The 227,997-nt window shown below is 54.0% G+C and carries 220 protein-coding genes, 9 tRNA genes, 1 pseudogene, 2 riboswitches and 1 other annotated feature (1 of these 233 cut by a window edge); of the genes and pseudogenes, 67 read left to right on the top strand and 163 right to left on the bottom strand.

Annotation, left to right across the window (positions count from 1 at the left end; all coding sequences use genetic code 11):
• The 3 genes from pheT to BN1190_RS06825 form a co-directional block, all read right to left on the bottom strand.
• A protein-coding gene (gene pheT, locus BN1190_RS06835) for a phenylalanine--tRNA ligase subunit beta (RefSeq protein WP_040286239.1) crosses the window boundary here: on the bottom strand, positions 1-2,116 show its 5' portion. Its footprint begins 296 nt before the window's first position; only the first 2,116 of its 2,412 coding nucleotides appear in the window; the start codon lies at positions 2,114-2,116; its stop codon lies beyond the left edge, outside the window.
• A 12-nt stretch (positions 2,117-2,128) separates the two neighbouring features.
• On the bottom strand, positions 2,129-3,166 hold the full coding sequence (gene pheS, locus BN1190_RS06830; RefSeq protein ID WP_040286238.1) for a phenylalanine--tRNA ligase subunit alpha: 1,038 nt from the start codon (positions 3,164-3,166) through the stop codon (positions 2,129-2,131).
• A gap of 666 nt (positions 3,167-3,832) precedes the next feature.
• Positions 3,833-4,600: a TrmH family RNA methyltransferase gene (locus BN1190_RS06825; RefSeq protein ID WP_040286237.1), complete on the bottom strand. Its 768-nt coding sequence runs from the start codon at positions 4,598-4,600 to the stop codon at positions 3,833-3,835.
• Positions 4,601-4,690: 90 nt separating this feature from the next.
• On the opposite strand from BN1190_RS06825, the gene sspI reads away from it, so the two are divergent.
• On the top strand, positions 4,691-4,906 hold the full coding sequence (sspI, locus tag BN1190_RS06820) for a small acid-soluble spore protein SspI (RefSeq protein ID WP_040286236.1): 216 nt from the start codon (positions 4,691-4,693) through the stop codon (positions 4,904-4,906).
• Between the two features lie 47 nt (positions 4,907-4,953).
• Here the strand turns inward: sspI and argF are convergent, their stop codons facing one another.
• The 3 genes from argF to BN1190_RS06805 form a co-directional block, all read right to left on the bottom strand.
• Complete coding sequence (gene argF, locus BN1190_RS06815; protein WP_244898687.1) at positions 4,954-5,913, bottom strand: ornithine carbamoyltransferase; 960 nt, start codon at positions 5,911-5,913, stop codon at positions 4,954-4,956.
• 134 nt (positions 5,914-6,047) lie between these two features.
• Positions 6,048-7,136, bottom strand: coding sequence for a M42 family metallopeptidase (locus BN1190_RS06810; RefSeq protein ID WP_040286235.1), 1,089 nt, complete (start codon positions 7,134-7,136; stop codon positions 6,048-6,050).
• Between the two features lie 77 nt (positions 7,137-7,213).
• Positions 7,214-8,200 (bottom strand): diaminopimelate dehydrogenase, encoded by a 987-nt coding sequence (locus BN1190_RS06805; protein WP_040286234.1) that lies wholly within the window; start codon positions 8,198-8,200, stop codon positions 7,214-7,216.
• Between the two features lie 206 nt (positions 8,201-8,406).
• Between BN1190_RS06805 and BN1190_RS06800 the strand changes: the two genes are divergently transcribed.
• Positions 8,407-9,561 carry an MFS transporter gene (locus BN1190_RS06800; RefSeq protein ID WP_040286233.1) on the top strand — a complete coding sequence of 385 codons (1,155 nt, stop codon included), beginning with the start codon at positions 8,407-8,409 and terminating at the stop codon, positions 9,559-9,561.
• A gap of 78 nt (positions 9,562-9,639) precedes the next feature.
• On the opposite strand, the gene recQ is transcribed toward BN1190_RS06800, so the two are convergent.
• From recQ to pssA, 4 genes are all read right to left on the bottom strand, one after another.
• Positions 9,640-11,412, bottom strand: coding sequence for a DNA helicase RecQ (gene recQ, locus BN1190_RS06795; RefSeq protein ID WP_040286232.1), 1,773 nt, complete (start codon positions 11,410-11,412; stop codon positions 9,640-9,642).
• A 65-nt stretch (positions 11,413-11,477) separates the two neighbouring features.
• Positions 11,478-11,909: a hemerythrin domain-containing protein gene (locus BN1190_RS06790; protein WP_040286231.1), complete on the bottom strand. Its 432-nt coding sequence runs from the start codon at positions 11,907-11,909 to the stop codon at positions 11,478-11,480.
• A gap of 141 nt (positions 11,910-12,050) precedes the next feature.
• Positions 12,051-12,141 (bottom strand) — tRNA-Ser (locus BN1190_RS06785).
• A gap of 96 nt (positions 12,142-12,237) precedes the next feature.
• Positions 12,238-12,771 (bottom strand): CDP-diacylglycerol--serine O-phosphatidyltransferase, encoded by a 534-nt coding sequence (pssA, locus tag BN1190_RS06780; RefSeq protein ID WP_040286230.1) that lies wholly within the window; start codon positions 12,769-12,771, stop codon positions 12,238-12,240.
• A 45-nt stretch (positions 12,772-12,816) separates the two neighbouring features.
• Here pssA and asd point away from each other — a divergent pair, with 45 nt between their 5' ends.
• Both asd and BN1190_RS06770 read left to right on the top strand, forming a co-directional pair.
• Positions 12,817-13,593: an archaetidylserine decarboxylase gene (asd, locus tag BN1190_RS06775; protein ID WP_040286229.1), complete on the top strand. Its 777-nt coding sequence runs from the start codon at positions 12,817-12,819 to the stop codon at positions 13,591-13,593.
• A 41-nt stretch (positions 13,594-13,634) separates the two neighbouring features.
• A complete protein-coding gene (locus tag BN1190_RS06770) occupies positions 13,635-14,120 on the top strand; it encodes a DedA family protein (RefSeq protein WP_040286228.1) in 486 nt (161 codons plus the stop codon).
• A 331-nt stretch (positions 14,121-14,451) separates the two neighbouring features.
• On the opposite strand, the gene cydC is transcribed toward BN1190_RS06770, so the two are convergent.
• The 4 genes from cydC to BN1190_RS06750 are packed head-to-tail and all read right to left on the bottom strand — an operon-like array spanning position 14,452 to position 20,312.
• Positions 14,452-16,182 (bottom strand): thiol reductant ABC exporter subunit CydC, encoded by a 1,731-nt coding sequence (gene cydC / locus BN1190_RS06765; protein ID WP_040286227.1) that lies wholly within the window; start codon positions 16,180-16,182, stop codon positions 14,452-14,454.
• Positions 16,179-17,903, bottom strand: coding sequence for a thiol reductant ABC exporter subunit CydD (gene cydD, locus BN1190_RS06760; RefSeq protein ID WP_040286226.1), 1,725 nt, complete (start codon positions 17,901-17,903; stop codon positions 16,179-16,181). Before cydD ends, cydC begins: the two co-directional genes overlap by 4 nt.
• A gap of 2 nt (positions 17,904-17,905) precedes the next feature.
• Positions 17,906-18,922, bottom strand: coding sequence for a cytochrome d ubiquinol oxidase subunit II (gene cydB / locus BN1190_RS06755; protein WP_040286225.1), 1,017 nt, complete (start codon positions 18,920-18,922; stop codon positions 17,906-17,908).
• Positions 18,909-20,312: a cytochrome ubiquinol oxidase subunit I gene (locus BN1190_RS06750; RefSeq protein WP_040286224.1), complete on the bottom strand. Its 1,404-nt coding sequence runs from the start codon at positions 20,310-20,312 to the stop codon at positions 18,909-18,911. Before BN1190_RS06750 ends, cydB begins: the two co-directional genes overlap by 14 nt.
• Positions 20,313-20,618: 306 nt before the next feature.
• On the opposite strand from BN1190_RS06750, the gene BN1190_RS06745 reads away from it, so the two are divergent.
• Positions 20,619-22,097, top strand: coding sequence for a catalase (locus BN1190_RS06745; protein WP_040286223.1), 1,479 nt, complete (start codon positions 20,619-20,621; stop codon positions 22,095-22,097).
• 73 nt (positions 22,098-22,170) lie between these two features.
• Here BN1190_RS06745 and BN1190_RS06740 read toward each other — a convergent pair whose 3' ends face one another.
• The gene (locus BN1190_RS06740) at positions 22,171-23,670 is read right to left on the bottom strand and encodes a polysaccharide deacetylase family protein (protein WP_082023298.1); all 1,500 of its coding nucleotides are present in this window, start codon (positions 23,668-23,670) and stop codon (positions 22,171-22,173) included.
• A 318-nt stretch (positions 23,671-23,988) separates the two neighbouring features.
• On the opposite strand from BN1190_RS06740, the gene BN1190_RS06735 reads away from it, so the two are divergent.
• Positions 23,989-24,960, top strand: a complete 972-nt coding sequence (locus tag BN1190_RS06735; RefSeq protein WP_040286222.1) for a rhodanese-related sulfurtransferase — start codon at positions 23,989-23,991, stop codon at positions 24,958-24,960.
• 143 nt (positions 24,961-25,103) lie between these two features.
• Positions 25,104-25,928 carry a DUF368 domain-containing protein gene (locus BN1190_RS06730; protein ID WP_040286221.1) on the top strand — a complete coding sequence of 275 codons (825 nt, stop codon included), beginning with the start codon at positions 25,104-25,106 and terminating at the stop codon, positions 25,926-25,928.
• 63 nt (positions 25,929-25,991) lie between these two features.
• Here the strand turns inward: BN1190_RS06730 and BN1190_RS06725 are convergent, their stop codons facing one another.
• Positions 25,992-26,975: an NAD(P)/FAD-dependent oxidoreductase gene (locus BN1190_RS06725; protein WP_040286220.1), complete on the bottom strand. Its 984-nt coding sequence runs from the start codon at positions 26,973-26,975 to the stop codon at positions 25,992-25,994.
• 135 nt (positions 26,976-27,110) lie between these two features.
• Complete coding sequence (locus tag BN1190_RS06720) at positions 27,111-27,407, bottom strand: DUF6509 family protein (RefSeq protein ID WP_040286219.1); 297 nt, start codon at positions 27,405-27,407, stop codon at positions 27,111-27,113.
• Positions 27,408-27,603: 196 nt separating this feature from the next.
• Here BN1190_RS06720 and BN1190_RS06715 point away from each other — a divergent pair, with 196 nt between their 5' ends.
• On the top strand, positions 27,604-29,301 hold the full coding sequence (locus tag BN1190_RS06715; RefSeq protein WP_040286218.1) for a M3 family oligoendopeptidase: 1,698 nt from the start codon (positions 27,604-27,606) through the stop codon (positions 29,299-29,301).
• 50 nt (positions 29,302-29,351) lie between these two features.
• Here BN1190_RS06715 and BN1190_RS06710 read toward each other — a convergent pair whose 3' ends face one another.
• From BN1190_RS06710 to citZ, 21 genes are all read right to left on the bottom strand, one after another.
• Positions 29,352-30,329 (bottom strand): zinc-binding dehydrogenase, encoded by a 978-nt coding sequence (locus tag BN1190_RS06710; RefSeq protein ID WP_040286217.1) that lies wholly within the window; start codon positions 30,327-30,329, stop codon positions 29,352-29,354.
• A 139-nt stretch (positions 30,330-30,468) separates the two neighbouring features.
• Entirely contained in the window at positions 30,469-30,978 is a 510-nt protein-coding gene (locus BN1190_RS06705) for a helix-turn-helix domain-containing protein (protein WP_040286216.1), read from the bottom strand.
• Between the two features lie 99 nt (positions 30,979-31,077).
• Positions 31,078-31,566: a dUTP diphosphatase gene (locus BN1190_RS06700; RefSeq protein WP_040286215.1), complete on the bottom strand. Its 489-nt coding sequence runs from the start codon at positions 31,564-31,566 to the stop codon at positions 31,078-31,080.
• A gap of 29 nt (positions 31,567-31,595) precedes the next feature.
• Positions 31,596-31,889, bottom strand: a complete 294-nt coding sequence (locus BN1190_RS06695; RefSeq protein WP_040286214.1) for a DUF1294 domain-containing protein — start codon at positions 31,887-31,889, stop codon at positions 31,596-31,598.
• Between the two features lie 123 nt (positions 31,890-32,012).
• Positions 32,013-32,372: a 50S ribosomal protein L20 gene (gene rplT / locus BN1190_RS06690; RefSeq protein WP_040286213.1), complete on the bottom strand. Its 360-nt coding sequence runs from the start codon at positions 32,370-32,372 to the stop codon at positions 32,013-32,015.
• Positions 32,373-32,462: 90 nt separating this feature from the next.
• A complete protein-coding gene (gene rpmI, locus BN1190_RS06685) occupies positions 32,463-32,663 on the bottom strand; it encodes a 50S ribosomal protein L35 (protein WP_040286212.1) in 201 nt (66 codons plus the stop codon).
• Between the two features lie 30 nt (positions 32,664-32,693).
• Positions 32,694-33,200: a translation initiation factor IF-3 gene (gene infC, locus BN1190_RS06680; protein ID WP_040286211.1), complete on the bottom strand. Its 507-nt coding sequence runs from the start codon at positions 33,198-33,200 to the stop codon at positions 32,694-32,696.
• A 584-nt stretch (positions 33,201-33,784) separates the two neighbouring features.
• Complete coding sequence (gene thrS / locus BN1190_RS06675) at positions 33,785-35,719, bottom strand: threonine--tRNA ligase (RefSeq protein ID WP_040286210.1); 1,935 nt, start codon at positions 35,717-35,719, stop codon at positions 33,785-33,787.
• A 361-nt stretch (positions 35,720-36,080) separates the two neighbouring features.
• Entirely contained in the window at positions 36,081-37,022 is a 942-nt protein-coding gene (dnaI, locus tag BN1190_RS06670; protein ID WP_040286209.1) for a primosomal protein DnaI, read from the bottom strand.
• Entirely contained in the window at positions 37,023-38,393 is a 1,371-nt protein-coding gene (locus BN1190_RS06665; RefSeq protein WP_040286208.1) for a replication initiation and membrane attachment family protein, read from the bottom strand.
• Between the two features lie 17 nt (positions 38,394-38,410).
• A complete protein-coding gene (gene nrdR, locus BN1190_RS06660; RefSeq protein ID WP_040286207.1) occupies positions 38,411-38,902 on the bottom strand; it encodes a transcriptional regulator NrdR in 492 nt (163 codons plus the stop codon).
• A gap of 178 nt (positions 38,903-39,080) precedes the next feature.
• A complete protein-coding gene (locus BN1190_RS06655) occupies positions 39,081-40,103 on the bottom strand; it encodes a glyceraldehyde-3-phosphate dehydrogenase (protein WP_040286206.1) in 1,023 nt (340 codons plus the stop codon).
• Positions 40,104-40,227: 124 nt separating this feature from the next.
• The gene (gene coaE / locus BN1190_RS06650; RefSeq protein ID WP_040286205.1) at positions 40,228-40,821 is read right to left on the bottom strand and encodes a dephospho-CoA kinase; all 594 of its coding nucleotides are present in this window, start codon (positions 40,819-40,821) and stop codon (positions 40,228-40,230) included.
• A 19-nt stretch (positions 40,822-40,840) separates the two neighbouring features.
• Complete coding sequence (gene mutM / locus BN1190_RS06645) at positions 40,841-41,713, bottom strand: bifunctional DNA-formamidopyrimidine glycosylase/DNA-(apurinic or apyrimidinic site) lyase (RefSeq protein ID WP_040286204.1); 873 nt, start codon at positions 41,711-41,713, stop codon at positions 40,841-40,843.
• 9 nt (positions 41,714-41,722) lie between these two features.
• A complete protein-coding gene (gene polA, locus BN1190_RS06640; RefSeq protein WP_040286203.1) occupies positions 41,723-44,350 on the bottom strand; it encodes a DNA polymerase I in 2,628 nt (875 codons plus the stop codon).
• 99 nt (positions 44,351-44,449) lie between these two features.
• Positions 44,450-45,877: a two-component system histidine kinase PnpS gene (pnpS, locus tag BN1190_RS06635; protein ID WP_040286202.1), complete on the bottom strand. Its 1,428-nt coding sequence runs from the start codon at positions 45,875-45,877 to the stop codon at positions 44,450-44,452.
• Positions 45,874-46,581: a response regulator transcription factor gene (locus tag BN1190_RS06630; protein ID WP_276327487.1), complete on the bottom strand. Its 708-nt coding sequence runs from the start codon at positions 46,579-46,581 to the stop codon at positions 45,874-45,876. The genes pnpS and BN1190_RS06630 overlap by 4 nt, the downstream gene beginning before the upstream one ends.
• The gene (locus tag BN1190_RS06625; RefSeq protein WP_040286201.1) at positions 46,582-47,061 is read right to left on the bottom strand and encodes a MaoC/PaaZ C-terminal domain-containing protein; all 480 of its coding nucleotides are present in this window, start codon (positions 47,059-47,061) and stop codon (positions 46,582-46,584) included.
• 89 nt (positions 47,062-47,150) lie between these two features.
• The gene (gene mdh / locus BN1190_RS06620) at positions 47,151-48,092 is read right to left on the bottom strand and encodes a malate dehydrogenase (protein WP_040286200.1); all 942 of its coding nucleotides are present in this window, start codon (positions 48,090-48,092) and stop codon (positions 47,151-47,153) included.
• Positions 48,093-48,256: 164 nt separating this feature from the next.
• On the bottom strand, positions 48,257-49,525 hold the full coding sequence (gene icd, locus BN1190_RS06615) for an NADP-dependent isocitrate dehydrogenase (protein ID WP_040286199.1): 1,269 nt from the start codon (positions 49,523-49,525) through the stop codon (positions 48,257-48,259).
• Between the two features lie 74 nt (positions 49,526-49,599).
• The gene (gene citZ / locus BN1190_RS06610) at positions 49,600-50,715 is read right to left on the bottom strand and encodes a citrate synthase (RefSeq protein ID WP_040287177.1); all 1,116 of its coding nucleotides are present in this window, start codon (positions 50,713-50,715) and stop codon (positions 49,600-49,602) included.
• Between the two features lie 233 nt (positions 50,716-50,948).
• Between citZ and BN1190_RS06605 the strand changes: the two genes are divergently transcribed.
• Positions 50,949-51,878: an AI-2E family transporter gene (locus BN1190_RS06605; protein ID WP_052461732.1), complete on the top strand. Its 930-nt coding sequence runs from the start codon at positions 50,949-50,951 to the stop codon at positions 51,876-51,878.
• Here BN1190_RS06605 and BN1190_RS06600 read toward each other — a convergent pair.
• From BN1190_RS06600 to BN1190_RS06565, 8 genes are all read right to left on the bottom strand, one after another.
• A complete protein-coding gene (locus BN1190_RS06600) occupies positions 51,868-52,251 on the bottom strand; it encodes an FxsA family protein (protein WP_040286198.1) in 384 nt (127 codons plus the stop codon). The two genes, BN1190_RS06605 and BN1190_RS06600, sit on opposite strands and share 11 nt — an antisense overlap.
• Before the next feature lie 59 nt (positions 52,252-52,310).
• Positions 52,311-54,071 carry a pyruvate kinase gene (pyk, locus tag BN1190_RS06595; RefSeq protein ID WP_040286197.1) on the bottom strand — a complete coding sequence of 587 codons (1,761 nt, stop codon included), beginning with the start codon at positions 54,069-54,071 and terminating at the stop codon, positions 52,311-52,313.
• Positions 54,072-54,103: 32 nt separating this feature from the next.
• The gene (pfkA, locus tag BN1190_RS06590; protein ID WP_040286196.1) at positions 54,104-55,075 is read right to left on the bottom strand and encodes a 6-phosphofructokinase; all 972 of its coding nucleotides are present in this window, start codon (positions 55,073-55,075) and stop codon (positions 54,104-54,106) included.
• Positions 55,076-55,110: 35 nt separating this feature from the next.
• Positions 55,111-56,067, bottom strand: a complete 957-nt coding sequence (locus BN1190_RS06585) for an acetyl-CoA carboxylase carboxyltransferase subunit alpha (RefSeq protein ID WP_040286195.1) — start codon at positions 56,065-56,067, stop codon at positions 55,111-55,113.
• A complete protein-coding gene (gene accD, locus BN1190_RS06580) occupies positions 56,064-56,927 on the bottom strand; it encodes an acetyl-CoA carboxylase, carboxyltransferase subunit beta (RefSeq protein ID WP_040286194.1) in 864 nt (287 codons plus the stop codon). The genes BN1190_RS06585 and accD overlap by 4 nt, the downstream gene beginning before the upstream one ends.
• Positions 56,921-57,583, bottom strand: coding sequence for a FadR/GntR family transcriptional regulator (locus BN1190_RS06575; protein ID WP_040286193.1), 663 nt, complete (start codon positions 57,581-57,583; stop codon positions 56,921-56,923). Before BN1190_RS06575 ends, accD begins: the two co-directional genes overlap by 7 nt.
• Positions 57,584-57,681: 98 nt before the next feature.
• Positions 57,682-60,783 (bottom strand): DNA polymerase III subunit alpha, encoded by a 3,102-nt coding sequence (locus BN1190_RS06570; protein WP_052461731.1) that lies wholly within the window; start codon positions 60,781-60,783, stop codon positions 57,682-57,684.
• Between the two features lie 15 nt (positions 60,784-60,798).
• Positions 60,799-61,743: a DHH family phosphoesterase gene (locus BN1190_RS06565; protein ID WP_040286192.1), complete on the bottom strand. Its 945-nt coding sequence runs from the start codon at positions 61,741-61,743 to the stop codon at positions 60,799-60,801.
• A gap of 98 nt (positions 61,744-61,841) precedes the next feature.
• Here BN1190_RS06565 and BN1190_RS06560 point away from each other — a divergent pair, with 98 nt between their 5' ends.
• On the top strand, positions 61,842-62,162 hold the full coding sequence (locus BN1190_RS06560) for a YtpI family protein (RefSeq protein ID WP_040286191.1): 321 nt from the start codon (positions 61,842-61,844) through the stop codon (positions 62,160-62,162).
• Positions 62,163-62,186: 24 nt separating this feature from the next.
• On the opposite strand, the gene BN1190_RS06555 is transcribed toward BN1190_RS06560, so the two are convergent.
• Together BN1190_RS06555 and BN1190_RS06550 are read right to left on the bottom strand one after the other, a co-directional pair.
• Positions 62,187-63,494: a DRTGG domain-containing protein gene (locus tag BN1190_RS06555; protein ID WP_040286190.1), complete on the bottom strand. Its 1,308-nt coding sequence runs from the start codon at positions 63,492-63,494 to the stop codon at positions 62,187-62,189.
• A gap of 101 nt (positions 63,495-63,595) precedes the next feature.
• Complete coding sequence (locus BN1190_RS06550; protein ID WP_040287174.1) at positions 63,596-64,276, bottom strand: metal-dependent hydrolase; 681 nt, start codon at positions 64,274-64,276, stop codon at positions 63,596-63,598.
• Positions 64,277-64,386: 110 nt separating this feature from the next.
• Between BN1190_RS06550 and BN1190_RS06545 the strand changes: the two genes are divergently transcribed.
• Entirely contained in the window at positions 64,387-65,481 is a 1,095-nt protein-coding gene (locus tag BN1190_RS06545) for a M24 family metallopeptidase (RefSeq protein WP_040286189.1), read from the top strand.
• A gap of 264 nt (positions 65,482-65,745) precedes the next feature.
• On the opposite strand, the gene ald is transcribed toward BN1190_RS06545, so the two are convergent.
• Positions 65,746-66,861 carry an alanine dehydrogenase gene (gene ald, locus BN1190_RS06540; RefSeq protein ID WP_040286188.1) on the bottom strand — a complete coding sequence of 372 codons (1,116 nt, stop codon included), beginning with the start codon at positions 66,859-66,861 and terminating at the stop codon, positions 65,746-65,748.
• 219 nt (positions 66,862-67,080) lie between these two features.
• Here ald and BN1190_RS06535 point away from each other — a divergent pair, with 219 nt between their 5' ends.
• Positions 67,081-67,539 (top strand): universal stress protein, encoded by a 459-nt coding sequence (locus BN1190_RS06535; protein ID WP_040286187.1) that lies wholly within the window; start codon positions 67,081-67,083, stop codon positions 67,537-67,539.
• A gap of 62 nt (positions 67,540-67,601) precedes the next feature.
• On the opposite strand, the gene BN1190_RS06530 is transcribed toward BN1190_RS06535, so the two are convergent.
• The 10 genes from BN1190_RS06530 to ezrA form a co-directional block, all read right to left on the bottom strand.
• On the bottom strand, positions 67,602-68,516 hold the full coding sequence (locus tag BN1190_RS06530) for a class I SAM-dependent methyltransferase (protein ID WP_040286186.1): 915 nt from the start codon (positions 68,514-68,516) through the stop codon (positions 67,602-67,604).
• Between the two features lie 106 nt (positions 68,517-68,622).
• On the bottom strand, positions 68,623-69,135 hold the full coding sequence (gene tpx / locus BN1190_RS06525) for a thiol peroxidase (protein WP_040286185.1): 513 nt from the start codon (positions 69,133-69,135) through the stop codon (positions 68,623-68,625).
• 35 nt (positions 69,136-69,170) lie between these two features.
• Positions 69,171-69,755, bottom strand: a complete 585-nt coding sequence (locus BN1190_RS06520) for an RDD family protein (RefSeq protein WP_040286184.1) — start codon at positions 69,753-69,755, stop codon at positions 69,171-69,173.
• 17 nt (positions 69,756-69,772) lie between these two features.
• On the bottom strand, positions 69,773-70,783 hold the full coding sequence (gene sppA / locus BN1190_RS06515; protein ID WP_040286183.1) for a signal peptide peptidase SppA: 1,011 nt from the start codon (positions 70,781-70,783) through the stop codon (positions 69,773-69,775).
• Between the two features lie 67 nt (positions 70,784-70,850).
• Positions 70,851-71,783, bottom strand: coding sequence for an EamA family transporter RarD (rarD, locus tag BN1190_RS06510; RefSeq protein WP_040286182.1), 933 nt, complete (start codon positions 71,781-71,783; stop codon positions 70,851-70,853).
• Between the two features lie 133 nt (positions 71,784-71,916).
• Positions 71,917-73,488: an acyl-CoA synthetase MbcS gene (gene mbcS / locus BN1190_RS06505; protein WP_040286181.1), complete on the bottom strand. Its 1,572-nt coding sequence runs from the start codon at positions 73,486-73,488 to the stop codon at positions 71,917-71,919.
• Positions 73,489-73,634: 146 nt separating this feature from the next.
• Positions 73,635-73,838 (bottom strand): alpha/beta-type small acid-soluble spore protein, encoded by a 204-nt coding sequence (locus BN1190_RS06500; RefSeq protein WP_040286180.1) that lies wholly within the window; start codon positions 73,836-73,838, stop codon positions 73,635-73,637.
• Between the two features lie 101 nt (positions 73,839-73,939).
• Entirely contained in the window at positions 73,940-75,145 is a 1,206-nt protein-coding gene (gene thiI, locus BN1190_RS06495; RefSeq protein ID WP_040286179.1) for a tRNA uracil 4-sulfurtransferase ThiI, read from the bottom strand.
• The gene (locus tag BN1190_RS06490) at positions 75,132-76,277 is read right to left on the bottom strand and encodes a cysteine desulfurase family protein (RefSeq protein WP_040286178.1); all 1,146 of its coding nucleotides are present in this window, start codon (positions 76,275-76,277) and stop codon (positions 75,132-75,134) included. The genes thiI and BN1190_RS06490 overlap by 14 nt, the downstream gene beginning before the upstream one ends.
• A gap of 80 nt (positions 76,278-76,357) precedes the next feature.
• Complete coding sequence (ezrA, locus tag BN1190_RS06485) at positions 76,358-78,055, bottom strand: septation ring formation regulator EzrA (RefSeq protein WP_040286177.1); 1,698 nt, start codon at positions 78,053-78,055, stop codon at positions 76,358-76,360.
• Positions 78,056-78,252: 197 nt separating this feature from the next.
• Between ezrA and BN1190_RS06480 the strand changes: the two genes are divergently transcribed.
• A complete protein-coding gene (locus BN1190_RS06480; protein ID WP_040286176.1) occupies positions 78,253-78,732 on the top strand; it encodes a GAF domain-containing protein in 480 nt (159 codons plus the stop codon).
• A gap of 68 nt (positions 78,733-78,800) precedes the next feature.
• On the opposite strand, the gene BN1190_RS06475 is transcribed toward BN1190_RS06480, so the two are convergent.
• Both BN1190_RS06475 and BN1190_RS06470 read right to left on the bottom strand, forming a co-directional pair.
• Positions 78,801-80,003, bottom strand: coding sequence for a PLP-dependent transferase (locus BN1190_RS06475; RefSeq protein WP_040286175.1), 1,203 nt, complete (start codon positions 80,001-80,003; stop codon positions 78,801-78,803).
• Positions 80,004-80,096: 93 nt separating this feature from the next.
• Positions 80,097-81,953 carry a sensor domain-containing diguanylate cyclase gene (locus BN1190_RS06470; RefSeq protein WP_040286174.1) on the bottom strand — a complete coding sequence of 619 codons (1,857 nt, stop codon included), beginning with the start codon at positions 81,951-81,953 and terminating at the stop codon, positions 80,097-80,099.
• A 367-nt stretch (positions 81,954-82,320) separates the two neighbouring features.
• On the opposite strand from BN1190_RS06470, the gene rpsD reads away from it, so the two are divergent.
• Positions 82,321-82,923 (top strand): 30S ribosomal protein S4, encoded by a 603-nt coding sequence (rpsD, locus tag BN1190_RS06465; RefSeq protein ID WP_040286173.1) that lies wholly within the window; start codon positions 82,321-82,323, stop codon positions 82,921-82,923.
• Between the two features lie 195 nt (positions 82,924-83,118).
• Here rpsD and BN1190_RS06455 read toward each other — a convergent pair whose 3' ends face one another.
• Positions 83,119-83,382, bottom strand: coding sequence for a hypothetical protein (locus tag BN1190_RS06455; protein ID WP_040286171.1), 264 nt, complete (start codon positions 83,380-83,382; stop codon positions 83,119-83,121).
• Between the two features lie 65 nt (positions 83,383-83,447).
• Positions 83,448-84,713 carry a tyrosine--tRNA ligase gene (tyrS, locus tag BN1190_RS06450; RefSeq protein ID WP_040286170.1) on the bottom strand — a complete coding sequence of 422 codons (1,266 nt, stop codon included), beginning with the start codon at positions 84,711-84,713 and terminating at the stop codon, positions 83,448-83,450.
• A 423-nt stretch (positions 84,714-85,136) separates the two neighbouring features.
• Between tyrS and BN1190_RS06445 the strand changes: the two genes are divergently transcribed.
• Positions 85,137-88,148 carry a transglycosylase domain-containing protein gene (locus tag BN1190_RS06445; RefSeq protein WP_052461830.1) on the top strand — a complete coding sequence of 1,004 codons (3,012 nt, stop codon included), beginning with the start codon at positions 85,137-85,139 and terminating at the stop codon, positions 88,146-88,148.
• A gap of 87 nt (positions 88,149-88,235) precedes the next feature.
• Here BN1190_RS06445 and acsA read toward each other — a convergent pair whose 3' ends face one another.
• Positions 88,236-89,954 (bottom strand): acetate--CoA ligase, encoded by a 1,719-nt coding sequence (gene acsA, locus BN1190_RS06440; protein WP_040286169.1) that lies wholly within the window; start codon positions 89,952-89,954, stop codon positions 88,236-88,238.
• Positions 89,955-90,132: 178 nt separating this feature from the next.
• On the opposite strand from acsA, the gene BN1190_RS06435 reads away from it, so the two are divergent.
• Genes BN1190_RS06435 through BN1190_RS06425 form a run of 3 tightly spaced genes read left to right on the top strand, consistent with a single transcriptional unit; the run spans position 90,133 to position 92,588 of the window.
• Positions 90,133-90,765, top strand: a complete 633-nt coding sequence (locus BN1190_RS06435) for a GNAT family N-acetyltransferase (RefSeq protein ID WP_040286168.1) — start codon at positions 90,133-90,135, stop codon at positions 90,763-90,765.
• A gap of 15 nt (positions 90,766-90,780) precedes the next feature.
• Complete coding sequence (locus tag BN1190_RS06430; RefSeq protein ID WP_040286167.1) at positions 90,781-91,425, top strand: acetoin utilization AcuB family protein; 645 nt, start codon at positions 90,781-90,783, stop codon at positions 91,423-91,425.
• The gene (locus tag BN1190_RS06425; RefSeq protein WP_040287172.1) at positions 91,425-92,588 is read left to right on the top strand and encodes an acetoin utilization protein AcuC; all 1,164 of its coding nucleotides are present in this window, start codon (positions 91,425-91,427) and stop codon (positions 92,586-92,588) included. Before BN1190_RS06430 ends, BN1190_RS06425 begins: the two co-directional genes overlap by 1 nt.
• A 110-nt stretch (positions 92,589-92,698) precedes the next feature.
• On the opposite strand, the gene ccpA is transcribed toward BN1190_RS06425, so the two are convergent.
• Together ccpA and BN1190_RS06415 are read right to left on the bottom strand one after the other, a co-directional pair.
• Positions 92,699-93,703 (bottom strand): catabolite control protein A, encoded by a 1,005-nt coding sequence (gene ccpA / locus BN1190_RS06420; RefSeq protein ID WP_040286166.1) that lies wholly within the window; start codon positions 93,701-93,703, stop codon positions 92,699-92,701.
• An 82-nt stretch (positions 93,704-93,785) separates the two neighbouring features.
• On the bottom strand, positions 93,786-94,868 hold the full coding sequence (locus BN1190_RS06415; protein ID WP_040286165.1) for a bifunctional 3-deoxy-7-phosphoheptulonate synthase/chorismate mutase: 1,083 nt from the start codon (positions 94,866-94,868) through the stop codon (positions 93,786-93,788).
• Positions 94,869-95,028: 160 nt separating this feature from the next.
• Here BN1190_RS06415 and BN1190_RS06410 point away from each other — a divergent pair, with 160 nt between their 5' ends.
• On the top strand, positions 95,029-97,161 hold the full coding sequence (locus BN1190_RS06410; RefSeq protein WP_040286164.1) for a cell division protein FtsA: 2,133 nt from the start codon (positions 95,029-95,031) through the stop codon (positions 97,159-97,161).
• A 43-nt stretch (positions 97,162-97,204) separates the two neighbouring features.
• Here the strand turns inward: BN1190_RS06410 and BN1190_RS15205 are convergent, their stop codons facing one another.
• The 7 genes from BN1190_RS15205 to BN1190_RS06375 all read right to left on the bottom strand — a co-directional run bounded on the left by BN1190_RS15205 (position 97,205) and on the right by BN1190_RS06375 (position 105,974).
• Positions 97,205-98,095, bottom strand: a complete 891-nt coding sequence (locus BN1190_RS15205; protein WP_052461730.1) for a YtxH domain-containing protein — start codon at positions 98,093-98,095, stop codon at positions 97,205-97,207.
• A 298-nt stretch (positions 98,096-98,393) separates the two neighbouring features.
• Entirely contained in the window at positions 98,394-99,707 is a 1,314-nt protein-coding gene (gene murC, locus BN1190_RS06400) for a UDP-N-acetylmuramate--L-alanine ligase (RefSeq protein WP_040286163.1), read from the bottom strand.
• A 67-nt stretch (positions 99,708-99,774) separates the two neighbouring features.
• A complete protein-coding gene (locus BN1190_RS06395) occupies positions 99,775-102,570 on the bottom strand; it encodes a DNA translocase FtsK (RefSeq protein ID WP_052461729.1) in 2,796 nt (931 codons plus the stop codon).
• A gap of 218 nt (positions 102,571-102,788) precedes the next feature.
• Positions 102,789-103,394: a YtpR family tRNA-binding protein gene (gene ytpR / locus BN1190_RS06390; RefSeq protein ID WP_040286162.1), complete on the bottom strand. Its 606-nt coding sequence runs from the start codon at positions 103,392-103,394 to the stop codon at positions 102,789-102,791.
• Entirely contained in the window at positions 103,391-104,209 is an 819-nt protein-coding gene (locus BN1190_RS06385; RefSeq protein WP_040286161.1) for a DUF1444 family protein, read from the bottom strand. The genes ytpR and BN1190_RS06385 overlap by 4 nt, the downstream gene beginning before the upstream one ends.
• 25 nt (positions 104,210-104,234) lie before the next feature.
• Positions 104,235-104,753, bottom strand: a complete 519-nt coding sequence (locus BN1190_RS06380; RefSeq protein ID WP_040286160.1) for a hypothetical protein — start codon at positions 104,751-104,753, stop codon at positions 104,235-104,237.
• Between the two features lie 147 nt (positions 104,754-104,900).
• Positions 104,901-105,974: a M42 family metallopeptidase gene (locus BN1190_RS06375; RefSeq protein WP_040286159.1), complete on the bottom strand. Its 1,074-nt coding sequence runs from the start codon at positions 105,972-105,974 to the stop codon at positions 104,901-104,903.
• 208 nt (positions 105,975-106,182) lie between these two features.
• Between BN1190_RS06375 and BN1190_RS06370 the strand changes: the two genes are divergently transcribed.
• Positions 106,183-106,497 (top strand): PepSY domain-containing protein, encoded by a 315-nt coding sequence (locus BN1190_RS06370; RefSeq protein ID WP_040286158.1) that lies wholly within the window; start codon positions 106,183-106,185, stop codon positions 106,495-106,497.
• 91 nt (positions 106,498-106,588) lie between these two features.
• Here BN1190_RS06370 and BN1190_RS06365 read toward each other — a convergent pair whose 3' ends face one another.
• The 4 genes from BN1190_RS06365 to dat are packed head-to-tail and all read right to left on the bottom strand — an operon-like array spanning position 106,589 to position 110,016.
• Positions 106,589-107,440, bottom strand: a complete 852-nt coding sequence (locus BN1190_RS06365; protein ID WP_040287169.1) for a YtnP family quorum-quenching lactonase — start codon at positions 107,438-107,440, stop codon at positions 106,589-106,591.
• A 23-nt stretch (positions 107,441-107,463) separates the two neighbouring features.
• The gene (gene trmB, locus BN1190_RS06360; RefSeq protein WP_040286157.1) at positions 107,464-108,114 is read right to left on the bottom strand and encodes a tRNA (guanosine(46)-N7)-methyltransferase TrmB; all 651 of its coding nucleotides are present in this window, start codon (positions 108,112-108,114) and stop codon (positions 107,464-107,466) included.
• 38 nt (positions 108,115-108,152) lie between these two features.
• Positions 108,153-109,133 (bottom strand): nuclease-related domain-containing protein, encoded by a 981-nt coding sequence (locus tag BN1190_RS06355; protein WP_040286156.1) that lies wholly within the window; start codon positions 109,131-109,133, stop codon positions 108,153-108,155.
• Positions 109,134-109,158: 25 nt separating this feature from the next.
• On the bottom strand, positions 109,159-110,016 hold the full coding sequence (dat, locus tag BN1190_RS06350) for a D-amino-acid transaminase (RefSeq protein ID WP_040286155.1): 858 nt from the start codon (positions 110,014-110,016) through the stop codon (positions 109,159-109,161).
• Between the two features lie 347 nt (positions 110,017-110,363).
• Between dat and BN1190_RS06345 the strand changes: the two genes are divergently transcribed.
• A complete protein-coding gene (locus BN1190_RS06345) occupies positions 110,364-110,585 on the top strand; it encodes a DeoR family transcriptional regulator (RefSeq protein WP_040286154.1) in 222 nt (73 codons plus the stop codon).
• A 54-nt stretch (positions 110,586-110,639) separates the two neighbouring features.
• On the opposite strand, the gene BN1190_RS06340 is transcribed toward BN1190_RS06345, so the two are convergent.
• Positions 110,640-111,359 (bottom strand): pseudouridine synthase, encoded by a 720-nt coding sequence (locus BN1190_RS06340; RefSeq protein WP_040286153.1) that lies wholly within the window; start codon positions 111,357-111,359, stop codon positions 110,640-110,642.
• On the bottom strand, positions 111,360-112,979 hold the full coding sequence (locus BN1190_RS06335; protein ID WP_040286152.1) for a putative polysaccharide biosynthesis protein: 1,620 nt from the start codon (positions 112,977-112,979) through the stop codon (positions 111,360-111,362).
• 117 nt (positions 112,980-113,096) lie between these two features.
• Between BN1190_RS06335 and BN1190_RS06330 the strand changes: the two genes are divergently transcribed.
• Complete coding sequence (locus BN1190_RS06330) at positions 113,097-114,371, top strand: NAD(P)/FAD-dependent oxidoreductase (protein WP_040286151.1); 1,275 nt, start codon at positions 113,097-113,099, stop codon at positions 114,369-114,371.
• 230 nt (positions 114,372-114,601) lie between these two features.
• On the opposite strand, the gene leuS is transcribed toward BN1190_RS06330, so the two are convergent.
• From leuS to BN1190_RS06310, 4 genes are all read right to left on the bottom strand, one after another.
• Positions 114,602-117,019, bottom strand: coding sequence for a leucine--tRNA ligase (gene leuS, locus BN1190_RS06325; RefSeq protein ID WP_040286150.1), 2,418 nt, complete (start codon positions 117,017-117,019; stop codon positions 114,602-114,604).
• A gap of 53 nt (positions 117,020-117,072) precedes the next feature.
• Positions 117,073-117,286 (bottom strand) — a binding site (T-box leader).
• A gap of 59 nt (positions 117,287-117,345) precedes the next feature.
• Positions 117,346-117,993: a 3-oxoacid CoA-transferase subunit B gene (locus BN1190_RS06320; protein ID WP_040286149.1), complete on the bottom strand. Its 648-nt coding sequence runs from the start codon at positions 117,991-117,993 to the stop codon at positions 117,346-117,348.
• A 17-nt stretch (positions 117,994-118,010) separates the two neighbouring features.
• Complete coding sequence (locus BN1190_RS06315) at positions 118,011-118,697, bottom strand: CoA transferase subunit A (RefSeq protein WP_040286148.1); 687 nt, start codon at positions 118,695-118,697, stop codon at positions 118,011-118,013.
• A gap of 103 nt (positions 118,698-118,800) precedes the next feature.
• Positions 118,801-119,985, bottom strand: coding sequence for an MDR family MFS transporter (locus BN1190_RS06310; protein WP_040286147.1), 1,185 nt, complete (start codon positions 119,983-119,985; stop codon positions 118,801-118,803).
• Between the two features lie 144 nt (positions 119,986-120,129).
• Between BN1190_RS06310 and BN1190_RS06305 the strand changes: the two genes are divergently transcribed.
• A complete protein-coding gene (locus tag BN1190_RS06305; protein ID WP_040286146.1) occupies positions 120,130-121,089 on the top strand; it encodes a TIGR01212 family radical SAM protein in 960 nt (319 codons plus the stop codon).
• Positions 121,086-121,664, top strand: coding sequence for a class I SAM-dependent methyltransferase (locus tag BN1190_RS06300; RefSeq protein WP_040286145.1), 579 nt, complete (start codon positions 121,086-121,088; stop codon positions 121,662-121,664). The genes BN1190_RS06305 and BN1190_RS06300 overlap by 4 nt, the downstream gene beginning before the upstream one ends.
• Before the next feature lie 56 nt (positions 121,665-121,720).
• Here BN1190_RS06300 and BN1190_RS06295 read toward each other — a convergent pair whose 3' ends face one another.
• Positions 121,721-122,437 carry an SDR family NAD(P)-dependent oxidoreductase gene (locus BN1190_RS06295; RefSeq protein WP_040286144.1) on the bottom strand — a complete coding sequence of 239 codons (717 nt, stop codon included), beginning with the start codon at positions 122,435-122,437 and terminating at the stop codon, positions 121,721-121,723.
• Between the two features lie 86 nt (positions 122,438-122,523).
• Positions 122,524-123,108, bottom strand: coding sequence for a 3D domain-containing protein (locus BN1190_RS06290; RefSeq protein WP_040286143.1), 585 nt, complete (start codon positions 123,106-123,108; stop codon positions 122,524-122,526).
• Between the two features lie 196 nt (positions 123,109-123,304).
• Between BN1190_RS06290 and BN1190_RS06285 the strand changes: the two genes are divergently transcribed.
• The gene (locus tag BN1190_RS06285; RefSeq protein ID WP_040286142.1) at positions 123,305-123,964 is read left to right on the top strand and encodes a GntR family transcriptional regulator; all 660 of its coding nucleotides are present in this window, start codon (positions 123,305-123,307) and stop codon (positions 123,962-123,964) included.
• An 81-nt stretch (positions 123,965-124,045) separates the two neighbouring features.
• Here BN1190_RS06285 and brnQ (BN1190_RS06280) read toward each other — a convergent pair whose 3' ends face one another.
• The 3 genes from brnQ (BN1190_RS06280) to BN1190_RS06270 all read right to left on the bottom strand — a co-directional run bounded on the left by brnQ (BN1190_RS06280) (position 124,046) and on the right by BN1190_RS06270 (position 129,773).
• A complete protein-coding gene (gene brnQ, locus BN1190_RS06280; protein ID WP_040286141.1) occupies positions 124,046-125,431 on the bottom strand; it encodes a branched-chain amino acid transport system II carrier protein in 1,386 nt (461 codons plus the stop codon).
• A 107-nt stretch (positions 125,432-125,538) separates the two neighbouring features.
• Positions 125,539-128,616, bottom strand: coding sequence for an AAA family ATPase (locus tag BN1190_RS06275; protein ID WP_040286140.1), 3,078 nt, complete (start codon positions 128,614-128,616; stop codon positions 125,539-125,541).
• Positions 128,613-129,773 carry an exonuclease SbcCD subunit D gene (locus BN1190_RS06270; RefSeq protein ID WP_040286139.1) on the bottom strand — a complete coding sequence of 387 codons (1,161 nt, stop codon included), beginning with the start codon at positions 129,771-129,773 and terminating at the stop codon, positions 128,613-128,615. Before BN1190_RS06270 ends, BN1190_RS06275 begins: the two co-directional genes overlap by 4 nt.
• 360 nt (positions 129,774-130,133) lie before the next feature.
• Between BN1190_RS06270 and BN1190_RS06265 the strand changes: the two genes are divergently transcribed.
• The 5 genes from BN1190_RS06265 to BN1190_RS06245 all read left to right on the top strand — a co-directional run bounded on the left by BN1190_RS06265 (position 130,134) and on the right by BN1190_RS06245 (position 134,314).
• Entirely contained in the window at positions 130,134-130,877 is a 744-nt protein-coding gene (locus tag BN1190_RS06265) for a metal ABC transporter ATP-binding protein (protein WP_040286138.1), read from the top strand.
• Positions 130,877-131,734, top strand: coding sequence for a metal ABC transporter permease (locus BN1190_RS06260; protein ID WP_040286137.1), 858 nt, complete (start codon positions 130,877-130,879; stop codon positions 131,732-131,734). Before BN1190_RS06265 ends, BN1190_RS06260 begins: the two co-directional genes overlap by 1 nt.
• 78 nt (positions 131,735-131,812) lie before the next feature.
• Positions 131,813-132,775 (top strand): metal ABC transporter solute-binding protein, Zn/Mn family, encoded by a 963-nt coding sequence (locus BN1190_RS06255; protein WP_040286136.1) that lies wholly within the window; start codon positions 131,813-131,815, stop codon positions 132,773-132,775.
• Between the two features lie 103 nt (positions 132,776-132,878).
• Positions 132,879-133,493 (top strand): DUF3298 and DUF4163 domain-containing protein, encoded by a 615-nt coding sequence (locus BN1190_RS06250; protein WP_052461728.1) that lies wholly within the window; start codon positions 132,879-132,881, stop codon positions 133,491-133,493.
• 80 nt (positions 133,494-133,573) lie between these two features.
• The gene (locus BN1190_RS06245) at positions 133,574-134,314 is read left to right on the top strand and encodes a metallophosphoesterase family protein (protein WP_052461727.1); all 741 of its coding nucleotides are present in this window, start codon (positions 133,574-133,576) and stop codon (positions 134,312-134,314) included.
• A 32-nt stretch (positions 134,315-134,346) separates the two neighbouring features.
• Here BN1190_RS06245 and BN1190_RS06240 read toward each other — a convergent pair whose 3' ends face one another.
• Positions 134,347-135,912, bottom strand: coding sequence for a BCCT family transporter (locus BN1190_RS06240; RefSeq protein ID WP_040286135.1), 1,566 nt, complete (start codon positions 135,910-135,912; stop codon positions 134,347-134,349).
• Between the two features lie 148 nt (positions 135,913-136,060).
• Here BN1190_RS06240 and BN1190_RS06235 point away from each other — a divergent pair, with 148 nt between their 5' ends.
• Positions 136,061-136,426 (top strand): hypothetical protein, encoded by a 366-nt coding sequence (locus BN1190_RS06235; RefSeq protein ID WP_040286134.1) that lies wholly within the window; start codon positions 136,061-136,063, stop codon positions 136,424-136,426.
• Here BN1190_RS06235 and BN1190_RS06230 read toward each other — a convergent pair.
• The 4 genes from BN1190_RS06230 to BN1190_RS06215 form a co-directional block, all read right to left on the bottom strand.
• Positions 136,405-137,031, bottom strand: coding sequence for a YitT family protein (locus BN1190_RS06230; RefSeq protein ID WP_052461726.1), 627 nt, complete (start codon positions 137,029-137,031; stop codon positions 136,405-136,407). The two genes, BN1190_RS06235 and BN1190_RS06230, sit on opposite strands and share 22 nt — an antisense overlap.
• 131 nt (positions 137,032-137,162) lie before the next feature.
• The gene (locus BN1190_RS06225; RefSeq protein ID WP_040287166.1) at positions 137,163-138,383 is read right to left on the bottom strand and encodes a dicarboxylate/amino acid:cation symporter; all 1,221 of its coding nucleotides are present in this window, start codon (positions 138,381-138,383) and stop codon (positions 137,163-137,165) included.
• A gap of 143 nt (positions 138,384-138,526) precedes the next feature.
• A complete protein-coding gene (locus BN1190_RS06220) occupies positions 138,527-138,832 on the bottom strand; it encodes a DUF4870 domain-containing protein (protein WP_040286132.1) in 306 nt (101 codons plus the stop codon).
• Between the two features lie 65 nt (positions 138,833-138,897).
• On the bottom strand, positions 138,898-139,347 hold the full coding sequence (locus tag BN1190_RS06215; protein ID WP_082023372.1) for a PaaI family thioesterase: 450 nt from the start codon (positions 139,345-139,347) through the stop codon (positions 138,898-138,900).
• 191 nt (positions 139,348-139,538) lie between these two features.
• Here BN1190_RS06215 and BN1190_RS06210 point away from each other — a divergent pair, with 191 nt between their 5' ends.
• Positions 139,539-139,991 (top strand): hypothetical protein, encoded by a 453-nt coding sequence (locus BN1190_RS06210; protein ID WP_040286130.1) that lies wholly within the window; start codon positions 139,539-139,541, stop codon positions 139,989-139,991.
• Between the two features lie 84 nt (positions 139,992-140,075).
• Positions 140,076-141,899, top strand: a complete 1,824-nt coding sequence (gene pepF, locus BN1190_RS06205; RefSeq protein ID WP_040286129.1) for an oligoendopeptidase F — start codon at positions 140,076-140,078, stop codon at positions 141,897-141,899.
• A 60-nt stretch (positions 141,900-141,959) separates the two neighbouring features.
• Here the strand turns inward: pepF and BN1190_RS06200 are convergent, their stop codons facing one another.
• The 3 genes from BN1190_RS06200 to BN1190_RS06190 form a co-directional block, all read right to left on the bottom strand.
• Positions 141,960-142,400, bottom strand: coding sequence for a DUF2269 family protein (locus BN1190_RS06200; protein ID WP_040286128.1), 441 nt, complete (start codon positions 142,398-142,400; stop codon positions 141,960-141,962).
• 10 nt (positions 142,401-142,410) lie between these two features.
• Positions 142,411-142,740: an ASCH domain-containing protein gene (locus tag BN1190_RS06195; protein ID WP_244898684.1), complete on the bottom strand. Its 330-nt coding sequence runs from the start codon at positions 142,738-142,740 to the stop codon at positions 142,411-142,413.
• 69 nt (positions 142,741-142,809) lie between these two features.
• The gene (locus BN1190_RS06190) at positions 142,810-143,589 is read right to left on the bottom strand and encodes a FixH family protein (RefSeq protein WP_040286126.1); all 780 of its coding nucleotides are present in this window, start codon (positions 143,587-143,589) and stop codon (positions 142,810-142,812) included.
• A 174-nt stretch (positions 143,590-143,763) separates the two neighbouring features.
• Between BN1190_RS06190 and BN1190_RS06185 the strand changes: the two genes are divergently transcribed.
• The 6 genes from BN1190_RS06185 (at position 143,764) to BN1190_RS06160 (ending at position 147,642) form a co-directional block, all read left to right on the top strand.
• The gene (locus tag BN1190_RS06185) at positions 143,764-144,435 is read left to right on the top strand and encodes a response regulator transcription factor (protein WP_040286125.1); all 672 of its coding nucleotides are present in this window, start codon (positions 143,764-143,766) and stop codon (positions 144,433-144,435) included.
• A gap of 10 nt (positions 144,436-144,445) precedes the next feature.
• A complete protein-coding gene (locus BN1190_RS06180; protein ID WP_040287165.1) occupies positions 144,446-145,846 on the top strand; it encodes a sensor histidine kinase in 1,401 nt (466 codons plus the stop codon).
• Positions 145,843-146,412 (top strand): SCO family protein, encoded by a 570-nt coding sequence (locus BN1190_RS06175; protein WP_040286124.1) that lies wholly within the window; start codon positions 145,843-145,845, stop codon positions 146,410-146,412. Before BN1190_RS06180 ends, BN1190_RS06175 begins: the two co-directional genes overlap by 4 nt.
• Before the next feature lie 19 nt (positions 146,413-146,431).
• Positions 146,432-146,728 carry a hypothetical protein gene (locus tag BN1190_RS06170; RefSeq protein WP_040286123.1) on the top strand — a complete coding sequence of 99 codons (297 nt, stop codon included), beginning with the start codon at positions 146,432-146,434 and terminating at the stop codon, positions 146,726-146,728.
• 129 nt (positions 146,729-146,857) lie between these two features.
• Positions 146,858-147,178, top strand: coding sequence for a general stress protein (locus tag BN1190_RS06165; protein WP_040286122.1), 321 nt, complete (start codon positions 146,858-146,860; stop codon positions 147,176-147,178).
• A 98-nt stretch (positions 147,179-147,276) separates the two neighbouring features.
• Positions 147,277-147,642 (top strand): hypothetical protein, encoded by a 366-nt coding sequence (locus BN1190_RS06160; RefSeq protein WP_040286121.1) that lies wholly within the window; start codon positions 147,277-147,279, stop codon positions 147,640-147,642.
• 40 nt (positions 147,643-147,682) lie between these two features.
• On the opposite strand, the gene rlmN is transcribed toward BN1190_RS06160, so the two are convergent.
• From rlmN to BN1190_RS06110, 11 genes and pseudogenes are all read right to left on the bottom strand, one after another.
• Positions 147,683-148,747, bottom strand: coding sequence for a 23S rRNA (adenine(2503)-C(2))-methyltransferase RlmN (rlmN, locus tag BN1190_RS06155; RefSeq protein ID WP_040286120.1), 1,065 nt, complete (start codon positions 148,745-148,747; stop codon positions 147,683-147,685).
• A gap of 117 nt (positions 148,748-148,864) precedes the next feature.
• Entirely contained in the window at positions 148,865-149,053 is a 189-nt protein-coding gene (locus tag BN1190_RS06150) for a hypothetical protein (RefSeq protein WP_040286119.1), read from the bottom strand.
• A 2-nt stretch (positions 149,054-149,055) separates the two neighbouring features.
• On the bottom strand, positions 149,056-149,394 hold the full coding sequence (locus tag BN1190_RS06145) for a zinc ribbon domain-containing protein YjdM (RefSeq protein WP_040286118.1): 339 nt from the start codon (positions 149,392-149,394) through the stop codon (positions 149,056-149,058).
• 87 nt (positions 149,395-149,481) lie between these two features.
• Positions 149,482-150,555 carry a histidinol-phosphate transaminase gene (hisC, locus tag BN1190_RS06140; RefSeq protein ID WP_040286117.1) on the bottom strand — a complete coding sequence of 358 codons (1,074 nt, stop codon included), beginning with the start codon at positions 150,553-150,555 and terminating at the stop codon, positions 149,482-149,484.
• A gap of 6 nt (positions 150,556-150,561) precedes the next feature.
• Entirely contained in the window at positions 150,562-151,218 is a 657-nt protein-coding gene (hisIE, locus tag BN1190_RS15150; RefSeq protein ID WP_276327493.1) for a bifunctional phosphoribosyl-AMP cyclohydrolase/phosphoribosyl-ATP diphosphatase HisIE, read from the bottom strand.
• A 6-nt stretch (positions 151,219-151,224) separates the two neighbouring features.
• Positions 151,225-151,917, bottom strand: a pseudogene (hisF, locus tag BN1190_RS15145) (imidazole glycerol phosphate synthase subunit HisF); the annotation flags it as partial.
• Positions 151,914-152,627: a 1-(5-phosphoribosyl)-5-[(5-phosphoribosylamino)methylideneamino]imidazole-4-carboxamide isomerase gene (gene hisA, locus BN1190_RS06130; RefSeq protein ID WP_040286116.1), complete on the bottom strand. Its 714-nt coding sequence runs from the start codon at positions 152,625-152,627 to the stop codon at positions 151,914-151,916. The pseudogene hisF and the gene hisA, both read right to left, overlap by 4 nt.
• Positions 152,628-152,650: 23 nt before the next feature.
• A complete protein-coding gene (gene hisB / locus BN1190_RS06125; protein ID WP_040286115.1) occupies positions 152,651-153,232 on the bottom strand; it encodes an imidazoleglycerol-phosphate dehydratase HisB in 582 nt (193 codons plus the stop codon).
• Complete coding sequence (gene hisD, locus BN1190_RS06120; RefSeq protein ID WP_040286114.1) at positions 153,229-154,506, bottom strand: histidinol dehydrogenase; 1,278 nt, start codon at positions 154,504-154,506, stop codon at positions 153,229-153,231. Before hisD ends, hisB begins: the two co-directional genes overlap by 4 nt.
• Positions 154,475-155,137, bottom strand: coding sequence for an ATP phosphoribosyltransferase (hisG, locus tag BN1190_RS06115; RefSeq protein ID WP_040286113.1), 663 nt, complete (start codon positions 155,135-155,137; stop codon positions 154,475-154,477). Before hisG ends, hisD begins: the two co-directional genes overlap by 32 nt.
• 33 nt (positions 155,138-155,170) lie before the next feature.
• Entirely contained in the window at positions 155,171-156,112 is a 942-nt protein-coding gene (locus BN1190_RS06110; RefSeq protein WP_040286112.1) for an ATP phosphoribosyltransferase regulatory subunit, read from the bottom strand.
• Between the two features lie 98 nt (positions 156,113-156,210).
• On the opposite strand from BN1190_RS06110, the gene BN1190_RS06105 reads away from it, so the two are divergent.
• Positions 156,211-157,011 (top strand): histidinol-phosphatase HisJ family protein, encoded by an 801-nt coding sequence (locus BN1190_RS06105; protein ID WP_040286111.1) that lies wholly within the window; start codon positions 156,211-156,213, stop codon positions 157,009-157,011.
• A 622-nt stretch (positions 157,012-157,633) separates the two neighbouring features.
• On the opposite strand, the gene BN1190_RS06100 is transcribed toward BN1190_RS06105, so the two are convergent.
• From BN1190_RS06100 to BN1190_RS06090, 3 genes are all read right to left on the bottom strand, one after another.
• Complete coding sequence (locus tag BN1190_RS06100; RefSeq protein ID WP_052461725.1) at positions 157,634-158,845, bottom strand: argininosuccinate synthase; 1,212 nt, start codon at positions 158,843-158,845, stop codon at positions 157,634-157,636.
• Between the two features lie 137 nt (positions 158,846-158,982).
• Positions 158,983-160,365: an NADP-specific glutamate dehydrogenase gene (gene gdhA / locus BN1190_RS06095; protein WP_040286109.1), complete on the bottom strand. Its 1,383-nt coding sequence runs from the start codon at positions 160,363-160,365 to the stop codon at positions 158,983-158,985.
• A 131-nt stretch (positions 160,366-160,496) separates the two neighbouring features.
• Positions 160,497-161,780 carry a LysM peptidoglycan-binding domain-containing protein gene (locus tag BN1190_RS06090; protein WP_040286108.1) on the bottom strand — a complete coding sequence of 428 codons (1,284 nt, stop codon included), beginning with the start codon at positions 161,778-161,780 and terminating at the stop codon, positions 160,497-160,499.
• Between the two features lie 158 nt (positions 161,781-161,938).
• Between BN1190_RS06090 and BN1190_RS06085 the strand changes: the two genes are divergently transcribed.
• The gene (locus BN1190_RS06085; RefSeq protein ID WP_040286107.1) at positions 161,939-162,571 is read left to right on the top strand and encodes a spore coat protein; all 633 of its coding nucleotides are present in this window, start codon (positions 161,939-161,941) and stop codon (positions 162,569-162,571) included.
• Between the two features lie 33 nt (positions 162,572-162,604).
• Here the strand turns inward: BN1190_RS06085 and BN1190_RS06080 are convergent, their stop codons facing one another.
• From BN1190_RS06080 to BN1190_RS06055, 6 genes are all read right to left on the bottom strand, one after another.
• On the bottom strand, positions 162,605-163,501 hold the full coding sequence (locus BN1190_RS06080) for an RluA family pseudouridine synthase (RefSeq protein WP_244898683.1): 897 nt from the start codon (positions 163,499-163,501) through the stop codon (positions 162,605-162,607).
• 58 nt (positions 163,502-163,559) lie between these two features.
• Positions 163,560-163,874, bottom strand: a complete 315-nt coding sequence (locus BN1190_RS06075; protein WP_040286105.1) for a DMT family transporter — start codon at positions 163,872-163,874, stop codon at positions 163,560-163,562.
• Between the two features lies 1 nt (position 163,875).
• On the bottom strand, positions 163,876-164,226 hold the full coding sequence (locus BN1190_RS06070) for a DMT family transporter (RefSeq protein WP_144036125.1): 351 nt from the start codon (positions 164,224-164,226) through the stop codon (positions 163,876-163,878).
• 87 nt (positions 164,227-164,313) lie between these two features.
• Entirely contained in the window at positions 164,314-164,901 is a 588-nt protein-coding gene (locus tag BN1190_RS06065) for a TetR family transcriptional regulator (RefSeq protein WP_040286103.1), read from the bottom strand.
• 80 nt (positions 164,902-164,981) lie between these two features.
• On the bottom strand, positions 164,982-165,890 hold the full coding sequence (gene metA, locus BN1190_RS06060) for a homoserine O-acetyltransferase MetA (protein ID WP_040286102.1): 909 nt from the start codon (positions 165,888-165,890) through the stop codon (positions 164,982-164,984).
• 78 nt (positions 165,891-165,968) lie between these two features.
• Positions 165,969-166,074, bottom strand: a riboswitch (SAM riboswitch).
• Positions 166,075-166,147: 73 nt separating this feature from the next.
• Complete coding sequence (locus BN1190_RS06055) at positions 166,148-167,008, bottom strand: YitT family protein (RefSeq protein WP_040286101.1); 861 nt, start codon at positions 167,006-167,008, stop codon at positions 166,148-166,150.
• A 208-nt stretch (positions 167,009-167,216) separates the two neighbouring features.
• On the opposite strand from BN1190_RS06055, the gene BN1190_RS06050 reads away from it, so the two are divergent.
• Complete coding sequence (locus BN1190_RS06050) at positions 167,217-167,486, top strand: AbrB/MazE/SpoVT family DNA-binding domain-containing protein (RefSeq protein WP_040286100.1); 270 nt, start codon at positions 167,217-167,219, stop codon at positions 167,484-167,486.
• 42 nt (positions 167,487-167,528) lie between these two features.
• Here BN1190_RS06050 and BN1190_RS06045 read toward each other — a convergent pair whose 3' ends face one another.
• Positions 167,529-167,855 (bottom strand): thioredoxin family protein, encoded by a 327-nt coding sequence (locus tag BN1190_RS06045; RefSeq protein ID WP_040286099.1) that lies wholly within the window; start codon positions 167,853-167,855, stop codon positions 167,529-167,531.
• Positions 167,856-167,995: 140 nt separating this feature from the next.
• Positions 167,996-168,505 (bottom strand): DUF3231 family protein, encoded by a 510-nt coding sequence (locus BN1190_RS06040; RefSeq protein WP_040286098.1) that lies wholly within the window; start codon positions 168,503-168,505, stop codon positions 167,996-167,998.
• 148 nt (positions 168,506-168,653) lie between these two features.
• Here BN1190_RS06040 and thpR point away from each other — a divergent pair, with 148 nt between their 5' ends.
• Together thpR and BN1190_RS15015 are read left to right on the top strand one after the other, a co-directional pair.
• On the top strand, positions 168,654-169,235 hold the full coding sequence (thpR, locus tag BN1190_RS06035; protein WP_052461724.1) for an RNA 2',3'-cyclic phosphodiesterase: 582 nt from the start codon (positions 168,654-168,656) through the stop codon (positions 169,233-169,235).
• Between the two features lie 32 nt (positions 169,236-169,267).
• Positions 169,268-169,423, top strand: coding sequence for a hypothetical protein (locus tag BN1190_RS15015; protein WP_179860759.1), 156 nt, complete (start codon positions 169,268-169,270; stop codon positions 169,421-169,423).
• An 80-nt stretch (positions 169,424-169,503) separates the two neighbouring features.
• Here BN1190_RS15015 and BN1190_RS06030 read toward each other — a convergent pair whose 3' ends face one another.
• Together BN1190_RS06030 and BN1190_RS06025 are read right to left on the bottom strand one after the other, a co-directional pair.
• The gene (locus BN1190_RS06030; protein WP_052461723.1) at positions 169,504-170,190 is read right to left on the bottom strand and encodes a hypothetical protein; all 687 of its coding nucleotides are present in this window, start codon (positions 170,188-170,190) and stop codon (positions 169,504-169,506) included.
• A complete protein-coding gene (locus BN1190_RS06025; protein WP_040286097.1) occupies positions 170,187-171,302 on the bottom strand; it encodes a mandelate racemase/muconate lactonizing enzyme family protein in 1,116 nt (371 codons plus the stop codon). The genes BN1190_RS06030 and BN1190_RS06025 overlap by 4 nt, the downstream gene beginning before the upstream one ends.
• Positions 171,303-171,390: 88 nt before the next feature.
• Here BN1190_RS06025 and BN1190_RS06020 point away from each other — a divergent pair, with 88 nt between their 5' ends.
• Positions 171,391-172,632: an HTH domain-containing protein gene (locus BN1190_RS06020; RefSeq protein ID WP_040286096.1), complete on the top strand. Its 1,242-nt coding sequence runs from the start codon at positions 171,391-171,393 to the stop codon at positions 172,630-172,632.
• A gap of 60 nt (positions 172,633-172,692) precedes the next feature.
• On the opposite strand, the gene nhaC is transcribed toward BN1190_RS06020, so the two are convergent.
• The gene (gene nhaC / locus BN1190_RS06015; protein WP_040286095.1) at positions 172,693-174,171 is read right to left on the bottom strand and encodes a Na+/H+ antiporter NhaC; all 1,479 of its coding nucleotides are present in this window, start codon (positions 174,169-174,171) and stop codon (positions 172,693-172,695) included.
• Positions 174,172-174,388: 217 nt separating this feature from the next.
• Here nhaC and BN1190_RS06010 point away from each other — a divergent pair, with 217 nt between their 5' ends.
• The 4 genes from BN1190_RS06010 to BN1190_RS05995 all read left to right on the top strand — a co-directional run bounded on the left by BN1190_RS06010 (position 174,389) and on the right by BN1190_RS05995 (position 178,311).
• A complete protein-coding gene (locus BN1190_RS06010; RefSeq protein WP_040286094.1) occupies positions 174,389-175,252 on the top strand; it encodes a YitT family protein in 864 nt (287 codons plus the stop codon).
• A gap of 100 nt (positions 175,253-175,352) precedes the next feature.
• Positions 175,353-175,694 (top strand): DUF5658 family protein, encoded by a 342-nt coding sequence (locus BN1190_RS06005; RefSeq protein WP_040286093.1) that lies wholly within the window; start codon positions 175,353-175,355, stop codon positions 175,692-175,694.
• Positions 175,695-175,764: 70 nt separating this feature from the next.
• Positions 175,765-177,732, top strand: coding sequence for an elongation factor G (locus tag BN1190_RS06000; RefSeq protein ID WP_040286092.1), 1,968 nt, complete (start codon positions 175,765-175,767; stop codon positions 177,730-177,732).
• A 9-nt stretch (positions 177,733-177,741) separates the two neighbouring features.
• Positions 177,742-178,311 (top strand): SLOG family protein, encoded by a 570-nt coding sequence (locus tag BN1190_RS05995; RefSeq protein ID WP_040286091.1) that lies wholly within the window; start codon positions 177,742-177,744, stop codon positions 178,309-178,311.
• Positions 178,312-178,368: 57 nt separating this feature from the next.
• Here the strand turns inward: BN1190_RS05995 and cyoE are convergent, their stop codons facing one another.
• Positions 178,369-179,286, bottom strand: a complete 918-nt coding sequence (gene cyoE, locus BN1190_RS05990; RefSeq protein ID WP_040286090.1) for a heme o synthase — start codon at positions 179,284-179,286, stop codon at positions 178,369-178,371.
• Between the two features lie 205 nt (positions 179,287-179,491).
• On the opposite strand from cyoE, the gene BN1190_RS05985 reads away from it, so the two are divergent.
• Complete coding sequence (locus BN1190_RS05985; RefSeq protein WP_040286089.1) at positions 179,492-179,992, top strand: TspO/MBR family protein; 501 nt, start codon at positions 179,492-179,494, stop codon at positions 179,990-179,992.
• 83 nt (positions 179,993-180,075) lie between these two features.
• On the top strand, positions 180,076-180,918 hold the full coding sequence (ypfJ, locus tag BN1190_RS05980) for a KPN_02809 family neutral zinc metallopeptidase (RefSeq protein ID WP_040286088.1): 843 nt from the start codon (positions 180,076-180,078) through the stop codon (positions 180,916-180,918).
• Positions 180,919-180,975: 57 nt separating this feature from the next.
• Here ypfJ and BN1190_RS05975 read toward each other — a convergent pair whose 3' ends face one another.
• Positions 180,976-182,169, bottom strand: a complete 1,194-nt coding sequence (locus tag BN1190_RS05975) for an NAD(P)/FAD-dependent oxidoreductase (RefSeq protein ID WP_040286087.1) — start codon at positions 182,167-182,169, stop codon at positions 180,976-180,978.
• An 84-nt stretch (positions 182,170-182,253) separates the two neighbouring features.
• Positions 182,254-183,540 (bottom strand): purine/pyrimidine permease, encoded by a 1,287-nt coding sequence (locus BN1190_RS05970; protein ID WP_040286086.1) that lies wholly within the window; start codon positions 183,538-183,540, stop codon positions 182,254-182,256.
• 158 nt (positions 183,541-183,698) lie between these two features.
• Here BN1190_RS05970 and BN1190_RS05965 point away from each other — a divergent pair, with 158 nt between their 5' ends.
• A complete protein-coding gene (locus BN1190_RS05965; protein ID WP_040286085.1) occupies positions 183,699-184,976 on the top strand; it encodes a GTPase family protein in 1,278 nt (425 codons plus the stop codon).
• 47 nt (positions 184,977-185,023) lie between these two features.
• Here BN1190_RS05965 and BN1190_RS05960 read toward each other — a convergent pair whose 3' ends face one another.
• Both BN1190_RS05960 and brnQ (BN1190_RS05955) read right to left on the bottom strand, forming a co-directional pair.
• Positions 185,024-185,440, bottom strand: coding sequence for a pyridoxamine 5'-phosphate oxidase family protein (locus BN1190_RS05960; RefSeq protein ID WP_040286084.1), 417 nt, complete (start codon positions 185,438-185,440; stop codon positions 185,024-185,026).
• Between the two features lie 80 nt (positions 185,441-185,520).
• On the bottom strand, positions 185,521-186,840 hold the full coding sequence (brnQ, locus tag BN1190_RS05955) for a branched-chain amino acid transport system II carrier protein (RefSeq protein ID WP_040286083.1): 1,320 nt from the start codon (positions 186,838-186,840) through the stop codon (positions 185,521-185,523).
• 203 nt (positions 186,841-187,043) lie between these two features.
• Between brnQ (BN1190_RS05955) and BN1190_RS05950 the strand changes: the two genes are divergently transcribed.
• Positions 187,044-187,517, top strand: coding sequence for a hypothetical protein (locus BN1190_RS05950; RefSeq protein ID WP_052461722.1), 474 nt, complete (start codon positions 187,044-187,046; stop codon positions 187,515-187,517).
• Between the two features lie 45 nt (positions 187,518-187,562).
• On the opposite strand, the gene BN1190_RS05945 is transcribed toward BN1190_RS05950, so the two are convergent.
• Together BN1190_RS05945 and BN1190_RS05940 are read right to left on the bottom strand one after the other, a co-directional pair.
• A complete protein-coding gene (locus BN1190_RS05945) occupies positions 187,563-189,116 on the bottom strand; it encodes an NlpC/P60 family protein (RefSeq protein WP_082023286.1) in 1,554 nt (517 codons plus the stop codon).
• 88 nt (positions 189,117-189,204) lie between these two features.
• Entirely contained in the window at positions 189,205-189,612 is a 408-nt protein-coding gene (locus tag BN1190_RS05940) for a YugN family protein (RefSeq protein ID WP_040286082.1), read from the bottom strand.
• Between the two features lie 161 nt (positions 189,613-189,773).
• Here BN1190_RS05940 and BN1190_RS05935 point away from each other — a divergent pair, with 161 nt between their 5' ends.
• On the top strand, positions 189,774-190,556 hold the full coding sequence (locus BN1190_RS05935; protein WP_040286081.1) for an enoyl-ACP reductase FabI: 783 nt from the start codon (positions 189,774-189,776) through the stop codon (positions 190,554-190,556).
• A 79-nt stretch (positions 190,557-190,635) separates the two neighbouring features.
• Here BN1190_RS05935 and argH read toward each other — a convergent pair whose 3' ends face one another.
• On the bottom strand, positions 190,636-191,961 hold the full coding sequence (gene argH / locus BN1190_RS05930; RefSeq protein ID WP_040286080.1) for an argininosuccinate lyase: 1,326 nt from the start codon (positions 191,959-191,961) through the stop codon (positions 190,636-190,638).
• Between the two features lie 281 nt (positions 191,962-192,242).
• Here argH and BN1190_RS05925 point away from each other — a divergent pair, with 281 nt between their 5' ends.
• From BN1190_RS05925 to BN1190_RS05915, 3 genes are read left to right on the top strand one after another with little or no spacing between them, the layout of a single operon-like run.
• Complete coding sequence (locus BN1190_RS05925; protein ID WP_040286079.1) at positions 192,243-193,166, top strand: cation diffusion facilitator family transporter; 924 nt, start codon at positions 192,243-192,245, stop codon at positions 193,164-193,166.
• A 33-nt stretch (positions 193,167-193,199) separates the two neighbouring features.
• Positions 193,200-193,778, top strand: coding sequence for a hypothetical protein (locus BN1190_RS05920; RefSeq protein WP_052461721.1), 579 nt, complete (start codon positions 193,200-193,202; stop codon positions 193,776-193,778).
• 2 nt (positions 193,779-193,780) lie between these two features.
• Positions 193,781-194,722 carry a TRM11 family SAM-dependent methyltransferase gene (locus BN1190_RS05915; protein WP_040286078.1) on the top strand — a complete coding sequence of 314 codons (942 nt, stop codon included), beginning with the start codon at positions 193,781-193,783 and terminating at the stop codon, positions 194,720-194,722.
• A gap of 169 nt (positions 194,723-194,891) precedes the next feature.
• Here BN1190_RS05915 and BN1190_RS05910 read toward each other — a convergent pair whose 3' ends face one another.
• Positions 194,892-195,365: a hypothetical protein gene (locus BN1190_RS05910; RefSeq protein WP_040286077.1), complete on the bottom strand. Its 474-nt coding sequence runs from the start codon at positions 195,363-195,365 to the stop codon at positions 194,892-194,894.
• A gap of 1 nt (position 195,366) precedes the next feature.
• A complete protein-coding gene (locus BN1190_RS05905) occupies positions 195,367-195,561 on the bottom strand; it encodes a helix-turn-helix transcriptional regulator (RefSeq protein ID WP_040286076.1) in 195 nt (64 codons plus the stop codon).
• A 2-nt stretch (positions 195,562-195,563) separates the two neighbouring features.
• On the opposite strand from BN1190_RS05905, the gene BN1190_RS15375 reads away from it, so the two are divergent.
• Entirely contained in the window at positions 195,564-195,665 is a 102-nt protein-coding gene (locus BN1190_RS15375; protein ID WP_144036124.1) for a DUF1563 domain-containing protein, read from the top strand.
• Positions 195,666-195,830: 165 nt separating this feature from the next.
• Here the strand turns inward: BN1190_RS15375 and BN1190_RS05900 are convergent, their stop codons facing one another.
• Positions 195,831-197,213: a leucyl aminopeptidase family protein gene (locus BN1190_RS05900; protein WP_040286075.1), complete on the bottom strand. Its 1,383-nt coding sequence runs from the start codon at positions 197,211-197,213 to the stop codon at positions 195,831-195,833.
• A gap of 322 nt (positions 197,214-197,535) precedes the next feature.
• Positions 197,536-197,778, bottom strand: a complete 243-nt coding sequence (locus tag BN1190_RS05895; protein WP_040286074.1) for a hypothetical protein — start codon at positions 197,776-197,778, stop codon at positions 197,536-197,538.
• Positions 197,779-197,913: 135 nt separating this feature from the next.
• On the opposite strand from BN1190_RS05895, the gene BN1190_RS05890 reads away from it, so the two are divergent.
• On the top strand, positions 197,914-198,354 hold the full coding sequence (locus BN1190_RS05890; RefSeq protein WP_040286073.1) for a YaiI/YqxD family protein: 441 nt from the start codon (positions 197,914-197,916) through the stop codon (positions 198,352-198,354).
• Between the two features lie 50 nt (positions 198,355-198,404).
• Here the strand turns inward: BN1190_RS05890 and BN1190_RS05885 are convergent, their stop codons facing one another.
• A complete protein-coding gene (locus BN1190_RS05885; RefSeq protein WP_040287158.1) occupies positions 198,405-198,704 on the bottom strand; it encodes an AraC family ligand binding domain-containing protein in 300 nt (99 codons plus the stop codon).
• A 170-nt stretch (positions 198,705-198,874) separates the two neighbouring features.
• On the opposite strand from BN1190_RS05885, the gene BN1190_RS05880 reads away from it, so the two are divergent.
• Positions 198,875-199,951, top strand: coding sequence for a type III polyketide synthase (locus tag BN1190_RS05880; RefSeq protein ID WP_040286072.1), 1,077 nt, complete (start codon positions 198,875-198,877; stop codon positions 199,949-199,951).
• Positions 199,952-199,961: 10 nt separating this feature from the next.
• Entirely contained in the window at positions 199,962-200,495 is a 534-nt protein-coding gene (locus tag BN1190_RS05875) for an isoprenylcysteine carboxyl methyltransferase family protein (RefSeq protein ID WP_040286071.1), read from the top strand.
• Positions 200,496-200,532: 37 nt separating this feature from the next.
• Here BN1190_RS05875 and BN1190_RS05870 read toward each other — a convergent pair whose 3' ends face one another.
• The 9 genes from BN1190_RS05870 to BN1190_RS05830 all read right to left on the bottom strand — a co-directional run bounded on the left by BN1190_RS05870 (position 200,533) and on the right by BN1190_RS05830 (position 209,770).
• Positions 200,533-201,921, bottom strand: coding sequence for a Na+/H+ antiporter NhaC family protein (locus BN1190_RS05870; protein ID WP_040286070.1), 1,389 nt, complete (start codon positions 201,919-201,921; stop codon positions 200,533-200,535).
• A gap of 309 nt (positions 201,922-202,230) precedes the next feature.
• On the bottom strand, positions 202,231-202,989 hold the full coding sequence (locus BN1190_RS05865) for a thermonuclease family protein (RefSeq protein ID WP_425313927.1): 759 nt from the start codon (positions 202,987-202,989) through the stop codon (positions 202,231-202,233).
• Between the two features lie 84 nt (positions 202,990-203,073).
• On the bottom strand, positions 203,074-205,095 hold the full coding sequence (locus BN1190_RS05860) for a catalase (RefSeq protein ID WP_040287157.1): 2,022 nt from the start codon (positions 205,093-205,095) through the stop codon (positions 203,074-203,076).
• Between the two features lie 82 nt (positions 205,096-205,177).
• Entirely contained in the window at positions 205,178-205,543 is a 366-nt protein-coding gene (locus tag BN1190_RS05855) for a fluoride efflux transporter FluC (RefSeq protein ID WP_040286068.1), read from the bottom strand.
• Positions 205,540-205,914, bottom strand: a complete 375-nt coding sequence (locus BN1190_RS05850) for a fluoride efflux transporter FluC (RefSeq protein ID WP_040286067.1) — start codon at positions 205,912-205,914, stop codon at positions 205,540-205,542. The genes BN1190_RS05855 and BN1190_RS05850 overlap by 4 nt, the downstream gene beginning before the upstream one ends.
• Positions 205,911-208,052 (bottom strand): ATP-dependent helicase, encoded by a 2,142-nt coding sequence (locus BN1190_RS05845; RefSeq protein WP_040286066.1) that lies wholly within the window; start codon positions 208,050-208,052, stop codon positions 205,911-205,913. Before BN1190_RS05845 ends, BN1190_RS05850 begins: the two co-directional genes overlap by 4 nt.
• 129 nt (positions 208,053-208,181) lie before the next feature.
• Entirely contained in the window at positions 208,182-208,361 is a 180-nt protein-coding gene (locus BN1190_RS05840; protein WP_040286065.1) for a hypothetical protein, read from the bottom strand.
• A gap of 71 nt (positions 208,362-208,432) precedes the next feature.
• Positions 208,433-208,960 carry a signal peptidase I gene (gene lepB / locus BN1190_RS05835; RefSeq protein WP_040286064.1) on the bottom strand — a complete coding sequence of 176 codons (528 nt, stop codon included), beginning with the start codon at positions 208,958-208,960 and terminating at the stop codon, positions 208,433-208,435.
• Between the two features lie 15 nt (positions 208,961-208,975).
• Positions 208,976-209,770 (bottom strand): alpha/beta hydrolase, encoded by a 795-nt coding sequence (locus BN1190_RS05830; protein WP_040286063.1) that lies wholly within the window; start codon positions 209,768-209,770, stop codon positions 208,976-208,978.
• Between the two features lie 101 nt (positions 209,771-209,871).
• Between BN1190_RS05830 and BN1190_RS05825 the strand changes: the two genes are divergently transcribed.
• Complete coding sequence (locus BN1190_RS05825; protein WP_040286062.1) at positions 209,872-210,390, top strand: gamma carbonic anhydrase family protein; 519 nt, start codon at positions 209,872-209,874, stop codon at positions 210,388-210,390.
• A gap of 54 nt (positions 210,391-210,444) precedes the next feature.
• Here the strand turns inward: BN1190_RS05825 and metK are convergent, their stop codons facing one another.
• Positions 210,445-211,656 (bottom strand): methionine adenosyltransferase, encoded by a 1,212-nt coding sequence (gene metK, locus BN1190_RS05820; protein WP_040286061.1) that lies wholly within the window; start codon positions 211,654-211,656, stop codon positions 210,445-210,447.
• 197 nt (positions 211,657-211,853) lie between these two features.
• Positions 211,854-211,971: riboswitch (SAM riboswitch) on the bottom strand.
• A 169-nt stretch (positions 211,972-212,140) separates the two neighbouring features.
• Between metK and pckA the strand changes: the two genes are divergently transcribed.
• On the top strand, positions 212,141-213,727 hold the full coding sequence (gene pckA / locus BN1190_RS05815; RefSeq protein WP_040286060.1) for a phosphoenolpyruvate carboxykinase (ATP): 1,587 nt from the start codon (positions 212,141-212,143) through the stop codon (positions 213,725-213,727).
• Positions 213,728-213,768: 41 nt separating this feature from the next.
• Here pckA and BN1190_RS05810 read toward each other — a convergent pair whose 3' ends face one another.
• The 6 genes from BN1190_RS05810 to BN1190_RS05785 all read right to left on the bottom strand — a co-directional run bounded on the left by BN1190_RS05810 (position 213,769) and on the right by BN1190_RS05785 (position 217,583).
• A complete protein-coding gene (locus BN1190_RS05810; RefSeq protein ID WP_040286059.1) occupies positions 213,769-214,554 on the bottom strand; it encodes an alpha/beta hydrolase family protein in 786 nt (261 codons plus the stop codon).
• The gene (locus BN1190_RS05805) at positions 214,544-214,999 is read right to left on the bottom strand and encodes an NUDIX domain-containing protein (protein ID WP_040286058.1); all 456 of its coding nucleotides are present in this window, start codon (positions 214,997-214,999) and stop codon (positions 214,544-214,546) included. The genes BN1190_RS05810 and BN1190_RS05805 overlap by 11 nt, the downstream gene beginning before the upstream one ends.
• 49 nt (positions 215,000-215,048) lie before the next feature.
• Positions 215,049-215,381, bottom strand: a complete 333-nt coding sequence (locus BN1190_RS05800; protein ID WP_244898682.1) for a transposase — start codon at positions 215,379-215,381, stop codon at positions 215,049-215,051.
• Positions 215,382-215,448: 67 nt separating this feature from the next.
• Positions 215,449-216,768, bottom strand: coding sequence for an NAD-dependent malic enzyme (locus BN1190_RS05795; RefSeq protein WP_040286057.1), 1,320 nt, complete (start codon positions 216,766-216,768; stop codon positions 215,449-215,451).
• A gap of 131 nt (positions 216,769-216,899) precedes the next feature.
• On the bottom strand, positions 216,900-217,073 hold the full coding sequence (locus tag BN1190_RS05790; RefSeq protein WP_082023284.1) for a putative motility protein: 174 nt from the start codon (positions 217,071-217,073) through the stop codon (positions 216,900-216,902).
• 60 nt (positions 217,074-217,133) lie between these two features.
• On the bottom strand, positions 217,134-217,583 hold the full coding sequence (locus tag BN1190_RS05785; RefSeq protein ID WP_040286056.1) for a Dps family protein: 450 nt from the start codon (positions 217,581-217,583) through the stop codon (positions 217,134-217,136).
• Between the two features lie 102 nt (positions 217,584-217,685).
• On the opposite strand from BN1190_RS05785, the gene yidD reads away from it, so the two are divergent.
• Positions 217,686-217,916, top strand: coding sequence for a membrane protein insertion efficiency factor YidD (gene yidD, locus BN1190_RS05780; RefSeq protein ID WP_040286055.1), 231 nt, complete (start codon positions 217,686-217,688; stop codon positions 217,914-217,916).
• 87 nt (positions 217,917-218,003) lie between these two features.
• On the top strand, positions 218,004-218,963 hold the full coding sequence (locus BN1190_RS05775) for a metal ABC transporter solute-binding protein, Zn/Mn family (RefSeq protein ID WP_040286054.1): 960 nt from the start codon (positions 218,004-218,006) through the stop codon (positions 218,961-218,963).
• Between the two features lie 43 nt (positions 218,964-219,006).
• Here the strand turns inward: BN1190_RS05775 and BN1190_RS05770 are convergent, their stop codons facing one another.
• The 5 genes from BN1190_RS05770 to BN1190_RS05750 are packed head-to-tail and all read right to left on the bottom strand — an operon-like array spanning position 219,007 to position 225,285.
• Positions 219,007-220,476 (bottom strand): o-succinylbenzoate--CoA ligase, encoded by a 1,470-nt coding sequence (locus BN1190_RS05770; protein ID WP_040286053.1) that lies wholly within the window; start codon positions 220,474-220,476, stop codon positions 219,007-219,009.
• Between the two features lie 59 nt (positions 220,477-220,535).
• On the bottom strand, positions 220,536-221,354 hold the full coding sequence (gene menB, locus BN1190_RS05765; protein ID WP_040286052.1) for a 1,4-dihydroxy-2-naphthoyl-CoA synthase: 819 nt from the start codon (positions 221,352-221,354) through the stop codon (positions 220,536-220,538).
• An 11-nt stretch (positions 221,355-221,365) separates the two neighbouring features.
• Positions 221,366-222,196, bottom strand: a complete 831-nt coding sequence (gene menH / locus BN1190_RS05760) for a 2-succinyl-6-hydroxy-2,4-cyclohexadiene-1-carboxylate synthase (protein WP_040286051.1) — start codon at positions 222,194-222,196, stop codon at positions 221,366-221,368.
• A complete protein-coding gene (gene menD, locus BN1190_RS05755; protein ID WP_040286050.1) occupies positions 222,186-223,904 on the bottom strand; it encodes a 2-succinyl-5-enolpyruvyl-6-hydroxy-3-cyclohexene-1-carboxylic-acid synthase in 1,719 nt (572 codons plus the stop codon). The genes menH and menD overlap by 11 nt, the downstream gene beginning before the upstream one ends.
• A complete protein-coding gene (locus BN1190_RS05750; RefSeq protein WP_040286049.1) occupies positions 223,897-225,285 on the bottom strand; it encodes an isochorismate synthase in 1,389 nt (462 codons plus the stop codon). The genes menD and BN1190_RS05750 overlap by 8 nt, the downstream gene beginning before the upstream one ends.
• 156 nt (positions 225,286-225,441) lie before the next feature.
• Here BN1190_RS05750 and BN1190_RS05745 point away from each other — a divergent pair, with 156 nt between their 5' ends.
• Both BN1190_RS05745 and BN1190_RS05740 read left to right on the top strand, forming a co-directional pair.
• A complete protein-coding gene (locus BN1190_RS05745; protein ID WP_040286048.1) occupies positions 225,442-226,356 on the top strand; it encodes a 1,4-dihydroxy-2-naphthoate polyprenyltransferase in 915 nt (304 codons plus the stop codon).
• A 186-nt stretch (positions 226,357-226,542) separates the two neighbouring features.
• Complete coding sequence (locus tag BN1190_RS05740; protein ID WP_040286047.1) at positions 226,543-227,271, top strand: TraR/DksA C4-type zinc finger protein; 729 nt, start codon at positions 226,543-226,545, stop codon at positions 227,269-227,271.
• 42 nt (positions 227,272-227,313) lie between these two features.
• On the opposite strand, the gene BN1190_RS05735 is transcribed toward BN1190_RS05740, so the two are convergent.
• From BN1190_RS05735 to BN1190_RS05700, 8 genes are all read right to left on the bottom strand, one after another.
• Positions 227,314-227,385: transfer RNA gene (locus BN1190_RS05735), tRNA-Glu, on the bottom strand.
• A 9-nt stretch (positions 227,386-227,394) separates the two neighbouring features.
• Positions 227,395-227,485 (bottom strand) — tRNA-Ser (locus BN1190_RS05730).
• Positions 227,486-227,492: 7 nt separating this feature from the next.
• Positions 227,493-227,567: transfer RNA gene (locus tag BN1190_RS05725), tRNA-Asn, on the bottom strand.
• A 4-nt stretch (positions 227,568-227,571) separates the two neighbouring features.
• A tRNA-Ile gene (locus BN1190_RS05720) sits at positions 227,572-227,645 on the bottom strand.
• Positions 227,646-227,648: 3 nt separating this feature from the next.
• Positions 227,649-227,722 (bottom strand) — tRNA-Gly (locus BN1190_RS05715).
• Between the two features lie 7 nt (positions 227,723-227,729).
• Positions 227,730-227,805 (bottom strand) — tRNA-Phe (locus BN1190_RS05710).
• Between the two features lie 29 nt (positions 227,806-227,834).
• Positions 227,835-227,910 (bottom strand) — tRNA-Asp (locus tag BN1190_RS05705).
• 3 nt (positions 227,911-227,913) lie between these two features.
• Positions 227,914-227,988: transfer RNA gene (locus tag BN1190_RS05700), tRNA-Met, on the bottom strand.
• Positions 227,989-227,997 lie beyond the last annotated feature (9 nt).

Raw genomic sequence — 227,997 nt, 5'->3', positions numbered from 1 at the left:
TGTACACGAGCGGTTCGGTCTGTTCTGCGAGCAGCGCGGACAGGTTGAGCTCCATCACGTACGTCTCTTTCAGGTCGCGTTTCTTCTGCTCGGACGGGTGCAGCTGGCCGAGCATGCCGACACGGACTCCGTCGAGCATGATGTCCGCTGTCCGGCCGGGATGCATACCCGCATGCGACGCTTTTTCATACGTCACGCGGTCCGCCAGGCCGAGTACGTCCATGAGACCTTCGATGATGCCCTTCATGACGAAGAAATCGACTTTCTTCGTTTCCTGCTGCCATGGCTGGTCGACCCATTTGCCGGTGATGACGGCTGCCGCATGGTTCACTTCTTTCGGCAGGCCGTCCTCTTCCGTGCCGAGGAAGACGGAGCCGGTTTCGTACAGCGAAACGGTATCGATGCGGCGTGCGACGTTGTAGGTCGCCGCTTCCAGCAGATGTGGCAGCAGGCTCTGGCGCAGCACGCTGCGGTCCTCACTCATCGGCATGAGGAGTTCCGTCACGGGTGCCGTTTCCAATGCGAACGACTGGGATTCTTCCCGGGACGTCAGCGAGTACGTGATCGCCTGGTACAGTCCAGCACTCTCCAAGTAACGGCGGACGAGCCGGCGCTTCTTCTGGCTGCTGTTGAGTCCGCCCGGTACGCTTTCGCCGACCGGCAGCGTTGCCGGGATTTCGTCGTAGCCATACAGGCGTGCGATCTCCTCGATCAGGTCTTCTTTGATGCGCAGGTCCTGACGGCGTGTCGGTGCATCGACGACGAGCTGGCCGTTGACCGCTTCGACCGGGATCTGCAGCCGCTCGAGGATCGACATCATCTCGTCCATCGGGATCTTCATGCCGAGTCGCTGATTGACGTAGTCCGGCGACAGGATGATGCGCACCGGTGTCTTGTCGAGCTCATCGAACACGACCGAGCCTGCGAGCACGGTGCCACCGGCGAGGTCCGCCATGAGCTGGGCTGCACGTTCTGCGGCTTCCGCCACCCGGTTCGGATCGACGCCTTTTTCGAATCGGACGCTCGCATCACTGCGCAGGCCGACTTCCTTCGATGTCTGGCGGACGGAGGCCGGTGCGAAGTACGCCGATTCGATGACCACGGTCGTCGTGCCGTCATGCACCTCGGAGTTCGCTCCCCCCATGACACCTGCGAGCGCGACCGGCTCTTTCCCGTTCGTGATAACGAGCTGGTTCGCGTTCAATGTGCGTTCCGCATCGTCGAGTGTCGTCATCTTCTCGCCTTCTTGCGCATGGCGGACGACGATCTCCTTCGTGTCGAGCCGGTCGTAGTCGAACGCATGCAGCGGCTGGCCGTATTCCAGCAGCACGAAGTTCGTGATATCAACGACGTTGTTATGCGGACGGACGCCTGCCGCCATGAGATAGTTCTGCAGCCAGAGCGGTGATTCCGCGACTTTGACATCTTTAACGACTTTCGCAACGTACATCGGGTTGTCTTTTTTCGCGTCCACACGCAGGGACAGCGCGTCCGACGCCAGCTCGGACGATTCCTCGATCGAAATCTCCGGCAGTTTGACGTCCTGGGATAAAATCGCAGCGACCTCGTACGCTGCACCGAGCATGCTCAGGGCGTCCGAGCGGTTCGGCGTCAGGTCGAATTCCAGGATGACGTCGTCGAGACCGAGCACTTCAAGCGCATTCGTCCCCGGCACTGCGTCTTCCGGCAGCACGTAGATGCCTTCCGCATACTGCTTCGGCACGACTTTCCCTTCTAACCCTAGCTCCTGCAGCGAGCAGATCATGCCATTCGACACTTCGCCGCGCAGTTTCGCTTTCTTGATCTTCACGCCGCCCGGCAGCCGTGCGCCCGGGAGCGCTGCGACGATGTTCTGCCCTGCCGCGACGTTCGGTGCGCCGCAGATGATCTGCAGCGTCTCATCACCGACGTTCACCTGGCAGATGTTCAGTTTGTCGGCTTCCGGATGCTTTTCACATGATTCCACGTGGCCGACGACAATGTTTTTCAGGCCTTCTGCACGGTCGATGATCGAGTCGACTTCAATGCCGGCCCGTGTGATCTTTTCGGCAAGTTCCTGCTTGGAAACGCCGCTTATATCTGTATAATCGTTCAGCCAATTCGTTGATACGTACATGGTGTCTCCTCCTTACGCTTCTGTGCGGTGAAATTGTGATATGAATCGCATGTCGTTCGTGAAGAAATGGCGGATGTCCTCGACGCCGTATTTCAGCATCGCAATCCGTTCCGGCCCCATGCCGAACGCGAACCCGGTGTAGACGGCCGGGTCATAGCCCGCCATCTCGAGCACGTTCGGGTGCACCATACCGGCACCGAGGATTTCGATCCAGCCCGTCTTCTTACAGACATTGCATCCTTCCCCGCCGCACTTGAAGCAGGAGATGTCCATTTCGACGGACGGCTCCGTGAACGGGAAGAAACTCGGGCGCAGGCGGATTTCCCGCTCCTCGCCGAACATCTTCTTCGCGAACAGGGCGAGCGTCCCCTTCAGGTCGCTCATGCGGATATCTTCACCGACGACGAGGCCCTCGATCTGCGTGAACTGGTGGGAGTGCGTCGCGTCGTCGTTATCGCGGCGGTACACTTTGCCCGGACAGATGATCTTGATGGCTTCGCCTTCTTTCGCAGCCATTGTCCGTGCCTGTACCGGCGAGGTGTGCGTGCGCAGCAGCACGTCCTCCGAAATGTAGAACGAGTCCTGCATGTCGCGCGCCGGGTGGCCTTTCGGCAGGTTCAGCGCTTCGAAGTTGAAGTAGTCCTTCTCGACTTCCGGCCCTTCTGCGATTTCGTAACCCATGCTGATGAAGAAGTCCTCGATTTCCTCGACGACCCGGGTGAGCGGGTGGTGGTTGCCGAGTTTCACTGGACGGCCCGGCAGCGTGATATCGATCGTCTCCTTCGCGAGCTTTTCATTGACCGCCTGTTCTTCCAGCTGCGCCATCTTGATCTCGAGTTCCGTCGTCACAGTCTCCCGCACGACGTTCACGAGGGCCCCCATCTTCGGACGTTCCTCCGCAGGGAGTTTCCCCATGCCTTTCAAGAGGTCCGTGATCGGCCCCTTCTTCCCTAAATACGCAACGCGCACATCATTCAGCTCTTTAACCGAAGACGCCGCTTCGATCTTCTGCAATGCTTCCTGTTTCAACTTTTCCAACTGCTGTTCCATAGCAATACCCCTTTCCTTCTTCTCATTAGTGGTCGTTTCATTGGTGTCCGACTCTCCGTTGATTGGAGTGCAGGGAGGCGACTCCGGGGCAGCCTAAGACGCCGTGTCCTGCGGCAACGGCTGCAGGACCAACATCCTGTTGGCCCTGGATCAGCGGAAGCCGTTACAGCGAACGGCTTCTGCGAGCAAAAGCGAAGCGTTGTGAGCAAAGGATGCCTTAATTTCTGCCAAGTTCGCAGAAATACGGCAAAGCGAACCCTTCGCTGTTCGCTTGGCTTGATGCTCGCCCACCGGAAAGCGTCCTCCCGGAACGCAAATCAACACCGTTCACTCTCTGGTTTCATCCAAAATAAAAACCCCGCCCCTGGAAAAGGGACGAGGACGAAGTCGCGGTACCACCCTGATTATCATGCAGACTGGTGCATGATCACTCAACTTCGGAATAACGGTCCGGTGCCGTCGCGCCTTTTCCAGCTAGGCTGGTCCCGGCGGCCGCTCGCGGGGTGAACAGTAACAGTGTCGGCCGTCCGTACTTCCAGTCAAGGTGCGGACTCCCTGGCGCCGATGATGCTGTTGCCTCTTCCCGGTCAAGGCGTTTCGTGTCGTGAAGCTTGTATACCCCTCCAGTATAGCGGATTCCGTCCCGGACTTCAACAGCCGGCCGGCTCACCTGCGGGCATATGTGTACAGCAGGATGCCCGTGGCGACCGCGACGTTCAGCGACTCCGCGTCACCGTACAGCGGAATCTTGACGACCGGGTCCGCTTCGCCGAGATACTCAGGCGCGACACCGGCGCCTTCATTGCCGACGAGCAGCGCGAAGGCATCGGACACGTCGGCGTCATAATGGTCCTTCGCCTGGTCAAGACCCGTTCCGATCACACGGAGGCCGTTCTCTTTCGCCCGGCCGATCCATTCCGCCAGGTCGCCGCGGACGACGGGGATATGGAAATGCGATCCCTGCGCCGAGCGGACGGTCTTCGGATTATACGGATCGGCGCTCCCTTTTCCGAGGATGACGGCATCCATGCCCGCCGCGTCCGCTGTCCGGATCATCGTGCCGACGTTGCCCGGGTCCTGGACGGCATCGATCAGCAGAATCCGTTTCCAGGCATCATACTGTTCGTCGGATGCAAGCGGCTGCCTGCAGTGCGCAAAGATCCCCTGCGGGTGCTCGGTCTCCGAAACTTCAGCCGCTACGGGTTTCGTGATATCGACCCGTTTTGCATCCGGGATGTCCATGCCTGCGGGGAGTTCGACGTCTTCCCGTACCATGACATGCAGCACGGTATCCTTCTGTTTGAGTGCTTCTTCCACAAGATGGAACCCTTCCAGCACGAATTCTTCGGACCGGTCCCGTTCCTTCCGTGTCGTCACTAGTTTCTTCCAATGTTTTACAAGCGCGTTCTGCGGTGATTCGATTCGTTTCCCCATATCCAAAACTTCCTTTTTGTTTTTAGTGTATCAAAGACCGGCACGCTTGGCGATACTGAGAGCAAGGATACGGGAAAGGAGGCAGGTTGTATGGACTTTCAGATCAGGGATGCCATTTCCGCCAATATGACGGATAACAAAGCACAGGATATCAGAGGCGTCGTGGACGATGCTATCCAGCGCGGCGAAGAACATCTGCTGCCGGGACTCGGTGTGTTCTTCGAAAAATTGTGGCAGCGCGCAGATGACCAGGAAAAGATGAAGATCACCGGTGAGCTTGAGCAGGCATTCGCCGCCGGACAATGAAAAAAGACTGTCGCGCCGACTGGGGCGCTGACAGTCTTTTTCTGTTGTTATAACAAGGCGGCGAGCAGTGATTTCTGGGCGTGCATACGGTTGCCCGCCTGCTGGAACACGACCGAGTGGCTGCCGTCGATCACATCTGCGGACACTTCCAGCCCTCTGTGCGCCGGCAGGCAGTGCATGAAGGTGTAATCCGGTTTCGCATGCTTCGCCAGCTGTTCATCGATCTGATACCCTTCGAACGCTTTTAGGCGCGCTTCCTTCTCACTGTCCTCCCCCATGCTGACCCAAACATCGGTATAGAGGAAATCGGCATCCGCTGCTGCTTCTGCTGGATCGGTTGTCTGCGTGAACACAGCGCCGGCTTCCTTCGCCTCCTGTTCGACTTCCTGTGCGACGTCCGTATCCATTTCGTAGCCGGCAGGTGTCGCGATCGCCGTATCGATGCCCATCTTTGCACAGGCAAGCAGAAGGGAGTGCGCGACGTTATTGCCGTCCCCGATATACGCTGCCTTCAGACCGGCCAGTTTGCCTTTCACTTCGAGCATCGTCAGCAGATCCGCAAGCGCTTGGCATGGGTGGAACTTATCTGTGAGCCCATTGATGACCGGGATATCCGCATTCTCCGCAAATTCCTTCACCATGTCATGTGAATTTGCACGGATCATGACGGCATCCAAGTATTCCGAAAAAACTTTCGCAGTGTCTGCAATCGTTTCGCCGCGGCCGATTTGCAGGTCGTTCGGATTCATCATGAGTGAGTGTCCGCCAAGCTGGTTCATGCCGACATCGAACGAAATTCGTGTGCGTGTGGAATTCTTCTCGAACACCATGCCGAGCGTCTTGCCTGCAAGCGGCTGACTTCCCTTGCCTGCTTCGAAATCTTTCTTCATCTTGACGGCTTTGTCCAGCAAGTAATAGAGATCATCCGCAGTGAAATCGGTGACGGTCAAAAAGTCCATGCCTTTCAGTTTCTTCTCTGTGTATTTCATCTCCAATGGGCTTGTCATGATCGCATCATCCTCCATGTGTAAGATTCGTTGTTCCCAGTATAAGTATGAATAAATATAAAGTCAACTGTATTTTTATACATTCCTGTATATGAAAAAGACAGATCGCTCTCACAATCTGTCTCTTCCCTTTATTATTCAGCTGTAATCTTCATGACCGTATCTTTGTCGAGCTTTTTGATGACGGCCGTCAGCAATTTCACTGCATTCTCGTAGTCATCCCGGTGGAGCATCGCTGCATGGCTGTGGATGTAGCGGGTTGCGATCGTGATGGCGATCGACGGAACCCCATTGCCGCTCAAGTGGATGGAGCCTGCATCCGTGCCGCCGCCTGCGATGGCGTCGAACTGGTACGGGATTCCGTTCTCTTCGGCTGTATCGACGACGAAATCGCGCAGCCCTTTGTGTCCGACCATGGACGCATCATAGAGGATGATCTGCGGGCCGTCCCCCATTTTGGAAGCCGCCTCTTTGACGGATACCCCTGGTGTGTCGCCGGCAATGCCAACATCGACCGCAAAGCCGATATCGGGCTTGATTTTCGTGGCGGCCGTGCCTGCTCCGCGCAGGCCGACTTCCTCCTGTACCGCTCCGACGCTGAACAGCGTGTTCGGATGCCCTTCCTCTTTCAGCGCCTTCATGACGTCGATCGCGATGGCACAGCCGATCCGGTTATCCCATGCTTTTGCGAGCAGGTACTTCTCATTGTTCATGACTGTGAATTCGAAATACGGTACGACCATGTCCCCGGGAGCCACGCCCCACTCTGCCGCTTCCTCGCGCGAAGATGCACCGATATCGATGAACATATCCTTGATGTCGACCGGCTTCTTGCGCGCTTCCGGCGACAGGATATGCGGCGGCTTCGAACCGATCACGCCTGTGACCGTATCCCCTTTGCGCGTCACGATCGTTACACGCTGTGCGAGCATGACCTGCGACCACCAGCCGCCGACCGTCTGGAAGCTGAGGAACCCTTTTTCGTCGATCCGGGTGATCATGAAGCCGACTTCATCCAAGTGGCCTGCAACCATGATTTTCGGGCCGTCCGTCTCGCCTGTCTGCTTCGCGATCAGGGAACCGAGTCCGTCCTGGTCGATTTCATCGGCATACGGTTCGATATAGCGCTTCATGACGTCGCGCGGTTCACGTTCGTTGCCGCCGATCCCTTTTGCATCCGTTAAGTCTTTCAGCATTGTCAGTGTTTCATCCAGTTTCGCCAACTCTTTCGTCCCCCTAAGTAAAAAGATACTGCTAGTATAATACAAATTTTCATATAATCAAAGTTTGGTGTGTGCGCTTACAGCAATTCTTTCCGCAGCTGTGCCGGATCTTTCGGTGACAGCAGGCCGGGTGCGATATCGAATACCGTCTTCGCTCCGTGCTGGCCGCTCCTGGACAGCTTATGCGCTGCGCGTGCATAGGCGGTCAGGACACTCGACGTAAATTCCGGATTGCTGTCGAGCGTCAGGGAGTATTCCATCACCTGGCGGCTTCCGGCGCCGGTGTTTCCGCACCGGATGACGAATCCACCGTGCGGCATGGCGCTGTGTTCTGCCGCCAGCTCTTCCGCTGTGATAAAATGCACAGTCGTCGAGTAATCCGCGAAGTAATCGGGCATGGTGACGATCGCTTCCTCGACTTTCGCTGCATCGGCGCCTTCTTCAAGGACGACATAGCACTCCCGCGTATGCTTTTCGCCTGTCGTCAGTTCAGGCGCCCCGCCCGCCCGCACTTTTGCGATCGCTTCCTCCGATGGAATCGTATATTGTACAGCCTGCGAGACGCCTTCGACGCGGCGCACTGCATCGGAGTGTCCCTGGCTCAGCCCTTTGCCCCAGAACGTATACGTCGCCCCGTCTGCGAGCACCGTCTCCCCGTACAGACGGTTGATGGAGAACAGGCCGGGATCCCAGCCGACAGACAGGACAGCGGTCGTGCCGGCTGCCGATGCCGCGTCATCGAGTGCAGCGTAGTATTCCGGTATTTTGGCATGTGTGTCGTAACTGTCGACAGTCGTGAACCACTTGGCGAGTGCCGGGCCCTGTTCAGGCAGATCGGACCGCGACCCTCCGCAAAGGACCATGACATCGATCTTGTCGGCATATTGCTCGATTGCATCCATAGGATAGACAGGTACTTTATTGTTCACCGGCTCGATCGATGCCGCCGGCCGGCGTGTGAAGATTCCGGCACAAACCATATCCGGCTGCTGGGCAACTGCATGCGCCACGCCTTTTCCTAGATTGCCGTACCCTGCGATGCCGATGCGTATTGCGTTTACCATGACCTCATCCCCATCCCCTTTTTTATAATTCGTTATTTTACATCTTCTTCGGCCGGATTGCCATATTTTCTTCCGGCCGACCCTTCCCTCATCATTCCGTCACAATTCATCCACCTGCACGCCGGAGGAGGTCCCGTTCCGTTGAAATACATAGCGGGCATGCTAAAATGGACTGGATACATGATTATTTGAAACGAGGCGTTCGTATGCGTTTTTTTGTCTACCTGATCGTGTTCTTCTCCTTTTTCGATCTGTTTTCCCAGCTGCCGATCATGAGTCCGTTCGCGCTGTCCCTCGGCGCGACGACGTTCATCGCCGGCCTGGTCGTCGGTACATATTCGCTCGCAAATGTCTTCGGCAACATCTTTTCGGGATTCATCACCGATCGGCGCGGGCCGTTTCTGATCCTGCTGATCGGTCTGTTCATGAACGCGGTCTCCCTCAGCCTGTATTCGGCGGTGCATGCGCCGTGGCTGCTCGTTGCCATCCGGTTTGTCCATGGATTCACGAACGGTCTGATCATCCCGGCGGCGTTCACGTTCCTCGCAAACCGGGCGGAACCTGAAAAGCGCGGCAAGAGTACAGCAATTTCCGGGGCGTTCGTCGGCCTGGCCGCGATTGCCGGTCCCGCGTACAGCGGGATCATATCTTCAAAGATCACGACGCCCGGCATCATGCTCATCAACGGGGTCATCATGGTAATCCTGGCAGCATGCGCAATCGTCTTCCTGAGGACGTTTAAGCGCGGAAAGAAGCCATCAGCGAAGCCGGACAGCAAGGAAGTCCGGGGACTGTTCCGCAACAGGGGAATCCAGCGGGCCTTCGCAGGAGCATTCTTCCTCATGTTCTCGCAGGGGGTGCTTGCGCTCATCCTGCCGCTCAAAGTCGGGGCGCTCGGGTTCGAGACGAAAATGACCGGGATGCTGCTGAGCACGTTTGGCGTGGTCGCCATTCTCGTGTTCCTGCTGCCGATCAACCGGATCTTCGACCGTGTGCGTCCGATGATCACGCTGGCGTTCGGGATCTCGCTCATGGGCGTCAGCATGCTGCTGCTGAGCGGTGCGGATGATCTGGCCAGCCTGTTCGGCACGATGTCCGTCTATGGCGTCGGGTTCGCGTTCCTGTTCCCGTCCATCAACTCCCTGCTGATCGATTCCTCGAGTCCCGCGTCCCGCGGCCGGGCGTATGGCTATTTCTATGCGTTCTTCTCGATGGGTGTCGTGGCGGGCTCCTACGTCATCGGCGCGCTCGATCTCGAGTACCGCTCCGCGTTCATCGTTACGGGCATCGTGCTGCTGATCGTCGCTGTCTACACGATCTACGGCCTGATGCGTAAGCAGTCGTCCCCTGTCCGGCCCTGACTGGACCACATGCAAAAACCGCAAGCCCTGAGCTATTGAGCCAAGGCTTGCGGTTTTTGCATGCATTCACTTATACAGTCAGGCTTCCTGGAGACCGAACGACTCGATTTCTGTGATGAACACTTCGCCGTATGATTCGAGTTTGCTCTGGCCGACCCCGTTGACATCGAGGAATTCGTCCGCTGTCCGCGGTTTCTTTGCGGCCATGTCCTTCAGGGTCTTGTCCGAGAAGATGACGAATGGCGGAACGCCCGCTTCCTGGGCGAGTGTGCGGCGCAGCTGGCGCAGCCGCTCGAACAGCGGGTCATCTTCGGTCAGCTGTTTCGTCACGAACGATCCTTTCCGCCCGATCTTCTCTTTACCGAGAAGAACGTCTTTCCCCCGTTCCGCCACTTGGATGGTCGGGAACTGGCCGTTCTCGACGGACAGGCAGTTCGCCGAAATGAGGAACTCTATGAAATCCGCCACTTCTTTGGCATTCTTCCCTTTCATGAGTCCATATGTCGACAGTTCGTCGAACCGGAACTCGAGCAGTTTCTTGTTGCGGGAGCCTGTCAGCACCTGGGCGATCATCGTCTTGCCGAACCGCTGCCCCATACGGATGACGCAGGACAGCACTTTCTGGGCATCGAGTGTGACGTCGAGCTGCTCGCGGGTATCCGTACAGTTCGCACAGCGTCCGCACGGCGGCGGTTCCTGTTCGCCGAAGTAGGTGATGATGTACTGCTGGAGACAGTCCTCCGTATGGCAGTAGTCGATCATCCCCTGCAGTTTCTCGGTTTCTGAACGCATGCGCGACGGATCCTGCGACTGCTCGATCAGGAACCGCTGCGTCTGGATGTCCTGGGAGGCGAACAGCAGGATGCACTCGCTGTCGAGTCCGTCCCGCCCGGCACGCCCGGCTTCCTGGTAGTAGCTCTCCATGTTCTTCGGCATCTGGTAGTGGATGACGTAGCGGATATTGGATTTGTCGATTCCCATGCCGAACGCGTTCGTCGCCACCATGACGGATGCTTCGTCATTCAGGAACCGGTCCTGTTCGCGCTGCCGTTCATAATCGTCCATGCCGCCGTGGTATTTGGCGACCGCGACACCGCTGCGTGCGAGCTGATCGTGCACACTTTCGACCGCTTTCCGCGTTGCCGCGTAGATGATGCCGGCTTCGTCCTTGTTCTTGCTGACGTAGTCCTTGATGAACTTCTCGCGGTTCTCGCCTTTCACGACCGTGAACGTCAGGTTGCCCCTCTCGAAGCCGGTCAGCACCGTCTGTTCCTGCGGAATGCCGAGCTGTTCGCGGATGTCTTCCCGTACGGTCGGTGTCGCTGTTGCCGTGAGGGCAAGCAAGACCGGTTTTTCATCGAAACAATTAAGCACCCGGCTGATATTGCGGTAGCTCGGCCGGAAATCGTGTCCCCATTGCGAGATGCAGTGGGCTTCGTCGATGGCGATCATCGGCACTTTCATGCGGCCGAGCTCACGCATGAACGACTCGGATTCAAGCCGCTCAGGTGCGATGTACAGCAGTTTGTAGTGGCCGTCCCGCGCGTTCTCTAGCGTACCGAAGTATTCTTCCGTGGACAGTGTGCTGTTGATGTATGCAGCCGGGATGCCGAGCTGCCAGAGGGCATCCACCTGGTCTTTCATGAGTGAGATGAGTGGGGATATTACGAGGACCGTCCCTTCCATCAGCATGGCCGGCACTTGGTAGCACAGTGATTTACCGCCGCCGGTCGGCATGACACAAAGGGCGTCCGAGCCGTCCATGACGAGCTGGATGACCTGTTCCTGGCCTGCCCTGAACGAGGGGTAGCCGAATTTCTCTTCGAGTACGCCGAGCGCCTGCTCCATCATCCTATGACCTCCTTCCGTTCAAAACACGCCATTCATCGGACGAATGGCGTGCTGTCGACTGTCTGTCAGCTCCCGGGATTATTCTCCTCGAACAGCAGCCGCTCTTCTTCGCGGCTGTGCAGTTCATTGACGACGAGAAGCGCGTAGAATTTCTGCAGGACCGTCGGGCTGATCCCTTCCGTCTCCTTCAGCTGCTCGATATCCGCCACGACCAGGCGCATGATGTCATGATCGCGCGTCAGCTGGGTCACTGCCTTTTCGAGCGAAGGATCCTCTTCCTTGATTTCCAGATAGAACCCTTCCTCTTCCGCATCCGCATGGCTGATCACACGTGTCTTCCAATAATCGATCAGATCGTCCGCAGCGCGCTCCGCATTCTTCTGATCGCCCTGCTGGAGGAACTCGATCAGCATCTCCGTCTTGCCGACTGCGCCGGATAAGCCGCCTTCGTGGATCGCCCTGTGGGACTGCAGCTGTTTCAGTGCCGGACCTGCCATTGTCTCCACCCTTTCAATCGTATTGTCTAGTATTAGAATACCAGATACGGGCCCAGAAAGAAACGGACACGGCATACGGACGGCAGCCGGAAAAGCAGAAAACCGCCGGCTGCACAGAGCAGCGGCGGTTTTCGGTATGTATGGCGGAGACGAGAGGATTTGAACCCCCGCGGCGCTTGCACGCCCTAGCTGATTTCGAGTCAGCCCCCTTCAGCCTCTTGGGTACGTCTCCATCGGAACGAGATATAGTATATCACAAACAAAAAGCAGCCGACAATAAAAAAATCCCCGTTCCGCAAAATTTTCTGCGGCACAGGGAGACTGCTCCTTACATCTTCGCGATTTTCACGTTGCTCACCATCGCATAGGACAGAACGAGCATGGCAATGACGAAGTACGGAGCGCCGACGTACGGAATCGCGAAATAGAGAACGGTCAGGATGACACCTGCTGCCGTGATCGGGATGCCGCGGAACGAGCCGTCAAATTCCTCCACATTGTAGCGTGCAAGGCGGACTGCGCCGGCAGCGATGTAGATGATCGTCGCCGCGATGCCGACCCACAGCATGCCGGACAGTGCCGTGTGGTAGATCAGCAGGGCCGGTGCCACACCGAACGAAATGATGTCACTGAGCGAGTCCAGTTCTTTTCCGAATGCCGATTCCGTATGGAAGTGCCGGGCGGTCATGCCGTCGAACCTGTCGAACAGCGCCGCCAGGAAGATGAACACCAGGCTCATATGGGACAAATCCTTCGAAATGAGCAGAATCGCGATTGCGCCGAAACTTAAATTGATCAAAGTGATGGCATTCGCCAATTGTGCCTTCACTTTAGTATAATCAAAATATCTGAATGAAAACATATTGTGCCTCCTTGTATTCTATACTAGCTGAAGATGGTGAATCCTATGAAAAAAAGATTGCTGAAAAAATTTGTCGAACTGACCGGCAGCCCGGTTGCTTCCGCACTGCTGCGGCAAATTTCCGCCTCCCGCCTGAGCAGACCGCTGATTTCCGTCTATTCGAAAGCATATTGTATAGATGAAAGCGAAATCGAGCACCCGCGAACTTCCTACGGCAGCCTGCAGCACTATTTCACGCGCCGGCTGCGCACTGGTGCCAGACCGTTCGATCCGTCGCCGGAAGCACTCGTCTCACCTGCGGACGGCTTTCTGAGTTCGTTCGGCCGTGTTGAAGACGGGCACCAATTTACAATAAAAGGTCATACCTACAGTATAAATCAAATCTTCATGGATGAACAGAGGGCATCCCAATATAAAAACGGCTGGTATTTCGTCTTCTACCTGTCACCTGCGGATTACCATCATTTCCATTACCCCGCTGACGGCACTGTCACCAGCCGCTATGCACTCGGGACTGTTTCCTATCCGGTGAACGGCTTCGGGCTGACACACGGCGACCGGCCATTCGAGACAAATTACCGCCTGATCACTGAACTGTCTTCACAATTCGACAAACTGGCACTTGTCAAAGTGGGTGCTCTTAATGTAAACTCCGTACAGCTCTATTCATCTGACAAACAAGCGGTCAAAGGGGAAGATTTCGGATTCTTCTCATTCGGCTCGACGATTCTCCTGTTCACTGCAGGCGACTCCCCATTCACGCCGGCGGTCGGACATCCAGGCCCCGTCCGGACGGGCGAGACGATCGGATATTGGCAGTAAATGTGCGCTGATCAGCTTAGAAACGGCAAAAGAGGGATATCATGAGTTTGCTGCAAGACTATATTATCCAATACGGTTATTTCATTGTATTCGTGTTCCTGTCACTTGGTATCTTCGGTCTGCCGATGCCGGATGAAGTCGTCATCATCTTTACTGGTTACCTTTCTTCTTCCGGTCTGCTGAGCCTTGCAAGCGCCCTGCTGATTGCGATTGTCGGGGTGTTCATCGGCACGCTCGTCACGTATACGATCGGCAAGAAAATCGGACGGCCGATCATCGAACGGTTCGGGAAATGGATCGGATTATCCGAAAAGCGTGTCGGCCGGGTGGAACGCTGGTTCAGCCGGTACGGTTCCTGGACGGTTACACTCGGCTTCTTCGTCCCCGGCATGCGGCACTTCGTCTGCTGCTTCTCCGGCATCAGCGGCATGAACGTCCAGCGGTACATGCTGTTCTCTTCGCTTGGCACTGTCGTCTCCGGAATTCTCTGTGTTTCACTCGGCTACCTCTTCGGCTGGCCGTTCTGATAACTGTACAAAAGCCGCCCTGCAGATTCACTGAACCCAGCAGGCCGGCTTTTTTCATGTGCCGGGTAATCCGGATTCCTGTCCAGAAAGCGTCGCCCTGCTAAGCTGACGGCACAAATATTTTCATCCACCGGGCTCCCGCATAGCTCAGCTCGATAAATTCCATTGCTGGCACCCTGCTGCCCCTATCTGTTTAAATCGATGAACTGATTTTGTTCCCCACCCTCTTTCAAGTTCTATTATCGGCACACTCTCCTTTAATGAAAGTGCCGTATAAAACAAAAACTGCAGTACTCATCAGTCCTGATTGATGTGTACTGCAGCTGTTTCTTCATATACCTCTGTCCAGTTCAACGAGCCGGTGGTACCGCCCGGATTTCCTAAGCAGCTCCTCGTGTGTGCCTTCCTGTGCGATCCGCCCGTCTTCCAGGAAAATGATGCGGTCCATCAGTTCCATCCCCATCAGATGGTGGGTGATCCAGATGACCGTTTTTCCTTTCAGGCTGTCCAGCATCGTGCGGATCAGATTACGCTCTGTCTCGGGATCGAGGCCGACGGATGGTTCGTCCACGATGACGACCGGCGTATCATTCAGCAGAATGCGGGCGAGCGCGAGACGCTGGCGTTCCCCTCCCGAGAAGCGGCGGCCCGCTTCCTCGGTCTGTGTCTGCAGACCGTCCGGCAGACGGCGGATGTATTCCTCGAGACCGACCTGGCGGATGGCCGCGTCGAGTTCCTCAGCGGACGCATCCGGTTTACCGAGACGCAGATTGTTTTCGATCGTCGTGCCGAACAAGTATGGTTTCTGGTTCAGGACGCTGACGAGCTGGTGGATATGATCGCCGTAGGATGACGGCGGCTGTCCAGCGATTGCAATCGTCCCGGCATCAGGCTCCAAGGCACCGAGCAGCAGATTGAGAAACGTCGATTTCCCTGCACCGCTCTTCCCGAGTACAGCGATCCGTTCCCCTTGACCGATCGAGAGTGTCATATCGCTGAGCGCTTTCCTGGCACCTTCCTGATAGGAATAGGATGCCCCGCTGATCGAAATGCCGACCGGCCCAGCAGGCACCGGCAGCGGGTCTTCGGTCTCCCGTATCTGACTTGCGGTCTCTTCCGTGAAACGGAGACGGGTGAACGCCTCTTCATAAGCCGGAATCCGCTCCATAGCATTCGAAATCGGAATAAGCGCCTCGATGATCGGCAGTGTCACCAGTGTGAATGCAGCGATATAGACAGGTGTGATCACGCCGTCCGCCGCCTGGATCCCCGCCCAGATACCGACAACCACGGTGATGATACCGGAAAACAGCTGGAGCTGCAGCGTCCTTGCCTGGTCTTTGCGCGTGATGTCCAGATCCGTAGAGTAGCTCGCATCCCGTTCAGCCCCGAACTTCTCAAGGAAGTCGGCGGAACGGCTGCTGATCAGCCAGTCCCGGATGCCGTACACCGCATCACCGAGTGTATGGTACAGCCGCGTATGCTGCTGTTTCGACCGCTGCATGTGCCGCTTGCGGATACGCAGCGAGTACAGCGGATAGACGAAGACGAACACGCTGAGGCACAGGCCGATGAACAGGCCGAACTTCCAGTCGAAGACGGACAGCGAGACCGTTGCGAACAGGAACAGGACCAGTCCGCTGACGACAGGAAAGATCGTCCGGATGTAGACGTCCTGCAAGTGCTCGATATCATCCGCAAGCGTACCGAGCAGATCGCCGCGCTTGAAGCGCGAGCGGATGAACAGCGCTTGCGGCTCGAGTGCCCGGTACAAGCGGATCCGCATGTCGGACAGCACTTTCAGCACCGCATTGTGGCCGGTCATGCGCTCCGCATAACTGAAGACGGCCCGGGACAGTCCGAACGCCCGGACCAGCACGATCGGCACATAGACAAGCAGTATCGTCTCCGGCCGTTCGGATGACCGGGAAATGAGATAGCCTGACACGAAAATCAAGAGCGAAGCGGACAGCAGGGACAGGAAAGCCAGCAGGACGGACGACGACATCAGTTTCCAGTACTTCTTCACATACGGGGTCACGAATCCGGTGACGTGGTTCATGCAATCATCCCTTCCCGCTGTGCGGCCGCAAGCTTGCTGTAGACACCATTTTGCGCTAGCAGCTCTTCATGCGTCCCCTGTTCAGCGATTTGTCCGTCCTCCATCACAAGGATCCAGTCCATCTCCTTCATCCAGTGCAGCCGGTGTGTCGCAAAGAACACGAGCCGGTCCTCGAGCAGCGGCAGCAGCAGCTGCTTCACTTCGTGTTCCGTCTCAATATCCAGATGCGCGGTCGGCTCATCGAGCAGGAGCACATCCGATTCGTCAAGGAGTGCCCTTGCAATGGCGACCCGCTGCTCTTCGCCGCCCGACAGCGGCCGGCCGCCCTGACCGATCATCTCCCCGTATCCGCCCGGCAGCTCGGCAGCCAGAGCGGACAGCCCTGCCTTCCGTGCCGCCTCTTCCACTTCCGCATCACTGGCCTGCGGATGATAGAAGCGGATGTTACCGGCGAGGGTGTCGGAAAAGATCGTCGGATGCTGCGGGATATAGGTCACCTGGCTGCGCCACGAAGGATGCTTCAGGGAAGCACTCTCCACCGTACCCACCCGGAACAGTCCTGAATCGGGTGAAGTGAAGCCCGCAAGCATATCGATGAGCGTGGACTTCCCCGATCCGGAGGCGCCGACGATCCCGACCTTCTGTTTACCGGTTATCGAAAAACTCAGATCCCGTGTGATTTCAAGACCATGGTCACCGATTCTGCCGATATGCTCGGCGGTGAATCGTTCAGCCGCCGACCCGGCTGGCAGTTCCGGACCGGTCTCCGTTGCGGCAGCCGCACTGTCTGCGAGCAGCCGGCGGATTTCCGCAGCTGCATCCTTCCCGTCCATCGTCGCATGGAAATCGCTGCCGAGATCACGGACCGGCTGGAAATACTCGGGCGCCAGGATCAGGATGAACAGCGCAGCTTCCAAGCCGATGCCGCCGTTGATGAGGCGCAGTCCGAGCTCGACCGCGACGAGTGCGACGGACAGGCTTGAGAAGAAGTCGAGCGCGAACGACGACAAGAACGCATACCGGAGGGACCGGTTGGTCGCAATGCGGTATTTGTCGCTCACCTCTGCGATATTGCGCTCATGCGATTTGCTCCGTCCGAGGAACTTCAGTGTCTCGATCCCCTGGATGGAATCCGCGAAATGGGTGGACAGCTGCCGGTAGGTGCCCATCTGATCGTCGACTTTCTTCTGTGTCAGCATGCCGATCAGGATCATGAACACGACGAGGATCGGCATGACAATCAGAAGGGTCACACCCGACATGATGTCGGCAGTGAAGATGTAGATCAGGATGACGAGCGGCGTGACCCCCATCGCCACCGAACGGGGGATGAACAGCTCGACGTATTTCCGGAATTTCGGGACCCCTTCCAATGTCAGTGTCAGCAGGGAACCGGTGCCCTGTCTTGCAACCATGCCTGTGCCGTCCTTCATCAGTGCGTCCGTCAGCTGATCCTGATAGGAACGCGCGATGCGGTCGGCAAAGCGGAATGCAATCCGCTCCTTCGCCCATTGTAGGAAGTGGCGGACTGCGTGAGCAGCGAGAAACAGCGCGAACGACCCAGCGGCCCCTTTCCACTCAGCCCCCTGGAACAGGCGGGTGATGGCTGAAGACAGGGATAGTGCCTGCACGATGATGGCTGCCGCCTGCAAGACGGTCAGCACACCTGTCAGGAAAAACACTTTCCTGCCGCCGCTGAACCGCAGAAGGTCCCGGTCCATCATCAGTACTCCAGATGCTCCGAGTCTTCTGTCAGACGCTTACGGAAGACGTAATAACTCCAGATTGTATAGCCGATGACGATCGGCACCATCGTCAGCGCGACGAACGTCATCAATTTCAGGGAATACTCACCCGAAGCAGACGCTTTGATGGTCATATTGAACGCCGAGTCGATCGTGCTCACTAGGACGTTCGGGAACAGGCCGATGAAGAAGGAAGCCGTCACAGCAGCCAGCGTGACCGCAGTTACGGTGAAGCTGAACCCTTCCCGGCCTTTTTTGATAAGACGATGCAGCAGGGCATACAGGATGAGCACAACTGCGAACAGCGGGATGAGAATGGCCGGACGGCTTGCAAAAGCGTCCGTATAGACGGCTGTCAGACCGATGAATACCGCAAGGACAATGCCGGCAGCCCAATAGATCCTGAGCGCTGCTTCCTTCGCCCGTTTCCGCATCGGTCCCTCCGTCTTCAACGTGAGGAACAGCAGGCCGTGCAGGTAGGACAACAGGACGAAAGCCACTCCGCCTGCAACGGTATAGATGTTGACAAAATCAGCGAACCCGGCATGCAGGTTCATGTCCCCATCGACCGGCATCCCTTTCAGCATGCTGGAGAACAGCACACCGAGGAGGAACGGCGGCACGATGCTCCCCGCAAAGATCGACCAGTCCCAGACGGCGATCCATTTCGGGGAATCCACTTTCTCACGGAACTCGAACGCGACACCGCGTGCGATAAGGACGATCAGCAGCAGGACGAATGGCATGTAATACCCGCTGAAAACAGTCGCATACCAGTGCGGGAACGCGGCGAACATCGCACCGCCCGCTGTGATGAGCCACACTTCGTTCGCATCCCATACAGGTCCGATCGTATGGATGAGCAATTGTTTTTCACGTTCTGTCTTGGCCAGGAATTTCGTTCCCATGCCAACTCCGAAGTCGAACCCTTCCAAGATCATGAATCCGATGAACAGGACCGCGATCAATACGAACCACAAATCACTTAGTGCCATTTGTCACGCCTCCTACGTTAAACGGATCTGTTACCGATACGTCTTCTTGTTTGCGTTCTTCCGGTCCGCGCTGGATCACTTTCACGAACAGCACGACCATGATGATTCCGAGGATCGCATAGATGGTGGAGAACGAAATGAGCGAGAACAGGATCTGCCCTGCCGAGACGTTCGGCGATACGGCATCCGCCGTCTTCATGAGCCCGTTGACCACCCATGGCTGCCGTCCGATCTCGGACATGATCCAGCCGAACGAGTTGCCGATGAACGGCAGGAAGATGACCGGGATCATCAGTTTCAAGTACAAGGAGGATGCAGCGATCTTCTTGCGGAATAGCAGGAACAGTCCGAGCAGACTTGCCATGACCAGCACACCGCCTGTTCCGGCCATGATCCGGAAACTCCAGAATGTCGTTTTGACAGGAGGGATGTAATTGCCTTCCCCGTACTTCTCGACCATCTGGTCATTCAATGTATTCATGCCCAATACTTTACCGGAAAACTCGTTGTAGCTCAGATAACTGAGCAAATACGGAATTTCCAGCCGCTGGGTCGTGACCTGCTTGTCGGAATCGATCTTCGCGATGACCGTCCATGCGGCCGGGTCTCCGCTGTCTTCCCAAAGACCTTCCGCTGCAGCCATCTTCATCGGCTGTGCATGCATCAGATATTGTGCCTGCGAGTGGCCAGTGAATGCCAATCCGAGTCCGCCGACCATCCCGACAAGAAGTCCGATACCAATCGACTTTTTGAAGAAATCGGTCTGCCGTTTCTTCAATAGATAGAACGCACTGACACCGACGACGAAGAATGCGCCCGTTGCGATGCTCCCGAAGATCGTGTGCGGGAATGCAACCCACAGTTTTTCGTTCGTCAGCAGCGCGACAATATCATTCATCTCCGCGCGGCCGTTCTGCAGCTGATAGCCGACCGGGTTCTGCATGAACGAGTTGGCTGCCAGAATCCAGAAAGCGGACAGCACCGTACCGATCGATACGAGCCAGATCGATGCCAAGTGGACTTTCTTGGACAGCTTATGGGCACCGAAGATCCAGATCCCAATGAATGTCGACTCCAGGAAGAAGGCAAGCAGTGCTTCCACTGCAAGCGGTGCCCCGAAGATGTCCCCGACGAACCGGGAATAGGTCGACCAGTTCATGCCGAATTGGAACTCCTGAAAGATCCCCGTCACAACACCGATCGCGAAGTTGATGAGGAAAAACACACTCCAGAACTTCGTCATCTTCATATATATCTCTTTTTTCTTCACTACGTAGAGTGTCTGCATGATCGCGATGATTAGCGCCAGCCCGATCGACAGCGGAACAAAAATGAAGTGGAACAACGTTGTCGATGCGAACTGGATCCTTGCGAGTAAAACCTCTTCCATCCCTATCTCTCCCCTCACACTCAATCTGACTCCATTATAAATTAAAAGCTAAAATACTTTGTGAGCAATCAGCGGAGGATCTGTTACAAAGCTGTAAACTTCCGGGCTGTTTCGGTATCCTTTGTAGAAATGTTGACACATGTCAGATGTCCCCCATCTTTTTTGGAATATATATTGAAAGTAATTATACTCCAGATGATAACTTGTACTTAACAATAATAATTCTAAACAAAATGCTGGCTAACTTGTCACCCGGCTGATATAGTGGATTCATAGCTTAGGAAAAAGAGATTGGGAGGAATTGAGATGAATTCAAATGAGAATCCAAACAACAAAAAATTGACGACAGCTGCAGGTGCCCCTGTAGTTGATAACCAGAACTCCATGTCCGCCGGCCCACGCGGCCCGCTGCTGCTTCAGGACGTCTGGCTCATCGAGAAACTTGCGCACTTTGACCGCGAAGTCATTCCCGAACGCCGCATGCACGCGAAAGGGTCCGGTGCATATGGAACGTTCACCGTGACGAACGATATCACGAAATACACGAAAGCCAAGATGTTCTCCGAAATCGGCAAGAAGACGGAAATGTTCGCCCGGTTCTCCACTGTCGCAGGCGAGCGCGGAGCAGCGGACGCCGAGCGGGATATCCGCGGCTTCGCCCTCAAGTTCTATACCGAGCAGGGCAACTGGGATCTTGTCGGCAACAACACGCCGGTGTTCTTCTTCCGTGATCCGCTTCAATTCCCGGATTTGAACCACGCCGTCAAACGCGATCCGCGTACGAACCTGCGCAGTCCGAAAAACAACTGGGATTTCTGGACATCGCTGCCTGAGGCGCTGCACCAGATCACCATCCTGATGAGCGACCGGGGCATCCCGCGCACGTACCGCCATATGCACGGATTCGGCAGCCATACGTACAGCTTCATCAATGCCGACAACGAACGGGTCTACGTGAAGTTCCACTTCCGGAGCCAGCAGGGCATCGAGAACCTGACGGATGCCGAATCCGCGGCAACGATTGCGACAGACCGGGAAAGCCACCAGCGGGACCTGCTGGAAAGCATCGACAACGGGGACTTCCCGAAATGGAAGATGTATATCCAGGTGATGACGGAGGACGAAGCGGCCAACATGCCGTTCAATCCGTTCGATCTGACAAAAGTCTGGTACAAGAGCGACTTCCCTCTGATTGAAGTAGGGGAGTTTGAGCTGAACCGCAACCCTGAAAACTACTTTGCCGAAGTCGAACAGGCTGCGTTCACTCCGGCTGCCGTCGTCCCGGGCATCAGCTTCTCACCGGACAAAATGCTGCAGGCGCGGTTGTTCTCCTATGGTGATGCCCAGCGGTACCGTCTAGGTGTCAATCACCATCAGATCCCGGTCAATGCACCGAAGTGTCCGTTCCACAGCTTCCATCGTGACGGACAGATGCGGGTCGACGGCAACCACGGCAGCCGGACTTCCTACGAGCCGAACAGCGTCGGTGAGTGGCAGGAGCAGCCGGACTTCCGGGAGCCGCCTTTGAACTTGCATGGCGCCGCCGATCACTGGAACTTCCGTGAGGACGATGATGATTACTTCACACAGCCTGGAAAATTATTCAACCTTCTGAATGAGGACGAGAAAGAGCGTCTGTTCCGCAATACGGCGGATAACATGGGAGACGCCCCTGCCGAAATCAAGATCCGCCACATCAAACACTGCTACCAGGCAGACCCTGCTTATGGCGAAGGGGTTGCTTCCGCGCTCAGCATTCCGATGAATGAAGTGCTGGCGGACTGACTGCCATCTGCATAATCAGGTAATACAAAAAGGCTGGAAATCCATTGGATTCCCAGCCTTTTTGCTGTTTTGGTCACTTCATTTCCGACACCGTGACAAACGTGTAGCCTTCTGCCGTCAAATACTGCATTACAGCTTCCAGACCGTCCGCAGTCGACATATGGATGTCGTGCATGAGGACTGTGCTGCCATCTTTCGTCGCTTTCTTCACTTCCTCCAGCAGTTTGCCGGCATCCCGGTACTTCCAGTCCATTGTATCGACATCCCACAGGACGATCGGCGGAATGGTCTGCTTGCTCAGCTGTTCCGTATAGGCGCCATATGGAGGCCGGAAGACAGTCGGCTTTTCCCCCGTGACTTTGTGGATGATGTCCTTGGTCCGGTTGATCTCTTCCAGTGCTTTCGGCAGCGTCATCTTGCTCAGATCCGGATGATTCCATGAATGGTTGCCGATTTCGTGTCCGGCATCTTTGACGGCTTTCGCCAAGTCCGGGTAGTATTCCACACGGCTGCCAAGCATGAAGAAGGTCGCTTTGGCGTCATACTTTTTCAGGATCTCCAGGATTTTTCCCGTTGAGGCCGGTTCAGGACCATCATCGAACGTCAGTGCCACCCGTTTCTGCTGCGGGGCAGCCGGTGCCGTCTCTTCCCCGCCGGCCTTCGGTTTGCCGCCTTCGGTTTTGACAGCTTCCCCGGTCTTCTTCGTCCCATCTACGGAACCTGCTGATTTTCCGGTATCAGGCTTGTCTCCGCCCGCCGGCTTCGCTGCAGCGACCTGGTAAGCCGGCTCCAGCAGGTCATTCACTTTATCGATGGGCAGCTTGGCTGCCTGTGCACCGGCCGCTTCCTCTTTCAGGGAACCGCTTTCGAAATAGAAGATAATCTCCTTATCGGTCAGTGCAAAGTTTTTATAGTTCTTCCAATCCGGTTCAGTCCGGATCTGCATCTTATCCGCAATGATGCCTTCCTGCAGGCCTTCCGTATGCATGATCGTTTCCCGGACGCGCTTTGTCACTTCCTCGACAGTTTCCGGGCTGTCGCTGAACACGTTCCGGATGTCCATCACCGTTCCGCTCTCTCTGTCCAGATGGAAGGATTCGATGTCTGCAGGCTGCTTCACGCCACCTACTGTCTCGTTATTGGTGATGACGAACGAGTAGTTACCTTTATGATCCACATGTGTCTCAAACGATATATTGAGTTCACTTTTCTTCTGCTTCGGCTTCTTGACATTCGCCAAGGCGGCCAGGTACCGGTTCTTCTCCTGGTCAATATAGCCGCGCACATCCCGGTTGAATTCATCATTTCCGCTTTCGGGGTACTGGATTGCATATTTCACGAGAGGGTCGTTGGAAGTTTCCGTGATAATCCCGATTCCTTCGTAGTTCGAATCCGATTTATCGACCTTCACATTTGTATCACCGGGTTCCGGCATCTTGGCCGACATCAGATGCTGGTCGGATTTTTGGTTTGTCACTAACAGTACAAGTGCCGTCGTCGCAAGAAACAGTATGACTGCTGTCAACAATACATCGATCAAGCTGAACTTTCCGATGCCTCGCTTTTTTTCCATTGCTGATTGAACTCCTCTTCGGGTATATATTCCATATGTTCACAGACGGCAGCCGACTGGCAGGCAGCCTATGAGTTCGTATTCTCCTATGTATTCCCTTACCAGTTGCATATCCTAAATATTAGTACATATTTTACTAGATTACAATTGTTTTCAGGGTGTTCACTGCTGCTTTTTCCATCGCTTTTTTTGTGGTATACTGGTATCGACCCGGATCTTGCAAATGCGGGCAGCTTTTTTATGAAGAGAAACCAAAGTTGCACCGGGCCGGCTGTTTTACCCTATTGCAAAGTGAAAAAACAGAAGGTGGTTAACACAATGGAAAAAGGAAATTACCGTGTATTGCTGTTCTACAAGTACGTACCTATCGATGATCCAGAAACGTTTGCGGCGGAACATCTGCAGTTCTGCAAGGACCTCGGATTGAAAGGACGTATACTGATCGGTAAGGAAGGTATCAACGGAACTTGCTCAGGAACGGTCGAGCAGACCGATGCATATATGGAGCATATGAAGCAGGACAAGCGCTTCGAAGACCTCTGGTTCAAAATCGATGAAGCCGACGGCCATGCGTTCAAGAAGATGCACGTGCGTCCGCGGAAAGAAATCGTGAATCTGAGTCTTGAAGAAGATGTGAATCCTTTGGAAACAACAGGGGCTTATTTGAGTCCTGAAGAGTTTTTCGAAGCGATGCAGCAGGAGGACACGGTCGTTATCGATGCACGGAACGACTACGAATATGATCTCGGCCATTTCCGCGGAGCAATCCGGCCGGACATCGAAAATTTCCGGGACTTGCCGGAATGGGTCCGCGATAACAAGGAACAGCTGGAAGGCAAGAAGGTTCTCGCCTATTGCACAGGCGGCATCCGGTGTGAGAAGTTCACGGGCTGGCTCAAGCGCGAAGGCTTCGAAGACGTCGGTCAGCTGCACGGCGGCATCGTGACCTACGGTAAGGATCCCGTTGCGAAAGGCCAGCTGTGGGACGGTCAGTGTTATGTGTTCGATGAGCGTATCGCCGTACCTGTCAATCAGGTGGAACACGTCGTGGTCGGCCGTGATCATTTCGACGGCACGCCTTGTGAGCGCTATGTCAATTGCGCGAACCCTGAATGTAATGCGAAAATCCTCGCTTCCGAGGAGAATGAGTATCTATACATGCGCAGCTGCTCGGACGAGTGCCGCACGCATCCGCGCAACCGCTATTTTGTCGAGCAGAACATGACGAAGGAAGAATTCGAGGAACGGCTCGCAAAGCTGGATGCACATCGTTCTGAAGTGCATGCGTAAGTGAGACGCTGTATGGCGCATAGACGGCTCCATCCGCCTATGCGCTTTTCCATGCGCGTTTTTCGCGGACAGCCGGCACGTCAGCGGAACATTTCACTTTTGCAGACGTCCACTGTTCAAGCATGATATTGGAGGAACAACGAATGGAATGGAAAAATATCTACAGAGGGTTTTTAATGGGGATCAGTGATCTGATCCCGGGAGTGAGCGGCGGGACTATCGCGTTCCTGCTCGGTATCTACGATAGGCTGCTGACTTCGATCAGCGGATTCTTCAGCAAAGACTGGCGCCGGCATATCGGATTCCTGCTGCCGCTCGGTATCGGGATGGCAGCTGCGCTGCTGCTGTTCAGCCGTGTCATCCATTTTTTACTGAAACATTATTTTGCACCGACCCAGTTCTTCTTCATCGGTCTCATTCTCGGCATCCTGCCGTTCATGACCCGACAGGCGAACATGAAATCGTCTTTCAAAGCCCATCATTACCTGATTCTGCTGACCGTAGCGGCTTTGCTGGCAGCAACCGGCTTCATGGCGCCTGCTGACCGGGCTGTCATCACATCACTGACACCTGTTTCTGCGATCCTTCTGTTTCTTGCAGGCTGGGCGGCCAGTACCGCAATGTTGCTTCCCGGTATCAGCGGATCGTTCATCCTGCTGCTTCTCGGGTTCTACTCGACGGCGATCGGTGCACTGTCCGATTTCAATATCCCTGTCATGATCGTTATCGGACTCGGTGTCGTGCTCGGTTTCATCATCAGCAGCAAAGTGATCCACTACCTCTTGAACCGGCATGCGACGCTGACCTTCTCGATCATCATCGGGCTGATCATCGGATCGGTGTTTGTCATCTACCCCGGTATACCGGAAAGTGGGACTCCTTTTGTCATGAGCGGCATTGCGCTCATCATGGGGCTGCTCGTATCGAATCTGTTCCAGCCTACTGCAGTCAAAAAGAAAGTGAAATGAAAAAGACGGCCCATCCGGCAGATCACTCTGCCGGCAGGCCGTCTTTTTTCATGTACGATGAAATTATGAGAAGACGCTTGTACTGTGAAGCGGCTGGACGCGCGCCTTCGGATCGAGATACGCTTTTGCGTTATTGACAGCGATCGGCGCTTCGCCGAGACCGACGGCGATCAGTTTGACTTTGCCGTCGTAGTTCGTAACATCGCCTGCTGCGTAGATCCCTTCGATATTCGTCTCCATCCGTGTGTTGACGACGATCGAATTCTTATCCATTTCCAAGCCCCACTCCTTGATCGGTCCGAGTGAGGAAATATTGCCGTAGTTGACAACGACGTGATCCATCGACAGAACCTCTTCCGTGCCGTCTTTGTGGACGAGGAGAACTTCGTGGACCTTGCCGTCTTCCCCGCGCAGTGATTTCACCGATTGCGATGTCTTCACGGTCACGTTCGATTCCATCAGCTGGTTGACACTCGTCTCATGAGCGGTGAACCGCTCACGGCGGTGGACAAGCGTCACACTTTCCGCAATGTCTTCCAGCATGAGCGCCCAGTCGACAGCGGAGTCGCCGCCGCCGCAGACGAGGACATTTTCGCCTTTGAACATGGCAAGGTCCTTGATGCCGTAATGGAGGCTGTTGTTTTCAAAATGAGTTTCCTCTTCGATGCCGATCTTGCGCGGCTGGAATGCACCGATTCCCGCGGTCAGCAGGATGGTCCTTGTCAGATGCTCCCCTTTGTCCGTCTTCAGGACGAAATGGTCGCCGTTCCGTTCAGCAGACAGCGCCGCTTCCCCGAGAAGGATCTCCGGATTCGAATGATGCGCCTGTGTGACAAGATTCGCAACGAGATCCTTCGCGAGGATCTTCGGGAACCCTCCGACATCATAGATGTATTTGTCCGGGTACAGTTCAATGAGCTGCCCCCCGAGCTGCGGCAGGCTGTCGATAATCTTGACCGACATTTCCCGCATCCCCGCGTAGAAAGACGCGAAAAGACCGGTCGGGCCTCCGCCAATTATGGTTATATCAACGATTTCTCGATCCATAGCAAACACTCCATTACTAATAGATTTTGCAGAATGTCCGGACATTGTTCAGTGAACATCGTTCCGCCATTCGGGTATGACACCATTATCCACTATTCCAAGCAGAATATCACGTATTTTGAACGCAGACCAGGATCACTCCGCGTCCGCTGCATCTGCATGGGATCGGCAGAATTCGAGCACCTCCGCCTGTTCGTCCTCTTCCAATTCGAAGTCGAGCGGTTCCTCCGTCCCCTTTTTGAAGAAGTAGGTGCCGGTAATCCTGTCATTTCCGTTTTCCTGTATGAAGACAGCCCGGATGCCGCCTGCCCCTTCTTCTGCGAGCTCGTCCTCTTCGTCGAAATCGATATGGAGGAACACCTCATACCGCCGTCCTTCCAGGATGCCGGTCGGATCGACCAATTCGTTTATCGTATATTGCGTAATGTTCATCAGCTTGACGGTCTCCTTCGTTATACGTTTTGAGCAGTCTCTGCCGCTGCCTTCATCATACCACGGCGTCCATGCAGTGGATACTTATACACACTGCGAAAAAGCCTGGACGCAGGCTGTCCTCTTTTTTGCATTTTACGGCCCTTTCCCGGACAATAGTAGTGGTCAAGTATTTTTTATGGAGTGGAGGAATCATATGATACTGTTTGACGAATACCAATATGCACGGCCGGATATGGACGAGATCCGCGCGGAGTTTACTGACTTGCTGCATAAGTTCAGAGACGCCGGGTCCTATGAGGATCAAAACGAAGTGATCGAAAAGATCAACGCCATCCGGAATGATTATTCAACGCAGCTCAATCTTGCATACATCCGATCTTCCATCGACACGCATGATGAGTATTACCAGAAAGAACGCGACTATTTTGATGAAGTGAGCCCCGGGTTCCAGGAACTGACGACGGAATTCTATAAAGCGCTGACGACATCGGCATACCGTAAAGAGCTGGAAGACCGGTGGGGCCGGCAGCTGTTCGCTCTCGCTGAAAACGAGATCCGCGCGTTCGCTCCGGAGATCATGCCGCTGCTGCAGCAGGAAAACAAGCTGACGTCGGAATATGCCAAGCTGGTTGCTTCCGCACAGATCGAGTTCGACGGCAAGGTATTGACGCTTGCGCAGCTCGGCCCCTATATGGAATCGACAGACCGGAATGTCCGCAAGCAGGCGATGACAGCCCAGTACTCGTTCTTCGGGCAGCATGAAGAACGGTTCGACGGCATTTTCGACGAGCTCGTCAAACTGCGTGATAAAATCGCGAAGACGCTCGGGTTCGAATCGTTCACGGAACTCGGATACGTCCGCATGTCGCGTATCGGCTATGATGCGGGAATGGTCAAAAAGTTCCGCGATCAGGTCCGCGACTATATTGTTCCTGTTGCGAACAAGCTCTATGAACGTCAGGCGGCCCGCATTGGAGTCGATTCCCTGAAGTTCTACGATCAGTCACTCGATTACCTGACAGGCAATGCAGTACCGAAGGGATCGCCAGAGTGGATCATCGAGCAGGGCAAGGAGATGTACAAGGAACTGTCGCACGAGACAGACGAATTCTTCACATACATGACCGAGAAGAACCTGCTCGATCTCGTAGCAAAAAAAGGAAAGGAAGCCGGCGGTTACTGCACGTTCATCGATAACTACGATTCGCCGTTCATCTTCTCGAATTTCAATGGGACATCGGGCGATATCGATGTGCTGACACACGAGGCGGGACACGCCTTCCAAGTGTACTCGAGCCGCAACATCGGAATCCCTGAATACGTCTGGCCGACCAGTGAAGGCGCCGAAATCCATTCCATGAGCATGGAGTTCTTTACATGGCCGTGGATGGAGCTGTTCTTCCGGGAGCAGACCGAGAAGTATAAATTCTCGCACTTGAGCAGCGGTCTTCTCTTCCTGCCGTACGGTGTCGCAGTCGATGAGTTCCAGCATGAAGTGTACGATCATCCGGAAATGACGCCTGCCGAGCGGAAAGCCGCATGGAAACGGATTGAGCAGATCTATTTGCCGAACCGCGATTATGACGGCAACCCGTACTTGGAGAGCGGGGGCATCTGGCAGCGACAGGCACACATCTATGACGTCCCGTTCTACTATATCGACTACACGCTTGCCCAGATCTGCGCGTTCCAGTTCTGGAAGAAAGATCAGGAAGACCACGACGCTGCCTGGAACGATTATGTCCGTCTCTGTAAACTCGGCGGATCGAAATCATTCACGGAGCTCGTGGCGGAAGCGAACCTCATATCGCCGTTCGAAGACGGCTGTGTGGAATCGGTCGTCGGCACGATCGAGAGCTGGCTCGATTCGGTGGATGACAAAAAGTTATGACAGACAGAGACAGCCCGTACGGTCCTGAGAAAGGACCGGCGGGCTGTTTGTTAAATGGAGAATACGATCTTGCCGAACTGGCTGCTGTCCTCGAGCATCTGGAACCCATCAAGTGCCTCGTTGAACGGAATCACTTTATCGATCACAGGGCGGATGCCGTGCTCGCCGGCAAACGCAAGCATCTCACGCAGCTCCTCGCGGCTCCCCATCATGGAACCGACAATCTCCTGCTGCTTGTTGAAAAGCGCACGCAGGTTGATGTCGACAGTATCCTCGGTCGTAGCACCGAAAACGACAAGGCGTCCGCCGCTCTTCAAAATGCCGAGCGACCGGTTGAATGTCGCCCTGCCGACACTCTCGATGACGAGGTCGATCGTTTCATCTTTCAACTCTTCTTCCCAATTCCCGTTCGTATCGATGGCACGGTCTGCCCCGAGCCGGAGGGCGGCATCCCGCTTTTTCTCACTTCTTGATGTTACGATGACCCGGGCACCTTTCGCCTTCGCGAATTGGATGATGAATGTGACAACACCGCTGCCTGCCCCGGGAATGAAGACCGTCTCGCCTTCTTTCACCTCCCCTCGGGTCACGAGCGCACGATAGCCTGTCAGTCCGGACAGACCGACGCAGGCAGACTCCTCCCACGACAGGAAATCGGGACGCGGTTCCAACTGCTCGGCAGAGATTGCGATCTTCTCCGCGAACGTCCCATCATCCGGCATGCCGAGCGGGCTGAACCCGTCAGGTGAGGCACTGCTGTTTTCAACCCAATGCATGGACGGGTTGATAAGCACCTCATCCCCCACCGACCAGCCGGTCACCCCTTCACCGATTTCGCAGATCGTGCCTGCGCCATCCGATCCGAGTATGAGGTCCGGCCCTTCGTGGTTCCGCCTGTCCGGAATGTAGAGGTCCCTCCGGTTCAGACCTGCATTTCTCAGCTTGACGACGACATCACCTTCCGATGCCGACGGTTCCGGCATCTCCTCCAGACGGAGTCCTTTGTCACCATGTACGAGTGCTTTCACAGTAGTAGCCACCTTCCTGCTTGCGCATAATTGTTGCGGGAATTTTCCTGCACTTCTATCATCATAGCGTACCTTTCGTAATCTCCAAAACAAAAGACACAGCAGATGATGAAATCCGCTGTGTCCGTCTCTGTGTATGTCAGTTCCCGGCCGGCTTCTGCAGGCGGCATTTCAGCTTTGCCAGTTCCAGCAGTTCCAGGACATCTTTTTTCGGCAGCTTCGTCAGCAGGTGCAGCATTTCACGTTCTGCAAGACGGCGGCCTTTCCCGCTCCGGTACCGCGCTTTGTTATCGGCGTCCAGCTGTTCGTACAATGCAGTCATCTCGTCGCTCTGCTCGTCCGCAAATCCGTCAACGGTCAATGTCTCGCGAAGACGCTCATAGAGAGGCTCTGCACTGGCACTGTTCGACTGATTGAAAGCAGGAGACTTCTTCGAATCCCCTAAAATCAGCTCATCTGTCGAGATGTTGAAACGTTCCGAAATTTTTGCAACCCAGGCTGCAGACGGCGCGTTTTTCCCTTTTTCCCAGTCTTTGATGCGGCTCGCCGATGTGCCGATGGCCGCACCGAAGGCCATCATGGAGAGGCCCCGCTGTTCTCTTAGTTCCTTCAACCTGATTCCAAACGCTTCCTTGCTCCACTCGTTCACAAAAAATCCTCCTCTAATAGTCTCTTGTTCTATTATTTTTCATTTCATTGAGTTTGTCAATCCATTATTTTTTCAATAAATCTCATAGAACGGAAGACTTCAATATCCCGATTTTTGACGCTCATAATTCGTTTCGTTTTTGTCAATATACGCGGCAATGATCTCGTCAGGTGTGAACCCGAGTTTTTCTGCAATGCGGCCGTACTGTGTCCAAAGACCCGTGTAGGTATGCATGGTGGGATCTGCTTCGAAATGGAGGATTGCCCGGTTCGTGTCCAGGAATACTGCAGTCAGCGAATCGGAGGTGGATTCGATGTCCCAATCATTGAAGGCCGTAAGTCCGGATGCAATGCCGAGTGACAATAGGAAGTGGATTGAATCCACATATTCCTCCAAAATGACCGAGCGTTCGGAAGGTCCTTTGGTACTCCAAAATTTGAAACAGCGGGTCTCATTTGCTAATTCGGACAGTTCCACGAGCAGTGCCAGCACTTTTTCATGGAACAGGTCCCCTGTCGACAGGCTGTGCTGCTGGTGAATGTATGTATCAAGTGCTTCCTGCATGGTAAACAATTTTTCAAGTTCCATTGGGTACCCCTTTCCGCCGCGCTTCCTTGTCAGCTGAACTGTGGAAGTGCCGGCATACCGAAGCCGAAAAGATAGAGGAGAAGGGCTGCATCGAGCAAGGCGAGCATCAGGAAACCGACCCGGAACTGCGTATGCAGCGTCTTGTGGCGGAAGACTTGCATGCCCAGATAGGCACCCGGACCGCCCCCCGCTGCAGCGAACAGCCATAACCGTTTCTCCGGGACACGCCGTCTGCGGCGGACTGCCTGTCTTTTGTCATATCCCATCGAGACAAACGTCAATACGGACATCCCGGCAACCCAGGCAAGTGCGATGACTTCCATATGATCTCCTCCCTACTCTTACTTGTCGGCCAAAATTTCAGAGTCTTTATGCTTGTTTCTATACGCTCTATTAAAAAACACCGCGTCCCGAAAGTTCCGGAACCGCGGTGCAGGCAGTGTCGATTATTTAGACAGTGATTGTTTTGCAGTTGCTGCAAATTGAGCGAATGCTGCTGTATCTGTAACAGCCAGGTCTGCAAGCATTTTGCGGTTCACGTCAACGCCCGCAACTTTCAGACCGTGCATCAGTGTGCTGTATGACATGCCATTGGCACGTGCAGCCGCGTTGATACGTGTGATCCAGAGTTTACGGAAGTCCCGCTTCTTCTGGCGGCGGTCCCGGTATGCATAGTTCAATGATTTCATGACCTGCTGGTTGGCTACTCGGTATAGACGGTGTTTCGAACCGAAATACCCTTTCGCTAATTTCAATACTCGATTACGGCGCTTGCGCGTCACTGTTCCACCTTTTACGCGTGGCATAGTAATTACCTCCTGCTATTCAATAAGAATAAATTTAGTTTAGTATAGGGCGGCCGCTGACAGTCGTCCATGCGGCACAGGGTTGGAAACTTACTTCATGTACGTGATCATTTCACGGATACGCTTGTAGTCTCCGGATGAAATGAGGGCGCCTTTACGCAAGTGACGCTTTGCTTTTGTCGACTTGTTGGCAAAAAGGTGGCTTGTGTACGCGCGGCCGCGCTTCACTTTACCAGTTCCTGTTTTCTTGAAACGTTTCGCGGATCCGCGGTGAGTTTTCATTTTTGGCATGATCTGTTCCTCCTAAATCGTTTGTTCAGCTTACTTTTTCTCGTTGATCGGGGCGAGCATCAGGAACATGCTGCGGCCTTCCATTTTCGGACGGACTTCCACTGTTCCGACTTCTTTGCAGGCTTCTGCAAATTTGTCGAGCACGCGCTGGCCGATCTCTTTGTGCGTGATTGCACGTCCGCGGAAGCGGATGGATGCTTTCACTTTGTCTCCGGCTTCGAGGAATTTGATCCCGTTGCGGAGTTTTGTCTGGAAGTCGTGTTCGTCGATCGTCGGGCTGAGCCGGACTTCTTTGACCTGGATGATCTTCTGGTTCTTACGGACTTCCCGCTCTTTTTTCTGCTGCTCGAACTTGAATTTCCCGTAGTCCATGACGCGGGCTACCGGCGGCTTCGCATTCGGTGCGACAAGGACGAGGTCCTGATTGGCACGCGCAGCGATGTCAAGTGCTTCGTTGCGGGATTTAATGCCGAGCTGATCACCATTGTGGTCGATAAGTCGAAGTTCACGGGCACGAATTCCTTCGTTCACATACATATCTTTGCTAATCGTAATCCACCTCCGAATAATATCTCGCGAATACTCTGTTTGAGCAGTCTGCGCCGTTCGGCACAGCTTGCAGAACCGGCGGGTTTGGACCGTTCCGGTAATGAGGCAATAAAAAAAGCAGACAAATGGTCATTTGTCCACCCGCATAGGCACACGTGCGTGTTTCGGCACGAGGCTTCACTACTGTGCTGACCTCAGCAACTGCCGGATGGCGTCGTTGGGGTGAGAAGCGGGCAGCTCCTTCTTGTATCACAAACCGTATTCATTTACCTTAACTACTTTACCATAAGATCAGCAGACATGTCAACAAAGAAAATACAGAGTATATACGCATAAGACCATCTTCCGTATCCACTTCGTTCCAGACGGACGCTTTCCGGGGGGCGAGCGTTGAGCCTCCTCGGTCGCTGCGCTTCCTGCGGGGTCTCAACTGTCTCGCTAATCCCCCAGGAGTCGCCGTCTTCCACTCCGCTGGTATAAGTATCCGTCATTGCAGCAGACCAATCAAAATAGGGCCGCCATCAGCAGGCAGCCCTCTTCTATTTAAATCAGTCCTAAAAAACAGTTTTAAATCAATCACGGTTGGTGTCTTGTTTGAGCAGGTCCAGGAAGTCCGTGAAGGACATGGATTCGGATTTCTGTTCGCCGTATTTGCGGACGTTGACGGTTTCGGATTCGATTTCCTTGTCGCCGAGGACGAGCATGTACGGGACTTTCTGGACTTGGGCTTCGCGGATCTTGTAGCCGATTTTTTCGTCGCGGCTGTCGAGGTCGGTGCGGAAGCCGGCTGCTGTGAGCTGTTCCCGGATGTTGTCGGCGTAGCCGAAGTGGGCTTCCGGTGAGACCGGGATGACTTCGACTTGTACCGGTGCGAGCCATGTCGGGAATGCGCCTTTGTATTCTTCGATGAGGAAGGCGACGAAGCGTTCCATGGTTGAGACGACACCGCGGTGGATGACGACCGGGCGGTGCTGCTTTCCGTCTTCGCCCACGTATGTGAGATCGAACCGTTCCGGCAGGAGGAAGTCGAGCTGGACAGTGGATAGTGTCTCTTCCATGCCGATTGCCGTCTTGACCTGGACGTCGAGTTTCGGACCGTAGAATGCGGCTTCGCCGATCGCTTCGGTGTAGCTGAGCCCCATGCCGTCCATCGCTTCTTTCAGCATGCTTTCCGCGCGTTCCCACATTGCGTCGTCATCGAAGTACTTTTCCGTGTCTGCCGGATCGCGGTAGGACAGGCGGAAGGAGTAGTCTGTGATGTTGAAGTCCTTGTAGACGTCGATGATGAGCTGGACGGTGCGCTGGAATTCTTCTTTGATCTGGTCCGGACGGACGAAGATGTGCGCGTCGTTCAGTGTCATGCCGCGGACACGCTGCAGTCCTGAGAGTGCGCCGGACATCTCGTAGCGGTGCATCGTGCCGAGTTCCGCGATGCGGATCGGCAGTTCGCGGTACGAGTGGATGCCGTTCTTATAGATCATCATATGGTGCGGGCAGTTCATCGGACGGAGTACGAGGTCTTCGTTGTCCATGCTCATTACCGGGAACATGCCGTCCTGGTAATGATCCCAGTGGCCGGAAGTCTTGTACAGGTCCACACTGCCGAGTACCGGTGTATAGACGTGGTCGTAGCCGAGCCGTTCTTCTTTGTCGACGATGTAGCGTTCGATGACGCGGCGGATCGTCGCGCCTTTCGGCAGCCAGAGCGGCAGTCCCTGCCCCACTTTCTGCGAGTTCATGAAGAGGTCGAGCTCGCGTCCGATTTTGCGGTGATCGCGCTCTTTCGCTTCTTCGAGCATCTTCAGGTGGGCGTTCAGGTCTTCTTTCTTGAAGAACGCAGTGCCGTAGATCCGCTGGAGCATCTTGTTGTCGGAATTTCCGCGCCAGTAGGCTCCTGCGATGCTCAGCAGTTTGAATTCCTTCAGTTTGCCGGTATATGGCACGTGGACACCGCGGCACAGGTCGAAGAATTCACCCTGTTCGTAGATGGTCACTTCTTCGTTCTCCGGTATCGCTTCAAGCAGTTCCTGTTTGTATTCGTCGTTGATCTCCTCGAAACGCTTCTGCGCTTCCGCACGTGTCACCGTATGGCGGACGACGGGCAGGTTCTCTCCGATGATGCGTTTCATTTCCTTTTCGAGTTCAGGCAGGTCGTCTGCCGTGATCGGTGTCGGGGAGTCGATATCGTAATAGAACCCGTTTTCGATCGCCGGCCCGACACCGAGTTTTGCATCCGGGAAATTGCGCTTGACAGCCTGCGCGAGCAGGTGTGCAGTGCTGTGCCGCAGGATTTCGAGCGCTTCCGGCGACTGGGATGTGATGATGGCGATGTCCCCATCGTGTTCGATCGGTGTTTTCAAGTCGATCAGCTGCTCGCCGAGTTTTCCTGCGAGTGCATTTTTCCGGAGTCCCGGGCTGATCGAAGCGGCGACATCTTCTGTCGTCGTACCAGCCGGAAACTCTTTTACGGCTCCGTCCGGGAATTTCAACTGTACTGATTCTGGCATTTGAATGCACTCCTTTTGTTTTTTGAAAACATAAAAAGACCCATCCCATAAAGGGACGAGTCTGGTTCTCGCGGTTCCACCCTTCTTCCTTCAATCCGGCAAGCGGAATGATGAAGCTTCAAACGGCTAACGGGCCGGGTCCGTCAGCAGGTACTCTCGTTTCCCCGCTGCTGCTCCAAGGTGGTGGACTGATGCCGGTTCCTGCAGGGATCTCAGCACTTTCCCCCGCTCTCTGTCGGCCGTACAGGCAATCCGTATCCTTTTCCAAGCATTTGTTCACTGTATTGAGTCCAGTATAGTGAATACCCGTGCAAAAAGCAAGAGCCGCAGTACAAATTCCGCCTGCTTTCGACAGCCCGGATCAGCCGCGGCGATTTTTGCCCGACAGTTTGACGGGATCGCTCGTCATGCGGATCCGTTCCATGATGCGCGCCGCTTTGATCGGCTCTTTTTCGCCGCGCTGCGTGTAGGTCATATGGTGTTCGAGCTCGGACAATGTGAAGTTGGACGTGAAGAAGGTCGGCAGCTGTTCCGCCATCCTGTACTGCAGGATCGTCCCGAGCACTTCGTCCCTCGTCCACGCGGACATCGATTCGGCACCGATGTCATCGAGCATGAGGACCGATGCTTTCTTCACGAAATCGATCTTCTCGTTCAGCGACTGGTCCTGGATCGATTGTTTGATCTCCCGCAGGAATTCGGGCAGATAGACGGCGACGGTCCGGATCTGCCGGCTTGCGAGTTCGTTCGCAAGTGCCCCGAGGATGAATGACTTACCGGTGCCGAATGGGCCGTGGATGTAGAGCCCTTTTTGCGGCAGGCTGCCCGTCGATTCGTATTCGGTGATGAACCGTCCCGCAAGGTCGACGATATCGAGCCGGCTGTTGTCGTGGTACAGGTCGATATCCGGCAGCTTGGCCGCCATCACGTCACGCGGCATGTACAGGGAGTCGAGCATCTTGCTGACATGGCGTTTCTCATCATCAAGTTCTTTTCGCGGACAGCGGGTATACGTCACGTCGATCAGTCCCTGATTCATGACGAGCAGCGGCTCGAACCCTTTCATGACGTTGATACAGCCATCGAGACTCGGGCAATCCCCGCATTTGTGCGAGGCCGTCGTATATTCATAGAGTTTGTTAAGGCTGCGGTCGATCACTTGCTTGTCGATCTCTTCTGCATGCTCCTCGACGAACTGCTGGATCCGTTCATCCGCCAGTACCTCATCACGCAGCTGGTCGTACCTGGCCGCCAGTGCCGGCGCGTTGATGACGCGTTTCATGGCATCTCCAATCCGTTCCAATTAGTTCACCCCATTCCGCATCGATTCCAGTCTCGCCATGAGTGCCCTGCGTTTCGTTTCAATCGCTTCGGCATCTTCGGCGGATTCCTGCTGTGCAGGTTCTTTGCTTTTTTCCTTTTCTTTGAACCAGTCCGGCACTTGCTCTTCCCTGGCCGGTTTCCGGCTTCTGCCGGATGAGCGGGAGCCTTCCTTCTTCCATTGTTCCATCTCGTCAAGCCCTTTTCGGGAGAGCTCCATCGCTTCTTCCGCAGTCGCGACTTTTTTCATCGCCCAGTGGGAGGCGACACGCTCCGCGAAACCGCTCGTGATCTTGCCGTCGTTGTTCAGCACGATATAGTGCAGCAGGACGTTGACAACTTCGAACGGCAGCTTATGAGTGTTCATGAGCCGCTCCGCCAGTTTGACATCCACCGAAAACGGTTCAGAACCGATCAGGTCATAAAGCAGTTCGCGGGGGCTCGTCCGTTTAAAGTACGCCAATAGTTCTTGCTGCTTCGTCAGCGGCGCCTGTCCGCCTGCCGGTTCGGGCGCATCTTCAGGGATGTAAAACTTGTTGAGTTTCGGCGCCGTGTTCGAGACGTTGACCTTATAGAACTCGGTCGCCGCCCGCCGCAGCCGTTCTTCGGGTACCTCGAGGTTTTCGTCCAGCGCCATCATGATCACTTTCTGCATATCGAGCGGTGACAGGGAATAAAGAAATGCGAGCTTCGCGATCAGCTGGTGCGAAATCCCTGCGATTGCGCTGCGCGGCACCATCTGTTCCGACAGACCGCTCATCATCATATCAAAGTCGAAGAAGCTGTCATCGAACGGCACGCCTTCCGCTGTCTTACGCTCTTTCAGCGGCTGGTCGTTCAGCAGTTCGTGCGCATTGCCATTGACGGGTGTGTAGACGTCCAGGAAGTTCCTGGAGACTTCCTTGAAATTGTGCATATCGGGCTGTTCGATTGAGAACCGGGCGCGCAGTTCCCTGTAGGACTGTTCCCCGATTTTGCTGAACAGGAACGTCGCCAGCAGCGGATCGTGGAAAAACTGTTCCGCATCGAGCGGCGGCAGCAGTTCATAGATGAACGAGCGGCTGTCGCCTTCCGTACACATATAGGAGCGCAGCAGACCGATCGCTTCCAGCGAAATACGTGCCTGGAAAACGGACGGCAGCGACATGCTCAGATGGTTCATGAGGTGGTAGTGGTTGAACTGACGGGCGGCATTCGTTTCGGCATCCGCCCATAAGGTCAGGAACAGGCTGATCGGTTCCGGCCCGGTCAGCGGCTGGTAGAACAGGGAGAGGAGCTGCCGGTCATAGTCCGAAAAAGAGGCGGACGGCTTCAACGTATAGGCATCCACCGGCTGTAATTCCTGGTAAAGCATGCATTCTCACCTTCCTGCTAGTTGGACTCATCGAGGGGACCGGACTTTTCGCGGAGCGGCCCTTGCTGCAGATTCTTCAATTCCTCGATGAACATCGTGATGTTCTGGTAATCCCGGTAGACGGACGAAAAACGGACGTAGGCGACTTCATCGACAGCCGCAAGCCGCTCCATCACCATCTCTCCGACATCATGTGAAGCGATTTCGGAAATGCCGCGGCTTTTCAGTTCCTGTTCGATCGAGAGGACGATATTCTGCAGGTCTTCCAGGGGCACCGGCCGTTTTTCACAGGCACGGACCAGGCCGCGGAGCAGTTTCTCACCTGTGAATTCTTCGCGGGTCCCTTCCTTCTTTACGACGATAAGAGGGGCTTCCTCCACTTTTTCAAATGTTGTGAACCGGTAGCTGCACTTTTCGCATTCACGGCGTCTGCGGATCGAGCTATTCTCTTCGGCTGGCCTTGAATCGACGACACGCGTCCCGTTGTAGTGGCAGGCTGGACATTTCATGGTTCGTTCCTCCGGTTTTCTTTAGTCTATCCAGTATACCAGACAGATAGGCTGCAGAACACCCGTCTGCAGACATGGTTCGACGTATGATTGTGCAAACGACCCGTAAAACTGCAAAAAACTGTCCATTCGTCTGCACACAGGCAGCCGGATGGACAGTTTTCGCTATTCAAATCAATTATGCACTGACACCAGCCCGCAGTTCTTTCGCAACTTTCTTCGTCAGGTCGACGACGCGCGCGGAGTAGCCCCACTCGTTATCATACCAGGCGAGCACTTTGACTTTTCGATCCCCGATGACCATCGTGGACAGGCCGTCGATGATCGCGGAGTCTGTCGTGTTATTGAAATCGATGGAAACGAGCGGTTCCATCGTGAAGCCGAGGATGCCATTCATCGAGCTTCCGGATGCTTTCTTGAATGCTTCGTTCACCTGTTCAGCCGTTACGTCTTCCTTCAGGTCGACGACCAGATCGACGAGTGAGACGTTCGGTGTCGGGACACGCAGCGCCATACCATGGATCTTGCCTTCCAATTCAGGCAGCACAAGTGAGAGCGCTTTTGCTGCACCTGTCGAAGTCGGGATGATCGACTGGCCGCATGAGCGGGCCCGGCGCAGATCCTTGTGCGGGTTATCCAGGTTCTTCTGATCGTTCGTATAGGCATGGACGGTCGTCATCAGGCCATTCTCGATGCCGAATTCGTCGTTCAGCACTTTGACGACAGGCGCCAGGCAGTTCGTCGTGCAGCTGGCATTCGAGATGACGTCATGCTTTGCAATATCGAGTTTCTCATCATTCACGCCCATCACGATCGTGATGTCTTCGTTTTTCCCGGGAGCTGACAGGATGACTTTCTTCGCGCCGGCATCCAAATGGAGGGCGGCTTTGTCACGTGCATTGAAGACACCAGTCGCTTCAATGACGATGTCGACGCCGAGCTGTTTCCAAGGGAGTTTGGATGGGTCACGTTCTGCGACGAGCTCGACACGCTTTCCGTTGACGATGAGCGCGTTGTCCGCAATTTCGATGTCGCCGTCAAACGTTCCGTGAGTTGTGTCATACTTAATCAGATGTGCCAGCGTTTCCGGCGGATATAAGGCGTTTATGGCGATGGCAGTCACTTCGTCCTCTGTGATCAACTGCCGGAATACCATTCGGCCGATGCGGCCGAATCCATTAATCGCTACTGATGTGGTCATGAAAAGTCCTCCCGTATGTATGATGTTATACTGTTTACTCGAATACTCGTAAATAGTATAACACATTTTCACTGTGTGGAAAGAGTTTGTGCAAGAGTGAACAATGTTCGATTTTTCTGAATGGTCAGTGCACCTGCCAAGCGGTCAGCACTTCATCCACTTGACGTTCCGTCTCTTCCAGGGAGCCGTCGTTATGGATGACAGCGTCCGCCCCCGCCTCTTTTTCCTTCACAGGCAGCTGGGACGCGATACGGGTGGCCGCTTCCGCCTTCGTCAGGCCGTTCCGCAGCATAAGGCGCTCCAGCTGGATTTCCGGACTTACGGACACAACCAGGATCTTCTCGACATACTCGAATAATCTGTTCTCGAACAGCAGCGGAATGTCGAGGACCACCGTTTCCGCCCCCGCTTCAATATACAGTTCTTTCTGGGCGATCAATTCTTTACGGATGGCCGGATGGATGATCCCGTTCAGCTGCATCCGCTTGGCGTCGTCGCCGAATACAAGCTTCCCGACATACTCCCGGTTCATGGCACCGTCCTCCCGGATGGCCCGGGGACCGAACGCAGCCTTGATGTCTTCGAGAACGGGGCTTCCGGGTTCGACGACGAGACGCGCAATCTCGTCCGCGTCAACGATCGGAAGTCCTTTTTCTTTCAGCATGCGTGCGACGGTGCTCTTTCCGCTCGCGATGCTGCCCGTCAGACCGATGATCATGAAAGTCACTCCTTCGTGTTCAATGCTGGCATTTCTTGCAGTATGTCGATGTGCGTCCCGCAATCTGGACGGCCGCCGTCTGGGCGCCGCAGACAGGACAGGTTTTCCGCCCGTACATCTGCAGCCTGTCCTGCATCGAACCTGCTTCGCCGTTGATGTTGCGGTAGTCCGAAATGGAACTGCCCCCTGCGTCGATGCTTTCCCTCAGGACGGCCGCGATTTCCCGGAACAGCTGCCGTTTCCTCGCTTCGCTTATCCGGCCGGCTGTCCGTTTGGGATGGATTCCTGTCCGGAACAGTGCTTCTGTCGCGTAAATATTGCCGCAGCCTGAAATTACACGTCCGTCCATGATCACTTCCTTGATCGCCTTTTTACGGAATGCCGGCGTTTCCGCTTTATGGATGAAAAAGGACTCTGCCTCATCATCGAACGGCTCAGGTGCCATTTCGAGAAGCGGCGGATGATCTTCCGCACAAGTCAGCAGACGTAATTCACCGAACCGGCGGATATCCGAATAGACAAGCAGTCCACCGTCCTCCATTTCGAACACGGCGTGGATATGATTCCGGAATTTCTGTTCCCGGATATCTTCGACCGAGCCGACCGCGAACCACGCTCCAGTCATGCCGAGATGGCTGACGAGCAGGCGGCAGCTGGCTTCTCTGGACAGATGGATGTAGATATACTTGCTGCGGCGCTCAATGCTGTCGATCGTCCAGCCGGCCAGCTGGCTGGTGAACTGTTCGACAGGCATCCCTTTGACAATCGCCTCTTTACCGGCCTCTTTCGAACGGATGACCGTCTCGGAAATGGCGACACGCCGGATCGTCCTGCCGCTCGCCACAGGCGCGAGCGCACGGACGACCCCTTCGACTTCCGGTAGTTCCGGCATAGGATCACCTCACTTCGTGTCGTACCAGCTCGCACCGAATGCCGAGTCGACCTTCAGCGGAACGTCCAGCTTCAGCGCAGACTCCATGACATCGGGAACGAGCACTTTCAGTTTTTCCAGTTCTTCTTCAGGCGCTTCGAAGATCAGTTCATCGTGCACCTGGAGAAGCATGCGCGCCTGCAGATTCTCAGCTGCGAGCCGTGCGTCCATGTCGATCATCGCTTTCTTGATGATATCCGCAGCTGTCCCCTGGATCGGTGTATTCATCGCAGTCCGTTCTGCAAAGCCGCGCAGATTGAAATTGGAACTGTTGATGTCCGGCAGGTAACGGCGCCGGTTCATCATCGTCGATACGTATCCGTCCTTTTTCGCTTCCAGGATACTCTCATCCATGTAGCGCTTGACACCCGGGAAGCTTGCCAAATAGGTTTCGATGAAATCAGCCGCTTCCTTCCGCGGGATATCCAAGCTCTGGGAGAGACCATAATCACTGATGCCGTAGACGATTCCGAAGTTGACCGCTTTTGCAGCGCGCCGCATATTGGCAGTGACATCGTCCTTGCCGACATGGAACACCTGCATCGCTGTCTTCGTATGGATGTCTTCTCCGGCACGGAATGCTTCGATCAGCTTTTCGTCCTGTGAGATGTGAGCAAGCACACGCAGTTCGATCTGCGAATAATCCGCTGCGAACATGATCCAGCCTGGTTCGGATGGGACGAAGGCAGCACGGATCTTGCGGCCTTCCTCGAGCCGGATCGGGATATTCTGCAGATTCGGATTGATGGAGCTGAGACGGCCCGTCTGCGTGAGTGCCTGCTGATAGCGGGTGTGGATCTTTCCGTCATCATGGATTTCCTTTGACAGACCGTCAACGTACGTCGATTTCAGTTTTCCAAGCTGCCGGTACAGGAGGATCTGATCGATGATTTCATGTTCAGGCGCCAGCTTTTCGAGCACGTCAGCTGCCGTGGAATATCCCGTCTTCGTCTTTTTGATAGGTGTCAGACCGATCTTTTCGAACAGGATGACACCGAGCTGCTTCGGCGAGTTGATGTTGAACGGCTGTCCGGCCATTTCATAGATCGTCTTTTCGAGCTGATCCAGCCGTCCGGACAGTTCCGTGCCGATATCCTGCAGTGTGGCAAGGTCCGCCTTGACGCCGGTCGCTTCCATCTTTCCGAGGATCTTGGCCAGCGGCAGTTCCAAATTGTGATACAGCTCATATTGGCCGTTGTCTTCCAGCTGCCGGGAGACCGGCCCGCGGAGGTTCCAGACAGCCGCCGCCTTCGCGCCTGCGTGCTGTGCAAGCCGGGCGCCTTCCGGCCGTGCTTTCTTCGCGCCTTTCCCATAGACCGTCTCGTCCTTTTCGATCTGCTTCCAGCCGACCGATGCGGCCGCTTCCGACACATCATCGAACGACAGGGATGGATTGACGATATAAGCAGCAAGCGTCAGGTCGAAATCAATGCCGGAAACGGGAATCCCGATCCGGTCGAGCGCTGCGAACAGGGCTTTTGCGTCGGTCGTGTATTTCTCATGTTCTTCGGAGGCGAGCCACACTTTCACTTCATCACTAGTTTGGACATCCTCGATCGGCATATAGAATACACGCTCTCCATCTGCGAATGCCAGGCCGAACAAGTCGGAGGTGAAATAGTTGTCATCCATCATTTCCAAATGGACCGCCATATGTCCGGTCAGGTCTTGCTCGGTGACCGAATGCTTCGTTTCCACTTCGATTGCTTCCGCAGGCGGCTCTTCAGCTGCCGTCTCCCCCATCTTCTCGAGAAGCGTGGTGAATTTCAGTTCTTTGAAAATGGACTTCACCCGTTCGTCGTCCGGTCCGCTGTAAGTCAGCTCATCGTATCCGACTGTGATAGGGGCCTGTACGTCTATCGTAGCGAGCTGTTTGCTCATGAACGCCTGCGCTTCGTTTTCCGTCAGGTTCTCTTTCAGCTTCTTCCCGCTCACTTCATCCAGCGATTCATAGATCTTTTCGACCGAGCCATACTGTTTCAGCAGTTTCAGTGCCGTCTTCTCACCGACCCCCGGAACGCCCGGGATATTATCGGAGGCGTCCCCCATGAGTCCTTTCATATCAATGATCTGGAGCGGTTCGATGCCGTATTTCTCTTCAACATGCTCAGGTGTATAGGCCTCCATGTCGGTGATGCCCTTCCGTGTGATGCAGACGGTCACTGAGTCTGTCGCAAGCTGGGTCAGGTCCTTGTCCCCTGATATGATGACCGTTTCGACTGCCCGCTCGCCCGCTGCGCGGCTTAAGGTGCCGATAATGTCGTCCGCCTCATAGTTTTCCAATTCATACTGCGGAATCCGGAACGCTTCCAGCAATTTACGCAAATACGGAAACTGCTCGGACAGTTCGGGCGGTGTCTTCTGCCGGCCGCCTTTGTACTCGCTGAAGGTGCTGTGCCGGAATGTCGTCTTTCCGGCGTCCCAGGCGACCAGTATATGGGTCGGCTGTTCTTCTTTCAGGATATTCTGGAGCATCATCGTGAAGCCGTAGACGGCATTCGTGTGGATGCCGCTGTCGTTCGTCAGCAGCGGCAGTGCGAAGAACGCACGGTATGCCAGGCTGTTTCCGTCGAGCAATACAATTTTTTCTGTTGTCACGTCACTCGTCCACTCCTTCGTCAAAAAAACGTCGTCTCCCCCCATCTTACCATGCAGGCAGGATGAAAAGAAAACGACGCGATGTGTCATGGCTGTCAGTTATGGCCGCGGCAGCTGATGGATCGGAAGACGGACAAAAAACTCCGAGCCGTTGCCGACTTCACTCTCGACCCATACGTCTCCGCCGTGCGCTTCGACAAGGTGCTTGACGATTGCAAGTCCGAGTCCCGTGCCGCCCGACTCCCGGCTTCTCGCCAGATCGGCCCGGTAAAACCGCTCGAACAGGCGGGGAATCTTATCCGGGTCAATTCCGATACCTTCGTCAGCCACGGAGAGAATGAGACTGCCGCCATCAATCCGCACGGTGATCCGGATTATTGTTCCGTTTTTCGAATAGGCGATTGCATTGGCGAGCAGGTTGACGAGCACTTGCATCAGCCGGCGGCCGTCGGCTTCGATGACCGCTTCTTCAGGGGCCATGACAGTCAGCCGCATCCCTTTTTCCGCGAGCCGTTTCGATACCAGTTCCTCCGCTTCGGCTATGATTGCTGTTACGTCAATCCGGTCGATATCGAGCCTGAAGCTGTGCTGCTCGATACCCGAGAGTTCCAGCAGATCGGTGACGAGCGAATGGAGACGGGTGCTCTCCTTCTCGATGATCCGGATGAATTCCCGGGAGATTTCCGGATCGTCAAGCGCCCCGTCCAGCAGCGTCTCTGCGAATCCTTTGATGGACGTGACAGGCGTCCGAAGCTCATGGGATACATTGGCCACGAAGTCTTTCCTGATCTCTTCGAGCCGGATGATTTTCGAGATGTCGTGGAAGACGACGATGATTCCGAGCCAGTTGCCGTGGCGTCCGATGACCGGCGCGCCATAGACGTTCAGATCGACCGGCGCCCCGTTCCTGTTCAGGCGGATCGGCCGTTCGTGCACCTGCTCGGACAGGAAGACGTTTTCAATCAGCTGTTCCGCTTCCGCAGGCAGCCCGATCTCCTTGAACGATTTACCGATGAGTTCCTGAGAGGATGTATGGAACGTCTGGGCAAACACGCCGTTCATGAGGTTCACCGTGCCGCCCCTGCCGAGCATGAGCAGGCTGCTGCCGATACTTTCAATCAGCGTCTTCAGCCGCTCTTTCTCCATGGATCGCACCATCTGAGTCTCCTGTCCGGTTTGTGCTACTTTATTAAGCGAGGCGGCGATGTTGCCGAGATCACTGAATTCACTCACCGCAGCCCGGGTTTTGTAATCGCCTGCCGCCAATTTATCCGCCACCATGGCAATTTCATCGACCGGCTTCGTGAAATGGTACAGAATACGGGAGACGATGAAGAGACTGATGACGAGGAACAGCAAGATGACGACTGTCAAGTACAGCCAGTACCGCTGTTCAAGGCCGGAATCCGTGTCTTTCGCAAAGATATTGAAGAACTGGCTGAGTACGATCCACGATACGACCGAGAATACGACGAGAACTGCGCACGCGGTCAGCAGGATCCTGGACGTATGACCCTCCGTTTTCATGGGTTCACCTCGAATTTGTAGCCGATTCCCCGCAGCGTCTTGATGGACTGCGGTTTTTTCGTATCTAATTCGATCTTATCGCGCAGATGACTGATATGGACATCGACGATGCGGGTGTCTCCGCTGAATTCGTAATTCCAGACAGCCTGGAGCAATTGGTCCCGGGAGAGCACACGGTTTTTGTTTCTCATGAGATGGACGAGCAGTTCGAATTCCTTCGGCGTGAAATCGAGCGGTTCCCCATTCAGTTCCGTTGCGTACCGGTCGGGATAGACAGTGATGCCGTTCAGCGAAATGACAGCCTCCTGAGACGGCTGGTTCCCCATCCGTCTCAGGACGGCCTTCACACGTGCGGTCAGCTCACGGGGACTGAATGGTTTCGTCATATAATCGTCCGCGCCGATCTCCAAACCACGGACTTTGTCGGCCTCTTCGGTCCTCGCCGTGAGCATGATGATCGGGATTTCGATCTGCTGGCTGCGCAGCCGCCGGCAGACTTCAATTCCGTCGATCCCCGGCAGCATGAGATCGAGAAGGATGAGGTCGGGTCCTTCTGTTGCGGCAGCCTTCAGCGCTTCAAGGCCATCCATTGCGGTCAGCGTATGGTAGCCGGCCTGCTTCAAGTTGTAATCGATGAGTTTTGAGATCGATGGATCATCTTCTACGATGAGGATGGTCTGCATGCGTTGCTCTGCGGTACCCATTCAGAAATTATCCAATGTCTGGGACGTCAGCTGACGGTTTTTCAGCGCAGGCGGCACGATGGCAATCCGTCCTTCGACCACGACAGCCCCTGCTTCGTTCCGGCCTTCCGCATGGATGACAGCCTGGTTGCTGTCCGTGTCGATTTCGATGATCTCCAGTGTGATTTCGATCGTTTCATAATGATGGAGCGGCACTGGAAAGTCCAGGTGCTGCGACTGCACATACGTCCCGGGACCCGGCAGGTATTTCGAAATGGCGGATGTGAGGATGCCTGTCAGCATAAGCGTCGGGACGATCGGCCGCTCGACGTCTGTCTGGGATGCAAAATCGTGCTGAATGTAGATCGGATTCGGATCGTTCGTCAGGCCGAGGTAGAGCAGCAGATCGCGGTCCTCGATCTTTTCCGTCAATTTCAGTTTCTCACCGACTTTGATTTCGTTAATCGCTCTGCCGACTCTTCGTTTCTTCCCAAGTATCAAATAAAGTCCCCCTCATGGAAATGTGATGAAACCAGCTAAAGTTTACCATACTGCAAAAAGGAATGGAGCACCATCTGACCGCGCGCGGGTCAGTCCGTCAATACGGCCATGACGGCTTTCACAGAGTCCGCGGACTTCTGCAGGGCTGCTTTTTCATCGTCCGTCAGTTCGAGTTCAACAATTTTTTCTATACCGCCTTTCCCCAAAATGACCGGTACACCGAGATAGATGCCGTCCATGCCGTATTCGCCCTCCAAGTAAGCAATCGCCGGGATGACCCGTTTCTGGTCTTTCAGGATTGTTTCCGCCATCTCCGCGAGAGCTGCGGCAGGCGCATAGTATGCAGATCCGCTGCCGAGCAGATTGACGATCTCCGCCCCGCCTTTCCTCGTCCGCTCCACGATTTCCGCAATGCGCTCGCCTGTCATCAAAGTGTCGAGCGGGACGCCGCCGGCTGCCGAGCAGCGTACGAGCGGCACCATGTCATCCCCATGTCCGCCGAGAACAAATCCTGTCACGTCTTTGACGGAGACGCCCAGCTCCTGTGCCACGAATGTACGGAATCTCGCTGTGTCAAGAACACCGGACTGGCCGATCACACGCTCTTTCGGGAAGCCGGATTCTTTGAAAACCGTATACGTCATGGCATCCACCGGGTTCGTCAGGACGAGGATCGTCGTCTCCGGAGAATGTCTGACGATTTCCTGTGTCACGGATTTCATGACCTTCTGGTTCGTCTGTACAAGGTCGTCACGGCTCATGCCCGGCTTCCGGGCGATGCCTGCGGTGATGATCACCAGGTCGGAATTCTTCGTATCCGCATAGTCCGCGGTTCCCGTGACTTGTGCATCGAAGCCGAGGATGGGACCGGACTCCAGCATATCAAGCGCTTTGCCCTGTGCCGGTTTTTCCATATCCGGGATATCGACCAGGACGACATCCGCCAGTTCTTTCTGCGCAATGAGGAATGCGGCTGTCGCTCCTGTGAATCCTGAACCGATCACTGTTACTTTTTTACGTGCCAATACCATAACGAAAACGCCCTTTCCTTAGTGAGATGATAGTCCGCTGGCCCTGTCGGCCGGTCATGGGATGCATCCGGTATTTTTCTGTAAACAAAAAGCAGAGGCTGTCTGGATAGCATCTGCTTTTTGTCTTCTTGTCTATTGAGTGCCTGACCGTACAGTTCGTACTCTTACAGGTTTTTGATGAGCTCGTCTGCGAACTCGGATGTCTTCACTTCGGTTGCACCGTCCATGAGACGTGCGAAGTCGTACGTGACAACTTTCGAAGCGATCGTCTTCTCGATCGACTTCGTGATCATGTCAGCCGCTTCGTTCCAGCCAAGGTGCTCAAGCATCATGACGCCGGAAAGAAGAAGGGAGGATGGGTTCACTTTGTCAAGACCTGCGTATTTCGGTGCAGTTCCGTGAGTCGCTTCGAAGATCGCGTGGCCAGTATCGTAGTTGATGTTGGCTCCTGGTGCGATACCGATGCCGCCGACCTGTGCTGCAAGTGCATCTGAAATGTAGTCGCCGTTCAGGTTCATTGTCGCAACGACGTCGAATTCTTTCGGACGTGTCAGGATCTGCTGGAGGAAGATGTCCGCGATGGAATCCTTCACGATGATCTTGCCTGCCGCTTCGGCATCAGACTGCGCTTTGTTCGCTGCATCCGTACCCTGCTCGTCCTTGATGCGGTCGTATTCGTTCCATGTGAATACTTTGTCGCCGAACTCCTGTTCAGCCACTTCATAGCCCCAGTTCTTGAAGGCGCCTTCCGTGAACTTCATGATGTTGCCTTTGTGTACGAGTGTAACGGATTTGCGTCCTTCTTTGATTGCATAGTTCAAAGCACCGCGCACAAGACGCTTCGTTCCTTCCTCTGAGATCGGCTTGATGCCGATACCTGAAGTTTCAGGGAACCGGATGTTTTTCGCGCCCATTTCGTTCTGGAGGAACTCGATCACTTTCTTGACTTCCGGAGTGCCTTCTTTGTACTCGATCCCTGCGTAGATATCTTCTGTGTTTTCACGGAAGATGACCATATCACAGTCTTCCGGATGCTTGACAGGTGAAGGGACACCTTCGAAGTAGCGGACCGGACGCAGGCATGTATAGAGGTCCAGTTCCTGACGGAGCGCTACGTTCAATGAACGGAACCCGCCGCCGATCGGTGTAGTCAGAGGTCCTTTGATGGCGATGAGATAGTCCTCGATCGTATCAAGCGTTTCCTGCGGCAGCCATTCTCCTGTTTCGTTGAATGCCTTCTCCCCTGCGAGTACTTCCTTCCACTCGATCTTGCGCTTGCCGTCATATGCTTTGTCCACAGCGCTTTCAAGGACGCGGGATGCCGCATGCCAAATATCAGGGCCTGTGCCGTCACCGATGATGAAAGGGATTACTGCGTGATCCGGTACATTCAATTTACCGTCAGTTACTGTGATTTTACCTTCGTTAGCCATTAAAATTCCTCCCTGAATCATAAGTATAGGGCCGGTATGCGCGCATACCGCCCCACTATCGTCTTTCCTGCTGCTTACCGTTCTTCGATCGGTACGTATTTCTGCATATCAGGACCTGTGTACTCCGCACGCGGACGGATCAGACGATTGTTTTCGTACTGTTCCAGAATGTGTGCAATCCAGCCCGAAATACGGGAAACCGCGAAGATCGGCGTGAACAGATCATGGTCAATCCCAAGTGAATGATATACCGATGCCGAGTAAAAATCAACATTCGGCGGCAGTTTCTTTTCGCCTGTCACGATGCCGGCGATCTGCTCGGACATACGGAAATACTTGCCTTCACCCCGGAGTTCCGTAAGTTTTTCGGACATTTCACGCAGGTGCTTTGCACGCGGATCCCCTTTGCGGTAGACACGGTGGCCGAAGCCCATGATCTTCTCTTTGTTTTCGAGCTTGCCATGGATATACTTGTCCACGTTCTCTTCGCTGCCGATCTCCATGAGCATCTTCATGACCTGCTCGTTGGCACCACCATGGAGAGGACCTTTCAACGCGCCGATTGCCGCTGTCACGCCTGAATACATATCGGATAATGTCGCAACACAGACACGTGCTGTGAATGTGGACGCATTCAGTTCGTGGTCGGCATGAAGGACGAGCGCCTTGTTGAATGCTTCGATCTCCACGTCTTCCGGCTTCTCGCCTTTCAGCATATACATGAAGTTCGCCGCATAGCCGAGTGAAGTATCCGGAGCGACCGGCTCCAGACCTTTCCGGATGCGGGCGAATGCCGTCACGACTGCCGCGATCTTCGCCTGGAGCTTGACCGCCTTCTTGTAGTTCGCTTCCTTGGACATATCTTCCGCTTCTTCGTCATATAACCCTAACATGGAGATTGCTGTGCGCAGAGCCGCCATTGGATGTACGTTTTTGATCGGATACGTTTTGAAATGAGCGAGAACTTCATCAGGCAGGGACATGTTATCCGCCAATTGCTGTTTCAGTTCGGCAAGCTCATCTTCTTTTGGAAGCCGCAAGTGCCATAGAAGATAGACTACTTCCTCGAAACTTGCATTGTTAGCCAGATCGTCAATGTCATACCCGACGTATGTAAGGGTATCATCGATGATTGAACTGATCGAGGATTGTGTCGCTACAATTCCTTCTAAACCTTTAGTAGATGTCATGAAACTCTCTCCTTCAGTCAGCAGCCGCTGCATCCTCGGTCTTCTCATCTGCCGGTCCGGACATACGGCTGTTCTGATTATATTGGTTCCGCTAAAAACGCTTACATCTGTCATTATAGTAAACTTTGTCTGTTTTGTGAATGATAATGCACACAATTCGGAGGAAATCTGTTATCGGGGAGTGTTCAGCAATCAGAAATTGGAATACTTATACGGTTTTCAAGGACTTCATCATGCCTTTCCTGCCCGCAGTGGCGGGCGGGCTGTTCCTCTTTGCCGTGCCGCCCGCCGGGGTCGCAATTATACTGGCATACTTTGCAGCACCGCTGATGAGACTGTTCCATGATGTGCTGAGAGTTCCGCGGACGCTCGCCACCTTGCTGTCGATGGGCGTCATGATCAGTGTGCTGGCCGGTCTGTCATTCATGGTGACGCACAGTATGATGGAGACCCTCACTACAGCCGAACGGCATCTGGAGCCGCTGACCGGCAGCCAGGATTGGTCAGGGGTTGCTGTCGCCTTTTTCAAGGATCATATACTGACTGCAGGCTACACGGTGGTCGAGCATGCCGTGTCGTTCTCTGCACTGCTGTTCCAGCAAGTATTTACGGTGTTCATCTTCCTGGTCGCCTTTTTCTTCGCCCTCCGGGAGACGGGAAGGGACCGTTTCTGGTTTCTCGTCTATTTCCCGAAAGTGATGCGGGAGCAGGCACACCGTCTGTTCAGGAAAGCCGGCGAACTTGCCGGTCATTTCATCTCCATCGAGGCACGGCTGTTCTGCCTCACGTTTCTCCTGCTGACCGCCGGTTTCTTTGCGCTGTCATTCTCATCACCGATCGGTACGGCGTTTTTCATCGCGCTTGCTGACAGCCTGCCGTTCCTCGGTATCGGGCTGTTCCTGTTCCCGATGATCCTCTTCTATTACTACACAGGCAATCTGCTGTTCGGGTCTGCCCTTCTCCTGCTGTACTGCCTGGCACTCCTCAGCCGCCAGTTCGGCGAGTCGTACCTCTGGGCGTCCACGTTCCGGGTGCAGCCTGTCCATGCATTCTTGATCACGGCGAGTTCGTTCTATCTATTCGGCCTGCCGGGCATCCTTCTGACACCATTTTTGATGTACATCGCCATGAAGGTGAAGACCCACCCGAAATTCAGCGGATGATGATGGTTCCTTTTTTCATCTTTTTATAGATCTGACGGATGATGAAGGGACGGACCCACTTGCGCGGCCAGCTGAACAGCAGAAGAAGTCCGGCTGCGTCGGTGATGAACCCTGGCACAAGAAGCAGCACGCCGCCCGCGAAGATCAGCAGACCGTCGATGATCGCGGGTCCTGGGGGATCACCTAACGACATCCGCTGCCGGAAATCAGTGATTGCCCGGAATCCCTGCCGTTTCGCGAGGTATGCGCCGCCGATACCGGTGATGAAAATGATCGCGATTGTCGGAATGACGCCGAGATGGCTGCCTGCGACCAGCAGAAGAGCCAATTCAGCAGCCGGGACGGCGATGAATAGGAGTATGAGCCATTTCACAGTTTTGCCTCCTTTTGCGAAAAACCGCTGTCCCTTGTTCAGGGAAGCGGTTTTTCAGTTTATAGTACTTTGGCATGTCCTTTATAAATGACACCTGTTTCAGCGTCCATCGTGATTTCCTTATCATGCTTGATGATTTGGGTCGCTCTGTCGACACCGACAATGACAGGGATCCCCAGGTTCAGACCGACGATTGCCCCATGGCTCGTCAGACCGCCTTCTTCCGTGATGAGTCCTGCACATCTTTCAAGTACAGGAAGCATATCACGGTCCGTCGAATTCGTCACAAGAATCGCACCGTCCAACTCGCAGCCTTCCGCTTCTTCCGGCGTATTCGCAATGATCGCACGGCCATAGGCGACCGACTTCCCGATTCCCTGGCCTTTCGCGAGCATGTCGCCGATCACGTGGATCTTCATGAGATTTGTCGTTCCTGCCTCTCCGACCGGCACGCCTGCTGTGATGATGACGACATCGCCGTGCGTGACATACTTATGCTTGACGCTCTCTTCCACCGATTCCTCAAGAATCGAGTCGATGGAGCTGACGCGTCTGCCGACAATCGGATAGGCACCCCAGACGAGTGTCAGTCTGCGGGCGATCGATTCGGAGGAAGTGACGGAAATGATCGGGCATCCAGGACGGTATTTCGCAATCATCCGCGCAGTCGTCCCGCTTTCGGTCGGTGCAATGACCGCATTGACGTTCAGGTTGATGGCCGTGTAGGCAGCTGCCTGACCGATCGCATCCGTCAGATTGCCGTGCTTTTCACGGCGTCTAGTCGTGATGAACGCACGGTAATCGAATGACTCCTCGATCTTCCGCGCGATGCGGTCCATCGTTTCCACCGACTCGGCAGGATACAGGCCGGCCGCCGTTTCACCTGACAGCATGATCGCATCGGATCCGTCGAAGATGGCGTTTGCCACGTCACTCGCTTCAGCGCGGGTCGGACGCGGATTGCGCTGCATCGAATCGAGCATCTGCGTCGCTGTGATGACCGGTTTGCCCGCCTGGTTGCATTTTTCGATCAGGTCCTTCTGGATGACCGGCACTTCTTCCGGCGGGATTTCCACACCCAGGTCTCCGCGCGCGACCATGAGCCCGTCGGACACTTCAATGATCGCATCGATATTATCGACACCTTCCCGATTTTCGATCTTCGGGATGATATGGATGGCTGAACCGCCGTTCTTTTCCAGCAATTCCCGGATTTCAAGGACGTCTTCCGGTCTGCGCACGAACGACGCGGCGATGAAGTCGAGTCCATGCTGAATGCCGAACAGGATGTCCTGCTTGTCCTTTTCCGTGATGCCGGGCAGCTGGACCGAAACGCCGGGTACGTTCACACCTTTTTTGTTCTTCAGTTCACCTGAATTGACGACGACCGTATGGATAAGCCCTTGGCTTTTGTCCTTCCCGGTCACTTTCAGCATGATCAACCCATCGTCCAGCAGGATTGTGTCATCTTTATCAACATCGTCGATCAGCTGGTCATACGTGATGGAGAACCGTTCTTTCGTCCCCACCACTTCGGTCATCGAGACATCTACAGCTTCACCGGTGCGCAGTTCGATCACGCCGTTTTCCATCGTATGCGTACGGATTTCCGGACCTTTCGTATCGAGCAGGATCCCGACGGTCTTCATCTTGGCATCCGCCGCTTTCCGGATCGCCTGGATGCGGTTCAGATGTTCTTCATGATCCCCGTGCGAAAAATTCAGCCGTGCGACGTTCATGCCCGCATCGATCAGCTGTTCCAGTTTTTCAGGTGATTCACTTGCTGGTCCGATCGTACAGACAATTTTCGTTTTTCTCATTGTGCTTGACCACTTCCTTTTCCTATATTGCATCAGATGGACAATTCCTTCGAAAGGTTGTACATATCTTTGTCGAACTCGTTCGCATCATCCGCCGGTTTTGCAAATACATCATCGAGAGGGTATTCGACGAGCTGGTGGCTCTTCATACCGATCGCTGCGGCAATGTTGCCTTTCAGCAGCGATTCGACCGCCCTGGCGCCGAACTGGCTGGCGAGGACGCGGTCCCGAGCAGATGGCGAGCCTCCGCGCTGGATATGACCGAGGACGGACACACGCGTATCGACTTCCTCCTCGGTGATCAGTTTCTCGGCCAGTTCGGATGCCGACATGACACCTTCCGCAACAATGATGATACTGTGCTTCTTGCCGCGCTCCGTCCCCCGCTGAAGCCGCTCGAGGATATTCGGCATGTCATACCGCTCTTCGGGGATAAGGATGGTTTCCGCACCGCCTGCGAGCCCCGCCCATAATGCCAGATCTCCCGCATTGCGCCCCATCACTTCAATGATGAATGTGCGTTCGTGGGATGTCGCTGTGTCACGGATCTTATCGATAGCATCGATGACCGTATTCAGCGCCGTGTCAAAACCGATTGTGAAATCCGTTCCGTTAATGTCATTATCGATTGTTGCGGGGACACATGCAACCGGAATGCCGAGCCGGCTCAGTTCAAGCGCACCGCGGAAAGATCCGTCGCCGCCGATGACGACCACACCTTCGATCGCATGCCGTCTGATCTGCTCCATCGCCCGCTCGCGGCCTTCTTCCGTTGTGAATTCAGGACACCGTGCAGACCTCAGCATCGTACCGCCCCGCTGGATGATATCCCCGACCGAGCCCAGTTGAAGCAGTTCGATTTTGCCGTCGATGAGGCCTTGGTAGCCGTTGAATACACCAGCCACCTCGATCCCTTCGAATATCGCTTTCCGGACGACTGCACGCACTGCAGCATTCATGCCGGGTGCATCACCGCCGCTTGTCAATACAGCAATCTTCTTCATCCTGCCACTCCTTCCTGCTTGATCTGCCATCGGGATCACTGTTCTGTGAATACCCCGATTTTCCGGAATTTATCATATCTGTCCTGGATCAGGGCATCGCGGCCGAGACCTTGCAGTTCACCCAGCCCTTTCTCCAGCATTTTTTTCATTTCCGCTGCCTGCTGTTTCGGATTACGGTGGGCACCGCCGAGCACTTCAGGAATCATATCGTCGATGATGTCCATCTCCTTCAGGTCAGGCGCGGTGATTTTCATCGCTTCCGCAGCGTCTTTCGCATAAGCGGAGTCTTTCCAGAGGATCGAAGCCGCCCCTTCCGGCGAAATGACGGAATACGTCGAGTGCTCCAGCATGTAAATGCGATTGGCGACACCGAGTGCGAGTGCACCGCCGCTGCCCCCTTCGCCGATGACGACTGAGATGACAGGAACTGTCAGGCCGGCCATTTCGACAAGGTTGCGGGCGATCGCTTCGCTCTGTCCGCGCTCTTCTGCTGCACGTCCCGGGTACGCCCCTTTCGTATCGATGAAACAGACGACCGGGCGTCCGAATTTTTCGGCCTGCTTCATGAGACGGAGCGCTTTCCGGTACCCTTCGGGATGCGGCATGCCGAATGTACGCTTCACATTCTCTTTCGTGTCTTTGCCGCGCTGGTGTCCGATGATGGTCATCGGCTGGCCGTTGAAGCAGCCGATGCCGCCTACGATCGCCGCGTCATCGCCGAATGCACGGTCGCCATGGAATTCGATGAAGTCCTCGAACAATTCCCCGATATAATCGTACGTCGTCGGCCGTTCCGGATGGCGCGCGACCTGCACACGTTCCCATGTCTCCATGTTGCCGTAGATCTCGTTTTCAAGCTTTTCGAGCCGGCTGTTCAAGTTTTCGATTTCGTCGGAAAGGTCGACTTCGTTCGTTTCCGTGAACTCTTTCAGTTCCTGGATCTTTTCCCGCAGTCTGATGATCGGTTCTTCGAATGATAGTGTTTTCTTCATTTGGCGGCTTCCTCCTTCGTATGCAGGCGGATGATCCGGGACAGCATATCCTGGAGATCATTGCGGTGGACGACCGCATCCAGCTGGCCGTGGTCCAGCAGAAACTCGGCAGTCTGGAAATTATCAGGCAGTTTTTCACGGACGGTCTGTTCGATGACGCGCCGTCCGGCAAATCCGATCAGCGCTTTCGGTTCCGCGAGGTTGATGTCGCCGACGGACGCGAAGCTTGCAGATACCCCGCCTGTTGTCGGATAGGTCATGACCGAAACATACAGCAGGCCTTTTTCCGCATGACGGTTCAGCGCTACGCTTGTCTTCGCCATCTGCATGAGCGACAGGACGCCTTCCTGCATGCGGGCGCCGCCGCTTGCAGAAAAGATCAGAACCGGCACGCCGAGTTCCGTCGCCTTCTCCACCGCTCTTGTAATCTTTTCACCTACTACCGATCCCATGGAACCCATACGGAAATGAGGATCCATCACAGCGATGGCGACTTCCTGTCCACTGATCTTGCCGGTCCCTGTCAAAACAGCCTCATTGAGACCCGTCTTTTCTGCATCCTTCTTCACTTTTGCCGTGTAGGCCGGGAATTCGAGCGGATTCTCCGTGACGAGATGGTCATCCATCGAAACGAAAGTCCCTTCGTCCATCAGGGAATCAATGCGCTCCTGTGCGGTCATCTTGAAATGGAAATCACACTTCGGGCAGACTTTCAGATTTTTCCCCAATTCCTTCGTCGGTACGACATGCTTGCACTCCGGGCATTTCGTCATGATCCCTTCCGGCACATCGTTCTTGGATTTCGCATTCGGCATGATCGCCTGCTGTTTCTTTGTATTTGTAAATAGATCCCTCAGCATTCGTTTTCGCCCCTTTTTTCCACATTGACAAGTTCAAGCCAATCATCGTAATGATGTATGGCGGACTTGCTGTTGCCGGCCTTGAGCTCGCTCAGCATTCGCACTGCGCATTCCTGCTCGGCTGCCGTCAAGATCCCCTGGTATGGGAGTCGGCTGTATTGTTTCAGTAAAAACCAGATTTTCAGTGACAGCCGGTTTCCGGCGGCTACAAGGAATTCCTTCAGTACGTCTTCACGGACAACCGGTTCGCATTCGCCGATCTTCCGGAGGAACCCATCCCATACAGGAAGGGACCGGAGCTCTGCATCCCCGGCAATCCGCTCGATTGCAGCATGTTCATGGATCCGGCAAGTCCGGTCCACATCGCGCAGCGATTGCGGATGCTGCATGATGAATGCAGACAGGATGTCGACAAGCTGGTGTTTCTTGTAATCTGCCAGAAACGTCCCTTCTCCCCTGCGCGTTTCGATCAGCCCGAGCAGTTCCAGGCTTCTCAGCGCTTCGCGGATCGTGGATCTGCCGACTTGCAGACGCTCTGCAAGCACCCGCTCCGACGGCAGCTTGTCGCCGATCTCGGCTCCTTCTTCTTTGATGATCGTCCGCAGATCACTGACGATATCCAAAAAACGTTTCGATGATGGCCGAGAATTTTCCATTGTCAAACTCCTTTTGCACACCATTCTTGAGTGGTCTGACCACTTTCACTGTATAAGCATACAAAAAAGGGGGCCTTGCGTAAAGGGATAACTGTAAACTATCCGCGCTCTTGCTCCGCCTTGCCGGTATCCGTAATTTGGTCGGCCAGGAGCTGCGGCTGGCCGTTCCTGATTTCCACTTTCCCCCTGCAGACAAGCATTGACTGATCTGTCAGTATACGGCTTGTGGATGCATACACTTTCGGGAACACCGTTACGGAGAGGCTTCCGGTTTCATCTTGCAGTTCGAGGAACGCCATCGCTTCCCCTTTTTTTGTGCGGATCCGTTTGCACTCCACAAGCATCCCGGCGATGGAAATACGCACGCCCGGCTTCATCTCCTGCACATCACTGATCGGTATCGTGCCCTCTTCCAGCGTTTTCTTAAAGGCTGCTGCCGGGTGTTCGGACAGATAGAAACCGAGCACTTCTTTTTCGTAATCGAGACGCTGCATATCCGGCATCGTGCCGGCAGGACTGTATTTCGGACTCGCCAGCCCGTTCAGCATCCCGGCGAACAAGTCCTCACCGCCGGATGGCCGGACGAACAACGCATGCTTCCTCGCCGCTTCGATCGAAGCGAGCAATACTTCACGGGGCTTGCCGAATTCATCGAGCGCCCCTGACTTGATGAGCGGCGGGACCGTCTTATCGTTGAATTGTTCAGCGCCTGCCGCCACCGCCAGATCGAACAGGGTCTTGAGCGGTGCCGACTGATTCCGCGCTTCTTGCACAGCTTTATAGAATTGGAACGGCACTCCTTTGACAGAGGCGATCCCAAGCCGGACCGCATCCCGTTCGGATACAGCAGACCATCTGCTTCTTGTGATCGACGGGCCTAGTACACGGATGCCTTTCGTTTTCATCTCCCCGATATATTCCGTCATCTTTTCCGGAGAGCCTGCGAGCACTGTCAGGCAGGCCGCGTAAAACTGTGCAGGGTGATTCGCCTTGAAATAGGCGAGCTGATAGGAGATGAGCGAGTAGGCGACCGCATGGCTTTTCGGGAAGCCGTAATCCGCGAACTTGACGATCAATTCGTAGATTTCGACGGCTGCCTCTTCCGGGAATCCGTTCCGTACCGCGCCGGCTGCGAAGTGGTTCCTCTCCTGTTCGAGCATCTCGCGCTTTTTCTTGCTGACCGCCCGGCGCAGAAGATCCGCTTCACCGAACGTGAAGCCTGCAATCCGGCTCGCGATCTGCATGATCTGTTCCTGGTAGACGATGATGCCGTATGTCTCCGCCAGGATCGGCTCGAGGGAGGGATGGAGATAGCGGATCGGTTCCATCCCTTTCTTGCGCCGGCTGTAAAGCGGGATGTTTTCCATCGGACCCGGACGGTACAGGGCGCTGATCGCGTAGATATCTTCAAACGAATCCGGCTCGATGTCCCGCAGCGCTTTCCGCATACCCGGGGATTCGAACTGGAACACACCGAGCATATCCCCCCGCCGGAACAGTTCGAATGTCGCTTCGTCGTCAAGCGGCATGGTTTCCAGGTTGACCGTGCGTCCGGTATCTTGGCGGACCGCTTTCCGGATCCTGTCAAGCAGTGTCAGATTGCGGAGTCCGAGGAAGTCCATTTTCAGCAGGCCGGCCTCTTCCGCATCATTCATCGCCCATTGGGTCAGGTAGATCGAATCACCGCCTGCCTGGAGCGGGATGGTTTCCACCAGGGGCTTCGGTGACAGGATGACTCCTGCCGCATGGGTGGATGCGTTTCTCGGCAGCCCTTCCAGCGCGAGGGAGGCGTCCATCCACTTTTGCCGGACTTCTTCCTTTGCAATCCATTCTTTCAAGGGAGCCGACTGGCCGATCCGCTCTTTCAATGCAGCGCCATGTACGGCAGCCAGGCTTTTGGAGATGAACGCCAGGTCTTCGTTCGGGAAGCCGAATACACGTGCGGTGTTCCGCGCCACCGATTTTGCCGACAGCGTGCCGGACGTGACGATCTGCGCGACGTGCGCTTTTCCATATTTGTGCGCAACGTATTCCACGACTTCCAGGCGCCGTGTATCCGCGAAATCGACATCGATATCCGGCATCGTGACCCGGTTCTTATTCAGGAACCGTTCGAAGATCAGCCCATACCGGATCGGGTCGACCGCGGTGATACCGAGCGAGAAGGCGACGAGCGAGCCGGCGGACGATCCGCGGCCCGGACCCACTTCGATGTCATTCCGCTTGGCATACTCGATGAAGTCCTGGACGATCAGGAAATAATCAGCATAGCCCATGGAGACGATGACCTCCAGTTCATAGCGGAGACGTTCCTCATAGGCTTCAGGGATCTGCCGGATTTTACGTTCCAGCCCTTCCCGGCACAGACGGCCGAGCAGTTCTGCTGCCGTATCCCCTACTGGAACAGGAAAACGCGGCATCAGCAATTGTTTCTCCGGGAGATCGACCTTACACGACAGCAGCAGATCAGCCGCCTGCTGCAGCCATTGCTCGTTTCCGCGGAACCATTCCGCAAGTTCACGTGCCTCCGGTATGTACGCATCTTTATGCAGATTCACGGGGCGCGCAGGATCATTCAGCTTGTAGCCGTCCCGGATGGCCTGGGCCGTTTCATAACTGAAGGCGTCTTCCGGGTCGATGAACCTTGCTTCACTGCATGCGAGGATGGGCAGCCCTGCGGTTTCCGCAAGCTGCACGATTGTTTGTTCTTCCTCATGGACGCTGCCGCCCGGACGAGCGACTCCGATGTACAGACTGTCCGGATCGATCTCCCTGGCGATCCGTCCGATGACAGGTTCTGAACGGAACGGATCCCAAGAAGGCGACGTCAGCGGAAGGACAGCCGCGCAGTTCGCCGTGTAGGCGTGCAGCCATTTCTCGGGAAGGTCGCCGGACTCCCGCGTCGCTGCTGCACTGCTCGCTTTCATGAGCTGTTTGAAGCCCTCTTCGTTTTTTGCATATAGATAGAAAAGTGCCGTTCCCCCTTCCGTCAGTTCGACAGATAGTGACAGGCCGATCACCGGGTGGATGCCGTATTTCGTCATCACTTTCCAGAACGAGCGGACGCCGGACAGCGAGGAATTGACGATGGCAGCGGAAACAGCTCCTCTTCTGTTCAGAAGAGGAGCCAGCCGGTCGAGTTTTATGATGCCGTTCAGGAAATCGGCTCCGGTGATCAGTTGTGGATATACAAGGGTCATCGTCCATCCCTCCAATCATTCGTGATGCGCACACATCGCTTTCAGTTTCAGGATGACTTGGTCCGCCTCTTCCCATGAAAAGACGGAAGCGCCTGCAGCGAGCGGATGGCCGCCGCCGCCATATTCGGCTGCAAGTCCGTTGATGACGGTCTTTTTCGAACGGAGCCGGACGCGGATCTGATCGGGTTCCTCCACAAAGATCAGCCAGGCGCAGATCCCCTTGACATCACCGAGGGAACTGACGAGCGAGGACGTCTCTTGCGGCTGTACGCCGAATTCATCCAGGATCGCTTTTGTCAGTTTGATATACGCCGCTCCGTTTTCGTCCATCTGGAAGTTCTGGTAGACATACCCCTGCAGATGCAGCAGGCTGCGCTCCACTTCATACATGCCCGCAAAGATCTGCTGCCGGTCGAAATCATACTTGATGAGTTCGCTTGCCGCTTCGAATGTCCGGCCGGTTGCACTCGGATACATGAAACGGCCGGTATCACCGACAATACCTGCAAACAGCAGGCGGGCCGCCTCGTCAGGCATCTTCCAGCCCTTATAGGCACTGCCTTCCTTATATAGTTCGTAGATCATTTCCGAGCAGGAACTCGCTTCCGTATCGACCCAGATGAGATCGCCATATGGATCGACGTTCGGATGGTGGTCGATTTTTACGAGGCAGCTGCCATTGGCATAAGACTGTCCATCGACCCGGTCGGTGTTGGCCGTATCCGTGACGATGACGAGCGCCCCTTCGTACTGCTCCTCCGTCACGTCGTCCTGTCCTGCCAGGAATGCGAGCTGTCCGTCATCACTGCCGGCGGCGAAGACCGTCTTTTCCGGGTAATTCCCTTCGATCAGTTTCTTCAGGCCGACCTGCGAACCGAACGCATCCGGATCCGGACGGACGTGGCGATGGATGATGATGGTCGTATACTTTTCAATTGTGTCGATGATTTGTCTGTTCATTGGCCGTTTCCCCCATTGTACAAATAATTGCGTTCGCATTTGTTGCAAAAAGCCGCTACAATGGAAGAAGTGTTTGTTTCCAATGGAGGGCTCACGTTATGAAGACACTCAATTTCGTGCTCGTGTTTCTGATCATTGCATCGGCAGTGTTCTATTTCTATTTCAAAACAAGACAATTCCGTACGAGTCACGTATTTCCGATCCGCAAGAAAATGTTCGCCGCCAAAGCGGGAATGTTCCTAGGTGTGATGCTTGCTGTGTTCGGCATCAACCAGCTTCTCTTATTCGACGGCGCGCTCACGTATATCGTCTCTGCGGTGTTCATCCTGCTGGGCGGTTATGTATCCATCTTCAACTGGCGTGCCACGCAGCACTATAACCGGTTTGTCGATGAAGAGACGGAATTGAACTCACGCTGATGCCTTTTTTGCATCAGCGTTTTTTCATCGTTCCAGCAGCTGGTATGTAACGAGCGCTTTGCCCATCAGTTCGTCCCCTGTGTAGATGGAGATGTCCATCTTGACGACGCGCCGGCTCAAGTGCAGGATGTCCGGGATGACTTCAACCGTGCTGCCGAGCTGGATGTGTTTCATGAAATAGATCGTGACATTTTCCGGGACACTTTCCCCGCGTTTGACGAGTTTGATGGCCCGATTGCCGGTCTCAGCAAGCAGTGTCATGAGTGCGCCGTAAGAAAGTGTGCCGAACTGGTTCGTCATCTGCGGGATGACTTCGAAGAGGATCTGGTCGGGGTGCTCCTCACTTTCGTGCATCTGGCTTTTCACGATGTCATCGATCGTCTGCCCATGCTGCGGCTGACGCTGAACCATCTGAAACGCCTTCAGCACATCCTGACGGCTCAGGACGCCATCCAGCATGCCGGATTCCGTAACAACCGGCAGCAGGTCGATCCCTTCCCACACCATACTGTGTCCGGCCGATGCGACGCTCATGTTGCGTGTCGCAGTGATCGGGTCCTCCGTCATCACTCTGCCGATCGGTTCCGCATCCTCCTTGCCGACAACATCCTTTGACGTCACCATTCCGACGACGCGGCCGTTCCTGTCGATGACCGGAAAAGCGGAATGGGATGTCTTCCGGCTCACTTCGTTGAACCGTCCGACCGTATCCTGGATCGACAGGGCCACTGTGTTCGCCAGGGAGTGCTGGATGTCTTCGACAAGCAGGATATCCTTTTCGATCATCTGATCCGAGATGGCCCGATCGAGCATTGTCGCGACAGTGAAGGAGTCATAGCTTGTCGATATGACAGGCAGATCTTGTGCGTCCGCAAGCTCTTTCACTTCGTCCGCAGCATCGAACCCGCCTGTGACCAATACGGCAGAGCCTGCATTGATCGCCAGAAGATGCGCTTTCTGGCGGTTGCCGACAATCAGGAGACTGCCGGGCTCTATATAGCGCCGGATATCCTCGAGCTGCATCGCCCCGATCAGGAACTTCGTCAGTGTCTTATGCAGTCCGCCTGCACCCCCAAGGACGCTGCCATCCACAATCTTGACAACTTCTGCAAATGTAAGCCGTTCGATGTTCTCTTTTTTCTTCTTTTCGATCCGGATCGTACCGACCCGTTCGATTGTGTTGACCAATTTCTTGTTTTCCGCTTCCTTGATGGCCCGATAGGCGGTGCCTTCACTGACGGTCAGCGCGCGTGCGATCTGCCGGACGGAGATCTTCTCTCCGACCGGCAGTTCCTCGATATGGCGCAGGATCTGTTCGTGCTTTGTCGTCATGTCGTTCACCTTTTTCTTCTGGCTGCCTTGCGTTTAGTTTACCATAATTTCTCGAAAAAAACCGTGCTGCCCGAGATTTCACTCAGCCAGCACGGGGGGGTTCACAGCGACAGCGATTCGCCGGGTTCCATTATTTTCGATTCATGATGTTTGACGAGCTCCGTGAATGCAGCAGGGTCCTGCTGGATGGGCGGGAACGTATTGAAGTGCACAGGGACTGCCAGTTTCGAGTTCAGCAGTTCGACAGCATATGCCGCATCCTCCGGTCCCATCGTGAAGTTATCGCCGATCGGCAGAAACGCCACATCAATATCGTTCCGCTTTCCGATCAGTTCCATATCTCCGAACAGCGATGTGTCTCCTGCATGGTAGATTGTTTTTCCTTCCGCTGTAAACAGGATTCCTGCAGGCATGCCTGTATAGATGATCTGCCCATCTTCTGTCGTATACGAAGAGCTGTGGAAGGCTTTCGTATATTTCACCGTACCGAAATCGAACTTCTTCGCTCCCCCGATATTCATGCCGTGCGTATGGAGTCCCTGCCAGCCGAGCCAGACCGCCAATTCGTTCGGCGCGACGACAAGCGCATCGCATGATTTCGCGATAGCGATCGTATCACCGACATGATCATTATGTCCGTGCGTCAGCAGGATGACGTCCGGTTTCTGTTCATCCGCCTTCAAGTCTGTCAGATCGTTGTCCGTGATGTACGGGTCGATCAGAATTTCCTTCCCGCCTGTTTTCACTTTTACAATTGAATGGCCATGATATGAGATTTCCAATTCATCCGACACCTCCATTACATATTCTTTCCTCTCTCCCGGATTCGCGAAACCTGCCGGAAATCCTCTTTTTTGATATGATGGACCATGTATATAAAGGAGGAATCATTTTGAACAGACTTGAAACAATCCAGCAATACTTGACAGACCACCAGACGGATGCGGCATTCGTGACGACGCCGGATAACATTTTCTATTTGTCAGGGTTCAGCAGCGATCCTCATGAGCGCCTTCTCGGTATCATGATCTTCAAGGACGCCGAGCCGTTCATCGTCTGTCCGCTGATGGAAGTCCCCGATGTCAAAGCGGCTGGCTGGTCATTCGAGACCGTCGGATACCAGGACACGGACGATGCGTGGGAATTCGTCAAGGAGGCGGTAGGACGCAAGACGGATGAAATCAGTTCGATTGCAATCGAGAAATCCCACTTGACTGTGGAACGCCTTGAGCGGATGGAAGAACTGTTTGCGGGCGCGACGATTTCCCGTCTGGACGAGCAGCTCAATGCGATGCGCAGCCGGAAAGATGAGTCCGAACTGAACTTGCTGCGTGAAGCAGCCGCGCTTGCCGATTATGCAATCGAAGTCGCACGCGATACGATCACGGAAGGGATGACCGAGCTGGAACTGCAGACAGCGATCGAGCTCGCGCTGAAGAAGAAAGGCGTCGAGAAGATGTCGTTCGCAACGACGGTGCTGACCGGCACGAAAACGGCTTCACCGCACGGCACACCTGGTGAACGGAAGATCGAGCAAGGCGATTTCGTCCTCCTCGACCTCGGTGTCGTCCACAAGGGCTACTGCTCGGACATCACACGGACACTCGCGTTCGGCGAGCCGTCTGAAGCCCAGAAGGACATTTACGAAGCGGTCCGCCGCGCGAACCAAGCTGCTATCGATCTCGTAAAGCCTGGCGTAACCGCGCGCGAACTGGACAAGGCTTCCCGGGATGTCATCGACGAAGCAGGCTATGGCGAATACTTCACCCACCGTCTTGGGCATGGTCTCGGCATTTCGGTGCACGAATTCCCTTCCATTCACGGAGCGAATGACTTCCAGCTCGACGAAGGCATGGTCTTCACAATCGAGCCGGGCATCTATGATTCGTCGATCACCGGTGTCCGGATTGAGGATGATGTGGTCGTCACCGCAGCTGGTGTGGAAGTGATGACGAAGTTCCCGAAAGAATTGACAATTATCCGATGACTGGAGCTGCCCGCTTTGTGCGGGCGGTTTTTTTGTGGGCTGGATTTGTGTGGGCTTTGGTTTGAGCGTTTGTGGGGGGCTTGAGCGTTCGGAGGGCTTGCTTGAGCGTTCCGGGGGCTGCTTGAGCGTTCCGCAGGCTGCTTGAGCGTTCCGAAGAAGGAATTGAGCGGTCAGCCGCTGGATTGGATCACTCGCCGGACCTGCCGGCATTCCAAGCAATAGAAAACCCCCGGCTCGATAAACCCGGGCCGGGGGTTTCTGTGATCAGCCGAGCAGTGACTCAGCCGATACGTATTCAAGTGACTGTGCTTCTGCAACAGCCTGGTATGTGACGTGGCCGCCGATCGTGTTGAGGCCTTTGCGCAATACTTCGTTGTCGAGGCATGCCTGCTTGTAGCCTTTGTTCGCGATCTGCAGGGCATACGGCACGGTGACGTTCGTCAGTGCCATCGTCGAAGTGCGCGGCACAGCGCCCGGCATGTTGGCGACCGCATAGTGGACGACGCCGTGCTTGACGTATGTCGGTTCATCGTGCGTTGTCACACGGTCGGTCGTTGCGAAGATACCGCCCTGATCGATTGCGATGTCGACGAGTACGGAGCCCGGCGACATGGACTTCACCATTTCCTCGCTCACGAGCTTCGGTGCACGGGCACCCGGGATGAGGACACAGCCGATGACGAGATCCGCGTCCTTCACGGAGTTCGCGATGTTGAACGGGTTCGAGACGAGTGTCTGGACGTCCTTGCCGAAGATCTCGTCGAGCTGGCGGAGACGTTCCACCGACAGGTCGAGGATGGTGACGCGCGCCCCCATGCCGATTGCAATGCGGGCAGCGTTCGTGCCGGCCTGTCCGCCGCCGATGATCGTCACGTTGCCGCGGTCGACACCCGGTACGCCGGACAGCAGGATCCCTTTGCCGCCTTCCAGTTTCTCGAGGTACTGCGCGCCGATCTGCGTCGCCATCCGGCCGGCCACTTCACTCATCGGTGCAAGCAGCGGCAGGAGTCCGCTCGGCAGCTGGACCGTCTCGTAGGCGATCGAGGTCACCTTGTTGTCGACAAGCGCTTTCGTCAGCTCCTCCTCATGTGCCAGATGCAAGTATGTGAACAGGATGAGGCCTTCACGCAGATATCCGTATTCCGACGCAATCGGCTCCTTCACTTTCATGACCATCTCCGCACCCCATGCTTCCGCAGCGGAATCGACGATCACCGCACCGACTTCGCGGTAGTCCTCGTCCGTGAAGTTCGATCCGAGTCCTGCGCCAGTTTCAATCAGCACTTCATGTCCGGCAGACTTCAGGTTGAAGACGCCGGCGGGTGTCATCGCGACACGGTTTTCATTGTTCTTGACCTCTTTTGGTACGCCAATACGCATTAGTAGTTCCCCCTTAAGATTGAAGTACGGCTGTTCAGTATGTACCGTTCAGACCTTTTCACCATTAGTGTAGCAGATCCGCATATGATTTGCCGAATAATTTCATCTGATTGTCACCATTGTTCCTTATCCATTTCATAGACGAGGCAGGAATTCTGCCGGGAAATGGCGTATACTGTCTATAGAACGATAAATTCAAAGAGCAGGAGTGTGATTCCTATGTCATTAGTGTACAACCAGATTATCGTCGCAGTTGATGGATCGAAAGAATCCGAGTGGGCGTTCAAAAAGGCTGTTGCGATTGCAAAACGGAACGATGCAAACTTGAATCTGGTGAATATTATCGATACACGATCGTACTCTGCCGTGGAAGCGTATGACCGTTCCATCGCGGAACGCGCCCAGTCCTATGCAGTCGATCTGCTGGAAGGTTATAAAGACCATGCCGCTGAAGCGGGTCTGACTCATGTGAACATCATCGTGGAATACGGGTCGCCGAAAACGATGATTCCCCGTGAAATCCCCAAAAAGATCGAAGCGGATCTCATCATCTGCGGGGCTACCGGCCTGAATCCTGTCGAACGGTTCCTGATCGGCAGCGTCTCCGAGAACATTGTACGTGCAGCGAAATGTGATGTGCTCGTCGTCCGTACACCGGAAAACGAAGACATCCACTAACCAGCACAAAGTAAATAGCTTGCGGGGCTGCCGGTTCATCCGGTGTCCCGCAAGCTTTTTCTTCATCCTTCCTGTACCCAATCCTCAAGCTTCACAAAGAACGACAGCATCGCCTGTTTGTCCGTCATCTCAGGGACATTTGCCAGAAGAACATCAGGTGCCGCCGTTTTATCGGCAGACGGCTTCTGCAGAATCAGGATGCTTTTCGCCTGTGCCGCATTTTTGAACAAGGAGGACGGCAGCTGCAGGACGGCCCTGATGACCGTATGCTTCTTCAAATACGTATGCAGCAGTCCGGACTGTGCAGACTCGAATAAGGAAGAGGGAACGAGGAAGATGCCGTGCGCCCCCTCTTTCAGGTGCTTCATCGTCTGTTCGATGAACAGGTGATGTGCATACGCATGTCCTTCTGCCGGCATCATTTCAAAATTGAGCCCATTGTCGTCATCCGGATAATAGCCGACAGGGAGATCACATACTGCCAGATCTGCCGGATCGATCAGCAGCGGGCGCAGGGCGTCCTGGACAAAGATCTCGGCTTCCTGCTCCAGCAGATCCGCAGCCGCTGCCATAAGACGGGCAAGGAGTTCGTCGATTTCAACAGCTGCCGCTGATGATGGACGCTCCATCATGTTCATGACCGTGAACAGCAAGTTCCCTGTTCCGGCTGCAAGATCTGTGATCCGTATATATTCCTGTCCCGCAGTGAGCAGTTCTGCAATCCGTCCGATCAGCATGCCGATTGCATCCGGTGTCATCTGATGATTCGGCTGCACGTTCTGCCGCATTCCTTTCAGAATTGCGAGCTGCAGCCCTCTCCGTATTTCCTCTTTTGCCACTTCGCCCTGCAGATCGGGCGCGGCTTTTCCTTCTGCCCATGCGCGGCATGCGGTGACGAGCTGCTCCAAGTAGAGCTGGTCTCCCTTCTCCGCTGCACCATCCAAGTAGGTGAAGATCTGTTCCGTATTGCTTTTCATAAGTCATCCCTCTTTTTCGTTTGTTACTGCATTTTAAAAATGAGCGCGTGTGCGGAGAAAAACCCATCCGGCAGCCGGATGGGTGAACAGGCAGCGCAGAGCTGCCTTATACAGACACAATCAGTTTCTTGACGGTCTCCAGTGCTTCCAGGTAATCCGGATGGTCCGTCACTTCATTCACATATTCCGAATAGGCGACTGTGCCATCCGGTTCGATGACAAAAATTGCACGGGCCAAAAGCCGGAGCTCCTCGATAACAACGCCGTACGCGCTGCCGAACGACAGATCGCGATGGTCGGACAGCACTTGCAGATTACCGATTTCTTCAACCGACCGGTACCGCGCCTGTGCAAATGGCAGATCTGCAGAAATTGTCAGCACTTCCGCCTTGTCACCCAGTTTTCCTGCTTCATCATTGAATCGGTGGGTCTGTTTTGCACAAACACCTGTGTCGATGGAAGGGACGACACTGATGAGCCTGACTTTGCCTCCAGCACCTTCGAAAGTGACAGGCTGCAGATCATTGCCGATCACAGTGAAGTCCGGTGCTTTGTCTCCGGCTCGGAGCTGAGTGCCGAGCAGTGTGACCGGCTTGTTCTGGAATGTAATGGATGTCATACGTTTTGCGCTCCTTTCGTGGTCCCTCCATCTTACTAGACGGACTGCTCCCCTTGCAACTGAGCACGTCCGGCAGTTGTCCGGACAACGTCAGCAACAGCCTTCTCATATACTTGTTCGTGTATAACTTCCGTATCCGCGAACAAGTCATGCAGCGCTTCTTTATGCGGCATGAAGACGACGAGCAGGTAAGGGATGACGAGCGTCTTCGAGATATAGCGGCCGATCACTTCCCGGAACAGCAGACTGCTCCAGCTTAAGCGCCCTCCCGCTTTACGCACAACACGGATTCCGCAGATCATCTTGCCGGCCGTCTGTCCGAAGTATCTCGTCATCAGCAGGAAGTAGGCCAGGAAAACGATGAGCATGACCGCTTTGTACGGACTGTATAACAGAAAAATCGGATCGGTGATCGCCCAGTCGAAAACCCGGAACACCGGTTTGACGATCAGCCCGCTAATGGCACTGATGATGATCAGATCGATCAGATACGCCCAGAAGCGGATCCAGAATCCCGCAGGCTTTCTCCGGAATTCGTCCGCTCTCTGCACAACCTCCTCTGACGCACGGTTTTCCGCCGGGAGTTCACTAGCTGCTGCTGGTTCCAATTGGTCAGACATTCGGGTCCCTCCTCTCTTTAGCGTTCACCATACAGATACATCATCCGCGGTGCCTGGTAATCCGTCAGCATTTTTTCGATCAATTCCGTTTCCGCATTCTTTTTCAGCAAGCCGGACACATTCATCCCGAACAGCGATGACAGGCTGTCTGAAGATGTATATTCGAATATAGTCGGATCCTTGAGTCCCAGATCGGTTTTCAGTGACTCGACGACGTCCGGCAGCTTGCCATAATCATCCGCCAGTCCTGCCTCGATCGCCTGCCGTCCGTTCATGATTCTGCCGTCCGCCACTTTCTTGACCGCATCGACAGACATGCCGCGGCCGTCTGCGACAATTCCGACAAACCGCTCGTATGAATCATTGATCATTTCCTGCAGCATATTGCGTTCTTCCTTCGTCATTTCACGATTCGGACTCATCATGTCTTTATAAGGACCTGTTTTGATGGTGTTGAAGTCGATACCGATCTTATCGGCGAGTTCTGCATAGTTCAGACTTTCCATGATGACACCAATCGATCCTGTGATTGTCTCGGGATGAACGAAAATCTTCTCGGCAGGAGCTGAAATGTAGTACCCCCCAGAAGCCGCCATCGAGCCCATCGAAACATAGATCGGAATATTGCTGTTGTCCCGGATTGCAACCAGTTCATCATAAATATCCGAGGATTCCATCACGCCGCCGCCCGGCGAATCCACGTGGAGCACGACCCCTTTCACTGTCGGATCCTCCTGGATGTCCGCAAGCTGGCTCATGAAAAGCTGGTGGTTATAGCCGGGTGCCGCAAATGGCGATGCGGGGCCGGTATCCTGGATGACGCCGCTGACGTCAAGGACAGCAATCCGCTCCGTCGAGCCCCCGCCTTCCAATACATTTTCTTCATACATCGGACCGTTCAGCGCGAAGTTGTCTTCGAACAGCGAGCTGAAATCCCTCGTAAAGATATAGGATAGCGAGTTGACGCCGATCGAGACGATCACCAGTGCAGCTGCGCTCAGTAACGCTATCCATCGTTTTGTTGTCATTGCGATTCCTCCTTCATGTCCTCCATCTTATACGTATGACCGGTGAATCCGTTTCATTAAAATCCCATCAGTGAGGATGATGCTGTTCCTTCAGCCGGCCGGCAACTCTCCGGTCCTTCAAAAACCGCACGACCTGCGGGATGGTGAACAGCATCAGCGCAGCCCAGATGAATGCGAAACTCATCCATTCGAATGCACCGAACTGCTCGCCGTACAGGGAGACGCCGATGATCAGCATCAGTGTAGGAGCGATATACTGCAGAAAGCCCGACACATAGAGCGGAATGGACACAACTCCTTTTGAGAAGAAGATGAGCGGCAGCGCCGTCGCAATCCCTGTCAAAACGAGCAATACGACTGTCACTGGATCGGTACCGAACAGCACGGCATCCCCCGATCGGATCAGCCAGCCATACGCAAGAAGGGCGATTGGAACCACAAATGCCGTTTCGATGGCGAGTCCCCGCGCGGCGTCCAGCTTGATATGCTTCTTGATAAGTCCGTACAGAGCGAACGATAAGGCAAGGACGAACGATACCCACGGGAAGACACCATAATGGATTGTCAGTATGGTGACGCCCACGGCTGCAAGCACGAATGCCCCCTGCTGGCTGCGGTTCAATGATTCCTTGAGGAACAGGATACCCAGAAGGACGGAAACGAGCGGATTCATGTAATAGCCGAGACTTGCCTGTACGATGAAATCGTGGTTCACGGCCCATATGTAAGTTCCCCAGTTCGTCGTGACGAGCAGAGATGCCAGACACAATCCCCAGAATTGACGAGGGGTCCGCCACAGCTCTTTCACGTCCGCGGCCAATTTCCTTCCCTGCCCTGCAATCAGAAGGACAGCCGCTGTCAGGATGAACGCCCAGATGATCCGGTTGAGCAGAATTTCACTGCTGCCGACATGATCGAGGCTTTTCCAATAGATCGGCATGAACCCCCATAGAAAATAAGCGAAAAATACCCAAAAAGCTCCTTGCTGCGGTGATTGCATCGTATTCCTCCCTTCCATCATGTACGAACATTTTGCAGTTCGAAATATTGCTCAATTATACGTTGCTGATTCAGCGGCGTAAAGGATTACATGAAAAAAGAACCGAGAACGAAAGCTCTCAGCTCTTTTTCAATCACTTCATTTCCATTTTACGGAGCTGGACCCGCATGATCTTACCCGACGCGGTCTTCGGCAGCTCCTCCACGAATTCGATTTTGCGCGGATACTTGTAGGGCGCTGTCGTTTCCTTGACATGGTCCTGCAGCTCCTGAATGAGCCCTTCATCAGCAGCAGCTGATGGATCACGCAGGACGATATAAGCTTTGACAACAGACCCTCTCACTTCATCCGGACTGGCGACGACTGCGCATTCACGGACAGCGGGATGGTTCGTGAGAGCGTCCTCCACTTCGAACGGCCCGATCGTATAGCCTGAGCTGATGATGATATCGTCTCCCCGCCCTTCAAACCAGAAGTACCCGTCCTCATCTTTCTTCGCACGGTCACCCGTTATATAGTAGTCCCCCCGGAACTGCATCGCTGTGCGTTCGGGATCCTTCAAGTACTCTTTGAAGAGGGCAGGCGTGGAAATATGGACTGCGATATCCCCGACTTCGCCGACACCTGCGATCTCTCCTTCGTCGTTGACGATCTCGACCCGGTTGCCGGGGGTCGGCTTGCCCATTGAACCTGGACGCGCCTCCATACCGAGCATCGTCCCGACGAGCAGGGTGTTTTCCGTCTGGCCATAGCCATCACGCACTTGAAGTGAGAAGACGTCTTCAAACCGATCGATCACTTCCTTATTGAGCGGCTCGCCTGCAGAGACAGCACTGCGGATGGACGACAGATCGTACTCGGCGAGATCTTCAGCCTTTGTCATGAACCGATATTCTGTCGGCGTACAGCAGAGCACGTTCACCTGGTAGGTTTTGATCATCTCCAAATAGGTTTTGACATCGAATTTCCCGTTGTACACGAGCCCGGTCGCACCGCTGCCGAGCACCGCCAGGAACGGTGTCCAGATCCATTTCTGCCAGCCGGGCGCGGCCGTAGCCCAGACGGTGTCGCCTTCCTGGATGCCGAGCCAGTTCCCGCCGGTTGTCCTGAGATGTGCATAGCCCCAGCCATGCGTGTGGACAACGCCTTTCGGTTTGCCGGTCGTTCCGGATGTGTAGGAGAGGAATGCCATATCATCCGCTTTGGTGTCGGCTGCCTGGAATTCCGGCGAGGCGGAGGCCATGGCATCCGTGAGCGAGATGCCCCGATCCGCTGCCTTTCCGATCACAAACAGGTTCACATCTTCGATCCCTTTCACGTCGGCAAGCTGATCGGTAAACGCTTCATAGGCGACAATCGCTTTCGCTCCGCTGTGGGCAAGCCGGTACTCGATATCGGATGCGCGCAGCATTTCGGAGGAAGGGATGACAGCTATCCCCGCTTTCAGGGCTCCGATGTAGGCGGTATACGCCTCGATCAGACGCGGCACCATCACCAGAACGATGTCCCCTTTCCCAAGTCCGTTCGAAGTGAAGACATTCGCCGCACGGTTTGCGTCATTCATGAGCTGGTCATATGTATACTCCCGTTTGTTTCCGCCGGCATCTGCGTAAATGAGTGCTTTCCGATCCGTTCCATCTGCATATTTCCCGATTTCAGAGACCACATTATACTGCTCAGGTGCAATCAACTCTTCACGTTTCATCCCAATTCCTCCTTTACACAATGTAATCAGTATACAAGTAAAATTCCGCAAATTCAAAACAAAGTCATTTGTATACAAACCGGAAAATGCGCAACCATAAAAAAGACTGCCCTCCATATGGAGAGCAGTCAAGGGTTCAGTTTAGCTTAGAAGCCCTTCATTTGTTCTTGAGCTTGACGTACCAATCGCTTAGTGATTTCTCCGCCGACGGATCCGTTGGCACGCGATGAAGCGTCTGCTCCAAGCTGAACACCGAATTCAGAAGCAATTTCATACTTCATCTGGTCAAGCGCCTGCTGTACACCTGGTACAAGAAGTTGGTTTGAGTTGCCGTTGTTTGAGTTTGTCATGTCGTTGTCACCTCCTTGTGACTATAGAATGGTCCGTTCCGGAGAATTCATGCACTGATAGGAAGTGGTATTTTTTTCATGACAATCAAAAACGGGATCCTCTACAGCAAGTCGGAGAAGTCGCCATCTGGGTTGCTTTCACTCGTACACTCGATGATCTGCCTGTTCTTTACGGCTTCTTCGATCAGCGGCGCGAAATCGATGAAGCTTTCATAATACTCCACCTTGTCCAGTCTCGGTTTCGTTTTCGGGCTGGCAGGTGTGAAGATGGTGCAGCAGTCTTCATATGGCTGGATGGACGTTTCATAGGTGCCGATCTTTTTGGCGATATCGATGATCTCCAGTTTATCTGTAGCAATCAGCGGACGGAGGATCGGTGTATTCGTCACGGCATTGATTGCCGTGAAGCTCTCCAGCGTCTGGCTTGCCACTTGGCCGAGGCTTTCCCCCGTGACGATGGCCAATGCGCCGATCTCCTGTCTCACTTGGTCAGCAATCCGCAGCATGAGACGGCGTGTGGATGTGATCGAGACGTTTTCGGGCACTTGCTTGACGATGGCCTGCTGGATTTCTGTGAATGGAATGATATGCAGCTTTATGCTGCCGCCGTAGACACTCAGTTTCCTGGCGAGCTCCTCCACTTTCGCCTGAGCCTTCTCACTTGTATAAGGAGGGCTTGCGAAATGGATCGCCTCCACCATGACGCCGCGTTTCATCATCAAATAGCCGGCAGCCGGACTGTCGATGCCGCCAGACAGCATGAGCAGGGACCGGCCGTTCGAACCGACAGGCATACCGGCCGCGCCTTTGTATATGCGTGCGGAGAGGAACGCACCGGTTTCCCGGATGTCGATATGGAGAAGGATATCCGGTTTGCGGACGTCCACTTTCAGATCGGGATGCGCGCGGAGAATTGTGCCGCCGATCTCCTTCTGCAATTCTCCCGTGACGAGCGGAAATGACTTGTCCGTTCGTTTCACTTCGACCTTGAACGTTCTCCCCAAAGTCTCCTCATGCTCGAATACACCCAGCGCAGTGCTTCGTATCGACTCGACCGTCGATTCACATTGTGCTATCGGACTGTACGATTGGATGCCCGCAACGTCTTTCAGCAGATGGACTGCCTGTTCGAGCTCTTCGGGAGAGGCGTAGATGAACATCCTGTCCCGTTCCGCTTTCAACTTGACCGTTTCAAGCCCTCGAAGCGCTCTCCGTATATTTTCACTCAGTTTCTGGATAAACACTTTCCGGTTCCGGCCTTTCAGCGACATCTCGCCGTAGCGAATGAGAAGTTCACTCCATATCATGCTGTTTCATCCCTTTCTTCGTCATCTCTAAAAATTCTTTCGTCACTTCTATAACACGCTCTGCGTCTGCTGCACTGTTGGAACGGCCGAAACTGATCCGTACAGCACCTTTCCTGTACTCTTCCGGGACACCCACCGCTTCGATGACATGGCTGGTCCTGGACGATTTGGACGAACAGGCGCTTGAAGTGGAAACGTATATGCCGTTTTCCTGGAAGTAGTTTACAGCCACTTCGCCGGTCAGACCTTTGAATGCCATCGAAAAAATGTGCGGCGCCCCGTCCGGCGATGACAGGATACGAAGCCGCGGTTCATTCTTCAGTCCGTCATGCATCGCGGCCGTCCAGTTTCGCATATGATCCGCTGACGGTTCCGCTGTTGCAAGGCGGAATGCTTTCGCAAACGCCGCTGCCCCGGCGACATTGACAGTACCACTCCGCAATCCGTCCTCCTGACCGCCTCCGTATGAAATCGCCTCCGGCAGCCTGGATGGTTTAGCTAGAAGGCATCCCATCCCTTTCAGACCGTGTATCTTATGTCCGGAAAGTGTGATGGCATCGGTATAGCGAGGGAAAGGCAGCGCCAATTTCCCTGCACTCTGCACACAATCCGAATGGAAAATCGCGCGGGACCGTTCCCGGATGATCTGTGCGCATTGTGCCAGCGGCTGCACAGATCCGATTTCGTTATTGACATGCATGATGCTCACCAAGATCGTATCCGGCCGGAGTTTCCGTTTCAATTCATCAAGCGAAATGACTCCCTGTTCGTCGACAGCCAGCCAGTCCACTTCAAAGCCGTCTTCCTCCAGCGACCGGCATGCCTTCCGGACGGAATCATGCTCGATTTCAGTTGTGATGATATGGTTCCCCCGATAGCGGTATTTTTTCGCGTAGCCGAGGATGGCAAGATTGTTCGACTCCGTGCCGCCCGATGTGAAAACCACTTCGCTTTCGTCATCTCCTGCAAGACGGGCAACTTGTTTCCGTGCATTCTGCAGAAGCTGATCGGCCCTGGTCCCAGCCTGATGGAGTGATGCCGGATTTCCATAGTAAGTCCGGCTCGCTTCCGTGAACGTCCTCAGTACATCCTCGTCGGGTGCAGTTGTTGCGCTATTGTCCAAATAGATCATTCCGCTCACCGTCCTTTCAATGATTCACAAGCGGCACAAAGCCACCGACACAAAGTGTGCCGATGGCTGTAGACAAACGCTTAGTGAACTTGTTCCTGCATATAGTCCTGTATCCGTTTCATCGCTCCCGGTTCGACGTCCTCGACAGCTGTTGCCGCTTCTTCCAGCGCTTTTGCATACCGGAACTGACGGAATGCTATTTCCGCTTCCAGGAGACGTGCATGCATCGCAGGATGGGATGCACGATACCGGTTGCCGTATTGGATGATCCGTTCTGTCAGAAGGGCGTTCTCCAGCATCTCGTTGATCTTCAAGATGGACTCATCCACCTCTTTTTCGGCATGCGCAATATACTCTTCGACAAGCGCCATATTCAGCGGCACTTCTTCAAGACCGTTCTGGACGATGAACAGCTGCTCATCCGCTTCTTCCAGACGGACTTCGATATCTTCCGGAATTCCGGGGATATTCGCTTTCTGTAGGCTGCGCTCGACAGTCTGCAGTTTGTAGGCCAGCTGTTCAAGACGTTTCCGCACGCTGATTTCCTCGGTCCGGAGGTTTTTCATCCGTTCCTTGAACTCGGCGGCTTGCTCGCCGACACGATCGAGCACTTCATTCACTTCTCGTATATGCTGTGCCAGCGCCGTGAAGGCTGCGGCCCCTTCTTCCCCCTGGCTGGTCATCATGTCAAAACGGTCAGATGCTTCTGCCAGGTCACGGGTGAACTGCTTCGGTATCTCTGCTTCCTTTTCGTCGAGACGGTAGCTCTGCTGCACATAGAGCGCCTCATCGGAAACTTCCTTTGCGAGCATGTGTACATCAGACAGTCTTCGTGCTGTGTCTTCGTACGTAAGTTCAACGTACTGCCGCTCCCTCACTTCTTCCTCCAGTGCTGCATAGAATCCATCGATCTGTTCATCGATTTCCGCAAGACGCTGCTCGACCGGCTCGATTTCCAGATGTTCGACCTGCTGAAGCAGGTCTTCGATTTCCGTCTCGATACCTTTCAGATAGTGGGTGAGATCCAGATGGCCCACATAATAGCCATCGTCCTCCATCTCCCCGACTCCGTTCCGAAGTTCACGGATCGTCGCCGGCAGTTTCGTCTGCAGTTCGCCCAGCAGCGCCGGAATGGTTTCAACAAGAGGGAACAGATGATCCGCTTTCGCAGTGACAGCGATCACATTCTCGCGTGCCTGCAAGTAGTTCCCATTAGCCGTCAAGTCATCGTATTCCTCGAACGCGGGCTGGAAGTACTCAAGCTCCTTTTCGAGGGCCGGCACCGCCCGTCCAAAGGAATGCGGCCGGGCAAGGATCGCTTTGCGGGCTTCCCGGTACTGCTCTTTCAGTTCATCCATCTCGACCCGGTTCTTCTCTTCGCTGCCGATCAGCTCGTTCAGTTCCTTCAGAATCGAGTTTTTACGCTCTTCGCATACTGTCAGCTTCTGTGCGATCTCTTTTTCGATATGGCCGGCCTTCTTGAACCGGAACCGGTCCACCATCTCTTCGGTATCGAATAACAGGGAATCGATCTGCGGGACGAGGACGTCGACGACTTCTGTCCACTCGCTGCGCCACCGCTCGAACTTCTCTTCGGTTTCGCCTGTCATATTCAGCTGTTTCACTTTTGTCATTTCTTCAAATATCGGTTCATGTTGGATTTGCAGTTTTTCATGCTCCAGCTTACTGATTTCCTGGATATGTCTCCGTCTCAGCACAAATATGGCAACCGCCAGCACTATTATGATGATGACTGGAATGATGAAGTAGTTCACCATGGTCCATCCCCCTATTCCACAACCGCTCTACAATGATAATACCTTATATAGTAACACGTTTAAAGAATTTTCGTGTTGAAAAAGGGCGAATCCCCGCCGGAAATTTGTTTACTTGTCGAAAACGGGCACGAAATTGTATGATGCAAGTATCGATTGCACAGTTTCTGTTACAACCGATACAGACAGGAGAGATGATCATGTTCATGGGAATCGAGTATTCAAAGGATCTATCAGAGGCATATACGCAGCTGTCGGACCAGCTGAACCTGCTGCTGGACGGCGAGCCGAACAGGATTGCCAACTTAAGCAACGCCTCCGCTTTGCTCAGCAATTTCCTGGACCGCACCAATTGGACCGGATTTTACTTGATGGAAGAAGGCGAATTGGTGCTCGGGCCGTTCCAGGGACTGCCGGCATGCATCCGTATCGCCGTCGGCAAGGGAGTGTGCGGCACGGCCGCAGAAAAACAGGAGACGATTGTCGTCGAGGATGTTAATGCATTTCCGGGTCATATCGCATGTGATGCTGCGTCCCAGTCGGAAATTGTCGTGCCGCTCGTCAAAGATGGCCAGCTGATCGGCGTGCTGGATATCGACAGCCCTGAAACCGGACGCTTTTCCGATGAGGACCGGGCCGGCATCGAGAAATTCGCCGCCACCCTTCTGCGTCATCTTTAAGGAAGACGTCCGCAACTGAAAAAGGTATCGGCAGTCCATACGACAAGCCGGTACCTTTTTCATGTCCTTCAGTTCACTTGCTCGCAGGCCGAGGCTGCCCGGAATGCCTGTGAAAGGTCTGCAATCAGGTCATCCGCATCTTCAAGTCCCGCAGACAGCCGGAGCAGACCATCCCCGATTCCCATAAGGACCCGTTCCTGTTCAGGGACCCCGGAATGCGTCATAGTGGCTGGGTGCTGGATGAGCGTTTCAGCATCCCCGAGACTGACGGCGATCTTGATGAGCTTCAGCTGGTTCATGAACAGCTGGGCTGTCGGCTGTCCGCCTTTGATGGTGAAGGAGACGAGACCTCCGCCTGCCGTCATCTGCTGTCTCGCCAGATCGGCCTGTGGATTCAGGTCATCGAACGGATAGAAGATGTCTTCCACCATGTCCTGACTTTTCAGGAATTCTGTCAGCTTTCCTGCGTTTTCCGTGTGACGCTGCATGCGCAGGGGCAGTGTTTTCAGCCCCCTGATGAGCAGCCAGGCATCGAATGGCGATATGATTCCGCCGTAATCTTTCTGGACCGTGCCGCGGATCTGCTGGATGTCCTCTTCGTTCCGGCCGGTCAGAAGCCCTGCAATCACATCCCCGTGTCCGTTAATATATTTCGTGGCGCTATGAAGTACGAAATCGGCACCGAATTCAATCGGATTCTGAAGATAGGGGGACGCGAAGGTATTATCCACAACCACCTTCAGTCCATGCCGCTCTGCGACAGCGGCGGCTGCCCGCAAGTCGACGAGTTCCGTTGTCGGATTGATGGGCGATTCAATGTACAGGCAGACCGTCTCGGGTGTCACAGCCGCTTCGATCTCTTCTTCCGTGCGCATCGCTGTCAATGTATGGCTGATGGCATACTTCTCTTCCATAATGCCGAGCAGCCCGAATGTACAGCCGTAGATCCCACGGGAGCAGACGATGTGGTCGCCGCTTTTCGTAAGATGCGTCAGGATGGTGCTGACAGCTGCCATCCCGGAGCCGAACGCAAGTGTCCCGGCTCCTTTTTCGAGAGCCGTCATCCGTTCTTCCAGCACACGCACTGTCGGATTGCCGAGTCTTGAGTAGATCCCGCCCTCCTCTTCACCCGCAAAACGCCGCGCGCCCTGTTCTGCTGTGTCGAACGTGAAGGTGGACGTCTGATAGAGCGGAACTGCCAGGCTGTCGTGATGCTGTCCGCTGGTATAACCGGTATGGATCGCCTCTGTGTCTTTGTGCACTTTCTTCATTGAAAGAATCCCCCGCTTTCGTTTATAAGTAAACGCTTACATCCATTGTATGCCGGGTGTACTGATTTTTCAATCAAAATCAGATACCCGCCTTTACTCGGCGAGTATCTGTTCGTTGATGACAATCCTGTTCTTGCCGCCTGTTTTCGCTGCATACAGTGCTTCATCGGTATTCTGGAACAGCTGCTGATACGTTTCACGGCTGGCGGATGGTTTCCAGACACTGACGCCGATTGAAATGGTGACTGACGGATCTGTGCAGGCAGGCATTTTGACAAGGAGCCGCTCTGCCGTTTCTTTCCCATCCTTGAGATCCGCGCCCGGCAGGAACACGGCGAATTCCTCGCCGCCCCACCTGCCTGCAATGGCACTATCCGGAATTGCCGCCTGCAGCACTTCTGCCGTCTGGATGAGCACCCGATCTCCCACCGCATGACCATGAGAATCATTGACCTTTTTGAAATCATCCACATCAATCAGAAGGAACGCACCGCCTACCCCGTCCGTAAACGATTCGGACATATGACGGTCCAGATACCCGCGTGCATAGAGGTCCGTCAGCTGGTCTTTGTTGGCCAGTTCCTGAAGTTTGTCCCGCAGGATCAAGTTGGACAGCGCAAGTGACGAATGGGACATGATCGCTTTCACAAGTTTGAAGTCATCGAACGAAAAGTGATACGTTTCTGTATGCATGAGCACGGTATATCCGGCCACCGCTTCCGATATGATGATCGGAGCGATGATGAGTGCCCGGTATGGTGAAAAACCGTCAATATCGCCCGGCTGGAGATCTGCTATGAAGACTGCATCCTGTTCTGCAGCCAGACGTTTTTCCGCATATTCCAAATACCGGCTGCCGGCCGCGGTCAGGAAATAATCTGTTGTCGTATCCAGCAAGACAGGCTCCTTCCGTCTGTCGTAGTAGACGAATGCCATCTCTTCCGGCTCGAAGGCGGCATTGAGTTGTTCGGCCAGATAGGTTTTCATCTCCATGAAGGTCAGCCGCCCTGTCAGTTTCTTCGACACTTCGTTGACAAGCTGGAGATCGCGGATCAGCCGATGCGACTGGTTATACAGACTGGAGTTTTCAATCGCATGGCCAGCGCTTTCACAAATGTTGCGGACGAAGTCTTCTTGCGCGGATGAGAACGTATAACCGGGCGTGGCCGTGATCTGCAGCACCCCGTATGTCCCCTGCATGCCTTTCACCGGTGCGTTCAGATAGGTTGGATGGCTGCCCCTCTTCCTGCCGATCCGGAGTTCTCCCGAAAGGAAAGCGTCAATCGTGGCCGGCTCCTCATTCGTATAGTCGAACAGCCGGCAGAAGGAGGAGGAAGCATGTTCTTCATGAGAGACGATCAGTTCGACAGCAAACGGCGCCAGGTTGGAAGCTGCTGTCCTGACGAGTTCCTCATAGATGACCGGCATTTTCATCGTCGAGTTGAACTGCTTCGTCGCGTTCAGCAGGTCGAGATGGTTCTGCTCCCTTCTGCCGGACGCTTTGCTCTCCTTGACGATATCGATCATTTCACCGAGCAGCAGCTGGAACTCTTTATAGCAAGCGGACATGACGAACCTATCCCATGCCGCGGTGGATTTCATGAGCACCATTGCGACCGGTTCACGCTTCCCGTTCCGGATCATCAGCGTGTCATCCGGGAAATCGGATGGCTCATCATGTTGGATCAGCGATCCGGCGATGACCGGTGCAGTCTGTTCCCCGGACTTGTCCTCCAGGGCAGCCGGCCGGCCGTCACAGCACGCAGAGGCGGACTGAAACTGATTGTCTTCATATAGGTACAGATCGAGTTTCGGTATGTTAAAATGATGCGAGAAGACGTCTTCCAATTTACGGAAGCTCTCTGCGTATGCTGAGTGTTTCAGGACATCTATCAGCAGACCCAGCAGATCACTCTTCAATGACCCGTATAGCTGCTCATTTGTTTGCATGCGATCACCCTCTTATATCTCTCAAGCAATATATGATACCTTTCTGTCATTCTATACCTATATCGGCTCAAATGCAACTTTATAACTAGTACATTTTTCATATAAACTCTTTTTGTTTAGACAGTCTGGAAGTCACTGTGCAGCATCCCTTGACGCACTGCCGTTTTCTTGGTATGCTGTTTTTTGTGTAAAATAATCGCAGCAGTTGTGTGTTTGCTGTCGCCCAGTCTGTTCCTACATATGTGAGGGGTATCGTGTAACCTCTTGGCTGCAGAGGCGAAGATGCATGAAAACAGAATGGCCCAGTGATTGAACGCATCTGGTCTTATTTTACAACAAAATAAAACCAACAGAGGAGGAGTCATTCATGGCTCGTTATACAGGTCCATCTTGGAAACAATCCCGCCGTCTTGGTATTTCCCTGACAGGCACAGGAAAAGAAATCGAAAAGCGTCCATACGCTCCGGGTCAGCACGGTCCGAACCAGCGTAAAAAGCTTTCTGAATACGGTCTTCAGCAACAGGAAAAACAAAAGCTCCGTTTCATGTACGGTGTCAATGAGCGCCAGTTCCGCACATTGTTCAACAAAGCCGGCAAAATGCAAGGTATCCACGGTGAAAACTTCATGATCCTTCTTGAAACTCGCCTGGACAACGTTGTTTACCGCATGGGTCTTGCACGCACACGCCGTGCAGCTCGCCAGCTTGTCAACCACGGACACGTCCTCGTTGACGGCAAGCGCGTAGACATCCCGTCTTACAGCGTTAAACCAGGTCAGGAAATTTCACTTCGTGAAAAGTCCCAGAACCTTGATGTGATCAACGAATCCATCGAAGTGAACAACTACGTTCCAGAATTCGTATCGTTCAACCCGGACACGAAAGTCGGTACATTCGTACGTCTTCCTGAGCGCAGCGAATTGTCTGCAGAGATCAACGAAGCTCTTATCGTTGAATTCTACTCTCGTTAATAAGCAGTACCTGCCCTTCCGGATTTTCCGGAAGGGTTTTTTGTGTTCCAGTGCCATGCCGTGATAGGCATATCGGACATTCCGGCAGCGGTATCGGACAGTTGCCGTGCACTATCGGACACTTCGCCAGAGTTATCGGACACTTCGCACGGCGTATCGGACAGATCGCTGAATGTATCGGCATCCAGGCACAATTCAAGCGATGGCTTGTGCTTGCTTACGCTCGTTTGCTGTCAGTGCCGTCCATGCACGCGGCAGCTGGCCATGGACAGGACGGCGTTTTGGCGCGCAGAAAAGAGACAAGCCAGGTGTCGTCGTAGGCGTATCGGACAGTTCGCCGGAGTTATCGGACATTTGGCGCGTAGTATCGGACAGTTCGCGTGAGATATCGGACACTTGGCACAAAGTATCGGACAGATCGCTGAATTCATCGGCATCCAACCACAATTCAATGAACAAACATCAGCGAATCACCTAAAAAAAACAGGAAACCGGCACATCACTGGCCGGTTTCCTGCTTTTCATCAATTGAATGAGATCATCGTATATTTCTTTTTGCCCCGCCGCACAATTGCGAATGCGTCTTCCAGCCGGTCATCGGAACCGACCGTGTACTCGGTGTCCATCACTTTGTCGCCATTCAGCGAGATGGCGCCGTTCGCAACATCTTCGCGTGCCTGCCGCTTGGATGGTGAGATGCCGGCTGCTACGAGCAGCTCGACGATATTGTGTTCCGCTTTCTCCACTTCAAACGTCGGTACGTCCTTGAACGCATCTTTCATCTCGGAGGCGGTCAGCTTTTTCAGATCACCGCTGAAGAGCGCTGCCGAAATCCGGATTGCCTGGTCCAGCGCATCCTGCCCATGGATGAGCCGTGTCATCTCTTCTGCGAGTGTCTTCTGCGCTTTCCGCAAGTGTGCCTCTTCCTGCACCGAACGTTCCAATGCTTCGATCTGCTCACGTTCCAGGAACGTGAAGATCTTCAAGTAATGGATGACGTCCGCGTCTGCTGTGTTCACCCAGAACTGGTAGAACTCGTACGGTGACGTTTTCGCTGCGTCGAGCCATACTGCGCCGCCCGCTGTCTTCCCGAATTTCGTACCGTCGGATTTCGTCACAAGCGGAATGGTGATGCCGTATGCTTTCGCCTCTTCGTCATGCGTTTTCCGGATGACCTCAAGCCCCGTCGTGATATTGCCCCATTGGTCCGATCCGCCGATCTGAACGCGGCAGCCGTAGTGATCGTACAGATGATTGAAGTCGATCCCTTGGATGAGCATGTACGTGAACTCGGTGAAGGAAAGCCCGGTTTCCAGACGGGACGCGACGTTCTCTTTGCCGAGCATGTAGTTGATATTGAGCAATTTCCCGTAGTCACGCAAGAATGCGATGGCACTCATCGGCCCCATCCAGTCTTTGTTGTTCACGAGGCGTGCCCCGTTTTCATCCGTGAAGTCGAACAGCCGCTCTAGCTGGACCTTCAGCCCCTGGACATTTCTATCGACCTGTTCTTCGGTCTGCAGCTGACGTTCATCGGCACGGAACGACGGGTCTCCGATCATCCCGGTCGCTCCGCCGATCAGCAGGATCGGACGGTGCCCGTGCAGCTGGAAGCGCCGCAGCGTCAAAAGCGGAACGATATGCCCGATATGCATGCTGTCCGCTGTCGGATCGACTCCGCAATACAGGGATATCTTCTCTTCCTCCAGCAGTTTTTGCATCCCTTCCTCATCGGTCTGCTGGTACAGCAGTCCTCTCCATTTCAGATCTTCTACCAGATTTCCTGTCATCCTGATCATCCTCCCTGTTCTTCCGAATAAAAAAAGCCCCTGCATGATCGCTGATCGATCATGCAGGGACGCCCTCTTTGTAGTTCGGCGCGGTACCACCCGGCTTGAGACAGGCTATCCGTCTCCGCTCTGCCAGCCATAACGCCGCTGTCCGCGCAACACTCCAAAGCTGTAATTCGTCAACAGGGTTCCGGGCAGCTCGCACCAAACGCTGCCTCTCTGAACGGATTGCCTGTTCCTACTCCGGCTTTTTCTCCGTGAAGAAGTTCTTATCTCACATTGTAAGCCAAATTGGAAATTTGTCAAACTAATTTCGTCAATTGCCAGCACATTATGCTATAATTAATGAGATTTTTAGGGGGGAACGAATTGACTAAACATGAAAAGAAACGTGTTGACGAACTAGAACATAAATTCGAAACGATGAAGAAAACCAAATGGGCGAAAAACACCCGGATCGCATCAGGCGTCATCTGGAATCTATTTTTGCTTTTCTTAGTAATCGGTTTGACATTGACTGTCTTCGGCGCTTCGGTCGGAGCCGGCTACTTCGCCTCTCTCGTCAGCAAGGAGCCGCTGCGCTCCAAAGACGAAATGCGCAGCGAAATCTTCAGCTACGAAGAGACCTCCGAAATCTACACCAATGGGAAATACTTGAGGAAAGTGCGGTCGGATATCGACAGGAAAGAAGTAAAGCTTGCAGATGTTTCGCCGCATGTCATCAATGCCGTCTATGCAACAGAGGACGAATACTTCAACACGCATAACGGAATCGTTCCGAAAGCTGTATTCCGCGGTCTTTTCCAGGACGTCACGAACTCCGACAGCCAGACCGGCGGCTCGACACTGACCCAGCAGCTCATCAAGAACCAGATCCTGACGAATGAGATCTCCTATGAGCGGAAAGCGAAGGAACTGCTGCTGGCCATGCGGCTCGAGCACTTCATGACGAAGGACGAAATACTGGAAGCCTATCTGAATATCATCCCGTACGGCCGGAATTCGAATGGCGGTAACGTCGCCGGCATCGAAGCGGCGGCGGAGGGGATCTTCGATAAGAAGGCAAAGGACCTGAACCTTGCGCAGGCTGCCTACATCGCCGGCATCCCTCAGGCACCATACGCCTACACGCCATTCTACAACGGCAAAAAAGGGCTGAAAGACGAAGCGGGACTGCGTCCGGGCGTCAACCGCATGAAAACCGTGCTGTTCCGGATGCGGGAGACCAATTACATTACGGAAAAAGAATACAATGAAGCGATTGCTTATGACATCACGAAAGACTTCCGGGCGCCTGCGAAAGCGCCGAAGGACCGTATCGAATATCTGACTGATGAGATCCAGAGAGAAACGATCGATGCACTATCCGACATTCTGGCTGAAGAAGATGGAGTTGACGCAGCCCGTCTGAAAGAGGACAAGAAACTTAGGGGAAAGTATAATATCTTAGCTGAACGATCTATGCGGAATGATGGGTACAAGATCTACTCTACTGTGGACATGACCCTCTATAATACGCTGAATGACGTGGCCGACAACTATACGCAATATGGCTTCACATACACGGACAAAAAAACAAAGGAGAAGCTGCCCGCTCAAGTAGGCGCTATGCTCTTAGACAATAAGACCGGCAGAATACTTGCGTTTGTCGGCGGCCGCGATTACCAGCTTGAAAAGACGAATCATGCCACGCAGGCTTATCGCTCACCTGGTTCGACTATCAAACCGCTGCTCGTGTATGGTCCTGCTATTGAATATGGTGCCATAGGAGCAGGCAGTCCGGTTGTAGACGTGAAGTTCAATTATAAAGGATGGGAACCGTCAAACTTCCTGGCCTCTCAGGAACTCGGTATCATCCCTGCCCGACAGGCACTTGCCACTTCGCAGAACTTGGCGGCGGTGCGGCTATATTACGATATTCTGAACCGCAGACCTGCCGAATACCTGAAAAAGATGGGATATGACAAACTTCATCCTTTGGACTACGAGATCCCGGCTGCTGCCCTGGGCGGTCTGAAATACGGTACAACAGTTGAGCAGAATACTTCTGCTTATTCAACATTTGCAAATGGCGGTGTCCATAATGATCCTTACATTATCGACAAGATCGTTGATAAGCACGGCAAAGTGATTTACCAGCACAAAGCCGACCCGACTGAAGTATTCAGCCCTGCGACTGCCTATATGATTACAGACATGCTCCGTGACTCGGCGCGTGAAGGAACCGGAGCCAATATGACACGTCAGCTGAACTTCAACCTGGATATCGCTTCGAAGACCGGTACGAGTTCGAGTTACTCCGACTCCTGGCTCGTCGGATACAATCCGAATGTCACTCTTGGTATCTGGCTCGGTTACAAATACCAGACCCTCTCTCTGCAGGGGCCGGGCAATGCACAATACGGCACGACGAACACCCGGACCACTACGTTGTACGCCAAGATGATGAATGCCGTCAACCAGGCACGACCGGCGACCGTTGGTAAAGAGGCACGCTTCCAGCAGCCGAAAGGGGTTGTGACGCGTTCGTTCTGCGGAATTTCAGGACTGGCCCCATCGGCCGCCTGTTCGTCCGCCGGTCTGGTCCGGTCCGACTTGTTCAATGCGAATGCGATGCTTCCGAACAAACCGGATGACAGTATCATTTCGTCATCTTCTGTGTCCGTCAAAGGTAAACGGTATGCAGCTCTGCCGTCCACACCGCGGGAGTTTATCACCGCCGGCGGGACAGGTGTCAATGAAGAGTTCATCAAGCGGATGCTCGGTCCACTTGGCGGCGATGCGTCGAAACTGTTCCCTGCGAATTCGGCATTCACATCACGTGTCGTCTCGGGCGCTGTGTTCCCGGCGGACAGCGTGGCACCGGCAGGCGTTTCGGCCTCGCAAAACGGTTCTGTCCTTACGTGGACACCATCCCCGTCGAATGACGTCATCGGATATTACGTCTACAATGGCGGCACACGTGTCGGCACGGTGATTGATGGCCAATCGCTGTCCTTCCCGATGGGCGGCGGTACGTATACTGTCCGCGCGGTCGATATAACCGGTAAGGTTTCCGGCCCTTCGAATGCCGTGACAGGTGCAGCGGCGGCTCCCGCACCGGAACAACCATCCGCCACTCCGCCAGGCGGTGATTCAGACAGCGGCGGAGATGAAGACAAATCTGAACCGCCGGCGTCCGGAGGCGATACAACGGCCAAACCGAAGCCGCCTGCGAATAATGGCGGAGACGGAAAACCGAATCCCCCTTCCAATAACAACGGGAACAGCGGCAACAACGGCAATGCAGGGAATGGCAACAACAATAATAACGGAAACACCAATGGCGACAGTAAGCCGAAGCCGCCTGCCAATGGAAGCGACAGCAACAAGAAACCGAATCCTCCGGCAGACGGTGATAAGGATAAAGGAAAAGACAAAGAAGGCGGCAACTGATGCAAGTCGCCCCCTTCCCTGTCTCCTTCACAATTGAAAAAACTGGGCACTCCCATATTCGGGGGTGCCCAGTTTTTTTGAGATTTCTCAGTCTTCCATTGTCGACAAATCACCTGTCGGCAGGTCAAGCTCCCAGGCTTTCAGCACGCGGCGCATGATTTTACCGCTCCGTGTTTTCGGCAATTTGTCCTTGAACTCGATTTCCCGCGGAGCAGCGTGGCCCGCCAGCTCTTTCTTCACGAATTGGCGGATGTCTTCCTTCAGCTCATCGGATGGCTCATAACCGTCCTGCAGGGCGATGAACGCCTTGATGATTTCTCCGCGCACGGGATCCGGCTTGCCGATGACCCCTGCCTCGACGATTGCCGGGTGCTCGAGCAGTTTACTTTCGACTTCGAAAGGTCCGACCCGCTCCCCGCTCGTCATGATGACATCATCCACACGGCCCTGGAAGAAGAAATACCCGTCTTCATCCATATAAGCGGAATCACCGGAGACATACCATTCATCGTTCAGGAAGTACGAATCATATTTCTCCGGATTATTCCAGATGGCCCGCATCATCGCCGGCCAGCCTTTACGGAGTGCCAGATTGCCCATCCGGTTCGGCGGCAGGACGTTCCCTTGGTCGTCTACGATGGCTGCTTCGATACCCGGAACCGGTTTGCCCATCGAGCCGGGCTTCAGTGGAAGCGAACCGAAGTTGCAGATCATCTGGGCGCCGGTCTCCGTCATCCACCATGTATCATGGATGCGCATATGGAATGTCTCCATCCCCCAGCGGACGACTTCCGGATTGAGCGGTTCCCCGACGGACAGGATATGCCGCAAGGACGATAGGTCATGCCCTTCCATCGCGGCTGCACCTGCACCCATCAGCATTCGGAAAGCGGTCGGTGCACTGTACCAGACAGTCACGCCGAATTCCTCGATGGCTCCATACCAGCTGTCCGTCGAGAAACGGCCGCCGACGATCAGATTCGTTGCGCCCGCAAGGAACGGTCCGAAGATTCCGTATGCCGTACCGGTGACCCAGCCCGGATCGGCCGTGCACCAGAAGACATCGGTCTCCCGCAGATCCAGCACCCATTTCGCAGTCTGGATCTGCTGCACCATCGCTTCCTGTACATGCAGAACGCCTTTCGGTTTCCCAGTCGAGCCTGACGTATAGTGGAGCAATGTCGGCGACTCCCGTTCGAGCCATTCCACGTCGAACTGCTTGGAAGCTTTTTTGAAATGTTTATTGAAATCGATCACTTTTCCTTCTTCTGTCACGTTGTCCCCCACGACAAAGACAGTTTCCAGATGAGGCAGCCGGTCGACAGGGATGCGGTCGACCAGTTCAGGTGTCGTCACGATCGCCTTGGCATCACTGTCATCGAGACGGTCATACACCGCGCCTTCCATGAATGCCTCGAACAGCGGACCGGCGATCGCGCCGACTTTCAGCGCTCCGAGCAGCGCAAAATATAATTCGGGCGAACGCGGCATGAAGATGAAAATACGGTCGCCTTTCTCAAGCGTCGAGCAATTCTTAAATACATTTGCCGCCTGATTGGAATACTTTTTCATATCTCCGTATGTGTAGGATTCGTGCCGTTCCCCGTCCTTATAGAACAAGGCCACCTTGTTTTTACGGTACGAGTCCGCATGACGGTCGATCGCCTCATGTGCGATGTTCACCTTCCCGGTCTCATACCAGCTGAATTCCTTTTCAGCTTCCTTCCAATCAAAGTTTTTGACGAGCTCGTCATAGTTATCCATCTGGTAATCCGTTCCTTGCGCCGGAATGATTTTTGTAACCATAACAGCACCCCCTTAAATATGTACTAACACGTTTTATTCTACATGAATCCGAAATGAATTAGCAAACAATTAATATTCTTTGGACTGTTCCCTGTTTTGTTGGAAATTGAGGGTAACTGTCTTTCAAATTCATGTATACTGATAGCAGAAGGACTAACAGCACAAGGCGGTGAAGTTGTTGGAGCACAGAAAAACGTACAATGCACTTGAATTGAAGCATAAGAATGGGAACCTTATCATAGAAGGACCAATCCGCACTTCCGATCTCGAAAGCTATTCGTTCCATGAAGGGCTGGTCGCCTTTCGTCCTGCGAAGCAGCAGAAGGAGGCACTGATCGGCATTTCCAAGCTTCCTGAAGGCCGGATCATCATCGCACGCGATCAGGATGAGATCGTAGGGTATGTCACCTATCTGCATCCCGATCCGCTTGAAAGATGGTCGGAAGGGAATATGGATAACCTGATCGAATTGGGTGCCATCGAAGTGATCGCCAAGTACCGCGGCGGGGGTGTCGGCAAAGCATTGCTCGAAGTATCAATGATGGATGACGCCATGGAAGACTATATTGTAATTACGACGGAGTATTACTGGCATTGGGATCTGAAAGGGACAAAGCTGAATGTCTGGGAATACCGGAAAGTCATGGAGAAGATGATGCAAAACGGCGGGCTTGAGTATTACGCGACGGATGACCCGGAAATCTGTTCGCATCCGGCAAATTGCCTGATGGCCCGCATCGGCAGCCGGATCTCCCAGGAAGACGTCCAGCGATTCGACAGCCTGCGATTCAAGAACCGGTTTTTATACTGAGAAAGAAGGGATACTATGCTGCTGGAAGAAATCATGCAAACTGATGTGATTACACTGTCGCCCTCCCATACGGTGAAAGACGCAGCGGACATCATGAGGAAGCACCATATCCGGCATCTGCCGATCACCGAGGACGGGACACAGCTCGTCGGGATCTTCACGGACCGTGACCTGAAGGAAATCCTTCCTTATGGAAAACAGGAAGACCAGACTCCGGTCTTCGCCATGCCTCTCGCTGAGTGCATGGTGAAACACCCGATCACCGCACATCCGATGGACTTCGTGGAGGAATCGGCTCTCGTCTTCTATCACAACCAGATCGGCTGCCTGCCGGTCGTGTCCAATGACCGGCTCGTCGGCATCATTACGGAAACCGATCTGCTCTATAAGTATATTGAACTGACCGGCGCCCATCAGCCCGGCTCCCAGATCGAAGTGCGCGTTCCGAACGTACCCGGGATCCTGTATGAGGTTTCGAAAGTGTTTCACGAGTTCCAGACGAATGTCCAGAGTGTCCTCGTCTATCCGGACAAGGAGAACGACGCCAGCAAAATCCTCGTCATCCGCATAAAAACGATGAATCCGATCGCCATCATCGACGGACTGAAAGAACAGGGATTCGATGTGCTGTGGCCGAACTTCCCAGGGACAGGCGTATGATGAAAGATGCTGTGTTCGTCTATTCCGAAGACCAGCTCGGCTATTCGTTTTCGGATTCGCACCCATTCAACCAAAAAAGGATCGTGCTGACGCTGGACCTGCTGAAAGAAATGAATGCCATTACAGACAGCGATATCGTCGTTCCGCGGGTCGCCACCGATGAAGAATTGCTGCTTGTCCACGAACCGAAATTCATCGAGATGGTAAAAAAAGCCGGACGGGGTGAAGTCGGTCCAGAAATCGGTGCTGTCTATGGAATCGGGACGGAAGACACCCCGATCTTCCCGAATATGCACGAGGCCAGTGCCATGCTGGTCGGCGGCACCCTGACAGCGGTCGATGAAGTGATGCAGGGACGCGCCCGCTATGCGCTGAATCTGGGCGGCGGCCTCCACCACGGATTCCAGGGCAAAGCATCAGGCTTTTGCGTGTACAATGACAGTTCTGTCGCCATCCGCTACTTGCAGAAGAATTACAATGCACGTGTCCTATATGTGGACACGGATGCACATCACGGGGATGGTGTCCAATGGTCTTTTTATGACGATGAAAACGTCTGCACACTGTCCATCCATGAGACCGGCCGCTACTTGTTCCCGGGAACAGGCCATGTGACAGAGCGCGGAAATGGCAAAGGATACGGAACGTCATTCAATTTCCCGATCGATGCATTCACAGAGGATGAATCGTTCCTCTCCATCTATGAAACTGCCATACGGGAAGTCGCGGAGTGGTTCAAGCCGGACGTCATCCTCACACAGAATGGTGCGGATGCCCATTACTTCGATCCGCTGACGCATTTGTACGGGACGATGGAACTCTACAAGCAGATTCCGAGGATCGCAAGAGAAGTCGCAGAAGAGTATTGCGGGGGGAGATGGATTGCGGTCGGCGGTGGCGGCTATGATATATGGCGGGTCGTACCGCGTGCGTGGTCGCATATCTGGTTCGCCATGAAACAGCTGCCAGCACCTGCAGGACCGCTTCCGGAAGAATGGCTCGCCCGCTGGCAGCCGGAGTCCCCTGTCCCTTTCATCGAGACGTGGGAAGATCCCGACCCACTGTATCCGCCGATTCCGCGCAAACAGGAGATCGAGGAGAAAAATGCACAAGTGATGGGCAGGTCGCTGCATTACATACGGAACGAGCAGCAGCGGCAGTAGAATCTGTCCAAACGCCGTTTCAGGCACACAAAAGGGTTGGAAATCATTTCGATTTCCAACCCTTTTTCCATAGTCTGAGCGATCCTGTTCTGCTTCTCACTGCCTTGCTGTCAGTGTTTGCGGATGGAATCCCGCTGCTCAAGCTGATAGGGGAGAATGACCTGCTCGCGGTCGACTTCTTCGCCGTTCATCAATTTCGTCAGCAGCCGCATGGATACCGCGCCGAGATCATACAGGGGCACGCGGATCGCAGCGAGCTGCGGACGGACCGCGCGTGCCAGGATGGAATGCTGGAAACAGATGATTTCCATGTCTTCCGGCACCTTCAGACCGTCATCCCGCACACCGTTCATGATACCGACTGCAATTTCATCGTTCCCTGCGAAGATGGCGGTCGGCGGCTGCTCGAGCCGGCTCAGCTGCTTCCAGGATTCGTACGCATCGTCATACGTATTATCCGTTTCCACGATGAGCTCCTCATGGACCGGAAGACCGGCCTCCGCCATCGCTTCTTCGTAGCCTGTCTTTTTGGACAGAAGATTGATGTCCCGGCTGAACGGACCGGAGACGAAAGCGATCCGTTCGTGGCCGTTCGTGACCAGTTCGCGGACTGCATCATATGCCGCTTTCTTGTTTTCGATATTGACTGTCGGAAACTCTTCTTCCGAATCCAGTGTGCCCGCCAGGACAATTGGCACGTTCGCGGTCTTCATCTCTTTCCGGACGTCTTCGGTGATGGAATCACTCATGAAGATGAGGCCGTCGACCTGTTTGCCGAGGTGGTCTTCGATGAGTTCCATTTCGCGGAGGGCCCGCTTGTCGGAATTCGACAGGATGATATTGTACTCATACATCGTCGCGACGTCTGCGATCCCTCTCGACAGTTCAGCATAATAGCTTTTTGAGATGTCGGGCACGATAACACCGACTGTCGTGGTCTTTCTGCTGGCGAGGCCCCGTGCAACTGCGTTGGGCCGATAGCCGAGCCGTTCAATGCAAGCGGTTACCTTTTTGCGTGTTGCCGGTTTTACATTCGGGTTGCCGTTGACCACCCGAGATACGGTCGCCATGGAGACGTTCGCTTCACGCGCTACGTCGTAGATTGTTACCGCCATACTGACCTCCCCTTCTCCGTCTGGTTATTCTTCCTGAACCATTATACCAAAATGCCGGAGCTATGAAAGCTCCGGCGGTGAATTATACTATTTGATGAGTATTCATGAAACGCTGCATTTCATCATAGAACTCATCGAATTGCTGGAGATTCATCTGCTGGGCTGCATCGGACAGGGCGACAGCCGGATCTGGATGGACTTCCGCCATGACGCCGTCCGCTCCGACAGCTATCGCTGCCTTCGCTGTCGGGATCAGGAGGTCCCGCCGGCCTGTCGAGTGTGTGACATCCACGAACACAGGAAGGTGGGTCTCCTGCTTCAAGATCGGCACTGCCGAGATATCCAGCGTGTTCCGCGTCGCCTTTTCGTATGTACGGATGCCGCGTTCGCACAGCATGATCTGGCTGTTCCCTTTGGAGATGATGTATTCAGCTGCATTGATGAACTCATCGATCGTCGCCGCCAGACCGCGCTTCAGAAGGACCGGCTTATTGGTTTTACCCGCTTCCTTCAGCAATTCGAAGTTCTGCATATTGCGGGCGCCGATCTGGATGACATCGATATAATCGAGCGCTTCTTCCAGATGGGACGGCGTGATGATCTCCGTTACGATGGAGAGCCCAGTCTCATCCGACACACGCTTCAGGATCTTGAGTCCTTCCAGGCCGAGACCCTGGAAGTCGTACGGGGACGTCCGCGGCTTGTACGCCCCGCCCCTCATCATTGTCAGGCCCTTCGCTTTGATGGAATCCGCGACTGCTTTCACCTGCTCATAGGACTCGACGGCACAAGGCCCGAAGACAAATGTCGGCGTACCGTCCCCGATTTTCTCTCCGTTAATGTCAACGATTGTATCCTCCGCTTTCCGCTTACGGGATACGAGCAGTGCATTGCGCTGCTCATCTTCCTGGATTTCAAGTGCGGACATGAAGATGCCTTTGAAGATTTGTTCCAGCACACCATTTGGAAGCGGTCCATTGTTCGCCTGTTTCAGGGAATCGAGCATTTCGCGCTCACGCACAGGGTCATAGCGGTTTACACCCTGTTTCTCTTTCACTTTGCCGATTTCCTGCACGACGGCTGTTCTGTCGTTGATAAGATCCAGAATACTCATGTTCAGCTCAGTCACTTTGGACCGAAGTTCTTCCAGTTCGTTCTGGCGCATCTCCCATTCTCCTCCCCACTCACGGCATTCCCTTTTCGCATTGCGGAATGTGTGATACATTTTTAATAATAGACCCAGTATAATGAACTGCTGTTGAAAAGTCACGCTATTTCGCTAAATAGTTGTATTTAATATATCGGAACATTGAGGAGGATCACTTGTGGCACCATTATTTGCTTTGGATATCGGGACGAGGTCCGTCGTCGGTATCATTCTGGAACAGACGGACTCCGGCTTCCATGTCATCGATCTGGAAGTCATCGAGCATAAGGAACGCTCCATGATCGACGGGCAGATCCACAATATCGTCAGTGTCGCATCTGTCATCAGTGACATGAAGACACTGCTGGAAGAACGTCACGGGCCTTTGAAGAAAGTGAGCGTCGCAGCAGCAGGACGTGCATTGAAGACTGCAGTCGGCACGATGGAAGTAGATATCACCGGACAGGCACTGATCGGCAGCGAAGATATCAACCGCCTTGAGCTGGGAGCCGTGCAGAAAGCCCAGCAGGAGCTGATGTCGGCGGAATCCTTCACGGCGGACAGCCAGTATTACTGTGTCGGCTATTCGGTCCTCCACTACTTGCTGGACGGGGAACCGATCGGCAGTCTGATCGACCAGAGCGGTCATTCCGCAAGTGCTGATGTCATTGCGACATTCCTCCCACGGGTCGTTGTCGAGTCCCTTCTGTCCGCACTGAAACGGGCGGATCTGGAAATGGAGGCACTGACACTCGAACCGATAGCCGCAATCAATGTCCTGATCCCTCCCTCGATGCGGCGTCTGAACGTCGCCATGGTCGACATAGGGGCGGGCACGTCGGATATCGCGATCACGAGCCGGGATACTGTCACTGCATTCGGGATGGTGCCTGTCGCAGGCGATGAAATCACGGAAGCACTGAGCACCGCGTATCTGCTCGACTTCCCGGAAGCGGAAACCGTCAAGCGGCAGCTTGCGGAAAACGAAACTGTCACAATACGTGACATCCTCGGTTTCGAACAGGAATATCCGAGCAGCCAGGTCACTGCCGGCCTCTCCGCAGCAATCGAACGTCTTGCAGCTTCCATCGCCACGGAAATCCGACGGCTGAATAATGGCGAATCACCGCAGGCCGTCATGCTGACAGGCGGCGGTAGCCTGACTCCGGGCCTTTCATCCCGTTTGAGCACCCAGCTGGATCTGCCGGCCCAGCGTGTGGCAGTGCGCGGACTCGACGCGCTCAGCACTGTCACGCTTGCAGAGAAAATCGCCAAATCACCGGCGTTCGTCACGCCGATCGGTATTGCGATTGCTGCACAGCGTGCGCCGATCCATTACATGTCCGTCACAGTGGACGACAAGCTGATCCGGTTGTTCGAACTGAAAGAGATGACAGTCGGTGACGCTCTGCTGGCTGCTGGCATTAAAGCGCGTCATCTCTACGGGAAACCGGGTCTTGCCCTCCGGTTCACGCTGAACGGGCAGGAGATTACATTGCCGGGAAGCCATGGTACTCCTTCAGTCATCGAAAAGAACGGCAAAGTTTCCGGTACGAAAGAACGGATTGAAAATGGGGATACGATCCGGCTGACGCTGGGGAAAGACGGGCAGCCGGCTGCCGCCACCATCGGTGATGTGGCAGAGATGGACATGGCACCGCTCACAATTTCCGTAAATGGGGAGTCTTTCACCCTACATACGGCAGTGACCGTAAACGGTGAACCGGCGAGTATGACAGACCTTGTCAAAGACCATGATGAAATTATCGTCCGCCGTCCCGTTTCAATCCGTGATGCGTTGGAATCAGCGGAAGGACTGTCTGCCACCCAGTCTGTTCAGGCTATCACCCTGAACGGCAAGCGCGTCCATGTAAAGACAAAATCACCGGTCTTCAGAAAGAACGGGCTGCCCGCCAACCTGACGACGCCTGTCGAGGATGGTGACCGGATCGACATCGAAACCTGCACACCGCAGACGGTCTTGGATATAGCTGAGGAACTCGGCGTCCGCCTGACAGAGCGGATGTCCGTCACGTTCAATGGACAGGAAGTAACGATTGCAAAACCGCGTTTTTCCGTCCTGGTGAATGGGCGGACAGAAGACCTGCAGACAACGGTTGGTGAAGAGGATCAGCTGACAATTTCCCCATTGGCCGGCCAGCCGATTTCATTCAGCGACGTATTCGCATTTGTTGACTATCAGCTGCCTGCCGGAACGGCGACAGGCTATCGTCTGCTGCGGAACGGTCAGCCGATTCAATTCCATGACGAATTGTTCGGGGGAGACCGTCTGGAAATCATATTGACATAAAAAAGCCATTCGGCATGCAGCGGCATACCGAATGGCTTTTCGCTTATTTGTTTTTCGGTTTTTCATCCGAAACAGGATTTTGGTTGATGATCTTGTTATCTCCGACGTTGGCAGAGTTGTCGTAAGCGACATCACTGTTCTTTGTCGTCTGGTTGCTCGCTTCTTTTTTCTCAGCCGATATATTTTTGTCAGCGGAAGAGCTGCTGCCGGAATTGTTCTTGCTGTTGCTGTTTTTATTGTTGTTGTTCTTATTGCTATTGTTGCTGTTATTGTTGCTGTTGCTGTTGCTGTTGCTGTTGCTGTTGCTGTTGCTGTTGCTGTTGCTGTTGCTGTTGCTGTTGCTGTTGCTGTTAGCAGACTTGCTGCCGTCTTTGTTGTCTTTTCCGACAATCGGCTCTTCGCCCTCGGAAGAAGCAGTCCCATCGTCCATCGGCGCCATCGTTTTCGAAGACATCGATTTCACTTTATCCGTCAGGCTGTCTGTCTGATCCTGGACAGTCTTCTTCAGATTTTCCGACTTATCTTTGGCAGTGGAAGTCAGTTGAGATGCCTTGTCCTTTGCTGTGGACGACAGATCAGCCGCTTTGTCCTTCGCTGATGACGTCAGATCGACCGCTTTGTCTTTTGCTGTGGATCCGAGTTCGATACTCTTATTCTTCAGCTGGACAGCCTGATCGGAAAAGTCTTCGCGCATCTCTTTACCGGTCTTCGGTGCAAGGAATAATGCAGCCGCCGCCCCGATGACGCCTCCGACGAGCGCTCCCATGAGGAAACTGCCTGTGCTTGAGCTTTCGTCCTCATAGAACTTATCAGTATCCGAAGGAAAATAATTGTAGTTCATCGGCAGCTGTGATGGCTCGCCGTATGAATTTTGGTAGTTGCTGCTGCCTGTCGTATTGCTGTACGATTTGCTTTGGTTGTAGTTGTCGCTCATTCGAATTCCTCCTTAGAATAGGTTGCCTGTGTTAGTCTTTCCGTTTTCCCTGTTTGTAATCTCTGTCGTGACGCGGGCCGTATCCGCGGCTGCGGAAAAGACTCCTCCGCCGCTCGACCCTATGTACAACAGGTTTTGTTGTCACTCCCCTCAGTCTGCTTTGTATGTGTACTTTTACCCTGCCTCCGCCCAGACTAAACTCCGGCTGTCTGTTCCACTTCGACAGAAGAAGCCGAACCCCTTCTTCTTTTCCGGACATCATTCTGAATAAAAGAAAAGACAGTGCGATTCCGAGGAATCAGACTGTCTTTTTCTTTGAAATATGGTCTTGATAAGCTTTCAGATACTTTTGCACATCCCCGGCTCCCATGAAAAGGAACACGGCATCTTCATGGCCGTCGAGCGCGTTGATTTCCTCCAGCAGCAGGTGGCACGAACCCGGAATCTTTTCCGCAAGATCATCCACCGTCAGGCTGCCTGATTTTTCACGGGCCGACCCGAAAATATCACAGAGGTACACAAGGTCCGCTTCTTTCAGACTTTCCGCGAAGTCGTCCATCAAGGCTGCTGTCCGTGTGAACGTATGCGGCTGGAACACCGCTATCACTTCCCGGCCCGGGAACTTCTGCCGAGCGGATTGAAGTGTCGCCCGGATTTCGGTCGGGTGGTGGGCATAGTCATCGATGAGGATTGCATCATCCGTCTGTATTTCCGTGAAACGGCGTTTCACACCATTGAACGTACGGAGACGCTCCGCCACAATACCGGGATCCAATCCTTCATATTGGCAGATCGCAATCACGGCCAGCGCATTCTTCACAGCATGATCACCAGGCATTGGGATCATGAAAGAGTGGTAGAACTCATTGCGCACGAACACATCGAATTTCGTGCCGTCCGCGGTCTTTTCTATATTGCCTGCACTGAAATCATTGCTTTTTCCCAGACCATACAGGACGACAGGCACGTTCGCCTGAATTTCCAGGCAATTGGCATCGTCCCCGCATGCGATGATCGCCTTCTTGACATTATGGGCCATTTCACTGAATGCATCGAGCACATCTTCCATGTCCTTGAAATAGTCAGGATGATCGTAATCGATATTCGTGATGATGGCGTAATCCGGCTCATACGCCAGGAAATGCCGTTTGTATTCACAGGACTCGAAGACGAAATACGGACTGTCTTTCACACCTTTACCTGTTCCATCGCCTATCAAATAGGAGATCGGATCATATCCGGAGAGGACATGGGCGAGCAGGCCGGTCGTCGATGTCTTCCCGTGTGTTCCTGTCACAGCGATGGATGTCGACTGCTTCATATAATCAGCCAGGAAATCATGGTAGCGTATGACTTCAGCGCCGACTTCCTTCGCCCGTTCGATTTCCGGATGGGTATCCGGAAATGCGTTGCCGGCAATCACTGTCAGACCCGGCGTGATATTCTCTTCATTGAAAGGCAGGACGGTGATACCGCGTGCATGCAGGGGCTCTTCCGTGAAGAAGTGCTTCTCCACATCGGAACCTTGGACGTCATTTGATGCATCGTGCAGAATTTGTGCAAGGGAGCTCATTCCAGAACCTTTTATCCCTGTAAAGTGATATTTCGTCATTGTGCAACCTCCTGGGAGCAGCTAGTTCCTAAAAATCATTGTAAACCAGTATATTCTATAAGTAACCCTATGCGTCGCGGGACGGATTCAGAAATGCATCCAGTTCCGTCTGCGTCACGTAAACATCACGCGGACGGCTTCCCCGCTGCTCCGAGATGAACCCATGGGTCTCCATCCGGTCCATCAGCTTCGCAGCACGGTTGTAACCGATACTGAAATGCCGCTGCAAAAGGGAAGTGGATGCACTGCCCTGTTCGATGATGAATGAACATGCTTGCACAAATAACGGATCGGACTCCTCTTCTTCGGTGACTGCCGCAAGCAGGTCGTCCTGACCGAACAAGTAGTCAGGGGACGCTTCGCTCTTCACATGATCTATGATCTGTTCGATTTCATCGTCTGTGACAAACGTGCCCTGCAGCCGGACAGGAGACGACTGGCCGTTGCCGATATACAGCATGTCTCCGCGGCCGAGCAGCCGCTCCGCCCCCGCACTGTCGATGATTGTCCGGGAATCGACTTGGGAGGACACGGCAAATGCAATCCGTGTCGGGATGTTCGCTTTGATGATCCCCGTGATGACATCGACGGAAGGACGCTGTGTTGCGATGATGAGATGGATTCCGCAAGCACGCGCTTTCTGGGCGATCCTGCTGATGGATACTTCGACATCGGACGGGGCGACCATCATCAGATCCGCCAGTTCGTCGATGACGATGACCAGATACGGCATCTTGAGCGAAAATTGACGGTTCTCTTCCGCCATCCGGTTGTACCGCTCGATATTACGGGCACCGGCGTGGGCGAACAGTTCATATCGCCGTTCCATTTCGTCGACCGCCCATTTCAGGGCTGCTGTAGCTGCTTTCACATCGGTGATGACCGGGCTGATCAAGTGAGGAACGCCATTGAACGGGGCCAGTTCAACCATTTTCGGATCGATCAGCATCAGCTTCACATCAGCCGGGGATGCCTTGTACAGCAGACTGACAAGTATCGAATTGATGCAGACCGATTTGCCGGATCCTGTCGCACCGGCAATCATTCCGTGCGGCATCTTACGCAGATCCAGCGTAACCGGCTCGCCGGTCAGACTGAGACCGAGAACCGCCTCAAGCGGAGAATCGGAGTTCAGGAACTTCTCCGTACCGATCACTTCCGATATACGGACAGGACGTGTCGTCCGGTTCGGAATCTCGATTCCGATCGAGCTCGTTCCAGGAATCGGCGCCTGGATTCGGATGTCTTCGGCAGCCAGTGCCAGCTTCAAGTCATCTGTCAGATTCCTCACTTTGCTTACCTTCGTCCCGAATCCCACAGTCAATTCGAACCGTGTGACTGTAGGTCCCTGCACGGCTTCCAGAATATCGGCATGCACCGCAAAATGAGAAAGCGCCTCGACCAGTTTCTCGGATTGGGAAACGAGCCACTCCGCGTCTTCCTGCTGTTCTTCCGGAGGCAGCAAATCTTCCATGGATGGGAATACATAATGCGCAAGAGCATCTTCCACAGGCTCAGTCTGCACGCCTTCTGTGATAGGCGGTACAGCTGCCGGACTGCTTACCGCAGGCTCGGCTGCCTGTTCTTCCGCACGTCCGGCCGGCATGGATGGCTCTTCAGGAACTTCTTCAGCCGGTACGGCTTCAGTGGATACGGCTTCAGCATGTACGGCTTCCGTTGTTGCAGCGGCTTCACATACGTCAGATCCTTCAGGTTCCGCTTCATTGATCACTGTTGCAGACGCCGGCGAATAAGACGGCATGCTTGTGTGACGCGGAATCCGAAGCTTCTCTTTATCGGACTTCAGCATAAGAACATTGAATGGCACGATTTTCTCCTGATTCTGCGGAGTCTCTTCAGCAGCTCCTTCTATGTCCTCTGCCTGATCCCCCATATCGATCTCTTCAGTTCCCGATACAGCTGGTACTGCGGCATCCCCGTCGGTTGTTCCGATCGGTTCGGATGACTGTTCACCGGCTGAAGCATCTTCAAGCTCTTCGTCCGGCAGCCCGTCTTCCTGTACAGCAGGTTCTTCCCGCTCCAGGACAGCTGTTTGGGCGTATGCCGCTGATAGAGCCTTCCTTTCCGGATCCGTGGTTTCAGTACGTACTGCCGGCTCCTCTGAAACAGATGGAACTGCCGGTGTCTCTTCTAGTGCTTTCGGGTTGCTCTCTTCTTCATTCTGTTCAATTTTCCCAGGGACCGCTGCCGGACCTTCCAGCCGCTCCTGCAATTCCTCGGACGACATGATCGCCGGTCCCTTGTCTGCCGCCGCACCGGATGGCAGAAGGTCGGAAGCAGTCTTCGTCTCCCGGAGTTCCTGATGTTCTGCCGGGGCAGCCTGCTCAGCAGAAGTTTTTTTATCAGTCTGCGGGAAAGAAGGCGGTTTCCGTTTGGAAAACCCGTAAACGGGCGATGGCACTTCCGTCGGCGTGAACGGTGTATGTATGCGTTTTTCCACAATCTCCCGCTTCCTGTCAGCGGGGCTCAGATCCCGGCTTTTTGCAGGCAACCGCTCAGCGGGGGTCCTGTACTTGCTGCTGTTGGTACCGGCACGGTGCACTTCACCTTTCGGCTGTTCGGCCGGCCATCTCCTGTTTTCAAAAAGGGGAGTCGCACGTTCAAAACGATCGTCTTCTTTTATTAAAGGGATGTCATGTGTGGTCGTCCGGATGTCACCGGATTCTTCATCCCATCCGTATATTTCAGCATCTGTAATCATAGGGAACCGGAATGCACGCCGCTCCTGCGACTCGTCTTCCTGACGAGATTCCTGGTTTTGTATGCCTTCCGCCGGCTGGTCGGATAATTCATCCGATTGCTGGCCGAACAAGCGTCCCATCGTTTTTTTTATCCAGCTCACTCTATCACTCTTTTCATTTCAATCACCCTATTTTAGCAGGTTTCCGGCCATAAAATCAAATGGACATGCGCTCTGTCCGTAAAGAGGTGACCGATGTCATACAGTCTGGTTCCTGCAGCACCGGTCGGCTTCCTGATAAAAGGCAGAACGGCCGATAAAAAAGACTGCCTGGAAGATTCACGAACCGTGACCTTCCGGGCAGCCTTCCTTATTGGGAATCATTTAACAAAAGCGGTGCCTGCTTGTGCATCCGCCGGCAGGATGAGGATCCCTTTCTCAGCTGGGGCATCGGGCAATTCAAGTTCACGTGCCGAACAGATCATACCGGATGACGGCACCCCGCGGAGTTCAGCATCGCGGATCACCATTCCGGACGGCATGACGGCACCTACTTTCGCGACGACCACTTTCTGATCCTGTTCTACATTCGGCGCACCGCAGACGATCTGCAATGTTTCACTGCCTACATCCACTGTGCAGATGTTCAGCTTGTCGGCGTTCGGATGTTTTTCTTTCGTCAAGACATGACCGACGACGAATTTCGGACTGAAGTCCACGTCCAGCTGAAGGCCGGCACCATTGTCCGACAGGGATTTCTGGATGGCAGCCACTAGTCCCTGTGTCAGCTCCACAGGTCCGTCAGACAAATTCCCTGTGTAGTGCGAGGCACGGAACAGGTTGAATGCGACCGGCTCCCCGGTTTCCGTATTTTTGATGAGGGTGACATCGCCTTTCGTTTCAATCGATGTCTGTTCCGGACGGTCTGTCGTCAGCTGCACCATCAATACATCGCCGACACCGTTTCTGTTCATGAATACATTCATTTCTTTCTCTCTCCTTTAGTAGCAGGACGATTCTTCGCCATGATGAAAATAGGTTCCAGCTGTCCTTCTGAGCAGAGGAAGGACAGGGACGTGATCGGAACGGCGCCGACCGTGAAGAAATGCATTGTCATCTGGGCCAGCACGTCGTATCCGGTGTCGTTCCGTATGTCGCCGATGATCAGCACATCCTGGTGAGGGACGGAGACGGTCATCTGCCCTTCGATCCGCTCCTCCATCCCTTTCAGGAATGCGGCGTTCAGGATCCGGCTTGCGTCGTAGCCATCGTTACGGTTCAGGAAATAATACCTGTTCCCCGCGACCTCGTCCATTTTGACGTCAGTCGCCAGTTTACGGACGTTGAACAGGGCGGTTTCGGCAACTTCCTGTTCAGTCTTGCCGATTCCCCTCAGGATGTCCTCATCGATGAGGCGGTACGTCGTCCCCTGATCGAGCGCATAGTAGACCGCGGTCTCTGCCGTGTGCGGGCGGACTACGAACGGACTGCCCGCCTTCGACTCTTTTGGAAACGATGTGGAACGGATGACCGGCAGGATTTCCGCATCTGCACTGAATCCTTGACGCGACTCCGCTTCCATTGCCCGGAATGTCTCCCTGATCGTGTAGACGACTTCCTCGACCGCCGCTTCTTGTTTCTGTTCATACTTTGCGATGATTTCAGGGAGCGAAATATCCATTCCCCTCTTCAGTTCCGTATGCACCAAACGCACCTTATCCGCCTTCCGGTCGAATTGCCAATCGAAATCCAGCGAATCTAGCTGTTTTTTCAGTCTTTCCACGAGCTCTTCAGATTTCAAAGTATCCACCCCTTGCTGGTTCGTCTCATTCAAAAATCTGCACAGAACGTGCGATCTTCATCATCTGTTCCGCCGCTGTTTCCACGTCGTGCAGACCGACAATCGCTTTCACTTGTGCCTGGCCGGTGCCTGCAGTGATTTCTGCCAGCTGGTCCCCCCGCTTATTGATGGAGATGAAGCCGAAAGCGCCGGCATCCGAGAAGGTCTCTTCTCTCAGGACCGCTGTCTGCCCGTCCGCCTTAAGCAGATCATAGTACGAGCGGGATTCCGGTTTGGCGTTCGGATCGTATTGCATTGTCAGTGTGCGTTTGCCTTTTGTCAGGAATACCATATGCTCATTCTCATGGATATCCGCCTTCCATCCGGCAGGTATATAGAAACCGGAATCCGCTGTTTTTTCTGTCGTTTTTCCAGCATTCATTTCAAATGCATCTCTTGCATTCGATACAGCTGTGTCCGCCTCATCTTCGACAGTTTGTCCGCATCCTGCGAGCAGCAGTCCCGCAAGCGCAGCTGAGATGAAGAATTTGTTTTTGCTGATCACATTTCTTCCTCCATTTCCATGCAGTACGTTTAGTTTATCTGTCCGCCGCCATCTCTGCAACCATCTGGTCCGTATGCAATGATGGCGCTCAAGAAGAAAAGGCAGCCACCTGCTGGTGACTGCCCCTGCCTGATCGATGACTGTCCGTCAGACGTTCTGCCGGATCGTTTCCATTGTAGTCCTGTCGCATGTTTTCACAAGTTTGACGAGCAGTTCTTTTGCTGCCGCATAATCGTCCGTATGGATGATCGACGAGGACGTGTGGATATAGCGTGAGCAGATCCCGATGACGGCACTCGGCACCCCCTCATTCGAGAGATGGACCTTCCCCGCATCCGTGCCGCCCTGGGATATGAAATACTGGTACGGAATGTTGTTTGTTTCCGCTGTATCCAGGATGAATTCACGGAGGCCCCGGTGGGTGATCATCGTCCGGTCGAGAATCCGGAGCAGGGTCCCCTGTCCAAGCTGGCCGAACTCCTTTTTACTCCCTGACATGTCGTTGGCAGGACTGGCATCCAGTGCGAAGAACAAGTCGGGATCGATCATATTCGCCGCCACCTGGGCACCGCGCAGGCCGACTTCTTCCATGACATTCGCGCCGGAATACAGACGGTTCGGCAGTTCCTCACCGTGCACTTCCTTCAGCAGCTCGAGTGCAAGACCGCAGCCGTACCGGTTATCCCATGCTTTTGCCATGATCTTCTTTTCGTTCGCCATCGGTGTGAACGGACAGACCGGCACGGCTGCCTGGCCGGGGCGGATGCCGATCCGTTTTGCATCGTCTTCGTCATCGGCGCCGATGTCGATGAGCATATTTTTCACATCCATCGGTTTCGCACGCTTCTCATCTGTCAGCAGGTGCGGCGGAATTGAACCGATGACTCCCGGCACGACTCCGTCCGCAGTCATGATCTCCACGCGCTGTGCCAGCATGACCTGGTTCCACCAGCCGCCGAGCGTCTGGAACCGCAGCATTCCGTTGTCCGTGATCCCTGTGATCATGAAGCCGACTTCATCCATGTGGCCGGCCACCATGATCTTCGGACCGTCTTCCGGCCCTTTTTTCACACCGAAAATACCGCCGAGATTATCCTGGATGATTTCGTCCGAATACTTCCCGAGTTCCTCACGCATATAGCGCCGTACCGCTGATTCATTGCCGGGTGCTCCCGGAAGTTCCGTCAGCGTCTTGAACATCTGTAATGTTTCGTTATTCATCTCTTCACCAGCTCCTGTTTGTCAGTATGTACATCCTGTATTGTAGAACAATTCAGTCGCAATTGCCAACAGTATAGTTAGGGTCCCGAACTATTTATCTGCAAACCAGACAATCTTACCGACCGGAGCAAAAGGCTGTGTCTCGCTTCTACAGATCGGGAATGATATGATACACTTATCAAAATAACTAACAAGGGGTGTTGTCAGTATGAAGTTCAAGGAATTTGCAGCGGGCGTGCTAACTGGGGCGGCCGCCGGACTGGTCGTCAAGGAAGCGATCGACCGTTCGAACTCAGCGGTCCCGGCTGAACAAGTGTTGAAGACGGTCAAAGATGCGTTCAAGAAAGAAGGTCCGATCGACGGGTCCTGGATTGTCATGAAGACCGAGCCGTTCACGAACAACGTTATTTCGATGAATGTCTACCGCGGCGGAATCTCCCGTATCAAGAACGGGGTCCTGGAACAATACGAATTTGCAGCGGATGCCAAAACCGGCACGGTTGTCGAATTGGTCAAGAACTGAAGCAGCAGCGCTGAAAGGCTGTCCCGCTCCTCCGCATGAAGGAGGAATGGGACAGCCTTTTCAGTTTGATGCACACAGAGCGCCTGCCGGATCATTCGTCCCGCGTCCGTCCCATCGATTCGATCACATTCCGTCCGGTATCGTCGAAACGCACGACCCGGTAGACTGCATCGTGATAGAAGAAGAACCGGTGCCCCTTGTCTTTCGCTTCGTTCATCAGCCGTTCTTTCGCGAATATGGAGTCCATCGGATAATCGTCGAACGCCAGCACCCACAGCGGATTGCTGTGGGCATGGGTCGGCATGATGTCCGCCATGTGGATCATCGTTTCGCCGCCCTGCTCCAGCCGGATGATGCTGTGCCCATCGCTGTGACCGCCCGTATGCTCCATCGTGATGCCTGGCATCGGCGAGAATTCCTTTTCGAATGGTTTCACCTGATCCTGCACCGCTTCCCAGTTCTCTTTGAAATACGTATTGCGGGACCGGATATTCGGATTTCTCATTTCATCCCACTCAATCTGGGAAACGAAGATATCAGCATTCGGAAACACCGATACGAGCCGTCCGTCCCGCCATTCCGTGAGGCCTGCGGCATGGTCGTTATGCAGATGCGTCATAAGCACCATGTCGATATCCGACGGTGTCAGACCGAGTTTCCCAAGACTCTCAGCCACACGTGTCTCTGCACGGATCCCCAGATTGCGCATTTTCTTTTCATCCAGCTTGCCTTTCCCGATGCCGGAATCGACAAGCAGATTTTTCCCCATATACCGGATCAGGATGGGATCGGTCCGGAGCTCGATCAGATTCCCGTCAGCGGGCGGGTATTTCTTTGACCACATCGCTTTCGGCACGACGCCGAACATCGTCCCTCCGTCCAGGTAATTCACCCCTCCGTCCAGCCATGTCAGTTCCATGTCATGAAACGTGTATGTATCCATTCCTTCATCCCCTTCCGCTGTTTTCAGGACCTGCCCGGAAACCAAGCTTCCAAGCGGTAGATCGGCTGTCCTTTCGCCGAGAATTTCTCTTCATACTCTGTCATCACATTATCTTCCGGCATTTCCGCATGCAGGTCGAGTGAGACACTGACCAGTTCCATGCCGTACTGCGACATCGAAACGAGTGAATACTCGAACAGCCCCCGGTTATCCGTCTTGAAATGGATCTGGCCTTCCGGTGTCATCACCTGCTCATAGAGCTGCAGGAAATCTTTGTACGTCAGTCTGCGCTTTGCGTGTTTCGACTTCGGCCACGGATCCGAGAAATTCAAATAGACCCTGGAAACTTCCCCTTCAGCAAAGATGTCTGTCAGTTCCTTGCCGTTCGCCCGCAGCAGCCTCAGATTATGCGGTATACCGGCGTCCACCGTCTTCTCAACTGCAGACACGAGGATACTGTCGAAATGCTCGATCCCTACATAGTTCACGTCCGGATTGGCCTTGGCCATCCCTACTACGAACTGCCCCTTGCCTGTTCCGACTTCCACGCAGATCGGATTCGAATTGCCGAACAGCTGCGCCCACTTGCCTTTTTTCGTCTGCGGTTCCTTGATGACAATGCCCGCATTTTCTTCCAAGTACTCTTTCGCCCACGGTTTGTGACGTAATCTCATCTTCTATACACTCTCTTCTTCGTTAATAGTCCGACCGGTCATGGCTGTTCCCCGCCTTGCTGACGGGGATCGAACAGCCTGCTTGCCGCAGTTGTCTGGCAGACCGATAATATGGTCTGCGCCGCTTTGAATTGTTTGGATTTCATCGGGACGCTGACTGCCTTCAGCTTCTCTGTCCATTTGTCGAAGTTCCGCCGGTCCACCTGTACGATATCATGTGCGGCTGATGTGAAATCGAGGTAACTGTCTTTCGTCAGCAGCACTTTCCGTATCGGGAAATCAAGTTCCGCCGCCGAAAACAGGCTGGCGATGATCTTCGTCATCCGGTTCAGCGAAATCATCGGATTCAGCAGCCTGGACTCCTTGTCACCGATCTTTTCCGCCCAGAACCGGTCTCCGCTTCCCGTGAAGACAGAGCCGTTCTTCCCGGTCATCACAGTAATGCATAAGCACTCGACCGGTGTCAGCATGATCACTTCCAGCTCCACAGGCGCTTTCTTAAGTTTCAGGACCGGATAATAGAACACGAGGAAACTGTCAGGCAGCCGGCCGAGCAGTTCTTTGAGCAGCCTGTCCCTCAAATAGCCGCCATCGACATTGGACCACTCAGTCAAAGTCGAGCTGGCCCACTTCACCTGGAAGTGGAACAGCTGATCGACATACAGTTTGCGGAGCTGCTGCACAGAGCGCGGCTGCTGGATAAGATTCGGGACGAATTCCAGCTCCTCCTCATGGGCAGGAATCCGGGCTTCCTCTTCCGGAGTCTCTTCTTTCCGGAAAGGAAGCAGCCGGGATAACGTGAAAAAGCGCTTTTTCGGCTGCGTCCCTTCCGCAGCTGCCGCGGCTTCTTCTGTCCCCTCGTCTGTCTGCTGCCAGGCTGCCAGGTCGACTCCGTTGTCCCACTGCCTCTTCATGCGTTCCCATTGTGACCGTTTCAGGCGGATGAACTGTGCCGTATAACGGGAGAGATCCTGTTCATAACGCGAGACGTAATCGAGCATTTTGACAAGCTGTGCCATCCCCCATTCACCTGCGCTTTCCGTTTCAGTTGGTTTTCTGCTGCACCTGTCCGATCGTACTCTCGAATACTGCCTGCAGCCGTGCCGTCAAGGGGCCCGGCTTGCCGTCTCCGACCTGCTCACCGTCGATCGACGTGATCGGTGTGATTTCCGAGGTCGTCGAAGTGAGGAATACTTCATCCATGGCGCGTAATTCGTCCAGCGAAAACGTTTCTTCCATGACACCGATGCTTTCCTGTGCGCAGCATTTCAGCACGACACGGCGGGTGATGCCGTTCAGGATCAGATTGGTTGCCGGATGCGTATAAAGGATCCCGTCTTTCACACCGAAAATGTTGGAAGACGAGCCTTCCGTCACAATACCATCGCGGATGAAGACGGCTTCCGCACAGTCCGCTTCCACAGCTTCCTGTTTCGCCATGACATTCGCCAGCAGATTCAGACTTTTGATATCACAGCGGAGCCAGCGGATATCGTCGACCGTCTTGACCGCAACACCCGATTCGAGTTTTGCGAGCGGACGTGGGTTTTCGATTGCATAGCCCGTGATCATCGGCTCGGTCTCCTCTCCCGGGAAGTTGTGGATACGGGGCGCGACACCGCGAGTTGCCTGGATATACACATGCCCTTCCGTGATCCCGTTATCTTCCGCTAATCTCTCTGCGATCTCTGTGAATTCCGCGACCGTGTACGGCAGAGGCATCCTGATCTTTTCTGCACTCGACAGGAACCGTGTGAAGTGCTCTTCTGCTGTATAAAGACTGCCCCCGTATACTTTAATCACTTCATAGACGCCATCCCCGAAGTAGTACCCTCTGTCGTCGATGGATACGGTCACTTCATCCTTCTGTGTATACTTACCATTCTTGAAATACAAAGTCATGTCTGATCTCCTCTCAAGCAAAAATTGCTTTCGTCTTTCCCTCTAGTGTATGCGCCGGCGGGAGACTCGGCGAACCCGTGCTGAATCCGCCCATCCTATTCATTTTCCCATGTTACCGCCGGAAAATAAAGAACAAAACCTCCTATCTGGCGGATTCAGGCGCTTAAGCAGCTTGCCCTTACTTTTTCAAGCAAATACGTTATACTAGTATTGTCAGAACAAATAGTCTGACAGAATCCAATGGAGAGGAAGTGCGGAGCCAAGGCGATTTCAAATAAGCTAACGTAACATTTCCACGTCTCAAGCCCAACTTATTTGGAAATTGATGATGAAGGAGTGGTTCACCGTTGAATCCTGCTACAGACCGAATGCTGACCCGTATCAAAGATGTCTATTTGTATATCTATGGTAACGGAACTGTCACCACAGAGAATGTAGTTGAAGAATTTAGCATCACGCCGCGCACCGCACAACGGGACTTGAACGTCCTCGAGTACAATGATCTCATCACGAGTCCGGTCCGCGGCCAATGGACAACGACAGCAAGGAAAGTGAAATTGCCTTCTTAACGCAACCCCTCAATTGCAGGAGCTCAGAAAAAGGACTGAATCGCAATATGCCATTCAGCCCTTTTTTCTTGGATCCAGTTCAGCCAGTTCCGTGTCCGACAGCGGCCGGAACGCACCCGGTTCGAGAGATGCATCCAGCCGAAGCGTCCCCATCGACAGACGTTTCAGGAACACCACTCTCTTCCCGACCGCCTCGAACATCCTCTTCACCTGATGGAATTTCCCTTCCGTGATCGTCAGCTCAATCTCCGACCGATCCCCGGCTTCCAGGATTTTCAGGATTCCCGGCTTCGTATGGAAGCCGTCCTCCAGTATCACACCTTCAGAGAATGCATGGATGTCCGTTTCCGTCACCAGGCCGTCGATGACGGCAAAATATGTTTTTGGGACATCTTTCTTAGGCGACAGCAGTTCATGTGCCAGTTTTCCGTCATTCGTCAGGACGAGCAGCCCTTCCGTATCCTTATCGAGCCGCCCGACCGGAAACGGCTCGTACCGCTGTTCCTCAGGCGACAACAGATCGACGACAGTCCGGTCCCGGCTGTCTTCCGTCGCGGAAATGACGCCTTGCGGTTTGTTCATCATCAGATAGATGAATTCCTGATGGATGACCGGTTCGCCGAGCAGGGTGACCGTGTCTGTTTCAGGATCTATGTGGGCGCCTGGATCTTTCTCCGTGGTGCCATTCACTTTGACAGTCCCTTTGCGGATCAGCTGTTTCACGTCTTTCCGGGTGCCGAATCCATTGTTGCCGAGCAGTTTATCGAGTCTCATTCACGATCGTCCCATCTTCAATTTGTTGGTGATCCGGGTGATCCGACTGCCGAGCAGTTTCTGTGCAAGCCCGCTCCGGAGTGACAGGAAGCCATAGACGGCTGCTCCGACGCCGCTGCAGATCAATACATACAGCAGTGCCTGCAGCTTGCCGGACGGCACATGGATGGCATAGAGGCCGGTGCGCACGAGCAGGACGGCAGCCAGCATGACCGCATTGAATGCCAGGATCAGGATGATGCGCCGGATGACGATGTGCGACTTATAATTCATCTCCCTGCGGATGACATACAGGTTGACTCCTACCGCAATTGTATAGCCGATGATCGTTGCCGCTATCGCGCCATTCACTTCGAACAGCCGGATGAGCGGGATATTGAGGATCATCTTGAACAGCAGGCCGAGCAGTGATGTGAAAACGATCCATTTGTGACGGTCGATCCCCTGCATGATAGCAGCAGTGACCGTATACATGCCGAACAGGATGGCAGCGGGTGCGTAATGCTCCAGGACGCTTGCGCCCATGCTGCTTTTCGAGTACAGGAACTGGTACGTTTCACCCGAAAGCGCCATGAGCCCGACGACCATGGGGATGGTCACGAAGAGCATGATCTGGTAGGTCTGATCGAGCGACCGGGTGATCCCTTTCTGATCCCCCTTCGAATAGTAATCGGTGATGACCGGGATGATCGCCATGGAGAATCCTGTCGCGACCATGACGGGGATCATGACGACTTTATGGGTCAGGAAGTTGAGCATTGTCAAATAGGTATCGGTCACTGATGCAAGGCCGATCGATGACATCGTTCCGTTGAAGGTGATCATGTCGACAAACTGGTAGAGCGGGTTGATGACACCTACAAGGACGAACGGCAGAATGTATTTGATGATCTCTTTGTAGATCGCCGACACCGGCAATTCCCCTGCCGGCGGACTGCTCTCGAGAAGGCGGTTCATCTCCGGAGAGTATTTGCGCCAATACAGGCCGAGCACTCCAAGACTTGCGATCGCACCGACAAAAGCGGCAAAGACAGCGAACTTGACAGCTGTTTTCGGTGAGCCGCCGAAGACATCGACCACAAGATAAGCGCCGATCAGCACGACGGCAATCCGGACAATCTGTTCGACGAGCTGTGAGACGGATGTCGGTTCGAATTTCTGATAGCCCTGCAGGAAGCCCCGCATGACACTCATGATCGGGACAGCAAGCAGCGCGTAGCTGACCCAGCGGATGACAGAGGTGATGTCCTGGATGGTGAATACTTGTTCATCATCTTTGATGACCAGATGGGCGATCGGTTCCGCCATGAAGTACAGGGCAAGAAATGACAGGACTCCGGTCACAGCCATGATGCCGACGCTCGACTTCAGCAATTTCCTGCCGGTTGCGTAGTCACCGAGCGCGTTGTATTTGGAGACAAATTTCGAAATGGCGAGCGGTGCCCCTGATATGGCGATAGACAGCGCAATGTTGTAAGGTATGTAGGCGTATTGGTAAAGGGCAATGTTTTTGTCCCCTACAATACTGTAAAACGGAATAACATAGATCAGTCCGAGGGCTTTGGATAAAAAGAGGCCGATCGTCAAAATCGCCGTGCCTTTAAGAAGATTGGATCCCATGATTTTTTTCCTTCCATTCATTGAGCTAGTATACAGTGTACTCTCAGGCGGCAGTTTTCACAATGTTTTCTGCCCGATCTGTTGTATACTGGAGAAAAACCGAAAGTGTGATTGACTATGTATGATGTAATTATAATCGGCGGCGGGCCGTCGGGTCTGATGGCGTCCATCGCAGCAGCGGAGCCGGGCAGCCGTGTGCTCCTGCTGGACAAGGGAAGGAAACTCGGCAATAAGCTCGCCATTTCAGGAGGCGGCCGGTGCAACGTGACGAACCGCCTGTCTGCGGAGGAAATCGTGAAGCACATTCCCGGCAACGGCCGGTTCCTGTATGGCCCCTTCTCCGTCTTCAACAACGAAGACATTATCGCATTCTTCGAAGGGCTCGGTGTTCCGCTGAAGGAAGAGGATCACGGCCGGATGTTCCCGGTTTCAAATAAAGCGAAAGACGTCGTCAATGCGCTCCTGTCCGAAATGGACAGACTCGGTGTCGAGATCAGGACGGAAACGAAAGTCAAAAAGTTGCTCATGGATGAATCGCAGGTGCTCGGCGTCCGTCTCACCGACGGAGAGGAGCTTCGGGCGAAGTCCGTCGTCGTGGCGGTCGGCGGCAAAGCCGTCCCGCATACCGGCAGCACCGGGGACGGCTATCCGTGGGCGGAACAGGCTGGCCATACGGTGACCGAACTGTACCCTACAGAAGTTCCGCTCCTGTCCGATGAGCCGTTCATCCGGTCGAAAGAACTGCAGGGACTCGCACTGCGTGATGCAGCGGTCTCCGTGCTGAATGCAAAAGGCAAGACGCTCGTCACCCATCGGATGGACATGCTGTTCACCCATTTCGGGCTGAGTGGACCTGCGATACTACGCTGCAGTCAGTACGTCGTCAAGGAACGCATGAAAAACGGCAATCAGCCGGTCACTGTCAAAATCGATGTACTGCCGGATGTGAATGAAGAGCAGGCGTTCCAGCAGCTGACGGCCATTTTGAAGGATGATCCGAAGAAAGCGCTCAAAAACGCCCTGAAAGGTGTCGCGCCAGAGCGCTGGCTGCTGTTCCTGTTCGAGCAGCTCGGCATGGATGCGAACGAGACGGCGAATACGTTCGCAGCTGATAAAATCCGTAAACTGGCGTCCTGCCTGAAAGCGTTCCAGATGACCGTAAACGGTACGCAGCCGATCGAAAAAGCGTTCGTTACCGGCGGCGGTGTTTCCGTGAAAGAGATTGAGCCGAAGACGATGGCGTCCCGGAAAAAAGAGGGGTTGTACTTCTGCGGGGAAATCCTCGATATCCACGGCTATACCGGCGGCTACAATATCACGTCGGCTCTCGTTACAGGCCGTCTCGCCGGAAAGAATGCGAGTGAGTATGCTGCTGCGGAATCGATTGATTAAAAAGTGATTAGCCCGGATTGTCCCTCGATAAGAGGGGCTGTCCGGGCTTTTTTCGTGCGAACGGCTGGACTTCGCGGGTTTTTTTGATGGGAACGGGCCGGTCTGCCGCCGTAACGGGCGGGTTCCCTGCCAGAACGGGCGGGTCCACCGCCGAAACGGGCCGGTTTGCCGACGCCCTCACAGCCAAACAAAGCCAGACGGAAGTTCCCGTCTGGCTTTCCTTTATCGAGTTACCCGACTGCCACAATATTGACAAGGCGTCCCGGAATTGCGATGACTTTCTTCAGTTCCTTGCCGTCAATCCATTTACGGACTTCTTCATTGGCAAGTGCCTCTTTTTCCAACTCTTCTTTCGTGATGTCTTTGGCGACCATGATCTTCGCACGCACTTTGCCGTTGATCTGCACAGCGATTTCCACTGTGTCGTCAACAAGTTTATCCTCATCGTATTCAGGCCATGCGACGTACGTGATCGATCCGTCATGTCCGAGTTTCTGCCATAGTTCTTCAGCGAAGTGAGGAGCGATCGGCGACAGCAGTAAAACAAATCCTTCTGCATATTCAGTCGGCACGCGATCCGCTTTATAGCATTCATTGATGAACACCATCATTTGTGAGATCGCGGTGTTGTTATGCATGTGCTCAAAGTCGTCGGTCACTTTCTTCACGGTCTGGTTATACACTTTCTCAAGCGGACCGCCCGCTTCCCCGCCGATTTTGCTTCCGAGCGTTCCGTCTTCGTTCACGAACAGGCGCCAGATCCGGTCGAGGAATTTGCGTGCACCATCGAGACCGTTCGTCGACCATTCTTTCGATGCATCGAGAGGCCCCATGAACATTTCATAGACGCGCAGCGTATCGGCCCCATGCGAGTGGACGATATCATCCGGGTTGATGACGTTGCCGAGGGATTTCGACATCTTGACGTTGCCTTCCCCGAGGATCATCCCCTGGTTGAACAGTTTCTGGAACGGTTCTTTCGTCTGGACGACACCGATATCGTACAGCACTTTGTGCCAGAAGCGGGCATACAGCAAGTGGAGTACGGCATGTTCCGCACCGCCGACATAGATATCGACCGGCAGCCAGCGTTCCGCAAGTTTCGGATCGATGAGCGTCTCACTGTTTTTCGGATCGATGTAGCGCAAGTAGTACCAGCAGCTGCCTGCCCATTGCGGCATCGTGTTCGTCTCCCGGCGTCCTTTCATGCCGGTTTCAGGGTCGACGACATTGACCCACTCATCGATATTGGCGAGCGGGGATTCACCGGTCCCGCTCGGACGGATATTCGTCGTTTTCGGCAATTCAAGCGGCAGCTCGGATTCATCCACCGTTGTCATCGTGCCGTCTTCCCAATGGATGACCGGGATCGGCTCACCCCAGTAGCGCTGACGGGAGAACAGCCAGTCACGGAGACGGTATGTCACCTTCTTCTCGCCCTTGCCAGCACCCTCAAGCCACTCGATCGATTTCGTAATCGCTTCGTCTTTTCCAAGACCGTCGAGGAAGCCGGAATTCACGTGATCTCCGTCGCCCGTGTATGCCTCGTTGCTGACATCTCCGCCCGCCACCACTTCGCGGATCGGCAGGTTGAACTCCTGCGCGAACTCATAATCGCGCTCGTCGTGGGCCGGCACTGCCATGATGGCGCCTGTACCGTACGAGACGAGTACGTAGTCCGCAATCCAGATCGGCATTTTTTCGCCGCTTGCCGGGTTCACGGCATACGCACCGGTGAACACGCCGGTCTTCTCTTTTGCAAGATCGGTCCGTTCCAGGTCACTCTTCAGCTTGACTTTATCCAGATATGCCTGAACCGCTTCTTTCTGGATGTCTGATGTAATCTTTTCGACAAGCTTATGCTCTGGTGCAAGTACGGCATACGTCGCTCCAAAAATCGTGTCAGGACGCGTGGTGAACACATCGAATGACTGATCACTTCCCTCGATATCGAACGTCACCTGCGCACCTTCCGACCGGCCGATCCAGTTGCGCTGCATATCTTTCAAACTGTCAGGCCAGTCGAGATCGTCGAGATCCTCCAGCAGACGATCCGCATATTCCGTGATCCGCAGCACCCATTGGCGCATCGGACGGCGCTCCACCGGGTGTCCGCCGCGCTCCGACTTCCCATCGATGACCTCTTCGTTCGCAAGGACCGTTCCCAGTGCCGGACACCAGTTGACCGCGACTTCATCGATGTAGGCAAGACCGCGCTTATACAGCTGAATGAAGATCCACTGTGTCCACTTGTAATACTGAGGGTCCGTCGTGTTGATCTCCCGGCTCCAGTCGTAGGAGAAGCCGAGTTCGTTCATCTGACGTTTGAATGTCGCGATATTTTTCGTGGTGAATTCAGCCGGATCATTCCCCGTGTCGAGTGCGTACTGCTCCGCAGGCAGACCGAACGCATCCCATCCCATCGGATGAAGGACGTTGTAGCCCTGCTTCCGCTTGAACTGGCTCAGGATATCCGTTGCGATGTACCCGAGCGGATGGCCGACGTGCAGGCCGGCGCCTGACGGATACGGAAACATATCCAAAGCGTAGAACTTCGGTTTCGACGGGTCATCCGTCATTTTGAAGGTTTCGTGTTCATCCCAATAATGCTGCCACTTCTTCTCGATTTCCTGGTGATTGTAGCTCATACTCGTGTTCCTCCTAAGTTGAAAAAAATAAAAAACTCCCGTCCCCACTGTAAAATAGGGACGAGAGTGAAGACAGGTTCCCGCGGTACCACCCAAATTGACGGCCATGGCCGCCCAACTTGACTCCTTAACGCGGATTATACGGCACAATACATTCTGCTGTGCGGACTCGGAAGCGAGTTCACCGGGGCCTCCTGCTGACTCACACCGTCCGTCAGCTCTCTGTAAAGAGGCGATCCGCCTACTGATCTCCGTCGGCGTCCTTGCTATTGAAACTTATTCTACCGGAATGGCCGCCGTTTGACAAGCGGCGGCCGAACGAGCGCTCACTCTTTTACATCGATCGTCAGTTCCGCTTCAGTTGCATCCAGTATGTCCTGGACAGTATACCCCTCGAACACTTCTTTCAGTACAAGTCCGTCCGGCGTCACTTCGATCAGTCCGCGCTCTGTGATGATCTTATCGACGACCTGCTTGCCTGTCAACGGGAGGTCGCACGTCTTTTTGATCTTCGGTTCGCCTTTTTTCGAGACGTGGTCCATGATGACGATGATCTTCTTTGCGCCGTGCACGAGGTCCATTGCACCGCCCATCCCTTTGATCACTTTGCCGGGGATCATCCAGTTTGCGAGATCCCCTTTTTCCGACACTTCCATTCCGCCTAGGATGGCGACGTCGATATGCCCGCCGCGGATCATCGCGAACGATTCAGCGCTGTCGAAATACGCAGCACCCGTACTTGCGGTCACGGTTTCCTTGCCGGCATTGATGAGATCCGGGTCAACTTCCGATTCCTTCGGGTATGGCCCGATGCCGAGAAGTCCGTTTTCCGACTGGAGGACGACCGTCTTGTCCGGTGAAATATAATTTGCGACGAGCGTCGGCATGCCGATACCGAGATTTACATAATCTCCGTCCGCAATCTCCTTTTCCGCCCGCCGAGCGATCAGTTCCCGTGAATTTGCTGTTGCCATACTGTCCATCCCCTTCCTTATCGTGTCGTCAGGCGTTCGATCCGTTTCTCCTGGTCTGCCTGCAGCAGTCCCTGTACATAGATGCTCGGTGTATGGATGCAGGCCGGGTCCAGGCTTCCGGCTTCCGTGATCTCTTCCGCTTCCGCGATGGTGACCCGGCCTGCAGCCGCCATCATCGGATTGAAGTTCATCGCCGTCTTATTGTAGATGAGGTTGCCGAATGTATCCGCTTTCAAGGCGCGCACCAATGAAAAGTCCGCTGTCAGCGATTCTTCGAGGACATATTCCTTGCCATTGAATTCACGGATTTCCTTGCCTTCCGCAATTTCCGTCCCCACGCCGGCCGGGGTGAAGAATGCAGGGATCCCTGCCCCGCCTGCCCGGATCTTTTCAGCGAGTGTCCCCTGCGGCGTAAGCTCGACTTCCAGCTCACCGGACAGCGCCTGCCGTTCGAATTCCTTGTTCTCCCCTACATACGAAGCGATCATCTTCTTGATCTGCTTCTCTTTCAGCAGCAAGCCGAGACCCCAGTCATCGATACCGCAGTTGTTGGAAATGATCGTCAAGTCCTTGACGCCCTTCTCGACCAGTGCCAGAATCAGCTGCTCGGGGATCCCGACAAGGCCGAAACCGCCTACCATCAGCGTCATGCCATCCTGAATCGGCTCCACCGCTTCGCGTGCGGATGAATAGATTGTTTTCATCGGACCTACCTCCAGTAGTTCAGCATAGTTAGTTCTGTACTCATCTATAAGTTAATCAGACTGTTTCGTATTTTGCAATGAAACGAAAAGAAAACCGAAAAGCTCAATAGCTTTTCGGCTTGTAATCCGTGCGTTTCAGCTGGATGTCGTAAAACAGAGTCGGGAAGACGGACAGACTCATGAGACCTGTCAGCACCCACAGGGCGATCTGGACGCCATAGATGTCGGCGAGGATCCCCCCTGCCATCGGTCCGATCATTTTGCCAATTGTTCCGGCCGAGTTCACGATACCCTGATAGAACCCTTCCTTCCCGCGGGGCGCCAGCTGATCGGCCAGTGCCGGAAATGCCGGCCAGGCGATCATCTCCCCGAATGTCAGAATGATCATCGCAATGACGAATACGTTGAAGACATTGGCGAAACTGACAACGATGAATGAGATGAGCATGATGCCGAGTCCGAGGAGGATCTGCAGCTTCACCCGGTTCTCGATCCGCTTGATGAGCGGCTTGATGAGCGGTTGTCCCAGGACGATGAGCAATCCGTTGATCGTCCAGATCAGACTGTATTGTGTCAGCGTGACACCTACGGACGTGGCATGGGTGGAGATCGTCGTCGACCATTGCGAATAGACGAGCTGCGTCAGCAGATAGCCGATCATGACGATAAGCAGCGCGATGAACGGCACCTTCTTCTTGATGCCCGTGTTCTCTTTCAAGATCGATGTATGCACTTCAGGTGCGATACTCATATTCTTATAGAAGAAGAAGGCGATGAAGAAGAAAATGATATAGAACAGCAAGTTCGCCGCGAAGATGTAATTGATGTTGACGGAAGCCACGAGACCTGCGAGTGCCGGTCCGATTGCAACACCGACGTTCTGTGACAGATAGATCGAGTTGAACGACCGGCGCCCGCCTTCCGGCCAGACCGTGCCGACCATCGCGTAGAAACTCGGGAAAATGATGCCTCCGCTGAAACCGAGCACTGTCAGCAGGACAACGTAGGGCCCCCACGAGTGATTGACAACGAGAACAGCCAGCGCACCAGATGAAATGAGGATCCCCATCATCATCGATTTGTAGCCGCCGATCTTATCAAAGAAAAATCCGCCAAGCAAGTTGCCAACGACACCCGCCCCAGCGTTCGCCATCAGCACAAGACCCGCAACGGACAAGGACTTCCCTAAATAATCATGCATATATATTGTATTCAGCGGCCACAGAAATGAGTTGCCGATAACATTCACGAACATCCCGATGATCAGGAGCCAAACTTTTTTAGGCAATATGACTGCCTCCCCTCCAGCAATTCCAGTATACGATTGTATGCCTTTATTCCCTGATTGACAAGAGGAAAACGGTTATTTTGCCGCGAAAGGATTCGTTTCTCCGGAAAAGGTGGTACACTGTCTTTTTAAGGAGTGGTATCAATGGAAAACAACAACTATCCGTTCCCATCGGACGGAATGCGCTATCATACATGGTCACGGCATCTGAAAGACCGGTTCGGCTTCAAAGTGTTTAAAGTTGCGCTCGACGCAGGATTCGACTGCCCGAACCGGGACGGCACCGTCGCCTATGGCGGCTGTACGTTCTGCAGTGCTGCAGGCTCCGGGGATTTCGCCGGCGACCGGGTCGATCCGATCGATGTCCAATTCGCTGAGATCCGCGACCGCATGCATAAGAAATGGAAGAATGGAAAATACATGGCCTACTTCCAGGCGTATACGAATACGCATGCGCCTCTCGACAAACTGAAAGAGAAATTCGAGGCGGCTCTCGCCCAGGAAGGGGTCGTCGCCCTGTCCATCGCAACGCGCCCGGACTGTCTGCCGGATGACGTTGTCGAGTACTTGGCGGAACTGAACGAACGCACCTACCTGTGGGTGGAGCTGGGACTGCAGACGGTGCATGAAAAGACGGCGAAGCTCATCAATCGCGCGCACGATTTCACGCTTTATAAGGAAGGTGTCCAGAAGCTCCGTGACCGCAACATCCGGGTCTGCACCCATATCATCAACGGCCTGCCGGGCGAAGATCTGGACATGATGAAAGAGACGGCACGGGAAGTTGCAAATCTCGATGTGCAGGGCATCAAAATCCATCTGCTGCACCTCCTGAAAGGGACGCCGATGGTGAAACAGTACGAGAAGGGGCTTCTTGACTTCCTCGATCAGGAGACGTATGTAAGCCTCGTCGTCGACCAGCTCGAGATGCTGCCGCCTGAGATGATCGTCCACCGGATCACCGGGGACGGACCGATCGATCTTCTGATCGGCCCGATGTGGAGCGTGACGAAATGGGATGTCCTGAATGACATTACGCAAGAGCTGGAGCGCCGGGACAGCTGGCAGGGGAAGTATTACATGAAAGAGCCGATTGTACAGTGAAGACTCCTCGTTTCCGGACAGAACGGGTGCTGTCCTATGCAAAAACAGCGCTGAGAGGTGTCCTTCAGGAAGGTGACACCGCTGTCGACGCCACAATGGGTACTGGCCAGGATACCGAGTTCCTGGCAGAAACGGTCGGGAGTTCAGGTACCGTATTTGCATTCGATGTCCAGCCCGCTGCTGTCGATACGACCAGGGAACGGCTCGGCGTTCTCACAGATCGTACCCGGCTGATCCTCGACAGTCACGCAAATATGGCTCAGTACGTGACGGCGGGTGTATCAGCTGTCATGTTCAACCTCGGCTTCCTCCCGAATGGTGAGGACCGCTCCATCATCACAGCAGCGGAATCGACCGTCCCTGCGATCCGCACTGCACTCCGCCTGCTGAAACCAGGCGGCATGGTATCGGTCGCTGTCTACGACGGACATCCCGGCGGCGCGGCGGAACGGGATGCAGTCCTGGAACTGGTACAAGCACTGGATTCGAAAGAATTCCAGGTGATCCGGTATGAGACCGTCAACACCCGGCAGCGGCCCCCGTTTCTTCTGCTGATAGAAAAATCCGCACGCTGATTCAAGGAAGCCAAACGAAAGACCGCTGCCCGGCAACTTGCGGGCAGCGGTCTTCTTCAATTCAAGCGGCTGATGACTTCCGTCTCTGTCAGATCGGAACGGGTAATCCAGTTCAGAAGACGTTCTGCCGTGTCTTCGGGACTGCTCAGCTGGCCGGACTCTTTGTAGTCGATGAATTTTCCGAGCAGCGGGAACCCTTCCTGTTCACTGGACCGGATCGTCTTCTGCATGTCCGTGTCAATGATGCCCGGCGCAATGGATACGATGCCTGCCGGGAATTCCGCGCGCTTCTGTTCCAGGCGGACGACCTCGGAAAACCGGTCGAGTCCCGCCTTCGTTGTACAGTAGACTCCCCATCCTTCCATTGCACTGCGGCCCGCTCCGGATGAAATATTGACAATCCGCTTCTTTGCATCTGTGCGTGCCAGCACTTCGATGAACTCATTGCACAGTTCGATCGGTGCAGACAGGTTCAGCTCGATCGCCTGGCGGATACCATCAGCTGAGAGGGCGCCCACCTTTCCAACCGGCTCCACTGTTCCCGCATTGTTGATGAGTGTGAATGATTCGGCCTCATGCAAGTAAGGCGACAGGAGCCGTTCAATGGCACCCTGCCGCTGGCTGCGTTCTGTCAGATCGATTTCTTCAAAATGCTCATGACCGCCCGGGTTGCTGCGGGCGATGCCGATTGCGGTCTTCCCCTGTTGCTGTAATACTTCCATACAGGCTGCATCAATCCCTTTCGATGCGCCTGTAACGATGTAGAGTTCCATACAATCCCTCCTTATATGATTATCAGTGTACCTTTACGGGTAAAAAAAGACCAACTGCAGGTTCGCAGCTGGCCTCATTCATTTATTCAGTTCAGTACCTTCACCCGTACATTCTTGCGTCCCCACTGGATCGCCTGGCTGTGTGTCGGTACAAAGACATCGATACGGTTGCCTTTGATAGCGCCGCCGATGTCGCCGGCGACTGCATATCCATAGCCTTCCACATATACTTTCGAACCGAGCGGGATGACGTTCGGATCGACTGCAATCACTTTAAGTGAAGGATTTTTCTTAAGATTCAAGCCTGTTTTCGTGATGCCAGAGCATCCGCGGCAAGAAGCCGTATAGGCTGATGCATTGGCGATGAATTCTTTTGTCACTGTATCATCATTTGAACGTGACGGTGTTTTCGCAGGTTTCTTAGCAGGTGCTTTCGCTGCTGACGCAGTACCGCCGCTTACGACCCGTAAATTCTGATTCGGATAGATAACAGTCGATTTGAGACCGTTCCATTTCATGATATTGCCTACTGAAACGTTATACGTCCGTGAAATTTTGTATAGGGTATCTCCCTTTTTTACCTTGTAGGACGACGCTGCCGCCGAACTTTCATGTGATCCGCTGACTAATAGTGCCGTAGCTAAGATGAATGTGAAAATAAGTTTCTTCAAAAGCTCCGCTCCCTTTTTTAAGTCTGGGTATAGATTAACAGCCCAATATTACAGCGATGTTACAGGTAACCTCCATTCCGGTTACAAAAACAAACCGAATGTTACAAGCGTCAGAAACATTTGCCGATGACTGTTCAAACCGGTGTCAAAATACGGTATACTGTAGAATGAATGTCAGATCAGGATGGTGAATTCAATGCCAATACCACAAGACCATAAAAAGCCTGCAAGACAGACGGCAAAAGAAAGCGCCTTCAATCAGCTGCAGCAATGGATCATCGACGGCACGCTGAAATCTGGGGAAAAGCTCGTCGATAGTGAACTCGCCCAAGCACTCGGCGTCAGCCGCACGCCGATCCGTGAATCGCTGCAGCTGCTGGAAGTGCAGGGATTCGTCAAAATGTATCCGGGAAAGGCGACCCAAGTAACGGACGTCGAAAAGGACTCCATCACCGAGCTGCTGCCGCCGCTGGCCGCCCTTCAGGCACTTGCCGCGGAGCTCGCAGCCCCGGTCATATCGGATCAAATGATCCAAGACCTCAAACGTCTGAACAGCGAATTCGCTGAATCCGTCCGCAACGAGGATTATTTCAACGCACTGAAAATCGATGAATCATTCCACCAGCTTATCGTCGATGCAGCAGCGAATTCGTATATCTCATCGATCACAGAATCGCTGCAGGCCCATGTCCGCAGACTGTTTTTCCATAATTCGATCATCCTTACGGAAAAGTCGATCGAAGAGCATGAGACAATCATCTCCATGCTGGAGAATAAACAAGCCGAGCAGGCTTCCGCCTATATGCGCGGAAACTGGCTGCGGGCGATCAACGAATTCAAATCTTTGAAAGTCTAGTTTCCGAAGACATCAATAAACCGCATGGTCCCGATATTTATCGGGTCCATGCGGTTTGTTTGCTGTTGAATTCTTTGCCGATCAGCTTGCGGTATTCGTCTTCTCATTATTTGTATGACCGGATGTCCAGCCTGCCGCTTTGGCGATGACACCAAAAATGACGATGGCTGCGATGGAAGGGACGAGCCAGCCGAGACCGTCATTGTAAAACGGCAGGACATCGCTGTAGAAGCGGACAACGGGGGCAGTGATGGACTCGAGACGGCCACCCGGCAAAGTGTCCGCGAGTGCTGCCAGACCGTCCACGATACTGACCAGCATGGCAACAGCCGTTACTGCCACGTATACGATCCTTGCATGCCCGAACAGCGGGGATACAAACGTCAGCAGCATCAGTGTTATCGCGAGCGGATACAAGAACATCAGCACCGGTACGGAGTAGGTGATGATATTGGCCAGCCCGATATTCGAGATCACAAAGCAGAACGTTGTGAACACTGTAACGATCGTTTTGTAGGACATCCGCGGAATAAGCGTATGGAAATACTCGCCGCAAGCCGTCATAAGACCGATACTTGTCGTCAGGCACGCGAGCAGGATGACAACAGCCAGGAGTACGAGGCCGGCCTGTCCGAAATAGTGAACAGCCACTTCGGTGAGCACAGCCCCTCCTGTCTCAAGTACGCCGAGTGATGAGACACTGCTGGCTCCGAGGAATGCGATGCCCAAATAGAGGACTCCGAGACATGAAGCTGCCACGAATCCGGTTTTCATAGTGGCACCCATGATCCCCTTTTTCGACTTAACACCCATGGAACGGACAACTGTGATGACAATGATCCCGAACACGAGTGAAGCGAGCGCGTCCATCGTATTATACCCTTCCGTGAATCCGGTGCCGAACGCACCGGAAGCATACGCTTCACCCGGCTGCTGGAACGAGCCCATCGGCTTCCACAAGGCAGCCGCCAGCAGGAAGAGCAGCAGGACGATGATCGCCGGTGAGAGGAACTTGCCGACTCGATCGGCGATCTTCTGCGGATTCAGAGACAGCCAGATTGTCAGACCGAAGAAAACGGCGGTGAACAGCAGTCTTGGGACGAACGGATCCGACCCGCCTAAAAATGGCACAACCCCTATATCGAAAGCTACTGCGCCCGTCCGGGGGGCCGCAAAGAACGGACCGATCGTCAGGTACAGCGCTGAAGTGAAGATGACCGCATAGACAGGATGGATGCGGCTTGCCAGCTCCTGCAGATTGGCGCTTCCTGAAAATCCGATCGCCAGGATCCCGAGCAGCGGAAGTCCTACACCGGTGATCAGAAAGCCGATGACTGCGAGCCAGAAGCTGGTGCCCGCCTCCTGGCCAAGCTGAGCAGGGAAAATCAGGTTCCCTGCTCCGAAAAATAATGCGAACAGCATGGTTCCAATGACAATAAGCGATGACAGCGGTAATTTACGATCCATATGGAACTCCTTCCAACGATGACTGATAGTTGTATGCGATATATTGCAGGTCTACATCATAAACCGCGGCCTGCTAAAAAGCAAGCCGCGGTTTAAATTTACAATGCTCATTGGATAATAATTTCAGTATGACTGTGCCCTTCGACACTCTTCTGCACGCGGAGCACTGCCGGAAATGCCTCTTTCAGTTCTGCGACATGCGAAATGACGCCGATCATCCTGCCGTCTTTCTGGAGATTGACAAGTGTGTCGATCGCTTTCTGCAATGATTCCTCATCCAGCGAACCGAATCCTTCGTCAATGAACATTGTTTCCACGGAAATGGACCCTTGGAAACTTTGAATGACATCCGCCATGCCGAGTGCAAGACTGAGTGATGCATTGAATTTTTCCCCGCCGGACAGCGTCTTGACATCACGATGCTGGCCTGTGTATCCGTCATAGACATCGATTCCGAGTCCGCTCTGCCTGCCTCTGCTTTCCTGCCGGTCGCTGTGCATGAGCTGGAACTGGCCGTTCGACAAACTATCCAGCCTGCCGTTTGCTGCACTCAGGATACGCTCCAAGTATTCCGTCTGCAAATAGCGTTCGAACGACAGCTTGCGGTCATTCTGCCCTCTTACCAAATCGTGCAGTTCCGCTGTGCGGCCATGCCGTTGCTCGAGGCTGCCCTGTTCCTCGAGGAGAGCTGCCAGTTTCGTCCTGGCCTCCTCTGCTGATTTTGCAAGATGGCTGTCGGAAAGGGACTGCGCATAGGCTTGCTCGTACAACAGCTTGTGCTGCTTGATCCGCTCTTCCATCTGCTCCGTATCCGCCCGCTGCTTTCCGTCCAATCTCTGTTCCAATTCGGTGACTGCACCGTTTACGGTCCGCCATGCCACTTCAAAGTCCTGGATTGCTGAAGCGAGCTTATCACGCTGCGCAGCGGTGCGCTTGCTGTTCCGATAATCCGTTTCACTCTCAAAAATCGATGTGCTGAGCGACTCTGCGAACCGGCCGGCCGCTTGCTGCTGCTTAAGTATCGACTCCTCAGACGCCTGCTCGGTGTATTGGAATGCCGACCGGGCGGAGGACAGCGCCTCAGCCGCCGACTGCCGCTCGGCTTGAGCTTTTTCCCATGCTTGCTCCAGCCGCTTCTTCAGCTCCTGCTGAGCAGTGATTTCCTGTTCAAGAGTTTCAACGCTGCGGAAGTCTTGGGGGACATTGTGGATGGTCGCCTCTAATACCGATCTTGCTTTCTCCAGATCAGCGGCGACTGCCGCAGCCTGCTTCTCCTTATCAGCGGCAGCGGTTTGGAGGGCAGCGAGCGAGCTGCTTTCGTTTTCGTATTTAATTCGTACGGCTTGCAAACTCCCTCTCGCCTGCTTTTTCTTTTCGAGGCGGGCTTCCGTTTTCTGTACAGTTTCCAAAGCTCCCTGCGCCCAGCCGTCATCCGGCTTTGCACCTAACTGCACTTCTGCTTCAGCCAACTCAGCCCGCCCGTTCTCAAGCCGTACTTTCACAGTCTGGAACTGTTCATATGCAGCAGCTGTCTGCTGTTTCGTCTGTTTGAGCACTTCCCGTGTCACTTCATGAGTCGCTCCGCTTTCCTGCACTGCAGGATGATGGGCGCTGCCGCACACAGGGCACGGCTGTCCGTCTTCGAGAGAAGCAGCGAGCAGTGCCGCCTGATCGGACAGCCATTCCGACTCCAAAGTGTCCTGTTTCAGCTTCAGCTCCCTGTAGGTCTTTTCAAAGTCTGCTGCCTGCTGTGAAACTTTGCTGACCGTGTGTTGGAGAGCCATATAATCGCTGATTTGTTTGTGGCTCTCCCTGGCATGATTCAGCTGCTCAAGCAGAATTTCATATCCTTCTGCGGACTGTTCCAATTGCTGCATGCTATTCTTCAGCTCTGCGGTTCCAGCAGCTGCACGCTGCAGATCGGCGGCCATCTTCATCACGCGCTGCTGTTCTTCAGCAGCCTGCTTCTCAAGACGGATGATCTCCGACTTCCGCTGTTCCAGCTCCCGGACCGCCGGCATGTATGACTGCAGTGTGAGGAGCTGTTTCCCTGCTTCGTCGCGCTGGGGAGTTTTCAGCTGTTCTCTTTTCCAGCGATCCTCCGCTTCAGATGCAGCAAGCTGTGCAATCGTAAGCTTTTCTTCGGCCAGTCTGAGCTCTTCTTTCCGCTTTTTCATCTCGGCAGCGGTTTCGGCTGCCCGCTGTTCTGCCGTTTCGAGGATGGCGGCATGTTCCGCCTTTTTCAACTGCAGCCGTGCTGCCTGCACTGCTTCCTCCTGCCCCTGCAGCCGAAGCCGCTCCGCTCTGTTCTTTTCCAGATTGTCGAATTGGCTGTTCAGCGAAGCGGCTGAAGAGAATTCCTGCTGGGCTTTCCCGTGGGCTTCATACTCACGCTTATAGCGATCACTGTTCTGTTTCGACTGCTCCCTGTAATGATCCGCCTCCTCCTGCAGTGCATCGAGCAGACGGTGATAATGGATGGATGCCGACTTCAGTTCGGTGTGCAGCCGCGATTCCCGTTCCGGAAAGGCACCCGGCAGATGTGCCGCCAGCTGTTCCATCGTGAGACGTGACGAACGTAATTCATTGTCCAGGGCGTCTTTCCTCACCTTCAGTTTATCTGCAAGGTTCCGGTACCGTTCCGTCTTGAAGATCTTCCGCAAAATCATCTCTTTGTTTTCCGTATCCGATGTCAGGAACTTTCGGAACTCCCCTTGCGGCAGCATGACGATCTGGCTGAACTGGGCTAAGGTGAAGCCGATCAGCTCCTCGACCTTCCTGTTCACTTCTGAGACGATCTGACGGTCGACAGCCGGCAGTTCCCCCTGGTCGGTCAGTTCGTAAAACTCGACCTTACCGCCCGTTTCGCTCTTGTTGCCTTCCTTCGTATAGGGAACTTGCCGGAATACACGGAACCGGCGGGATTGCAGTGAAAATACCAATTCCACTGTTGTCTGCACATCGTTTCTTGCAAAATCGCTGCGAAGTGCGCGGATATCGGTCCGATCCTCTCCGCTTGCCTGTCCGTACAATGCAAAACAGATCGCATCGAAGATTGTCGTCTTGCCTGCGCCTGTGGCACCCGAAACGGCGAACAGCCCATATTCCTTAAGCTTGGTGAAATCCACTGTCTCCGTATCACGGTACGGTCCGAATGCTGTCATCGTCAACTGGTCGGGTCTCATCCGTTCCGCTCCTCTCCATCCAGCAGTTCCTGGAATACTTCATCAAGTATTTTTTCTGTTTCTTCATCTGGCTGCCTGCCGGTCATTTCTCCATAGAACGACCGGAACAGCGATCGGTCATCGAGGCGTTCGATATCGGAAACACGCGAGACTCCCCCATCAGGGAGCGGCCGGTTCACAACCCGTTCCACATGCATGGCATTCGCAAAGACCGACCGCACTTTTTCCATTGGGGAGAGCACCGGCGCCGTGTCGAGAAGTTTGACGAAAACATAATCATCACTCCGTTCAAATTTCAGCAGGTCTTCCATCAGCGCCTTCACCGTACGGATATCCCGATTCTGATACAGCTCTCGTTTCTCCACTTCCGTGTTGCCATCCCCGTCAATCGTCACAACTAAAAACCCTTTTCTATGATGTTCTTCCGAGATGGAATATTTCATCGGCGATCCTGCGTACCGGACCGTTTCGTCTCCCGCAAAATGGGCCTGATGCAGATGACCGAGCGCTGTGTAATGGAATCTCCTGAACAGATCGGCTGCGACATACTCTGCCCCCCCGATTGCGAGCGGCCGTTCCGAATCACTCGTATTCTCCTCCGCCTTCCCGCCGGGTGTCACGAAAGCATGGGCGACAGCTACGTGGCGCGCATTGCCATCCAGCTCACCGATTTTCTGTATAACTTTCTCCATCGCGCTGTGATGGCTGTCCACTGTGCCGTCCCCCGTCAAATTGCGGATGACCGATGGATCGGCGAATGGGATCAAATGGAAGACGACGGGGCCGCTTTCATCCGCCATCTCAACCGTCATGCAGCCGCCATCGCTTTCGGGTTTCCCTGCTATGTAAAGGCCTGTCCGCTTCATCAGCCGGCTGCCGAACTGGAGCCGCGCCGGACTGTCGTGGTTGCCTGCTACCGCAAGAACCGGTGTTTCAAGGTCGACAGTCAGTGTCCAAAGCACTTCATCAAGTAGGTTGACAGCATCTGCAGGGGGGACGGACCGGTCGTACAGATCTCCGGCGATAATGACAGCGTCCGGTTTTTCCTGTCGTACCGCTTCGATGAACTGCTCCAGGACGAAGCGCTGTTCTGCGAGCAGTGAGACCCCCTGCAGCACTTTGCCGAGATGCCAGTCCGCTGTATGGAAGATTTTCATGTGGATGCCTCTTTTCCTATAAGTCTCCTTCCAGTTTATCCGATTTCCGGTGTTTCGCAAACAGGTACAGCCACTCCTCCCCTACGCTGCAGGACGTTACACAGAAAAGCAACCATTCTAAAAATTTTTACTTTCCGCTTTACATGTGAAATCCGATGTTTTATACTGTTGAAAGTTGCACAGAGGAAACTTAAAGTTGCGCAAAGGAAACTGTTTGCAGTATGCTGGATGATGAACAATTCGGCACAATCGTGCATACGATGAAAAACTACGTGCTGCCCTTCACATTCCAACAAAGGGCGAACATTTGCTAAAAAGTTGCACGAAGGAAAAATATATTGATCAACAGGAGGAACAAAGATGACTGAACCCATAACGGCAAATCATATTTCCGTCTCTTATTCAGGCAAACAAGTCGTGCAGGATGTGTCCTTCACTTTCGCGCCCGGCAGCCTGATCGGCGTTCTCGGTCCGAATGGCGCCGGAAAGTCGACGTTAATGAAAGCGATGCTCGGCCTCATCAAAAAAGACAATGGAACTGTCCAGATCGGCAGTGAACCGATCGAACGGAAACGGAAAATTATCGCATATGTACCGCAGCGGTCCAACATCGACTGGAACTTCCCGATCGTCGTGAAGGATACCGTGTTGCTTGGCACCTATCCGAAACTCGGATTGTTCCGCAGACCCAGCAAGCAAGACAAAGCATGGGCAATGGATTGCCTGAAGCAGGTCGGCATGCAGGACTTCGCGGACCGGCAGATCGGGGAACTGTCAGGCGGTCAGCAGCAGCGGGTCTTTCTCGCTCGGGCACTTGCACAGAAAGCCGACTACTTTTTCCTGGATGAACCGTTCGTCGGTATCGACGTATCCAGTGAGGAAGTGATCATCAATATCCTCAGGAAACTGAAGGAGCAGGGCAAGACCGTCTTCGTCGTCCACCATGACCTATCCAAAGTGAAAAGTTACTTCGATGAACTGATCCTCATGAATCGGGAACTGATCGGCGCTGGTCCTGTCGACCAGGTGTTCCAGGAGAGAAATATGACACGGGCATATAACCGCCCGATGACAATGTTCGACGATGTGGAGGTTCAGGTGTAATGGAGTTCATACATGATCTGTTCAATTATGCATTTCTGCAAAAGGCGTTCATCACATCCGTCATGGTCGGGATCATCTGCGGAGTGATCGGCAGTTTCATCGTCCTGCGGGGCATGGCGCTGATGGGGGATGCCATTTCACACGCCGTCCTGCCGGGTGTGGCCATCTCTTACATGCTGAGCATCAACTACTTCTATGGTGCAGTCCTGACCGGCGTGCTGACCGCATTCGGAATCGGCGCAATCAGCCAGAACAGCCGCATCAAAAGCGACTCTGCGATCGGTATCGTGTTTTCCGCCTTCTTCGCGCTCGGTATCATTTTGATTACGAAGGCGAAAAGTGCGACAGACTTGACGCAGATCCTGTTCGGAAACGTTCTGTCCGTCCGTGATTCGGATATGTGGATCACCCTCGTGATCGGCGTCATCATCATCGTCACCGTATTCCTGTTCTTCAAAGAATTGAAAGTGTCGAGCTTCGACGAAACAATGGCGGCAGCCTACGGGCTGAACGTACGATTCATCCACTATGCGATCATGTTCATGCTGACATTGGTGACAGTCGCTTCACTCCAGACGGTAGGTGTCATTCTCGTCGTTTCCATGCTGATCACGCCGGCATCCGCTGCGTATCTGCTGACGAACCGCCTGTCCGCCATGGTTGTGCTGGCGTCATTCTTCGGTGCATTGTCAGCGGTGATCGGCCTGTACTTCAGTTTCTTGTACAACATGCCCTCAGGTCCTGTCATTGCACTGGCAACGACGTCGATCTTCATCCTGGCATTCCTGTTCTCCCCGCAGCAGGGACTCATCACTCAGTATTTCCGTTCGAAGAACCCCCGCAAATCTGCGGCGTAAGATAAGGAAGTATGGGCTGTCTGCTTCGGCACACAGCACTTCACTATAATTTCAGACAGAGAAGGGAAAGAAGTATCTATGAAGAAGTTAGCAACATGGCTGGGCCTTTCGCTCATGGCAGTATTCCTGCTTGCCGCTTGCGGAAGCGGTAAAGATGTGTCATCCGCGTCGGGTGACAACAAGGACAGCGGCGGCAAACTGAAAGTCGTCACCTCTTTCACGATCATCGCGGATATGGTCCGCCAGATCGGCGGCGATTATGTGGAAGTGCATAACCTGGTGCCATCCGGAACGGATCCGCACGAATACGAACCGCTTCCGAACGATATCAAAGCAGCTACTGACGCGGACGTCCTCCTCTATAACGGACTGAACCTGGAAGGCGGCGAACACGGCTGGTTCAAAAAATTGACGGACTCCGTCCATCAGAAAGATGAAAACATCTTCAACCTGACAGAGCATGTGGAACCGATGTACTTATCAGGAGCGGACGGACGTGATGAAGAGATGAACCCGCATGCGTTCATCGATCCCGGTGTCGGAGTCAAGATGGCGGAGGATATTACACGCATCCTGAAAGAGAAACATCCGACAGACAGCGACAAAATCGAAAAGACGGGTGAGGAGTATATCGCCCGCCTGAAAGAGATTGATAAGGAATACGAAGACCGCATCAATGACATCCCAGAGGAGAACCGTACACTTGTGACGAGTGAACGGGCATTCCAGTACATGGCGGCCCACTATGGCTTGAAAGAAGCATTCATCTGGGAAATCGACACAGAGGAGAACGGCTCCCCGAAACAGATCAAGGACCTCGTACACTTCATCAAAGAGCATAAGGTTCCTGTCCTCTTCGTCGAGTCGAACGTCGACACTCGTCCGATGGAAACAGTATCGAAAGAGACCGGTGTACCAATTGCAGACAAACCGATCTATTCGGATGAGATCGGAGATCCCGGCGAGGAAATCGATACGTATGTGAAATACTTGAACTACAACATCGATCTCATGCACGACGAGATGAGCAAAAAACGCTGACACCTGACGAACAGCCGTCCCGACCCCGGGGCGGCTGTTTTTCTGCGGTGGCATGCTGCAAGACCCATCTACATACAATGGAGAATAGAGAAAGGATGATGTCTTGAGGAACAATCCTGTACTGGTCACATCCCGGCCGCTGCCGAATCCGTCCCCTTCCGTTTCAATCGTCTATCCAGAAGTCCTATTGCCCCATCTCCCTGCTGTCCAGCATAGCCTGAACACCCAAATCCGGGATGCGCTGAACCAGCTGCTCATCGACCAGAATTATTATGATCCGAATCTTGTGGAACTGATCGTTTACTATGAAGTGAAGACTAATGAACGCGATATTCTGAGCCTGACGCTGATCGCCTACTCATTTACAGGGGGGGCGCACGGGATGACTGTCGTCAAACCGCTGACATTTGATACAACAACCGGTAATAAATATTCACTGCATGACCTGTTCGGTTCCCAGGAGTTCGAGAAACCGATCTCGGAGATCGTCCGTAAAAAGATCGACCAATGGGATGTGGACCTGCTCGATCCCCCATTCACCGGTATCCGGCGCGACCAGGATTTCTATTTGGCGGACACCTCACTCGTCGTCTTCTTCCAGCTGTATGAAATCACCCCGTACGTGTGGGGCTTCCCCTACTTCCCAATTGCGCTGAAAGACTTGGAACGTATCATTCCCGAGAACAGTCCGCTGCAGCGGTTCATCCCGTTCCTTTAACGGCCGGACCGTCTGGCATCGTTTGCCACATTCCACACTCTCCTGCTATGCTGATTATATAGAAGGAGAGGTGGAAATCCATGCAGCGGACCTTAGTGATCAGTGATATCCACGGGGAAGCCGGGATGCTGGATGCTCTGCTTGAGAAAGCGGAGTACATCGCGGGGAAGGACCGTCTGATCCTGCTCGGCGATTATATAGACCGCGGGCCGGATTCCAAAGGTGTAGTGGACCGTGTCATCCAGCTCGTCAAAAACGGGGCTGTCGCACTGCAGGGCAATCATGAACACATGATGATCCGGTCATTGACCGAAGGACACGAACGGACTTGGCGCAACTGGACCGGCCGGAACGGCGGCGATGCCACACTGAAAAGCTACGGGTTCGAACCGGAATCCTTTCTGTTCAGAGATGAAGAGGAATTCATCCAGCCTGTCCTGTCGGATGCCGTTCTGGCCAGGCATCTGGCTTTCCTGCAAAGGCTTCCCGTTTACATGGAGGAAGAGGATACGGTCTTTGTCCATGCCGGTGTGAAACCGGACGTGCCGCTGGCGGAAACGGATCCCTATGACCTTGTCTGGATACGCGACGAGTTCCACAGCAAATATGCAGGGCCGAAAACAATCGTCTTCGGCCATACCCCGGTGTCCGGATTGCATGGCGACCCGGATTCCCATCACATTTTTTTCGGTGCCAATTCGATTATCGGCATAGATGGCGGCGCTGTATTCGGCGGCCAGCTGAACTGCCTCGTCCTGCCGGAAAAGAAGGAGATCTCAGTACCTGCAGATCATACACACAAAAAGGGTCCCGCTTCCTGAACAGGAACGGGACCTTTTTTTGCATGAGCCGGTTACTTCTTCTTGCCCTTCTCTTTCCTCTTCCTGTATTCCGCTTCGATGCGCTCGAACCGGCGAACGTCTCTCGGCCTCACCGTGATCGGTTCCTTTTTCAGCATCTTCACCAGCGCGAACAGCATGATGATCAGGAACAGACAGAAGGGCAGCGCCGATACGAGCGAAGCGGACTGCAGGGCCTCGAGACCCCCCGCTTTGAGAAGCACACCTGCGATTGCCGCCATAAGAACGCCCCATGTCAGCTTTACAGCCATCGGCGGCATCAGACTGCCGCGTGTTGTCATACTCCCCAATATATACGTCGCTGAATCCGCAGATGTAATAAGGAAAGTGAAAATAAGAACGAGCGCCAAAATCGTCAGCAATCCGGTGAATGGCATGTGCTGGAATGTCTCGAACAATGCGGACGTTACATCCTGTCCGACCGCCTCCCCGATCTTCGTACCATTCTTCAAGTCACTGTACAGCGCTGTACCGCCCAGCGTCGCAACCCACATGCAGGCGAAGACCGGCGGGATCACCATGACCCCGACGATGAATTCACGGATCGTGCGCCCCTTCGAAACACGGGCGACAAATGCGCCGACGAATGGCGACCAGGCGATCGTCCAGGCCCAATAGAAGATCGTCCACTTCTGGACCCAGGTCCCTTCGCCGTATGGCTGCAGACGCAGGCTGTACTGGATGAAATTCGTAATATAGTCACCGATCGCAAGCGTGAAACTATCGAGAATGAAAACCTTCGGGCCGACAATGAAGAAAAAGGCCAGCAGGGCGATTGCGAGTCCCAAGTTGAAATTCCCCAAGTATCGGATCCCTTTGTTCAGCCCGCTGGAGGCAGACAGCATGTACGCAGCGAATACGACTGCAATGATGATGAACTGGACGAAGAACGTATTCTTGATGTCGAATGCATACTCCAGCCCGCCGCTCATCTGCAGGACGCCGAGTCCGAGTGATGTGGCAATCCCCATCACTGTCGCAATGACAGCCAGGGAATCGATGCCGCCTTTCAAATATTTGTTGGAACCGACAATCGGTTCAAGGGCTGTGGAAACCAGCCCGTCCCTTTTTTTCCGGAACTGCAGGAACGCGATGACCAGGCCGACCAGGCCGAAAATCGCCCATTGGGAAACACCCCAATGGAAGAACGAATAGCCCATCGCCAGTCTCGCAGCCTCCTCACTGTTCGGCTGCACACCTGACACGGGTGCGCTTATGTAATGGCTCATCGGTTCGGCGACGCCATAGAAGACGAGCCCGACACCGAAACCTGCTGAAAACAGCATCCCGATCCACGTAAAGAACGGATAATCGGGCCGTTCCTCATCACCGCCGAGACGGATCGCTCCGTATTTGCTGATAGCAAGTCCTACTAGGAAGACAATCAGACCGAATACGACGAGCAGATAAAACCAGCCAAAACTCCTTGTCGTGAAATTATAAAGCTTATCGGCGATGACACCGAACTCCTCGGCCCAGATTGCACCTAGCAGGACCAGGATGAAGATGACGGCTGCCGAGATGCCGAATACAGGGTTTTTCCAAAACTTCTTTTCCATTGGCAACGACTCCTAAATAATCAGATACTCATCAGTTACCCTACTTTCGGGGTCTGTAACATCAAAGCGGACTGTCTTGTATTTTTAATCACCCGTATGGTTAACCACCCGTTCTTTTGTCAACAATTTTCTTGAAGGATGTGATTGTATGAGCGAAGCGGATGAACTCGCCCTCTCTTTCTACCTGCCGCTTGTGCTGATTTTGGCAGTGATCGATATTACAGTAGGGGCTTATTGGTCGCTTGAGGGAAAACACTCCAAGAAACTGGCAGCTGTGAACCTCCTCGTGAATATGAGCTGGACATGCACGTTGTTCCCCCTGTTGCTCGACAAGGACCTCTTTTCACGCAGTCTGGAAGCCCTTTACGAAGGGACACGGCGTGAAGTCCATCCATTCAGTGAGCCGGGACTGTTCTGGTGTTCCCTTCTGCTTGTCACCTTGCTGCTAATCGTCAATACGGTGGACGTCCACCAGTGTTTCAAGTCGGCAGATCAGCCGGCATCCGACGACTGAAGGATCCGCCGTACTGCTGCCGGCCTGTTCTCCGGGAACCCCCAGACGATCAGGCTGATCATTCCCCCGACAGAGAGGACGGTGGCTGTCGACAGCAGTATGGAAATACCCGGAATGAGCAGACTGCCTGCTGTGACGATACAAAGATCGAACAGCAGGATCACGAAACCCGTATTCAGTCTCATCCAGTTCGCCAGCAGCTGTGCAAGCAGATCCGTCCCGCCGATACTGATTCCTGAACGCAGTAAGATACCGGTGCCCAGGCCGATCAGCAGACCTCCGCAGACTGCACTCGCAGCCGGTCCGATACTGACTGCATCGGAAATAGAGCGTACCGGAGCCAGCAGGTCGATAATCAGCGAGGAGGCGAGCATACCGTGGATTCCGTTATAGAAGAATGGGCGATGCCAAATCCAAGCCATCAGGAAGATAGGAAGACTGATAACCAGAAACATCAAACCGACTTTCATGCCGGATAGGTAATGGATGATAAGACTGATGCCGAGCGCTCCGCCTTCCATCAGGCCGAATGGCACGAGGAACCCGTTGAGTCCCAGCGCGATCAGCATACAGCTGCCGATCTGGATCAGAATACGATATGCCAATTGGATGATCGCACCTCCTGCAAATGTGATACTGCAAGTATATGTCCGAGCACTGCAATACTTTACAGACAGAGCTGAAAAAAGACGCCCCCTCCCCAGATGGGAGAAGAAGCGTCTTCCTTATGATTCAATTACTCGTCTGCCGCGGCCGCCGGGGTCAATCCCTTCTCGGAACCGGCAACACAGACAGCTGCGGACGCATCGCCCACAATATTGACAGACGTGCGCATCATATCCAGGACCCGGTCGATTCCGGCGATCAGCGCGATCCCTTCGAGCGGCATATTGACGGAATTGAGTACCATCGCCAGCATGATCATTCCGGCTCCCGGCACGCCGGCTGTACCGATCGAAGCCAGGACGGTCGTCAGCACCACTGTCAGCAGCTGCAGGAACGTAAGCTCAAGATGGAAGAACTGAGCGATGAACACAACTGCGACCCCCTGGTAGATCGCTGTGCCGTCCATATTGATGGTCGCACCGAGCGGCAGTACGAAACTGGCAACCCGTTTCGGCACACCGAGGTTCTCGGTCGTATTTTTGATAGTCACCGGCAGAGTGCCCGCACTGCTCGCTGTGCTGTACGCAACAAGTGCTGCCGGGAAGATCCCTTTGAAGAACGTGACGGGGCTCATCTTGCCGAGCGTCTTCACGGCAAGGGAATAGACGACGAGCGCATGGACAACGCATGCGATATAGACAGCCAGCACCACTTTCAGAAGCGGCATCAGCACCGACAGACCGTACTGTCCGACAACCGGCGCCATGAGTCCGAGTATCCCGATCGGCGCGACACGCATGATGATCCCTGTCACTTTATACATGATTTCCGCAAACCCTTCGAAGAACCGCAGTACCGGCGACGCTTTCTCGCCGATCATCGTAATGGCGATACCGAGGAACAGTGCAAAGAAGATGATCTGCAGGATATTTCCGGTGGCCAGTGCTTCAAACGGATTGGTCGGGACGATATTCAGCAGTGTATCGACGGCGCTCTGCGGTTCAGCAGCAGCCGCTTCCGGCACGGCCGTTTCTCCGGCCGGGATATCGACACCTTTTCCGGGACTCATGAGGAGCGCGACTCCTAATCCGATAATGATCGCCACCGCAGTGGTTCCGAGGTAGTAGATGATCGTCTTTACACCGATCCGTCCGAGCTGTTTCGGATCGGACATGCTTGCGACACCGACAACCAGTGTCGAAAGGATCAGAGGTGCGATGACAAATTTGATGAGACGCAGGAACAGATCCCCCAGCGGCTGCAGGAAATCGATTTTACTGCCGAAAATACTCCCGAGAATAATTGCAAGGACAAACGCCGCAAATATCTGCGTAACCAAATTGAAACGGATCTTCAATGTTCTCCCTCCCTTTCTTCTCTTTCCAACACTCTATTCCATAGCGCCCAAGACAATGCAAACGCTTCCAATCATTATATAAGAAAAACTTCCCGGAGACAAATACAGTCCCGGGAAGTCTTCTGTACATCCGGCCGTCAGAACCAGCGTCCGACGATCGGATAGTTATACGGCTCATCATTGATAGCTTTGACGATAGCGATGATCGGCACGATGAGTGTCATCAGACCGAAGATGACAAGAAACGGCAGTCCGATGAGCACGAACGAAAAGATGATGGATACCGTGATGAGCACCCCCATCACAAGCTGGAACAGCAGCGCCTGTACGGACATCCGTTTCACCTGCAAATCCGGACTGACCAGATAGACGACAAACGGTACGAGGAACGGCGCAAAGAATGCGCTGGCATGCACCAATATTTTAAGTCCTTTTGCTTCCATAGGTATTCACCCTTCCCTTACTCTCTATACTGGATTCTACGGATGAACACACAAAAGGATTCAACTTATTTCGCACCGAACGATGCCGGCATCACGACTGCCGTCACTTCCCCGTTTGCACACAGTTCGCTGTCCGCAAAAACCTCCACAGACACTTTGAACTTCTTAGGATGGATCTCTTCGATAGTTCCGACAGCTTTCAGCCTCCGTCCCTGGGGTGTCGGTTTCAGGAAGTTGACAGCAAGTGAAGCGGTGACAAAGCGTGGCGGCGTCTCGGCGCTTTCCGGCTCGAACCCGTTTTTCCGATGCAGTGCAAGTGACGCAGAGCCAGTACCGTGGCAGTCGACCAAAGATGCAATGAGTCCGCCATAGACGAAACCGGGAATTGCCGTCTGATCTGCCTGAGGTTCATAGTATGTGACAGTCTTGTCCCCTTCCCAGCCTGTCCGGAAATGATGCCCCTCCTCATTCAGACGGCCGCATCCGTAACACCTCGAAAAGTCATCCGGATACATATCTTGAATTGCGTGTTCTGTAAACTGCTGCAAGAAAATTCCCCCTTTTCATCTGAGTGTCTCCTATTATATCACAATCGTTCTGAGACTTTTCAGGCACCTTTCTGCATATAGTAGTGGCGGAGGACGATATCATCTCGTCGATCTGCTGCGTATAATGCAGTAACCATCGTACCAAGGGGGCTGTGAAGATGAAATTACGGGCCATGCTGTTAGTCTGCCTGCTGATCGGCGGCGCGTATGCCATGTATATATCAATGGTGGAATTCCAAGTGAAAGGGTTCCATGATATTCTCCCGGGACCGGCGAATTCCGTGGAGCAGCTTGTGTTCACGAAACCGCTGCCTGTCAGCTCGGAAGCTACTGCCTGGATTGTCACGGACAAGGAAGAGATCGTCCGTCTGCTGTCTTTCCTCCAGTCGGTCGAGGTGCAGAAAATTGATACCCAGCTCGAGGTCAGCGATCTGGATTTCAACCAGTTCACCATTTCACTGCAGGATACCGACGAAAACCGGATTACCATCCTGACCGAAGACCATCTGATCGTTACTGAAGCAGGTGAACAGTTTACCGTCGTCGGCGACTCTCTGGACATGGACTGGATTCTGCAGTTCATCCTGACGAACCGGCCGGATTCCGGGTAATACAGTCTCGAAATCTTTTTACATTTCAGTCTGCTTGTTTTATACTGGAATTAGTTCAGAATTCGAAATAAAGGAGAGATTCCATTGGTTAAACAATTGCCGCCGCGTTCCGAAGTCCCTGTTCAGGAAACGTGGAATTTAGATGACTTATTCGCTTCCGAGCAGGCGTACAAAGAAGCACTTGAAAAACTGCAGAGGGATGTAAAAGGATTTGCAGAGAAGTATGAGGGGAAGATCCAATCCGCCGATGACGTTATCGATGCAGTGAAAGAATACGAGAGCCTCTACATGCAGATCATCCCGCTCGGCACGTTCACGAATCTGGCAGTCAGCGTCGATCAGACAGACGATGAAACCCAGATGCGGGACAGCCATTTCGGGGCCGTGGCCGCCAAAGTGGGAAGTCAGCTCTCTTTCGTGACGAGTGAACTGCTCGCCCTTCCGGAAGACGTACTGCAGACCGCGATGGAAACATCCGAGGAGTACAGCCACTATTTGAAGGAACTGCTCCGAGAAAAACAGTACCGGCTGCATCCGGAAGCCGAGAAAGTGCTTGCCGCCTACTCCGCTGCCTTCGACGCACCATACGGCCTGTACAACACGACGAAAATGGTCGATATGGATTTTGAAGACTTCACTGTGGACGGGGAAAAGTATCCGCTCAGTTACGTCACGTTCGAAGGCGGCTGGGAAGCTGAACCCGATACACGCAAGCGCCGGGCAGCTTTCGATGCATTCTCGAAGAAACTGCGTGATTATCAGCATACGACAGCCAAGACATATGATGCGCATCTGCAGATTGAGAAGATCACATCCGATCTGCGCGGGTATGACAGCATCACGGATTACCTGCTCTTCAACCAGGAAGTCGACCGTTCCATGTACAACCGTCAGATAGACTTGATCACTGAAGAGCTGGCACCGCATATGCGGAAATATGCGAAGCTGCTGCAGAAGGAATACGGTCTGGACAAGATGACGTTCGCAGATTTGAAGATTCCGCTCGATCCGACCTATGAACCGACCATCACAGTGGAGGAATCCAAGAAGTATATCCATGATTCCCTCGCGATCATGGGAGACGACTACCTGGATATGGTCAAGCGGTCGTACGATGAGCGCTGGACGGATTTCGCCCAGAACAAAGGGAAATCGACCGGTGCATTCTGTTCCAGCCCGTACGGTACACATCCGTACATCCTGATCTCCTGGACAGGCAGCATGGAAGACGTCTTCGTCCTGGCCCACGAGCTTGGACATGCCGGACATTTCTACAATGCCCATAAGCATCAGAACGTCTTCAATTCACGTCCGTCAACGTATTTCATCGAAGCGCCGTCGACGATGAATGAAATGCTCGTGGCCAACCACCTGCTGTCGAATTCGGATGATCCGAAATTCAAGCGCTGGGTCATTTCCTCGATCATTTCCCGGACATACTATCATAACTTTGTCACGCATCTGCTGGAAGCTGCATACCAGCGGAAGGTCTATGAGATCATCGATGAAGGCGGAAGCGTCAATGCTGCGACACTCAACAAGCTGAAACGGAGTGTACTGGAAGAATTCTGGGGTGACACCGTGGATATCAACGAAGGTGCTGAACTGACGTGGATGCGCCAGCCGCACTACTACATGGGTCTCTATCCATATACGTACAGTGCCGGTCTGACGATTTCCACCGAAATGTCGAAACGGGTGCTGAACGAAGGCCAGCCTGCAGTGGAGGATTGGCTGAAAGTCCTGCAGGCAGGCGGAACGAAAACACCTGCGGAATTATCCAAGATGGCGGGTGTCGATATTACGACGGAAGAGCCGCTCAAAAATACGATTGCCTACATCGGCGGCCTGATCGACCAGCTGATCGAGCTGACAGACGAGATCAACGCACAAACAGCAAACAATTGAAAAAAAGGCTGTCCGGAACGTTTCGCAATCGAAACGCCGGGCAGCCTTTTCTATGTACCATTACCAGAAGGATGGTTTCGCAACCATCAGATAGAGCATGATCAGCAGCAGCAGTATGTAGCGCCAGGCCGTTTCTTTCAGTGTCCTGAGCAGGCTGTCGCGGTTTTCAGGCTCATCCGGGAACCGGCTGAGCACTTTCGAAAACCCCCTCGCAAGGAAAACGATGGACAGCATCATGACGCCGACCGTCACAATCACCCATGATGTATACCATGGCCACGGTCCGAAGATGAGCAGCAGGACACCTGTCACGACGAGCACATGACCGGCGTGCATGACGAACCGTATCGTCCACTTGAACAGCGACAGGAGCATCGATTCTTCCCCCGCCGACGCTGTCCGCATCTTGCGGATGAGCGGAAACAGAACAACCAGCGGACCGACGGACACTACTGCAGAAACGACATGCACGTAGACGATGAGTGTATAGAAGGTACCCATGCCGGGCCCATCAATTCTCTACAGCAGCGAACTCGTGCACCCAGACTTTCATCGCCGGGATCCACTTCATGCCCTCGTGCATCCCCAGTATGGACTGCTTGTATGCATCCAGGCTGTCGAACCCTTCCTGACGGGCATGCTCCTCCGTCACTTCTCCCAAAGACTGTTCGTAGAGGTTTTTCACTTCGAACTCCCTGCCTTCAAGTGTCATGATTTCGCCGGGATACGCATAGACACCGTTTCTTCTCGTCGCAGTTTTCTTGCCTTCCAGCACTTTGCGGACATCCTCTGGTACTGTGACAAGACGTTCCACCGAACATGTTTTTTCAGGGTATTCCATTACGCATTCCTCCATTTCAATATCTCCCTATAGTATACAGGGTTCACAAAGGAATAGCGATCCTGCCGTTCATGGTGCCTGGACGTCCAGTTCATGGGTTTCGTGCTCATGCAGACCGCTGTCGTCTTCCACATGGACAGTGATCTCCGCTTTTCCCGCTGCATCGAATGTCACGTCCCCTGCATATTCGCCGGCTTTCCCTTCTTCAAGCTTCACCCACTGTGCGGCATCTGTTTTCCCGTTCTCTATGATTTCCAGACGGACACGCGCATGTTCAAGAGGCTGATTGTCCTGCTGCAGATGCACCATCATAGCTGCCGGCGTCCCTGCCGCGGCATGGTCCGGCTCCATGAAATGCATGGAGAATCCGGGAGCCGTGTGATGATGCTCATGCCCTTCACCATGGGCACTTGCATGTCCCTCATCAACTGCCGCCCCTTCGCCGATGGTAATGTCTTTCATCGGCATCGTGTGCATATCGCGTGCCGTCACATGCACTTGCACATGGTAGAGTCCGTCAGCATCGAATTCGGTTTCCGCTTCGTAGACACCGTCGCCGGTCTGTTCGGCTTCCACCATACGGCTGTCGTCCTTCTTGCCCTCTTCCCAGATCTCGTAGACGACTTCACCAGCATCCGATACCTTTTCTTCCCCTTGTGTTACGGCCGCTTTCAAAGCGACAGGCTCACCGGCCGTCCCCGTTCCGGGAACTGTCAGATCGACACTGATCGGTACGATTTCAACATCCTCTGTGTCTGTTTCCGCAGCTGTATCTCCATTATCCTGTCCGCACCCTGCCAGCATGAGTGCGATGAGAGCTGCCCCCGCAGCCGGAAATTTCTTTTTCATGAATGATGTCCTCTCCTTATTGCTTAACGGCAAGCCCGCTATAGCGTATGATACTTGTATAGAATCCATTGTACTGTACGTTTTCGAAGTAAGTATGAAGTCACCGCACTTCATGGAATGTTCACGTTATCTTGAGAAACTGGTTTGAAAAGCAAAAGGAAATGAGGCTTATACATGAACCCCTATACAATCATGGTGATTGACGATGAGGCGGAAATGAGGAAAATGATTCGTGCATTCCTGGAGCGGGACGGCTACCAGGTGGTGGAAGCGACTGATGGCGTCCATGCCCTGTCGCTGCTGCACGATGTCCATGTCGACCTGTGCCTGGCCGATGTGATGATGCCGTACATGGACGGCTTCTTGTTCGCCCAGGAAGTGAAACGGACCATCGACCTGCCGATCATCTTCCTGTCTGCAAAAGGCGATGAGCCGGATAAGATCCAGGGGCTGAAACACGGCGATGACTACATCGTCAAACCGTTCATGCCTGGTGAATTGCTGGCACGTGTGGCATCGGTGCTGCGCAGATCCTACCAGCGCAATGATCTGAATAACTCCTTGACGTTCGGTCCTCTGGAAATCGACAAGGAGGCCCACCGCGCCGCCTTGAACGGCAGACCGCTGTCCCTGACGCTGAAAGAATTCGGCATCCTGTACGTGCTGGCAAAGCATACGGGCCGTGTCTATACGCGCGATGAGCTGCTGCAAATCGTCTGGGGCGACGAGCACGAAAGCAGTGTCCGCACTGTCGATACCCATATCAAAACGCTGCGCCTCAAGCTGGGCGACGAAGGGAAGCGGATTGAGACCGTGTGGGGCATCGGCTACAAATTCGAGGTCTGAATCCTTGAAGATGACACTGAGTAAGAAAGTGCTCTCGCTTTTTTTTCTGAGCCTTGCCTGCACGATCCTGTTTTCCTTCTTCTTCATCCACTTCCTCTATTCCAAACTGTATTTGGAAAGTATCGAGGAATCGATCATCTACCAGGGGAAACGTACGGCCGCCCATTACCATTTCGGGGAACTCAGTGAAGACATCATCGAAAAGATCCAATGGTACAACGTTGTCTCGGAATATGAAATTGTCGTTGTGGATCGGCTCGATGAGCTGCCTTCCTATTTCCCTTACAAGGTGGACTATGAAGATCTGATCGATTCCGAAGACCGTCATACTTTGGAAAAAGGGTCATACGTCGTCAAGAAAGGCTACGTATCGGAATTCAACCGGGAAATCCTCGGGGCGGTTTTCCCGATCCGCGGGAAAGACTCCCTGATCGGATTCATCTATATCTATGTGCCTCTCGCAGCTATCCAGGATGTATTCGCCGAGAGCATTCCGCTGCTCGCCGCAGTGGGAATCGGATTCTTCCTCATTCTGTTCCTGCTCATCAACAGGGTATGGGCCTCGCTGTTCAAGCCGCTCCGTAAAATTGAGGATCTCGCTGCAAATGTATCGCATGGTGACTATTCGGGCCGTATCGAAACAAAACGCGATGATGAGATCGGCCAGCTGGCTTCCGCCTTCAACGTGATGAGTTCCTCACTGGAAGCACAAGAAGAGCGGAAGCGGGAATTCACAAGCAACCTCGCCCACGAGATGCGGACGCCTCTGACGTATATCAGCGGCTATACGCATGCACTGAAGCAGCATGCGGACGAGGAGAACACGGAAGCCCGCAGTTATCTTGATACGATCGAGAAAGAGACAGCCCGTCTCAGCAAGCTGATCAGCGACTTGACGGAACTGAACTATCTGCAGCAAGAGCTGTTCACGATCAGTTCGCAGCCGATTGTCGTGGCACAGCTGCTGTTCGATACGATCGACCTGTTCCGCATCCGGATTACGGACCGTGCCATCCGGCTTTCTATTCAGATTGAAGAGGATCTCATCATTTCAGGCGATGCCGACAGGATTCAGCAAGTGTTCTATAATACGATCGACAATGCGGTCAAATACGTCTCCCCGGGTGGTGACATCTCCATCTCCCTATCAGAGCATGGCGGTGATGCCCGATTTACGATCCGCAACACCGGGCTGACAATTTCGAAAGACGATTTAAGCCGGATGGGTGAACGTTTCTTCCGCACCGATAAAGCCCGCACGCGCACGACAGGCGGCACCGGACTCGGCCTGTCCATTGTGAGGGAGATTGTACGGCTGCATGACGGTGCCTTCGTCATGGACAGCGACCCGCAGCTCGGAACTACAGTCACAATTGATTTTCCGCTGCTTACCGAGGAGGATCCGTTATGAACGCTGTCCGTACCATACTTCTGATGACTGCTGTGCTGCTCCTCTCATCTGGGTGCTCTGCCGGACACGGACCGGAGCGCAAGATCTCCACCTTCACGTTTCTGGATCAGCAAGGCAATGCATTCGGCATGAGTCAGCTGAAGGATACCGTGTGGATTGCGGATTTCGTCTTCACGAATTGTGAAACCGTCTGTCCGCCGATGACGTCAGAGATGGCAGCCCTGCGAAGAGAATTCACGGAGGAAGGGCTCGATGTCCAATTCGTTTCATTCACAGTCGATCCTGAAGTGGACACACCTGAGAAACTGATGACATACGCTGAACAATATACGGACGACCAGACGAACTGGCATTTCCTCACCGGGTATTCGTCCAGGGAAATCACTGAGTTCGCGTTCGAGAATTTCCAGACGATCGTCCAGAAGCCAACCACCAGTGATCAGGTGATCCATGGAACGAATTTCTACCTGATCGCCCCGGGCGGTAAGCTTGTCAGTGAATTCAACTATGTGGACGAGGATTATCTCCATGATTTGATGAAAACGGTGAAAAAATATTTGGACTGATTTCGACAGGAGGAATTTTTTGACGAACCAACCATTGATGTCTCTGACCTATATGACCGCTGAAAAAAGAGTCGGCTGGATTGAACAGTCCATTTCCCGGACCGATGGAACACTGGCACTTTATAGAGAAAGCATCCACTCCGCAAACCAGATGTTCCCTCTGCAATCGGTTTTCGACTGTTCTCATAAGCCTTTTTCGGATGGGACTTGCCTGTTTTATCTGCATACCAATCATGGCGTGCGGACATTTCACGTTACGAGTGACCCGGCAGCCTTCGAGAGAACATTCCGCAAGCTGAAAAGCGAGCATGTCTAATATCCTTTCTCCCGGTTTTCCATTGTGACCCATTGCTTCGGTTCTGCGGGATGTTTAGTATCATGCAGACGATGGTATACAAACACTAGAACAAGCAGTACTTACAAAAATCACTTGGAGGGATTCGGAATGGTTGAAAAGTTTTATGTAGAAAATGCAGTGCAGGCGAAAGAGAAAGTAGATGAACTTGTTGGGAAAGGCTATACACATGACGACATCTATGTGTTTGCTCATGATAAAAAGCGCGGATCGGATATCAATGATGCGCTCGATACGGAAGAAGCCGGCATGAAGGAACAGGGCTTCCTCGATTCCATGAAAAACATGTTCAGCTCACGCGGTGACGAACTCCGCAGCAAAATGCACGGGGCTGGTCTTTCGGAAGAGGACGCAGCAGCAGCGGAGAGCGAACTCGACAAAGGCAAGCTCGTCGTCATCGCCAATAAATAATTTCAGTATGCGGCACAGCCCTCACCAGGGGCTGTGTTTTTTGTTGTGCAGCCGCCCTGGTTTCCGGTATGATGTTGAATGGAAAGCAGGTGCATCTGATGGATCAGCACATACGGAAAATCGGGTTATTCACCGGACTGACGACCCTTGTCCTTTTCATCATCGGTGTCCGAACGATCGGCGGGCACGAACTTGATTGGAAGAATTACCTGGCATTCACCATCTTCAGCCTGACAGTCGGCCTGCTCGCTGTGCTGCTGCTGTTCTATAAACTGAAACTGGCTTTTTGGTTTTTCATGGCAGGCATGGTGATCAGCTTCGAAGAATTCTTCCGCAGTATCTTCATGTATGAAGGTGAACTCGGCCAATCGCTCGGTGTCCTATCGCTGTATATCATTTCCTCATTCAGCCTTGGAATCGGGCTGATCATCCAGTTCATACTCATTTTAGCGAAGAAAAAATAAAAGCAGGCGGGGATGTCTCCCGCCTGCTTTTGGTATACCGTTATACGGCTTTCTCTTTTTTGATCTGCTTGCTTCGTAATTGTCCGCATGCTGCATCGATATCCGTCCCCTGCTCGAGCCGGACGCCGCAGTTGATGCCCCTTTTTTTAAGTGTTTCGTAAAACTTCTTGATGTGCTCGGGTTCGCTTCTTGTATATTGGTCATGCTCATCGACCGGATTGTACGGAATCAGGTTGACGTACGACAGATGCCGTTTGTTATGAAGCAGTTTCGCAAGCTGCTCCGCCTCTTCCGGATGGTCGTTCACATCGTTCAGCAGGATGTATTCGAACGTGATCCGGCGGTTCGTCGTTTCCAGATAATAATCGATCGCATCCATCAGTTTCTCGATCGGGTACGCCCGGTTGATCTTCATGATGCGTGTGCGCAATTCATTGTTCGGTGCGTGAAGGGAAACGGCCAGATTGATCTGGATGTTCTCTTCGGCGAATTCACGGATTTTCGGTGTCAGGCCGCTCGTTGAGACGGTGATGTGGCGTGCGCCGATCATCAGACCCTTCTGATCATTGACCACCCGCAGGAAGTTCATCAGATTCGTGTAGTTATCGAACGGTTCCCCGATGCCCATGACCACGATATGACTGACACGTTCATCTGTGCCTTTCGCATCCAGATGCTGCTGGACTTTCATGATCTGTTCGACGATTTCACCTGCATTAAGATCACGGTTCTTCTTCAGCAGGCCGCTCGCGCAGAAACTGCAGCCGATATTGCAGCCGACTTGAGTCGTGACACAGACGGAGTGGCCATATGGAAATGTCATCAGCACGGTTTCGATCAGGTTTCCGTCCTGCATCTTGAAGAGGAACTTGATCGTCCCGTCGGCTGATTCCTGTTTGACAGTCTGTTCCAGCGTCTGGATTTCGAAATTCTCTTCCAATAATGCAATACAGTCCCCATTGACGTTTTTCATGTCGGCAAATTGCGTGATCCGTTTCTTATAGATCCAGTCCCATACTTGTGCGGCGCGGAATTTCTTTTGGCCATGTTCCGTCAAGAAAGCGGTCAACTGCTCGAACGTCAGGCCATATATGGATTTTTTCATTACATATCCTCATTTCAAAAAATGATGTCATCCGTATATTGTACAGGATATCCGGACGCCGCACAACCGCTGCGCACGAAAAAAGACGCCTTTCGGAAGAGGCGTCTCGGACTGCTGCTATTGTTTCGGATTCGTTTTCCTGTCGATATTGAGCTTGATGGCGAACGACAGGAGGTTCAGTGCTGCAATCACCGCAAGAAGGATTGCAATGCTGGTGTGGCCGTCTGCATACCGGTTCCAGGCGAACCAGCCGAGCAGCACGGCAAACAGGATATCCGCAGACTTGGAATTGAAGTATTTCCCCATCGTCAGTTCTTTTTCACGAACTCGGACTTCAGCTGCATGGCGCCGAACCCCGGTATTTTGCAGTCGATGTTATGATCTCCGTCCGAAAGCCGGATCCCCTTCACTTTGGTGCCCATCTTGAGCAGTGCTGAGCTCCCTTTCACTTTCAGGTCCTTGATGATGGTGACCGTGTCTCCGTCCTGCAGCGGGTTGCCGTTCGCATCCTTCACGTCAAGCTGTTCCGTATCGGATACGTCCCCGGCTTCCATCAATTCGTAGCCGCATTCCGGGCAGACGTACTGCAGACCGTCCTCGTATGTGTACGGTGAGCTGCATTGTGGACAATTCGGTAATGTTGCCATCCCTACTCCCCCTCGTTCTCTATCATGCTTCCATGATACCAGATTTCCTTTAGGGACGGTGCTCCATTTCGCGGAGATCCTCCCCCGTCATGTCTGTATCGCTGCAGACAATATGTCCGCCAGTTCGCGGTATAGCTGTGCCATTTCCTCTTCCTTGCCGATCGATACCCTCAGCCAATCCTCGGTCTTCTTCTGTTTGAAGTGGCGTACGAGTATGCCGCGGTCTTTCAGCTCCCGGTACAGCTGTTCTGCCGGCAGGACGGGCGGGCGGACGAACAGGAAGTTTGCAGACGACGGCAGGACATCGAATCCGAGGGACACGAAAGTCTCTTGCGCAGTTTCTCTTGTCCGTTTAATCACGGAGACGGTCTCATTGAAATAGCTTTCATCTTCGATAGCGGCTTGTGCGGCGGCCTGTGCCAGCCGGTCGAGAGGATAGGAATTGAACGAGTTTTTCACGCGGTTCAGTGCTTCGATCATGTCTTCCTGACCGACCGCATAGCCGACCCTCAATCCGGCGAGCGATCGCGATTTCGACAGGGTTCGAACAATGAGAAGATTTTTGAATTCAGCGATGGCGGAAATGGCAGTCTCTCCTCCAAAGTCGATATACGCTTCATCGACGATGACGGGGCGGTCTCCGTTGTTCATGCAAATATCTCTTACTGCCGACAGTGGCAGTACTATGCCGGTCGGCGCATTCGGATTCGGGAAGATGACACCGCCTTCCGATCCGAAAAAACGGGCTTCATCGATCGTGAAATCCTCCCGGAGAGCCGTTTTTTCGTATGGGATGCCGAACAGCTGTGCATAGGCCGGGTAGAATGAGTAGGTCACTTCCGGAAAGCGGATGGTTCTGTCCGTACGGAAGAAAGCCATGAATGCAAACCCGAGCACTTCGTCGGATCCGTTCCCGGCGAAAACCTGGTTCTCGTTCACACCATGGAGCCGGGCGATAGCCTGACGCAAGGTTGATGAATTGGGATCCGGATATGTGCGCAGGCTGCTGCCAAGGCATGATTCCAGTGCTTTGAAGAAGGGAGGACATGGCGGATACGGATTTTCATTTGTATTGAGCTTGACGGTTCCCGGACGGAGGGATTGTTCGCCTGCCTCATACGGTTTGGCGCGTTTTGCCATTTCACTCCATAGGTCGGACATGGCTGATCACTCCTTTTCCGTTTTTCGTCCTTTCAAGATATCTGTCACGTTTTTAGCTGGCAGGCCGAGTTCCGCCATCAAAACCAATACGTGGTATGCCAGGTCCGCGATTTCATTTGCTGTTTCATTCAGATTGCCGTTTTTCGCACCGATGACCACCTCTGTCGCTTCTTCCCCGACTTTCTTCAGTATCTTATCCAGCCCTTCCCGAAACAGATAGGATGTGTAGGAACCATCCGCCGGGGCCGCTTGTCGTGCCGCAATCCGGTCAGCAAGATCCTGCAGGACAGTCTCTGCCTGCGACTTGGCGCCGGGCGCTTCCCCGCTGAAGCATGAAGCCGAACCGGTATGACATGCCGGCCCCATCGGATCGACCAGCAGCAGGACCGCATCCCTGTCACAGTCGTACCGGATCTCCCTGACAGTCTGCCGGTTGCCGGATGTCTTGCCTTTGTGCCATAATTCCTGCCGGGACCTGCTGAACAGCCATGTCTCTTTCGTTTTGATCGTCTTCTCGAGTGCCTCGTCATTCATATAGGCAAGTGTCAGCACATCTTTCGTTTGTGCATCCTGTAGGATAGCAGGCACCAGACCGTTTTCATCCCACTTGACGGCAGAAGATCCGGCGCTTCGTTTTGCCTCCTGCAGCTCCTGAAGGGTCACTTGGCCATAGTGCAGGATCGAGGCTGCAAGAGCACCTTGTGCGGACGTGCGCTCGAACAGCTCTGTAATGTGTTGGGGACGGCCTGCCCCTCCGCTGGCAATGACGGGTATGGAAACGGATTGCGCGATTTTCTCAGTGAGCTCCAGATTGTAACCGTTCTGCATCCCATCTTCATCGATGCAGTTGACGACAAGCCCGCCTGCGCCGAGACGTTCCCCTTCTGCTGCCCATTCCAAGGCATCCTGTCCGGTGTCTTCCCTGCCCGCCTTCGCGTACACGTTCCACTGCCCTTCTGATGACCGGCTCACGTCCATGGAGAGGAGCAGCTTCTCAGCACCGTACCGTTCGGATATCCGGCGCAACAGTTCCGGATCTCTGAGCGCTCCGCTGTTGACGGATACCCGGTCAGCCCCCGCTTCGAAAGCGAGTTCTGCGTCAGACAGCGTCTGGATCCCTCCGCCGACGATGAACGGGATTGTGAGTTCATCGGCGATCGTCCTGATAAGGTCCATAAACATGCCGCGTCTGTCGACGGATGCCGATATATCGTAGAATACGAGTTCATCGGCGCCCTCAGCTTCATATTTCCTTGCGAGTTCCACGGGATCTGCAAGCTCTTTCACATCTTCGAATTTCTTCCCTTTCACCACACGGCGGTTATCGATGTCCAGACATGCTAGTATTGTTCGCTTTTTCATGAAAGTCCTCCCATCATTTCTTCAAAACGGCCTTCGTTCTCGTAAATGGCTTTGCCGGCGATTGCCCCATGAAACCCATCTTCCTTCAGCCGGCGGACATCCTCCGCAGTCGTGACACCGCCGGATGCGATGGTATTGAGCGTGCTGTTCTGCCGCAGCCGGTTCAGGTCGCTGAAGTTGGGTCCTGAAAGCATGCCGTCTTTACCGATATCCGTGTATATGACCGTCTGGATGCCGGTCCCAATGAGACGCTGCAGTAATTCCTCAAGCGACACAGCAGCCGTCCGTGTCCAGCCTGCGGTCGTCGGTATTCCGTTTTTCGTATCGATCGAAACGGCGATCCGGTTTCCGTAGTTTTCAACGGCACGCTCCAGCAGACGAGGATCCTCGATGGCTGCTGTCCCAAGGATGACACGCTCGATGCCAGCAGCCAGATACTCATCGATTGTCTTGATAGAACGGATGCCTCCGCCCAGCTGGATCGGTATGCCGATCTTTTCCGCAAGGGACAGAACCAGTTCCCGGTTCACGGACCGGCCGGATTCCGCGCCATCCAGATCGACGACATGAAGCCACTCCGCCCCCTTTCCGGCCCAGTTCCATGCCATCTCAAGCGGCGAATCATGATAGACGGTCTGCCGCCCGAAATCTCCCTGCACAAGCCTGACACACTTTTCCTGCCGGATATCGATTGCCGGAAACAGTATCATCTCCCCAACTCCTTTCAGTCCGTTTATAGTAGACCTTTCGTGGACGGCACCCCTTCGGTTGACGTCCGGGCCGATGCGGTGCGCAGCGCCCTCCCGAACGCTTTGAACACCGCTTCGAGCATATGGTGGCTGTTTTTTCCATAGTGCAGGCTGATGTGCAGTGTGACATCTGCATGACGTGTGAATGCAAGGAAAAACTCCTCGGCAAGTTCCGTATCGAAGTCGCCGATCTTATCCTTGAGACCGGGCACGTTGTAGACGAGCAGTGACCTTCCGCTGATGTCGAGTGACACAGTCGCAAGCGACTCGTCCATCGGAATTGTGACGGATGCATATCGTTCGATCCCTTCCTTCGTGCCGAGGCACTGGCGGAACGCCTGCCCGAGAACGATACCGACGTCTTCCGCACTGTGATGCTGATCCGTTTCCAGGTCACCGGTGCAGGCGGCACCCAGATCGAGACGGCCGTGCATCGCGGTAAGTGTCAGCATGTGATCGAGAAATCCAATGCCTGTACGGATATCGCTGGTTCCTTCAGCGTCCAGTTTCAGGGAAAGGCTGATGTCCGTCTCCGCGGTCTTCCGGTCTATCGCTGCCTGCCTCATAATCCTGCCTCCTTAGTTCTGATGGCAATCGAACCGGCGTGACCGCCAAGCTGTTCAGTCCGTGCCAGTGTGATGATTTCATCCGCGACGGAACGGAGTGCCTGCTCCTCATACCGGATGATACTTGTCCGTTTCGTAAAGTCGTACACGCCAAGCGGCGAGGAGAATTTCGCGGTCCCATTCGTCGGCAGCGTATGGTTCGGCCCTGCCATATAATCACCGAGCGCTTCCGGAGAATAAGGACCGATGAATATCGCTCCCGCATTGCGGATATCCTCCAGCCGCTTTTCAGGTTCGGCAGTCATGATTTCCAGATGCTCAGGAGCCAGCCGGTTGATCAGGCGGATGGCATCATCCTCTGCCGAAAGGACGGCGATCCATCCGTGTTCCGCTATGGCTCTGCCTGCGATGTCCTTCCGGTCAAGCACTTCCAGCTGCCTTCCGATCTCACGGATGACCGCCTGGCCGAAAGCTTCGGTCTCCACGATGCAGCAGGCCGTCGCCTGTTCGTCATGCTCCGCCTGTGCGAGGAGATCTGCGGCGATGAACGCGGGGTCGGCCTGTTCATCCGCCCAGATGCATACTTCGCTGGGACCGGCGATCATATCGATTCCGACGTCACCCTGGACGAGTTTCTTCGCACACGCGACATATGCATTGCCCGGCCCAGTGATCTTTTCAACCGGGCCGATCGTTTCCGTGCCGTATGCCAGGGCGGCGATTGCCTGCGCGCCCCCGACTTTGTAGATCTCCGTGATTCCGCATAGATCGGCCGCCGCCAACACGGCAGGGTGAACGCGGCCTTCGGAATCCGGCGGCGTGACCATGACAATCCGTTCCACGCCTGCAATCTTCGCGGGCAGCACATTCATCAGCACAGTTGATGGGTACGCGGCTTTTCCGCCAGGTATGTAGATGCCTGCCGCTTCCACTGGCCGGATGAGCTGGCCGAGACGCACGCCAGGTTCCGGCCGGAAATCCCAGCTCTCTTCCTTCTGCTGATCGTGAAAGCGCTGGATACGCATTTTTGCTGCTGTAAGGGACTTCATCAGACCGTCGGGCACATCCCGGACGGCTTCTGTGATCTCCTGTAGGGTGACCTGCAGGTTTTCGAGATCCGCACCATCATATTGTCTGGCAAGCGCCAGCAGTTCCGCGTCGCCATTTGCCCTGACACGGGAGATGATCGTACGCACCGTCTCTTCAACCGGTGCGCCGGCAGTCCTCCGTTGCAGCTGCTGTTCAATCTGCTGCCAATCCGTCAGTAGCCTCATGCTGCTTCCCCACTCCTTTCTCAAGCAGTTGTAGGCATTGCCTTACGTCGTCTGTGCGGGTCGCGAAACTCGCTTTGTTGACGATGACACGCGCACTCACCTGAGCGATTTCCCGAAGGACCACAAGGCCGTTCTCCCGAAGTGTCGCGCCGGTTTCCACAATATCCACGATGACATCCGCAAGACCTGCAAGGGGGGCGAGCTCAATGGAGCCATGCAGTTTACTGATCTCTGCGCGGATGCCTTCCTGTGCAAAGTAGGAATCTGCGATATTCGGGTATTTGGTCGCAACCTTCAAGGCTCTGGCAGGGTCCGGCGTACTGTCGGGAAACCCTGCGACGACCATCCTGCATCTGCCGACTCCGAGATCGAGCACTTCGTAGACATCTTTCCGTTCTTCCAGAATGGTATCTTTCCCTGCAATCCCCAGATCGGCAGCCCCCTGCTCGACATATGTGGGGACATCTGCCGGTTTAACCAGCAGCAGCTGGTGTGTCCCGCTGGTGCTTGTGATGATCAGTTTCCGTTCATCATATTGAGCGTCCGGGAATCCGACGCCCCCTTCCGACAGCAATTCCCTTGCCGTATCCGCTATCCTTCCTTTTGCGACGGCAATTTTCAGCGGTGCCATGTTCTTACACCCCTTTCTTTATCAATTGGCCCGTTATGACTTCCCTGCAATCAGAGCATCCACAAAGCAGGCAAAACCGACAGCAGGCAGGTCCGCTCCGAATTTGCGGCTGACGTTATCATACCGGCCGCCCATCAAAACCGGCTTTCCATATGAGCTGCTGAATCCCTGGAACTGGATGCCTGAGTAGTAGTCCATGTCATTGACCATCCCCAGGTCGATGGTGAGACAGTGTCCGTATCCCTGATCTGCCACCAGTCCGATGACGGCTTTCAAGTGGGTGAAGATCTTGTCTGTCCGGCTGTTCATGGAAGATTGTCCGAGTCGTGTGGACACATTTGCCGCGCTGCCGTATGTGCCGATAAGATATTTCAGAAAAGAGCCGGTTGCCTCATCCACTCCGTTTTCGGCGATGAACCCTGCCATCTCCCCGCTGTTCTTCTGCTGGAGCAGTGCCGCAGCCTGCCTTGTTTTGTTTTCGTCCAGCTTCATCCGCTGAGCGGCTTCATCCAGTATGCCGGCATGGCCAATCTCCAGCTTGAAATCCGTCACTCCTGCTTCCATCATCACCTTGCAGGCCAGCAAGATGGCTTCCGCATCCCGCCCGACCGTCTCCTCCCCGAACAGCTCAATGCCCGCCTGCCTTCTTTCGGAGGGGCCAGCCTTATCCTCCTCCTGCCTGAACACGGGCTGCATATACCAGCAGCGCAGATCACGCGCATCAGCTGAGGCACCTGCCGCCAGTTCTTTCATGAGGGCAATCGTCATGTCGGGCCGCAGCACGCGGATGGCACCGTCCCTGCCGATCAGTTTCAGCAGCCGGTTCCGCTCCTGTGTGGTTTGAATGGTTTCATAGGTTTCATAGGATTCCAGCATCGGCAGTTTCACTTCCCGGTACCCTTTTGGTACAGCAGTCCGCAGGAAGACGTTCCGGATCGCCTGCTCTGCTGCTGCTGTTTCGAACAAATCAGTCAAAACATCACTCCTTCTCTTTATCACTTTACTAGGATGAAATTATCTAGTACTATAAATAGACAGTTTCGAAAAGTCAACAAAAAAGGGAGAGAACTTTCATGTTCGATTATCATATGCACACATATCATTCGGCGGACTGCCGGGCGGAACCAGGACAGATGGCGGAAGCGGCGGTTGCGAAGGGGCTCACGGAGATCTGTTTCACTGACCACGTCGATTATGACTATCCTGATCCGGCGTTCGTCTTCGATTTTGACAAGACGGTGTACCGGAAAGAGATTGAACAGCTGGCCGAACGTTTTGAGGGTATCTGCAACGTGAAACGGGGAGTGGAAATCGGCGTGCAGCCGCACTTGCTAGGGCAGTATGAACAGCTCATACAGGAAGAGCAGTTCGACTTCATCATCTGCTCGGTCCACACCGTGCGGGGCAGCGATCTGCACTCCCGGGCAATTTTCGGGGAGCTGACTGCGGAGGATGCATTCGATGCGTATTATTCGGATCTGTACAAGTGTGTGAAGGGGTTTTCAGCCTACAGTGTGCTCGGTCACGCGGATCTGATCAAGCGGTATGCGGATCAAGTGCCGAACGCCGATTACCGCGGCAGTCTCCAAGATATTTTTGAGACGATCATCCCGAAAGGCAAAGGGATTGAAATCAATACATCCGGCACCCGGTATGGACTCCCTTCTGCAATGCCGAGCCCTGATATTCTGAAACTTTATAAGCAATGCGGCGGTGAGGTGCTTACGATCGGTTCCGATGCACACCGCCCGGAGGATGTCGGTTATGAAGTGAGGAAGAGTCTGGAGTTGGCTATGGATACCGGCTTCCGGTATATTGCATCCTTTGAGGCCGGCGAGCCAGAATTTCACCCGATCAGCCGGCTGCTCGGGTGAATGGATGGCTTGGTTCTTCCTGCCGGCCGGGGTGCTGATAGGAGATTGTGAAGTTATGAGCGCGTTGGATGGGTTTATGATCGCTTTTCTTGGCTTATGATCACTTTCTCGGGTTTATGATCACTTTCTCGGGTTTATGATCATTTTCCTCGTTTTATGATCACTTTCCCGGGTTTATGATCACTTTTCATGATTTATGATCATTTTCCTGGGTTTATGATCACTTTGCTTTTCGTGTGCCGCAATTGCCTTGCACGCACCACAGAAAATGCGGAGCATAGCGGAGCCGGCAAGCCGGCCCTTGACTTGTCCTTTTTCTGCGCGGTCCAGGGCCGTGAGAGAGCTGCAGCTTTTCCGCGCGCTTGGTGTCTGGCAGCCATCAAAATGTGAAGTTATGAGCGCAGCGGAGTGGTTTTGATCACTTTGCGAGATTTATGATCACTTTTCCAATTTTATGATCACTTTTCTCTTTTTATGATCACTTTCCCGGGTTTATGATCACTTTTCATGTTTTATGATCATTTTCCGGGATTTATGATCATTGTCCCCGGTTTTCACAAGCAGTCCCCGTTGTTCCTCCGAACACAACAAAACGCCCGGAAATGTCCCGGGCGTTTGGCATTCATTTCACCGATATGAGCTGTTTGTTGACGGTGGCGTGCACTTCTGTCGGCAGACCCCACAATTGGATGAACCCGACGGCCGCCTCCTGGTTGAAGGCGTCTTCTTTCGTGTAGGTCGCAAGTTTTTCGTCGTACAGCGAGTTGTCGGATTTGCGTCCTTCGACGATGGCGTGCCCTTTGAAGAGCTTGACGCGCACAGTGCCATTGACCGTCTGCTGCGTCTCTTTGATGAACGCTTCCAGTGCTGTGCGGAGCGGGGAGAACCACAGGCCGTTGTAGATGAGCTCGCTCAGCTTCTGGGAAACGAGCGGTTTGAAATGGGCCGTTTCCTTGACCAGCGTGATATCCTCCAGCTCCTTATGCGCTTTGATGAGTGTCATCGCACCCGGGCATTCATACACTTCACGGGACTTGATGCCGACGAGTCGGTTTTCGACGTGGTCGATGCGTCCGATCCCATGTTTCCCTGCAAGATCGTTCAGCTTGAGGATCAGTTCATCCAGCTCGTACGCCGTTCCGTCGATGCTCACCGGCACCCCTTTGTCGAATGAAATCTCGATCGTATCCGGCTGATCCGGTGCGTCCTTTATGGAAGACGTCAGGCCGTATGCATCCTCCGGAGGTGCTGCCCACGGGTTCTCGAGGATGCCGCATTCGTTGCTGCGGCCCCAGAGGTTCTGATCGATGGAGTACGGACTGTCCAGCACGATAGGTATCGGGATATTGTGTTCCTTCGCATACTCGATCTCCTCTTCACGCGACCAGCTCCATTCGCGGACAGGGGCGATCACTTCAAGGGTTGGGTCGAGCGCCTTGATGCCGACTTCGAAGCGGACTTGGTCGTTCCCTTTTCCGGTGCAGCCATGCGCCACTGCGACAGCTCCCTCCTTGTGCGCCACTTCAACCAGCTTTTTGGCGATCAGCGGACGGGACAGCGCTGAGATGAGCGGATACTTCTCTTCATACAGCGTACGCGCCTGAAGCGCGAGCAGCGCGTATTCTTGCGCATATTCCTTTTTCGCATCGATGACATAGCTTTCGACTGCACCGACCTGGAGTGCTTTCTGCTGGATGAATTCCAGATCTTTCCCTTCGCCGACATCAAGACAGCACGCGACAACAGCATATCCCTGCTCCGTCAGCCACTGGACAGCGACCGATGTATCAAGTCCTCCTGAATATGCCAATACCACTTTTTGCTTTATCATCATGCATTCCCCTTTCGCCTTTTGTATCTTTATACATTATAAAGTATATTTATAATAACATGCATTCACTGAAATGCAATCGAAAACTTCATTTTCCACAAAAGAAAACACACCTTTTCAGATGTGTTCGGTGGTTCTGTTCAGCTGAGTCCGTGTGCCGCCATTGCGTCCGCCACTCGGAGAAACCCGGCGATATTGGCACCCATGACGAGATTCCCCGGCTTCCCGAATCGGCTTGCGGCATCTGTGCAGCTGTCATAGATGGAGCGCATGACGACATGCAGCCGTTCATCCACTTCCTCGGCCGTCCAGCGAAGCCGCATGCTGTTCTGGGACATCTCCATGGCAGAAACCGCCACTCCGCCGGCATTGGCAGCTTTTGCAGGTGCGAACAGCACACCATGATCCTGGAACCGGGTGATCGCTTCTGTCGTACACGGCATGTTGGCCCCTTCGCCGACCGCTTTCACGCCCTGACGGATCAGCATGACGGCATCCTCTTCCGTCAGTTCGTTCTGGGTGGCGCATGGGAGTGCAATGTCGCACGGTACGGACCAGATACCGCTGCAGTCATCGAAATACTCAGCATCCGGATGGGTCTTGATGTATTCCTGTATCCGTTTGTTCTCCACTTCCTTCAGCTGTTTGACACATGCCAGATCGATACCAGCCGGGTCCTTGATATATCCTGATGAATCACTGCATGCAATGACGGTCGCGCCGAGCTGCTGCGCTTTTTCCATCGCATAGATGGAGACATTTCCAGAACCCGATACGATGACTGTCTTCCCTTTGAAAGACAGGCCGTACTCTTTCAGCATCTCCTCCGTAAAATAGACCGTGCCGTATCCGGTCGCCTCCTTCCGGCCGAGACTGCCGCCGTGACCGGGGTCCTTGCCGGTCAGCACACCCGCTTCATAGCCGCCTTTCAGTCGTTTATACTGCCCGAACAAGTAGCCGATCTCCCGTTTGCCGACACCGATATCGCCAGCAGGCACATCGATATCCGGTCCGATATGACGGCTGAGTTCCGTCATGAAACTTTGACAGAAGCGCATGATCTCCCGGTCGGATTTACCCTTGGGATCGAAATCAGCCCCGCCTTTCCCAGCACCGATCGGCTGGCCTGTGAGCGCATTCTTGAAAATCTGCTCGAATGCCAGGAATTTCATGATGCTGCTGTTCACGGACGGATGGAACCGCAGACCGCCTTTGTACGGACCGAGCTCACTGCTGAATTGCACCCGGAATCCCCGGTTGACCTGGACTTTACCGGTATCATCCTCCCAGGCGACACGGAACGTGACAATCCGCTCCGGTTCTGTCAGGCGTTCCAGTATTCCGCTGGCGATATACTCCGGATGCTGGGCAAACACCGGTCGGAGCGAGTCGAAAATCTCACGGGCCGCCTGGAGGAACTCCGTTTCGTTCGGATTGCGCCGCTTCACGCTGTCGTAAACTTGGTGGACATAATCGTTCGATCGCTGCTGGACATCAACATGGCTTACATTCAACTTTGTCATACACATCCCCCTCTTGGATCCGCTGCTTTTCCTTCTGTGTATGACTAGTATACTGCATTATTATACTATTTTGAAATTTTTCTTCAAAAAACCGTCGACCGCGGTCGTTCAGGCAAGGGGAATGTATACTGTTATTTCTTCACGATATTGAAATTGCTTTCCAGCAGCGCCCAGTTCTGCGGGAACGCAAGACCGAGCTTCCAGTACATCATCCCGCGGAGACGGTATTTCTTCAGCAGATCGAATTTCGCCTGGATGCTGCGCGCATCTTCAAACCATACTTCATGGCGTGCGCCCGAAGCGTCGTAATAACTGAAGTGGGGCGCCTGTGCCGTCGAATCGTATTCGATACGGGCACGCTGCGCAACCGCCAGCTCTGTGGCCTGTTTCGGACTCACCGCTTTTGCCGGCTGCCCGCCCTGCGGCGGATACGGTTCCTGCCAGTCGTAGCCATACAGGTTCTGCCCGAGGAAAATCTTGCTGCGCGGGATTTCCTGTACGGCATATTTTACAACTTGCTCGACTTGCGGCAGCGGACTCACTGCCTGCGGTTCACTGTACGTGTATCCCCATTCATAGGTCATCAGGGAGACGAAGTCAACGATCTCCCCGTGCGCTTTGTAATCGTGCGCACCGTATATGCCTGTTCGCACGTCACTTGTCTTGGGAGCGAGTGCTGTTGACAAGGTAAGGCCGGCTGCATGGAACCGGTCGCGCGCCCTTCTGAGGAATGCATTGTATAATGCCCGGTCTTCCGGGAACAGTAATTCAAAATCGAAATGGATATCACGGTAACCGACCCGCCCGGCGATTTCCAGTATTTCTGTGAAGAGCAGATCCTGGACCCCTGTACTGAGGAAGATATCCCGTGCCAGTTCAGCGCTGAATGCGAAATTTTCCAAGTTGCTGATGACCATTGCATTGAGTGCGCCCGCATCAGCTGCCAGCTGCGTCAGGTTTGCGGTGGACGGCGCGTCCAGAGTCCCGTCCCTCTTCACTTGGTAACTGAACATCGCCAAATACGTCAGATCGCCGACGCGGCGGGCCGTCTCGGCGATCATCGCTTCACTGACGGGTGTCCGCGGCTCCACGTACAGCAGCGTTTCGGCATTCCGCTTCGGAGCCGACGGGATGTAGAGACGCTGTCCGACTGAAAGCGGCGCAGAGATGGAGATGTTATTCCGGTTCGCCAATTGCGTGATCGTCATGCCGTTCCGCTGTGCGATCGAATAGAGAGAATCCCCGGGCTGCACCGTATACATATTTCCATCAGACGGAATGACGAGCGCCTGCCCGATGGCAAGTGCTTCCGGATTGCCGATCTCATTCACTTCCGCTATTTCTTCCCAGCTCACACCATATCGTTTCCCGATTGAATAGAGGCTTTCCCCCTGGCTGACTGCGTGAATCTGCACGTCTGTCCACACCTTTCCCTTTTTACGGATTGTTCCATCAGTGTATGATGATATGCCGCCTGCTATGCCCCTATGTGCTGGAATGGACCGGATAGAACAGGACACCGCGCGCATACTACAATTGCTCGGCGATCACACATTTCTAAGGAGGAACTGATTTGACAACAAACCCGAATGGCCCGACACATCAGAACATGCAGACAGGCGCTGTACCGCAAAACATGAACCATGGTGGACACGAAATGTTCGACGTCCATGAAATCCTGTCTGCAGCAATCGGAGCTCTGAACCAGTCGATCCTGCTGCGTCCACACGTCAAAGACCCGGAACTGCTCGATATTCTGGACAGGCAGTACCGCTTCATGCTGGATGAGTACAACATTACGGTCGAAAGCTTCAAGACCGGCAAAGATCCGTCCCACCCGACACAGTCGTACAAAATGCAGACGGGCAATGACTTCATCTATGGCATGAATCCCGGGCAGCCGAAAAAGCCGATGACCAGCGCTAACGAAATCTCGGATGAGATTATTTCCGGTTTCCTGCTCAGCTCCGCGAAAGCCGGTGCTTCTTCAAAAGCGATGGCTGCTTGTGAAGTGTGCAACCCGGTCTTGCGCCGCGTCATTGCCGACTCCGTTCCGAACTGTATCGAGATGGCGTACGAGTTATCGATTTACCAGAACAAACACCATTACTACCAAGTGCCGCAGCTCGACAGGCAGGATATGACCGAACTGTTAAATGCGTATGCACCGGCCCAGGGCCAGCCGGGCATGCCGCCGATGCAATAAGAAAAACCGCAGATGCCGTCAAGGCGTCTGCGGTTATTTTGATCGTTTGTAAAATGAAGAAGGCGGATCGGAGATGAACGTATGGAGTTCTTTCGTGACCGGATGGATGATCGACAGCTTCGCCGCATGCAGACCGAGCCGCTTCAGCGGATTCGTCGATGCGCCGTATTTCTTGTCACCCGCGACCGGATGTCCGATCTCTTCCATATGGACACGGATCTGATTTTTCCGTCCTGTCGCCAGCCTCAATTCAAGCAGACTGTACTGCGCGCTGCTCTGCAGGCGGATGAATCGGGTGATCGCCTTCTGTCCTCCATTATCGGTCGGATTGGAGTACACTTTGAATGTCCGTGTCTCCTTCAGCCAGGAGATGATCTCCCCGGACTCCCTGCAGACTTTCCCTTCAACAAGCGCAACATAGCCCCGCTCTTTGACGGATTCGTCCCAATTATCCTGCAGCTGTTTTTTCACGGTTTCCGACTTTGCGAACAGCATCACACCTGACGTTTCCCGATCGAGCCGATGGACGATGAATACACGGCTGTTCCGGTCCTTCTTCCGGACATATGCCGAAAGCTCGCTGAATGCGGTCAGTTCCTTCTTATCCTTTGCCGCCATCGACAGGATACCTGCTTCCTTGTCGATGACGATGATCGCATCGTCTTCGTACATGATCGAAATACCTGTCATTTCGCTGTCCTGCTTCGCGGCTTCGTTCGTCAGGATCTCAACGGCATCGCCGGCCTGCAGCATATGATCATGCCGCGTCGTGACTTCCCCATTGACAGCCACCTGGCCGCGCGACAGTGTCCCTTTGACAGCATTCCGGCTTTTCTTGATGGTTGCGAGCAGGAACGGCAGCAGTGCCTCCTCTTTCCGAACGGTGTATGTGTAGGCTTTCGGTGTGTGTTTCGTTGGTTGGTTTCGCATGATCATGTCTCCTTATGGCTCCATTATGCGGAATTCCTGCCAAAATATCAAACACCGTTTACGATAAGGCTTTCAGACCGACGACACCGATGATGATCAGAGTCAGACTCGCGATCCGTGACAGGCTCTTCGACTCCCCGAAGAAAATCATATTCAGCAGGACAGCCCCTGCCGTACCGATACCGATCCATACGGCATACGCAGTACTCACCTGCAAGTATTTGAATGAGGTATACAGGAACAGGAACGACAGCCCGAAGCCGCCAAGGTAGACGGCCCCGGACAGCAATGTTTTCCGTTTACTGTATTTGTTCAGTCCTGCAACGCCGGCGAATTCAAAACCGGCCGCCAGAAATACATATAACCAGCCCATATCAGTTCCCCCCTTCTGTCTGTGTTTTCTCGTCCCGCCCGTCCGCCAGCTTCAGGCCGATCACTCCGGCAACGAGGACAGCGATGAAGAACAGCTTGCCGCCGCTCAGAGTCTGGCCGAAAAACAGGACATCCATGAGAGCCGTACCGATTGTGCCGACGGCCGCGAAGATCGCATAGACAGTCCCGGTCGGCAGGGCGGCGCATGCTTTCGTAAGGAAATGGAAATCCACAAAAATGAAAGCGACGATCGGAATCCAGTGCCACCATTCCGATGCTGTGTTGAAACCGAAGATCCAGACAAGTTCAAAGAAACTTGTTGCTGCTACATATAACCAAGCTTTTTGCATAATTTTCTGCTCCTCATCCATAATGACTGACTGTCATTCACTTCAATATAAATGTCCGGCGCTCCGCTGATGAATGGAGCGCCGCTTGTTTCAATCGTCCGCCGGCAGCCCGAGAGCGTATGCCAGGAACCTGACCGTTTCCTCTTTCTGGATTGCAGCACGGTTTTCCTGATCCGTCTCCACGTCATACAGATAGATCTGTTCGGCTGCTGATTCCGTCAATGCGATGATCAGCTTCGCAAGCTGGTCGGGGCTGCTGTCGGTCCGGAAATCCCCATGCTCCCGGCCCGTTTCGATGAGACGGCTGACCCATTCGTAGACAGGCGCATAGACGCTTTCCCATTCCCGCAGATGCTCGGATGAAGCGAGACCCGCATAGATCATCGCCTGGATTTCATGATGATCACGGCTGACCCGGAAGATCGCATCCACGAATTGGGCGAGCTGGGTACGGGGAGAAGCTGCTGGATCGACAGCTGTGATGACTTCATCCAATGTAGCCTTCACCATCACTTCAGCGATTGCCGGCATCAAAGACAATTTGGATGGATAGTACAGATAGAACGTTCCCTGTGCGACTCCGGCATCTTTGACGATATCGGAAATGGTCGTCTTGTCGACGCCCTTTTCCGTGAACATCCGGATGGCCGACTGGAGAATGGTCTCCTGTTTGTTCACTTGCACCCCTCCTCGAACTGACTGACTGTCATTCATTATAGCACAGGCGGCTGCATCGTTCAAACCATGCAGCCCATCCATCAGCACCAGTCATATGGCGTCTGCTGATAGACATAATAATTCAGCCAGTTGGAGAACAGCAGATGGGTATGGGAACGCCACGTATTCAGCGGCGTCTGGTCCGGGTCATCATTGGGGAAATAATGGAGCGGCATGTCGATATCCAGCCCTTTGGCGATGTCCCGGTCATACTCTTCCTTCAGCGTGCAGGCATCATATTCCAGATGCCCTGTGATCATGATATTCTTCCCGTCGTTCGACAGGATGATGAACGGACCGGCTTCCTCAGATCCAGCCAGTACGGACAAATCGCGATGAGCAGCCAGTGCCTGCTCCGAAATTCCTGTATGCCGTGAATGCGGAGCGGGGAATTGGTCATTGAACCCTCTCGCAAGGCTCACTGTCGGATCTGTCAGCGTATGGCTGAAGATGCCGAAGCACTTTGCGCTGAGCGGCTGTTTTTCGATTCCGTAATAATGGTACAGTGCAGCCTGCGCACCCCAGCAAATATGCATGGAAGATGTTATATGAGTCTCTGCCCAGTCAAGGATCTGCTGGATCTCAGACCAGTAGTCCACTTCTTCGAATTCCATCTGCTCGACGGGCGCGCCTGTCACGATCATGCCGTCGAACCGTTCCTTCTCCACCTCGCGGAACGTCTTGTAGAATGAGGCCAGATGCGTTTCACTCACGTTTTTCGAGATATATGACTCCGTCCTCAGAAATGTGATGCTGACCTGGAGAGGTGTATTTCCGAGAAGCCGCAGCAGCTGCAGCTCGGTCTTCTCCTTCTGGGGCATCAGGTTGACGATGAGTATCCGGAGCGGCCGGATATCCTGGGTTGTTGCGCGACCCTCTTCCATGACAAAGATCTTTTCTTCTTTCAGCAACTCACCTGCAGGCAGTGCTTCGGGGATTGTAATCGGCATATGGTTCCACTCCAATTCCAGCCAGTCAAAAGAACTCCCGCCAGTCTCTTGAGAGATAGCGGGAGTTCTGTAACGTCCATCTTATCTCTCAAGACAAAGTCTTGTGGAAGTAGCACCTTCCTGGATCATCCAGGGGTTGCTGAAGCGTCATAGGGCCAGTTCCCTCAGCTTCTCTTGATAAGCATATTCATTTACTGACCAGTATACCATTTCTAAATTGTTTGTATAGTGTTTTCTTCTGCACCCGGAAGTGCTGTTCAATCGTCGAATTGGGCGCGTGAGAAACCTCTGCCCAATATTTCGGAGGCATTCAGGAAGATGACGAAAGAAGACGGTTCCTCCTCTTGGACAATTTTCTTGAAATAGATCGCTTCCGACTGCTCGACGACACAGAGGATGATCGTCTTCTCAGCATTCGAATAGCCGCCGAGCGACTTCACTTTCGTCAGACCCCGGTTCAGTTCGTCACGGATCAGCTTCTGTACGGTCTCCTCCTGCTCGGTGATGATCAGGATCAGTTTGGTCGGTGACGTCTGCAGCTGGACGAAATCGATCACTTTGCTCGTCACGTAGATCGCCATGAGTGCGTACAGTGCAAGCTCCAGATCGAATACGAATGCCGAGATGATGACAACGACACCATCGACGATGAGCTGCGCAAATCCGCTTGAGAAGTTCGTATACCGTTTCAGGATCTGGGCGATCAGGGCAGTTCCGCCTGTCGACCCGTTGCCGCGGTAGACAATCCCGAGTCCGATACCGAGCATGATACCGCCATAGATCGAACTGAGCAGCGGATTGTGGATCGGCGTCTCGATCCCCGTCGTCAGGAAGATGAAGAACGGGACGGCGATCGTGCCGACGATTGTCCGCCAGCTGAAATCCTTGCCGACCAGCACAAGACCGAGAATGAGCAGCGGCAGGTTGATGAGCCACTGGACGTACGCCGGATTGAACCCGTACATTTCATACACGATCGTGCTGATCCCCGAAACACCGCCGGCCGCGATCCTCGCAGGGAGCAGGAATATGGTGAAGGCCAGCCCGACAAACGCAGAACCGGCAATGATTTGAATGTAGTCGAACAGCGATGATTTCTTGAATTCCGTAAATGTCATGGTATTCCTCCATTCCTGCTAACTGTACTATTCTATCAAATTTAGCAGGTGACGTGACGAACAACTTGCCGTCAAAGATGAAGTCATCCAATTCGGAACAGTTCAGCTTCTATTCCATTCGACAAAAACTTCCCTAATTTTTTGCATTCCGGTTTTTCAATATGTATGATTATAGAAGAATTGTAGTGCAATTGAAGGGGGCCATGGAATGAAGAATTTAGGCATACTTAGAAAAGTGGATCACCTTGGAAGAATCGTGCTTCCGAAAGAACTGAGGACCAGTCTGCATATCCCGATCGGACAGCCGCTTGAATTCTTCACAGAGGACGACCAGCTGATTCTGCGGAGCTACAGGATCCGGGAAGCATGCGCGGTCACAGGTGAGATCGCTGATGACAACTTCCGGCTTTCCAACGGCATGTACGTCAGTCCAAAAGGCGCACAGCTCCTGCTCGGCGAGCTAAATGACAAATTCTAAAAAAGCTGCCGCCCGGAAGTTGACTCTTCCGGGCAGCAGCCGTCATACGGATTTTCGCCCCGGGTTGTCCAGGAACGCAGTAATCTCCTCTTTTGTCTTGCGGTCTTTGCTGACGAACCTGCCTGCTTCCCTGCCTTCGCTGTAGACGACGAAACTCGGAATTCCGAAGATATCGAGCTCAGCACATAGATCGATGAACTGATCACGATCCACATACACAAATTCATATTCGGGATAATCCGCTTCGATCCCCGGCAGCAATGGGTCGATTACACGGCAGTCCGGACACCAGTCTGCGGAAAACAGGAACACGGTCCGCTCTCCTTGCTTACGTTCTTCAAATTGCTCAACAGATACTAATTTCTCCATGACAGTCTCCTCCTTTTCGAGTTCCAGTATAGCATCGGCTCATGTCCTGGTCAGCTGACCGGCTTCAGTATGTACGGCATAACACAAAAAGACAGCAAGTCCGGCAGTCCGGATTGTCTGTCTTTTTGCATGTCCCTGCATTATTCCGTATGTTCCGTCTTCAGCAGTGGCGGCGGGATGACCCAGCCTTTTTCCTTGTTCATCTTGAGCAGTTTCGCACCGTACATGATTTTGTCCTGCAGGAACTTTGCAAACATGGCTGCGATATCCTCCCGCAGACACTGCCCCATCACCTGGCTGCATGAGACCAATGCCTGGCCGACGTTGATGGAGATGGCAGCGCTGATTTCCGGATCCACGAATCTGGCGCCTGCAGGGATGTCATCCGGGTTGCAGACCGGACGTTCGGGAAGGGTCGGCGGCGGCATGATGCCGTTCTCCTTCAGGACGTCTTCCAGTTTGGAATCCTGCTCCTTCATCATCTCGATCGCTTCTTTGATGAGCTTTTTCAGGTCCTCGTCCCCTGCATGGTTGAGAAATGCCTGATAAGAGCTGATCAGACCTTTGTTCGCACCGACATATGCCCAGCAGCCGATCACTTCACCGTAATGCATCGGTTCGTCTTTCGGATTTCCGCTTAAAATGCCCATGGGTCTCTCCTCTTTTCATTTGTAGTCACTTTCAGACGTAGTATCCGCAGAACGCGACAGACAATCCAAGGAAAAAGGTACCAATCAGTTCGCACGTATGTATACTTTGCGTTCTGTCTGCTACACTGACTGCAAAGGAGGACGTCTAATGGCACATTATTTCGCAGCAATCCCAATCCCTTTTGACCTGATCGCTGGGACCATCCGTGAATTGAACAGCCGTTACGATTTTCCGTCCCATTACAAAGTGATTCCCCATCGGAACGATTATCACATTACACTCATTTTTTTCGGTGCTCTTACGGACGATGAGAAACACAGTGCAGAAAACGCCCTGAGGACAGCGGCTGCCGAGACACCGCCATTCACAATCAGGATCGACGGCCTGTCGTTCTTCGGCAATCCGTCCGGCCCCCGTGTTGTCACCCTTTCCACAGAGCAGAATCAGCAGCTGACGAGTCTTTATGAGTCGGCCGGGTCCCGGCTTGACGGGATGCTTGCAAAACCTCTGCGCCATCCTTACGTACCGCACGTGACGATTGCAAAAAAGACGATCGACAAGCGGCCGCTGCCTGTGGAGAAGGAACAGTTCACTCCTCTCGCCCATCATGTAACAAGTATTACTTTGTTCCGGATCGAGCCATCACAGTCGCCGAAGTATGTACCGGTATCCGTCTATCCGCTGCAGGGCATGCAGCCGGTATCGATTCGCCCCGGCGGACCATACTAACGGGGACACCAAGAAGAAAGGATGCGGTCGGAATGGGACGGGACGAACATACAACCAGCGGGAAGAATTCAGCTTCCCTGCCGCAGACACCTAAGAAACAGAAACTTTCAGCCAGCCGGATGCGGGAGGAAATGGCGCGGGAGATCGCACAGCTCGCCGCTCCGAGGAATGATCGGAAGAAGAAGTGATGAAAAACGGACTTCCAGGAACCCGGCCGGTCCCTGGAAGTCCGTTTCGTTTTACTGCCTGCTAAGCCGATTTTGCTGCATCATTTCCGTTCCTTGTGGTATCGGACCATCCATGTACCGCCCTCTTCATGGATGGCAGTGCCGATCCAGCCTGCCCCCAGGATCTCCTGCTGTGCCTGCGTATCCTCCATCGGCAGATCGACCGGGTCGTCATCAGCCAATTCGAGTTCGCCAGCCAAGTATTTCAGCATGACATAACGGGTCAAGTTTCCGTATTTCACGGTCAGCGATGCGATGTGCATGCCGAGTGCCAGCTTGTCCTTAAGGCTCGCGATGTTGAAAGGAGAGACGGTCGTACATAGATAATTGAACCGATCCGTATCCACTGTATCGAGAACTATCCGGCCGAGCTGGAGCTGGATTCCATTTCCCTGATAGTCCGGTGACACATTCGTTATTTCCGAGTACAGGACGGACTGCCATTCATCTGATGGAATACCGGCGTCCCTTCCGAGGTGCTCCGGGTCTTCCCCCGGATCGAGCAATGCCCGGAACGCTATCAGGCGGGCCCCGGCTCGGACGCCTGCAATTATTCCGTTCCCTTCCAGGATGCAGATGAATTCCTCATCCGTCAGCGGCTGGAGAAATGCTTTTTCCGCCAGGCCGCCAATGACTTCTTCCTGCAGCCGCTTGATGTCAGGCAGGTCATTGATCGTCAGCAGTTCAACAGGAAGCCGGGTGCCGTCCTTCAGTTTGACTGTCTTCATAAGGCAGTCACTTTGTCCTTGAAGACGGTCAGCTCCGCCAAGACAGCCTCATCGACATCGACACCGAGTCCCGGCTTGCTGCTCAGGCAGATGAACGGCACGTCGTAGTGCAGATCACCAACATCCTTGCTGAACTTCAAAGGACCTGTCAGCTCCACGCTCGTAATCGCCTTCTGCGAGAACGCGACGTGGAAACCCGCTGCCGAGCCGATCGATGACTCGACCATCGAGCCGATCTGGCAGTCGATGCCAGCCATGTCCGCCATATGGGCCAGTTTCATGGCCGGATACATACCGCCGCATTTCATGAGTTTGATATTGACTTTGTCAGCCGCACGCTTCGCGATGATGTCCCGCATCTCTTTCATGCCGCGGAGGCTTTCATCTGCCATAAGTGGGGTTGCGCTCTTCTGCTTCACCTCCGCTAGGCCATCGATATCGTCCGCTTTCACTGGCTGTTCAAGCCAGTCCAGATGACAGTCCTCCAGCTGTTTCAAGGCCTGCAGGGTCACCGCGCTGTTCTGCCAGCCCTGGTTCACGTCGACACGGATGGCGATGTCGTCACCGACCCGTTTCCGGACGGCTTGGATTCTCCTGACATCCTCCCGTGCTTCGGTCCCGACTTTCATCTTGAATGACCGGTAGCCCGCTTCGATCCGCCCGGCAGCCTCTGCCGCCATAGCATCCGGTTCACCGATACTGAGCACATGGGTGATCGGGAAACGATCATGATACCGCCCGCCGAGCAGCTGGTAAGCAGGGACCCCAAGCGCCTTGCCAACAGCATCCATGCAGGCGATGTCGATCGCTGCCTTGGCGGTCGGCACCCCGTATATCGCTTTGTCCATGACGTCATGCAGACGCTCGAACTCTCCAGGGTACAGTCCGAGGACGGCAGGAGCCAGTGTGTGCTTCAGTACTGCATAGGTGCCTTCCCAGCTTTCACCCGTCACGTGGTCATCCGCCACAGCCTCCCCATAGCCTGTTATTCCTGTATCCGTCGTCAGTTTGACGATGATGGACGGCATATCTTCGTACGTCGCATAGCTGATGACAAACGGATCATGCAGCGGCAGACGGATTGCTGAAATTTCCACTTCTTGAATTTTCATAAAGTTTTCTCCCTTTCCATTGGCAAGCGCTTATATGTAGTGTATCATTGTCGTTAAATAGTCGCTAATTATAAAGGTGGAAAATTCATTGAAAACAAAAATTGCCATTATTGGTTCGGAGTCTTTTTGCAGACGGGCGGAGGAGTTCACCGAACATCGACCTGATATTTCACTGGAGCTGTATCCCTATGAGGTGCCGGAACAATCGCCCGGGCTTCTGAAGAAACTGCGGCCGTGTGACGCGATCCTCTTTTCGGGATCACTCCCCTATATGGCAGCCGAAGGGGCGTTGAAAACGATTCCCGTGCCTGCCGTCTACATGAAACAGGACGAGACGGAAATCGCGGCGACACTTCTGTCGATTGCACTGCATCGGAGGATTCCGCTTTCCGGGCTGTCCATCGATGTCCGCGACAAGACGGTCCTCGAAAACGTCCTGACAGCCAGCGCCCCTTCTGAGGTTTGGCCGGCTGTGCACGTGCTGGATGAAAAATACAGGCTGGAAGACATCGTCGCGTTCCATGCAGACGCTCTGAAGTCGGGCTGTGCCCGCCTTGCCGTGACAAGTGTCCACGCCGCCTATGACCGTCTCGTGTCGTCCGGTCTTCCTGCGGTCAAGATGATCAATGTCAAAAGCTCATTTCTGAAAGCCGTCGATGCGTTATGCCAGGAAGCCCTCTATCAAAAAAGCGAAACGACGAAAGCGGCTGTCGGCATCCTTCAGGCCGACAGCCGCCTGACAGACAGCGGGGATATTGTGAACCGGCTGGCCCGGCTGCTGCATGCCCATCATTTCGATAATGGGGACGGCGCACTTCTATACACGACACAAGGCGCCATCCGCGCGGCCGTCCAGCTGCCGGAGTTCCAGCAGACGGCCCGCAGTGCGGAAGGGATGCTTGCGTTCGGAATCGGCCACACGCTGACGGCTGCAAAAGAAAACGCCGAAAGCGCACTGGGGTACATGAAGGTCGAGCATCCGGACGGTCTCTATCTGCTGGATGATAAGAAAAACCTGCGTAATCTGTACAAGATAGGCGGAGACGCCATCGAACTCCGCGTCACCGGGACGGCGCTCACCGAGATTGCAGAACAGACGGCTTTAAGCCCTGCGGTATTATCGAAGCTCACCTCGTTCGGTCAAAACCAGAACACCCTGCAGTTCACGGCCAACGACCTGGCTGACTATCTCGGTGTTTCAAGGCGGACAGCCGAGCGGACCATCAAAAAACTATTGCCTTTCGAGTATATCCGGACGATCGGCGAGGAGATGACCTATCGGCAGGGACGGCCGCGGGCGGTATACGAACTGAACTTTCCGGTCTATTAAAAAGAAACCTGCCCGAAGTCACCGGCTGACTGGTGACATCGGGCAGGTATTTCACTGTGTTCAGGAGTGCGCCGGCATCTGATCCTCTTCCATTTCGGGATTCTCAAGCAGCTTCGCATCCTGCTCCTCCATTTTCCGCCGCTCGGTGTCTGACATTTTGACGATCGAGAATCCAGTCAGCGCATAGATGATGGACAAGATCGGCACGACGAAGTTGATGATCGCATACGGACCGTATTCCGTCACCCCGACACCAAGCGTCCCGAGGATGAACACCCCGCACGTATTCCATGGGATGAAGACCGACGTGAGCGTTCCGCCGTCTTCCAAAGCGCGGGACAGGTTTTTCGAACTCAGCCCTTTGTCTTTATACGCACGGCTGAACATGCGTGACGGAACGACGATGGAAATATACTGTTCTGCACACGTCGTATTCGTCATGATGCAGGCGCCGATCGTCGAGATGATAAGGGAAGCCGTCGACTTCACGACTTTCATCAGCTGATCCATGATGGCTTTCAGCATACCTGAATACTCGAGGATACCGCCGAATGTCATGGCGACGATCGTCATCGAGACGGTGTACATCATGGAGTCGAGTCCGCCGCCGTCGAACAGGTTGTCGACAAGTTCGTTACCGGTATTGATTGAAAAACCTTCCTGCAGTGCCGTCAGGGCGTCTGTCGCCGTTCCGCCCTGGATGAAGATCTGGCTGAGGAAGCCCATGAGGATCCCGACGATGAGTGCAGGGACAGCCGGCACTTTCATGGCGACCATCATAATGACGGCCAGCGGGACAAGCAGCAGCCATGGGGAGATCAGGAAGCTCTCCTGCATGACTTTCGAAGTCTGTGCGATCTGGCCGAGTTCCAGATGGGCGTCCGCAAAGCGCCGGCCGAGGAACGTGAAGACGCCGAACGCAATCAGCAGTGCCGGCACTGTCGTATACAGCATGTGCTTGATATGATCGAAAAGATCGGTTCCTGTCAATCCGGAAGCCAGGTTGGTCGTGTCTGAAAGCGGTGACATTTTATCACCGAAATAAGCACCTGAGATGACTGCCCCGGCAACCATGCCGGCAGGAATCCCCATGCTGAGCCCGATTCCCATTCCGGCAACACCGATGGTCGCCATTGTCGACCAGGAGCTGCCGATTGCAAGGGAGACGATCGAGCAGATGATCATGATGGCGACGAGGAACCATGCGGGTGTTATCAATTTCAATCCGTAGAAGATCATAGTCGCGACAATTCCGCCGCCCATCCAGGCACCGATCGTCAAACCGACAAGCATGATGATGACAACAGCCGGAAGCGCCAGACGGATCCCTTTGTACATCATTTCCTCTATCTCTTTCCACGTGAATCCGTATTTCCAGGCTACCAATGACGCAACAGACGTACCGAGGATCAGCGGCATATGCGGGCCCTGCCCCAGCCAGACGACGGTTACGAGCATGACGAGGATCATGATGACCAGCGGCAGCAGTGCCATCCAGAAATTGATTTCGCGTTTTTCACGAGTTATGTTTTTCTCCATACAGCTCCACCCCATTCGATTTATCAGACTAGAAACAACTGTCGCTAATTAGTCGTTATTGGAATAGTAAACGCGTTTTTTTCCGCTGTCAATAGTTTTTCTGTAAACGGTTTCAGTGATATACTTATCGTATACACGAAAACCGGCTGTTTTTTCGGACTTTCCCGCAAATGTCCGCACGTTGGCCGGATCCGTACCCCGAAGGTGGCTTCTCAAAATGAAGAAAGAACATAAGAAAGAATCGTTCCGGCATCTCATCCTGCGGTATCTGTACATAGCCGTCGGCGCGACGCTTGCGGCGGTCGCACTTGAATTGTTCCTCATCCCGAATTCCGTCATCGACGGCGGCATCATCGGTATTTCGCTGATCGTGAATTACCTGTCCAATATCCCGTTCGGCATTCTGATCCTCGTGTTCAACCTGCCGTTCGTCTTTTTCGGCTACAAGCATATCGGCAAGAACTTTTTCATTTCGTCTACGTTCGCCATCGTCTTCCTCGCCGTCATCGAATTCCCTCTGAAAGCGGTCGGTCCGTTCGTTACCGACCCTCTGCTGGCAACAGCGTTCGGCGGGATCATACTCGGCGCCGGGGTCGGCATTGTCATCCGGAACGGCGGTGCCCTGGATGGTACGGAGATTCTCGGGATCCTGCTGACACGGAAGATCCCTTATTCCGTCGGTGAATTCGTGATGTTCCTCAACATCTTCATCTTCGGATGGGCGGCATTCGTCCTCGGTCCGGAGAAAGCGATGTACTCGATCCTGACGTACTATATCGCTTCCAAGGCGATTGACGCCGTTATCCAGGGGTTCGATGAAACGAAAGCGGCCATCATCGTGTCGGACGAATTCGAGGAGATGGCGGCAGCGATCGGTCAGCGTCTCGGCCGGTCCGTCACGAAGCTCCACGGCAAGGGCGGATACAGCGATGATGAGAAAGATGTCATCTATGTCGTCGTGACCCGCCTTGAACTGACCAAGCTTAAGCAGATCGTCCATGATATCGACCCGTCCGCCTTTACGACAATCATGGACACACAGGAGACCCATGGCTCTCGCTTCAAATCCCCGATCCACTGAGAGCTACCCAGCGAGACGCCCTGGCGTCTCGCTTTTTTGTTTAAATCCACTCCGGCAGATGCATTCTTAGAGGAAATGCACTCTGAAGCGGAGGGATTGTTTGGACAACGACGTTACAGAGCGGAAGACGCTGATGACCGGCCGCTGGCAGCTCGGTCTCCTGCTCTGTCTGTGCACTGCGGATGCTCTTGCTACGGATACAGGCATCCGGCTCGGCCTGATCGCGGAGAGCAATCCCCTTATGGCGCTGCTGTACGAGGACAGCCGCCTTTCGTTCTATCTGGTGAAACTGGCTGGGCCGATTCTGCTGATGGCCCTGTGGTCTCCCTGCAGCCAGTCTCCTGCGGTCCGACGGTTGCTCGCGGCCGCCATCATCCTCTATTGCTCCGTCCTTCTTCTGCATGCGTGCTGGATTGCGCTCTCCCTCATCTTCCTGGCCTGATCGGTTCGTACCGGACGTCTCCGGATGTTATACTGGCAGAAGAAGATTCAGCAGATTGCGAGGGTGTATCATGAAACAGACAATTGGAATACTGGCGCACGTGGATGCCGGAAAGACGACGTTCTCCGAGCAGCTCCTATTCAATACGAACCATCTGCGGAAACGGGGCCGCGTCGATCACCGGGATGCATTCCTCGATAACCATTCCATCGAGAGGGACCGGGGAATCACGGTGTTCGCCGAGCAGGCGGAACTGGCATACAACGGCCGTGCATTCACACTGATCGATACGCCGGGACACGCCGATTTCTCCCCTGAGATGGAACGGGCCCTTCACGTCATGGACGCCGCCATCCTCCTGATCAGCGGAGCGGACGGCGTGCAGGGGCATACGGAGCGCGTTTGGGAACTGCTGCGCGCCCGCAATATACCGACGTTCCTGTTCCTGAATAAAATGGACAGGGAAACGGCGGACGCCACTGCCCTTTTCGGCGAGATGGCAAGTCTACTATCAGACAACATCTTCGATCTCAGCCATCTCAATCCAGACGGTACGATGTCCGATGAGCTTGCCGAGTGGCTCGCTGAGCGTGATGATGAGCTGCTGGAACAGTATCTGGACTCCGGGTATGATGCCGCACTCTGGCACCGTTCCCTGCTCTCCGCCATCCGGGAAGGCCGTGTGTTTCCGTGCGGACAGGGCTCTGCGCTGCACAATAGCGGCATCGATGAATTTTTCGCTGCCTTCTCGGAGCTAACGGAACAGGACGAACAGCCCGCTTTGCGGTCGGCCCCTTTTGCAGCAACTGTTTACAAAATCCGTCATGACTCAGACGGCAGGCGGATGACGTTCCTGAAAGTCCATGCCGGAGTGCTGGACGTGCGCGATGAACTAGCTGTCTCTGGCGGCGAGCCGGCAAAAGTGACACAGCTCCGCCTGTTTAATGGCAGCCAGTTCGTCACAACTGCCGAAGCATATCCCGGTGACCTGGTTGCTGTTCTCGGTCTTTCCAAGCCCGCGGCAGGCGATGTCATCGGTGCGGTCATTCCGCCCAAACAGGACGGGTCGTCCGTCCCTGCCCTGAAGGCGGCCGTCCGCCATGAACCGTCTGTCCCGGGCAAAGAAGTATGGCGGCTATTCCGTATGCTCGACGCTGAGGATCCGACACTCCATGCGAGCTGGAATGAGCACAGCCAGGAGGTCGAAATCCGGGTGATGGGTGTCATCCAGCTCGAAGTGCTGCAATATGTCGTGCTGGAACGGTTCGGTATTTCCGTGACGTTCGGGGAGCCTGCGATCCTCTATAAGGAGACGATCGCTGCGCCGGTCACCGGATACGGTCATTTCGAACCTTTAAAACATTACGCCGAGGTCCATATACTGCTGGTACCCGCCGAGCGTGACAGCGGTATCCGCTTCGAGTCCGTCTGCCATACGGATCACCTGTCCCCCGGCCATCAGCGGGTCATCGAGAAACACTTGTCCGAGCGGGACCATCACGGCCTGCTGACAGGATCGCCGCTGACCGACGTCACTGTCACTCTGCTGACAGGCCGTGCGCACAATGAACATACATCCGGGGGCGATTTCCGGGAAGCCCTGTTCCGTGCGCTGCGTCAGGGCCTGGAACAGGCAGAGAATGTGCTGCTGGAACCTTATTATTCATTCAAAATCAAGGCTTCCGCCGAGCTGACCGGCCGCGTGCTGACAGATATCCAGGCGGCCCATGGCTCCTTCTCACCGCCAGAGTCTGACGGACAGACCATGACGGTAACAGGACGCGTCCCCGTTGCAACATTCCTTAATTACGGGTCAGAATTCGCCTCGTATACAGGCGGCAAAGGACTGCTCACCCTGACCTTCGGCGGCTACGGCCCCTGCCATAATCCCGGGGAAGTGATCAGCCGGATCGGCTATGACAAGGATGCAGATCCTGCCTATAGTTCCTCTTCCGTGTTCTGTGCGAAAGGCAAAGGGTATACAGTCGGCTGGGAAGATGCAAAAGAGGCGATGCACTGCGAAGTTACCGAGAAATGAGGGAGGACGATGAAGCGAGTTGCCGTGACAGGCTACAAACCGCATGAATTAGGGATTTTCGATGCCAAGCACCCCGGCATCGGCATCATCAAGACAGCGATCGGCGAGCGGCTCAGGACCCTCGCTGAAAACGGATTGGAATGGGTGATGATCAGCGGGCAGCCTGGTGTCGAGACGTGGGCCGGACAAGCGGCAGATGAACTGCGGGACCAGTTCCCGGACTTGCAGCTCGCGCTGATCACCCCGTTCCTTGAGCAGGAGAAGAACTGGAATGAGGCGAAAAAGGAAGAGTATGAGGAACTGCAGATGATGGCGGACTTCCAGGTCAGCCTGACCAAGCGTCCATACGAGGCGCCCTGGCAGTTCATCGAACGGGACAAGTTCCTGCTGCGGAAGACGGACGGCCTGCTCATCGTCTACGACGAGGAAAACGAGGGCTCCCCGAAGTTCATGAAACGGATGGCGGAACAGTTCGCGGATACCCATCCGTATGAAATCCTGACCATCACCGCCGATGATCTGCAGCTGATCGCCGAAGACATGCAGCGGGAGCAGCAGGATGCATCCACCGACTATTGACACACAAAAACACGGCATGCCTCCCGTCCATTCCGGGAAGCATGCCGTGCTTTTGTGTTACAGGATCGATGTCGTCATGAGGATCATCGTCATGAAGAAGAGGGTCATGTAATTGACCGAGTACAGAAACATCCAGTGCGCCCACTTGTAATCGTCTTTCATGATGAACCCCGCAAGAGACAGGCTGAGGAAACCAATATTCATGATCGTGACGAATACGATGAATCCCATGCCGAATGCGGCCAGGAAGAATGGCAGCGGCAGCAGACAGGCTGCATAGACGACCGACTGGCGCTTTGTCATCGGTATCCCTTTGACGACCGGCAGCATCGCGACACCCGCCGCACGGTATTCATCCGCTTTTTTGATGGCGATTGCAAATGTATGAGGCATCTGCCAGATGAACAGGACAATCGCGAGGACGATCGGCACCATATGATACGATGGCCCGACTGCCGCCCAGCCGATCAGTGGCGTCACAGCTCCGGAAACGCTGCCGATGACCGTATTCAGTGTATATTTCCGTTTCGACCACATCGTATACAGCACGACATAGGTGAACCAGCCGATGAATCCATAAATGGCGGCTGCCGGCGAAGCGGCATACAGCAGCAGGATACCGGCAACCGACAGGATGATGCCGATTTTCAGAATCGTCTCCATCGGGATATTACCGGTGACTGTCGGACGTTTCTGCGTCCGGGCCATCACCCGGTCAAGGTCCACTTCGTACCAGTTGTTAAGAGTCAGAGCACCTGCCATCAGAGCCGTGCTGCCCGCCATTGTCAGGAAGAACAGCGAGATATATTCGGCAAACGTCCCGCCGTAGAAATAGATCGCGAGCCAGAACCCCGCAAAGACAGGCAGGACATTCGCAATCAGCACAGGGCCTTTAAAGAGATATTTCAGGTCACTGGCAAGCGTGTCAGACACATGCCGTCCCTTTTCGAGCGTCCGCTCCATTGGTTTTTGCATAAGTTCGCATCCTTTGAAGAATGATAAGAAAGTTAAAAAGTCCGTTCCTTCATTCTACTATATCATTTTTCGCCTGGGAACAGAAAGGGGTGAAATGAAAAACCTGTGACAGTTTTCCCGTAACGCTCCAAGCTTTGGCCGGTTTTCTTTGTTTTACACATAACCGTAAGGGAATATGAGGGGTAACCGAAAGGAGACGATTCAATTGACTGCGCACGTTCCCGAAACAGCACGTACGAATTGGAAAAAGCTTGCTGCAGATGTCATGGTACCGGTCCTTGGTGGATCCCTCGCTGGCTGGCTGGCGAACCGGAACACACAGGATCGCTACAACAAGCTGGAAAAGCCGTCGTTCAGTCCGGCACCTTCGGTATTTCCTATCGCCTGGACAGCACTGTATGGGCTGATGGGATATGCAAAATACCGTGCAGACCGGCAGACCCCGCCCGCCATGAAAGCAAAAGTGCTCACCCCCTACGAACTGCAGCTCGGTCTGAACTATATCTGGTCGTTCCTGTTCTTCAAATGGAATCTGCGGGGCACCGCTCTGATCGAGATGACAGTCCTGCTGGCAATGATTTCACTGACGGCCTACGAGTTCCAAAAAGTCGACTCCGCGGCCGGCAAGCTGCTCCTTCCCTATATCGGCTGGGTATCGTTTGCCTGGACACTGAATTATTCGATCTGGAAACTTAACCGGAACTGACCTTTGCGTAGCAGACTGCTTTTTTGGGTATAGCAACAAAAAACAAGTCAGCAATCATCATTCTACAGCAAGGGGTTATGCATATGAAATGGCGCGGACGGAGAGAAAGCACGAATGTGGAAGATCGCAGAGGCAGTCGCGGAGGCCTCGCCATCGGAGGCGGACTCGGAACGGTTGTCATCCTCCTTGTCGTCATGTTTCTTGGCGGAGATCCGTCCGAGCTGCTCGGGGTGCTCTCGGACAGCGGAACGGCTCCGTCAGGGCAATACCAGGAGACCGATCAGGAACACGACCGGGCGGATTTCGTGAAAGTCGTACTCGCCGACACCGAAGATGTCTGGTCGGAAGTGTTCGCCGAAGAAGGCATGACGTACCGCAACCCGACGCTTGTCATGTATACAGGAAGCGTCCAGTCGGCATGCGGCACTGCAAGTTCCGCCGTAGGTCCGTTCTATTGCCCGGGCGACGAAAAGCTGTATATCGACCTGAGTTTCTACGATGAATTGAAAAACCAGTTCCAGGCACCCGGCGATTTTGCCATGGCCTACGTCATCGCACACGAAGTCGGGCATCACGTCCAGAAACAGCTCGGCACCAGCGATAAGATGAACGTACTCCGCAACCGGCTTTCCAAGGAGGAGTACAACAAATACAGCGTCCGGCTGGAGCTGCAGGCCGATTATTTCGCGGGCGTCTGGGCAAACCGGGCAAATGGAATGGACCTTCTTGAAAAAGGGGATATCCAGGAGGCGCTCCGTGCAGCAAGCGCCGTCGGAGATGATACGATCCAGCGCCGCTCGCAAGGGTATGCCGTCCCTGAAAGCTTTACACACGGGACATCCAAACAGCGGCAGGACTGGTTCGAAAAAGGGTACGACAACGGCACGATCGAAGGCGGCAATACGTTTGCCGGGCTGAATTTCTGACAAAAAAGCGTTCCGGCAGGCCAATCGGCTGCCGGAACGTTTTTTCATGCGCACGGATCATCTCCCTGGAGCAACGATCGGTGCATATTCGTTTGTAATCCCGTCGATTTGATCGCATATGATACGAGCACCGGCCATGGAATAACAGGTGCCGTTCCCTTCGTAGCCGAGCAGGAAGTATGTGTTCTCCTCTTTCGCTGAACGGCCGAGGAATGGAAGACCGTCCTTTGAGACACCGAATAAGGAATTCCAGGCATCCGCTATTTTCACATCCGCTAAGGAAAACATGGAGGCGACTTCATCGAGGATCTCCTGCCCTTTGCGCCGTATCAGTTCCTGATCTTCATGCAGACGGTCCGACTCCTCGTCGAGTCCGCCGGCTATGATACGCCTGTCTGCCGTTGTCCGGAAGTATAAATAGGGTTTCTTCGTCTCCCACACCATGACCTGATCGGGCCAGAGCGGTCCGGCCAACGGCTCGGTGGCAATGGCGAATGTCTGGTTGATCTGCGCCTTGTCCCTGATTTCCGGATACAGATCGGTGTACCCCGTCGCAATGACCAGGGACTTATACCGTATTGTATGGCCGCTCTCAGTTCTCACACAACTGCCCGTGCGGGAATTCACATCAACAGGTGTGTTCTCATAGTACTGCACGCCGGCCGCTGCATTGAAGTCAGTGAGTGCACGGATGAACCGGTACGGGTTCACTTCGGCATCATGCCATGTATGCAGTGCGGCCGGCTTATCGATCCCGTACTCGGCCAGCAGTGCCTGCCGGCTCAGGAAATCGGCCGGAAACTCGTATTTTTTCAAGTAGCTGTATTCACGTTTCAATTTTTCGGCATCCTCTTCGCGTGACGCATAGTAGATGCTGTCCCGCAGGCGGTATTCCACTGCATCCGGCAGCTCCCCTGCCAGCTCCGTCAGTTCATCCATCGCTTCCAGGCACATGCGGTAGAACAGGACAGCATCCCTTTCCCCGATCGAATCAACGAATTCGGACAGCATCGTATCGCTCGAATACTGAAGCAGACCGGTGTTGGCAGAGCTGCTTCCCATACCTGCCCTTCCGCTGTCCATGACAGCCACCTGCTTGCCGGCACGCGCCAAAACAGAAGCGGCAAGGGTGCCCGACATGCCCGCTCCGATCACGAGCACCTCCGTTTCCAGGTCTTGCTGCAGTGCCGGGAAGGCTTCCTCCCCGTTTTGTGTCCGGTCCCAGTATGTCTGTCCTGTTGTCAGCTTCATCGTAATCTCCCTTTCTCTCCATCTCGGATGCTTGTCTCATTCCCTGATTGGGAGAGTCCGCAAACCTTACAGAGCAGGGCACGTTCATATTTTCTTGCGGATCCTCAAGGAAAGCTGTTCAACCGCAATCGCAGCGAGCGTTCCGGTGATCAGGCCATTGGACAGCACGGAAGCGAGCACAGCCGGAAGGCCGGAAAAACTTGCAGAAGGGATGAACATGATTCCGACACCGGTCATCAGTCCGATGGCCGCTGTTTTGCGTGCACGGTATTTGTCAGGGTCTTCATCCAGCTCGGAAAACGCCATCGACACCATGTTGGTGAAGATCGCAAAGGTCACCGCATAAGCAACGGGTGCAGGCAGTGCGGCGAAAACGGACATCACAGCGGGAAACAGTGTCATGATCACGATCAGCACGCCTCCGATTATGAACGGAATGATGGATGCCATCCCGGTCGCCGCCACGAACCCGGCAGCTCCCGAAATCGGAACAGGACCGATTGCGGAGAAAGCCCCCGCCAGCAGGTGGTTGACACCGGATACAAAGGAACTCTGACGGATCCGGTCTTCGCCGGTCTGGCCGTACTTCTGCTTCAGCAGCGTCTCCATCACCCGGACAGATGCCAGCAGATTCGCAATCAGCAGCAGGGTGATGAACAGCGCGGTGACCGCCACTCCCCCATCCCAGACAGGAGGCCCGAAGACGAAGAGCCGCGGCAGTTCGATCCAGCTGCCCGGCGCATGCCTGACTGCCGGTGCCAATCCGAGAATCGCGAAGACGGCCCAGCCGATCAGGATGGAGAACAGGACCGCATATCTTGAAAGCCAACCGCGACTGCTCTTCATGGCTGTGAACGTGACCAGCAGAACGATGAAACTTCCCGCTGCAGTCCGGATGCTGAGCAGATCCCCCGCCGATTCCGTACCCGTCATCCCTTTCAGGAACGTGCCGCTCAGCTGAAGGATGAGCAGCATCAGGTAAGTGAACGTGATGGCCGGTGTGAACAGCGCTTTCATCTTCGAGATGACACCAGCTGCGGCGAGCAGCAGGAACAGCACACCGCTGTACAGCATGCCGCTCTGCAGTGCCTGCAGCGCTTCGCCTGATGTATTGTAGAAGACGCCGACCATTCCGGCGTAAACGACGAAAATACCCCACCATAAACCGGCTGGCCCCTCATTAATCGGCAATTTATGGCCGAAAAATGCCTGCAGCAGTCCGGCGATGCCGAGAACAAAAATTGTCCGCTGCAGGAACAATGCCGTGCCGCCAGGATCCATGCCGAACACATGAGCGATAGCAATCGGCGCGGCGATGGATGAGGCCATCAGGAAGACGGCCCATTGTATTCCGCCCGCAAGCTGTTTCATAAGTTGCCCTCCCTTTCAGCACAATACGATATAATTTCGTTCTACAGTATAGCATGATGGACTGGCAGTCATCGCAATTGTTTGCGGCCCCTCGCTTGAATCGGCCGGACATCGGGTAGAGAATGGATAGAGAGAACAAGGAAAGCAGGTGTCTGTACGTGGGAAACCAATTTGAAGAAATGCGGCAGAGGCTGCATCATATCGGCAATCTTTCGAATTATATCGAAGACCTTTTCACGAAACTGCCCGGAAATCTGATCTCCGAGAAACAGCGGAAAAAAATGATGAAAATTATGATGGATGATGAAGATCTTCAGAATCTCCTGGACGGACTGAAAAACCCCCGTCCGCCGAAATTCGTGCTCGTCGGCAGGACGGGCGTCGGCAAGAGCAGTCTAATCAATGCGATCAGCGGCCGCTATCTTGCGGAAGTGAGTGACGTCGAGATCGGAACGAAAGAGGCGAAGCGGTTTGCATACGAAGCGGACGGCCATACGTATTTCGAAGTGATCGACACACGCGGCATCGGGGAGTCGGAGACGTTCGATACGAATGCCGAAGACGCTTTGAAAAACGTCATCCAGTCGTTTGAACCGGATGCTGTGCTGTTCCTGCAGAAAGCGGCGGAGCGTGCGCATATCGATAAGGACATTCAAATCACAAAACGGCTCATGAAGAAAGCGGCGGAAGGCCTTCCGCTGATCGGTGTGATCACGCAGGTGGACGAACTGAATCCGTCCCGCATCAAGGAACCTGACAGCTACCCGCCGGAGAAGATCCGGCTGATCGCCGAAAAGACAGAACAGCTGAAGAGGATTTTCGCACAGGAAGGGATGGAACCGGCAGCCATCCTGCCTGTATCTTCCTACCTCGAATGGACGGAGCAGGACGGCGGCAGCCCGAATATCGCCTTTGACGGAAGATATGGCATCGAGGAACTGATCGATTTTTTGGAAGACAGCCTGGATATCCGGGCAGCCATCCACTTGAGCCTGTCAATCCGCCTGAACACAATTACTGAACGGATCGCTCTCCGTTTCACGAAAGTGTTCTCTGCACTCGCAGGTACTGTAGCCCTCAGCCCGCTGATCGCGACGGACATCGCTGTGCTGCTTGCGCTGCAGTCCATCCTGCTGATGATCATCGCGTTCTTGTCAGGCCGTGAGCTCGACTTCAAGACCGCCCGCGAAGTGATCGTCTCGCTAGGAGGCATCGGGGCAACCGGCTTCACACTGCGGATGATCGCACAGCAGGGCAGCAAATTTGCGAACCTCATCGTGCCAGGCGCCGGCTCAGCCATCAGTGCAAGCATCGCGAGCGGCGGCACCTATGCGATCGGGAAAGCGGCGATGGCCTATTTCCTGCGCGGCGCAGATGAAAGCGAACTCAAAGAGATTGTCAAGCAGGCGCAAAAGGAATTCGAAACAAACGAATGAAAAAAACTGTCCTGCAGGCCCGATTTCAAAGGCGCAGGACAGTTTTTTCAGTTGAAGTCGATTGTTTGCGGCGGCTCGCCTTTTTTGTTCATCAGACGGATCTCATCGGGAATCACTTTCAAGATGACCAAGTCCGGGTCATCCGGACCTTCGAACCATGGCTTCATATGATCGTTCCAGACTTTCTCACGCAGTCCTTTATCGTCCGAGATCGTGACGGTCCCTGCGATTTCAAGATACGCATCGCCATATCCTTCGTCTTGGTAGCCGAGCAGGATATGCGTATTCGGATTGCTCTCCAGTTCGTCCACTTTCTCAGTTTTTTTCGATGTCGCTGTGTACATCGTAAAGTTTTCGGAGAAGAATGTCATATACCGGCTGAATGGCTTTCCTGCCTGTACGGTCGCCATCGTGCCGACATGACTGTTCTCCAGGATTTTCTGCGCAGTTTCTTTTGTATTCATGGTACCCTCTCCTTTTCGATCAGCTACTCCCAGTATTCCTTCTATAGGAGTTCACTAAACCTGGAAAGGCTTCCCCAGCGTCACACTGCCTTATTGCGGCCCGGTGTCGCCAAAACAATCACCCAGCCGATCAGCGCACCGGCAATCGCCGGGATCAGCCAGCCGATCTGCTGCTCATGAAGCGGAAGATGTCCGAGAACATCCAAAGCCGGTTCGATGACGATACCGCCGCCAGCCAGCCCGTCGAAAATGCTGACCAGGGCAGTTCCCGTTAATGCGAGTGCATAGACGACCGGCCGTCTGCCGAATGCTCTGTCGACGAACGACAGCAGCATCAGAACGATTGCAAGCGGATAGATCATCAGCAGAACCGGCAGTGACAGCGAGATGAGCTGTGTCAGTCCGACATTCGCGACAAGCGCACTGAATACGGAAAACAGGACGACAAACGACTTATATGGCAATGATGGAAATGCTTTAGAGAAGAACTGCGCACACGCCGATACGAGACCGACCGATGTTGTGAGACAGGCGAACAGGATCGTGACCGCCAGGATGATCGGCCCGAGTGATCCGTAAAGCAGTTCAGATGCCAGGGAGAGGATGATCCCCCCGTTTTCCTGGGCACCGAGCACTTCCATACTGGAAGCGCCGATAAAGCCGAGCGATATGTATACGAAACTCAGACCTGCGGCTGCGACGCCGCCTGCGATGATCATGGATTTCAGCAGACCTTTCGATGTCGTCACACCTTCCGCATGGATTGCCACAGTTATTACACTTCCGAAGATGAGCGCCGCGATGACATCCATCGTCAAATACCCTTCCACGAAACTTTTAAAGAACGGATGGGCACCGAACACTTCATCCGGAGACATGATCGTTCCAACAGGCGTCAGAAAGCTTTTGATGGCGAGCAGCGCGATGACGGCGAACAGGACAGGCGTGAGGAACTTACCGATCCGATCGACGAGTTTGGCCGGATTCAGCGCCAGCCCGATCGTGATAGCGAAAAACACGATACTGAACAGGACGAGCGGCCATTGTGCGCTTGCAAGTGTTTCCGGGAGGAAGGGTGCCATGCCGATTTCATAGGAAACCGTAGCCGTCCGTGGAATTCCGAAGAACGGACCGATCGCCAAATAGACAATTGTCGTGAAAATGATGCCGAATACCGGATGGACCCGGTCTGCAATCGACCTCAGATCTCCGCCGGCATGTGCGATCGCGATGACCGCCAGCAGCGGCAGGCCGACTCCGGTAATCAGGAAACCGAACATCGCAATGGCGAGGTCCGTCCCTGCCAGTTGTCCGAGTTTTGGCGGGAAAATGATATTCCCTGCTCCCAGGAACAGTGCAAAGAGCATGAAACCGATGATGAAATTCTTTTTAATTGTCAATGCTTGTACAACTCCTCATAGTACATGGAAATAAACGGATTAAACAAACTTTTCTCATTGTAGAGCGTAACAAACATTCAGCAAATTAGAAAGGATTATTATCTGAAAAGCTGGTACAGCAAAGAATGGAGGTCAATTGTTTGTTATGGAATACTATTTCCCATACAATGACTCACTGTAAAAACATCTGGGAGGCAGCACCTATGAAAAAGTTTCTATTGCTTGGAGCGATGGGGGTCCTGCTGGCGGGATGCTCAGACAATCAGGACACCGAGGAGCCTGACACAGCGGATGACCAGACTTCCTCGCTGGAGGATAACTCAGTGAATACTCCGCCGGACAGTGAAGCTGATGCAGAACAGCAGGCTTCCGAAGAAGCGGAAATGGAAGGAACAGATGGGGATTCCGATCAGGCGGTCGAGAGCGGCGAAGCTGAAACTTCCGTGGATGACCCGGCGCTTGCAGACTTCGAGGAATACAGCACGGTCAAGGAAACAGCGGACATCGATGGCCTGAAAGGGATCGTGGAAACCGATAATCCCGGCACCCGTGTCATTCTGTATGAAGACGAAAATGGAGAAAAGAAAGTGAAGAGTATCTTCGTGAAAAAAGAGAACCGGCTGAAAGTCATCTCGCTCGTCGATGACGGCATGCTCTATAACGACATACTGAAATGAAAAAAGGAACAGACCATGCCGGCGGCATGGTCTGTTCCTTTTTCATCACCTGAGGTATCGGCGTGCACCGGCATATTCCCTGTTATACGGTTCAGCTGTGATCGGCATGATTTCGACAGTCCGTTTCGGATTTGGCGAGTGGATCATTTTCCCGTCACCGATATACATCCCGACATGATGGACACTGCCCTGCCCTCTGTTATGTGCAAAGAAGAGGAGATCCCCCGGCTGCAGGCGGTTTTTCGCTACTGCCGTCCCATGCACTGCCTGGACGCTGGCATCCCGCGGCAGCTCGATTCCGTGCTGACGGTAGACCGAATAGGTGAACCCGGAGCAGTCCAGGCCAAAGCCGGAAGTGCCTGCCCACAAGTACGGCAGTCCGTTGAATTTCTTCGCAGTCGCAAGGATATCTTTCTGGGATGGCTTCGGAACGGCTTCCCCCGGCTTCTTCACTTTCACGTCCGTCTGGCGGAGATACATTGCACCATCGACAGGTGTCTGCACTTTGACCCAGCCGGACGAACTGTCAATCACCGGCAGCTCCGTATTGAAACTGATCGTCATGAACGGCTGTCCTGATGCTGCAGAAGTATAAAGCTTGGCTGTCGGTGAGCTGACAACCGCTTTTGCACATCCATCGTAATCGGCATAGCTTGCCTTCACGTGTGCTGCCGGCACCCATCCCGGATAGCCTGCCTTGTTCTTCGGCGAGTACTGGTCTTTCACTGCAATCTGCATCCACTTTCCGGATGTCTTCAGAACTTCGACTTCCTGTCCGTACAGGGCCTGTGTTTCCGTCTTCCCGACGAGCCACTGCTTCTGCGGAATCGTCATCGACTTCGTCCATTTCGCCATATCGGCAGGATCCCCTGTGGCCGGCCGGTCGACGGTGCGTGCAAGATTCGGGGCTTTCCACAAAGTCGTCACCGGCGTGCTGACATGGTAGGTCTTCTTGCTGACCGGCGCGAAACACGTGAGCACTTCACGGAAGTCCGGCTCCAGGATCCGGGCGAGGAAGATTCCGAAATGGGCCCGGGTCAATGTCATTTCCGGCTTGAACGTGTGGTCCGGATAGCCGAACGTAATATTGTTCGCGAACAGGATCCCGATGGACGGGGCTGCAAAGCTTTTCTGATTCACGTCTGTGAATGCAAAGCCTGTCTGGCCCTGTCCTGTCTTCAGGTCGAACGCACGCACGAGGATGGCAGCCATCTCGGCACGCGTCAGATAAGCCCGGGGATTGAATTTCCCCTGCAGACTGCCGACCATGATCCCTTCATCGGCGACGGCTGCTATGATGCCGTACCCCGGCATCCCTTTCTTCACATCGGCGAGTTTCGGATCCGGTCTGCCGGAAGTCGGAAGGTCCCGTGCCTTCACGAGCATTTCAGCAGCGTCAAGTCTGGTGATGGACTTGTTGACGCCGAAAGCGACGTTCGGACCTGAAGCTGTGATACCCCGTTCCGCGAGAAACTCCAATTCGGCTTTGGCCGCGTATTGGTCGCCCACGTCGCTGTAGACTCCGGCGGCAGATGCATCATATGTCACAGAGAAAAAAAGGGCGGCAAGCAGTATGGGGAAAAGCAGTTTTTTAACCATGTACAGCCTCCTGAACCAGTTGATACCTTAAAGGTACACGAGTTACCCGGTTCTGTATAGACTATTTCAGTCAGGAAACTGAATTATTTCACCGCATGATTTCTAGGAGCCTGTTGATTTCCCTTGTGCCGATTTCCTCCCATTTCCGTTTGTCCGCAATACGGCCGTCCTTATCGACCGGTTCCTGGAACTGGTTGAAGGTGGCTGTCAGCAATGAGCTCTCATCGGACTCAAAACCGACGTTGACGACATGCTTGATGAGGAACGGTTTCGCAAAGAGGAGAGCCGCATGATCCTCATCCAGAATTCCCGCAACCACCCGGAACGGCGCCCGGACGTAGATCGTCTCCCCTCCTTCCCTGTTGAGCACCCTGTCAAAAAACCCGCTGTCATAGTCCCAGTTGCCGCCAAGATGATAGCCGGCCTCTTCCAGCCGGTGCCGGATGCTGCCATAATTAGTCTTGCGTCCTTCAAGTCCCGTTGTCAGTTCAATCATTTCAACACTCCTGTCTCTTCCTTTTAGCGTAGTATCTGCTTTCCGGCGGATTCCATACTGGTGATGGAACTGTAAAAACAAACTATGCTATAATCGTTTTGGTACCTGGTATTGAGACGGACTGCTAATTGTAAAAGAAAACCTGCTGAGGGGGATATCACATGCTTGATGAATTGCTGAACTTGAAAGGGAAAAATATTGTCGTCATGGGGGTTGCCAATGAACGGAGCCTTGCATGGGGAATTTCATCCGTACTGTTCGACGTCGGTGCGAACGTGATCTTCACGTACCGGAAAGAACGGTCGCTCGCCAAGCTCGAGAAAGCGCTGGAGAAGAACGGCCGGAATGCACGGCTCGTTGCGGAATGTGACGTGAATGAGGATGAAAGCATTCGTGCCGCGTTCAAGAAGATCGGCGAGGAAGTCGGCGTCATCCACGGCGTTGTCCATTCTGTCGCATTCGCTAACGCAGAGGACCTGCACAACGATTTCGTCGAGACATCACGGGACGGTTATGCGTTCGCCCAGGACACAAGCGCCTACTCCCTCGTCGCGACAGCCCGGGAAGCACGTCCGTATATGACAGAAGGCGGGTCGATCATCACGATGAGCTATCTGGGCGCAGAACGTGTGCTGGATGGCTATAACGTGATGGGGGTCGCAAAAGCGGCACTCGAATCATCGATGCGCTATCTGGCCAATGATCTTGGGAAAGAGAAGATCCGTGTGAATGCGGTTTCGGCGGGCGCTGTCCGTACACTGTCCGCAAAAGGCGTTCCTTCGTTCAATACGATCCTCCACCAAATCGAGGAAAAAGCGCCGCTTCGCCGGAATATCACACTGGAAGAGGTCGCGAAGATGAGCATGGTCATGCTCAGCGATCTGTCGAGCGGTGTGACAGGTGAAGTCGTCTATGTCGATGCCGGCTATAACATCATGGGCTGATTGACGGTAACTAGTAGAAAACAGGCTGTCGGAACGACCGGTGCATACCGGTTAATTCCGTACAGCCTGTTTTTTCAAATCAGTTGTTGGCTTTCATCGCTTTCTTCGTCCCTTTTCCGATGATCGCATCATAATCGATATAGGCGAAAAGGTCTTCCCCGATTGTGCTGCTGAACTGCTGCAGTTCGGCAGCTGTCAGGTCTTCGATCCCCTTGCCTTCCTGCTCGCAATACAAGATCAGGCGGCCGACGATACTGTGGGCATCCCGGAACGGCACCCCTTTGCTGACGAAATAGTCCGCGACTTCTGTCGCATTCAGGAACCCTGCTTTGACCGCGCCTCTCATGTTTTGCTCATTCACCTGCATCGTGTCGATCATGCGCGCCATGATGCCGAGGCAGTCAATGACGGTGTCAGCCGCATCGAAGAATTGTTCCTTATCCTCCTGCATGTCTTTGTTATAGGCAAGCGGCAGCCCTTTCAGCGTCGTCAGAAGAGCGAACAGCGACCCATAGACCCTCCCTGTCTTTCCGCGGATCAGTTCAGCGGCGTCCGGATTCTTCTTTTGCGGCATGATGCTGCTGCCTGTTGAATAGGCATCCGCCATCGTGATGAACTTGAATTCCTGGCTGCTCCACAAAATCAGCTCTTCGCTGAGACGGCTCAGATGCATCATGGCAATGGAGAAATCCGACATGAGCTCCAGCAGGAAATCGCGGTCACTGACACCGTCCATATAATTATCCACGGGTTTAGCGAAGTGCAGCAGCTCGGTCGTCACAGTTCTGTCGATCGTATGTGTCGTGCCGGCGAGCGCCCCGCAGCCGAGCGGGTTTTCATCCATCAGTTCAGCCGCATTCTCGATCCTCTTCTTGTCCCGTTTGAACATTTGGACATACGCGCCGAGATGATGACTGAACGTGACGACCTGTGCCCGCTGCAGATGCGTATATCCGGGCATGATGACATCATGTTGCATCCCCTTTGCATGCAGGGAGTCGATGAGCGATTGAAGGGCAGCAGCAGTTTCCCTTGCTGTCCGTTTCGCGTACAGCCTCATATCGACCGCCACTTGATCATTCCGGCTGCGCGCTGTATGCAGTTTTTTGCCTGCTTCACCGATCCGCTGTGTCAATTGCATTTCGACGAACGAGTGGACGTCTTCATAGTCGCCTTCGACTTTCAAAGCTCCGGAATTGACGTCCGCCTGGATCGCCTCCAGGCCATCCGCAAGCGTCTCCCCTTCTTCCGGTGTCAGCAAATCGCAATGTACCAGCATCGCAACATGTGCAAGGCTGCCTGCGATGTCGTCTGCAATCAGTCGATGGTCGATCGGCAGCGACGTGTTGAACTGCTCCATAAGTTCGTGTTCTTCCGATGTGAAACGTCCGCCCCATAATTTCATATGCCCATCCTCCATTATGTATAATTATTAATTAAGATGAATTATAATTCAATCTTAACCATTTTGCAAACTTCCCTCTTGCCGTCTCGTGCATTTGTATCGGACACGGATTTGGGGTATACTAAACAGTACGCTCATAGAACTGAAAAGCGGGTGATCCTTATGTCCATATTGTCCAATACTGACCGAACTTATAAATTTTCTACCCACTCCCCTGACACACCTGTGTCAGGGGTTTTTGTTTCCCCACTGCAACTATGTGAAATGGAGGCGATCCGATCATGACGAACACCACCCATTCCCGTCCCTCACTCATCGCTATCTGGGTCAGCCTGATCAGCAATATCGCGCTCACCGTCCTGAAGATCATCGTCGGATCGCTGTTCCGCAGTCCCGTGCTGCTTGCGGACGGCTTCCATAATGCCGGGGATGTCGTCGCTTCCGCAGCCGCACTGACATCCATGCGGATTTCCAAACGCCCTCCGGATGAAGACCATCCGTACGGACATGGCAAGGCGGAAGTCATCAGTTCCGCACTCGTCGGCCTCATTTTGGGGGCGGCAGCCATCTATATCGCTGCGGAAGCAGTCAGGGCAATCTTTGAAACACCGGCAGCCGCGAGCCTGCTTGCGCTGATCACCGCTGTTGTTTCGATGATCTGGAAGCAGGCCCTCTATTTCTATACGATGCGGATCGGCAGGAAAGAGAACAGCAAAGGGCTGATCGCAACCGCATACGACCACCTGGCTGATGTGTATGCGTCGCTGGCCGCTGTCATCGGGATCGGACTCGGCCTGCTCGGCAGCTACTTTGATATCCCGGTCCTGCTGTACGGCGATCCTGTTGCAGGATTGATCGTCGCTGTGCTCGTCTTCCGCCTTGCCATCCATATCGGCAAAGAGGCCCTCGATATCCTGATGGAGAAAACTGTGAGCGCTGAACGCCTGGCCGCGTTCGGTGAGCTCATCCATGAGTTCCCGGAAGTGAAGCGGATCGACCGCCTCCGCGCACGTGAACACGGGCATTATGTGTTGGTCGATATCCGGCTCAGCATCCCTGCCGACCTGTCGATCCAGCAAGGCCACGATATTACGAGCCGGCTGCGGAACGCCATCAAAGACGCCAATCCGGACGTGGGGGAAGTGCTCATCCATGTGAATCCATGGTATCCGGATGATGTCGAACTGCCGGAAAAGACGTTATGATGTATACTGGACAATATTGAAGGAGTGGTGGCAATGATATCAAACTGGCTGACAGCCTATATAGAAGCGAATACGACGGATGAGGGAATACCGCTGACGGAAGCGCAGGCCGCTTACGCCAGGGAGAGGGGACTTCTTCCAGCAGGCTCAGAGGTCCTGGCGCCTCCACTGTTCAATCCGTCCTATGTCACGGCGGACAAGGAGACGGACGAAGAGACCCCTGCTGAAGACGGGATCGGCAGCCGGCCAATCACCTGGGTGAAAGACCATCCGGGCAGCTACGTCTATGCAGAAGAGCCGCTGTTCCAGACCGTCGGGGTCGATGGCGTCTCTTTGGAAGCCGATGATGTATTCGGCACAGTGACCGCCCTGTTCGGCCTGCGTTTGCAAAAAAAGCACGGAGAGTGGCTGAAACAGTATATCGATCAGGATCTCGGCACAGCTCCCGGCACCCGGAGCATGATGTTTTCGAATGAAGACGGTCTGTGGGATGTGAATATCGCTCTGGATCACGCGGAAGGATTCTCGGATGCACTGACGTTCAATGACACGCTGCAGTTGCTGTACAGCTGGCTGTTCCGCATGCTGACCGCTCTCGAGGACCAGGCGTGACGATGCAGACAGACCGTTTTCTCTATACGTATGTCCGGCAGACCGATGATCATGACCTCTGCCGGCTCGAAATGCGCGCGCTCTTCGGACAAGACACCACAGCCAACTACCTGTTCAGCGGCCGCTGTATCGATCCCGAGAGGAGCCCTTTCATGAAAGAGCGGCTCGACGTGCTGGCAGCCGCCGATTCCATTGAAGAAATCATCCGGTTCGCAGCAACCCTGCCGGATGACGGCACAACCTTCCAGATCCGCTGCCTGAATACGATGGCTCTCGGTGAAACCGAAAAGATTCCGCACCCCGAGCGCCGCAAGATCGAGCGATCCATCGGGCTGAAGATGGCTGCAGCGGCGGACCTGTTCAGCCCGGACCTGCTATACGGTGTCGTCCGTATCGGGGACACCTTCCTGTTCGGCAGCCTGACAGAAAATACGGCCGGGTGGCGCAACCATATCAAGAAGCCTGAAATGTATTCGACAGCTCTCAGCACGCACGTGGCCCGTGCTGTCGCCAATATCGCCGTTCCCCATCCGGAAGGCGTCCGGGCGATCGATCCGTGCTGCGGCATCGGCAATGTCCTCGTCGAAGCCCGCTCGATGGACATCGACATGACCGGCCGGGACATCAACCCGCTCGCTGTGCTCGGGTCGCGCAAGAACCTCGAACATTTCGGTTTGACGGGCACTGTGGATGTCGGACCGATCGAGGAAGCCGCCGGCTATTATGACGCGGCGGTCATCGATATGCCGTACAACCTTTACACGCATGCGACCCGTGAGCAGCAGGCCTCCATCCTGAAGGCCGCCCGCCCGCTCACCGACAAGCTCGTCCTCGTGACGATCGAAAACATGGACGACCTGCTCGCCGACGCCGGTTTTACGATCACCGACCGGTGCATCGCGAGGAAAGCCCATTTCGAACGGGAAGTTGTGGTTTGTGAATGAAAAGAAACAAGCCGTCCAATTTGGGCGGCTTGTTTGTTTGTATGAATCACCAGGCTGGTATTGTGTAATCAAGTCTCCCAGCCGCTTATTATTAAAGCATGCATATTACTCTTCTACAATCGCGCCCTATTCTAGAATAAACCCTTAAAAAGTCACAATCGATATTATGTTAGTCATCTAGCAATTTTCGGTTTTTACTATATGACTTTCTCAAAGAAATATAATTTAAAAGAAAGAAAAATATTGTTGCTAATGTAGCTGGTCCAATAACATTTACTACTTCTTGTAAGTTAGCTGGAATTCCTTTAAATACACCATAAACGATTATAAACAGGATTCCGAAACGAATCGATCCATAAACTTTAGAACGTTTTTCCTTTTTGTATCTTGCTTTTGTTGCAATTTCAGGATATTCAATACCCGTCAAGGTCGATCTCAAAAGTATATAAATACTCAAAAACCCTAAAGAAATAAGTGCCATCACATCTCCAGGAACATTTAAATCTATTAAAAAAGAATCAACAATTAAATATAGAAAGAGCAATATACTTAAAATTAATACTGATTCAGCTACAAAATACAGAAATCGTTTTTCCCTATATTCATCTTTTGATAATAAGTTAGCAATCCACGTTTTTTCCATTTCAATCTACCTCCCAAAATAATTCATCAAGTGTTTTATCCAATGCTTTTGCAATTGCAATACAAAGATTCAGACTTGGATTATAGTCTCCCTTTTCAATTAAACCAATCGTCTGTCGGGTTACTCCAGTTACTGTGGCTAATTCATCCTGTTTCATAGAAACTTTTATCCGAGCTATCTTCACGTTATTTTTCATAGATACCTCTACTTTCTTGCAATATATATATTACTTACGTAACTTATACTTTACATTACATTTTCTTAAAGTCAATTAAAAAAACGCTAAAAAGTAAAGAATAAATTCCATACTTTTTAGCGTTTAAAACTTTCTTCCGATAAATGGCCCGTTTGTGGAACAATACACGTTACAATCCTCAGCTGCTTTCCATCTGCCTTTACAGCAGATGGAAGCAATCCAATACCCTGTCGCAGCTGAGAGTCCTCATTCGAATATCCTAATTGGTCTTATTTTGAAATCTCCACAGCATAATCCGCCAGCAGCCGAGCTCCGTATCCGGTTGCTGTTTTTGGATAATAGCCGGAATCAGATGTTTTCTGCATGGCCCCAGCCATGTCGACGTGCAGCCACCGCGTGTCCTTGGCGACGAATCGGCGCAAGAAGAGTGCGGCCGTGATCGAACCCGCAAAGCTCAGGGAACTGATATTGTTGAAGTCCGCGTAATCGCTGGCGAGCGTGGTATCGTACGCTTCCACGAGCGGCATCGGCCAGACGGCATCGCCGTTCATTGCCCCGATTTGTTTTAATTTGTCTGCGAGTTCTTCATCCCCGAATACACCGGCGATATCCGAGCCGAGCGCATTTTCGATGGATCCTGTAAGCGTCGCGATATCGAGGGTGTACTTGGCGTTCAATTCACCCGCCCGTATCAGGGCATCGGCGAGGATGAGGCGTCCTTCTGCATCCGTATTGCCGACTTGCACGGTGTGCCCATTTTTGTACCGGATCACTTCACCCGGCAGGACAGCGGTATTGTCTATTGTATTCTCTACCATCGGAATGAGGGCGACTACGTTGACGTCTGCACCGGAATCAGCGAGCAGTTTCATCGCGCCTGCTACTGCCGCCGAACCGCCCATGTCCATCCGCATGTCGCTCAGGTCCTTGCCGCTTTTCAGGCTGATGCCCCCTGTATCGAATGTGACGCCCTTGCCGACAAGCGCGACGAGCGGTTTGTCAGGATTGCTGCGGTAGGTCATTTCGACGAACGATGGTGCATAGCGGCTTCCCCGGCCGACTGTCAGCACGCCGTTCATCTTCATCTCTTCCAGTTTGGCCTTGTCATGGACGGTGATTTCGACGTCGGTGCCGCTGAATGTTTCTTTCAACCGCTCCGGGTACGTTTCCGGATTCAGGACATCCGACAGTTCGTTCATGAGGTCACGGGAGAAGGACATGGCCTCCGCGCGCAGCTCTCCCGTGTGCGCATGCTGCTCTGCTGCCCCTTCTATGGACAGTTTCGTGCAGAACGGTTCAGCGTCAGACTTATATGTGAGGAATTGATATGCCCCTAAGTACCAGCCTTCTGTGAATGCAACCGCAGCGTCTTCTGCCGGGATGGCGGAAAATTGCCGGCTGATGGATGTCGCGGACACTATGGCGCTTTCAACCTTCGCACGGCTCAGTGTCCTGGCTGCTTCCCCCGCAATGGAGCGGACGGTTTCCAGGCACCCTTCCTTGCCTTCTTTAACATTCAGGACATACCATTGCTGCCCGTCCGCGAACACGGAGCTGCCGGAGCCAGCCGGGATCTGCTGTGCAAACGTTCGTAATTCCTCGTTTTGCTGGATGGTTTCGTCTGTCGTAAAGAGCACGTTAACTTGTGTCATTCTCATTCTCCCCATTCTGTCTGGATTGCTATATTAGGATTGTTGTTCCGTTCCCAGTGTACCATATGAACACAGATGATTCGAATTATTGAAGATTCATTTTTCAAGTTCATGCGTTTTGCTGCTTGACCGTTTCTCCCACTTGCTTGAGCGCGCCGGCTTATTGCTTGAGCGCTTCTTCCAGGTGCTTGAGCGCTTCGGGACTTGCTTGAGCGGCCCACTGACTCTTTGAGCGCCCCGGCATCCAGCTTGAGCGTTTCTCCACAAACTTGAGCGCCCCCAGTGCCGGCAAACAAAAAAGCCACCCCTCTGCAGGAATGGCTCAGCTGTTGACGGAATTCATCGTATCACCTTTTTGGACATTTTCATAATTCGCAGCGCCTGTCCGTTTCTTGATTTCCTCTTCGGACAGCGGCGGAGTGATCTTGCTTTCTTCGACCGGGGTCTCTTCCAAGTACTGCGTATTCTCGAGCTTGCGGTTACGCGCGTCCACGTCACGCCCGTAACGCTCAGCCTCGTCAACGGTCATCTGGCTGTTTTCCGGTGCGTTCTCTGGTACATCCACTGCAATTCATCTCCCTTCCATCTGAAACACTTCGGTAACTCAGTATTCCCCCGCCAGGTATATTCAAAACATTTTGCAGGCGGATGAATTCGCTGAGAGGATTGTGGTACGCTGAATATCAGAAGAGGTGATCAGATGAACATATTAGTCGATGCCGACGGCTGTCCCGTCGTCGATCTAACTGTACAAACTGCCAGGCAGCACGGGATCCCCTGCCTGCTCATTTGCGATACCGCCCATCAGATGGAACGTGAAGGCGCGGATACACTTGTCGTCTCCAAGGGTGCAGATGCTGTGGATTTCGTCCTTGTCAACCGGATCCAGCCGGGTGATATCATCGTCACCCAGGATTATGGTCTTGCCGCCATGGCACTTGCAAAACGCGGCAGGCCGATCGATCAGAACGGCAGATGGTATACGGATGACAACATCGACCAGCTGCTGTTCGCCCGGCACACCGCGCAAAAGGTCAGACAGGCCGGTGGGCGGCTGAAAGGACCGAAAAAGAGAACGGCCGAGCAGAATGAGGCATTCCTGAGCAGTCTCGAAAGATTGATCGCCCAGCAGGCTACCTGATTGATTCCTGATAGACATAGCGACCCGCCTGCCTGCATATAGTTAACGCGTTACGGTGCAAGCTGGACAACACATACATCCGCGTCCGTCTCGGCATACAGGCTGTGTTTCTCAAACGGCGCCATGTGCAGAACGGTTTCGGCAGTGACGGAGACCGGTTCGCCTTCCACTGTGAAGCGGACGGTCCCTTTCCTGACGATGATTAGCACTTCCATATCCGCATCATGCTCGGCGACCTCCTCACCTTTGCGCAGCTGGATATTCAATATCTTGCCGTTGGTTCCCGACCATACCGGCTTCACGGATTTCGCCTGCTGTACAAGCTGATTGTTCGTTTCGATCAGTTTCATCCTGAATTCCTCCTCGTTCAGCCAAGTGCGCGCCGCATATCCGGCAGCACTGCTGCAGTCTGTCTTCATTGTACAGATTTCCGTCCCGGCTATCACATATCTTGTCTAACCGCGTTTGCAAAGATGCTAAATAGGAAATAAGTAACTTAAAGACGTTAGGAGGATTTTAAATGCCACAGATTTTATCGGTAAGCACTCACCTTCCGCCGAATCTGGTGAAGCAGGAAGAAGCCGTCGAGCTGTCACGGTCCGTATTCAGCGGCCGTTTCAAGGATATCGAACGGCTTTTGAATGTGTTCCAGAACGGTGATATCGAACAGCGGAATGTCTGCATGCCGCTCGATTGGTATGGAAGACCGCATGACTTTGAAGAGCGCAACGATCTGTACATATCGAAAGCTGTAGAATACGGCACATTGGCAGTTACGGACTGCCTGCATTCAAGTTTTCTGGATCACCCCGTCTCCTACGAAGATATCGATGCCATCATCTTCGTTTCCAGTACGGGTATCGCGACACCGAGCATCGAAGCACGCATCATGAACAAGCTGCCTTTCCGCGATGACGTCAAGCGGATTCCGCTGTGGGGGCTCGGTTGTGCCGGGGGTGCAGCGGGGCTCAGCCGCGCCCACGAGTACTGCCGTGCCTATCCGAAGGCGAACGTGCTCGTCCTGGCGATCGAACTGTGCAGTCTGACGTTCCAGAAAGACGACTATTCGAAGAGCAACCTGGTCGGCGTCTCCTTGTTCTCGGACGGCGTCGCCTGTGCACTTATTGCGGGTGATGATTCGGCCTTGTCAACGGACCGGGTTCGCCCTTCCATCATCGGGACAACGTCCAAGCTGATGCCGGATTCCGAGGAGGTCATGGGCTGGGATGTGAAGAACAACGGCCTGTATGTCGTTTTTTCGAAAAGCATTCCAACAATCATCACTGAATGGCTCGGGCCGTTCGTCCATCAGTTTTTGGCAGGTCATGGGCTGAATGATCAGGACATCTCACATTTCGTCGCCCATCCAGGCGGCAAGAAGGTGCTGAAGGCGTATGAAGATGCCCTGCATTTCGACAGTTCCATGACGGCCATTTCGAGGGATGTCCTGCGCATGAACGGCAACATGTCCTCCCCTACTGTGCTGTATGTCTTGAAGCGGTTCATGGAAACCGGACCTGCGGCCGGCGAATACGGTGTGCTGGCAGCGCTCGGTCCCGGGTTTTCCGGGGAACTCCAGCTGCTGAAATGGGAATGAGGTGGACTGATTGCTGTTCTGGATCCTGTTTTTGATCGTCGTCTGTCAGCGTCTCGCTGAACTGGCTGTTGCCAAGAGCAACGAAAAGAGGATGAAAGCGCAGGGGGCGTATGAAGTTGGTGCACGTCATTATCCGGCGATCGTCCTGCTGCACACAGCGTTCTTCGTCTCCCTGCTGCTTGAAGTGCTCATCCGGAAGCCGCCGCTCTCGCCGGTCTGGGGGCTGCTGCTCGCCGTCTTCCTGCTTACGCAAGTGCTGAGGATCTGGTGCCTGGCATCCCTCGGCAAGTATTGGAATACGAAGATCATCATACTTCCCGGTGCGGATGTTGTGATGAGAGGCCCTTACCGCTTCATCCGCCATCCGAATTATGTTATCGTCGCAACGGAGATCTTGGTTCTGCCGCTGATATTCGGTGCCTGGATCACGGCCATCCTCTTCACACTGCTGAACATCTGGATGATGTCCGTCCGGATTCCGGAAGAAGAGCGTGCGCTGAAGGAAGCCACCAATTACAAAGAGAAGTTCTCATTGGATAATTGAAAACAGCGGTCCGTCATCGAGACGGACCGCTGTTTTTTCATGCGGATTCTCTATCATATGTGAGAGTCTTGCCTGTCAGGCTGAACAGGATCGTCAGTACGGGAGAGAACAGGCAGAACAGCGCGAAACCGAAATAGTCTGCGACCGGGACGCCGAGTACATCGGCGATGAAGATCCCGCAGACACTCCATGGGACCAGCGGATTGACGACCGTCCCGGCATCCTCCATGACGCGGCTCAGATTTTTGCTGGCGAGTCCGAGCTTTTTGAACTGCCCCTGGAACGCCTGGCCGGTCAGCAGGATGGATAAGTACTGTTCACCGATCAGGACGTTGATGCTGACAGCGGTGGCGGCGGATGCCCCGATGACGGAGCCCGCTGTCCGGAGCGACTGCTCCACTCGTGCAAGCAGCGTCTGGACGATCCCGAGCTTGAACAGCAAGCCGCCCATCGTAAGAGCCAGTACCACCAGAGTGATCGTGAAGAACATGCTGCTGATCCCTCCCCGGGTCAGCAGGCTGTCCACCGCCTCCACGCCCGTTTCCGAGACGAACCCGCCGAACAGGATGCCGAACACCTCGGATGCGCTGTACGGATGCAGCCCGCAGCCGACCGCGACTGCCGAAGCTGTGCTGCCAGCAAGCGTCATCAGTGCAGGGACTTTCATCAGTGTCAGGGCGATCAGAAGTACGAGCGGCACGAACGAGACCCAATGGACGAGTCCTGTCTCGATCAGCGCCTCCCGGAACGAGTGGATCGTATCCATCTTCGCTCCGTCAGCAGCGGGCGACAGGATGGCGAAGATGATGAACGACAGCACGAATGCCGGCACGGTCGTCCACATCATATTGCGGATATGGGCGAACAGGTCGACTCCGACGAGCGAAGACGCCAGATTGGTCGTATCCGAAAGCGGCGACATTTTGTCCCCGAAGAACGCTCCGGAAACGATGGCTCCAGCTGCGATCGCAGGCGACAGACCGAGCACACCAGCCATACTGAGCAGTGCAACGCCGACGGTCGCCACGGTTGTCAGCGAGCTGCCGATGGAGATACCGATGACCGCTGTGACCGTGAAGGCGATCGCATAGAAGTACGTAGGTGTAATGAGCTGGAACCCCGCATTGATGAGACTCGGGATCGTCCCGCTCATCATCCAGCTGCTGATCAGCATGCCGATGAAAAAGAACAGGAACACTGCGCCCATACCGGCACCGGCACCTTCGGTCATCCCTTCCTGCAGCGTGCGGTACGGGACTTTCCTGAACAGGCCGTATCCGATGAGCAGAAGGATGGCGGCCAGTATAGGGAGGTGCGGCACGGCGCCGAACCCGATGATGCTGACACTGATTGTCAGGATGATCAGGACGGCGAGTGATAGAGATGCTGTGAATGATGGTTTGATAACTGGCTGGATGTGGTCCATGTCGTGCCCTCCTCGGCAAATGCAAAAAACTCCATTCGTCCCCATAAACAGGGACGAAGGAGTTCTCCGCGGTACCACCCAGATTGACAGGCAGCCAGGGCCCGTCCGCTTCATTGGTCTCAAAGCTGTACAACCGATGACGTACTTCACAATCCGGCTGCCTGGACTCCCACCGACCGTCCAGTCTCTGTCTTCTGCATACCCGGATGTGCTACTGCATCATCACTTTGATCACTATTCATGATATATCGGAACGAATGTTATTGAAATCTTACCACGCAAAATCGGATTGTCAAGCACGCATCGATTTCATCGCTGTTCACAAGCGACGCCGTCTTTGTCGCCGTCCAGCCGATCCGTATACGCGGGATGGCCTTTCTTCACACCATCCGGGTACACTTTACGCAATTTGGTGCAGTTCGCGAATGTCTCTTTCGCCTTATCTTTTGCTGAAGACGGCTTTGGCGCTGACGATGCTCCTTTCCCCTCCGGATAGGCAGTACTGTCAAAACCGCGGTCGGTCGCATAGTCCTCAAGCGTCCAGATACCGATCCCCTTCTTTTTCGCTTCAGCTTGCTTCCTCTCATACTCATCGAGATGACGGGTGTTCGGTGGGTACACATACGCCACACGCGCAAGACCCTCTTCCAGCAGTTTCTCCTGCACACTCTCTCCGTCTATGTAGATATAGGCGAGCAGCCGGTTGTATTTGTCATACTTCGGTCCGACGTCGAACTCGATTTCCAATCTGCCGCTATTGAGGATCTCCTGATTCCGCCGTTTCGCCTCTTCGCCGAACGGCTGCTTTCCGAGACGCGGATGGTTCGTCTCCGGCGTGTCGATCAGCAGATAGCGCACGTTCTGCTCTTTGCCTTCGTACTCGATTTTGATCGTATCACCGTCAATGGTTTTGATAAGCTCAACTGGGATCAGCCCTTCCCTGGTCGGAGCCGTCTCTTCCGCCGGGCCGAACAAATAATAGGCACCGGCCAGGATGACAGCGATGACTAATGCGGACAGGCTCCCTTTCGTCTTCCGTCTGCTTCTGTTCTGCGGCATTTCGCCCACCACTTTCCTTACGTCATTCTTGTCAGTTTACCAGCATTGCAGGCAGATGAAAAGCAGCCGCGGCAATGGCGGCTGCTCCTGAATTTATCGGTTCCAGTGGCGGTGCTGTGCGACTGCCTGGACGAATTGGTCAGCGAATCCATCTTGTCCGGCTGCCACCATACCGTCCGTCATTTCGACGTTCGATTTCTCTGCGAGCGGCTGTGCTTTCGACAGAAGGGCGATCGGTTTGAAATGTTTGTACGCTTCGTTCAGGAAGTCGACCGTATCCATTTCATACTGCTGCTGGTTCTCCGCGTCCCCGCCTGCAGCGACGATTGCATCATAGAGGACAGCGTGCATCGTCTGGGTCGTTTCATCGATTTCCGCTTCCAGGCCGCCTGCTCCGGTCACGGTTCCGTACCGTTCACCGATCAGATCGACATTCATACCTGCGTTCAGGCACGTCTCGACAAGTGTCTCCACTTCTTTGTCGTCGAATCCATTGCCGATCAGGATTCCGACTTTGCGGGTATCCGGAAGTTTCGCTTTGTTTTCCTGGCTGAGAGCAGGTGACTCTTTCTCAACAGTGCTCTCTTCATCGCCGTTCGGTGCGTGTACACCGACTGCATGGGCAACTGCAGAAGCAAGCCCGTTATCTACGTTGCCGAACATGTCGACGACCTGCTGGCGGACGTCTTTGTTTTTCACCTTGCCGACTTCAAAGCTGAACGCATCGACAATATGCTTTTTCTCCGGCAGACTCATGCTGTTCCAGAACAGCTTCGCCTGGGAGAAATGGTCTTTAAACGAATCGCTCCGTGCGGCAACCTTCCGACCTTCCACCTTCTCCTGATAATGGACATATCCGCCATCCGCTTCCGAGGATACGGAAGGTGTGTTATCCGCCATCGAGTTTTTGTGGTAGGCGACCTGTCCTGTATTGATGGTCTGACGGCCGTAGCCATCCCGCTGGTTGTTGTGGAACGGACAGACCGGACGGTTGATGGGCAGTTCATGGAAATTCGGCCCGCCGAGACGGATCAGCTGTGTATCCGTATAGGAGAACAGACGGCCCTGCAGCAGCGGGTCATTCGAGAAATCGATGCCCGGCACGACATGGCCGGGATGGAATGCCACCTGTTCCGTTTCAGCGAATACATTGTCCACATTCCGGTTGAGCGTCATCTTTCCGATGAGCTTGACCGGCACATCCTCTTCCGGCCAGATTTTTGTCGGATCCAGAATATCGAATTCGAAATTGAACTCATCTTCCTCCGGTACGATCTGCACACCAAGCTCCCATTCCGGATAATCACCGTTCTCGATACTTTCCCAAAGATCCCGGCGGTGGAAATCCGGATCTTTCCCGCTCACTTTCTGGGCCTCATCCCAGACGAGCGAGTGGACGCCCAGTTTCGGCTTCCAATGGAATTTGACAAAATGAGATTTCCCTTCCGCGTTGATGAACCGGAAGGTATGTACGCCGAACCCTTCCATCATGCGGAAACTTCTCGGAATCGCACGATCGGACATATGCCACATGATCATATGTGCGGATTCCTGGTTGTTCGCAACAAAATCCCAGAACGTATCGTGGGCGGACGCCGCCTGCGGCATCTCATTATGCGGTTCCGGCTTCACGGCATGGACGAGGTCAGGGAATTTGATGGCATCCTGGATGAAGAATACCGGCATATTGTTGCCGACGAGATCATAATTCCCTTCTTCCGTATAGAACTTCACGGCAAATCCGCGGACGTCACGCACCGTTTCCGCGGAACCGCGGCTTCCGGCAACAGTCGAGAACCGTGTGAAGACCGGTGTTTTCTTTCCTGGCGTCTGAAGGAAGCCGGCCTTCGTATACTCGCTCATCGACTCGTACAGTTCAAACTCACCGTGCGCGGCATACCCTCTCGCGTGCACGACCCGCTCAGGGATACGCTCGTGATCGAAGTGCGTCATCTTTTCACGGAAATGGAAGTCTTCCATCAGGGTCGGCCCGCGGTCACCCGCTTTCAGCGAATGCTCATCCTCCGAAACTTTCAGTCCCTGGTTCGTCGTCATCGATTTGTTATGGTCATTGGAACGAAACGTCTCGAGCTGGCGATGCTTTTCGTTCTGCATGTCTTTTTCGTTTTGCACTGTTCCGCCTCCATTCAAGAATAGCTGTCTATCCTCTATTCCCGGAGACTTTCCCGCTAAACTGTCAGCCTGTGAAAAATCCTCCTGTGACATAACCTGCAGCGGTGAACAGCAGACCGAACAGGACGGAGCCGGCCAGGTAGAGGATCGATCTGCCGTACTTCCCGAGCCGCATCATGCCGATCCCCTCTTTGATCCACGTGGAGAACGTTGTAAGGGAGCCGGCGAACCCGGACACGAGAAAGAATGTGATCGGTCCCGGCAGCTGAAGCCTCATGACAAACCCGATCAGCAGGCAGCCAAAAAGGTTCACGGCCAAGGTGCCGACTGGTGCATGAGCGTCCTGGTTCAGTTTTTTCGAGACGGCAAACCGGAGCATGGCGCCAAAAAACGCTCCGGCGGAGACTGCAAGTATATCTGCTGCGGTCATGTGCTCTGCCTCCTTCCGCCAAGTACGATGCCGAGTGACCCGGCGGCCAAGCCGGCGATGAGACTTGCCCCGACGTATAGCAGCGCCTGCACGGGATCCGATTCAACGAGCGACAGCGTCTCGAAGCTGAATGTGGAAAACGTCGTGAACGACCCGAGGAAGCCGACGGAAATCGCGTCGAAGGCCGTCCTGTTGACAAGTGTCCACTGCAGTGCGCGTTCGACGAGGAAGCAGAGGATGAACGCACCTGCTATATTGACGGCGAACGTGCCGGCTGGAAAGCCGTCCGTCATCGGGTACAGCAGGCTGATCCCCGTCCTCGCGAGTGCGCCGAGAGCACCTGCCGCCCCGATTGCCAGATAGGTCTTCATAGCTCCGCCATCTCCAGCATCCGCTTCTCCAGGACCGGCTGCAGCGCCAATTTTTTGGTCGTTCCTGCGAACCGGATCTCGATCGACTCCTCCCCGACTTCAAGGATCTCCCCTTTGCCGAAGACCCGGTGCTTCACGAGCGTGCCGGCATGCAGCTGCTGCAGCTCACCGATGCCGTCCGGATTGACAGGGACCGATTTCGGGGCAATCGTGCTGTATGCCGGTTTGGAGGACGGATTCCGTTCTTTGGCAGGCAGAAGAATACCCCGGACTTCATCGAGGAATCTGGAGTCTTCTTTCCCCTTGCCGTCCTGCGAAGCGAACGAACACAGTTCAAGCCGCTCCTTCGCGCGCGTCATCCCCACATAGAACAGGCGCCGTGCCTCTTCGAGGGCATGACGGTTATCCAGGTCTTCATCCGACGGAATGACGCCTTTGACCAGATCCACCATGAACACCCTGCGGAATTCCAGCCCTTTTGCGGAATGGAATGTCGACAGTGTCACAGCCTGTCCGTCCGGCTGTTTCTTCGCCTCCTGTACAGCCTGCTCGAGTGTTTTCAGCTGGTCCGCGAATTCGATCATCGTCCGTGTCTGTTCCGCGATCGATTCGAGTGTATCCAGGATGCCCTTCAGGCTGTCCGCCCGGTAGCCGAACTTCGAAGACATACTCACCAGACTCTCTTCATAGCCGAGCTCATACCGGATCATCCGGATGATCTGCGCCGGCCGCATGTCGGGGATCTTGCGGTAGGCGGCCTCATACTCTTCCAGTTTGCGGACCTGGCTTTCCTTCAGCACTGCTGACTGGCGGTACGCTTCGAACACATTGCCAGGCAGCGTACTCACAGCGAACGCGGTCAGCGCGCTCCGTGATATGAAGAGGTTCATCTTTCCTGCCACTTTTGCAAAAAGGTCTTTCCGTTCCCAATTGAAACTGAGACGCATGAAGTTCAGGACATCCTCCACAACCCAGTGGGAAAAGAACTGGTCATCGGCATCCTTCATATAGAACGGGATGCCCCTCCTGTGCAGTTCGTTGACGAAAGGAGTGGAGGATGCATTGTTGCGGAACAAAATAGCCGTTTCGCTCAAGTCCGTTTCAGCAAGAAGCTCGTAAATCACATAGTCCACCTGCCGCTTTGTATCGTCGAACCGACGGAGACTGACATCTCCCTTTTCTCCATTGTCCGTCTTCATCTCTTTTGGCCAGCGTTTTTTGTTCCGGCGGATGAACTCGGCGGACAGGCCGACGATTTCCCGGGATGACCGGTAATTCTGTTCCATGGACAGCAGCTTGGCATCCGGGTAGACAAGTTTGAAATCGAGCAGGTAATCAGGGTCCGCGCCACGCCATGAATAGATCGACTGGTCATCATCCGCGACGACACAGAGATTGCCGTGCATGGCGGTGAGATGCTCCACCAGTTTGTGCTGGACGAATGAAGTGTCCTGGCTTTCATCCGTCAGGACATAATCGTATTTGCCTTGGAATTCCCCTGCCAGGCTGTCGTCGACCCTCATCGCTTCTTCCGCTGTCAGCAGCAGATCGTCGAAATCGAGGAGCTTCGGTCCAGCCTGCTCCCCTTTCATCTGCTCATATTTCCTTGCAATGGCTGCAGCCTGTTCGAACGGCTCCAACTTCGGGCTCCAGCTGTCCGCAGGGATCATCCGGTTCTTCATCAGGCTAAGATAGGTCGACAGCGCAGTGACCTGGTCATCGGTCCCATTCTCCTTCAGGACGGTCCGGCAGGCGGTTTTCAGCAGTTTCTGTTTCGCATACCCTTCCAGGAGCGTGAAGCTGCTTCCTTGCTTTGCCAGCCACTTTTTAACTATCGAGAAGGCCATGCTATGTATGGTGGAAAAGTCGGCAGGCGGCAGATCGGGGAACAGTGAACCGAACCGCTGTTTCATGTCGATCGCGGATGCCTTGCTGAACGTGATCGCCTTGATGCGTCGCGGATTGACCTCAAGTTCTTCGATCAGATAACCGATCTTCATGATGATTGTCGTCGTCTTCCCGGATCCCGGGCATGCCAGCAGCAGCATCGGGCCCTCTGCCGTCCGTACGGCTTCCTGCTGGACATCATTCAGCCGGATGGACAGCTGATGCTGTTTCCGTTCAAAAAAGTCTTCCATTTGCATCAAATCTCCCCGTAAAATTCATATCTCCAATTTACCACAAAGAATGTCCGGACGTGTACAAAGGGCAATTGAAAAACCTTCCTCAGCGAAAGAGGAAGGTCCGGGTATACAGCTGTTTTCAATTCAGAAGCCGCCGGTTTCGAGGCGGTCGTTCTTCAAGTCTTTTTTCTTATCATCGCTGCCTGTGTAGGCGGTGGAAGCGACTTCGTTCTTATGGCGCTGTTCGTCCGTGTATTCGGTCCCTTCCATACCGCTGGATTCCTGGTCGGTCCGACGCTTTTCATTTTCATTGGATTTTGCCATCGTGAATCCCTCCTTTTCGATCTACGGTCAGTATACCCGCAAAAAAGAGGGATAACCCAAAGGCTCGCCAGTTATTCCGGACTGCCGATCTGGGTTAGCGGGAAGAACCGGAACTTCACCTTGCCGACGACCGAATCTTCATCGATGCTGCCGAAGATACGGCTGTCCATGCTGTTCGTCCGGTTGTCTCCCATCACAAACAGCTGGCCTTCCGGCACGGTCACTTCGAAATCCTGTGTAAGGTTCTGGCCCTCCGGCAGTGCTGCTTTGTTGGTGTCCAGATAATGCTCCGGATACTGCTTGCCGTTGATGGTGAGGACATCATCTTTCATGACGACCGTATCGCCCGGCAGTCCGATAACCCGTTTGATGAAATCTTCTTCAGCATTCGGCGCATGGAATACGACTTTATCGAAATGATCGAGTGATGAAATTTTTGAAATGACGACACGGTTCCGGTCATGGTAGGTCGGCTCCATCGACTCGCCGGAGACGATGACCGGCGTGAATAGGAATTGCCGGACGATGATTGCGATGATGACTGCGGCGACCAGGGATTTCCCCCATGACCAAAATTCTTTCTTTGTTCCTTCTTCCATAGCTGTCCCTCCAATTCAGTTCTCTATCACATAGCCAAGCGAGCGCAGGCCGTTATCGATGAATGATTTCGTATACTGGAACACTTCTTCCCGTTCAGGCTCCAGATAGACATCGTGATAAAAACCGCGCCATTCCTTGAATTGAAATTCAGTCAGCGGCTGGCGCTTCAGCCATTTTTTCGTTTCCCGGATGTCCGTCAGACGGTCTGCACCCGCTGTATGGATGAGCATCGGCACGTCCTGCACCTGCTTTTCGGATTGGACGGCCCCTTTTGTGAACGCCGCCATCTCCTTATACCAGCTCCCGGTGACAATTGACCGGACTTCCGGCGCATGGCGTGTCTTCGGCCGTTCCTCCTCATTCCTCGACAGCATATCGTATGTGATACCGTGGTCCAGCTTCATGGATCCAGCGATACGCGTCAGCATCGACGAAAATTTCGGCGGCTGGTGTTTGAGCACGAGCCATGGCGAACTGAGGATGACTCCGGCGCACTCCAACTGTCTTCGCTGCAGCGTCCGGATCACCATCACGGCTCCTAGCCCATGCCCCACTACAAATACAGGCACCGTCTCCTTCAGTGCCGCCTCGATCATTTTACCCGTGAATTCCATATAGTCATCGAAAGACTCGCCGTGCGGACTGCCTTTGTCATCCGGTCCGTGACCGGGAAGGTCCCCGGTGATGACATCAAAGCCCGAGATACGGAACTGCTGGATGAGCCAGGCATGGCGATGATGATTTTCATACGCACTGTGCACGATCACGACAACCGCTTTCGCCTGGCCGTCCGCTTCCCATTTCCACATGATAGGTTCCTCCCTTTATTGCCTTATGCAACCTTCTTTGTGCACACTCTGAAACTTTGATAAGATTATTATACAGCATTGCATCACAAGGAGGGTATTCCATGATCTATCCATATAATGAAGTCACACCGGTCCTTGACGAATCGGTATTTGTCGCCGACCATGCCGTCATCACCGGCGATGTCGAGATCGGTGCGGGATCATCCGTCTGGTTCAGCACAGTCATCCGGGGTGACGTTGCACCGACCCGTATCGGCAGGAACGTCAGTATCCAGGATCTGTCCTGCCTGCACCAGAGCCCGGGCACCCCGCTTATCATAGAAGATGACGTCACCATCGGCCATAAGGTTACATTGCACAGCTGCACTGTCAAAAAAGGGGCATTGGTCGGAATGGGATCTATCGTCCTGGACGGCGCGGTTATCGGAGAAGGTGCATTCCTAGGCGCAGGCAGCCTGGTGCCGCCGGGAAAAACAATCCCTCCCGGCATGCTCGCACTTGGCTCCCCGGCAAAAGTCGTACGGGAGCTGAACGAAGCGGACCGGGCGGATATGGCGCGTATCACCGCGAGCTATGTGGAAAAGGGACAATCGTATAAGCGGATGCAGCAGAAGAGCTGATCATCCTATACCAAAAGCAAGGCAGCGACTATTCCGCTGCCTTGCTTTTTTTCATCATAGCGTCCGGCCGGCATGGACCGCTCCTGCTCTCAGCGTCTCCGCTTTGTCGGTGCGTTCCCACGGCAGATCGACATCCGTTCTGCCGAAGTGGCCATAGGCGGCCGTCTGCTTGTAAATCGGACGGCGCAGGTCGAGCATCTTGATGATCCCGGCAGGCCGGAGATCGAAATGCTTCCTGACGAGTTCCACCAGTACATCTTCGGACAGCTGACCGGTGCCGAACGTATCCACGGAGATCGACACAGGTTTCGCAACACCGATTGCATACGCAAGCTGCACTTCACAGCGGTCGGCAAGCCCTGCAGCGACCAGGTTCTTCGCCACGTAGCGGGCCGCATACGAAGCCGAGCGGTCCACTTTCGTCGCATCCTTGCCCGAGAAGGCACCGCCGCCGTGGCGGGCATAGCCGCCGTACGTGTCGACGATGATCTTGCGTCCGGTCAAGCCGGCATCCCCCTGCGGTCCGCCGATGACGAAACGGCCTGACGGGTTGATGAAATACTTCGTCTCCTCATCAAGCAGATGCGCAGGCACGACCGCGTCGATGACATACTGCCGGATATCGTGCTGCAGGCGCTCGAGAGTCACATCAGGATGATGCTGTGTCGATGTGACGATCGTATCGACACGCACCGGTTGGTTGTCCCCGTCATACTCGATTGTCACTTGCGTCTTGCCGTCCGGCCGCAAGTAATCGAGGGTTTCGTCTTTCCGGACCTTCGTGAGCTGGCGCGACAGCTTGTGCGCCAGGCTGATCGGCAGCGGCATGAGCTCTTCCGTTTCGTTGCACGCAAAGCCGAACATCAGGCCCTGATCCCCAGCACCGATCGCTTCCAGTTCTTCGTCGTCCATCTGCCCTTCCCTCGCTTCGAGGGCGACATCCACACTCGCCGCAATATCCGGTGATTGTTCGTCGATTGACGTCAGGACGGATGATGTCTCGTAGTCAAAGCCGAATTTCGCACGTGTGTAGCCGATCTCCTTGACGGTTTCCCGGACCACTTTCGGGATGTCGACATAGGTCGTCGTCGTGATTTCACCGATCACCAGCACGAGACCTGTCGTAATTGTTGTTTCGCATGCCACCCGTGCATTCGGATCCTCTGCGATGATGGCATCCAGGATCGCATCTGAAATCTGGTCGCACATTTTGTCCGGATGGCCTTCCGTTACCGACTCTGAAGTGAACAGCCGCCGATTAGTCATCTGATTTCCTCCTTCAGCCGCAGGCTTCCCTGCAGCGGATTCGTGATACGGTACTCTCGTTTTCCCAGTTTCGTCCCGCGCCTGAAGAGAAGCGACGTTAACGGTACCAAGGACAAAGGCGAACCATATAATAGAAAAAGCCTCTCACTCACGTATCGCATACATGAGGAAAGGCATATGTTTACAGGCACCTTTCACTCTTATCGTCCAGGGAGTGATCCCTGCTTCAGGTTTGGCACCTTCTCACAGACAAGGACGTCTGTGCAGGTTGCCGGGCATCATAGGGCCTGTCCCTCCGCCAGCTCGGGATAAGAGTATCCGTTCAACTATCTATGCTACGAAAAAAGACACCGGTTGTCAAACATTTTTCCGTATCTCTCACTTGAGTTTTCAATTAGTATAGTTTATTATTCTTAATGTGTTATACTAATTCAAAATATAGCGCCCCATCGAGGGCTATAATGAAAAGGACGGTAATCGACCTATGATTTCAGCGAAACTTGATAATGGACTCAAAAAGCTTCTTTCCGGACCAACCGTCACCTTGCAGCCGTCAGTGCCTGTATTGGTTGAAAAGGCAGTGTCCCGCGGAGAGGCAAAGCTGTCAGCCGATGGAGCCGTTACAGCGCAGACCGGTAAATACACCGGCCGTTCACCTAAAGACCGTTACATAGTGGAAGCGACCCCTTCCAAAGAGAAAATCGACTGGGGTTCTGTGAATCGTCCGATTTCCGAGGACCATTTCGATTCATTGTACCACAAAGTGCTCGGCCACCTGAAAGCGAAAGATGAGCTCTTCGTCTTCAAAGGCTTCGCAGGTGCCGACAAATCATCACAACTTTCCATCCAGGTCGTCAACGAGTATGCCTGGCAGAACCTGTTTGTCCACCAGCTGTTCATCCGGCCGACGGAAGAGGAACTGAAGACGCATGAGGCTCAGTTCACGATCCTGGCTGCCCCTTCGTTCAAAGCGGATCCTGCAGTCGATGGAACGGATTCCGAGACGTTCGTGATCATCTCCCTCGAAAAGCGAGTCGTCCTGATCGGCGGAACCGAATATGCGGGAGAGATGAAGAAATCCATCTTCTCTGTTATGAACTATCTGCTTCCTGAAAACGGGATCCTGTCCATGCACTGCTCAGCAAACGTCGGAGAAGACGGCGATTCCGCATTATTCTTCGGTTTGTCCGGGACAGGAAAGACAACCCTTTCAGCAGATGCGAACCGCAAGCTGATCGGTGATGACGAGCATGGCTGGTCGGATCACGGCATCTTCAATATCGAAGGCGGATGTTATGCGAAGTGCATTAACCTCTCCCCTGAGAAGGAGCCTGAAATCTATGGTGCGATCCAATTCGGCACAGTTCTCGAAAACGTCGTGCTCGATAAAGATACACGCATCCCGGACTACGATGACAACACGCTGACCGAAAATACGCGGGCTGCCTATCCGATCGGCAACATCGACAACATCGTCCTGCCGTCCGTGGCAGGCCACCCGAAAACAATCATCTTCCTGACTGCGGATGCGTTCGGCGTCCTCCCTCCGATCTCAAAGCTGACGAAGGAGCAGGCGATGTACCACTTCCTGAGCGGTTTCACATCCAAGCTCGCCGGAACGGAACGCGGCATCACATCTCCGGAAGCGACATTCTCGACATGCTTCGGATCCCCATTCCTCCCGCTTCCTGCAACGGTCTATGCCGATATGCTCGGGAAGAAGATCGATGAGCACGGCTCCCGCGTGTTCCTGGTCAACACAGGCTGGACGGGCGGCGCATACGGTGTCGGCAAACGGATGGACTTGAAGCATACCCGTACGATGGTGCGCGCAGCACTGTCCGGAGAGCTCGATACTGCGGAAACGGAAACGTCCGCTACGTTCGGTCTTCAGATTCCGACAGCGATCGAAGGCGTGCCTGCCGAAGTGCTGAACCCGCGGAACGCTTGGAGCAATCCGGCTGACTACGATGCCAAAGCAAAAGAGCTTGCGGACCTGTTCAAGGAGAACTTCAAGAAATTCAATCACGTTTCACCTGAGATCATCCAAAAAGGCGGTCCGATCATCTGATTCTGACGCAGCGAAAAGAACCTCCCGGCCGGGAGGTTCTTTTATTGTGCTTTCATCCAATCCGTCAGATCACGGACGATCTTTGCATTGTGCCAGGAAGGGAAATGGTGGGTGTAGTCCGGGAAATACCAGGTTTCCACAGGTTTCTGCGCTTCCCTGAGGGCGTCCTCCAGCATGATGGACTGCTCAGGCGAAACGTTCTCGTCTTTCAGCCCGTGGATGATCAGGACACGTGCGTCTATCTCACCGACTCGGAACAAGGCTGTCCGTTCCCGGTATGCATCCGGCGCACTGTTCGGGGACCCGCCGATGACCCGCTTCATCATCCTGCGCATGTCTTCCCGCTCTTTGTAAGTGAAGACGACGTCGGACACCCCCGCCCAATGGACGGTGGAAGTGATATCCTCCCTGAGGATCGCTGTCCAGAGCGCCATCAGACCGCCGCGGGAAAACGAAAACAGGTGTATCCGGCCGTCTTTCCATTTGGTGCTCTGTTTCAGGACATCGACTGAACTGACAGCATCCTGCAGATCCGCGCCGCCGAATTCATCGCGGCCTTCCCCGCCGCGGTTGCCGCGGTAATACGGGGCGAACACGACGAATCCCCGGCTTGCGAACTGGGCGACACGGGCAGGCCGCACCATGCCGACATGCTGGATTCCGCCGCGCATATAGACGATGCCCTCGAATTCCCCTTCCTGCTTCGGTTCCGCAAGTAGCCCCTTCACTTTCATACCGCCGGACATGTAGGTGATCTCCGTAAGTTCCACAGATGCGTTCGGGGAAGGATATACCCGGTATGAGACAATCTCCGCATCATTCATCATGACGTATCACCCACTCCCTGAGCTTATGCATCCCTTCGTCTTTCATGTGGAAGCTCAGTGTCACGCAGGAATCGAGCTCCTCATCGGTCATCCATACAGCACCGTTCGTTTCGTACAGTTCCGGATCCTCGTCGATCGCAGCAACGTCTGCCGTGAAGACCGCCTTGCAGAACGGCGGCTCGGTGTAAACGACATACTCGGCAAATTTTTCAGGACGGCCGATCGTCACACCTGTCTCTTCCTTCACTTCCCGAACTGCTGCGTCCTCGATCGTCTCCCCCGGCTCCGCTTTTCCTCCAGGAAACTCGGTACCCCGGATAACATGCTCAGTCAGCAGCCACTTCCCGTCGTGTTTCAGGACGACGAGCACGTGCCTTGCTTCGAGTTCCTGTTCACCGAAAATGAGCTCAACGCGGCTGCCTTTCAAATCTTCAAACGTCAACACGGCAATCACATCCTTGTCTGGCTGACCGGCTGCCCCTGCTGACGATTCTTCAGCGAGTCTTCACAGGCTGTCTGAAAAACGGCAGTTCTTCAATGAATGCCTTCGATTCCTCGTCTGTGAATTCATGGACGAGGGCATACATCTTGTAGAGCCGGCGGTCAACGTGATGGTTGTCCCGATCGTAATGATAAGGAACATACGGCAGGTGCGCCCGCAGGAAATTCCTGAATTCCAATTCATTCGTCTGAGCAAAGAGGTGCTCAAAGATTTCCAGATATGACTTCGGTATCTCCACCGCGAATTCATAGGGTGAATCATCCGGATACTGCATGATCTGCTGGTTCGTGATGGATACATACATCTTCACTTTCGGTTCCGCCAATTGGATCCCATCCTTTTTACGTACAGTATGGTTCTGTACGGCAGGATGTATGTATGCCATCCTCAGGTTACATAGAGGTCAAATTTGCAACTTTTTCCACAGCATCGGCGACATTCTGATGGACATTCGGATCGAGCGGATGAGGGACGAGATCGCCGGGCTTCGTGGATTCCACGATTGCCAGAGCGGCAGCTATGAGCATATCGTATGTGATGCTCGATGCTTGTGCGTTCAACGCGCCGCGGAAGATACCAGGGAACCCGAGGACATTGTTGACTTGCCGGCCGTCCGCTGCAAACGCGGCGCCTGCCTGCAGTGCTGCCTCCGGCTGGATTTCAGCAAACGGGTTGGACAGCGCCAGGATGATTTGGCCCGGCCGCACCATCTCGGGTTTGATAAGTCCTTCAACGCCCGTTGTCGCGATGATAATATCGCTTGTCGCCATAATGTCTTCCAGAGATTCCGCAATGGTCCCCCCATATCCGGCAAGACGCTCAAGTGCGGCGTCATTTCGATCTGTTCCTTTCATTTCCTTGACGCCGTACGCCATCATCATGCGGCTGATCGCAAGACCAGCAGCTCCGAGTCCGATCTGGCCGACGACGGAGTCTTCAAGCTTCACGCCGGCCTGCCGGCACGCGGACAGCGTGGACGCAAGCGCGACAACCGCAGTACCATGCTGATCATCATGCATGACGGGGATATCCAGATCTTTCTTCAGCCGCTCTTCGATCTCGAAGCAGTGAGGCGATCCGATATCCTCGAGCAGAATACCGCCGAATGTCCGACTGATATGTTTGACGGTCTCGACGACTTTGTCAGGATCGCTCGTATCGAGAAGGATCGGCACTCCGCTGATTCCGGCAAACTGGTCGAACAGGACGGACTTGCCTTCCATAACCGGCATTCCGGCGACCGGGCCGATATTGCCGAGCCCGAGGATTGCAGTTCCGTCCGTCACGATGGCGACCGTATTCGAGATGCCTGTGAAGAACTGGGCCTGCTGCGGATCTTTCTCGATCACTTTGCAGACGTTCGCGACGCCCGGCGTATAGACGCGCCGCAGATCCCCGAGAGACCGGATCTCCATCCTGCTCTTCATATGTATTTTCCCGCCTTCATGGGCACGCAAAACATCGTCTGAAATGGCCTGCACCTGAATGCCGTCCCCGATTGCATTGATGGCGTCCACTATTTCCATCAGCTGTGCTTCGTCGCTGCATTGAACGGATACGTCCCGGATTGTTGACAGTGTTCCGACTTTGATGGTCTGGATGTCACCGATATCCCCTTCCAGCTGGCCGATTGCATATGTCACTTTTGCTAAATTGCCCGGCTTTGAAGGCGTTTCGATGATCAGGTTGCGTAAATAGGGTGTGGTTGACATTCTGAATTCTCCTTTGTATCGTCCGTATCTTTGTTGGTTGAGTCACAGACCTATTTTACACATTCACTTTTAGTTAGACAATGAAAACAAAAAACAGCGCATTCCCCCGCGGAAGGGGAGTGCGCTGCCGGTCAGGCTTTCACGTCGACCGAGCCGCCTTTTGTCGGGTGTGCCGCTTCAGGCATCGACTGAAGCAATTCCATTGCAGCGGACGCACCGGACGTCATACTCTTATCCAAAATGGTGAGCTGGACGGCGGACTGCAGGCTTCGCAGCTGGTTCGACATGATGGATGTTATATCCATGAAATCAGCTCCTTTCCCCTCTGTTATCGGCTGTGCCGTGCAGGGGTGAAGCGATCCGCCTTATTTGTTGTCTTCACCGAGGAACGCGTTCAGCATCCACTGGTGCTTCTCGATGCTCTGGTACACAGCATTGAGGAGATCTTCTGTCATGACGTCCCCTTCATCAACCGACAGTTCCATCCCTTTCTTCAGGGATTTCATGATCGCAGCAAAGTCAGACACGAGTGTCGCCACCATCTGCTCCGCCTTTTCGTCACCGGATGCTTCGCTGATCACCGCATCCGAAAGATGCTGTTTCAATGTTGCTGTCGGCTCACCGCCGAGCGTCAGCACACGTTCCGCTATATCATCCATGTGCTGTGTCGCTTCGTTGTACAGTTCCTCGAATTTGGCATGCAGAGTGAAGAACTGGTGCCCCTTCACATACCAATGGTAATTATGCAGTTTCGCATACATGACCGACCAAGTGGAAACTTGTGTGTTCAATTCCTTCAGTAAATCTGCAGACATGACAAAAACCCCTTTTCCATTCATATAGTAAATACGTCTCCCTGTCATTTTACCACCGGAGGGAGTACACTAAACACAGTTCAACATAAGGAGTTCGTTGCTATGAAGCAGATCATCGTGACGCTGATCCGTTTCTATCAGAAATGGATTTCCCCCCTGTCGCCGCCGACATGCCGCTTTCATCCGACCTGCTCTCATTACGGTGTCGAAGCAGTGGAAACGCACGGCGCTGTCAAAGGAATCTTCCTGACCATTATCCGCATCTCGAAATGCCATCCGCTGCACAAAGGCGGATTCGATCCCGTGCCTCCTAAGAAAGAGAAGGCCCGATAACTTTAGCACTTGCAAGCACCTGTCTTTTCCGTTATGATAGACAGGCGCTTTTTTAAATCGTAATGATTACTAATTGGAGGTATTCTGATGAAACATAGCAAATGGGCGGCTGCCGTGTTCCTGATCATCCTGCTGCTCGCCTTGGGTGCATGCGGCAAAAACGATGATAAGGCTGCATCTGAAGGTGCTGAAGGTAAAATCTCTGTCTACACAACCGTCTATCCGCTGCAGTACTTCGCAGGACGGATCGGTGGTGACACTGTATCAGTAAAGACGATCTATCCGGCTGGTACGGATGAGCATACTTTCGAACCGACGCAGAAAGAGATGATGAAGCTTGCGGATGCCGACTTGTTCTTCTATGTCGGACTCGGCCTTGAAGGATTTGTCGATAATGCCGAAAAGACACTGAAAGATCAGCACGTGAAGATGATTGCGGCTTCAGAGAACATCGATCCGTCCAGCTTGATGGAAGGCCATCATCACGATGGAGATGAAGAACATGAAGACGGCCATCATCACGGGGAGATGGACCCGCACGTCTGGATTTCCCCTATCCTCAGTGCAGACCTTGCGGAGGCTGTCAAAGATGGGCTGACCGAGCAGGCACCCGAAAACAAGGAGTTATACGAGAAGAATTTCGAAGAGCTGAAGAAAGATCTCGAAAAACTCGATGATGAGTTCCGACAGATGAGTGACAGTGCCTCTTCGAAAACATTCTTCGTCTCCCACGCCGCTTACGGCTATCTTGCACACCAATACGGCCTTGAACAAGTGGCGATTGCCGGCTTGAACACACAGAGCGAGCCGTCCCAGAAACAGCTTGCTGCCATCGTTGCAGAAGCTAAGGAAAAGCATGTGAAGACAATATTATTCGAGCAGAATGTCAGCTCGAAACTGACAAAAGTCGTTCAGGATGAAATCGGCGCCGATTCAGCCGTTCTCCACAACCTGTCCGTGTTGACGGAGGATGACATCGCAAAGGACGAAGACTACTTCACACTCCAACGCCGGAATATTGAAGTGCTCACAAGTGTATTAAACTGAAAAAAGGCAGGGAAAGGAGCTATCCGGCTCTTTCCCTGCCTTTTTAATGCTGTCTATCCACGTTTTCGTCCGCAGCCAGTTCACGGAGTCTGCTGCGCATCAGCTTATTCGATGAGTTGCGCGGCATCTCCTCGATGAAACGGAATACCTTCGGAACTTTATAGGCGGCCAGCCGCTCCCTACAGAAGATTTCCAGGTCCTCAGGGTCAAGCTGCTGCGGTCCGGTCGTCTTGATGAATGCAGCAGGCACAGCCCCCCACTTCTCATCCCGCATAGCACAGACGCCGGCCTCTTTGACGGCGGGATGCGCGGCGAGCACTTCCTCGATTTCAGCAGGGTAGATGTTTTCCCCGCCCGAGATGATCAGGTCGCTTCGGCGGTCGGAGACGAACAGGAAGCCGTCCTCGTCGAAATAACCGATGTCCCCGGAATGGAGCCATCCATCCTGCAGGGCACCTTTTCCGGAATGACGGCCGACATACCCTTTCGTCACGTGCGGTCCCCGGATCAATATCTCCCCCCTGCTGCCGGGCCCGGCCGCTCCCTCGATCCGGATATCCGAGAAGAACAGCGGCTTCCCGGCGGACCCGATCTTGCGGAGGGCATCTCCTGCTGACAGGGTGGCGGTCTGCGAACTGGTCTCCGTCATCCCGTATGTCTGCAGGACCGGCAGACCGATCCGCTGCGCCCGCTCCAGGTAATTGACGGGCACCGGTCCCCCGCCGGCAAGCAATGTGCGGAACGTTTCGGGCACGGTCCGTCCGCTTCTTTCGAACTCCGTCAGCAGCCGTTCCAGTGTGACGGCCACCGCAGACATGCCCGATACCCGGCCGCTGCCGATTTCCTCCGCGGCGAGATATGCGTCGAATTTACGGAACAGCCGCACCTCCGTACCATACAGCACTGCCCTCGCGAGTATCGAGAAGCCGCTGATGTGGAACAGCGGCATCATATGGAGCCAGGCATCCCCGTCCCGCAGACCGCTGTTCAGGACTGCCGACACTGCACTGGCAGTATGGTTGCCCGCCGTCTGGCGAACACCCTTTGGAAATCCGGTCGTGCCGGATGTGTACATGATGGTGAGGGTGCGGTCGTCCTGCCACTCTCTCTCCGGTTCCACGGGGTGTGCCGGAAGTCTGCTGAAGTCGCTGTAGGAAAGCGCACCACAGTTTGCAGAACCGGTCTGCGGTATGCAAAAATCTTCGCAGATCAGCAGGTCGGCCGCCGCATCGCCGAGCTGATATCCGATTTCCTCCGCTGTCAGACGGACGTTCAGGAGGACCATTTCAACACCTGCCAGCAGGCAGCCATGGATGAGGACAGCCATCTCCGCGGAAGTTCCGCCGAGCAGGGCTGCCCGGCTTCCCGCGTGCAGTCCGGCGGCCCGCAGTTTCCCTGCATGGTCCATAGCCCGGTCATACAGTTCCGCATAGGACAGCGTTTCCCCTTCAAATGAAAGTGCCGGCGCTTCCGGGCTGAGGGATGCCCGTTTCATCAGCCAATTAGGTATCATTGGACATGCTCCTTCCTAAACAAAAAACTGCCGGTATCGGCAGTTTTTGTCTGTATTTATCAAGGGAACCTTGGGAATTGGCCGAAGTCCGGCTTGCGCTTCTCTTTGAATGCATCCCGTCCCTCTTTCGCTTCGTCGGTTGTGTAATACAGAAGTGTCGCATCCCCCGCCATCTGCTGGAGACCTGCAAGACCGTCCGTGTCCGCGTTCATGGCTGCTTTGACAAACCGGAGTGCCGTCGGGCTCATGGAGAGCATTTCCTCACACCACTGAACGGTTTCATCCTCCAGTTGTTCATACGGAACGACTGTATTGACGAGTCCCATATCAAGTGCCTGCTGTGCGTCGTACTGACGGCACAGATACCAGATTTCACGGGCTTTCTTGTGGCCGATGATACGTGCCAGGTAACCCGAGCCATAACCGGCATCGAATGAGCCGACTTTCGGACCCGTCTGGCCGAAGATTGCATTGTCCGCAGCGATCGTCAAATCGCAGACAACATGCAGCACATGGCCGCCGCCGATAGCAAATCCGGAAACCATCGCAACAACCGGTTTCGGGATGACGCGGATCAGGCGCTGGAGGTCCAGTACGTTCAAGCGCGGAATTTCGTCGTCTCCGACATATCCGCCATGACCTCTGACTTTCTGGTCGCCGCCGGAACAGAATGCTTTCTCTCCCTCGCCAGTGAGGATGATGACCCCGATGCTCTCGTCGTCGCGTGCTCGTGAGAATGCATCGATCATTTCTGTAACCGTCTTCGGGCGGAATGCGTTGCGCACTTCCGGACGGTTGATCGTCACTTTAGCGATGCCGTTATACTTTTCATACTTAATATCTTCATATGTATGAAGCGTTTCCCATTGCCGTGTCATAATTGTCCTCCTCAAAATGAATGATGTGCTGCAAAGTTCTCTATTATTGTAACAAATTTCTTCGGTTTTTCCACGTGGATTGCATGGCCCGCATCCGGCACCTGTTCATGGACAGCATTCGGCAGCAGTGTTTCCATCTCTTGCGCGAGCCGTGTGAACTTTCCGTCGAGTGTTCCGGTCACAAGCAGGACGGGGAACATCATATGAGGAAGCGCCCTCCAATACGATGGCTGGCTGCCGGTTCCGATCCCTTCCAGGCTGCCGGCCAGCCCATCTGCTTTCTGGTTCATCCGCTCGCTGCGTATAGCAGATTGCGTCTGTTCGGGCAGCCATTTCTGGGAATCGAACAGAGCGATTGCCTCCCAGAAACGGACGAACTCCGCCAGCGGCTCATTCCGCAGCCGTGCTGCCAGGGCCGCATCATGCCGCCGTCTGTCGGCGCGTTCCTCTACTGTGCGGAGGCCCGGCGACGCACTTTCCAATAGGAGGCCTGCGATACGCTCCGGAAACGCCGCAGCATATCCAAGTGCGGTGCGGCCGCCCATCGAATAGCCGACGAGAAGGATGCGGTCCAGCCCGAGATACGTAAACAGCTGATCGAGATCTTCCGTCTGGGACGCCATTGAATACCGGGTGCTGTCCGCAGGGCTTGCGGACCGGCCGTGCCCCCAAAGATCCACGAGGACCACATGGAACCGATCCGCCAGCAGGCCGGCAATCGAATGCCATGTCACTGTACTGCCTGTGAACCCATGAAGCAGGACAACTGCCGGGCGGTCACTGCATCCATACGTTTCATAATGAAGAGACTCCCCACCAACAGAGAGATATTCAGAAGCCATGCCTGTCCAGCTCCTCCCCTGCCGATTGCCAGAGAGCCCGATGTGCCGCCGTGTTCTGTTCCCGGTTTGAGATCATCTCGATGATACGGAGCGGTTTTGTCTTCGGCTGCTGCAGCTGTTCTTCCAGCTGCGCAACTGATGATACACAACTGTATTGGATATCATAGAGCTCGGCGAACGGCGCGAAGGACAGGTCTGTCGGTGTTCCGAACAGCTCTTCGAAATGCGCAGGCTCCGTCGACTGCGGCAAATAGGAGAAGATGCCGCCGCCATTGTTATTGCTGAGCACGATCGTGAGATCCGTCTCTTCCATCCGGGAGACGATGAGGCCATTGCTGTCATGGAGGAACGACAGGTCGCCGATCAGCAGCCAGGACGGCCGTTTCCGCGCTGCCTGAATTCCGAGCGCTGTCGATACAACACCATCGATGCCGTTTGCCCCTCTGTTCGAGAAGCAGGCAATATCCCGGGATGTATTGCGGAAATACGTATCCAGATCCCGGATCGGCATGCTGCTGCCGCTGATCAGATCACTTCCGTCAGGGAGCTGATCAAGCAGAGTACGGACATAATCGCCTTCGTGCTCTTCGTCCCATCTGTGCGACGCAGTGACTTCCGAAACAATCCGGTTCGCCTCCGACCAGTCCTCCGTATAGGCAGGCTGCTGATGGGATTCCGACTGCAGGGAAAGGACTTCTTCCGGGCAGGTCTGCAGATGATGGGTCGCAATGCCGATCGGATCCCTGAACAGCGCGGATTCATCCACCACTGCATAGACAGCCGGACGCGCCTGTTTCAAGAACAGGGTCAGCGGTTTCGAAACCGGCTGCGGTCCTATGCGGAAGACGGTATCCGGCGCCAGCCGTTCTGCAAGCCGGTCCTGTTTCAGCAGCGCGTCGTACGAGTCGATGCAGAGATGCCTGCAGGACTCCGGTACTTCAGAACGCAGGTTGGACAGCGGATCACAGAGGACCGGCCAGTTCATCCGCTCTGCAAACGCCCAGACGGTTTCTTTCGGGAATCCTGGAGGCAGTTCCCCCGCTACCAAAAGTCCTCTGGATGCTCTGCTCAACAGTCCGCTGACCTGCCGTTTCCGGTCTTCTGCAAATACACTTTTTCCGGCAATGCTTGCCTGGAATGTGACCGGAGGCGCTGGCTGGCCGAGATCGATCAGCAGCGGTTCACGGAATGGTGCATTCACATGAACCGGTCCTTTCGGTTCGGTCATCGTCACAGCGACAGTTCGGGCAATCTGCCGCTCCAGAAAGTCATCGACGGCTGCTGATTCTTCAGGAATCGGCAGATCGACATGGTACTTCACGTGTTCCGCGAACATACCGGGCTGACGGATCGCCTGCGGCGCACCGACGTCCCTGAGTTCATGAGGCCGGTCCGCTGTAATCACGACGAGCGGGATACGCGCGTAGAAGGCTTCCGTGACTGCAGGATGGAAATTGGCCGCGGCTGTCCCCGATGTACACAGCAGGGCAACTGGCAGCTGCGTGGCCTTCGCTAACCCGAGGGCGAAGAACCCTGCAGAACGCTCATCCACCTGCAGATGGGTCTCGAACCTGTCGTCAGATGCCAGCGCGTACGCAAGCGGAGTGGAACGGGATCCGGGACTGATCACAGCATGCACCATTCCCAGCCGTGCAAGAGATTCCGTCATCCGTTTTACATGGTTGGTCAGTATTATACGTTTATCCATGCAGTGTCCCTCCAAGGGCGCGGAGCATCGGCCTGAATTTCACCCATGTCTCCTCATATTCTTCGTCTGCCTTGGAATCGGCCACAATTCCGCCGCCTGCATACAGCCAAGCCTTGTCCTGCTCAAGAAGAGCCGACCGGATGGCAACGGCAAATTCCCCGTTGCCGGAAGCGTCCGTCCAGCCGACCGGAGCGGCATAGAAACCGCGATCCAGCTTTTCCTCATGCCGGATGATATCCATCGCGGTCGCCGTCGGGACACCTCCGAGAGCCGGCGTCGGATGGAGCGCCTTGATGAACTGGAAAATGCTGCTTTCAACTACGAGAGTTCCTTCGACAGGGGTATATAAATGCTGGATATCTCTCACTTTCATGAGTTTCGGACCTGCTGCTGATGTACGGGATGCACAAAGTGAATCGAACACACGGGTAATCATCTCGACGACATAGTGATGCTCTTCCCGGTTCTTTTTATCCGCCAGAAGCGCTTCGCCCAGCTTGCGATCCTCCTCGGCTGTCGTCCCCCGTCTGCTCGAACCCGCCACGCATGCCGAATAGGCTCTCCCGTCCTTTATCTCGACCAGCCGTTCGGGAGTCGCCCCGAAGAACAGCTGGCTGCCGCGTTCAATGCCGAACAGGTAGCTGTCGCGCTGTTCGTTTGTGATCGACTGCAGCACTGCTGTATGGTCTGCCGGCTCATCGAACTGCAGGGCGAGCGAACGGGCGATGACGACCTTATCCGCTTCCCCGGCAGCGATCTTCCCGGTGACCGCCGTAACTGTATCCAGATAGCTGTCTTTTCCGAGCTCTTGCATCGAGAGGACGGACGGCTTCGTAAAGTGCAGTGAATCCCGCATCTGCGCTTCGTGTATCAAGCGGTCCCTCTGCTGCCGCAGCTCATCAAACTTGCCGGAGCTCTCCGGGGAGTCCGTAATTAGATTGATGGCGACCGCTGTCCGCCCATTCTCGATTTTCAGTTGAAAAACAGGAACTGAAAAGAATGCGCGCGGAAAATCCCCCCATTCAGAACTGCGGGATCCCTGCTCAGCAGTGAATGAAAAACCTCCTGCCAGGATGGGGTCCATGTCTTTTTCTTCTTTGATGAGTTTCGTGCAGTATTGTTTCCACTCAGCCTCTATTTTCCCGAAGCGATCGTGCTCCGCGTCAGCCGTAAGGGTCAATGCATGCCCGATCCCGACGAGTGTCAATGTCTTCGAGGCGTTTTCCCAAAAGAACCGTTCTGCATATCCGATGGAAGACCCGGCCTCAAAAAAAGAAAGCGGAGAAATTCCGCCCGCCTCTATCGTTTCAGTGAAGAAGCGGATATGCGGGTTGGCTGCACGATCAGTATGTGCAGGCAGTTCCGTAAGCTTCCGATTCATAATATTCTCTCCTCTGTTGGCGTGTACTAGATGCCATTGCAGTATCCATTATAACGGAAATGGGCCGCTCCCGCATTTTTGGGGACCCGGGGATACCGAACACGGGCGGAATAGAGTACAATGGAAAGTGGATTCAAAAGTGAAGGAGAGAACGAAATGCAAGATACAATCAAAATCGAACAAGGCTGGAGGATGTGGTGGCAGCTGACCCGGCCGCACACACTGACCGCAGCCTTTGCACCTGTATTCCTCGGCACGATGCTCGCCCTGCCGTTCGGACGGCTGGACTTCCCTCTCTTTGCAGCCATGCTGCTCGCAAGTGTGCTCATCCAGATGGCGACGAACATGTTCAATGAATACTATGACTACAAAAGAGGCCTGGACACCGAGCACTCGGTCGGCATCGGCGGAACGATCGTCCGCAACAAAGTGAACCCGAAAACGATCCTGAACCTGGCTCTTTTCCTATATGGCATTTCCGTACTGCTGGGCGTCTATATCTGCATGCAGACGTCCTGGTGGCTTGCAGCAATCGGTCTCGTATCGATGGCTATCGGTTACTTCTACACAGGCGGCCCCTACCCGATCGCCTATACCCCGCTTGGGGAACTGTTTTCCGGTGTTGTCATGGGGATGCTGCTCGTCCTGATCGCCTTCTATATCCAGACAGGGACCGTATCGGAACGGGCTGTGCTGCTGTCCATACCGAGTGTTCTCCTCGTAGCTGCAATCATGATGGCAAACAATATCCGGGACCTCGAAGGCGACAAGCTGGGAGGACGGAAGACGCTTGCCATTTTGCTCGGACGGGCGAATGCCATCCGGGTACAGAGCGGATTCTTCATCCTGGCATTTGCCTGGATCATCGGTCTCGTGCTCTTCGGCGGACTCACTCCATGGAGCCTGCTCGTCATCCTGTGCGTCAAGAAGCCCATCTCCGCCATCAGGATATTCAAAAATCACGAAGCACCGCTCCAAGTGATGCCAGCCATGAAATTCACAGCGCAGACGAACACCTTCTTCTGCCTGCTTCTGGCGGTCGGCTTGCTCATTGGCCACCTCCTCCACTAATATCTGCTGGAAGACCGTCTACCATACGGTCTTCTTTTTTTTGCTTTGCTGATCCTGTCTGAAGTTGTTCCGCTTAGGTTTAAGGACCGGGCGAAAAAGGAATTCAGAGAACTAACAGCTGAATGCATATGAATTCAGCCGTTCTGATCCATACTAGCAGGTAAATCCATAAAGGACGTGAATGAAATGCTGACAAAAGAACAGACCATGACATTGAAGAAGGAACTGCTTCGTCTACAAGACGACTTAACGGTGACCGAAGAACGGACGACGACAGACACAGCACCGCAGGACGAGATCGGCGAACTCTCCACTTATGATAATCACCCCGCAGATATGGGGACAGAACTGTATGACAGGGAAAAGGACAGGGCCCTGAACGAGCATGCATCCGAGGAAATGGAGAAAGTGCAGACAGCTCTCAAGCGGATGGAAGAAGGCACCTATGGGGTCTGCGAGGAATGCGGCAAAGACATTCCATTTGAACGACTGGAGGCAATTCCCTATACGACAGTATGCGTGGAAGATGCAGTACAGGAAGTGCCTGATGACAGACCGGTGGAAAACGACTTGCTGAAGATGGCGAAGCCGAACACATTTGCAGATCGGCGGGAAGGGATATACGAAGATCCGATCGACAGCTTTGAAGCGATCGCGAAATCAGGGACGTCGGAAACCCCATCCGACTTCACAGGGGACCACGACAATTATGAAGATCTGTATGATACCAATGTGGAAGATGAAAGCACGGAAGACATCGATGTCATCGCAGCGAGCGACATCGACGGAGAACCGGCTGGCTATGTGCGCAGTGACACAACAGCCGAATACGAAGAAAATCTCGATGATGAGAACCTGGAATCTGAACTCGGCGACATTCCATACCGGAAAAGAGACAGTTATGTAGATAAATGAATACAAAAAACCTGACTGCAAAACAGTCAGGTTTTTTCAGTATGACCCCTACGGGATTCGAACCCGTGTTACCGCCGTGAAAGGGCGGTGTCTTAACCGCTTGACCAAGGGGCCAAACAAATATGGCGGAGAAGGAGGGATTCGAACCCTCGCGCCGCTTTCGCGACCTACACCCTTAGCAGGGGCGCCTCTTGAGCCACTTGAGTACTTCCCCGTATGAATGGCTCCGCAGGTAGGACTCGAACCTACGACCGATCGGTTAACAGCCGATTGCTCTACCACTGAGCTACTGCGGAATAGTGGGCCTAAGTGGACTCGAACCACCGACCTCACGCTTATCAGGCGTGCGCTCTAACCAGCTGAGCTATAGGCCCAAATGGAGCGGGTGAAGGGAATCGAACCCTCATCATCAGCTTGGAAGGCTGAGGTTTTACCACTAAACTACACCCGCACGACTATGGTGGTTCAGGACGGAATCGAACCGCCGACACAAGGATTTTCAGTCCTTTGCTCTACCGACTGAGCTACTGAACCAGCAAAGAGAACTATGTATAAAATAAAAATGGCGGTCCCGACCGGGATCGAACCGGCGATCTCCTGCGTGACAGGCAGGCATGTTAACCGCTACACCACGGGACCATTTGGTTGCGGGGGCAGGATTTGAACCTGCGACCTTCGGGTTATGAGCCCGACGAGCTACCACTGCTCCACCCCGCGATAATAATA

This window comes from Sporosarcina koreensis, assembly GCF_000826145.2.
Lineage (GTDB): Bacteria > Bacillota > Bacilli > Bacillales_A > Planococcaceae > Sporosarcina > Sporosarcina trichiuri.
Note: the sequence above shows the minus strand (reverse complement) of the source record. Positions and strands in the feature narration are given on the sequence as shown.

What these genes read in the sequence shown, in the direction of transcription:
- pheS (WP_040286238.1), bottom strand. Translation starts at nt 3,166, where the DNA reads ATGGAACAGCAGTTGGAAAAGTTGAAACAGGAAGCATTGCAGAAGATC.
- BN1190_RS06825 (WP_040286237.1), bottom strand. Translation starts at nt 4,600, where the DNA reads ATGGGGAAACGAATCGAATCACCGCAGAACGCGCTTGTAAAACATTGG.
- sspI (WP_040286236.1), top strand. Translation starts at nt 4,691, where the DNA reads ATGGACTTTCAGATCAGGGATGCCATTTCCGCCAATATGACGGATAAC.
- argF (WP_244898687.1), bottom strand. Translation starts at nt 5,913, where the DNA reads ATGACAAGCCCATTGGAGATGAAATACACAGAGAAGAAACTGAAAGGC.
- BN1190_RS06805 (WP_040286234.1), bottom strand. Translation starts at nt 8,200, where the DNA reads ATGGTAAACGCAATACGCATCGGCATCGCAGGGTACGGCAATCTAGGA.
- BN1190_RS06800 (WP_040286233.1), top strand. Translation starts at nt 8,407, where the DNA reads ATGCGTTTTTTTGTCTACCTGATCGTGTTCTTCTCCTTTTTCGATCTG.
- recQ (WP_040286232.1), bottom strand. Translation starts at nt 11,412, where the DNA reads ATGATGGAGCAGGCGCTCGGCGTACTCGAAGAGAAATTCGGCTACCCC.
- BN1190_RS06790 (WP_040286231.1), bottom strand. Translation starts at nt 11,909, where the DNA reads ATGGCAGGTCCGGCACTGAAACAGCTGCAGTCCCACAGGGCGATCCAC.
- pssA (WP_040286230.1), bottom strand. Translation starts at nt 12,771, where the DNA reads ATGTTTTCATTCAGATATTTTGATTATACTAAAGTGAAGGCACAATTG.
- asd (WP_040286229.1), top strand. Translation starts at nt 12,817, where the DNA reads ATGAAAAAAAGATTGCTGAAAAAATTTGTCGAACTGACCGGCAGCCCG.
- BN1190_RS06770 (WP_040286228.1), top strand. Translation starts at nt 13,635, where the DNA reads ATGAGTTTGCTGCAAGACTATATTATCCAATACGGTTATTTCATTGTA.
- cydC (WP_040286227.1), bottom strand. Translation starts at nt 16,182, where the DNA reads ATGAACCACGTCACCGGATTCGTGACCCCGTATGTGAAGAAGTACTGG.
- cydD (WP_040286226.1), bottom strand. Translation starts at nt 17,903, where the DNA reads ATGGACCGGGACCTTCTGCGGTTCAGCGGCGGCAGGAAAGTGTTTTTC.
- cydB (WP_040286225.1), bottom strand. Translation starts at nt 18,922, where the DNA reads ATGGCACTAAGTGATTTGTGGTTCGTATTGATCGCGGTCCTGTTCATC.
- BN1190_RS06750 (WP_040286224.1), bottom strand. Translation starts at nt 20,312, where the DNA reads ATGGAAGAGGTTTTACTCGCAAGGATCCAGTTCGCATCGACAACGTTG.
- BN1190_RS06745 (WP_040286223.1), top strand. Translation starts at nt 20,619, where the DNA reads ATGAATTCAAATGAGAATCCAAACAACAAAAAATTGACGACAGCTGCA.
- BN1190_RS06740 (WP_082023298.1), bottom strand. Translation starts at nt 23,670, where the DNA reads ATGGAAAAAAAGCGAGGCATCGGAAAGTTCAGCTTGATCGATGTATTG.
- BN1190_RS06735 (WP_040286222.1), top strand. Translation starts at nt 23,989, where the DNA reads ATGGAAAAAGGAAATTACCGTGTATTGCTGTTCTACAAGTACGTACCT.
- BN1190_RS06730 (WP_040286221.1), top strand. Translation starts at nt 25,104, where the DNA reads ATGGAATGGAAAAATATCTACAGAGGGTTTTTAATGGGGATCAGTGAT.
- BN1190_RS06725 (WP_040286220.1), bottom strand. Translation starts at nt 26,975, where the DNA reads ATGGATCGAGAAATCGTTGATATAACCATAATTGGCGGAGGCCCGACC.
- BN1190_RS06720 (WP_040286219.1), bottom strand. Translation starts at nt 27,407, where the DNA reads ATGAACATTACGCAATATACGATAAACGAATTGGTCGATCCGACCGGC.
- BN1190_RS06715 (WP_040286218.1), top strand. Translation starts at nt 27,604, where the DNA reads ATGATACTGTTTGACGAATACCAATATGCACGGCCGGATATGGACGAG.
- BN1190_RS06700 (WP_040286215.1), bottom strand. Translation starts at nt 31,566, where the DNA reads ATGGAACTTGAAAAATTGTTTACCATGCAGGAAGCACTTGATACATAC.
- BN1190_RS06695 (WP_040286214.1), bottom strand. Translation starts at nt 31,889, where the DNA reads ATGGAAGTCATCGCACTTGCCTGGGTTGCCGGGATGTCCGTATTGACG.
- rplT (WP_040286213.1), bottom strand. Translation starts at nt 32,372, where the DNA reads ATGCCACGCGTAAAAGGTGGAACAGTGACGCGCAAGCGCCGTAATCGA.
- rpmI (WP_040286212.1), bottom strand. Translation starts at nt 32,663, where the DNA reads ATGCCAAAAATGAAAACTCACCGCGGATCCGCGAAACGTTTCAAGAAA.
- infC (WP_040286211.1), bottom strand. Translation starts at nt 33,200, where the DNA reads ATGTATGTGAACGAAGGAATTCGTGCCCGTGAACTTCGACTTATCGAC.
- thrS (WP_040286210.1), bottom strand. Translation starts at nt 35,719, where the DNA reads ATGCCAGAATCAGTACAGTTGAAATTCCCGGACGGAGCCGTAAAAGAG.
- BN1190_RS06665 (WP_040286208.1), bottom strand. Translation starts at nt 38,393, where the DNA reads ATGCTTTACCAGGAATTACAGCCGGTGGATGCCTATACGTTGAAGCCG.
- nrdR (WP_040286207.1), bottom strand. Translation starts at nt 38,902, where the DNA reads ATGAAATGTCCAGCCTGCCACTACAACGGGACGCGTGTCGTCGATTCA.
- BN1190_RS06655 (WP_040286206.1), bottom strand. Translation starts at nt 40,103, where the DNA reads ATGACCACATCAGTAGCGATTAATGGATTCGGCCGCATCGGCCGAATG.
- coaE (WP_040286205.1), bottom strand. Translation starts at nt 40,821, where the DNA reads ATGATCATCGGTCTGACGGGCAGCATCGCGAGCGGAAAGAGCACCGTC.
- mutM (WP_040286204.1), bottom strand. Translation starts at nt 41,713, where the DNA reads ATGCCGGAACTACCGGAAGTCGAAGGGGTCGTCCGTGCGCTCGCGCCT.
- pnpS (WP_040286202.1), bottom strand. Translation starts at nt 45,877, where the DNA reads ATGAAAACGGAGGGTCATACGTCCAGGATCCTGCTGACCGCGTGCGCA.
- BN1190_RS06630 (WP_276327487.1), bottom strand. Translation starts at nt 46,581, where the DNA reads ATGGGTACCGCAGAGCAACGCATGCAGACCATCCTCATCGTAGAAGAT.
- mdh (WP_040286200.1), bottom strand. Translation starts at nt 48,092, where the DNA reads ATGGTATTGGCACGTAAAAAAGTAACAGTGATCGGTTCAGGATTCACA.
- icd (WP_040286199.1), bottom strand. Translation starts at nt 49,525, where the DNA reads ATGGCTAACGAAGGTAAAATCACAGTAACTGACGGTAAATTGAATGTA.
- citZ (WP_040287177.1), bottom strand. Translation starts at nt 50,715, where the DNA reads ATGACATCTACTAAAGGTTTAGAAGGAATTGTAGCGACACAATCCTCG.
- BN1190_RS06605 (WP_052461732.1), top strand. Translation starts at nt 50,949, where the DNA reads ATGCCTTTCCTGCCCGCAGTGGCGGGCGGGCTGTTCCTCTTTGCCGTG.
- pyk (WP_040286197.1), bottom strand. Translation starts at nt 54,071, where the DNA reads ATGAGAAAAACGAAAATTGTCTGTACGATCGGACCAGCAAGTGAATCA.
- pfkA (WP_040286196.1), bottom strand. Translation starts at nt 55,075, where the DNA reads ATGAAGAAGATTGCTGTATTGACAAGCGGCGGTGATGCACCCGGCATG.
- BN1190_RS06585 (WP_040286195.1), bottom strand. Translation starts at nt 56,067, where the DNA reads ATGAAGAAAACACTATCATTCGAAGAACCGATCATCAGACTGCGGGAA.
- accD (WP_040286194.1), bottom strand. Translation starts at nt 56,927, where the DNA reads ATGCTGAGGGATCTATTTACAAATACAAAGAAACAGCAGGCGATCATG.
- BN1190_RS06575 (WP_040286193.1), bottom strand. Translation starts at nt 57,583, where the DNA reads ATGGAAAATTCTCGGCCATCATCGAAACGTTTTTTGGATATCGTCAGT.
- BN1190_RS06570 (WP_052461731.1), bottom strand. Translation starts at nt 60,783, where the DNA reads ATGACCCTTGTATATCCACAACTGATCACCGGAGCCGATTTCCTGAAC.
- BN1190_RS06565 (WP_040286192.1), bottom strand. Translation starts at nt 61,743, where the DNA reads ATGAACAGACAAATCATCGACACAATTGAAAAGTATACGACCATCATC.
- BN1190_RS06560 (WP_040286191.1), top strand. Translation starts at nt 61,842, where the DNA reads ATGAAGACACTCAATTTCGTGCTCGTGTTTCTGATCATTGCATCGGCA.
- BN1190_RS06555 (WP_040286190.1), bottom strand. Translation starts at nt 63,494, where the DNA reads ATGACGACAAAGCACGAACAGATCCTGCGCCATATCGAGGAACTGCCG.
- ald (WP_040286188.1), bottom strand. Translation starts at nt 66,861, where the DNA reads ATGCGTATTGGCGTACCAAAAGAGGTCAAGAACAATGAAAACCGTGTC.
- BN1190_RS06535 (WP_040286187.1), top strand. Translation starts at nt 67,081, where the DNA reads ATGTCATTAGTGTACAACCAGATTATCGTCGCAGTTGATGGATCGAAA.
- BN1190_RS06530 (WP_040286186.1), bottom strand. Translation starts at nt 68,516, where the DNA reads ATGAAAAGCAATACGGAACAGATCTTCACCTACTTGGATGGTGCAGCG.
- tpx (WP_040286185.1), bottom strand. Translation starts at nt 69,135, where the DNA reads ATGACATCCATTACATTCCAGAACAAGCCGGTCACACTGCTCGGCACT.
- BN1190_RS06520 (WP_040286184.1), bottom strand. Translation starts at nt 69,755, where the DNA reads ATGTCTGACCAATTGGAACCAGCAGCAGCTAGTGAACTCCCGGCGGAA.
- sppA (WP_040286183.1), bottom strand. Translation starts at nt 70,783, where the DNA reads ATGACAACAAAACGATGGATAGCGTTACTGAGCGCAGCTGCACTGGTG.
- rarD (WP_040286182.1), bottom strand. Translation starts at nt 71,783, where the DNA reads ATGCAATCACCGCAGCAAGGAGCTTTTTGGGTATTTTTCGCTTATTTT.
- mbcS (WP_040286181.1), bottom strand. Translation starts at nt 73,488, where the DNA reads ATGAAACGTGAAGAGTTGATTGCACCTGAGCAGTATAATGTGGTCTCT.
- BN1190_RS06500 (WP_040286180.1), bottom strand. Translation starts at nt 73,838, where the DNA reads ATGACAAACTCAAACAACGGCAACTCAAACCAACTTCTTGTACCAGGT.
- thiI (WP_040286179.1), bottom strand. Translation starts at nt 75,145, where the DNA reads ATGATATGGAGTGAACTTCTCATTCGCTACGGCGAGATGTCGCTGAAA.
- BN1190_RS06490 (WP_040286178.1), bottom strand. Translation starts at nt 76,277, where the DNA reads ATGATCTATTTGGACAATAGCGCAACAACTGCACCCGACGAGGATGTA.
- ezrA (WP_040286177.1), bottom strand. Translation starts at nt 78,055, where the DNA reads ATGGTGAACTACTTCATCATTCCAGTCATCATCATAATAGTGCTGGCG.
- BN1190_RS06480 (WP_040286176.1), top strand. Translation starts at nt 78,253, where the DNA reads ATGTTCATGGGAATCGAGTATTCAAAGGATCTATCAGAGGCATATACG.
- BN1190_RS06475 (WP_040286175.1), bottom strand. Translation starts at nt 80,003, where the DNA reads ATGAAGAAAGTGCACAAAGACACAGAGGCGATCCATACCGGTTATACC.
- BN1190_RS06470 (WP_040286174.1), bottom strand. Translation starts at nt 81,953, where the DNA reads ATGCAAACAAATGAGCAGCTATACGGGTCATTGAAGAGTGATCTGCTG.
- rpsD (WP_040286173.1), top strand. Translation starts at nt 82,321, where the DNA reads ATGGCTCGTTATACAGGTCCATCTTGGAAACAATCCCGCCGTCTTGGT.
- tyrS (WP_040286170.1), bottom strand. Translation starts at nt 84,713, where the DNA reads ATGACAGGAAATCTGGTAGAAGATCTGAAATGGAGAGGACTGCTGTAC.
- BN1190_RS06445 (WP_052461830.1), top strand. Translation starts at nt 85,137, where the DNA reads ATGAAGAAAACCAAATGGGCGAAAAACACCCGGATCGCATCAGGCGTC.
- acsA (WP_040286169.1), bottom strand. Translation starts at nt 89,954, where the DNA reads ATGGTTACAAAAATCATTCCGGCGCAAGGAACGGATTACCAGATGGAT.
- BN1190_RS06430 (WP_040286167.1), top strand. Translation starts at nt 90,781, where the DNA reads ATGCTGCTGGAAGAAATCATGCAAACTGATGTGATTACACTGTCGCCC.
- BN1190_RS06425 (WP_040287172.1), top strand. Translation starts at nt 91,425, where the DNA reads ATGAAAGATGCTGTGTTCGTCTATTCCGAAGACCAGCTCGGCTATTCG.
- ccpA (WP_040286166.1), bottom strand. Translation starts at nt 93,703, where the DNA reads ATGGCGGTAACAATCTACGACGTAGCGCGTGAAGCGAACGTCTCCATG.
- BN1190_RS06415 (WP_040286165.1), bottom strand. Translation starts at nt 94,868, where the DNA reads ATGCGCCAGAACGAACTGGAAGAACTTCGGTCCAAAGTGACTGAGCTG.
- BN1190_RS15205 (WP_052461730.1), bottom strand. Translation starts at nt 98,095, where the DNA reads ATGAGCGACAACTACAACCAAAGCAAATCGTACAGCAATACGACAGGC.
- murC (WP_040286163.1), bottom strand. Translation starts at nt 99,707, where the DNA reads ATGACGAAATATCACTTTACAGGGATAAAAGGTTCTGGAATGAGCTCC.
- ytpR (WP_040286162.1), bottom strand. Translation starts at nt 103,394, where the DNA reads ATGAATGTATTCATGAACAGAAACGGTGTCGGCGATGTATTGATGGTG.
- BN1190_RS06375 (WP_040286159.1), bottom strand. Translation starts at nt 105,974, where the DNA reads ATGAATAACGAAACATTACAGATGTTCAAGACGCTGACGGAACTTCCG.
- BN1190_RS06370 (WP_040286158.1), top strand. Translation starts at nt 106,183, where the DNA reads ATGAAGTTCAAGGAATTTGCAGCGGGCGTGCTAACTGGGGCGGCCGCC.
- BN1190_RS06365 (WP_040287169.1), bottom strand. Translation starts at nt 107,440, where the DNA reads ATGGATACATACACGTTTCATGACATGGAACTGACATGGCTGGACGGA.
- trmB (WP_040286157.1), bottom strand. Translation starts at nt 108,114, where the DNA reads ATGAGATTACGTCACAAACCGTGGGCGAAAGAGTACTTGGAAGAAAAT.
- BN1190_RS06355 (WP_040286156.1), bottom strand. Translation starts at nt 109,133, where the DNA reads ATGGCACAGCTTGTCAAAATGCTCGATTACGTCTCGCGTTATGAACAG.
- dat (WP_040286155.1), bottom strand. Translation starts at nt 110,016, where the DNA reads ATGACTTTGTATTTCAAGAATGGTAAGTATACACAGAAGGATGAAGTG.
- BN1190_RS06340 (WP_040286153.1), bottom strand. Translation starts at nt 111,359, where the DNA reads ATGAGACTCGATAAACTGCTCGGCAACAATGGATTCGGCACCCGGAAA.
- BN1190_RS06335 (WP_040286152.1), bottom strand. Translation starts at nt 112,979, where the DNA reads ATGGGATCCAATCTTCTTAAAGGCACGGCGATTTTGACGATCGGCCTC.
- BN1190_RS06330 (WP_040286151.1), top strand. Translation starts at nt 113,097, where the DNA reads ATGTATGATGTAATTATAATCGGCGGCGGGCCGTCGGGTCTGATGGCG.
- leuS (WP_040286150.1), bottom strand. Translation starts at nt 117,019, where the DNA reads ATGAGCTACAATCACCAGGAAATCGAGAAGAAGTGGCAGCATTATTGG.
- BN1190_RS06320 (WP_040286149.1), bottom strand. Translation starts at nt 117,993, where the DNA reads ATGGCAACAGCAAATTCACGGGAACTGATCGCTCGGCGGGCGGAAAAG.
- BN1190_RS06315 (WP_040286148.1), bottom strand. Translation starts at nt 118,697, where the DNA reads ATGAAAACAATCTATTCATCCGCACGCGAAGCGGTGGAGCCGATTCAG.
- BN1190_RS06305 (WP_040286146.1), top strand. Translation starts at nt 120,130, where the DNA reads ATGGAAAACAACAACTATCCGTTCCCATCGGACGGAATGCGCTATCAT.
- BN1190_RS06295 (WP_040286144.1), bottom strand. Translation starts at nt 122,437, where the DNA reads ATGGAACTCTACATCGTTACAGGCGCATCGAAAGGGATTGATGCAGCC.
- BN1190_RS06285 (WP_040286142.1), top strand. Translation starts at nt 123,305, where the DNA reads ATGCCAATACCACAAGACCATAAAAAGCCTGCAAGACAGACGGCAAAA.
- brnQ (WP_040286141.1), bottom strand. Translation starts at nt 125,431, where the DNA reads ATGGATCGTAAATTACCGCTGTCATCGCTTATTGTCATTGGAACCATG.
- BN1190_RS06275 (WP_040286140.1), bottom strand. Translation starts at nt 128,616, where the DNA reads ATGAGACCCGACCAGTTGACGATGACAGCATTCGGACCGTACCGTGAT.
- BN1190_RS06270 (WP_040286139.1), bottom strand. Translation starts at nt 129,773, where the DNA reads ATGAAAATCTTCCATACAGCGGACTGGCATCTCGGCAAAGTGCTGCAG.
- BN1190_RS06265 (WP_040286138.1), top strand. Translation starts at nt 130,134, where the DNA reads ATGACTGAACCCATAACGGCAAATCATATTTCCGTCTCTTATTCAGGC.
- BN1190_RS06260 (WP_040286137.1), top strand. Translation starts at nt 130,877, where the DNA reads ATGGAGTTCATACATGATCTGTTCAATTATGCATTTCTGCAAAAGGCG.
- BN1190_RS06255 (WP_040286136.1), top strand. Translation starts at nt 131,813, where the DNA reads ATGAAGAAGTTAGCAACATGGCTGGGCCTTTCGCTCATGGCAGTATTC.
- BN1190_RS06245 (WP_052461727.1), top strand. Translation starts at nt 133,574, where the DNA reads ATGCAGCGGACCTTAGTGATCAGTGATATCCACGGGGAAGCCGGGATG.
- BN1190_RS06240 (WP_040286135.1), bottom strand. Translation starts at nt 135,912, where the DNA reads ATGGAAAAGAAGTTTTGGAAAAACCCTGTATTCGGCATCTCGGCAGCC.
- BN1190_RS06235 (WP_040286134.1), top strand. Translation starts at nt 136,061, where the DNA reads ATGAGCGAAGCGGATGAACTCGCCCTCTCTTTCTACCTGCCGCTTGTG.
- BN1190_RS06220 (WP_040286132.1), bottom strand. Translation starts at nt 138,832, where the DNA reads ATGGAAGCAAAAGGACTTAAAATATTGGTGCATGCCAGCGCATTCTTT.
- BN1190_RS06215 (WP_082023372.1), bottom strand. Translation starts at nt 139,347, where the DNA reads ATGTATCCGGATGACTTTTCGAGGTGTTACGGATGCGGCCGTCTGAAT.
- BN1190_RS06210 (WP_040286130.1), top strand. Translation starts at nt 139,539, where the DNA reads ATGAAATTACGGGCCATGCTGTTAGTCTGCCTGCTGATCGGCGGCGCG.
- BN1190_RS06200 (WP_040286128.1), bottom strand. Translation starts at nt 142,400, where the DNA reads ATGGGTACCTTCTATACACTCATCGTCTACGTGCATGTCGTTTCTGCA.
- BN1190_RS06195 (WP_244898684.1), bottom strand. Translation starts at nt 142,740, where the DNA reads ATGGAATACCCTGAAAAAACATGTTCGGTGGAACGTCTTGTCACAGTA.
- BN1190_RS06190 (WP_040286126.1), bottom strand. Translation starts at nt 143,589, where the DNA reads ATGAAAAAGAAATTTCCGGCTGCGGGGGCAGCTCTCATCGCACTCATG.
- BN1190_RS06185 (WP_040286125.1), top strand. Translation starts at nt 143,764, where the DNA reads ATGAACCCCTATACAATCATGGTGATTGACGATGAGGCGGAAATGAGG.
- BN1190_RS06180 (WP_040287165.1), top strand. Translation starts at nt 144,446, where the DNA reads ATGACACTGAGTAAGAAAGTGCTCTCGCTTTTTTTTCTGAGCCTTGCC.
- BN1190_RS06175 (WP_040286124.1), top strand. Translation starts at nt 145,843, where the DNA reads ATGAACGCTGTCCGTACCATACTTCTGATGACTGCTGTGCTGCTCCTC.
- BN1190_RS06165 (WP_040286122.1), top strand. Translation starts at nt 146,858, where the DNA reads ATGGTTGAAAAGTTTTATGTAGAAAATGCAGTGCAGGCGAAAGAGAAA.
- BN1190_RS06160 (WP_040286121.1), top strand. Translation starts at nt 147,277, where the DNA reads ATGGATCAGCACATACGGAAAATCGGGTTATTCACCGGACTGACGACC.
- rlmN (WP_040286120.1), bottom strand. Translation starts at nt 148,747, where the DNA reads ATGAAAAAATCCATATATGGCCTGACGTTCGAGCAGTTGACCGCTTTC.
- BN1190_RS06150 (WP_040286119.1), bottom strand. Translation starts at nt 149,053, where the DNA reads ATGGGGAAATACTTCAATTCCAAGTCTGCGGATATCCTGTTTGCCGTG.
- BN1190_RS06145 (WP_040286118.1), bottom strand. Translation starts at nt 149,394, where the DNA reads ATGGCAACATTACCGAATTGTCCACAATGCAGCTCACCGTACACATAC.
- hisC (WP_040286117.1), bottom strand. Translation starts at nt 150,555, where the DNA reads ATGTCCGACCTATGGAGTGAAATGGCAAAACGCGCCAAACCGTATGAG.
- hisA (WP_040286116.1), bottom strand. Translation starts at nt 152,627, where the DNA reads ATGATACTGTTTCCGGCAATCGATATCCGGCAGGAAAAGTGTGTCAGG.
- hisB (WP_040286115.1), bottom strand. Translation starts at nt 153,232, where the DNA reads ATGAGGCAGGCAGCGATAGACCGGAAGACCGCGGAGACGGACATCAGC.
- hisD (WP_040286114.1), bottom strand. Translation starts at nt 154,506, where the DNA reads ATGAGGCTACTGACGGATTGGCAGCAGATTGAACAGCAGCTGCAACGG.
- hisG (WP_040286113.1), bottom strand. Translation starts at nt 155,137, where the DNA reads ATGGCACCGCTGAAAATTGCCGTCGCAAAAGGAAGGATAGCGGATACG.
- BN1190_RS06105 (WP_040286111.1), top strand. Translation starts at nt 156,211, where the DNA reads ATGTTCGATTATCATATGCACACATATCATTCGGCGGACTGCCGGGCG.
- BN1190_RS06100 (WP_052461725.1), bottom strand. Translation starts at nt 158,845, where the DNA reads ATGATGATAAAGCAAAAAGTGGTATTGGCATATTCAGGAGGACTTGAT.
- gdhA (WP_040286109.1), bottom strand. Translation starts at nt 160,365, where the DNA reads ATGACAAAGTTGAATGTAAGCCATGTTGATGTCCAGCAGCGATCGAAC.
- BN1190_RS06080 (WP_244898683.1), bottom strand. Translation starts at nt 163,501, where the DNA reads ATGCGAAACCAACCAACGAAACACACACCGAAAGCCTACACATACACC.
- BN1190_RS06075 (WP_040286105.1), bottom strand. Translation starts at nt 163,874, where the DNA reads ATGGGCTGGTTATATGTATTTCTGGCGGCCGGTTTTGAATTCGCCGGC.
- metA (WP_040286102.1), bottom strand. Translation starts at nt 165,890, where the DNA reads ATGCCGATTACAATCCCCGAAGCACTGCCTGCAGGTGAGTTGCTGAAA.
- BN1190_RS06055 (WP_040286101.1), bottom strand. Translation starts at nt 167,008, where the DNA reads ATGACATTTACGGAATTCAAGAAATCATCGCTGTTCGACTACATTCAA.
- BN1190_RS06050 (WP_040286100.1), top strand. Translation starts at nt 167,217, where the DNA reads ATGAAGAATTTAGGCATACTTAGAAAAGTGGATCACCTTGGAAGAATC.
- BN1190_RS06045 (WP_040286099.1), bottom strand. Translation starts at nt 167,855, where the DNA reads ATGGAGAAATTAGTATCTGTTGAGCAATTTGAAGAACGTAAGCAAGGA.
- BN1190_RS06040 (WP_040286098.1), bottom strand. Translation starts at nt 168,505, where the DNA reads ATGGGCATTTTAAGCGGAAATCCGAAAGACGAACCGATGCATTACGGT.
- thpR (WP_052461724.1), top strand. Translation starts at nt 168,654, where the DNA reads ATGGCACATTATTTCGCAGCAATCCCAATCCCTTTTGACCTGATCGCT.
- BN1190_RS15015 (WP_179860759.1), top strand. Translation starts at nt 169,268, where the DNA reads ATGGGACGGGACGAACATACAACCAGCGGGAAGAATTCAGCTTCCCTG.
- BN1190_RS06030 (WP_052461723.1), bottom strand. Translation starts at nt 170,190, where the DNA reads ATGAAGACAGTCAAACTGAAGGACGGCACCCGGCTTCCTGTTGAACTG.
- BN1190_RS06025 (WP_040286097.1), bottom strand. Translation starts at nt 171,302, where the DNA reads ATGAAAATTCAAGAAGTGGAAATTTCAGCAATCCGTCTGCCGCTGCAT.
- nhaC (WP_040286095.1), bottom strand. Translation starts at nt 174,171, where the DNA reads ATGGAGAAAAACATAACTCGTGAAAAACGCGAAATCAATTTCTGGATG.
- BN1190_RS06010 (WP_040286094.1), top strand. Translation starts at nt 174,389, where the DNA reads ATGAAGAAAGAACATAAGAAAGAATCGTTCCGGCATCTCATCCTGCGG.
- BN1190_RS06000 (WP_040286092.1), top strand. Translation starts at nt 175,765, where the DNA reads ATGAAACAGACAATTGGAATACTGGCGCACGTGGATGCCGGAAAGACG.
- BN1190_RS05995 (WP_040286091.1), top strand. Translation starts at nt 177,742, where the DNA reads ATGAAGCGAGTTGCCGTGACAGGCTACAAACCGCATGAATTAGGGATT.
- cyoE (WP_040286090.1), bottom strand. Translation starts at nt 179,286, where the DNA reads ATGCAAAAACCAATGGAGCGGACGCTCGAAAAGGGACGGCATGTGTCT.
- ypfJ (WP_040286088.1), top strand. Translation starts at nt 180,076, where the DNA reads ATGAAATGGCGCGGACGGAGAGAAAGCACGAATGTGGAAGATCGCAGA.
- BN1190_RS05975 (WP_040286087.1), bottom strand. Translation starts at nt 182,169, where the DNA reads ATGAAGCTGACAACAGGACAGACATACTGGGACCGGACACAAAACGGG.
- BN1190_RS05970 (WP_040286086.1), bottom strand. Translation starts at nt 183,540, where the DNA reads ATGAAACAGCTTGCGGGCGGAATACAATGGGCCGTCTTCCTGATGGCC.
- BN1190_RS05960 (WP_040286084.1), bottom strand. Translation starts at nt 185,440, where the DNA reads ATGAATACAAAAGAAACTGCGCAGAAAATCCTGGAGAACAGTCATGTC.
- BN1190_RS05950 (WP_052461722.1), top strand. Translation starts at nt 187,044, where the DNA reads ATGAAAAAGTTTCTATTGCTTGGAGCGATGGGGGTCCTGCTGGCGGGA.
- BN1190_RS05945 (WP_082023286.1), bottom strand. Translation starts at nt 189,116, where the DNA reads ATGGTTAAAAAACTGCTTTTCCCCATACTGCTTGCCGCCCTTTTTTTC.
- BN1190_RS05940 (WP_040286082.1), bottom strand. Translation starts at nt 189,612, where the DNA reads ATGATTGAACTGACAACGGGACTTGAAGGACGCAAGACTAATTATGGC.
- BN1190_RS05935 (WP_040286081.1), top strand. Translation starts at nt 189,774, where the DNA reads ATGCTTGATGAATTGCTGAACTTGAAAGGGAAAAATATTGTCGTCATG.
- argH (WP_040286080.1), bottom strand. Translation starts at nt 191,961, where the DNA reads ATGAAATTATGGGGCGGACGTTTCACATCGGAAGAACACGAACTTATG.
- BN1190_RS05925 (WP_040286079.1), top strand. Translation starts at nt 192,243, where the DNA reads ATGACGAACACCACCCATTCCCGTCCCTCACTCATCGCTATCTGGGTC.
- BN1190_RS05920 (WP_052461721.1), top strand. Translation starts at nt 193,200, where the DNA reads ATGATATCAAACTGGCTGACAGCCTATATAGAAGCGAATACGACGGAT.
- BN1190_RS05915 (WP_040286078.1), top strand. Translation starts at nt 193,781, where the DNA reads ATGCAGACAGACCGTTTTCTCTATACGTATGTCCGGCAGACCGATGAT.
- BN1190_RS05910 (WP_040286077.1), bottom strand. Translation starts at nt 195,365, where the DNA reads ATGGAAAAAACGTGGATTGCTAACTTATTATCAAAAGATGAATATAGG.
- BN1190_RS05905 (WP_040286076.1), bottom strand. Translation starts at nt 195,561, where the DNA reads ATGAAAAATAACGTGAAGATAGCTCGGATAAAAGTTTCTATGAAACAG.
- BN1190_RS05900 (WP_040286075.1), bottom strand. Translation starts at nt 197,213, where the DNA reads ATGACACAAGTTAACGTGCTCTTTACGACAGACGAAACCATCCAGCAA.
- BN1190_RS05890 (WP_040286073.1), top strand. Translation starts at nt 197,914, where the DNA reads ATGAACATATTAGTCGATGCCGACGGCTGTCCCGTCGTCGATCTAACT.
- BN1190_RS05885 (WP_040287158.1), bottom strand. Translation starts at nt 198,704, where the DNA reads ATGAAACTGATCGAAACGAACAATCAGCTTGTACAGCAGGCGAAATCC.
- BN1190_RS05880 (WP_040286072.1), top strand. Translation starts at nt 198,875, where the DNA reads ATGCCACAGATTTTATCGGTAAGCACTCACCTTCCGCCGAATCTGGTG.
- BN1190_RS05870 (WP_040286070.1), bottom strand. Translation starts at nt 201,921, where the DNA reads ATGGACCACATCCAGCCAGTTATCAAACCATCATTCACAGCATCTCTA.
- BN1190_RS05860 (WP_040287157.1), bottom strand. Translation starts at nt 205,095, where the DNA reads ATGCAGAACGAAAAGCATCGCCAGCTCGAGACGTTTCGTTCCAATGAC.
- BN1190_RS05855 (WP_040286068.1), bottom strand. Translation starts at nt 205,543, where the DNA reads ATGACCGCAGCAGATATACTTGCAGTCTCCGCCGGAGCGTTTTTTGGC.
- BN1190_RS05850 (WP_040286067.1), bottom strand. Translation starts at nt 205,914, where the DNA reads ATGAAGACCTATCTGGCAATCGGGGCGGCAGGTGCTCTCGGCGCACTC.
- BN1190_RS05845 (WP_040286066.1), bottom strand. Translation starts at nt 208,052, where the DNA reads ATGGAAGACTTTTTTGAACGGAAACAGCATCAGCTGTCCATCCGGCTG.
- BN1190_RS05840 (WP_040286065.1), bottom strand. Translation starts at nt 208,361, where the DNA reads ATGGCAAAATCCAATGAAAATGAAAAGCGTCGGACCGACCAGGAATCC.
- lepB (WP_040286064.1), bottom strand. Translation starts at nt 208,960, where the DNA reads ATGGAAGAAGGAACAAAGAAAGAATTTTGGTCATGGGGGAAATCCCTG.
- BN1190_RS05830 (WP_040286063.1), bottom strand. Translation starts at nt 209,770, where the DNA reads ATGTGGAAATGGGAAGCGGACGGCCAGGCGAAAGCGGTTGTCGTGATC.
- BN1190_RS05825 (WP_040286062.1), top strand. Translation starts at nt 209,872, where the DNA reads ATGATCTATCCATATAATGAAGTCACACCGGTCCTTGACGAATCGGTA.
- metK (WP_040286061.1), bottom strand. Translation starts at nt 211,656, where the DNA reads ATGACTAATCGGCGGCTGTTCACTTCAGAGTCGGTAACGGAAGGCCAT.
- pckA (WP_040286060.1), top strand. Translation starts at nt 212,141, where the DNA reads ATGATTTCAGCGAAACTTGATAATGGACTCAAAAAGCTTCTTTCCGGA.
- BN1190_RS05810 (WP_040286059.1), bottom strand. Translation starts at nt 214,554, where the DNA reads ATGATGAATGATGCGGAGATTGTCTCATACCGGGTATATCCTTCCCCG.
- BN1190_RS05795 (WP_040286057.1), bottom strand. Translation starts at nt 216,768, where the DNA reads ATGTCAACCACACCCTATTTACGCAACCTGATCATCGAAACGCCTTCA.
- BN1190_RS05790 (WP_082023284.1), bottom strand. Translation starts at nt 217,073, where the DNA reads ATGGATATAACATCCATCATGTCGAACCAGCTGCGAAGCCTGCAGTCC.
- BN1190_RS05785 (WP_040286056.1), bottom strand. Translation starts at nt 217,583, where the DNA reads ATGTCTGCAGATTTACTGAAGGAATTGAACACACAAGTTTCCACTTGG.
- yidD (WP_040286055.1), top strand. Translation starts at nt 217,686, where the DNA reads ATGAAGCAGATCATCGTGACGCTGATCCGTTTCTATCAGAAATGGATT.
- BN1190_RS05775 (WP_040286054.1), top strand. Translation starts at nt 218,004, where the DNA reads ATGAAACATAGCAAATGGGCGGCTGCCGTGTTCCTGATCATCCTGCTG.
- BN1190_RS05770 (WP_040286053.1), bottom strand. Translation starts at nt 220,476, where the DNA reads ATGATACCTAATTGGCTGATGAAACGGGCATCCCTCAGCCCGGAAGCG.
- menB (WP_040286052.1), bottom strand. Translation starts at nt 221,354, where the DNA reads ATGACACGGCAATGGGAAACGCTTCATACATATGAAGATATTAAGTAT.
- menH (WP_040286051.1), bottom strand. Translation starts at nt 222,196, where the DNA reads ATGGCTTCTGAATATCTCTCTGTTGGTGGGGAGTCTCTTCATTATGAA.
- menD (WP_040286050.1), bottom strand. Translation starts at nt 223,904, where the DNA reads ATGGATAAACGTATAATACTGACCAACCATGTAAAACGGATGACGGAA.
- BN1190_RS05750 (WP_040286049.1), bottom strand. Translation starts at nt 225,285, where the DNA reads ATGAATCGGAAGCTTACGGAACTGCCTGCACATACTGATCGTGCAGCC.
- BN1190_RS05745 (WP_040286048.1), top strand. Translation starts at nt 225,442, where the DNA reads ATGCAAGATACAATCAAAATCGAACAAGGCTGGAGGATGTGGTGGCAG.
- BN1190_RS05740 (WP_040286047.1), top strand. Translation starts at nt 226,543, where the DNA reads ATGCTGACAAAAGAACAGACCATGACATTGAAGAAGGAACTGCTTCGT.